Genomic DNA, 230,686 nt, shown 5'->3' with positions numbered 1-230,686 from the left:
CTCGGCCGCCAGCTCGCGGCGGTACAGGATGTTGACGGCGCCCTGGGCGCCCATGACGCCGATCTGCGCGGTCGGCCAGGCGAGGTTCAGGTCCGCGCCGAGCTTCTTGGAACCCATCACGATGTACGCTCCGCCGTAGGCCTTGCGGGTGATCACGGTCAGCTTCGGCACAGTGGCCTCAGCGTAGGCGTAGAGCAGCTTGGCGCCGCGGCGGATGATGCCCTGGAACTCCTGGTCCTTGCCGGGCAGGAAGCCGGGCACGTCCACGAGGGTGATGATCGGGATGTTGAAGGCGTCACAGTGCCGGACAAAGCGGGCGGCCTTCTCCGAGGCGGCGATGTCCAGGGTGCCGGCGAACTGCATCGGCTGGTTGGCCACGATGCCCACGGTGTGGCCCTCGACCCGGCCGTAGCCGATGATGACGTTGGGCGCGTAGAGGGACTGCATCTCCAGGAAGTGCGCGTCGTCGACGATCTGCTCAATGACCTTGCGCATGTCGTACGGCTGGTTGGCCGAGTCCGGGATGAGCGCGTCCAGGGCGAGGTCCTCGTCGTCGAGCTCGAGTTCCTGGGCGTGCTCCAGCACGGGGGCCTCGGCCAGGTTGTTCGAGGGCAGGAAGTCCAGCAATTCGCGGACGAACTCGACGGCGTCGGCCTCGTCGGCGGCGAGGTAGGTGGAGGTACCGGTGTTGGCGTTGTGCTGGCGCGCCCCGCCCAGGGTCTCCATGTCCACGTCCTCGCCGGTGACGGTCTTGATCACGTCGGGGCCGGTGATGAACATGTGCGAGGTCTTGTCCACCATGACCACGTAGTCGGTCAGGGCGGGGGAGTAGGCCGCGCCGCCGGCGGAGGGGCCCATGATGAGGGAGATCTGGGGGACGACGCCGGAGGCGTGAACGTTGTTGCGGAAGATATCCGCGAACATGGCCAGGGAGGCGACGCCTTCCTGGATGCGGGCGCCGCCGCCGTCGAGGATGCCGACCACGGGGCAGCCGTTGCGCAGCGCGAATTCCTGGACCTTGACGATCTTCTCGCCGTTGACCTGGCTGAGGGACCCGCCGTAAACGGAGAAGTCCTGGCTGTAGACGGCGACCGGCCGGCCGTCGACGGTGCCGTAGCCGGAGACCAGGCCGTCACCGAGGGGCTTCTTCTTCTCCATGCCGAACGCGGTGGAGCGGTGCACGGCCAGGGCATCGAACTCGACGAAGGAGCCGGCGTCCAGCAGCAGGTCGATGCGCTCGCGGGCGGTGTTCTTGCCGCGGGCGTGCTGCTTGGCGATGGCTTCGGGGCCGGAGGGCTGCTCGGCACGGGCCTGGCGGTCGCGGAAATCGGCAATCTTTCCCGCAGTCGTGGTCAGATCGTGGCTCATCAGGTGTGTCTCCGGCTCTGTTGTTCTGCTGTCGGTTGTGGCCGCTGGCCCGGCCCCGTGCGGGGAGTTCGCCATTTAGGTGAATCCACACAAAAGCAGGGCCGTTGTGGCAAGTCTAGTAACGGTATTCGTGCTTGCCGCTGTAGAAACCCTACAATTTTCGGCCCGATCCGCGGCGGGTGCCCGTACCTTCCCTCCTGGTTACCGGCGTCGCGCCCGCGCCGCAGCCCGGGCCAACCCCGGAATTCCGCGGCGGCGGCCGAAGCAGTGGCGGGCCGGTCCGGAGTAACCGGGGAGGAGCGTACGGCACACCGGGAAAAGGGGATGTTACTGGCGGGTAACATCGGTTAGGGTAGTGCCATGACTTCCAGCAATGACGCTTTGGACACCTCCGCCGCCCAGCAGCCGGGCCCCTACCGGGCCACCGGGTCCCTGGCCGGCCGCACCATCCTGATGTCCGGCGGCAGCCGCGGCATCGGCCTGGCCATCGCCCTGCGCGCCGCCCGGGACGGGGCGAACATCGCGCTGCTGGCCAAGACCGGCCAGCCGCACGCCAAGCTGGAGGGCACTGTCTACACCGCCGCCGAACAGATCGAGGCGGCCGGCGGCCAGGCCCTGCCGCTGGTGGGGGACGTGCGCAACGACGCCGACGTCGAGGGCGCCATGAAGTCCACGGTGGAGCGGTTCGGCGGCATTGACATCGTCATCAACAACGCCTCCGCGATCGACCTGTCCAAGACGGACGCCGTGGACATGAAGCGCTACGACCTGATGCAGGACATCAACGTCCGCGGCACGTTCCTGCTGAGCAAGCTGTCCCTGCCGGCACTGCGCGAGTCCGAGGCCGGCCAGATCCTGACCCTCTCGCCGCCGCTGAACCTGGACCCCAAGTGGGCCGGGCTGCACCTGGCCTACACCATGGCCAAGTACGGGATGAGCCTGACCACCCTGGGCCTGGCCGAGGAGCTCAAGGTGGACGGCATCAGCGTCAACTCGCTCTGGCCCTGCACGCTGGTGGACACCGCCGCCATCCGCAACATGCCCGGCGGCGACCGGATCGTCCGCGGCGCCCGTGGCCCGGAAATCATGGCCGACGCCGCGCACGCCATCCTCACCGCGGGCAACGCCATCCCCGAATCGGGCAGCTGGAGCGGGAACTTCTACACCGACGAGCAGGTCCTCAAGGCCGCCGGCGTCACGGACTTCACCCCTTACAGCATGGGCGCCCCGGAAGATCAGCTGGTTCCTGACATTTTCCTCTGAGTTCCCCGACCATGCCGCCGGTGACGGGCAGTCACCGGCGCCGGGGAGGCCGCAACTCGGTAGGATTCAAGCATGGAAGCCGAGCAGCGAAACCCTGACCGTCCGCCGCTGGACCGGGCGGTCCTGACCGATCCCGCTTTCCTGGCCGGCAACGGGCTCGCCGGGGTGAGTGTGGTCGACTCCACCGGCTCCACCAACGCGGACCTGCTGCGCGGCGTCACCGTGGACCCGGCCGCGTTTCCGGACCTCACCGTACTGACCGCCGAGCACCAGAGCGCGGCCCGCGGCCGGCTCGACCGGCACTGGGAAGCCCCCGCCCGCAGCTCGGTCTCCGTCTCGATCGTGCTCCGCCCGGTCAACGCCGACGGCCGGCCGCTGCCCACCGACTCCTACTCCTGGCTCTCGCTGCTGGGAGCGCTGGCGCTGCGCGAGGCCCTGCTGGAAACTGCCGGGATCCCGGCCGAACTCAAGTGGCCCAACGACGTGCTGGTGCGCGGGAAGAAGATCGCCGGCATCCTGGCTCAGCTGGGCCCCATGGGCGACGGCGCCGTCCCCCCGGTGATCCTCGGCACCGGCCTTAACGTCACCCTGACCGACGCGGAGCTGCCGGTACCCACCGCCACGTCCGTGCTGCTGGAGAACCCCCGCACCGTGGACCGGACCGAGCTGCTCAAGAGCTACCTGTCCCGCTTCTGCACGCTGTACCGCGGCTTCTGCAACGCCGACGGCGACCCCGCCGCGGGCCTGGCCGGCGGCCCCGCCCTGCACAAGCGCGTTGAACACGTACTCACCACCCTCGGCAAGCAGGTCCGGGCGCAGCTGCCCGGCGACCACGAGATCATCGGCCACGCCAGCCGGCTGGACGAGTACGGCTCGCTGCTGGTGGTCGACGAGCACGGCCGCGAGCACGTGGTGACCGCCGGCGACGTCGTCCACCTGCGCCCGTGGAGCCCGCCCGGCACCGAAAGCGGCTATGCGTAAAGAGCTGTTCCCGGGCGAGCAGGTCATCGTGACCACCCGCCCGCAGCCCCGGACCCTGATCGGCCCGGCGCTGCTCCTGATCGTCATCGCGGCCCTCACCGCCTATGCCTGCGCCTGGATCACCAAGGGCGGACCGGGCAAGCTGCTGCCGCTGGTGACCGCCGAATGGACGCCTTGGCTGACCGGGGCGTGCATGGTGGTCGCGGCGTGGGCCGTGCTCTCATACGGGCTGCCCCGGCTGGTGGCCTGGCAGGGCAGCCGCTACATCCTCACCAGCCGGCGCCTGGTAGCCCGCAACGGCATGCTCCGCCGCCGCGACCAGCAGGTTCCGCTCGTCGCAGTCCGTAATGTGTTTGTCGATCAGTCGTTGCTTCAACGGAGCCTGCGGTCCGGGAATATATCCTTGGACACCGGGTACCCCGCGAACACGGTGATTCCCGACGTCCCGGAAGTCATGACCTTCCGGCGCTTCATCCTCGAGGCGATGGAAGAGCTTCCGGAGGGCGAAGTGATGAACGACGGCGGTACGGAGGACGGCTCCGACGAATGGCCATGGGAGATGAGGGAAGGTGGACGAGATGACCGCTGAGAACGCGCACCCGGAAACCGGACTCCTGGCGCCCGAGCCCTCCGACGTGCCCGACGCCGTCGTTGACCCCGCCGCCCTGGAGGCCGCGGTGCTGGACACGGCCGACGACGACGCGGCCCGCGGCGCTGCTGTAGGGACTGTCGATCCCGAAACCCTCACCGACGACGCCGCCGATGCCGGTTCCGACCCGGCCGACGCCGACGTCCCCGACGCGGCGGAACCGCCCGCGGAAGACCTGTCCGAGGCAGACCGGTCCGCGGAACAGACCGCACGCGCCCAGGCCGTCGCCGCGCACCCCGCCACCGGCACCATGTCGCCCGAACGGCTGGCGATCAAGGCCCTCGAACAGCGGCTGCTCGGCGGCGAACGCAAGCTGCGCCGCCGCGAGGTGGCCGCCGGGGCCGGCCTGTCCCTGCTCTCCGCCCGGAAGCTGTGGCGCGCCCTCGGCTTCCCGAACCTGGGCGATGAGGACGTGGCCTTCACCGAGGCGGACCTGACCGCCCTGAACACCGTGGTGGACCTGGTCCGCACCGGCACACTTACCGAGGAAGCGGCCATCTCCGTCACCCGCGCCATCGGCCAGATGACGGACCGTATGGTGGTCTGGCAGATCGAGGCCCTGGTCGAGGACATGGTCCACCAGCAGGGCGTCAGCGACGCCGTCGCCCGCAAGCAGCTGGTCGGCCAGCTGCCCGCCCTGGTGGACGCCCTCGAGGAGGTGCTCGTCTACTCCTGGCGCCGGCAGCTCAACGCGGGCGTGCAGCGCCTGGCCGTCCGCGCCGAGGCCGGGCTGGCCTCCAGCGAGGAGGGCCGCGAGGGCGACGAGGACGACGCGCCGCTGCCCCTGGCCCGCGCCGTCGGCTTCGCCGACCTGGTCTCCTACACCAGCCTCTCGCGCCGGATGAACGAGAAGACCCTGGCCCAGTTGGTGCAGCGGTTCGAAAACAAGTGCGCGGAGATCATCTCCGTGGGCGGCGGCCGGCTGGTCAAGACCGTGGGCGACGAAGTCCTCTATATTGCCGAGACCCTCGCCGCGGGCGCCGAAATCTCCCTGGCCCTATCGCAGGCCTTCAACGACGACGAGATCCTGCCCCAGGCCCGGGTGGCGATGGTCTGGGGCCGCATCCTGTCCCGGCTGGGCGACATCTACGGTCCCACCGTCAACCTGGCGGCCCGGCTGACCGCGCTCGCGGACCCCGGCACCGTGCTGGTGGACTCCATGACCGCTGCGGCCCTGGAGCACGATGAACGCTTCGTCCTGCTGCCCCGGGAAGCCGAAAACGTGCGTGGTTTCGGCGAGATCCTGCCGGTGGAACTGCAGCGCGGACAGGGCAAGGGCCTGGTCCTGGACTAAGTCCCGGGGTTTCTAAAGTCGCCGGTCTTATGTCATAGTCGTGGAGGCCCAGCCGGGCCGGAGCCCACGGGGGAGCCGCCGGCGGGCAGAGCTCCCCATCGCGCCGCCGCGGGCCGTTCGGTAGGCTGTCGCGGGGCGTCGAGCCCTGCCCGGGGCATCCGCCCGGAACCCAATGCCGCATTTTTCTTGAGGGACTACTGACGCCGTGACACGACTGCTGAGCACTCTGAAAGCCAAGAAACCGGGCTCCCTGCTGCCCCGTTTCCGGCGCCTGAGCCGTGCCCGGCGCCGGGCGCTGTCGGTGGTGGGGTTCGTGGTGTCGCTGGCCGTCCTGGTGGTGGCCGCGGTGCTGTACCCGGGGTTCAAGACCACCGAGGTGGATTTGAACGACGGCGGCGTCTGGGTGGTCTCGAAGTCGAAGAATGCCGTGGGCCGGCTGAACTACCCGTCCCGCGTGCTCGACGGCGCCGTGACGCCGGCGTCGACCTCTTTCGATGTCCTGCAGGACGCCGGCACCGTATTCGTCGACGACGCCAACGGGGCGACCCTGAATCAGGTCTCCGCCGCGCAGATGCGCCTTGGCGGGGACCGGAAGCTGCCCGGATCCGCTGAGGTCAGCTTCGGCTCGCGTGTCATTGCCGTGACCGACCCGGCGAAGGGTTCGGTCTGGGCGCTCTCGCCGTCTTCGTTGAACAGTTTTGACCCGGAGAACGTGGAACCGGTGCTCCAGGGCGGCCAGGGCGTGGTCTCCGTCGTCGGCTCCGACGACCGGATCTACAGCGTCGACCCGAAGTCCGGGAAGGTCACGGTCACCGGTGTCGACACGGCCGGGAAGCCCACGGCGGACTCGCAGTCCGCTACCTGGGACGGGCTGAAGGGCGCCGGAACGGTGCAGCTGACGGTTGTGGGGGACCAGCCTGTGGTGCTCGATGCCGGCCGGTCCAAGCTGTTCCTGCCCGGCGGCCGGGAACTGGCGCTGGCGGATGCGAAGGATGCCAAGCTGCAGCAGCCCGGTCCGGGCTCGGATGCAGTGGCCGTGGCCACGCCGAAGGCGTTGCTGGAGGTTCCGCTGGATGGTTCGACGGCGCGGACGGTGACGTTCGGCGGCCAGGGCGTGCCGGCGGCGCCGGTGCAGCTGGGCGGTTGCGTGCACGCGGCCTGGTCGGGGGCTAACAAGTACGTCCGCGACTGCGTGAACAACGCGGACGACAAGACCTCTGACGTGCCGAAGGCCTCGGCGTCGCCGAGCTATGTTTTCCGGGTCAACCGGGACCTGGTGGTCCTCAATGACGTGAACTCCGGCAACGTCTGGCTGGTCAACCAGAACATGCAGCTGGTGAACAACTGGGACGACGTCATCCCGCCGAAGAACCAGTCCAACGACCAGGACCAGGAATCCGCGGACAACAACACCATCAACATCCTCCCGGACCGCACCAAGCCGAACCGGCCGCCGGAAACCAAGCCGGACAGCGTGGGCGTGCGGCCCGGCCGCACCACCGTGCTCTCGGTCCTGGACAATGACTCCGACCCCGACGGCGACGTCCTCACCGCCTCCGTGGCCGGCAACGGCCCCAAGTCGGGCAGCCTGGAGAGCATCTACGGCGGCACGGCCTTCCAGATCACCGTCCCGCCGGACGCCAAGCCCGGCACCGAGACCTTCGGCTACAACGCCGCGGACGGCCGCGGCCTCTCCGCCGGCGGCACCGTCACGCTCAGCGTCGTCGGCCCCGACGAGAACAAGCCGCCGCTCTTCAAGCGCGGCGAGCCCACCACCATGCTGGTGGAGCAGGGCAAGTCCGTGAGCCAGAACATCCTCACCGACTGGACCGACCCCGACGGCGATGACCTGGTGCTGCTGGACGCCAAGGCGGACAACGAGCAGGACCAGGTCAAGGTCCGCCGCGACGGCCTCCTCAGCTACCAGGACTCCGGCGCCGCCCCCGGCAAGAAGACCGTCACCGCCACTGTGTGGGACGGCCGCGCCACCACCACCGGCAAGGTGATCGTCAACGTCCAGCCGCCCGGCGCCCTGCAGCCGGTGGTCAACGCGGACCACGTCACCGCCGTCGTCGGCCAGGACCTGGTGATCGCGCCGCTGAAGAACGACGTAGACCCCAACGGCGGCGCCCTGCGCCTGGCCCAGGTGGAGGCCGCCGGCCCCGCCCAGCTGGGCCCGGTGACCGACGGCGGAACCTTCACCTTCCGCAGCGACACCGCCGGTCCCGTCTACCTCACCTACATCGCCAGCAACGGCCCGCAGAGCACCCAGGGCCTGATCCGGGTGGACGTCGAATCCGGCAAGGACACCGGCAACCCGGTGGCCGTGCACGACGTCGCCCTCATGCCCACCGGCGGCAGCGTCCTGGTGGACCCGCTGGCCAACGACTCGGACCCGGCCGGCGGGGTCCTGGTGCTGCAGTCCGTGCAGGTGCCGGAGAACTCCACCGCCTCGGTCAGCGTGATCGACCACAGCGTCCTGCGGGTCACCGACATCGTCGGCACGCGGGAACCGTTCACCTTCCGCTACACCATGTCCAACGGCAGCAAGTCCGCCACCGGCAGCGTCTCCGTGGTCCCGGTGCCCGCCCCGGCCGTGCTCGAGGCCCCGCAACCGAAGCCGGACGAGGTCAACGTGCGCGTCAACGACGTCGTCACGATTCCGGTGCTGGCCAACGACACCCACCCGCAGGGCCAGAAACTCACCGTGGACCCGGTGCTCCCGCAGCCCGTCCCCGAGGCCGACGGCAAGAGCTTCGTCTCCGAGAACACCCTGCGCTTCATCGCCGGACCCGTTCCGAAGACCGTCCGCGCCATCTACAACGCCGTGGACCCGCAGGGGCAGAAGAGCGCCGCCGCGGTCACCATCCACATCCTGCCGCTGGAGGGGGCGCAGAACTCCCGCCCGCAGCCGAAGAACCTGACCGCCCGCGTGGTGGCCGCCGGCACCGTTCGGATCCCGGTGGAACTGGATGGCATCGACCCCGACGGCGACTCGGTCCAGCTGACCGGGATCGACAGCTCCCCGTCGATGGGCACGGCCACCGTGGGAAGCAACTTCATCGACTTCACCGCCGCCGGCGACGGCGCGGGCACCGACACCTTCCGCTACAAGGTGGTGGACCGGCAGGGTGCCGTGAACACGGGCACCGTGACGGTGGGTATCGCCCCGCGCGGGGACGTCAACCAGAAGCCCACCCCGGTGGATGACGAGGTCAAGGTCCGGCCCGGCAGGCAGATCGCCGTCGACGCCCTGGGCAACGACACCGATCCCGACGGCGACCCGATCAAGATCCTCGCGAACGAGATCGAGGCCCCTCAGGAGCTGCAGGCCACCGTCAGCAAGCAGAGCGGCCGGATCATCGTGCTGGCACCGGGGGAGGAGGGCACCACCAACGTCCGCTACACCGTGGCGGACGACCGCGGAGCCACCGCCCAGGCTTCGATCGCGGTGAAGGCCATGAAGGACGTGCCGCTGCAGGCACCGATCGCCCGCGACGACCGGGTCACCTCCGCCCAGACACTGGGCAAGACCGCCGTCGACGTGCCCGTGCTCAAGAACGACGAGGACCCCGACGGCGTCGGCGAGAACCTCAAGATCTCCACCGAGTCGCCCACCGCCCGGCCCGGCACCGACGGCAACGTGATCGTCGAACTGACCGAGGGGCCGCAGCTGATTCCCTACACCGTGGAGGACGTGGACGGGCTGAAGTCCACCGCCATCATCTGGGTGCCCGGCATCGGCCAGCAGGTTCCCACCCTGGCCAAGAACGACGTCATTGAGGTGGTCGCCGGGCAGTCCGTCACGGTCGATCTCAAGGAATGGGTCAAGGTCCGCGACGGCCGCTCACCGCGGCTGACCCAGACGGACCGGATCAAGCTGATCGGCGCGGACGGCTCCGACCCGGTGGCGGGCGACGGCACCGCGCTGAAGTACACCGCCGGCCAGGACTACGTGGGCCCCGGTTCGCTGAGCTTCGAGGTCACCGACGGCGCCGGCCCGGACGACCCGGCCGGCCTGAAGTCCACCCTGAGCATCCGCACCAAGGTGCTCCCGGACCCCAACCGGAACAACCCGCCGGTGCTGCTGGGCAGCCAGGTGGACGTGCCCAAGGGCGACACCGCCAGCACCGACCTGGCCAAGCTCACCACCGACCCGGACGACGGCGACGTGGACTCCATGAAGTACGAACTCGTCGGCAACGCGCCCGCCGGGTTCGACGCCTCGATCGACGGCAAGACGCTCAAGGTCACGGTCAAGGACGGCACCGCCTCCGGCGCCACCGGCGCGGTCCAGGTCAAGGCCAAGGATCGCCGCGGCCTGGAATCGACGGCCACGTACCAGCTGACCGCGACGGCCTCCAACCGGCCCAAGCCGGTGGCCAACGACGACGTCGAGGAAAACGCCGCCGTCGGCAAGCCGGTGACGGTCAACGTGCTGGCCAACGACGCGAACCCGTTCCCGGAGACACCGCTGAAGATCCTCTCCGCCACCGCGGAGACCGGCTCCGGTAACGTCTCCGTGGCCGGGGACAGCGTGCAGGTCACCCCGTCCGCGTCGGGCACCATGGTGGTGTCCTACACGGTGGCGGACAAGACCGGCGACCCGTCCCGGAACGCGACCGCCCGGATCAGGCTGACCGTCAAGGACAAGCCGCTGGCCCCCGGAACCCCGCAGGCCCAAAGCGTGGGGGACCGGACGGCTCTGCTGACCTGGACCCCGCCGGCGGACCGCGGCTCGCCGATCACCAAGTACACGGTGACGGGGGAGGGCGGCTTCAGCCAGGACTGCCCGGCCAACTCGTGCACCCTGAACGGGCTGACGAACAACACCAAGTACCACTTCACCGTCACGGCCACGAACGCCATCAACACCTCCGACCCGTCCCCGGCCTCCGCCGAGGTGCGCCCGGACGTCAAGCCGGACACCCCTGCCGCGCCGACCCTGAAGTTCGGTGACAAGCAGCTGGCCGTGGCATGGACGGCGCCCGCCTCCAAGGGATCGGCGATCAAGTCCTACGACCTGGAGATTTCACCGGCCCCCGCGGGCCAGAATGCCCAGATTCAGAACCTGACCACAACCAGCTACGTCTGGAAGGGCCTGAAGAACGGCGTGGCCTACACGGTGCGCGTGCTGGCCAGGAACGACGCCAAGGACCCCTCCGAGTGGAGCCCCTACTCGGCTGCGGAAACCCCGCCGGCGTGCCCGTCACCCCGGCGGCGCCGAGCGCCAGCCAGGCCGGCTCGGTCGGTTCGCAGAGCCAGATGAAGGTCTCCTGGGCGGCGCCGAACAACAACGGCGACGCGATCTCCGCCTACACCCTCACCACCCTGCGGGGCGGATCCGTGGTGAACACCCAGCAGGTCTCCGGCACCTCGCAGAACGTGACCGTCGATAACTCGGAGGCGGACTACACCTTCACGGTGGCGGCCACCAACAAAGCCGGCACCTCCGGTACCAGCCCGTCCTCGGCCCCGGTCCGCGCGGCCGGCAAACCCGGCATGGTGAGCAGCGGCACCGTGGCCGCTCCCGGCAACAGCGGGGAACTGAAGGTCACCTTCACCCCGCTGACGCAGGCGCAGCGCAACGGCTCGCAGGCCTCCGAGATCGCCTACCGCTGGAGCACCGCCTACGGGTCCGGTCCGATTAACGCGCCCGGCGGCACCATCTCCGGCCAGCCCAACGGAAAGAACGTCACGGTGAACATCATCGCCGTGTCCACCAAGAACAACGTTTCCGGCGATGCCCAGGCCATCGGCTCGGCAGTTCCCTATGGCCCGCCCGGGGCACCCAGCGTCAACGGCGGCACGTCCGCGAAGGGCGACGGACAGGTGCACTGGACCTGGAGCCAGCCGAACGACAACGGCCGGGTGATTAATCGCTACGAGGTCAGTTACGACGGCGGCGGCTGGACCAGTGTTGGACTCAACCGCAGCTACGATCACAGCGGCGGCGGCTGGAGCCAGCGGCATACCCTTGCGGTTCGGGCCTGCAACGGCACCGACGGAAACAAGGACTGCGGCGGCTCCGGCAGCGCGGCCTCCACCTCCGGTGCCGACCCGACACCGCCGCTGTCCCAGATCCAGGCGCACAACAGCACCTGCCCGGGCAAACCCGGCCAGGCGGACACCTACAACCCGAGCGGCCCGTCCTGCGGCGTCGGCTGGGTGCAGAACTCCGAGGGAAGGCTGAACGTCGACTGCACCAAGGACATCTACGGCAACGGGACCCCCTGGTACCGGATGACCGAGGGAAGCCATCCGCAGTGGTACGCCAAGTCCACCACGGTGAATCTTTATGGACCCGCACCGGGCGGCTGCTGATGTCCGCCCCCACCTCGAAAGCCGGCCGCCGCCGGGAATCCCTCCCGGCGGCCCCACCCATGAACCACCCGATCCAGAAGAGGACCACGCCATGACCATGACCACCGAACAGGCCGAGTGGTTTGCCGGCACCTTTGACAAGCTCGTCGCCAACGTCGGCCAGGCCGTCCTCGGCAAGGAACACGTCATCCGGCTGACCTTCACGGCCATGCTGGCCGAGGGGCACGTGCTCTTCGAGGACGCCCCCGGCACCGGCAAGACCTCCCTGGCCCGTGCCCTCGCCGCCACCGTGCAGGGCTCGAACAGCCGGATCCAGTTCACCCCGGACCTGCTGCCCTCGGACGTCACCGGCGTGACCATCTACGACCAGAAGACTCAGAAGTTCGAGTTCCACAAGGGCCCGATCTTCAGCAACATCGTCCTGGCCGACGAGATCAACCGCGCCTCGCCGAAGACCCAGTCGGCGCTGCTGGAGGTCATGGAGGAGTCACGCGTGACCGTGGACGGCACCACCTACGAGGCCGGCCGGCCGTTCATGGTGATGGCCACCCAGAACCCGATCGAGCAGGCCGGCACCTACCGGCTGCCGGAGGCGCAGCTGGACCGCTTCCTGATCAAGACCTCCATCGGCTACCCGGACCACGCCTCCACGGTGCAGCTGCTCGGCGGCGCCAACCTCAAGGACCGGTCCAAGGAGATCACCGCCGTGATCACCACCCAGGCCGTCGCGGACATGGCCGACCTGGCCGCCACCACCCACGTGGACACCGCCGTGCTCGAATACATCTCCCGGCTCTGCGAGGAGACCCGCAACGCCGCGGAGACCCGCCTGGGCGTCTCCGTCCGCGGCGCCCTCGCGATGGTCCGCGCCGCCAAGGTCTGGGCCGCCGCCCAGGGCCGCAACTTCGTCCTGCCCGACGATGTCAAGGACCTCGCCGCCGTCGTCTGGACCCACCGCCTGGTCATGGACCCGGAAGCGGAATTCTCCGGCGCCACCGCCGACGCCGTGCTCACCCGGGTGCTGGCCGACGTCGCCGCCCCGCAGCAGCGCGCCGCCGTCTAACGTCCCGCTTCACTCCGCATTTCCCGCACGAACGAAGGCCACCCCTATGTCCACCGGCACCCCGCTGACCCGGCTTGCTGACCGCCTGAAGCAGCCCTTTTCCCGGGCTGGCGTGCCCGCGCGGCTGCACCCCTCCGCCGTCTGGGCCGAGGCCCGCGGCACCGCCGCCATGGCGCTGGCCCCCGCCGCCCGGCTGGTTCGCGACCGTTTCCGGCGGCACGTCCAGCCGGTCCTGGCCGTGGTCAGTATCCTCGGCTGGGCCGTGCTGGCCGGCTCCGTGCTGCTCTGGATCCTGGGCCAGGCCTATGGCTGGCAGGAGGCGCAGGCGGCGGCGATCGCCGCGTTCGTGCTCTTTGTGCTGGCCGTTGGCTTCATCCTGGGCCGGTCCTCCTACGGTGTCCTGCTGGACCTCGCCCGGATGCGGGTGGCCGTGGGGGACAGCGCCGTCGGCAGCATCGCGGTGTCCAACACCTCGGCGCGGCCGCTGCTGCCCGCCGCCCTGGAACTGCCGGTGGGGTCCGCGACGGCGGTGTTCCACCTGCCGCGGATGAAGCCGGCGCAGGTGCACGAGGACCTCTTCACCATCCCCACCGCCCGCCGCGCCGTGATCGTGGTGGGCCCGGTCCGTTCGGTGCGCGCAGACCCGCTGCACCTGCTGCGCCGACAGGTGCTCTGGACCGAACCGCGCGACCTGTTTGTGCACCCCCGCACCGTGCCCCTCGCCGGGTCCGCCGCGGGCTTCATCCGCGACCTCGAGGGCATGCCCACCACCGAACTCTCCAGCGCCGACGTGTCCTTCCATGCGCTGCGCGACTATGTGCCGGGCGATGACCGCCGGCACATCCACTGGAAGACCACGGCCCGGACCGGAAAGCTCATGGTCCGGCAGTTCGAGGAGACCCGCCGCGCCCACCTGGCGATCTCGCTCTCGACCAACACGGACGAATACGCCTCCGAGGAGGAGTTCGAACTCGCCATCTCCGCCGCCGGATCCATCGGCCTGCAGGCCATCCGGGAGCAGCGCAACCTTGACGTCCTGACCCAGCAAGGCCCCCTGCGCTGCGAGACCGGCCGCAACATGCTCGATGACATGACCCGGATTGTCGGCGCGTCGCAGCGGAAGACCGCCGTCGACCTCGCCCGGACGCTCGCCGATACCGTCCCGAACGCCTCGGTGGTGTTTTTCATCGTCGGCAGCAACGTCACCCCCACGCAGCTGCGCTCCGCGGCCGCGTCCGTGCCGCCGGGCGTCCGCAGCCTCGCCGTCCGGGTCCAGGCCGGAGCCGCCCCTCCCGCGCCAACATCGCGGACCTGACCGTCCTCACCCTCGGCGACCTCGCCGAGCTCGCCATCGTGCTCCGAAAGGCGGCCGCATGAGTGCCAGCCCGCTGCGCCGCGACCGCAATCCCGCCAGCCGCAAGCCCGCCACGCGTTCCGTCCCTACGATGTCGGGGTTCAGCGACGGGCAGCCGGCCTGGCATTACCTTCTCGACGCCGGCGTCCTCACCGTCCTGCTGGGCCTCGGGGTCCTGGGCTTCAGCCTCAGCTTCGGCGGGGACCCGTACTACCTCGTGGCCGGCCTCGGCGGCGTCCTGCTGGGCCTCGGCGTCGCCGCCGCCTCCGTGCACCTGCGGCTCGGCGGCCTCGCCACCGCCGCGCTGACCCTCGCCGCTTACCTGATCTTTGGCACGGCGCTGGCCGTCCCGGGCGCGGCCCTGGCCGCCGTGCTGCCCAGCCTGGAATCGCTCCGGACCCTGCTGACCGGCATCGTCTTCGCCTGGAAGGACATGCTCACCGTGGGCGTGCCGGTGGGAACCGCCGGCGGCACCCTGATCGTGCCGTTCCTCAGCTCGCTGCTCACCGCCCTTGCCGCCGGGCTGTTGATCTGGCGGCTGAAGAACCCGTACTGGCCGCTGCTGCCGGTCCTGGTGCTGTTCATCACCGGGATCGCCTTCAGCACCAACGCCGCGTTCCTGACCGTGGAGCGCGGCACCGCCCTGACCGTGATCGCGATCGCCTGGGCCACCTTCCGACGGGACGCCCTGCGCCGCAACAGCACCCGCACCGTTTCGGTGAACCGGCCGGACGCGGACCCGGCCGCGGCCCGTGCCGCCCGGCTCCGCCGCCTCGGCACCGCCGCCGGCGTGATCGCCGTGGCGATCGGCACTACCGCCGTGACCTCCCCGCTGCTTACCGGCGGGGACGACCGGCGGGTGCTGCGCAACGCCGTCGTCCCGCCGTTCGACCCGAAGGACTACGTCACGCCGCTGGCGAGCTTCCGGAACTTCGTCAAGGACAAAAAGGACGACAATCTCTTCCTGGTCAAGGGCCTGCCCAAGGACGGCCGGGTCCGCCTGGCCGCGCTCGATTCCTTCAACGGCACCAACTACTCGATGGACCCCAACGGCTCCGGCAGCTTCAGCAAGGTGGGCGACGCCAAGTCGCTGAACACCCTGGCGGACTCCTCCGGCGTCGTACCCACCCGGGACTACACCCTCGACGTGACCATCGAGGACTACCAGGGCTACTTCCTCCCCGGCGGACGGAAGACCACCGGCATCAGCTTCACCAGCGACGGCTCCGGCGCCGCTTCCGGCCTGTACTTCAACTCCGGCACGGACACCGCCGTCACCACCCGCGGCCTGGCCAAGGGCGACTCCTACAGCGTCCAGGTGGCCGACCCGGTGATGCTCGAACACGGCCAGCTCACGCAGTACGACTTCGCCAAGGACACCCTGCCGGACCCCGAGGAAGTCCCGCCCGTGGTGGGGTCCCAGGCGAACGACCTCGCCGCGGACGCACCCACCGCGATCGACCGGGTCCGGCAGATCGAGGCCCACTTCCAGAAGAAGGGCGCCTTCAGCAACGGCCTGATCGACGACGGCCAACTGCCCAGCGTCTCCGGCCACAGCTCCAACCGCATCCGCGCCCTGCTCACCGCCAAGCAGATGCTCGGCGACGACGAGCAGTACTCCGTGGCGATGTCCCTGATGCTGCGGCACCTGGGCATCCCGTCCCGCGTAGTGATGGGCTTCTACCCGGACCCCAAGGGCCCGGAAAACGGCGCCGGACAGGTGCAGATCACCGGCAAGGACGTCCACGCCTGGGTGGAGGTGGCCTTCGACCGCGTCGGCTGGGTGGCCTTCGATCCCACCCCGCCCAAGGACAACGTCCCGATCCCGCCGGACCCGGAGAACAAGTCCAAGCCCAAGCCGCAGGTGCTGCAGCCGCCGCCCCCGCCGCAGGAGCCGGCCGAGCTCCCGCCGGACTCCTCCCCGGACGCGCTCGACGCGGACGAGAAGAAGAACAACCCCTGGCTGTTCTGGGGACCGCTGCTCTCCGCGATCGGCGTCGCCCTCATCCCGGTGGCCGTGATCGCGCTGCCGCTGCTGCTGATCGCCCTTCTGAAGTCCCGGCGGCGGAAGGCCCGCTTCACCACAGGCAACCCCTCCCAGCGCGTGGGCGGCGGCTGGAGCGAGGTGCTGAGCCTGGCCACCGACCTGGGCGCCGGCGTGGACGGCCGGGCCACCCGGCGGGAAACCTCCGTGGTGCTCGGCGAGGCGTTCCCCGCCAGCAAGGGCACGACGACGCTGCTGGCCCACCGCGCCGACGCCGCCATCTTCGGCGCGGGCGAACCCAGCGAGGACCAGGTGCGCCAGTACTGGGAGATCGTGGACGGGTCGCTCAAGGAAATGACCGGGACGATGGGCTTCTGGCGGCGCCAGCAGGCGAGGTTCTCGCCCCGCTCGCTGCTGGCCGAGGGCCGTGCCGCGCTCACGCTGCGCAGCCTCAGGCCGGTGCTGCCCGGCAGGAAACGGCCCGGCCGGAAGCAAGCTAGTACAGTGGAGCCCGGTCCGCCCCAGGAACCACAGTGACGCTTCAGGAAGACCCGCACCGAGCCATGACCGACGCCGACCGCTGCCCGCGCTGCCAGCAGCCGATCCGCCCGGGCGCCACATTTTGCCCCGCCTGCGGGACGCCGCTGGCCAACCGCGCCGCCCACGCCGTCCCCTCCGCCCCGCGGAGCGTCCCCGGACCCGGTACTATCCCGGTAGCGCCAAACAGTCCGGGCGGCGCGACATCACGGGACGCCCGGCCGGCCGGCGCGGACGTCCACGGACCAGGGGAGGTACCGCGTTGCCGAACAAGCTTGAGCTGGTTCCAGCGACCGCGCAGCGGCGTCTGGGGGCCGCGGTGCTGGACTGGACCGGCCCTGTGGCGGTCCTGGCGATCCTTTTCGCTGTGGGGTTCTCGCAGGTCACCCGCACCCGCAGCAACGGAACCATCATCTACAACACCTCCTCGCTGGTGCTCTTCGGCGGCATCGGTCTCGGCATCGCCGCGGTGTACGTGATCGTCCAAGCGGTGTTCGAGTCCCGTTCCGGCGTCACCCTGGGCAACCGCGTGCTGGGCCTCCGGACCGCCGACGCCGACGGGTACGCCCCCGGCGGCGGCGCGGTGTTCCTGCGCGGGCTGATCACCGGAGCCGGGGTGCTGCTGGCCGCCGTGGCCGCGGTACTGGTGGTGGCCTTCCAGTGGTTCGGCGCCGCGCAGTGGATCCTCGGGGCCGCCGTCGTTGTCGCCGCCGTGTGGGCCGTCCTGGTGGTCATCTCCAACCGGTGGGACAAGAACAACGGGCTGCGCGGCTGGCACGACGCCGCCGCCAAGACCCTGGTGTTCGACGTCGCCGCCGGACGCAACCCCATCGCCACCGGCGGGATCCAGGGCCCCTACAGCTTCGCCCCGCTCGACCTGCCGCCGGTGCAGCAGGTCGCCTCGCCCGTCGCGGGTGCCGCCCGGCTGGATGCCCGGCCTGCGACTGCTGCTCCCGCCCCGGCCCCGGCGGCCGAACCTGCTGCCGTGGCGCCCGCCCCCGCCGTCGTCCCCGCTCCCGCCGGGTTCGCGCCGATCGAGGCCGTCCGCAGCACCCCGGCGAACAACCGCGCCTTCGGCGTCCACCCCGACGATGACCATGACCGCACCCAGGTCCGCGGCGACTCCTCCGCGCCGATAACCCTCGCCATGCTGCGGATCCGGATCGACGACGGCCGGGAAATCGAGCTCGACCGCGCCTCGCTGATTGGCCGCAACCCCGCCGGCCACCCCGGCGAGGACGCCGTGCAGCTGATCCCGGTAGCCGACCCGGGCCGCTCCATCTCCAAGACCCACCTGCACCTGCAGGCCGGCGACGGCGGCATCTGGGTGACCGACCGGAACTCCACCAACGGCAGCGCCGTCACCACCCCGGACGGCATCCGCACCGCGCTGGCCCCCGGAGAGCCCACCCACGTACGCCCCGGCTCCACCGTGCACTTCGGTGACCGCTCCTTCTACCTAGGACAGGCATGACAACACAGCCGTCTCCCGTTCCCTCCGCCGCAGCCACCGCGGGTGCCGCAAGCAGCGGTGCCGGCAGCAGCGCCCCGAGCCTGCGGCTCAACTGCGGCTACGGCACGGACCGTGGCCTCCGCCGTGAAATGAACGAGGACTCCTACATCGCCGCGGACCCGGTCTTCGCCGTCGCCGACGGCATGGGCGGACACGAGGCCGGCGAGATCGCCAGCGGCATCTGCGTCCGCACCCTCGCCGGCATCCCGCAGCTGGCCACCGGGGAACGCGACGCCACCGCGGCGGGCCTCCAGCAGTACCTGGTCCAGGCTGACGCGGACATCCGCGAGGCCACCGGCTCCCGCGCCGGCACCACCCTCACCGGCGTCGTGGTGGTGGAGCAGCGCGGCGTGCCGTACTGGCTGGTCATGAACATCGGCGACTCCCGCACCTACCGGCTCAGCCAAGGCACACTCAGCCAGGTCAGCGTGGACCACTCCGAGGTCCAGGAACTCGTCGACGCCGGCGAGATCACCAAGGCCGAGGCCGCCGTGCACCCCCGCCGCCATGTGGTCACCCGCGCGCTGGGCACCGGCGACGAGACCGAGGCGGACTACTGGCTGCTGCCCGTGGAGGAGGGCGACCGGATGCTGGTCTGCTCCGACGGGCTGAACGGCGAGCTCAACGACGAGCAGATCGCCGGCATCCTTGCCGGCGAGCCGGACCCGCAGGCAGCGGTGGACCAGCTCATCCAGGCGGCGCTGCGCAGCGGCGGCCGCGACAACGTCACCTGCATCGTGGTGGACGCCAGCAACGTGGCCGGCGACGGCGGCGCCCACACGGCCCCGCGCACCCCCGGCGAGGCAGAGGACGAGAACACGCTCCCACGCCCCGAACTGGTCGACACCGACGTGCTCCCGGCCGAGGACATCACCGCCGAGTCCGCCGCGACCGAGGTCCTGGACGTGGACCCCGATGGTGCGGTGGCCGATGCCCCTGACCGGGACAGCCATGGCAAGCGCTGACGCCGCGGCAGCTCACGCTGCTGAGGAACGGGCACAGCTGAGCTACCTGCCGGGGGACTGGCTGGGGATCATCCGCGGCGGCACCGTCGTGCTGCTGCCGCCGGACACCAGACGCTCCCTGGTGGAGCCGCTGTGGGCGCTGCTGGGCCGGTCCCCGGAGATCCACGAGGTGCTCGACGCCGTCACCGCGGCCTCGGGCGGGTCGCTGTTCCGGCTGCCGTGGTTCGGCGTGGTGGGCCTGACGGCGCCCCTGCGGGTGTTCCTCCGCGGCGAGATTGACCTGACCGTCCGGCTCGACGGCGGCGCCACCACCGAACTCAGCGGCCGCGACGTGACCACCTGGACCGAGCGCCGGCTGCCCGCCGCTGAGGGTTTCGAAGCCGTACTGCCCGCGGCCGCGGGCGACTCGGCTGCGGCTGCGGCGGCGGCCGCCGCGGCGGCGGGGGACCTGCTGCCGCTGGCCGAGGGCGTCGTGATGCTCCGGGGGCTCGTCTGCACGCTCGACGGCGGTACGCCCGGGACGGTACAGACCCCGGCAGCGGTAGAGACCTCCGCAACGGCGGCCCCTGCGGTTGCGGCACCCCGCGACGAGGTGTTGCTCGCCGCCGCGGCGGCGGATGTCGAGGCTGAGCTGGCCGGTGGGGCCGCCGACGAAGCGGACGACCAGACCTCCGACGAGACCGAGATCGAATCCGGCGACGGAGGCAGCTCTGCCGACACCATGCTGGAACTGCCGGAGGACCTGGCACCGGCGGAGCCGGAAGCGGCAGAGCCTGCAGCCGCCGCCTCGGAACCCGCCGCATCTGAACCCACGGACCCGGATGTACCCGAGGTACCCGAGCCGGCCGAGGCCGAACCCACCAGCAGCTACGACCACCTCTGGGAACAGACCGTGCTGCGGACCATCGAGGACGCCGCCGTCCGTGAGGACCCGGACGCCGACGGTGAACCCGCAACTGCCGCGGCCGAACCCGCCGCGGAACCGGAGCCCGCCCCCGAACCGGAGCCGGTTTTCGCCCCCGGGCCGGAGCCCGCGCCCGCTCCTGCCCCCGCGCCGCCCGCCGTGCCCGGCGGCCTGATCGATTCGGTGCCCTGGGCCACCGGCGGCGACCGTGCACCCGCCGCCCCCGGGCAGGTTCCTGCCGCCACGCCGCCTGCCCAGCAGGGGCCGCCGTCGTTGATCCACGCCTTCGCCCGCCCGGACACGGCCCCGGACAGTCCCGCTGCTCCGTCGCCGGCATCACCGGCCTCGTCGCGGGGCGCAACCGACGACACCGACCACGACGGCCAGACCATCATGAAGAGCGCGCTGCCCGGCAGGGAGCGGCCCCGCTGCAGGCACCCCCGGAGCCGGCTCCCGGCACGGGACCCATGGTCCTGGCCCGGGTCTGCCCCCAGGGCCACGCGAACCCGCCCACCAGCGCCGCCTGCGCCTACTGCGGACATGCGCTGCCCGGCGACGGCGTGCAGGTCCGGCGCCCGCGCCTCGGCCGGGTCCGGCTCTCCACCGGCGAGCTGATTGACCTGGACCAGTCCCTGATCATCGGCCGCCAGCCCTCGGTCTCCTGGGTCCAGGGCGCGGTCATGCCCCGCTTGATCCAGGTGGCCAGCCCGGGCGGGGACATCTCCCGCTCGCACGTCGAGGTCCGGCTGGAGGGCTGGCACGTGATGCTCTGCGACCTCAAGGCCACTAACGGCACCGTGCTGCTGCGCGAGGGCCAGGCCCCGCGAAGGCTCGCCCAGGGCGAGATGGCGATCGTGTTCGACGGCGACATCGCCGAGCTCGGCAACGGCATCCAGTTGCGCTTCGAGGAGCTGCTGTGAACGCCAAACGACCCGCCGCGCCGCCGCCCACCATCCCCGGTTTCAGCTACGTCAGCCTGCTGGGCTCCGGCGGCTTCTCCGACGTCTACCTCTACGAACAGGACCGCCCGCGCCGCAAGGTGGCGGTCAAGGTGCTGCTCTCGGACCTGAAGACCGAGGGCGCCCGCCGCCGGTTCGAGTCCGAGGCGAACCTGATGGCCCAGCTCTCCTCGCACCCCTACATCGTCACGATCTTCGAGGCGGAGATCACCGACGCCGGCCACTCGTACCTGGCCATGGAGTACTGCTCCCGGCCCAGCCTGGACGTCCGCTACCGGCGTCAGCGCTTCAGCGTGGACGAGGTTCTGGCCGTCGGCATCCAGGTGGCCTCCGCGGTCGAGACCGCGCACCGGGCCGGGATCGCCCACCGGGACATCAAGCCCGCGAACATCCTGGTCACCGACTACAACCGGCCCGCGCTGACGGACTTTGGGATCTCCGGGACCCTCGCCGGGGACCAGGACGAGGACGCCGGCATGTCCATCCCGTGGTCCCCGCCGGAACAGTTCAGCGACCGCCAGGTCGACGGCGTCCTGGTGGATGTGTGGGCGCTGGGCGCCACCCTTTACACCCTGCTGGCCGGCCGGTCCCCGTTCGTCCTGCCGGGCGCGGATAACTCCCAGCGCGAGCTGATTTCCCGGATCACCAGCATGCCGGTGCCCAAGCTTGGCCGCGCGGACGTGCCCGAGTCCCTGGAACTGGCGCTGGCGACCGCGATGGCCAAGGCCCCGGCGTCGCGGTACTCCTCGGCGCACGCCTTCGCCCTGGCCCTGCAGCGGATCCAAGCCGAACTGAACCTCTCGGTGACCCCCTTCGAGGTCCTCGAGGAACCCCGCGCCGACGAACCGCACCCGGACGACAGCTTCGAGGAGACCCGGGTCCGCAGCATCGCGGCGATCGACCCGGACGCCACCGGGCACGGGCCCACGTTCCCCACCCGGTTCGGCGGGGCAACGGCACCGAACACCGCCGCAACGGCTCCCACGACGGCGCCACCGCAGGGTGCGTCCGGCAGCGACACCGTCCGCCGCCCCGCCGGTGCGCCCGCCGCCCGGCAGGGGGCCGACACCGTCCGGAAGCCGGGCGCCGTGCACTCCTTCAGGCCCGCCGCCCCCGCGGAGGACGACGACGTCGCTGCCACCGTCAGCCGCTCCAGCCGGCAGGTCGCTGGGGACACTGACGCGGCGGCAGCCGATGCCGTCGGAGACACCGACGCCGTTTCGGACCACCGCCGGCGCAACCTGGTGCTCGCCGTCGTCGCCGGCGCCGTCCTGGTGGTGGCCGCCGTCGTCGGCGTCGTGGCCGGAACCACCCGCCCGGCGCCCGCCGCCAAAGCGTCCGAGCAGGTCAGCCGGCCGCCCGCCGACGCCCTGGACAACGGCACGGTCCCGGACGTGGAGAACCTCGCCGGAGTCGTGGACGCGGCCGGGAAGGTCACCTTCACCTGGAAGAACCCGCAGCCCAAGCCGGGGGACAAGTACAAATGGCGGACCTACTCCCTCCAGGGCACGGGGGAGTTCCAGGGGGCCGCCGAACCCAAGGTGCAGGTGGAACCGAATCCCTCGGGGGAGACCTGCATCCAGGTGATGATGGTCCGCGCCGACGGGGCCTCCTCACCGATGGAACAGCCCTCCATCGGCTGCGCCAAGAAACCGTGACCACCACCCGAGAAGGAGAAGCATCATGGGGGACCTAGCGATCGATTTCTGCGGCGAATGGCACGAACCATCCGACGAGGACATCTTCAGCATCGGACGCGAGGGCGACCTGGAAGTCGATGACAACCCGTACCTGCACCGGCAGTTCCTGCAGATCGCCCGCTATGACGGCATCTGGTGGCTCAGCAACGTCGGCAGCATGCTCTGCGCCACCATTGCCGACGCCTCCGGCGGCATGCAGGCCTGGCTGGCCCCCGGCGCCCGGATCCCGCTGGTCTTCAGCCACACCAACGTCATCTTCACCGCCGGCCCCACCACCTACGAGTTCGCCGTGCACCTGCGCACCCCGTCCTTCCGGCAGGAATCCCGCGGCGAGGACAGCGGCGGCGACACCACCATCGGGCCCGTGGTCTTCACCGACTCGCAGAAGGCCCTGATCGTCGCCCTCGCCGAGCCCATGCTCCGCCGCGAGGGCACCGGCTTCAGCGCCATCCCCTCCTCCGCGGAGGCGGCCAAGACCCTGGGCTGGACCCTGACCCGATTCAACAGAAAGCTGGACAACGTGTGCGACAAACTTGACCGGGTGGGAGTCGCCGGACTGCGCGGCGGCGGCGGCAAGCTCGCCACCAACCGCCGGGCCCGGCTCGTCGAGCACGCCGTCACCTCGCACCTGGTCACCCCCGCGGACCTGGTGCTGCTGGAGACCCAGCGCGGAAGCGGGGACGCATGAGGATCCGACTGACCCTGCGGCGCGACCCCGCCGAGGCCAAGGACCTGGCGGTCACCGTCGACGGCCTCGCCACCGTGGCGGACATCGCCACCGAACTCTGGGCCGCCGACCCTGCCCGGCGCGGCACCCCCGCGCCGGCGAATCTCTCGCTCCGGATCGAGGAGGCCTTCGCCGCCGGCGGCTCCACCGGCACTGTCCTGAACCGGGAAGACGGCCTGCTCGAATCCGGGCTCCGGCCCGGCTCGATCATCTCCCTCACCCAGGTCAGCGAGCAGTTCGCCGTCCCCGGGGCGAACCGGGGGCCCGCCGCGGCGACCCTGCGGATCCTCTCCGGGCCCGACGTCGGCCGCGAATTCCCGCTGCCCTCGGGCACCAGCTACGTAGGCCGGGACCGCGACGTCGACATCCGGCTCACAGACCCGCTGACCTCCAAGCGGCACGCCCGGATCACCGTGGGCGAGAGCATCGAGATCGTGGACACAAACTCCGCCAACGGCCTGCTGATGGACGGGCTGCCGGTCACCCGCGCCACCCTGACCTCCTCGGACACCGTGACCCTGGGCGACACCACGGTCTCGGTGGTCTCGCTCGGCGGCAGCCAGGGAGCCGCGCCGAGCTCCCCGCTGATCGACTTCAACCGCTCGCCCCGCGTCGTGCCCCGGTTCGAACCGCGCAAGCGCACCGTGCCGTCCGGGCCCACCCGCCAGGAACGCCAGCCCTTCCCGTACATCATGCTGATCGCCCCGCTGATGATGGGCGCCGTGGTCTTCGCGGTCACGCAGAACATGATGTCCGTGATCTTCATGTTGATGATGCCGCTGTTCGTCGTGGGCCACTACATGGACCAGAAGATGCAGTCCCGGCGCGAACGCAAGGAACAGCTCAAGTCCTTCCGTGCCGCCATGGCCGCATTCCAGGCCGACATCACCGGGCTGCAAAAGGTGGAACGGGCCGTCCGGCTGCAGGAGGCTCCCTCCGTCAGCGACACCGTGGACTCGATCTACAAGCTGGGGCCGCTGCTGTGGACCCACCGCCCCGAACACACCGGCTTCCTGGGCCTGCGCTTTGGCCTGGGCACCGCCCCGTCCCGGATCCAGTTCGAGGAACCGCAGAACAACGAGACCGACCCCGAGTTCATGGCCGAGATCCAGGAGTGCCTGCACCGGTTCGCCGAGGTCGAGGGCGTGCCGATCGTCTCGCAGCTGCGCACCGCCGGCTCCTTCGGCCTGGCCGGCGCCCGCGGCCTGGTGGACGACGTCGCCCGCGGCATGGTGCTGCAGCTGGTGGGCCTGCACTCGCCGGCCGAGGTGGTCCTCACCGCGATCACCTCCGCCCACTCCCGGGACCGCTGGGACTGGCTGCAGTGGCTCCCGCACGCCGGCTCCGGCCACAGCCCGCTCGCCGGGGACCACCTGGCCGCCGGTCCGGCCGGCGGCACCGCCCTGCTGTCCCGGCTCGAGGACCTGATCGACCAGCGCGAGGCCGCCTCCCGCGAACCCGCCCCGTCGCTGCGCCCCGGCTTCACCGACCGGCCCGGCGAAACCGCCGCGGAGGTCCCCGCCCCGCAGCTGCCCACCGTGCTGCTGGTGGTGGAGGACGACGCCCCGGTGGACCGCGGCCGGCTCACCCGCGTCCTGGAGCGCGGCCCCGACGCCGGCGTGCACGTGATCTGGGTGGCCGCCTCGGTGGAACAGCTCCCCGCCGCGTGCCGGGATTTCATGGCAGTCGACGGCGAACACGGCACCACCACCGGCCAGGTCCGCCTGGGCCGGCACACCTTCCCGGTCTCCTGCGAGAGCCTCGACGCCGGCCTCGCCGCGCAGCTGGCCCGCATGCTGGCCCCCGTCGTCGACGTCGGCAAGCCGCTCGAAGACGACTCCGACCTGCCCCGCGCCGTCTCCTACGCCACCCTGATCGGCAAGGACTTCCTGGACAACCCGCAGGCGGTCGCGGACCGCTGGAGCGAGAACAACTCCGTGCACGCCTCCGCCTCGCCCAACCGCAAGGACAACGGCTCGCTCCGCGCCCTGGTGGGCTCCAAGGGGATCGAACCGCTCTACCTCGACCTTAAAAACGAGGGCCCGCACGCGCTGGTGGGCGGCACCACCGGCGCCGGCAAGTCCGAGTTCCTGCAGTCCTGGGTGATGGGCATGGCCGCCGCGTACAGCCCGGACCGGGTCAGCTTCCTGTTCGTGGACTACAAGGGCGGCGCCGCGTTCGCCGACTGCCTGCAGCTGCCGCACACCGTGGGCCTGGTCACCGATTTGTCCCCGCACCTGGTCCGCCGCGCCCTGACCTCGCTCCGGGCCGAGCTGCACCACCGCGAGAAGCTGCTGAACCGCAAGAAGGCCAAGGACCTGCTGGAACTCCAGCGACGGGCCGACCCGGAGGCGCCGCCGTACCTGATCATCATCGTGGACGAATTCGCCGCCCTCGCCACCGAGGTTCCCGAATTCGTCGACGGCGTCGTGGACGTCGCCGCCCGCGGCCGCTCCCTGGGCCTGCACCTGATCCTCGCCACCCAGCGCCCCGCCGGCGTGATCAAGGAGAGCCTGCGCGCCAACACCAACCTGCGCGTGGCGTTGCGGATGGCGGACGAGGACGACGCCGTCGACATCCTCGGCGTCCCCACCGCCGCCTACTTCGATCCCTCCATCCCGGGCCGCGGCGCGGTCAAGACCGGTCCCGGCCGGATCCAGGGCTTCCAGACCGGCTACGCCGGCGGCTGGACCACGGAGAGGCCGCAGCGGCCCCGGATCGACGTCGTGGAGATGGCGTTCGGCTCCGGTCCGGCCTGGGCCGCCCCGGCCGAGGCGGACCCGGCGGCCGAGCAGCCCGCTGGCCCGAACGACATCGCCCGGATGACGCAGAATATCCTGCGCGCCGCGGACGTGCTCGCCATCGACCCGCCCTGCAAGCCGTGGCTGGACGAGCTGGCCACCACCTACGACTTCTCCCTGCTGCCGAACCCGCGCACCGACGAGCGGCTGCTCCTGGGTGTGGCGGACGACCCCGCGCACCAGGACCAGCCCACCGTGTTCTACGAACCGGACCGGGACGGGAACATGGCCATCTACGGCACCGGCGGCTCCGGCAAGTCCGCGGCGCTGCGCGGTATCGCGATCGCCGCGGCCGTCACCCGCGCGGCGGCCCGGTGAACGTCTACGGCATCGACTGTGGCTCCGCCGGACTGCGGATGCTCGACGAGCTGCCGCACGTGGGCGAGGTGATCGACGGCGACGACGTCGAACGCGTCGGCCGCCTGCTGCGCTGGCTCCGCGACCTGGCCGACGACCGGGCCGCCCGCTTCGCCGAGGTCCGCGCCAGCACGATCGTCGAATACCGCCGGCTCTCCGGGATGGCGGACGAGAAGCGCATCTTCATCCTGGTGGACGGCATCTCCGCGTTCCGGGAGACCTTCGAGTACAGCAAGCTCTCCGGCCTCTGGGACATCTTCCTGCAGCTGGCCACCGACGGCCGGCCGCTGGGCATCCACCTGGTGGTCACCGGCGACCGGCCCAACGCCGTCCCCGCCTCCCTGCTGGCCTCCATCCAGCGCCGGCTGGTGCTGCGGCTGTCCTCCGAGGAGGACTACCTCTCCATGGACGTCCCCCGCGATGTCCTGGGCGCCGGCAGCCCGCCCGGCCGCGGCCTGCTCGGCGGCCTCGAGGTGCAGCTGGCCGTCCTCGGCGGCAACTCCAACCTGGCCGTCCAGGCCCGCGAGGTGCACAAGCTCCGGGAGGCGATGCTGCGCCAAGGCGTCGAACGCGCCCCGCAGATCGAGCGCCTGCCCGACTCGGTGGACCTGGACCTGCTACCCGCCGGCAGCCCGGACCTGCCCGTGATCGGCGTCGACGACGAGACCCTGCAGCCGGCCGAAATCCTGGCCAAGGGCCCGCTGCTGCTGGCCGGCCCTCCGGGGTCCGGCCGCACCGTGGCCCTGGTGACCCTGGCCCACGCCCTGCGCCGTTCCAACCCGGGCGTGGAGCTGATCTATCTGGGCTCCCGGCGCTCCGCGGCCGCGTCGCTGAAGCTCTGGGACCGGTCCGTGGTGGGCGCCGACGACGTCGACGAGGTGATTGACGAACTGGTCGACTACAGCACCGGCACCCCCGGCAAGCTGGCGATCTTCATCGAGGGCCTCACCGAGTTCACCGACACTCTGGCCGAATCCGGACTGGCCCGGCTGGTGACCGCCTCGATCAAGGCCGAGCAGTGGGTGGTGGGCGAATCCGAAACCTCCACCTGGTCCTCCGCCTGGTCCCTGGCCCAGCCGTTCAAGTCCGGCCGCCGGGGCCTGCTGCTCAACCCCGGAGACATCGAGGGCGACAGCCTGCTCAACACCTCCCTGGGCCGGGTCAGCGGGGACTTCATCCCGGGCCGCGGCTACATCGTGGGCCGCGGCAAGGTCCGCAAGCTCCAGGTCGCCCTGCCGCCGGAAAACCGGGCCTAGCAGCTACCTCCGGGTTTTCGCCCTACCGCCGGGGACGCAGTGGTGTCCCCGGCGGTAGGGTGTGGGCATGACCCGGGTAAGGAATCGGGCGGTGGCCGCGCGGAGGGTGGCCCCAGACAGCGACACGGCACTGGACAACGCCCTCTTCGTCTTCAGCGGTGTGGCCGCCCTGTGGCTCGCAAGCATCCTGTTTGAGGCGAGCCTGGACTGGAGCCGGGCCTGGTTCGCCGTCGTCTTTTGGGCCGCGCTCGCGTACCTGGTGCTGCCCCGGCTGCACCGGATCCTCACCCGCATCTACCTGCCCGACTACTTCATCGGCCGCGCCCGGACCAGCGACGGCCTGCTGTGGGACCCGGTGAACCTGGCGCTGCTCGGCTCGCCGGGGCAGGTCCACACCGCCATGCGCCGGGCCGGCTGGACCCTGGCCGACCCCGTCGACCTGGTCAGCAGCCGGCGCATCATCACCGCCACCCTCACCCGCCGCAGCTACGACGAGGCGCCGGTCAGCCCGCTGTTCCTCTTCGGCCGGCAGCAGGACTTCGCCTACCAGCAGGAGGTGGACGGCAACCCCGGCAAGCGGCACCACATCCGGTTCTGGCGCTGCCCGCCCGGCTGGGTCCTGCCCGGCGGCGCCGCCGTGGACTGGGTGGCCGCCGGCACCTACGACCGCTCCGTCGGCCTGTCCCTCTTCACCCTGCAGGTCACCCACAAAATCGAGGAGGACATCGACCGGGAACGGGACTTCGTCCTGGCCAGCCTGCGTGCCGCCGACCCGGCCGTCGGGGTGCGGATCCTGCGCGACTTCTCCTCCGGCTACCACTCCCGCAACGGCGGGGGAGACACCATCTCCACCGACGGGCACCTTCCCGTCGTCGACCTCACCGGGGTCACGGCCGACGCCGGGGCGGCGCCGCCGCCCGCCGTGACGGCCGCCCGCCCGCCCGCGCCCACGCTCTTCGGCGTCGGGCTCGCTGCCCTCCGCGGCCTGGCCGCCCTGGCCCTCGCGGCCCTGATGGCTGCCTCGGACCCGGGTTCGCTGCCGCTGGCGGACCGCGCCGGGGAACAGTTGCCGGTGGTCGTGGCGGTGATCGCCGTGTTCGGCGTGGCCGAGCTGGCGCTGGGCTGGTTCGTGCTCCGCGGCGGCAACCGCGCCCGCGTGGCCACCATGCTGCTGAGCGCCCTGGCCATCACCGCCCAGGCCGTCGACGTGCTCACCGGCGGACCCGCCGTGACCTTCCAGACCAACCTGGTGGGCCTATCCCTGGACATCCTGCTGATCATCGCCCTCACCAGCCGGCGCTCCCTCACCTACGCCCGGAGGGCCCATGGGCAGGGGTCCCCATCGACGCTGGCGGAGGCGGCAGGGTAGGTTCTTGGCATAGGAACTTCCGGATCAGCCGGGGGCCGCTGGGGACGCCGAGAGGTTCGGGTCCGACGATCTAAGGAGATTTTTCGCATGGCTATTTGGGGTGCAGATGTTGATCAGCTGAAGGCGCTGGGGTCCAAGCTGCAGGCCGGGTCGCAGGAAATCGATAACCAGAAGTCGATGCTGACCAAGGTCCTGGCCGGCACGCAGTGGATGGGTCCGGACGCGGAGAAGTTCCGCAGCGAGTGGAACGGCGAGCACGTCGCGGCCCTGACCCGCGTGTCCCAGGCGCTGCAGCAGGCCGGCCAGCAGGCGGTCCGCAACGCCACCGAGCAGCAGAGCGCCTCCGCCCGCTAACAGCTCTTGCGGGTACAGCCCGCGAAGGAACCACCGTCAGGCCCGGACGCACCCGCGTCCGGGCCTGATGCGTCCCTCCGCCGGACGGCTTTTCCGGGGCCCGACAATTTTTCCAGGCCGCCACAATGTCGGTGTTCTAAGGCAGGATAGGTCTGTGAGCACAGCGAAGACCGCAGCAGACAGCGAATCCACGGCCACCGCCCCCGGCAGCGACGGTGGCGCCGTCCCGTCCGAGGCCATCCGCGAGGAGTACGAGCAGCTGGTCGAGGAGGTCCGCAAGCACCGCTTCGCGTACTACCAGGAGGACGCCCCGGTCATCTCCGACGCCGAGTTCGACGACCTCTACCGGCGGCTGGAGACGCTCGAGGCCACCCACCCCGAGCTGGTCGCCAACGACTCGCCCACCCAGGAGGTGGGCGGCGAGGTCTCCGCCGCGTTCACCGCCGTCGAACACCTCACCCGGATGTACAGCCTCGAGGACGTCTTCTCGGTCGAGGAGGTGGAGGCCTGGATCGCGAAGGCGGAGGCCGGCATCGCCAAAATCGGCAACGGCGGCACCCCGCCGCAGTGGCTTACCGAACTCAAGATCGACGGCCTGGCCGTCAACCTGCTCTACCGCGACGGGGTCCTGGTCCGCGCCGCCACCCGCGGCGACGGCACCACCGGTGAGGACATCACCCACAACGTCCTGACCATCAAGGAAATCCCGCAGCGGCTCAGCGGCACGGACTTCCCGGCCGAGATGGAGATCCGCGGCGAGGTGTTCATCCCGTCCAAGGATTTCGCCGCCTTCAACGAGGCCCTGATCAACGAGGGCAAGGCCCCGCTGGCCAACCCGCGCAACGCCGCCGCCGGGTCGCTGCGGCAAAAGGACCCGGCCGAGACCGCCAAGCGGCCGCTGAAAATGTACGTCCACGGCATCGGCGCCCGCGAGGGCCTGCAGACCCGGAGCCAGTCAGACACCTACCGCCAGCTCGCCGACTGGGGCCTGCCCACCAGCCCCTACTTCGAGGTCCTGCCCGGCCTGGCCGAGGTGCTGGACTTCATCAAACGCTACGGGGACAAGCGGCACAGCCTCAGCCACGAGATCGACGGCATCGTCGTCAAGGTCGACGACCTCGCCACCCAGCGGGCGCTGGGCTACACCAGCCGCGTGCCCCGCTGGGCGGTGGCGTACAAGTACCCGCCCGAAGAGGTCAACACCAAGCTGCTGGACATCGCCGTCAACGTCGGCCGCACCGGCCGGGTCACCCCGTTCGGCATCATGGAGCCGGTCAAGGTCGCCGGCTCCACCGTCAGCATGGCCACCCTGCACAACCAGGACGTAGTCAAGGCCAAGGGCGTCAAGATCGGCGACATCGTGGTGCTCCGCAAGGCCGGGGACGTGATACCGGAGATCGTCGGCCCGGTCCTGGCGCTCCGGGACCAGCAGGACCCGCCGGTCCGGGACTTCGTCATGCCCACCGAATGCCCGTCCTGCGGCACCCCGCTGGCCCCGGGCAAGGAGGGCGACGTGGATATCCGCTGCCCCAACGCCAGATCCTGCCCCTCGCAGCTGCGGGAGCGCGTCTTCCACGTGGCCAGCCGCGGCGCCTTCGACATCGAGGCGCTCGGTTGGGAAGCCGCCGTTGCCCTCACCCAGCCCACCGAGCCCGAGACCCCGCCGCTGACCAGCGAGGCGGCCCTGTTCCGCCTCACCCCCGAGGACCTCGCGGACGTCCGGATCCGGCGCGAGAAGCGCAGCAAGGGCGTGGGCACCGGCGAGTACGAACTGGTCCCGTACTTCTACACCAAGGGCACGGCCAAGAACCCGTCCAAGCCCACGGCCAGCACGGTCAAGCTGTTCGCCGAGCTGGAGAAGGCCAAGTCCCAGCCGCTCTGGCGCGTGCTGGTGGCCCTCTCCATCCGGCACGTGGGCCCCCGCGCCTCCCGTGCGCTGGCCACCGCCTTCGGCAGCATGGCCGCGATCCGGCAGGCCTCCGAGGAGGAGCTTGCCGGGGTGGACGGCGTGGGCCCGGTGATCGCCGTGGCGCTGAAGGAATGGTTCGCCGAGGACTGGCACCGCGAGATCGTGGACAGCTGGGCCGCCGACGGCGTGCGGATGGAGGACGAGGTCGACGACTCCACCCCGCGCACCCTGGAAGGCCTGACCGTGGTGGTCACCGGCAGCCTGGAGGGTTTCAGCCGGGACGAGGCGAAGGAAGCCATCCTGATCCGCGGCGGCAAGGCCGCCGGTTCGGTCTCGAAGAACACCGACTACGTGGTGGCCGGGGAGAACGCGGGCACCAAGCTGGACAAGGCCGAGCAGCTGGGCCTGCCGGTGCTGGACGAGGACGGCTTCCGGGCACTGCTGGCCGAGGGACCGGCAGGCGTGGGCGGCGGGAACGGCGAGGAAGCAGGCGACGGCGCTGCCGACGAGGCTGTTGCGGAGGCTGACGCCGCGGACGGTGCGGCGGCGTCCGCCGTCGTCGATGCCGGGGCCGACGCCGAATGAGCGGGACGGACGCGGCCTTCCCCGCCCCTGAGGCGTTCCTCGCCCTGGCCCGGGAGGCGGCCGCCGCCGGCGCCGCCGTGCTGGCCGGCCGCAGCTCGGCCGACCTGGGCGTCAGCAACAAGGGCGACGCGGGGGATTGGGTCACGGACTTCGACCTCGCCGCCGAGGCCGCGGTCCGGGGCGTCATCACCGGCGCCCGGCCCACGGACACCATCACCGGCGAGGAGGGGGGCACCGTGCTGCCCGCCGACTCCAGCGGCTACCGCTGGTCCGTCGATCCGCTGGACGGCACCACGAACTTCATCCGCAACATCGTCTATTACGCCACGTCGGTGGCGGTCGCCGGGCCCGACGGCGCCTGGCTGGCCGGCGTCGTCCACGCCCCGGCATTGGGCCGGGTCTACTACGCCTCCCGCGGCCAGGGCGCCTGGCTCGAGGAAAACGGCCGCCGGACCGCGCTCAACGGACCCGTCCAGGGCAGGACCGGCCAGATCCTGGCCACCGGCTTCAGCTACGACCCGGCGGTCCGCGCCGAGCAGGCCGCGGGCCTGGCGCACCTGATGGGCGGCTTCGCGGACGTCCGCCGGCTGGGCTCCGCCGCGCTGGACCTCTGCCTGGTGGCCGACGGGACCCACGACGCCTACGGCGAACGGGGCCTGAACGAGCACGATTCGCCGCCGGCGCCCTGATCGCGGAGGAGGCCGGCTGCTGGGTCCGCCGGCCGCGGCTAACCAGCGTGCTGAACGGCGGGCCCTCGGACGAGGAACGCCTGGGCGCCTGGACCTGCGCCGGGCCGCTGGAGCTCTCCGGGACCTTCCCTCTCTGATACCCTCAGTCACGGAAAGGGGCGTTTGGCCGGGCGGCCCGCACGGCTGCCCGTACCATTGACAGGTGCCTTCGCAGATCCTTATCCGGCCCGCCGTCCCGGCCGACTTCGACGCCGTCGCCCGCATCACCACCGACGCCTACCTCGCCGCCGGGTACTTCGACGACGCCGACCACCCCTACATGCGCCAGATCCGGAAAGTCGCCGAGCGCAACGACAACGCCGTCATCTGGGTGGCCGAACGCGCCGGCGAGGTCATCGGCTCCGTCACCCTGGCCGTCGCGGGGGAGCCGTACGCGGACATCGCCCTGCCCGACGAACTGGAATTCCGGATGCTGGTGGTGGACCCGGCCGTGCAGCGCAGCGGCGCCGGCAAGGCCATGGTCGACGCCATCATCAACCACGCCCGGACCCTGCCCGGCGTCACCGGCGTAGCCCTCACCACCGGCCTGACCTGGGAAAGCGCCCACGGCCTCTACCAAAAGACCGGCTTCCAGCGGGTTCCGGAGCGGGACTGGTTCGTCCCGGACACCCAGATCAAGCTGCTGGTCTACCGCCTCGACCTCTGACGGCTGCCCTCGGGTAGGGTGGCCAGCATGGCACCCCGCATCCCCGAGACCATCGACCGGAAGCTCCTCGGCATCTACCTCTCGGACCACCTCACCGGCTCCACGGCCGGGCTGGGCCGGCTGGAACGGATGGCGAAGGACTTCACCGACACCCCGTTCCGGACCGAGCTCGCCCGACTGGTGGACGAGGTCAGCCGCGAGCGGGAGCTGCTCCGGAACCTCATCCACGAGCTCGGCGTCCCGCAGCGCCCGCACAGACAGGCCGCCGCCTGGCTGGCCGAACACGCCGGCCGGCTGAAGCTCAACGGCCGGATCGTGGGCCGCTCCCCAATGACCCTGGTGCTCGAGTCCGAACTCATGCGCGCGGCCGTCCTGGGAAAGATCGGCGGCTGGCAGACCATCCTGGAACACGCCGCCGACCTCGGCCTCGACCCTGCCACCTACGAGCGGCTGATCGAGGACGGCCACGCCCAAATGGAGATCCTGGGCCGCATCCACGAACACGCGAGGAAGAATGCCTTCCGGGCCGGCGGCAGCATCAGCGGCTGACGGCCACCCCGTACCGGTGCTCCGGGCGGCCCGTGCTGCCGTACCGGAGCTGGATCTCGACGGCGCCGTCGTCCGCCAGTGAGGACAGGTACCGCTGCGCCGTGGCCCGGGAGACGCCCACCCGCATGGCCACCTCCGCCGCCGAATACTGCTCGCCGGGCTCGAGGGATTCCAACACGGCGGCCTCCGTCGCGGAGCGCGGCCGGGCCGAGGCGGTGACGTCGCCGGGCATGAGAGCCCGTTTCGCCCGCTCCACGGTTTCCTGCGTCACGGCGCCCGGCTGGGTGAGGATCCGGCGGTACCGGGCGTAGGAGCGCAGCTGCTGGGAGAGCGACTCGGACGTGAACGGCTTGAGCAGGTAGCCCAGCGCCCCGCGCCGGAACGCCACCCGAAGCGAGGCGGTGTCCGCGGCGGCGGTCAGCATGATCGTGTCCACATCCAACTGGTGCAGCAGGTCCAGGCCGGAGGCGTCCGGGAGATAAACATCCAGCAGCACCAGGTCCGGGCGGAGGCTGTGGATGGCCTGCAGCGCCTGGGCCGCGGAACCGGCCGGCGGCAGGGCCAGGAAGCCCGCCACGGAATCGACGTAGGCGGCGTGCAGCTTCGCGACGTGGAAGTCGTCGTCGACGATCAGGACGCGGAAGTCCTCAGGCATCGTCCCCTCCTTCGGGGTTCGGGGTCATGGCGGTGGTGCCGGGCAGGGTGGCGAGGAAGACGGCGCCCGGGCCGCCCGGGCTGCCGCGGTCCAACACGGTGACGTCCCCGCCGCGGCGGCGGGCCAGCTGCCGGGCCAGGGCGAGTCCCAGCCCCTGGCCGGCACCGGCGCGTGCCGGGCTCCGGGCGGTGGTGAAGCCCTCGGCGAAGACCCCGTCCGGGCCGGCATCGGACCCGGCGTCGGACCCGGGGAGCCCGTCGCCGGAGTCGGCCACGATGATATGCAGGGTTCCGGCGGTGCCGTCCGCATCCGGGGCGTCCAGCACCTCCACCTCCACCCAGCGGTCCGGGCCGGACCCGGCGACGGCGGCGTTCACGGCGTTGTCGATCAGGTTTCCCAGCACGGTGGTGACGTCCTGTGGCTCCACCACCTGGCCGCGGACCAGGGTCTCTGGGCCGAGGCGCAGACTAACCCCGCGCTCGTCCGCCTCCACGCCCTTGGCGCCCAGGAAGGCCTGCAGGTAGGGGTCCTGCAGCAGCTCGGCCTGGTCCACCGGGAACTTCAACGGGCCGGTGGCGGCCAGCCGGGCCAGGTAGTCGCGGGCCTGCTGGTGCTGGCCGATGCTCATGAACCCGGCGATGGTGTGCAGCTGGTTGGCGAACTCGTGCCGCTGTGCCCGGAGCGCGGTGGAAAGCGTGCCCACGGCGTCCAGCTGCCGGGTCAGGTGCTGGAGCTCGGTGCGGTCCCGCAGCATGACCACCCAGCCGAGGTCCTCGCGCCCGTGCAGGGCCTTGCGGGCGCTGGCCACGAGGGACCGGCCGCCGGCCACCACCTCGACGGCGTCCGCCTCGGCCGCGTCCGCGCGGGTCAAGGCGTGCAACGCAGCGGGGACGGGGGCTTCCACCCAGGCGCTGCCGGCCAGGTCCGGCTGGTCCAGCATCCGCCGGGCCGCCGCGTTGAACACGCTGATCCGGCCGTCGGCGGAGATGCCGATCACGCCGTCGTCCACGCCCTGCAGCACCGCCACCTGGTCGTGGACCAGGGTGCTGATTTCCTCCGGCTCCAGGCCCAGGGTCAGGCGGCGCAGCCGGTGGCGCAGCAGGAAGGAGGCCAGAACGCCGGCCAGCAGGGCGCCGGCGGCGGTGAGGAGGATCGGGGCGATGTCCCGGCCCAGGCTCTGGCCGATCGATTCGGTGGAGTAGCCCACGCTGACCTCGCCCACCACTTGGCCCGTCGGCGCCCCGGCGCCGGGAGCGTAGACGGGGACCTTGGCGCCGGCGGAGGGGCCCAGGGTGCCGGTGTTCCGGGTGGTGACCTCCTTGCCGGAGAGCGCCTCGGACGGGTCGGTGCTGACCCGCTCGCCCAGCCGGTCGGCGTCGGGGTGGGCCAGCCGGAGCCCGGTCTCGTCGGTGATGACCACGAAGAGCGCCCCGGTCCGGGCGCGGGCGCCCTCCGCAGCGGCCATCAGCGGCCCGGTGAGCAGTTCGGCAGGCGGCGGGGTGCCTGCCTGGGCGCTGATCTGCTGCACCTCGGAGCGGACGCCGGGGTCGGAGGCGACCGTGCGGGCCAGGGTCAGGGCCTGGTTCTCGGCCTCGCGGCCCAGCCGGTCGTAGGTGAGCCAGGCGTGGACGGCGCCGCTGAGCAGCACCACCAGCGCCACGACGGCGAGCTGCAGCAGCAGCGTCTGCGTGCTGAAGCGCAGGGGAGTGCGGCCCGTGAGGGGTCCCATGGCGGCCTCCTGGGGCGGTCCGGCGTCGTCGATCGGGTGGTGAGCAAAATGAGCACAATGCGTCCAACAAGCAGTATGCCAATCAAATGAGGCAAAGGCATCACCGTGACGCACGCCACCCTAACGTCTGTAGTGCGCATCACAGCGGAGTGGTGCGGACCACTGAAGAAGGAGCCGGCTGTGCTGGTAATACTCGGATTCGCCATGATCGCGGTGTTCATGGTGCTGATCATGACGAAGAAGCTGACGCCGGTGCTGGCGCTGATCATCGTCCCCACCGTTTTTGGACTCTTTGCCGGCGCGGGCCTGGGCATCGGTCCCATGGTGCTCGACTCGATGAAGTCGATGACCTCCACCGCCGCGCTGTTGATGTTCGCCATCATCTACTTCGGCCTGATGATCGACGTCGGGCTCTTCGACCCGCTGGTGCGGTTCATCCTGCGCAAGCTCGGCAATGACCCCGCCAAGGTGGTCCTGGGCACCGCGATCCTCGCCGCGGCCGTCTCGCTCGACGGCGACGGTTCCACCACCTTCATCCTCACCACCGCCGCGATGCTGCCGGTGTACCTGCGGCTGAAGATGAGCCCGGTGGTCCTCACCTGCGTGGCCGGCCTGGCCAACGGCACCATGAACATCCTGCCCTGGGGCGGTCCCACCGCCCGCGCCGCCACCGCGCTGAAGCTCGACGTCAACGACGTGTTCGTCCCGATGATCCCCTCCCTCGTGGTCGGCCTGGCCGTGGTCATGGTCTTCGCCTGGCTGCTGGGCCTGCAGGAACGCAACCGCCTCCGCGCCACCGCCCCGGAGATCTGGGCCGAGGGCGTTGAGTTCGGCGGAACGGCCGACGGCGGCACGGGCACCGGCGGCACGGGCATCTCCGGCCGCCGCGCCGGCCGCAACGGCACCCCGCCGGCGGCGCTCCCGCCCCCGCCGGCGGCTCCGGCGTCGCCGTCCTGGAACGCACCGAGGACCTCGTGGACGATCGGGACTCCGCCATGGCGGACACCGCCCTGGACCCGAACCGCGCCACCCTGCGGCCGAAGCTGTTCTGGTTCAACCTGGCACTGACCGTGGCCGTCATGGTGACCCTCGTGGCCAACATCATGCCCCTGCCCTTCGTCTTCATGGTCGGCTCCGCCGTCGCCCTGCTGGTCAACTTCCCGAAGATCAAGGAGCAGAGCGCGCAGCTGATCGCCCACGCACCCTCGATCGTCGCCGTCGTCAGCATGGTCATGGCCGCCGCGGTCCTCACCGGCGTCCTCAACGGCACCGGCATGGTCAAGGCCATGTCCGAGTGGCTGGTGCAGATCATCCCGTCCGACATGGGTCCGCTGATGGCCGTCATCACCGGCGTCCTGAGCATCCCGATGACGTTCTTCATGAGCAACGACGCCTTCTACTTCGGCGTCCTCCCGGTCCTCAGCGAAACCGCCGCCCACTACGGCGTCGGCGCCGCGGACATGGCCCGCGCCTCCATCACAGGCCAGCCCTTCCACCTGCAGAGCCCCCTGGTCCCGGCCATCCTCCTGCTGGTCTCCCTGGCCAAGGTGGACCTGGGCGACCACCACAAGAAGGTCCTCTGGCGCACCGCCGTCATCTCCCTGGTCATGCTCGGAGTAGGCATGGCCACCGGAGCCATCGGCATCGGCTAAAACTCTCCGCGGCATCACGCGGACAAGATAGAAAAACAGGAGGAGGCAGGGGCGGAAGATTTTCCGCCCCTGCCTCCCTTGTGTGCTGCAACGACCAAACGAGCCAGCAAAAGCACGCCATCGAAAGGCACCCAGCGCACACCGTTGGGGGGACGGACATCCGGAAGCGTGCGTCTAAGCGAGGGCCCACGCCGTCAGGGTTCCCTGCCCGAGCTTGCGAGGGGAGGGGACGGCGGGGAGAACGAGCGAGCACGCGGAGGATCGTCCGGCCTGCCGCCGGAAGGCGGCAGGTGCGCCGACGGCTGAGGCGGCAGAGGACGGGGACAGTACGCGGGGCCACGTAGACTGGGACGGAAAATAATCCGAACCTTGCAGGGGAGATCCATGGCTGCGATCAACCGCGACGACGTCGCGCATCTCGCGCGTCTCGCGCACATCGAGATGAGTGCTGAAGAGCTGGACAGGATGGCCGGCGAGCTCGCCGTCATCGTCGAATCGGTCAAGTCCGTCAGTGAAGCCGCCGGGGACGACGTCCCCGCAACGTCCCACCCGATCCCGTTGACCAACGTGTTCCGCGAGGACGTCGTCGGCCACACGTTCACGGCCGAGCAGTCGCTCTCCGGCGCCCCCGACGCGTACGAGGGCCGCTTCAAGGTCCCGGCCATCCTGGATGAGGACTAAGACATGACTGACACCAACGAACTGATCCGCCTCTCCGCCGCCGCGCTCGCCGAGAAGCTGGCCGCCCGCGAGGTCACCGCCGTCGAGGTCACCCAGGCCTACCTGGACCGCATCGCCGCCGTCGACGGCCAGGTCAACGCGTACCTGCACGTCAACGCCGAGGAAGCCCTCGCCGTCGCCGCCGAGGTGGACGCCATCCGCGCCGCCGGCGGCGCCGAAGCCGAGGCCCTGCACGTCCTCGCCGGTGTCCCGATCGCCGTCAAGGACCTGATCGTCACCGTCGGCCAGCCCACCACGGCCGGCTCGAAGATCCTCGAGGGCTGGCACAGCCCCTACGACGCCACCGTCGTCGAGCGCCTGCGCGCGGCCAAGATGCCGATCCTGGGCAAGACCAACCTGGACGAATTCGCCATGGGTTCCTCCACCGAGCACTCCGCCTACGGACCCACCCGCAACCCGTGGGACCTGGACCGCATCCCCGGCGGTTCCGGCGGCGGGTCCGCCGCGGCCGTGGCCGCCTTCGAGGCCCCGCTGGCCCTCGGCACGGACACCGGCGGCTCCATCCGCCAGCCCGGCGCCGTCACCGGCACCGTCGGCGTCAAGCCCACCTACGGCGGCGTCTCCCGCTACGGTGCCATCGCCATGGCCTCCTCGCTGGACCAGATCGGCCCGGTCTCCCGCACCGTGCTGGACTCCGCGCTGCTGCACCAGGTGATCGGCGGGCACGACCCGCGCGACTCCACCTCGCTGCCGGACCCGCTGGAGGACCTGGTGGCCGCCGCGCGCACCGGCAACGTCGAGGGCATGAAGATCGGCATCATCAAGGAACTCCACGGCGAGGGATACCAGGCCGGCGTCGAGAACCGCTTCAACGAGGCGCTCGAGCTGCTTAAGGGCGCGGGTGCCGAGATCGTCGAGGTCTCCTGCCCGAACTTCAAGTACGCCCTGGGCGCCTACTACCTGATCATGCCCTCGGAGGCCTCCTCCAACCTGGCCAAGTTCGACGGCGTCCGGTTCGGCCTGCGGGTGCTGCCCGAAGAGGGTCCGCTGACGATCGAACGCGTCATGGGCGCCACCCGCGCCGCCGGCTTCGGCGACGAGGTCAAGCGCCGCATCATCCTGGGCACCTACGCCCTGAGCGCCGGCTACTACGACGCCTACTACGGCTCGGCCCAGAAGGTGCGCACCCTGATCCAGCGCGACTTCGACGCCGCGTTTGCCCAGGCCGACGTGCTGATCTCCCCGACGGCGCCCACCACGGCGTTCAAGCTCGGCGAGAAGCTCGACGACCCGCTGGCGATGTACCTCAACGACGTCGCCACCATCCCGGCGAACATGGCCGGCGTCCCCGGCCTGTCCCTGCCCGGCGGCCTGGCGGACGAGGACGGCCTGCCCGTCGGCGTCCAGCTGCTGGCCCCGGCCCGGCAGGACGCCCGGCTCTACCGCGTGGGCGCCGTGCTCGAGTCGCTGCTCGAGGAACAGTGGGGCGGACCCCTGCTGGCGAAGGCCCCCGACCTGACCGATGCTTCTTCTTCGGCTGATTCTTCTGCGGCTGGCGCCGCCTTGAGCCACGGAGGTTCACACTAATGACTGACGCAACCCTCAGCTTCGAAGAGGCGATGGAGAAGTACGACCCCGTCCTCGGCTTCGAGGTCCACGTCGAACTGAACACCAAGACCAAGATGTTCTCCTCCGCGCCGAACGTCTTCGGCGACGAGCCGAACACCAACGTCAACGAGGTGGACCTGGGCCTGCCCGGCGTCCTGCCGGTGGTGAACAAGACCGCGATCGAGTCCTCGATCAAGATCGGCCTGGCGCTGAACTGCAAAATCGCAGAGACCTGCCGCTTCGCCCGGAAGAACTACTTCTACCCGGACACCCCGAAGAACTTCCAGACATCCCAGTACGACGAGCCCATCGCATACGACGGCTACCTGGACATCGAGCTCTCCGACGGCACCGTCTTCCGCGTCGAGATCGAACGCGCCCACATGGAGGAGGACGCCGGCAAACTGACCCACATGGGCGGCGCCGCCGGACGCATCCAGGGCGCGGACTACTCCCTCGTGGATTACAACCGCTCCGGCGTGCCGCTGGTGGAGATCGTCACCAAGCCAATCGAGGGCGCCGGCAGCCGCGCCCCGAACTGGCCAAGGCCTACGTCGCCGCGATCCGCGAGATCGTCAAGAACCTCGGCGTCTCTGACGCGAAGATGGAACGCGGCAACGTCCGCTGCGACGCCAACGTCTCGCTCCGGCCGCACGGCCGTGAACGCTTCGGCATCCGCTCCGAGACCAAGAACGTGAACTCGCTGCGCGCCGTCGAACACGCCGTCCGCTACGAGATCCAGCGGCACGCCGCCGTCCTGGATTCGGGTGAACCGGTCATCCAGGAGACCCGGCACTGGCACGAGGACACCCGCTCCACCACCTCGGGCCGGCCCAAGTCCGATGCGGACGACTACCGCTACTTCCCGGAACCGGACCTGGTGCCGGTCGTGGCCTCCCGCGAATGGGTCGAGGAGCTCCGGGCCACCCTGCCCGAGCCGCCGGCCGCCCGCCGCAAGCGCCTGCAGGCCGACTGGGGCTACTCCGACCTGGAGTTCCGCGACGTCGTCAACGCCGGCGTCATGGACGAGATTGAGGAAACCATCGCCGCCGGCGCCACCCCCACGGTGGCCCGCAAGTGGTGGATGGGCGAAATCGTCGGCCGCGCCAAGAACGCCGACGTCGACCCCGGCCAGCTGGGCGTTAACCCGGCCACCATCGTGGAACTGAACACCATGGTGGAAGCCGGCAAGATCAACAACAAGATGGCCTCCGAGGTCCTCGACGGCGTCCTCGCCGGCGAAGGCACCCCGGCGGAAATCGTCGAGAAGCGCGGCCTCGCCGTGGTCTCCGACGACGGCCCGCTGCTCGAAGCCATCGACGCTGCCCTCGCCGCGCAGCCGGACGTCGCGGACAAGATCCGCGGCGGCAAGGTCCAGGCGATCGGCGCGATCGTCGGCGGCGTCATGAAGGCCACCCGCGGCCAGGCCGACGCCGGCCGTGTCCGGGAGCTGATCCTGGAACGCCTCGGCGTCGAAGGCTAGGCCCTAGCCGCCCGGCTCAGCCACCCACCAGATCGGTCATGATCGTCTGCAGCGCCTCGCAGACCATCATGACCGATCGGCGTTCAAGGTTCTCCGGCCGGGCCAGCAGGTCGATCCGGCGCCGCGTGCTGATCCCCTCCAGCGGTTTGAGCACGATCGAGGGGTTCAGCACCGGCTGGGCGGTGTGGCGGGGGAGCAGGCCGATCACGCTGCCCGCGGCCACCAGCGCCGCCACGGTCGAGTAGTCGTTGATCCGGTGCACGATGTTCAGCTCCCGGCTGGCCACGGCGGCGACGGCGGAGAGCACGTCCGCGGGCGAGTACCCGGCGTGGCTGGTCACCCAGGGCTCGCCGACGACGTCGTCCGTGCTGACCGCACGCTGCCCGGCCAGCCGGTGGCCCGCCGGCAGGGCCACGTCCAGCGGCTCGTGCGCGAGCGGAATCACCGCCACCCGCTCCTCCGGCCAGCGCGGGCTGTGGTCCATCCGGTGCGCCAGGACCAGGTCGTAGCGGGCGGTCAGGGCCGGGAAGTCCTGCTGGGCGACGTCCTCGTCGGAGAGCCGCACCTCCGGCTGGCCCGGCCCGGACAGCAGCCGGGCCAGCGGCGCGAACAGCGCCTGACCGGCGCTGTGGAACCCGCTCAGGGTCACCGGCGCGGCGGGGGAGCCGTGGTACTCGCCGATCGCGGCGCGGGCCTCGGCCATGGCGCTGACGACGGCGGCCCCGGCGTCGGCGAGCACCTGCCCGGCCTCGGTAAGCACCAGGTTCCGGCCCTCTTTGCGGGTTAGCGGCACCTCCACCGAGCGCTGCAGTGCCGCCAGCTGCTGGGAAACCGCAGACGGGGTGACCAACAGGGTTTCGGCGACGGCCTTGACGCTACCCAGGGCGCCGAGTTCGCGGAGCATTTCGAGCTGGTGGATTTCCATGCCGACCATCATAAGGCTAAGAAAAACCTAAATCGTCGATTGAGAAATTTTCGGTTGTGCTAACGCATCCGGGCGGTTGTAATGGGGTGAGTTGACCCACACCCCGCCACCTCCCCGGCGGCACCAGCACAGTAAGGCAGGCCCATGAAGGCTCTCTACAAGTCCGGCGCGCACGCCGGATTCGACCTCGTCGACCGGCCGGAACCGGAGACCGGGGCCGGGGACGTCAAGATCCGGGTGATGACCACCGGGATCTGCGGCACGGACCTGCACATCCAGTCCTGGGACGCCTGGGCCCAGGGCATGATCAACGCCCCCTGATCGCCGGCCACGAGTTCTACGGCGAGGTGGTGGAGGTCGGCGAGGACGTGCTGGACGTCAAGGTCGGCGACCGCGTCTCCGGCGAGGGCCACATCGTCTGCGGGATCTGCCGCAACTGCCGCGCCGGCCGCAAGCAGATGTGCATCAACACCGTCAGCGTCGGCGTCCAGCGCGACGGCGCCTTCGCCGAGTACGTCGTGATCCCCGAGACCAACGTCTGGGTCCACCACGACCCGTCCGTCACCCCCGAACTCGGCGCCATTTTCGACCCGTTCGGCAACGCCGTCCACACCGCCCTGAGCTTCCCGCTGGTCGGCGAGGACGTCCTGATCACCGGCGCCGGACCCATCGGCCTGATGGCGATCGCAGTCGCCCGCCACGCCGGCGCCCGCAAGATCGCCATCACCGATGTCTCCGCCCCGCGCCTGGCCCTGGCCCGCACGCTCGGCGTCGACCTCGCGATCGACGTCTCCACCACCCGGGTCAAGGACGCCCAGCGCGAACTGGGCATGCGCGAGGGGTTCGACATCGGCATGGAAATGTCCGGCCACCCCACCGCCCTGCCGGAAATGATCGAGAACATGAACCACGGCGGCCGGATCGCCATGCTCGGCCTGCCCAGCCAGTCCATCGACATCGACTGGGGCAAGGTGGTCACCCACATGCTCACCATGAAGGGCATCTACGGCCGCGAGATGTTCGAGACCTGGTACGCCATGAGCGCCATGCTCTCCTCCAACCCGGTGCTGCACGCCAACATCTCCGCCGTCGTCACCGACACCCTGCCCGCCGCCGACTGGGAAAAGGGCTTCGAGATCGCCCGCGCCGGCGTCGGCGGCAAGGTCGTCCTCGACTGGACCGCCTTCTAGGCCGCGGCCCTTTCCGGTACCGTACAACCACCCACCCAGCCCAGGAGCGCACCGACCATGTATTCAGCCATCAAGGACCAGCTGCAGCACGAACTCGATGAGATCCGCAGCGCCGGCCTGTTCAAGACCGAACGGCACATCGACTCGCCGCAGGCCAACCACATCACGGCCGGTCAGCTCGGCCAGCCCGGCACGGACGTGCTGAACTTCTGCGCCAACAACTACCTGGGCCTGGCCGATCACGCGGAGATCATCGCCGCCGCCAAGGACGCCATGGACTCCCGCGGCTTCGGCATGGCCAGCGTCCGCTTCATCTGCGGCACCCAGGACCTGCACCTGGCCCTGGAGGAACGGGTCTCGACGTTCCTCGGCACCGAGGACACCATCCTCTTCTCCTCCTGCTTCGACGCCAACGGCGGGGTCTTCGAGTCCCTGTTCGGCCCCGAGGACGCGGTCATCTCCGATGCCCTGAACCACGCCTCGATCATCGACGGGATCCGGCTCTGCAAGGCCCGCCGCTTCCGCTACGCCAACCGGGACATGGCCGACCTTGAGGCCCGCCTGATCGAGGCGGACAACCAGGAAAACCCGGCCCGCCGCAAGATTATCGTCACCGACGGTGTCTTCTCGATGGATGGCTACCTCGCCCCGCTTGAGGCGATCTGCGACCTGGCCGACAAGTATGACGCCATGGTCATGGTGGACGACTCGCACGCCGTCGGCTTCATGGGTCCCACCGGAGCAGGCACCCCCGAACACGCGGGCGTCTCGGACCGGGTGGTCATCTACACCGGCACCTTCGGCAAGGCCCTGGGCGGCGCCTCCGGCGGCTACGTCTCCGGCCGCCGCGAGGTCGTCGCCATGCTCCGGCAGAAGGCCCGCCCGTACCTGTTCTCCAACTCCCTGGCCCCCGCGATCGTGGCCGCCACCCTGAAGGCCCTGGACCTGGTGGAGAACTCCGCGGAGCTGCGCGGAAAGCTCTTCGCCAACGCCGGGCTGTTCCGCCGCCGGATGGCCGAGGAGGGCTTCGAGCTCCTCGAGGGCGAACACGCGATCGTCCCGGTCATGTTCGGCGACGCCGTGATGGCCGCCAAGGTCGCCGACGCCATGCTCGGCCACGGCGTCTTCGTCACCGCCTTCAGCTACCCCGTGGTCCCCAAGGGTGCAGCACGGATCCGCGTCCAGCTCTCCGCCGCGCACAGCACCGACGACGTCGAACGCTGCGTCCAGGCATTCGTGGCCAGCCGCGCGGAGGTCGCCGCCGCGTAGCAACCCGGTCCGCAAGACCTGCTGACGGATGTCCCCGCGGGTGCGAGGATGGGGGACATGACAGCTCATTACGATGTTGTGATTGCCGGCGGCGGCATCGCCGGACTGTCCCTGGCCTCGGCACTGGCCGGCAAGTGCAGCGTGGCGCTGGTCGAGGCCGAGCAGACGCTGGGGTACCACACCTCGGCGCGCTCGGCCCGGCAGCTCATCCCCAGCTACGGCCCGCCCGTGGTCCGGGACCTGACGCTGCGCACCCTGGAACTGATCGGCACGCACGAGGGCACCCGCCCCGAACCCGTCCTCTCGCCCCGGCGGTTCATGCTGATCGGCGACGAGGGCGCGGTCCGCGAGCAGGCCAGCGGCTTCATGCACCTGATCGGCCACGACGAGGCGCTCAAGCTCTGCCCGGCGCTGAAACCTGAGAGCTTCACCGCCGCCGGGCTGGACTCCGGCTCCTTTGCCTGCAACGCCTCCCTGCTGCTGGAGGACCACCGGGAGCGGGCCGTCGCCGGCGGCGTGGACATCATCACCGGCGCCCGCATCCACTCCGCGCAGCGCACCGGCTCCGGCTGGGAACTGGGCGCCGGGCAGGAGGCGCTCTCCACCGCCGTCGTGGTCAACGCCGCGGGCGCCTGGGCGGACGAGCTCGCCGTCCTCGCCGGCGTCGAGAAGCTGGGCCTGCAGCCCTACCGCCGCACCGCGGCGATCGTCGACGTCGAGAACCCGCTCCCGCCCGGCTGCCCGATGGTGGCCGCCACGGACAGTTTTTACTTCCGCCCGGAAGGCCGGCACCAGGTGCTGATCTCGCCTTCGGAAAAGGTCCCCAGCGGGCCCGAAGACGCCCGGCCGTACCCCGGCGACGTCGAGGCCCTGACCGCCCGCCTGAACGAGGTGACCACCCTCGGCATCAACGCCGTCAGCCGGGCCTGGACCGGGCTGCGCACCGAGGCCTCCGACGGCATCCCGGTGGTGGGGTTTGATGCAGAGGCGCCGGGCTTCTTCTGGCTCGCCGGCCAGGGTGGCTACGGCTTCCAGACCTCCTCCGGGATCGCCGAACTGGCCGCCGAACTGATCCTCGCCGGGCAGGCGGCCGGGGCGCCGTTCCCGGCCGACAGTCCGGCATCCCGGACAGCGGCGGCGCTGGCGGCGACGCGGATGTCCATCCGGGCCTGAAGAATGGACCCATGAGCACCCTGATCACCAATATCGGCGAACTGATGACGCAGGACCTTGAGTACCGGGTCCTCCGTGATGCCGCCGTGGTCATCGAGGGCGAACGCATCGCCTGGTTGGGGTCCGCCGCGGACGCCCCGGCCGCGGACGACGCCGTCGACGCCGCGGGGCGCGCGTTGCTGCCCGGCTGGGTGGACTCCACACGCACCTGGTCTTCGCCGGCGACCGCACCGCGGGAGTTCGAGGCCCGCATGGCGGGGGAGGAGTACAGTGCCGGCGGCATCGCGGTGACCATGGGCGCGACCCGGGCCACCGGCGACTTCGACCTCACCCGCCTGGCGCTGGGCCGGGTGGCGGAGGCCGTCTCTCAGGGCACCACGTACCTGGAGACCAAGACCGGCTACGGCCTGGACGTGGACAACGAGGCCCGCAGCGCCCGCATCGCCTCCACGGTCGCCGACGAGGTCACCTACCTCGGCGCCCACCTGGTCCCGGCCGGCATGGACGCAGAGGGGTACACGGACCTGGTCTGCGGGCCGATGCTCGCCGCCGTTCGGCCCTACGTGGGCTGGGCGGACGTCTTCTGCGAACGCGGCGCCTTCACCGAGGAGCAGTCCCGCCGCGTGCTGGCGGCCTGCCGGGAGGCGGGCCTGGGCCTGCGGGTGCACGGCAACCAGCTTGGCGAGGGCCCGGGCGTGCGGCTGGCGGTGCAGTTCGGGGCGGCCAGCGTGGACCACGTGAACTACCTGTCCCGGGAGGACGTGCGGGACCTCGCGGACAGCTGGTCCGGCTGGGAAGCCGCGGCCGGTGCGGGGGAGCGCGGCACGGTGGCCACCTGCCTGCCCGCCTGCGACCTTTCCACCCGGCAGCCGTTGGCCCCCGGCCGCGAACTGCTGGACGCCGGCGTGCAGCTGGCCCTGGCCTCCAACGCCAACCCCGGCACCTCCTACACCAGCTCCATGGCCTTCTGCGTCACCACCGCCGTGCTGCAGATGCGGCTCAGCGTGCACGAAGCGGTGCGCGCCGCGACCTACGGCGGGGCGCTGGCGCTGGGCCGGGAGTCGGGGAACGACGTCGACGGCGAACGCGCCGTGGGGTCGATCGCCGTCGGCCACCGGGCGGACCTGCACCTGCTCAACGCCCCCTCGGCCACCCACCTGGCCTACCGGCCGGGCATGCCGCTGACCCACGCCGTCTGGCGCGCCGGGGTCCGCGCCCGCTAAGCCCAACTAGCTCGCAGCTGAGGCCGTTTTGAGGGCCGAAAACGGCCTCAGCTGCCAGTCAGTTGGGTCAGAACACCATGGGCGGGGCGTGCAGCACCGTCTCGTCCACGCGCCGCTCCACCCACTGGCTGAACGGCTTGTCGAGTTCGTACTTGCCGTCCCCGGTGCGGTGCAGGGTGCGCAGCTCCGCGTTGTCCGGGTTGTTCAACGACTCGAAATACTCCACGGACCAGTGGAACCAGCGCATGCAAAACAAGCGCATGGTCAGCCCGTGCGTGACGAACAGGGCGTTGGGCGCGTAGTCCGGCTTGGACCAGTGCCGGTACAGGGTCTCCATGAACGAGGAGATCCGGTCGTAGACATCGGACCCGGACTCGCCCTCACGGAACCGGTAGAAGAAGTGCCCGTAGGCGTTCCTGAGCTCCTTCTGGTCCTCGATGTCCCCGGCGATCTGGAAGTTCGCCCAGTCCTGCTCCCGCAGCCGGGGCTCCTCGATCACCCGCTCGGTCAGGTTGCCCAGGTCCAGCGCCTCGAGCGTCTGGTAGGCGCGCAGGTAGGGGGAGACGTAAACGCAGACCTGCTGCCCGTCCAGCTGGCGGCGGAGTTCGACGCCGGCGGCCCGGGCCTGCTCGACGCCGAGGTCGGTCAGCGGGATGCGGTAATCGGGCACCCTGTTGTAGATGGAGGTATCGGCATTGGCGGCGGACTGGCCGTGCCGGATCATCAGGATTTTCCCGGGCGCGCTCACAGCCCCAGCATAGGCGCGTCCGGCCAACTCCCGGCAACGGCAGGCAAGATAGGACCATGCTGGTTACCTCCCGCCGCCGCGTGCGGTTCGAAGTATGGATTGTGCTGGGACTCTCGCTGGGGCAGTCGGCGGTGTACTCGGTGGTGCAGCTGCTGGACAAGCTCTCGCAGGCGCCGCTGGCCCAGGGGACCTCCACTCTGAACCGCTCCCAGAGCAGCCGCGAGTACTTCGACCTGACCTACCAGCTGCTGGACATCATCTTCGCGCTCGTCCCCGTGCTGCTGGTGCTCTACTTCCTTACCGGTCCCCGCGAGCCGGGGACCCCCGGCGGCTCGGCATTCCGGAAGCTCGGGTTCGACCTCGCGCGCCCCGGAAAGGACCTGCTGCAGGGTGTGGGCCTGTTCCTGCTGATCGGCATCCCGTCGCTGGGCCTCTACGCCGCCGGCCGGGCCCTGGGCATCACGACGGCGATCATCCCGAGCGCGCTGGGCACCTACTGGTGGACCGTGCCCGTCCTGATCCTCTCCGCCATCCGGCACGGGATCGTCGAGGAGGTGATCGTGGTGGGGTACCTGCTGGACCGGTTCGGCAAACTCGGCTGGCGGCTGCCGGCGGCGATCGCCGCGAGCTCCATCCTGCGCGGCAGCTACCACCTGTACCAGGGGTTCGGGCCGTTCATCGGCAACGCCATCATGGGCGTCATCTTCGCCCTGGTCTACACCCGGACCCGGCGGGTGATGCCGCTGGTGATCGCCCACGCGCTGCTGGACACCGTCGCGTTCGTGGGCTTCAGCCTGTTCGGCAAGGCGGTGGGGCTGGGCTGAGGTGTCCGCGACTGACCCGGCCGGCGATGACGCGTCTAAGGGCGGTTTAAAGAGTTTCGGCCCCCGGCAGCGGGTGGCGTCGTTGACACCCGCGGCCGGCGGCCGAAGTTGTGGCGGGCCGGAGCCCTAGATGGTGACGGCGCCCGAGGCGGTCTCGAAGGTGACCGAGAGGATGCCCGGCGTGCCGTGCGGGGACTGCCAGTTCACGGCCACGTCCTCCAGCGGCTTCTCCACCGGTTCGCCCAGCCACTCGGTGACCCGCTGCGCGGAGCCCGCGATGGTGAGTTCGGACATCTTCACCGAGCTCTCGTAGGCGTTGGACGGGTGCAGGGCCGGGTCGCCCTCCCACTTGAGCATGTAGGGGACCTGCGGATCCGCGATCAGGCCCAGGATGCCGATCTGCTTCCAGACCAGTTCGCGGCCATCGGGGAACTTGCGGTTGCCGTTGACCGCGGAGCGGCCCAGGCGTTCCTCGAAGGGTGCCAGGTCGTCGACCTCGACGCACCAGCCCATCCAGCCGCCGCCGGCGGCGGAGCGGGCGCGGACCGCCTGGCCGAACGGTGCCTTGTCCGACGCCGGGTGGTCCAGGACCTCCACGACCTCCAGGTACTTGTGCCCGGCGAGCGGGATGATCATGTTGCGGGTGCCAAAACGGGGGTGCACGCCGCCCTTGACGGCCTCGACCCCGAGGGCCGTGGCGATACGGTCGGTGGTGGCCGCGAGGCCATCCTTTTCACAGGCGTAAGAGACGTGATCCATGCGCATGCCCTCATCTTGGCACTTTGTGATGGACCTCTCAGCTTAGGCTGTCCTAACCTCGCCGGGACCATCCGGCGGACACCCGTGCCGCCCGGCCCGGTCGAGGAATTCCGCCGGACAAGCCGTCCCGCGGACCGGTCTCTTCATCTTTGTCATAAAGCTATCCGGGCCGGTTTCCGGCTTCCTACACTGGGGACAGGTCATGAGTGCCAGCGCCAAGCCCCGGCTCGCTGGCCGGCAACCCTCCTTGCGCGGTGGGGTGCCCCGGGTGAAGACCTGGCCTCCCGGCGACCGCCGGCGGGGCAAGCGCGGCGCCAGGGCCGTGCCGGCATTCCGGGACCCGCCAGCAGCGCGGGACCCGGGATCCGGTGCCGCCCTGAGCCCAGTCACAGGAGACGCCATGTCCAACGCCTGGTCCTTTGAAACCCGTCAGATCCACGCCGGCCAGCAGCCGGACGCCGCCACCGGCGCCCGCGCGCTGCCGATCTACCAGACGACGTCGTTCGTCTTCCCGAGCGCCGAGAGCGCCGCGAACCGGTTCGCCCTGGCCGAGCTCGCCCCCATCTACACCCGGATCGGCAACCCCACCCAGGACGCCGTCGAACAGCGCATCGCCAGCCTGGAGGGCGGCCTCGGCGCGCTGCTGCTCAGTTCCGGGCAGGCGGCGGAAACCTTCGCCATCCTCAACATCGCCGAGGCCGGGGACCACGTGGTGGCCAGCCCCAGCCTCTACGGCGGCACCTACAACCTGCTGGCCCACACGCTGAAGAAGTTCGGCATCTCCGTGACCTTCGTGGCGGACCCGGACAACCTGGACCAGTGGCGCGAGGCCGTGCAGCCGAACACCAAGCTGTTCTTCGGCGAGGTGGTCTCCAACCCGCGCCAGGACGTCCTGGACATCGAGGGCATCTCGGACGTGGCCCACCAGGCGGGGGTGCCACTGATCGTGGACAACACCCTGGCCACCCCGTACCTGATCCGCCCGCTGGAGTGGGGCGCGGACATCGTGGTGCACTCGGCCACCAAGTACCTCGGCGGCCACGGCTCGGCGATCGCCGGCGTGATCGTGGACTCCGGGAAGTTCGACTTCGGCGCGGACCCGGAGCGGTACCCCGGTTTCAACACCCCCGACCCCAGCTACAACGGCCTGGTCTACGCCCGGGACCTGGGCGCGGACGGCGCACTGGGGGCCAACCTCTCCTACATCCTCAAGGCACGGGTGCAGCTGCTGCGCGACCTCGGCTCCGCCGTCGCGCCCTTCAACGCCTTCCTGATCGCCCAGGGCATCGAGACGCTGAGCCTGCGGGTGGAGCGGCACGTCGCCAACGCCACCCGGGTGGCCGAATGGCTTGAGGGCCGGGACGACGCCGAATCGGTCGCCTACGCGGGACTGCCCTCGAGCCCCTGGTACGAGCGCGGCAGGAAGTACGGTCCGCGCGGCACGGGCGCCGTCGTCTCCTTCGTCATCGCCGGGGGAGTGGAGGCCGGCAAGCGCTTCGTCGACGCCCTGGAGCTGCACTCGCACGTGGCGAACATCGGCGACGTGCGCTCACTGGTGATCCACCCGGCGTCGACCACGCACAGCCAGCTCACCCCGGAGCAGCAGGCGGTGGCGGGCGTCCACCCGGGCCTGGTCCGGCTCTCGGTTGGCCTGGAGCACATCGACGACATCCTGGCGGACCTCGACGCCGGCTTCCGCGCCGCGAAGGCCGGCTAGTCCCGGGACCCCTGCCGGATTTCCCCACCTTTGCGGGCCCGACGGCGGCCGGCGCGGCGTGTCCGCGGCGACCCGCCGGCCGCGGCGCCCAAAGGTGGGGAAACGGCGCGGCCGGGCGGGCGGCTGTCACATGCAAGTCACAATCTTGGCCACGGCACCGCCCTCTTTCGTACACTCGGTGCAGGTCATGAGTGCCAGCGACAGCCCCGGCTTGCTGGCCGGCAACCCTCCTTTTGCGGCGGGGTGCCCCGGGTGAAGACCTGGCCTGCCGGTCAACTGACGGCAGGCAAGCGCGAAGTGAGGTCTTTTAACATGACGATTGCCGTCACCCGAACGGGTGTACCCGCCACCAGTCCCGCAGCAGGAAACACCGCCGTCCCCGACGGCACCGTGCAGTACGTGTCCGTCGGCGCTTTGGAACTCGAATCCGGGGCCGTCCTGCCGGAGGTGGTGCTGGCCTACGAGACCTGGGGCACCCTGAACGCGGACGCCTCCAACGCCGTCCTGATCGAACACGCCCTCACCGGGGACACCCACGTCACCCGCGGCGCCGGCGGGGAACCCGGCTGGTGGGAACAGCTCGCCGGCCCCGGCGCGCCCGTGGACACGGACCGGTACTTCGTGGTGTCCATCAACATCCTCGGCGGCTGCTACGGCTCCACCGGCCCGTCCACGCCGGCACCCGACGGCCGGCCCTGGGGGTCCCGTTTCCCGCTCGTCACCCTGCGGGACAGCACCGCGGCCGAGGCCCGGATGGCCGACGCGCTGGGGATCAACCGCTGGCACGCCGTGCTCGGCGGCTCCCTCGGCGGCGCCCGGGCACTGGAGTGGGCCGTCAGCTACCCGGAACGCGTGGGCCGCTGCGCCGTGATCGCCGTCGGCGCCTACAGCACCGCCGAGCAGATCGCCTTCGCCCAGGCCCAGACCCTCGCGATCCGGCAGGACCCGCGCTTCAATGGCGGCGACTACTACGGCGGGCCCGAGCCGCACGAGGGCCTGGCGCTGGCCCGGCGCATCGCGCACATCACCTACCGCTCCGCTGCCGAACTGGAGGGCCGCTTCGGCCGGACCGGGCAGGACGGCGAGACCCCGCTCGCACCCGGCCCGCTGTCCGGCCGCGGCCGCTACCAGGTGGAGAGCTACCTGGACCACCAGGGCAACAAACTGGTGCAGCGCTTCGACGCCAACAGCTACATCGCCATCACCGAGGCGCTGATGAGCCACGACGTCGCCCGTGGCCGCGGAAGCCTGCAGCAGGCGCTCGCCGGGGCCACCGCCGAGTTCTTCATCGCCGCCGTGGACTCGGACCGACTGTACTTTCCCGAACAGTCCCGGGAGCTCGCGGCGGCCCTGCCGGGGAGGTGCCCGTGCACGTCATTTCCGCCCCGATCGGCCATGACGGGTTCCTGACCGAGATCGGCCAGCTGGGCGGCGTCCTCCGGGAGGCGTTCTTCGCCTGAGCCTTACGGCTTCTTCGCAGGCTCTTGCCGGGGACTGATGTGCAATTTTGCAGATAGGCTCTGCGCGATTGGTCGTTGAGGCTCCGGCGGTGACACTCCATACTCGTGGAGAATGACCGCGTGTGGTCCAACTCACACGGAGTCAGCCCAGTAAGCCGCAGGGTGTCGATGGCGACACCGAAGGAGTTCTTATGAGCACGGAAAACGCCGCCGCGAGGCGCGCAGAGGAAACCGACGTCAAGGCGTCCGGCCTCAAGAAAGTCGTCGCCGCCTCCATGGCCGGCACGGTGGTGGAGTGGTACGAATTCTTCCTCTACGCCTCCGCCGCCACCCTGGTCTTCGGCAAGGCCTTCTTCCCCAATTCCCAGACCGAGTTGGACGGCATCCTGGCCGCCTTCCTGACCTACGCCGTCGGTTTCGTCGCCCGCCCCATCGGCGGCATCGTCTTCGGCCACTTCGGTGACAAGTTCGGCCGCAAGCAGCTGCTCCAGCTGAGCATCATCCTGGTGGGTGTCTCCACCTTCCTGATGGGCTGCCTGCCCACCTTCGCCCAGATCGGTTACTGGGCCCCGGCCCTCCTGGTCTTCCTGCGCTTCGCCCAGGGCTTCGCCGTCGGCGGTGAGTGGGGCGGCGCCGTCCTGCTGGTGGCCGAGCACAGCCCCAGCAAGTCCCGTGGCTTCTGGGCCAGCTGGCCGCAGTCCGCCGTGCCGCTGGGTAACCTCTTCGCCACCGCGGTGCTGTTCGTCCTCTCCTCCACCCTGTCCTCCGCCGACTTCCTCGGCTGGGGCTGGCGCGTGGCGTTCTGGCTCTCCGCCGTGATCGTCCTGATCGGCTACTACATCCGCACCAAGGTCAACGACGCCCCGATCTTCCTTGAGGCCCGCAAGGAGGTCGAAGCCGGCCACAAGGGCTACGGCGTCGCCGAGGTCTTCCGCCGCTACCCCCGCGGCGTCTTCACCGCCATGGGCCTGCGCTTCGCGGAAAACATCCTCTACTACCTCGTGGTGACCTTCTCCATCACCTACCTGAAGACCGTGGTCCACGCGGACACCACCCGCATCCTGCTCCTGCTGCTGGTGGCGCACGCGATCCACTTCTCCGTGGTTCCGATGGTGGGCCGGCTCTCCGACCGCCTGGGCCGCCGCCCGGTCTACATGGCCGGCGCAGTCCTCGGTGCCACCTGGGGCTTCTTCGCCTTCCCGATGATGGATACCGGCAACGACTTCATCATCCTGGCCTCTGTCATCATCGGCCTGCTGTTCCACGCCCTGATGTACGCCGGCCAGCCGGCCATCATGGCCGAGATGTTCCCGACCCGGATGCGTTACTCCGGCGTCTCCCTCGGTTACCAGGTCACCTCGATCGTGGCCGGCTCGCTCGCCCCGATCATCGCCGTCGCGCTGCTGGGTGAGTACAAGTCCTCCGTCCCGGTCGCCATCTATCTGGCGATCGCCTGCGCGATCACCGCCGTCGCGGTGCTCTTCCTGAAGGAAACCCGCGGCATCTCCCTGCACGACGTCGACGCCGCCGACGCCCAGGGCACCGCAGACCTCCTTGCCGCAGGCAAGAAGTAACAGGCATCAAGTAACAGGCAAACTCTAAAACGCTTCACGGCAGCCCCCGTCACCGCACCGCGGGAGACGGGGGCTGCTCTTGTGGGGGCCTTGACAATATTACTGAGTGCGCTCAATATTGAGAGTGCTCGGTAAGCATTATCCGGGCCTTCACGACACCAAGGGATCAGCCATGAAAGCGTTTGCCGTCACCAAGTACAAGGGCCCGGTGCAGGAAATCGAGGCGCCCGAACCCGCCGTCGGCCCCAGGGACGTCCTCATCCGGATGCAGGCCGCCGGCGTCAACGCGCTGGACGAGAAGATCCGTGCCGGTGAGTTCAAGCAGATCCTGCCGTACCGGCTGCCCCTGATCCTGGGCAACGACGTCGCGGGCACGGTGGTCCGGGTGGGCGCGGAGGTGCGCCGCTTCGCGACCGGCGACCTCGTCTACGGACGGCCCGACGCCCGCCGCATCGGCACCTTCGCCGAAGTGGTCGCCGTCGCCGAGGCGGACCTGGCGCCGTCCCCCGCCACGGTCAGCATCGAGGAGGCCGGATCGCTGCCGCTGGTGGCCCTCACCGCATGGCAGGCGCTGGTCGAGAGGGGTGGCGTCCAGCCGGGCCAGAAGGTCCTCATCCACGCCGGCGCCGGGGGAGTCGGGGCCATCGCTATCCAACTGGCGAAACACCTCGGCGCGACCGTGGCCACCACCGCGAGCGGCGGGAACGCGGACTTCGTGCGCGAACTGGGCGCCGACATCGTCATCGACTACAAGACCGAGGACTTCGAGGACACGCTCAGCGGCTTCGACCTGGTGCTGGACAGCCTCGGCGGGGCGAACCTGGAAAAGTCGCTGCGGATCCTCGCCCCGGGCGGCAAGGCCATCGGCATCGCCGGGCCGCCGGATCCCCGGTTCGCCCGCGAGGCCGGACTGAATCCGGTGCTGCGCCTCGTGATCGCCGCGCTGAGCCGAAAGGTCCGTGCCCAGGCCAGGAAACTCGGCGTCAGCTACGAATTCCTCTTCATGCACGCCGACGGCGCCCAGCTGGGCCGGATCACCGAACTGGTGGAACGCGGCGTCATCCGCCCCGTCGTGGGGCGCGTCTTCCCCTTTGACCGGACGGTCGAGGCGGTGGCCAGCGTGGAGCAGGGCGGCATCCGCGGCAAGACCGTCATCAGCAACCCCTGATGCCGGGCGGCCGCCCCGGGAAGCTCCCGGCGGCCGCCCGGCCGGGGAGTAGCCGTGGCGTGCCGGGGAGCGGGGCGCCCCGCATCGTCGTCAGTGAATATACTCAGAGCTGAGCGCAGTCAGACCATATTCCCGAAGGACGCACCATGCCCACTGCAGCCCCGCGGCCCGGCCGTCGCGAGCGCAACAAGCAGGACAAACTCGACCGCATCACCGCCGCCGCCCGCGAACTCTTCACCGAATTCGGCGTCGACGACGTGACCACCCAGCAGATCGCCGACAAGGCCGACATCGGGACCGGGACTTTGTTCCTCTACGCCAGGACCAAGGCCGAGCTGCTTCTGCTCGTGCAAAATTCCGCCTACGCCGACGCGCTGGTGCGCGGGACGGCCGCGGCCGAGCGGGCCGCCGGAACGCTCGACGCCGTGATGGCGATCCTGCGTCCGGTGGTGGAGTGCAACCGGGTCCAGGTCGACAACGGCCGGACCTACCTGCGCGAAGTCGTCTTCGGCGACCCGGGGAACCCCACCACCGCGATGCCCTGGGCTACACGATCGAGACCGAGAAGGCCGTGGCCGGGGTCCTGCAGCGGCGCGAGGGGCTCGGCCCGGACGCGGCGGCCACCCTGGCCCACGTCGTCTCCGCGGTCATCTTCGTCACCCTGGCCGTGACGGCCAACGCCGCCAAGGGCGTCGAGGAGCTCCTCGCCGAGATCACCGCCCAGCTCCGCGTCATCCTCCCCGCCTAAGAGCACCGGTCCGGTTCACCCCGTCAGGACGTCCTGGCGCTCAGCGATCTCGGCCCGGAGCGCGGCCAGCACGGCCTGCACCGGCGCCGAGCGGAGCGACTCGGCCCGCGCCGCGGCCCAGATGGGGAGCTGGCGCTGGAAGTCGGCCGGCAGGACCGGCACGAACCCCTCCTTGCCCACCACCAGGAAGTTCGGCAGCAGCCCGATCCCGGCCGCCCGCCGGACCGCCTCCACCTGGGCGAAGATGCTGGTGGCCTGGAAGCTCGACCGTGGCATCGGCAGCTGCGTTGAGCGGTGGCCCAGCTCCGCCACCTGCAGGGCGGACTCCACGTAGGAGACGAAGCCGTGCCGGCGCACGTCGTCGAGCGTCTCTGGCGTCCCGTGCTCGCGGACATACTGCGGGCTGGCGTAGAGCCGCAGGAAGTAGTTGGCCAGGAAGATGGTCTGGGCGCTGCTGACCTCCAGGTTGCCCACCACCACCTCCAGGTCCACGCCCGAGCGGTTCTGGCTGACCTTGCGGGTAGCGCTGAGCACCTCCACGTTCAGCTGCGGGTGCTCGCGTTGCAGACGGACCAGCGCCGGCGTGACGAACTCGGCGCCGAAACCGTCGGGGGTGCTGATCCGCACCAGCCCGGCCAGCACATCGTCCCGCCGGGCGATCCGGCCGCTCAGCGCACCCAGGGTGCCCTCGATCGCCTCCGCCGCCGCCACCGCCTGGCTGCCCAGTTCGGTCAGTTCCCAGCCCTGCGGGGTGCGCTCCAGGGTCCGGCCGCCCAGCTGCTTGTCCAGCGCCAGGATCCGGCGCGAGATGGTGGTGTGCGTGGTGCCCAGGGCCTCCGCGACGGCGTTGAAGCGGCCCAGCCGCGCCACGGTCAGCAGGATCAGCAGGTCATCGGGGCTGGGCAGGCGGTTCACGGTCCGGGCCTCTCGGTGCTTGCGGCGGCCATGTGCATGGCTGCACATGGCATCTTCACTTTTTGTCTTGATTGCACTGTAGCAGGGTGTGATGGTGGACACAGTGTCCCGCCGAAGCGCGGGGAGTTCCGCACGGAACGATCAGCCACACCAAGCAAAGGAGCTTTAGCCATGGCAGTTGTCGCCTGGATCGGACTGGGAAACATGGGCGGATTCATGTCCGTCAACCTCGCCAAGGCCGGACACGAGGTCCGCGGTTTCGACCTTAACCCGGACGCCGTCGCGGCCGCCGAGGCCGGGGAGTGACCCCTGCCGGCAGCATCGCCGAAGCCGTCAAGGGCGCCGACGTCGTCTTCACCATGCTGCCCAAGGGCGAGCACGCCCGCGCCGTCTACCTCGGCGAGGACGGCGTCCTGGCCCACGCGGACACCACAACCCTGCTGGTGGATTCCTCCACGATCGACATCGCCTCCGCCCAGGCCCTGCACGACGCCGCGGCCGAAGCCGGCTTCCGCTTCGTCGACGCCCCGGTTTCCGGCGGCATCAGCGGCGCCAAGGCCGCCACCCTGACCTTCATGATCGGCGGCAAGCCCGACGCCGTCGCCGACGCCACCGGGTTCATCCGCCCGATGGCCGCGAACATCATCCCCACCGGCGGAGCCACCACCGGCCAGGCCGCCAAGATCTGCAACAACCTGATGCTCTTCATCAACCTCGCCTCCACCGCCGAGGGCGCCGTCCTGGCCGACCGGCTGGGCCTGGACAAGCAGGTCTTCTGGGACATCGCCTCCGTCTCCTCCGGCGACAGCTGGGCGCTGCGCACCTGGTACCCGGTGGCCGGCGTCGTGCCCACCGCCGCCTCCAACAACGACTTCGCCCCCACTTTCACCGCGGAACTGGCCAACAAGGACATCGGCCTGGCCATCAGCGCTGCCCAGGACACCGGCACCCCGCTGGAGATCGGCCAGCACGTCCAGCAGCTCTTCCAGCGGCTGATCGACGGCGGCCAGTCCGGCACCGACTGCTCCGCGATCGTCAAGCTGGTCGACGGCTCCTTCGAGTCCGCCAAATAGCGCCGGACCCCCGAGAAAGAGAATCCCCATGGAACGCATTCCCCACGTCATCAACGGTGAACTGGTCTCCGACGCCGAGCGCTACGGCCCCGTCTTCAACCCGGCCACCGGCGAGCAGGAGAAGGAAGTCGCCCTCGCCTCCGCCGCCCGGGTCGAGGAAGCCATCGCCGCCGCCCGCGCCGCCCTGCCCGGATGGCGCGCCACCAGCCTGGCCCGCCGCACCGCCATCTTCTTCCGGGTCCGCGAGCTGCTGATGCAGCGCCGGCCGGAGCTGGCCGCGCTGCTGACCAGCGAGCACGGCAAGGTCCTCTCCGACGCCGAGGGCGAGATCACCCGCGGCCTCGAGAACATCGAGTTCGCCACCGGGCTCTCCCACGCCCTCAAGGGCGAACGCTCCGAGCAGGTCTCCGGCGGCGTCGACGTCCACTCCGTCCGCCAGCCCGTCGGCGTCGTCGCCTGCATCACCCCGTTCAACTTCCCCGCCATGGTGCCGCTGTGGATGATCGGCAGCGCCCTGGCCTGCGGGAACACCGTGCTGCTCAAGCCCAGCGAGAAGGACCCGTCCTCCGCCGTCTTCATCGCCCAGGTCTTCGCCGAGGCGGGACTGCCCGCCGGCGTCCTGAACGTGGTCCACGGCGACAAGGAGGCCGTGGACGTGCTGCTGGAACACCCGCACGTGAAGGCCGTCAGCTTCGTCGGGTCGACGCCGATCGCCCAGTCCATCTACAAGCGCGCCGCCGACCACGGCAAGCGCGTCCAGGCCCTTGGCGGCGCCAAGAACCACATGGTGGTCCTTCCCGACGCTGACCTGGACATGGCCGCCGACGCCGCGGTCTCCGCCGCCTACGGCTCCGCCGGTGAGCGCTGCATGGCCGTCAGCGTGCTGGTGGCCGTCGGCAACATCGCCGACGACCTGGTCGGCGCGATCAAGACCCGGATGGCCACCCTGAAGATCGGCCCCGGCACCGACCCGGCCTCCCAGATGGGGCCGCTGATCACCGCCGAGCACCGCGACAAGGTGGCATCCTACGTGGCGGGCGCCGCGGACGAGGGCGCCTCCGTGGTGGTGGACGGCCGCGAGCAGGAGTTCGACTCCAACGGCTTCTTCATCGGCGTCAGCCTGATCGACCACGTCAAGCCCGGCATGAAGGTCTACGACGACGAGATCTTCGGCCCCGTGCTCTCCGTGGTCCGGGTCGAGACCTACGCCGACGCCGTGCAGCTGGTCAACGACAACGAGTTCGGCAACGGCGTGGCGATCTTCACCCGCGACGGCGGCGCGGCGCGCCAGTTCGAGTTCGACGTCGAGGCCGGCATGGTGGGCGTCAACGTTCCGATCCCGGTGCCGGTGGGGACCTTCTCCTTCGGCGGCTGGAAGAACTCGCTCTTCGGCGACACCCACATGTACGGCCCGGAAAGCATCCGCTTCTACACCCGCGGCAAGGTGGTCACCACCCGGTGGCCGGACCCCTCCACCTCGGTGATCGACCTGGGCTTCCCGCAGGTCGACTAGGGTGACGGCCCGTTCCGATCAGCCCTTCATGATCTCCGCGCGCCGGGCCATGTAGTCCTCCATCGCAAGCTCGCCGTTGCTGTACATCTGGTCCAGCTCGGCGAGCTTGCGGGCGCGGTAGCCCTGCGCGTTCGACGACGGCGGCAGGACCGGCGGCACGTCCTGCGGGCTGTCTGAACCCTGCGGCTGCGGGGCGGGCCGGGGCGGGTTGTTCCGGTACTGCTCGCTGTCCTCGTAGGGGACGGGCGGCTGCGGCGCGGGGTACTGGTTACTCTGGGCAGGATTCCCCGGGTACGGGTTGCCCGGGTAGGGCTGGCCGGCGGGGTACTGGTTTCCCGGGTACTGCTGGCCGGCGGGCGGCTGCGGGGATTGAGCTGGCCGAACCCGCCATAGTAGTCCCGCTGGGTGAAGCCGTCCCGCGGCTGGTTGCTCTGGCCGGGACCCGGGCCGGTGCCCGGGAAACCCCCGAAGCCGCCCGGCATGCCCGGGTACGGGCCCTGGTCCCGGTTCTTGTTCTGCACCGAGCGCCGGTAGTAGCGCATGGCGGCAGGAATCACGAGGGACAGGATGATGATCCAGAAGAAAATACTCACGGTACCGGGCCTCTCAGAAGATGATCTCCCAGCTTAACGCCCGGCACCCGCAGCCCGTGCCGGCCTCAGGACCGCAGGGCGTCGGCGGCGTCCGCGCTGCCGGCCGAACCCCCGGCAGTACCGGTCCCGGTGCCCTTGGGCCCCTCGCCGGAGCCCAGCGGCACGCCGGGACCGAACACCGGCCCGGCCAGCGGACGCTTGGCGGTGATGCCGTCGCCGGAGGAGCGGTGCCGCAGCCGGCGCACTACCCAGGGCACGAAGTGCTCCCGGGCCCAGATCAGGTCCCCGGTGCGCGCCTCGCGCCAGGTCTGCGGAGGCAGCGGCTTGGGGGAGAGCGGTTCCAGGGTGTGCTGGACATTCAGGGAATCGAGCACCATCGCGGCGATCGTGTGGTGGCCCAGCGGGGAAAAGTGCAGCCGGTCCGCGTCCCACATCTGCGGGTCGCTCAGCTGCCGGAGGGACCACATATCCGCGATCACCGCGTCGTGCCGGGCCGCCACCGTACGGAGGTTCTCGTTGTAGATCGCCACCTTGCTGCGGATCCGGCCCAGCACCGAGGACCCCGTGTCGGGGCCGTTGAACAGCACCACCGTGGCGCCGTTCAGGCTCAGGATCTGCACCACCGAGTCCAGCCGCTCGGCCAGCACGTCGGGGTCGCCGCCGGGGCGGATGAGGTCGTTGCCACCGGCGGAGAGGGTGACCAGGTCCGGCTTCAGCGAAAGGCAGTTGGCGAGCTGCTGGTCCACGATCTGCTGGAGCAACCGGCCGCGCACCGCCAGGTTGGCGTACGCGAAGTCATCGTGCCCCCGGCTGAGCTCCTCGGCTACACGGTCCGCCCAGCCGCGGTGGCCGCCGGGGCTCGCGGGTTCCGGATCGCCGATCCCCTCGGTGAAGGAATCGCCCATCGCCACGTAGCGGGTCCAGGGGTGGTTGACCGTGCGGTCCGGATCGTTCTCCGTTGCTTTTGTTTCGCTCACCGTTCCATCCTGCCCCCTGCCCCGCAAATCGCGCCACCGTCGCATGTTACTGATTGGTAACTGTAAGAATGGAGCCATGACTGACGCCGCCGGCTACCCCGCAACCTTTCCCGAACCCGTCGTCCTCTGGTCCCGGCCGGAATCCGAGCGGGCCGGGCGGCCCCTGCTGGTGCTGCTGCACGGCTACGGCGCCAACGAACAGGACCTCATGAGCCTCGCGGACATGCTGCCGCAGGACTTCGTCGTGGCCTCGCTGCGGGCACCGCTGCCAACCGGCCCCGGCTTCACGTGGTTCCCGCTGACGGCGTCCATCGAGTACTCCCTCGACGCCGTCAAGGAAGCCGCCGCCTACGCCGAGCACTGGATCGACTCGGTCCGCGGGGAACACCCGTCGGTGACGCTGCTGGGCTTCTCGATGGGGATGGCCCTGGCCACCACGCTGCTGCGCCGCCGCCCCGGGGCTTACGCCTCCGTCGTCGGCCTCTCCGGCTTCGCCGTGGACGCTGCCGGTGACCCCACCTTCCACGACGCCGAGCTGGACGGCACCGTACCGATGTTCTGGGGCCGGGACCAGCAGGACCCGGTGATCACCCCGGACAAAATCGAATTCACCATGGGCTGGGTGCGCAAACACGTCAAGCTCACCAAGGTGCTCTACACGGGCATGTGGCACGGCATCAACCAGCAGGAGGTGGGCCATGTAGGGGAGTTCCTCACCCACGAGGTACTCACCGCCTAGGGGCCTGCCGTGACGCTCCGCTAGGCTCCCGCGGGGGTGCTGATCCGGACCGACTCGCCGTTAACCGTGACCACGTCGCCGTGGTGCAGCTGCCGGCCGCGGCGCTCCTCGATCTCCCCGTTGACCTTCACGAGCCCGTTCTTGATCAGTTCCGCCGCTTCCACCCCGTCCTCGACCAGGCTGGCCAGCTTCAACAGCTGCCCCAGCCGGATCATCTCGTCGCGGATCGGGACCTCATCAATTTCCGGGTTGCTCATACAAGCAATAATGCCTGACCAAAGGTGCCACCAATGACCCACACACCCCGGCTGCCGCTGCCGCTCGGACTCCTCGCCGCCGTCACCGCCGGCCTCCTGGTTCCCGTCCAGGCCCGCGTCAACGGCGCCCTCGGCATGGCGCTGGCCGACGGCCTCGCCGCCGCGGTGGTGAGCTTCACCACCGGCCTGATCCTGATGATCGCCATCTCCCTGGCGCTGCCCAGGGGCAGGGCAGGGCTGGCGGAGGTGCTGCCGGCCCTGCGGGAACGCCGCTTCCCACGCTATTACGTGCTGGCCGGTGCCATCGGCGCGCTCTTCGTCTTCGCGCAGTCCTTCACCGTGGGCCTGCTCGGCGTGGCGCTCTTCACCGTCGCCGCCGTCACCGGCCAGACCCTCAGCGGCCTGCTGGTGGACCGGATGGGCATCGGCCCGGCGGGCAAGCGGCCCATCACCGGCATCCGGGTCCTCGGCAGCGTCCTCACCGTCGCCGCCGTCGCCTGGGCCGTCTCGCCCCGATTCTCCGGGGGCGCCGGCGCCTCGGACCCGCTGCAGCTCATCCTCCCTGTGCTGCTGCCCGTGCTGGCCGGCTTCCTGATGAGCTTCCAGCAGGCCATGAACGGCACCGCCACCGTCCACTACGGCACGCCCATCACCGCCACCCTGGTGAACTTCGTCGCCGGCAGCGTGCTGCTGTGGCTGGCCTGGGGCATCAAACTGGCCATCGCGGGGGCCGGTAACGGCCTGCCCGGACAGTGGTGGTACTACCTCGGCGGCCCGATGGGCTGCATCTTCATCGCCGTCGCCGCGTTCCTGGTCCGCAGCCTGGGCGTGCTGGTCACCGGCCTCGGCATGATCGCCGGGCAGCTCCTCGGCTCACTCGGCCTGGACCTCGCGCTGCCGGCCCCCGGCACCGTCGTCGCCCTCCCCACCGTGCTGGGCACCCTGCTCACCCTCGCCGCGATCGTCCTGGCCAGCCTGCCCTGGTCCCGGAACGCGCTGAAACGGTAGGGGCCACACGGGTAGGCTAGGACCTTGAATCACCCCGTTCGTACCACCCCGCCCGGCAACCAGCCGGTGACCCGGGGCCAACAGCGCGGACCGCACCCAGCGGCCCTGTAGAAAATGGAGTTCCCATGGCAGCAAAATCCGTACTCGACCAGATCATCTCCCTCGCCAAGCGACGGGGATTCGTCTTCCAGGCCGGCGAAATCTACGGAGGCTCACGCTCTGCCTGGGACTACGGTCCCCTCGGTGCCGAGCTGAAGGAAAACATCAAGCGGCAGTGGTGGCAGTCGGTCGTCCGCGGCCGCGAGGACGTCGTCGGCCTCGACTCCTCCGTCATCCTGCCCCGCCAGGTCTGGGAAGCCTCCGGCCACGTCGAGGTCTTCTCCGACCCGCTGGTGGAATGCCTCTCCTGCCACAAGCGCTACCGCGCCGACCACCTCGAGGAAGAGTACGAGGAGAAGAAGGGCCGCCCGGCCGAGAACGGCCTCAAGGACATCGTCTGCGCCAACTGCGGCACCCGGCGGCCAGTGGACCGAGCCGCAGGAATTCTCCGGCCTGCTCAAGACCTACCTCGGCCCGGTCGCCAGCGAGGAGGGCCTGCACTACCTGCGCCCCGAAACGGCCCAGGGCATCTTCGTGAACTTCAACAACGTGCTCACCACCTCCCGGAAGAAGCCGCCGTTCGGCATCGGCCAGATCGGCAAGTCCTTCCGCAACGAGATCACGCCGGGCAACTTCATCTTCCGCACCCGCGAGTTCGAGCAGATGGAAATGGAATTCTTCGTCGAGCCCGGCACCGACGAGCAGTGGCACGAGTACTGGATGAAGGAGCGCATGGCCTGGTACACCGGCCTGGGCATCCGCGAGGAAAACCTGCGCTTCTTCGAACACCCGAAGGAAAAGCTCAGCCACTACTCCAAGGGCACCACGGACATCGAGTACCGCTTCGGCTTCTCCGGCTCCGAGTGGGGCGAGCTCGAGGGCATCGCCAACCGCACCGACTTCGACCTCTCCACCCACTCGAAGGCCTCCGGCCAGGACCTGAGCTACTTCAACCAGGCCACCAACGAGCGCTACACCCCGTACGTGATCGAGCCCGCCGCCGGCCTCACCCGGTCCTTCATGGCGTTCATGATCGACGCGTACGTGGAGGACGAGGCCCCCAACGCCAAGGGCGGCGTCGACGTCCGCACCGTGCTCAAGCTGGACCCGCGCCTGGCCCCGGTCAAGGCCGCCGTCCTGCCGCTGAGCCGCAACGAGGACCTCTCGCCCAAGGCCAAGGACCTCGCCGCGCAGCTGCGCAAGAACTGGAACATCGACTTCGACGACGCCGGCGCGATCGGCCGCCGCTACCGCCGCCAGGACGAAATCGGCACCCCGTTCTGCATCACCGTGGACTTCGACACCCTCGAGGACCAGGCCGTCACCATCCGTGAGCGCGACACCATGAGCCAGGAGCGCGTCGCCCTGGACAAGGTGGAGGGCTACCTCGCCGCGCGGCTGATCGGCGCCTGAGCATGGCGATCGAGTACCGGCCCTGGCGCGACGGCGACGACCTGGCGCTGCTGGAAATCTGGGGCGGCCCGGAAACGGAGCAGGCCCGGCAGTTCCGCGCCGCCCTGGCGCCCTCCAGCAACACGCCGTGGCGCCGCTGCATCGTGGCCGAGGACGTCGTCGACGGCGTGGCCATCCCGGTCGCGGCCGGCGTCGTGCACGAGGCCACGCTGCACCCGGAACGCCTCTGGGTGTACGTCGAGGTGGCCCGGGACCACCGCCGGGCCGGCATCGGCTCGACGCTGCTGGCCATGCTTCGGCACGAGGCCCAGCAGTCGCCCTCCGGCGTGACCCGGCTGCGGACCAAGGTCGAACCCGGTACCCCTGGTGCCGGCTTCGCCGAGGCCGCCGGCCTGACCCCCATCCAGCGCTCCCGCCTGGTGGTGGTCGAGCCCGGCTCGCTGAAACTGCCCGTCTTCGGCGACGGCTCCGAGGCCGCGGCCTCGGAGCAGGTCGAGGACCTGGCCACCGGTTCGGTGGAGCTCAGCGACGTCGTGGGCCGGTACTACACCGCCGTCCACCACTGGGACACCCCGGGGGAGCTCAGCATCGCGACGGTGCAGCGGCTCTTCCTGGATGACCTGACCGGGGCCCGCGGCGCGATCGTGCTGCGCGCGCCCAAGGCCAGTGCCTTCGGCGCCGGCGTCCCGGCCAGCAAGAAGGGCAAGCTGCAGGCCTTCGCCGTCAGCTACGCGCAAGGCGCCCTGGAGACCGGCGCCCTGGAGACGGGCACCCCCGACGCCGGCGCGGCCGCTGCGGGCGGGGCCGAGCCCTCGGACGTGTTCCTGGGCCACGACCCGGAGCTGTCCGCTGAGGACGCCCGGGCCGCGGTCCGCGACCTGCTGGCCCTGATCGCCTACCAGTACCCCGTGCTGCTGGAACTGGACGATTCGATGGAGGCGCTGACCGCCGTCGTCGAACCCCTGCTGGAGGCCGGTACCGCCCGGCTGGCCGAGGCGGACGCGCTGATCCTCTCCGACCCCGCCTAAGCCGCCTTGAACCACACTGACCCGCAGCTGTTGTCGTGATGACATCGGCTGCGGGTCAGGTGGTTCAAGGGCTACTTCCCGGGGATCACCGGCGGGACGAAGTCGAACGTCATGCCAAGCAGCCAGACCAGCAGGAGCACCACCGGGAGGTGGAAGAGGAACTGCAGGAACGTGAAGCCCACCAGGTCGCGGGCCCGCAGCTTCAGCACCGCGAGCAGCGGCAGCATGAAGAACGGGTTGACCAGGTTCGGCAGCGCCTCGGCGATGTTGTAGATCTGCACCGTCCAGCCCAGGTTCATCTGCACATCCGTGGCGGACTGCATCACGTACGGGGCCTCCACCAGCCACTTGCCGCCGCCGGAGGGGACCAGCAGTCCCAGCAACGCGGTGTAGAGGGCGATCACGACGGCGAACCCGCCGCCGCTGCCGATCTGGGCGAAGAACTCGGACAGGTGCCCGGAGATGGACATGCCGCCAGCGCCGGTGGCCTTGGTCAGGATCGCGGCCATCGCGGCGTAGAGCGGGAACTGGACCAGGATGCCGGCGGTGGCCGGGACGGCCTTGGTGACGGCCTGCAGGAAGTTCCGCGGGGTGCCGTGGAGCACCAGGCCCAGGATGAGGAAGACCAGCAGGTAGCCGTTGAGGCTGCTGACCACGGACAGGAACGGCTTGGTCAGGAACTGGGAGACCAGCCAGCCCAGGGTCAGGAGTCCGGCCAGGATCGGGAGGATCCGGCTGTATTCGAGCCACTCGCCCGGCCGGGACCGGGGCGCCGGCTCGGTCGGGGCGTCGTCGAGGTCCACGCCCAGGTCCTGCGCGGTGCGGATCGAGCCGCCCTGCGGGGCGGAGAAATGCGCGATCACGGTGGTCAGCAGCATCAGGATGGCCAGGGTCAGGAGCGACTGCCAGGTGAAGATGGTGGTGCCGAAGTCCAGGACGCCGGTGATCTTCAGCAGCGCCGGCGGCAGCGAGGCCGGGGTGGCCTGCAGCTGGGCGGCGGAGGAGGACAGGCCGAGGGCCCAGACGGCGCCGAGCCCCATGAAGGCGGCCGCGCCGAGGGCGCGGTAGTCGACGGTCAGGTCCTTGCGGCGGGCGATGGCGCGGGCCAACAGGCCGCCGAAGATCAGGCTCAGGCCCCAGTTGAGGAAGGACACGGACATGGACATCAGGGCCACGAAGCTGACGGCGGTGCGCGCGGTGGCCGGGACCATGGCCAGGCGGTTGATCAGGCGCGCCACCGGCGGGGACGTTGCCACGACGTAGCCGGTGAGGACCACCATGGCCATCTGCAGGGTGAAGGCGGTCAGGTCCCAGAAGCCGTTGCCGAAGGAGTCGGCGATGGACTGCGGGGAGGCGCCGATTGCCAGTGCGGCGAGCGCGATGATGATGACCCCGGCGAGGGCGAAGATGTAGGCGTCCGGGAACCACTTCTCCGTCCAGGCGGCCATCCGTTGGGCGATGCGGGCGAGACCGCGTTCCTCGCCGATAGTGCTTGTGGTCAGGGCTGTGTTTGCCACCGGGGGTGTACCTCTCCATTGAGTGCGTTTTTCTACCCGATGGAGTTTAGCCAGCACGCCGCCCCGTCCCGGGTTCATCGGCGCGTGTTGGCCCGGCCCTGGCCGTCAGGCCGCCAGCGGAGCGCCAAGCGGTCGGTATGCGGCGGTCAACGGCGGAGTAGTTCAGCGGCGGAGCTCACCGGTGGAGCTCAGCGGCGGCGGGCGCGGGCGCGGCGGGGGCCCTCGGCCTCGTCCAGCCGGCGCCGCTGTTCCTCCGTGGGAGCGCCGCCGCCGTGGTCGGCGGGCATCCACCAGGCCCCGGGCGCGGGGCGCAGGGGGAAGTCGGCCATGGCGACGTCGATCCCGTCCTGGAGCACCGTCCGGAGCGCCTCCGTGGCCGCGGCAACGTCGACCCCCGGGCCGGGTGTGAGGGGTTCGCCCACGTGCACCCGCACGGGGGCGCGCCAGGCCCGCAGCGGCGAGAAGCCGTGGTGCCGGGTCATGATCCGGTGCGCGCCCCAGACCGAGACCGGGATGATCGGCACGCCCGCCTCGGCGGCCATCCGTACGGCGCCGGTCTTGCACTCGCGGACCTTGAAGCTCCGGCTGACGCCGGCCTCGGGAAGGATCGCCACGTACTCTCCGGCGCGCAGTTTCTGCACGGCGGCGTCGTAGGCGTGGGAGCCGGTCTCGTAGCCGACGACGACGTGCCCGGCGGCGCTGACGGCGGGGCCGGCGAACCAGTGGTCCGCCGCGCCCTGGGTGATGAGGAAGCGCATCTGCGCCTTGTTGCGGGCCCACAGCAGGAGCTCCGCGGCGGCGAAATCCACGTACCCGAAGTGGGTGATCGCGACGACGGCGCCGGAGCCGGGAACCGGGGTGCGGGAGGCGGTGCCGCGGTGTTCCGGGGCCGGCAGGTGCTCCTGGCCGGTGACGATGATGCGGATCTGGAACAACCAGCGCAGGGCCTGGCCGGTGCGCACGATCGAGCGGTAGAAGCGGTCGTTGGGCGCCGGCCGCCAGTGCGGGAACCGTCCCATCAGTGCCCCGTGCCCGTTGCCGCGCGGCGGTTCCGGGGCGGCCACGGCAGGAAGCCGGAGGTCGCCTCGACATATTCCTTGTAGCCCGGGCGGCCGGACATGGCCTTCTCGGTCAGGGGTTTGCCGGTCTTGCCAGCCAGGGTCCAGATCATCAGGGCGGGGGAGAGGACGGTGAGGATTCCGGGCCAGGAGTCCGCGGCCACCAGGAACAGCCCCGCCCAGACTGCCGCGTCGCCGAAGTAGTTCGGGTGCCGGGTGTAGCGCCAGAGGCCGGTGTCCAGGACGGTACCGCGCCGGGTCGGATCGGCCTTGAACTGCGCCAACTGCCGGTCGCCGACGGTCTCGAAGACGAAGCCCACGGCCCAGAGCAGCGCCCCGGCAAAAGCCAGCCAGTCCAGGGGAGCGGTGGCGAACATTCCCACCTGAACGGTCAGCGAGACGAAGAACAGCACGATGCCCTGGGGCAGATAGACCCGCCTCAGCGCGTACACATCCCGGGAGCCGGGCGCGCCGTCGAGCATGGCGGTGTAGCGCGGGTCCTCGTGCCCGCCGCGGGCCCGGACACCGATGTGCACGCCCAGCCGGAGGCCCCAGACGGCCACGAGCGCCAGCAGCAGGAGCCGCCGGCCGCCGTCGCCGTGCCCCGCCGAGAGTAGCCACGACACCGCCGCCACGACCACGAAGCCGGGCCCCCACACCACGTCCATCACCGAGTGCCGGCGCTGCCGGACGGCGACGGCGAACGTCACGGCCAGCAGTGCCACGATGCCCGCCGCGGCCCACGGCAGGCCGGCCAGGAACGCGGCCAGCGGGAAGTCCACCGGCGGGAAAGCCTGCATCAGAGGACCACCGGCAGCGCCGCCGTGGCCGGCAGCACCTGGCGGAGCGCGTCGGTGCCGGCCGGTTCGGCGCCCGTGCTGGCGGCGAAGGAATCCAGGATGAAGCCGTTGGCCAGGGAGTTCCAGAGCCCCACGCGGCGGAACATGAAGTGCCCGGCTCCGGTGAGCGAGACGTAGTCGATCGAGGCGGCAACGCCCTCGGCGCGGCGGGCGTAGGCCAGGGAGTTCACCGGGCTGGTCCAGCGGTCCTCGTCGCCGTGGACGATCAGGACGCGGCGGCCGGCCACCCGTTCCACCGGCGTTTCCGCAGTGAGCCAGGGGGCGAGGGCGACGACGGCATGGACCTGCGGATCGTCGGCCACGCAGAGGGCGGTGAGGCCGCCCATGGAGTGGCCCAGCAGGAAGACGGGCACGCCGGGGTGCTCGCGGGCGATCTCCGAGAGCGCCCAGCGGGCGTCCTGCACCGGGGACATGTCCGGTCCGTTCCAGCCGCGGTACCGGTTCCGGAGGGTCCAAACCGCCAGGCCGTGCGGTCCGCCCTGGCTGCGCAGGGTCTGGGCGAAGGGCAGCATCCGGGCCGGGCTGAGGTGCCGGGCGCGGACCTGGTCGAAGCTGTCCGCCCGTCCGCCGTGCAGCACCAGCGCGACGCCGCGGGTCTGCCCGCCGGCGTCGGCCACGCTCAAGTCCGCCCGTGCCGCCGGGCCCGGGCCCGTGTGTTCGCGCTCGTCTGCAATCCGCCTGGCCACGATAGTGTCCTCCACCTTTCTTGTCCTGCCCATACCAACATTAAAGTTGCGGCCAAAGTTCCCGGCAGCGACTCCGCCGGTTGCGTTTCCCGAAAGACGTTCGGAGCTGTGCCCGGGAAGGATGGGAGCCCTTGACTCCGCTCCGGCGCAGGAGTAGGCCAGTTCTCGTAAACCTCCGGACGCCATGCCGGCTGGGAGCACAATTTACCGTCCGGGTCGGAATTCACGACGAAATCGACGGTACAGAAAATGAACGGAACCGACTTCGATAGTCTGCGCGGGCAAGTCCGCGGACAGGTCATCACGTCCGTGGACGCGGGCTACGACGACGCGCGGACGGTGCAGAACGGCATGATCGACAAGCGGCCGGCAGCGGTGCTCCGGGTGTCCCAGGTGGCGGACGTTATTGCGGGCGTCAACTTCGCCCGGGATAACGGCCTGGCCCTGGCCGTCCGCGGCGGGGGCCACAGCGGGCCAGGATTTGGCACCGCGGATAACGCAGTGGTCATCGACTTTTCCCGCACCCGCGGGGTCCGCGTCGATCCGGCCGGGAAGACGGCCCGGACCGAGGCCGGGGCAACGTGGGCCGACTTCAATCACGCCACTCATGCCTTCGGACTGGCCACCACGGGCGGGATCGTCGGCTCGACCGGGGTGTCGGGGTTAACCCTGGGAGGCGGCATCGGCTACCTTGACCGCAAATACGGACTGAGCTGTGACAACATCCTCTCGGCCGACGTCGTCACCGCCGAAGGGAAGTTCCTGACGGCCAGCGACAGCGAGAATCAAGACCTCTTCTGGGCTTTACGCGGAGGCGGCGGGAACTTCGGCGTCGTGACGTCCCTGGAATTCCGCCTGCACCCGGTGGATATGGTCCATGCCGGCATCGTCATCTACCCTGCGGAGCACGCCGAAGCGGTGGCGACGTTCTATCGCGGGTACATGGCGGCCGCGCCCGAGGATTTCGGCGCCTTCCTGGCCTTCCACCAGGGCCCGCCCGTCCCGTTCCTCCCGGAGGAGTGGCACGGGAAGCCCGTCTGCGTCGTGGTGGGCATGTGGACCGGAGACCCGGCCGAAGGGGACACCCGCTGGGAGCCTTTCCTCGCCGCCGCGCCGGTAGCAGGCTCTATGGTGGGCCCGATGCCGTACCCGGCGTTGAACTCCGCGTTCGACGGCATGTATCCCAAGGGCCTCCTGGCCTACTGGAAGGCGGCCTTCCTGACCGAACTCAACGACGGCGCCATCAACGCCCATCTTGAGTACGGCCGCCGGGTTCCGAGTCTGCAGACCGCCGTGCACATCTATCCCATCGACGGCGCCGTGCACCGGGTGGGGGTTACGGACACTGCATTTCCAAACCGGACCGCTATGTTCTCTCCGGTCATCGCGTGCCACTGGGAGGATCCCGGGGACAGCGCGGCGAACATCGCCTGGGTGCGGGACTACGCGGCAGCGCTGCAGCCTTTCTCGGAGACCGCGGGTTACATCAACTTTATGGACGGCGACGACGCGCACCGGGTGGCGGATAACTACGGCCCCAACTACCAGCGGCTGAGGGACGTTAAGGCCAAGTACGATCCGGAGAACCTCTTTCACGTGAACCAAAACATCCTGCCGGCAGAGGGGGTGCCGGCACCGTAGAGTTTTCGGCATGAGGTTGAACTGCTGATGGGCGCCGGACACTCACACGCCCCACACCCGGCCGAACCGCCGTCGCCCAGGGCGCTCGCCGCCCGCCGTAAGGCCAACTGGATCCTGGCAGCGGTCCTGGCGCCCCTGACCGTCCTGACCATCGTGGGGATGATCCTCCTCTGGCCCTCTGGCAGCAAGGAAGGCCTCACCCTGGCCAGCCCCTATGCCGCCGCCCCGGGCGTCACCTTCGACACCGGCAAGATCCAGCGCGTCGTCACCGGCAGCTGCATGGACGCCGCCGGCCGGGCGCAGTCGCAGGCGCCGGCCCAGCAGGGCCAGCCCGCCGACGGGCAGTCCGCCCAGCCCCAGGCCCCGGGAACGGGCTCGCAGTGCACCTTTGCCTGGACGGAACCGGATCAGGGCGGCAACCCGGTCAAGGTGGTGATCAACCCCGACGTCGCCAAGTCCCACGGCGTCAAGGCCGGCGACAACATCCGCTACCTCAATCTGTCCCGGGTCCAGGGCGCCGACGCCGGCGGCTCCCCGGCGTTCGTCTTCGTCGACTTCGTGCGGACCCTGCCGATCATCCTGCTCGCGGTGCTCTACGCAGTCGTCGTCATCGCCGTCGCCCGCTGGCGGGGCCTGCGGGCGCTGATCGGCCTCGTGGGCGCCTACGCGGTGCTCGTTTCTTTCATGCTGCCCGGCCTCGTGGAGGGCAAACCGCCGCTGCTGCTGGCCCTGGTCGGTTCCACCGTGATCATGATCGGGGTGCTGTACTTCGCGCACGGGTTCACCGCACGGACCTCAACGGCGCTGCTGGGCACCATGTTCGGCCTGGCGATCACCGCCGCGCTCGCCGCCTGGGCCACGGACGCGGCGAACCTGGCCGGCGTCGGCAACCACGACGCCGCCACCCTCGCCAACGTCTCGGACCACATCTCGATCTCCGGGATCATCCTCTGCGGGCTCATCATCTCCGGCCTCGGCGTCCTGAACGATGTCACCATCACCCAGTCCTCCGCCGTCTGGGAACTCTGGGAACTGGCCCCGGAGACGTCGGCCCGGAAACTCTTCGCCTCCGCCATGCGGATCGGCCGCGACCACATCGCCTCCACCGTCTACACCATCGCGTTCGCCTACGCGGGCGCGGCGCTGCCCATCCTGATCATCGTGATGCTCTACGAGCGCCCGCTCGGGGATGCCCTGACCAGCGCGGAGCTCTCCGAGGAAGTGGTCCGCACCCTGGTCGGGTCGATCGGGCTGGTCCTGGCCATCCCCGTCACCACCCTGATTGCCGTGCTGGTGGTTAAGGCCACCGGCCTCCGGGGCGCCGGACCCGCCGCCCCGGTGGCGGGCACCCAGGACGCTGGCGACGACGACTCTGCCGCTGCCGGCGACGCCGGGCGCCGGCGCGGGGAACCCGCCCTGGACGACGGCCAGGAAGTCGCCGCAAACGGCAGCCGGGAAGCCGCCGGGGACTCCGATTCCGACGCCCCGCCGGAGAAGCGCCGGGGCCGGCGCGCCGCCCCGGTTTCCACATAGCGGGCACGGCGCGGGCTCGATTTGTCCGGCTTTGAGACAATGGAGGGGTGACTGTTGTAGCAACCCCTCCCGCCCCCAAGCTGGAACTGCCGCCCCTGAAGCTGGGCCCGATCACGGTGGACACGCCCGTGATCCTCGCCCCGATGGCAGGCATCACCAACTCCGCCTTCCGCAGACTCTGCCGTGAATACGGCGGCGGCCTCTACGTCGCGGAGATGGTCACCTCGCGCGCCCTCGTCGAGCGCACCCCCGAATCGCTGCGCATCATCTCCCACGACGACGATGAGAAGGTCCGCTCCGTCCAGCTCTACGGCGTGGACCCGGTCACCGTCGGCGCGGCCGTGCGGATGCTGGTCGAGGAGGACCGCGCGGACCACATCGACCTCAACTTCGGCTGCCCGGTCCCCAAGGTGACCCGGCGCGGCGGCGGCTCCGCCCTGCCCTGGAAGATCGACCTGTTCACCTCGATCGTCCAGACCGCCGTCAAGGAAGCCTCCAAGGGCAACATCCCGCTGACTATCAAGATGCGCAAGGGCATCGACGATGACCACCTGACCTACCTCGATGCCGGCAGGATCGCCCGCGACTCCGGCGTCGCCGCCGTCGCCCTGCACGGGCGCACCGCCGCCCAGTTCTACTCCGGCCAGGCCGACTGGTCCGCCATCGCCCGGCTGCGCGAGGCCCTCCCGGACATCCCCGTCCTGGGCAACGGCGACATCTGGTCCGCGGAGGACGCCGTCCGCATGGTTCGGGAAACCGGCGTCGACGGCGTCGTCGTGGGCCGCGGCTGCCAGGGCCGGCCGTGGCTCTTCGGCGACCTGATGGCCGCGTTCGAGGGCAGCGACGTCCGGCACAAGCCGGGACTGCGGCAGGTGGCCGAGGGTATCTACCGGCACGCTGAACTGATGGTCGAGACCTTCGGGGACGAGGGCAAGGCCCTGCGCGAGATCCGCAAGCACATGGCCTGGTACCTCAAGGGCTACGTGGTGGGCAGCGACCTGCGCCACCGGCTGGCCCTCGTCACCAGCCTGGAGGTGCTCCGCGGCACCCTGGACGAACTGGACCTCGACTCGCCGTACCCGGGAGTCGACGCCGAGGGGCCGCGCGGCCGCGCCGGCTCGCCGAAGAAACCCGCCCTGCCCAAGGACTGGCTGCTGGACCGCCGCCTGAACGCGGAGCAGTCCCAGGAGATTGCCGCCGCCGAACTGGACGTCTCCGGTGGCTGAGACCAGGACCGCCGCTCCGGTGCTGGACGGCTACGTGGCGAGCGACACCGCCCGCTGGGTCGAGGAGCCGCCCAAGAGCACCTACCGGTCCGACTTCGAACGGGACCGTGCCCGGGTGCTGCACTCCTCGGCGCTGCGCCGGCTCGGTGCCAAGACCCAGGTGGTCGCCCCGGACACCGACGACTTCGTCCGTACCCGGCTAACGCACAGCCTCGAGGTCGCCCAGGTGGGCCGTGAACTGGGCCGCGCCCTGGGTTGCGATCCCGACGTCGTGGACACCGCCTGCCTGAGCCACGACCTGGGCCACCCGCCCTTCGGGCACAACGGCGAGTCCGCCCTGAACGAGGTGGCGCACGCTATCGGCGGCTTCGAGGGCAACGCCCAGACCCTGCGCCTGCTGACCCGGCTGGAACCGAAGGTCCTCGCCGCGGACGGCCGGCCGGCCGGGCTTAACCTCACCCGGGCCAGCCTCGACGCCGCCGCTAAGTACCCCTGGTCGGCGGAGAACGCACCCGTCATCCACGGCCAGCGCACCAGCAAGTTTGGCGCCTACGAGGACGACCTGCCCATCTTCGACTGGATCCGCGAGGGCGCCCCGGAGCGGCGCTCCTGCCTCGAAGCCCAGGTCATGGATCTGGCCGACGACATCTCGTACTCGGTGCACGACGTCGAGGACGCGATCGTCGCGGGCACTTCCAGCTTCGCTGGATGGACAATCCGGACCACCGCGCCCGCGTCGTCGGCTACGCCAAGCAGTGGTACCTTCCGCACAACGACCCGGCCGCGATCGACGCCGCCCTGGCCCGCCTCGAAGCCACCAGTGTGTGGGTCCGCGAGGCCGACGGCAGCCGCAAGTCCATGGCGGCCCTGAAGGACATGACCAGCCAGCTGATCGGCCGGTTCTGCCAGAGCGCCCTGGAGACCACCCGCGCCGTGTACGGGCCGGAAAACCTCACCCGCTACAACGCCGAACTGATCGTCCCGGACGAGACGGTGATGGAGATCGCGGTGATGAAGGGTCTGGCCACCACCTTCGTGATGACCACCGAACACCGGCAGCCGATCTACGAACGCCAGCGCGAGGTCCTGCACGCCCTGGTGACGGCACTGAACGCCACCGGCGACCGTCACCTCGAGCCGATGTTCGCCGCGGACTGGCGCGCCGCCGGCGACGACGGGGCGCGGCTGCGGGTCGTCATCGACCAGGTAGCCTCGCTGACTGACGGCTCCGCGCTGGCCATGTATGAGCGGCTGGTCGGCAGCCTACCGTCACTGTGGTGACAGGGGGAGTGACTAGGATGGCTCCGTGGCCGGCCTGATCAAACGCGAAGACATCGACGAGGTGCGCCAGCGTACCGACATCAAGGAAGTCGTCGACGGCTACGTCACGCTCAAGGGCGCCGGACTCGGCTCCTACAAGGGCCTCTGCCCGTTCCACGACGAGCGTTCCCCCTCCTTCACCGTCCGCCCCCAGGTGGGCCGGTACCACTGCTTCGGCTGCGGCGAGGACGGGGACGTGATCTCGTTCGTGCAGAAGCTGGACCACACCACCTTCCACGAGGCGGTCGAGAAGCTCGCCGCCCGCATCGGCTACGAGCTCCGCTATGAGGACGGCGGCTCCGGCCCCAACCGCGAGGAAATCGGCCGCCGCCAGCGGCTCCTCGACGCGCACAAGATCGCCGACGAATTCTTCCGCGCCCAGCTGTTGACCCCCGGCGCAGCCGAGGGCCGGAACTTCCTCTACGGCCGCGGCTTCGACCGGGCAGCCTCCGAGCAGTTCGGCGTGGGCTACGCCCCGCAGGGCTGGGACTCGCTGCTCAAGCACCTCCGCGGCCGCGGCTTCACGGATGCGGAGCTGAAACTCACGGGCATGTTCTCCGAGGGCAACCGGGGGATCTACGACCGGTTCCGCGGCCGGCTGATCTGGCCTATCCGCGACATCGCGGGGGACACCATCGGCTTCGGTGCCCGGAAGCTCTACGAGGACGACCAGGGCCCCAAGTACCTCAACACCCCGGAGACGGCGCTCTATAAGAAGTCGCAGGTCCTCTACGGGATCGACCTGGCCAAGCGCACGATCGCCAAGGACCGGCAGCTGGTGGTGGTTGAGGGCTACACCGACGTCATGGCCTGCCACCTGGCCGGCGTGACGACGGCTGTGGCCACCTGCGGCACCGCCTTCGGTACGGACCACATCAAGATCGCCCGCCGGCTGCTTTCCGACGACGGCAGCGGCGGCGAGGTCATCTTCACCTTCGACGGCGACGCCGCCGGCCAGAAGGCAGCCCTGCGCGCCTTCGAGGAGGACCAGCGGTTCGTCGCGCAGACGTATGTGGCGGTCGAACCCACCGGGGCAGACCCCTGCGACCTGCGCCAGGCCAAGGGCGATGCCGCCGTGCGCGATCTGATAGGCACCCGCCGGCCGCTCTTCGAGTTCGCCATCCGGGCCACCCTGCGCCGGCACAACCTGGATACCGTAGAGGGCCGGATCTCGGCGCTGCGCGAGTCCGCTCCCGTCGTGGCGCAGATCCGCGACGCCGGCATGCGCCCTGCCTACGCCCGCGAGCTCGCCGGCTGGCTCGGGATGCCCGTGGAGGACGTCAGCCGGGCCGTGGGCGCGGCCATGAAGCGCGGCACCCAGGGCGGCCCCGGTCAGCAGGGCGGCCGCGGGGGAGCGGGCCAGGGCAACGGCTTCGGCTCCGCGGGCCAGCAGGGCGGCTACCAACAGGGCTACCAGAATCAGGGCGGCTACCCTCAGCAGGGCCAGAACCCGGGCGCACCGGGGTGGCGCCGCTGCCGCCGTCGGCCGCGCTGCCGGCGTTCAACCGGCCCGATCCCCGCGACCCCGTCGCGGCGATGGAACGGCAGGCGCTGGAAGTGGTGCTGCAGCAGCCGTCGATGCTGGAGGGAACCACCTGGGAGCGGTTCTCCGAGGCGCGATTCTCCACCCCGGCCTACCTCGCGATCCACGAGGCCATCCGCGCCACGGGCCTGGCCTCGGCCGCGGATCCGGCCCGCTGGGTGGCGGAGCTGCTGCAGGAGGTACCGGAGCCGCTCCGTCCGCTCGTCTCCGAGCTCTCGGTGGTGCCGTTGCCGGCCAGCACCGAGGAAGCCGTGCAGCGCTACTGCCGGGACATCCTGGCGCGGCTGTTCGAGTTGCAGATCACGCGGGTCAAGGCGGACAAGATGGGCCAGCTGCAGCGCCTAGACGCCGCCGCGAACCCGGAGGAGTTCCAACGGCTCAACCGCGAGCTGATGGAACTGGAGATGCAGCGGCGGTCGCTGCGCTCCGATTCCTGAGGTTGCGCCCCCGCGTCCGGCGGCCCGGCCGGTCCCGATTTCGCTTCCGGGCCGCGCGTTTGCTAGGCTAGTAGCCGCTTCATTCCTCCTTAGCTCAATTGGCAGAGCATTCGACTGATAATCGAAGGGTTGCTGGTTCAAGTCCAGCAGGAGGAGCGCACAGTCCCCGTTCCGGTCCGCCGGAACGGGGACTTTTTCATACCCGGCGGGGGTATCTTCCGAGGCGTCGGGGGCCGATTTCCTTAGCGGTAAAACCTTTGCTAATGTCATACCTGCTTCATTCCTCCTTAGCTCAATTGGCAGAGCATTCGACTGTTAATCGAAGGGTTGCTGGTTCAAGTCCAGCAGGAGGAGCGGACAGGCCCCGCGGCCGGCGAACAGCCGGCTGCGGGGCCTTTTTCTTGCGCTCAGACGAAGAACATCTCCACCTGCAGGAAGCGTTCCGCCTCGCCGACGGCCGCCTGGAACGCCTCTTCCTCGGTGGGGGACTGCCGGGGTTCGCGGGGATGCCATTCGTGGGCGCCTGAGTGGACCCGGGTGAACCCGCCGCGCGGCGGGGCGTAGAAGATGCCGAAGCGCTGCACCGGCCATTCCGGGGACGTCTCGGGGGCCACCAGCAGGGCGGCGTCGAAGGCTGGGTTGTACCACTGTGCGATCGGCCGGCGCCGGTCCTCGGTGAAGAGCCCGGCCGCGTAGAGTGCCGCCGATTGGGGGCTGGTCTGCGAACACAACCGCTCCCACCACAGGGGCAGGATGCCGTCATCGCACCGCTGCCACGTGGCCGGGAGGGAGGGAGGTCCTGCCGTTCGGGCACACCACAACCTTATCGCCCGCCGCCGGGCGGGAACAGGGCCGGAACCGGCCCCGAACGGTTGGCCGGAGCGTCCTTCGCGGGCGCAGGGCCAGACCCCCGGGCGGGCCGCCGGATCGGACCCGAAGGTGGCCTCGGAGCGGGCCTTCGCGCGCAGCCTATCCGGATCCCGTGGCCCGCCGGATCAGTGGATCGAGGGTACCGTCCGCGGCCGGACCACGAACCAGAGCGCGGCAGCCGCCAGCAGAATGCAGCCTGCCTGCACAGCCCCCATCGGCGTCGCCGACTGGACTCCCAGCCAGCCCACGACGGGGGAGATGATCCCGGCCATGAGGAAGGTCGCGGCGCCGAGCAGGGACGCCGCCGTGCCGGCCTGGGCGCCATGGTTGGCCAGCGCCAGGACCTGGACGCACGGGAAGGTGAAGCCCGCGCCGAGGATGTAGAACCACAGCGGCACCATCACGCCCCACAGCCCCAGGCCGGCCCGGTCGAAGACGACGATCAGCAGGGCCATCAGGAACATCCAGGCCGTCGAGCAGGCCACGATCCACTGCGGCGGGACGCGCTTGATCAGCCGGGCGCTGGTCTGCACCCCGGCCACGATCCCCAGGGAGTTGATGCCGAAGAGCAGACCGTACTGCTGGGCCGAGAAGCCGAAGACGTCCTGGAAGAGGAAGGGCGAGGCCGAGAGGTAGGTGAACAGGCCGCCGAAGTTCATCCCGCCCAGCAACAGGGTGCCCACGAAGATGCGGTCAGCGAACAACACCCGGTAGCGCTGGCGCATCGTCATGCCCGAGGCGCCGCGCAGGTGCGCCGGCAGCGTCTCGCGGACCAGGAACAGCGCGGCGATGATCACGCAGCTGCCATAGCCGGCCAGGAACAGGAAGATGCCCGGCCACGCCGTTAGCAGAAGCAGTTGCGAGCCGATCACCGGCGCCAGGATCGGGGCCAGGCCGTTGACCAGCGCCATCCGGGAGAACATCCGCACCATGGCGTAGCCGCTGAACAGGTCGCGCACCATGGCCATGGCGACGACGCCGCCGCCCGCAGCGCCGATGCCCATGAGCACCCGGAACAGGCCGAGGGTCCCGATGTCGGTGGCCGACGCCGCCCCCAGGGACGCGCCGATGTGCAGGGCGGTGGCGAGGATCAGCGGCATTCGGCGGCCGAACCGGTCGCTGAGCGGTCCCACCACCAGCTGGCCCAGCGCGAAGCCCACGGTGGTGCCGGTCAGGGTCAGCTGGACCGCCGCCTCGCTGACGCCGAGGCTGGCCTCCAGGGCCGGGAAGGCCGGCAGGTACAGGTCCACGGTGAAGGGTCCCAGTGCCGTCAGGGCGCCCAGCATGAGGATGTAGAGAAGCTTGCGGCGGCGGGTCAGGGAATCGCCCGGATTGCTGGGTGTCTGCACAGAGGTCAATCCTAGGGCCGGGGCGGCGGCACGGACAGCGCCGCGGCCGCCGCCGCCGGGCACGACACCGGGCACGGACGCGCGGCACGTCGCCCGAGCGCGACGCGCAGGCGCGCGGCCCTCCGCTGGCCGCCGTCGGCGCCCCGAATGATAGTTTTGACACCTGGGCGTGCAATCAGCCGCGCAGGCCCGGGCATTTCAGCGGAAGCGGAACGACAGATGGCACCAGTTAGGCGGAACCGATGAGTGGACGGCACACCGGCAGGACCGGCGGGGGCTGCGCCTTTCCGCGTTGCCCAAGACCTTGAAACTGATCTTTAAGCTGGCACCGCGGCAACTCAACGATGAGATTGCCTTCGCCAAGGCCGAACTCAAGCGCAAGGGCATCCAGCTCGGCATCGCGGCGGCCTTCGCCGTCGTCGCCCTGATCTTCGTCCTGCTGCTGGTCATCGGGCTCGTCGTGGCAGCCATCATGGGCCTCGCCACGATCATGCCGGCCTGGCTCGCGGCCCTCCTGGTCTGCGCCGTGTTCCTGGTCATCGCCCTGATCGTGGGACTCATCGGCGTCAGCCGCTTCAAGAAGGCCATGCCGCTGGTCCCCGAGGAGACCATCCGCGGGCTGAAGTACGACCTCGGCATCGCCAAGGAGGGCTCCTCCTTCGACCCGGCCGTGCTTGATCCGAACACGCCGCAGGCCAAGGCAGCGAAGGCCGCCAAGGAGGCAGCCGCCGCCCGTGCCAAGGCGGAGAAGGAAGCCAAGAAGGCGGCCGAACAGCCCGACCTCGGCCCCGCTCCCTCCGAGGATGAGCTGCGCCGCCGGCTGGACCAGCGCCGCCGCCACCTCACCGGCGTCCGCGACGAACTCGGCGAGGAACTGGACCTCAAGGCCCAGGCGCAGATCCTCCTCGCCGCCGGCCAGCAGCGCGTCGAAGAGGGCAAGGAACTGGTCGACGACCGGATCGCCGCCCTGCGTGGCCCCTCCGCCACCACCCCCGGTGCCCGGCCTTCCACCGGCAGCTCCGGCACGGCGCCGGCCGCGGAACTGGCCAAGCGTTGGAAGCCGCTGGCAGCCTTCGCGGCGGCGACCACCACCTTCATCGTCCTGCTGCGCCGCCTGCTCAAGGGCTGACAGGACCGTAAACCCCGACAACGAATGGACACCGGCAGCGGAAAGGGAGGCCGAATGAGGTTCATCGGCGCTGGCGCGCGTCCCGGCCAACCCCAAATCCATTCGGATGTGGTCTTCACCGTCCCCAATCTCCTGACCGTGGTGCGGTTCCTCGGTGTCCCGCTGTTCATCTGGCTGGTCCTCGCGAAACAGGAGTACGGTGCCGCCGCCCTGGTCCTGGCCCTCATGGGCAGCACCGACTGGGTGGACGGCTACATCGCCCGCCGCTTCAACCAGATGTCCAACCTCGGCCGGATCATGGACCCGATAGCGGACCGGCTGGCCCTGATCGCCGTCGCCGTCACCCTCGTGATCGCCGGCGTCGTCGAGTGGTGGTACCTGACCGCCCTCCTGGTGCCCGACCTGATCCTGATGGCCATCTCCCTCTACTACTTCCACAGCCACCCCGACCTCCCGGTCAGCCGGGTCGGCAAGATCCGGACCGCGCTGCTGCTCCTCGGCACACCCCTGCTGGTGCTCTCGAAGCTGCAGCTGCCCGGCGCCGAGGGCTACTTCGTGGCGGCCTGGGTCTGCCTGGGCCTCGGCCTGGTGGGGCACTGGATCGCCGCCTACAACTACTTCTGGGCCATCATCCGCAAGGGCCGCGGACAGCGGCCCGCCGCAGAAGCAGCACCGCCGTGAACCCGCAGGAACGTTCCAACGACGACGGGGGACCCCGCTGATGGTCTGGCTGGCAGTCGTGCTGGCCGTCGCCGGCGCCTTTTTCCTCGCCTTTGGCGCGCAGCGGCAGGGCAGCGCGGTCAAGGCAGACACCGGCGGCCTGGCCCTGAGCTCCAACGGCCTGCTTCGGCTGATCCGTAACCGCCGCTGGCTCCTGGGGCTCGTGCTCTTGTGTGTCGGCACGGCCCTGAATGCCATCGCCCTCGTGTCCGCCCCGCTGACCGTTGTGCAGCCGATCGGCGCCATCGCGCTGGTCATCACCACGGTCATCAACGCCAAGGACCAGGGCCTGAGCATGAACCGGGCCACGGTGGTGGCGATCAGCTGCTGCGTCACCGGCTCCGCCCTGTTCGTGATCCTGGCCGTCACGGTCACCCAGGAGAATCACCACGTCAGTGCCGCGGACGAGCTCACGGTGGTGCTGTTGCTGGCCCTCGTCGTGGCCCTGTTCGGCACCCTGGCGCTGCTCTTCAAGCACCGGATGAGCGCGTTCGTGTACATCATCGGCGCCGGCATGCTGTTCGGCTTCGTTGCCGTCCTGACCCGGATCATTGGGCGGCACCTGCTGGACCCCAACGGGCTGTTCCTGCTCAACGTGCAGTGGTACACCCTGCTGGCCATCCTTGCAGCGGGCGGTCTGGGTTCGTGGTTCGTGCAGAGCGCCTACTCGGGCGGTCCGCCGGACCTGGTCATCGCCGGCCTGACCGTGATCGACCCCATGATCGGCATCGCGATCGGCGTCGTGATCCTCGGCGAACTGCGCCCCGATGTCCACGCCGTGACCGCGATCGCCATGGGTGCCGCGGCTCTCCTTGCTATCGTGGGAGTGATCGCCCTGTCCAGGCACCACCCCGAGGTCTACCAAGCGCAAGAAAGACGCGCGGAAGGCCGCGGCGCGGAGGCCTTAGGGCGACGCCACAGACTTCAGGCGCCGGCGGGCCGCGCCTGCGCCGGCGGCCGGCCGGCCGCCGCTACCCACCGTGACCACCAGGAGCCATCCCCGTGACCATGCCCCAGACCGACAACCCCGGCAGGAAACTGACGATCCTGATCGCCGCCGAAACCTACCCGCCGGACGTCAACGGAGCCGCCCAGTTCGGCTACCGTCTCGCCAAGGGCATGACCGGACGCGGCCACGACGTCCACGTCCTGGCCACCCGCCCCAGCAAGGGCAAGAGCTACAGCGAGTTCCGCGACGAGGCCACCGTGCACCGCGTGCGCTCCCACTCCGTCCCCACGCACGAGAGCTTCCGGATCACCTTCCCCTGGGAGATCAAGAAGGAGATCGCGCTGCTCTTCGACCGGGTCAAGCCCGACGTCGTGCACATCCAGAGTCACTACATGATCGGTGAGCACGTCCTCTACGAGGCGGTTCGCCGCGGCGTCCGTATCGTGGCGACCAACCACTTTATGCCGGAGAACCTCAACCCCTTCCTGCCGTTCCCGCAGTGGTTCAAGGACATCGTGGGCCGCGTCTCCTGGCGCGACATGGGCAAGGTCATGGGCCAGGCCGACGTCGTGACCACCCCCACCCCGCTCGCGGCCAAGGCGATGCACGACCACGCCTTCCTCCGCAAGGTGCTGCCGCTCTCCAATGGCATCGACGCCGCCGCCTACGAGCTGAAGCCGGGGGAGGAAGTCCCCGTCAACGCCAGCCCCACCGTGCTCTTCGTGGGCCGCCTCGCCGAGGAAAAGCACATCGATGTCCTGATCGACGCCATCTCCAAGACCCCGGCCACCCTCGACGTCCACCTGCAGGTGGTCGGCGGCGGCGAGGTCCGCCCGGCCCTGGAGGCGCAGGTCAAGCGTTTGGGCCTGGGGGACCGGGTGCGCTTCCTGGGCCTGGCCAGCGACGAGGAACTGCGCCGCGCCTACCTCGGCGCCGACCTGTTCTGCATGCCGGGCACCGCGGAGCTGCAGTCCCTGGTGACCCTTGAAGCGATGTCCGCCTCCACGCCCGTCGTCCTGGCCGACGCGATGGCCCTGCCGCACCTGGTGCGCGACGGGGAGAACGGCTACCTGTTTACCCCGAACGACAGCGACGACCTGGCCGCCAAGATCACCACGGTGCTGTCCCTGCCTGCCGACGAGCGTGCCGCCATGGGCAAGGTCAGCCGCAGCATGGTGGAGAACCACAGCATCGAGCGGACCCTCCAGACCTTCGAGGACATTTACCGCGGCGCCAGCTACGACGACCTGGTGGTCTAGCACTCGGGCACGGGCCGGGGCGCCCGGCCGGTACGACTACTATTGCTAGAGTGTTTTGCCCCGGGGCCTGCCGTGACACGGCCGGTGCCCCGGGTCCCACGGGGCTATAGCTCAGCTGGTTAGAGCGCGGGACTCATAATCCTAAGGTCCTCGGTTCAAGTCCGAGTAGCCCTACCATCACCGGTCTCCCGGCCGGTCAGCGTCACCTCCCACCATCAAACGCCGCACTTCCCAGGCCGCGTCCGGAAGCTCCGCCTCCCGGACGCGGCCTTTGCGTTCCCCGCCCCGCGGGTGGGCCAGGTCACTTGCGGCACCCCTCCGCACACGGTAAGTTACTGCCCAGTAACATATCGGTGCGGATCTCTCCGCGCCCTTCTGGTCGCCGCTGATCACAAGTGAGGGAACACCATGTCCAAGGCTGCAATCGACTTCAACAACCTCCCGTACGCCGACGGCGACTTCTTCGCCTTCGAGCAACTGCTCAGCGACAAGGAGCGCGACCGGCTGGCCGAGGTCCGCGAGTTCCTGGCCCGCGAGGTCAAGCCGATCGCCGTCGACTGCTGGAACCGCGCCGAGTTCCCGATGGACCTGATCCCCAAGTTGGCCGAGATCGACCTCGTCAGCCCGGTCAAGCGCCAGGGTTACTCGAACCTCTTCGCCGGCATACTTCACGCCGAGACCACCCGCGCCGACACCTCGATCGCCACCTTCATGGGCGTCCACGACGGACTGTTCACCGGCTCGATCGAGGCGCTGGCCTCCCAGGAGCAGCAGGAGGCCTGGCTGCCGGAGATCTACTCGATGAAGAAGATCGGCGCCTTCGGCCTGACCGAACCGCTGGGTGGCTCCGACGTTGCCGGCGGCACGCGCACCACCGCCCGGCGCGAAGGTGATCACTGGGTCCTCAACGGCGCGAAGCGCTGGATCGGTAACGCCACCTTTTCCGACTGGGTGGTCATCTACGCCCGCGACGTCGAGGACAACCAGGTCAAGGGCTTCCTGGTGGACACGAAGACCGAGGGCTACGGCGCCACCAAGATCGAGAACAAGATTTCGCTGCGCACCGTTCAGAACGCGGACATCACGCTGGAAAACGTCGTGGTGCCCGACTTCTTCAAGCTCGCGAACGCCAACAGCTTCCGCGACACCAACAAGGTCCTGAAGGTCACCCGCCTCTCCGTGGCCTGGCAGGCCGTCGGCCAGCAGCTGGCCGCGTTCGACGTCGCCCGCCGCTATGCCGTCGAACGCAGCCAGTTCGGCCGGCCGATTGCCTCCTTCCAGCTCGTGCAGAACCAGCTGGTCCAGATGCTCGGCAACACCGTCAGCTCGATGGGCATGTTGGTCCGGCTCTCCCAGCTCGAAGACGCGGGCCAGGCCAAGGACGAACAGTCCGCCCTGGCTAAGGCCTTCACCACGGCCCGGATGCGGGAAACCGTGGCGATCGGCCGCAGCCTCCTGGGCGGCAACGGCATTGTCTCCGACTACGAGATGGCGAAGGTCTTCTCCGACGCGGAGGCCATCTACTCCTACGAGGGCACCCACGAGATCAACACCTTGGTCACGGGCCGGGCCATCACCGGAATCTCCGCGATCGTCTAACCCCGACACCGGCGCCCGGACCGGCGGCAGCAGCACCGAGGGCCGCAGGTCCAGGACGAACCCGAGGGGGTTCAGATACTCCTCGCCGCCGCGGACGCCCCAGTGCAGACACGGCGTGCCGCCGCAGTGGCCGGGCGTTCCGGGCTGCGGGGCCGCCACCACACCCACCGGGGACCCGGCCGCCACCGGGTCCCCGGCCCGCAGGGTCGTCTCCACGGGTTCGAAGCTACTCCGGAGACCGTCCCCGTGGTCGATGCTCAGCACCGGGCGGTCCACCACCATGCCGGCGAAACTGACCCGTCCCGCGGCCGGTGCGCTGACCACGGCCCCGGCGTCGGCCCGCAGGTCCACCCCGCGGTGTCCGCTGAGCCACGGCCGGTCGGGCGGATCGAAGCCCCGCACGACCGCTGGCCTGGGGAGAGCGGCCAAACCCAGCCCCGCGCCGGCGCCGCGCGGGCCGGAACCGCCGGCGCCGCGGCGCCAACTCCGGAAAGCATCACTGGCGGGTGCGTCGGGACCTGCGGGGCAAGGGAACCGGCCAGTGCAACGGCGAGCAGCAGCGGGAGCACGGGGAACAACGTCATGGCTCCAGCCTGGGTGCCCTGGCGGTGTCGAAACAGGCGCCCGGGACGCCATGTGGACAACTCCACCCAGGCCCCAGATATGCCTCCGGAACACCGCCGTCGGCGCCCCGTCGGAACCCCGAAGCACCCCCGGCCGGCGCCCCGGACGCGTCCGTCGGGCGGGGCCCGCTGTAGTACACTAGGTGGAGCAGTTTGCTGTTCCCTCATGCCCCGATTCGTTGCGCTGTCCTTCCCGGACGTGCCGCGGAAGGCAGCACATCTCATTCAGGAGTGCGGGAACGCTTGCTGACTACGCGTATCCAGCCCTCTGCAGCCGAAGCACCGCTCCGGCCGACGAGGACTGCGCCCCTTGCGGTCCGGACCCCATGGTCCGGATGAGGAGCGCGGTGGATACCAGGAGGAGCTCCCGGAACCGGGTGCTGCTAATCAACCGTCAACTATTGGCAGGGTAAGAGGGCCTCACGGCTCTCTCATGAATGACCTGCCGGAAGGAGCGTCGGCATGCCCGTCGTAACCATGCGCCAGCTGCTTGACAGCGGCGTCCACTTTGGACACCAGACCCGTCGTTGGAACCCGAAGATGAAGCGCTTCATCTTCACGGAGCGCAACGGCATCTACATCATTGACCTGCAGCAGTCGCTGTCCTACATCGACCGTGCCTACGAGTTCGTGAAGGCCACCGTCGCACACGGCGGCACCGTCCTCTTCGTTGGTACCAAGAAGCAGGCACAGGAAGCCATCGCCGAGCAGGCCACCCGCGTCGGCCAGCCGTACGTGAACCAGCGTTGGCTCGGCGGTATGCTGACCAACTTCCAGACGGTTTCCAAGCGCATCCAGCGCATGAAGGAACTCGAAGAGATCGACTTCGACGACGTCGCCGGTTCCGCTTACACCAAGAAGGAACTGCTGCTCCTGCGTCGCGAGCTGACCAAGCTGGAGACCAACCTCGGCGGTATCCGCAACCTCACCAAGGCGCCTTCGCTCCTGTGGGTTGTCGACACCAAGAAGGAACACCTCGCCGTCGACGAAGCCAAGAAGCTGAACATCCCGGTTGTGGCCATCCTGGACACCAACTGCGATCCGGACGAAGTTGACTTCCCGATCCCGGGTAACGACGACGCCATCCGCTCCGTGAACCTGCTGACCCGCGTCGTTGCCGACGCCGTTGCCGAGGGCCTGATCGCCCGCAACCAGCGCGCCACGGGCACCACGGAAGCCCCGGAAGAGCCGCTGGCCGAGTGGGAGCGCGAGCTCCTCGAAGGCAACAAGGCCGAAGAGGCTGCTCCGGCCGCCGACGCTGCTCCGGCCGCCGAAGCTGCTCCGGAAGCCGCCGAGGCCCCGGCCGCGGACGACGCCAAGTAGTCACCCCGGCTTAGCCGCACTTCCCTGCGCGCTGCCCGCAGCGCGCGGGGTACCGACAGGATGGCCGCTCACTGTGCGTGAGCAGCCGTCCTGTCGGTCCGTACACCAGACAAAATTTTCTAGACAGAGGGGTTCACATGGCGAACTACACTGCTGCTGACATCAAGGCCCTGCGCGAGCGCACCGGCGCCGGCATGATGGACGTCAAGAAGGCTCTCGACGAGGCCAACGGCGACGCCGAGAAGGCCATCGAGATCATCCGCATCAAGGGCCTCAAGGGTGCCACCAAGCGCGAAGGCCGCTCCACGGCCGAGGGCCTGGTTGCCGCCAAGGTCGCCAATGGCGTCGGCGTGATGGTCGAAGTCAACTGCGAGACCGACTTCGTTGCCAAGGCTGACAAGTTCATCCAGCTGGCCGACAAGGTCCTGACCGTCGCCGTCGAGTCCGGCGCTGCCGACCTCGAGGCCTTGCTGGCCACCGACGTTGACGGCAAGCCGCTCTCCGAGGTTGTCGTCGAAGAAGGCGCCATCCTGGGCGAGAAGGTCGTCGTCCGCCGCATCGCCCGCATCGAGGCCCCGACCGTCGACGCGTACCTGCACAAGACGTCCAAGGACCTCCCGGCCCAGGTCGGCGTCCTCTTCGCCGTCGACGGTGAAGGCGAAGCCGCCACCGCCGCCGCCCACGACGTCGCCGTCCACATCGCCGCCATGGCCCCAAACTACCTGACCCGCGAGGACGTCCCGTCCGAGCTGGTCGAGTCCGAGCGCCGCATCGCCGAGGAAACCGCAAAGGCCGAGGGCAAGCCCGAAGCTGCGATGACCAAGATCGTCGAAGGCCGCGTCACCGGCTTCTACAAGGGCGAGGTCCTGGTTGACCAGGCATTCGCCAAGGACGCCAAGAAGTCCGTCGCCGCCGTCCTCGAAGAGGCCGGCGTGAAGGCTACCGGCTTCGCACGCTTCCGCGTCGGTTCCTAACCGGCAACGCCAGGGGGTGGTCACTTCGGTGGCCACCCCTTTTGCATGCGCAGGAGACCCCAGGGCGCCTGCGCCGGGACCCGGGCGGCGGGGAATGCCGCCGCCGGGCCCCGGCACGATAACCTTTTGAGAGCTCACCAACGGGAAGGCACCATGGATACCGTCAACAATTCCGCCCAGCCAACGAAGACGCGGCGCCGCGTCCTCCTCAAGCTTTCCGGCGAGGTCTTCGGCGGCGGCAAGCTGGGCGTCGACCCGGACACCGTCCGCGGGGTCGCCAAGCAGATCGCCGCGGCCGTCCCGGACGTCGAGGTCGCGATCGTCGTCGGCGGCGGCAACTTCTTCCGCGGTGCCGAGCTCTCGCAGAGCGGCATGGACCGCTCCCGCGCCGACTACATGGGCATGCTCGGCACGGTTATGAACTGCCTGGCGCTGCAGGACTTCCTGGAGCAGGCCGGCGTCGAGACCCGCGTGCAGAGCGCCATCACCATGGGCCAGGTCGCCGAGGCGTACATCCCGCGCCGCGCCATCCGCCACATGGAGAAGGGCCGCGTTGTGATCTTCGGCGCCGGCGCGGGGCTGCCCTACTTCTCCACCGACACCGTCGCCGCGCAGCGCGCCATGGAGGTGCACGCCGACGTCGTCCTGATGGCCAAGAGCGGCGTCGACGGCGTCTACACCGCCGACCCGAAGAAGGATCCCACCGCGGAGAAGCTGCACAAGCTCAGCTACGACGAGGCCCTGCGCCGCGACATCCGCGTCATGGACCAGACCGCCATGACCATGTGCAAGGACAACAACCTCACCATGGTCGTCTTCGGCATGGAGGGCGAGGGCAACGTCACCCGCGCGATCCGCGGCGAGGACCTGGGCACCGTGGTCACCCCCTAGCTCCGGCTAGGATGGTTTGAGGACAGTTCAGCTCCCCGGGCTCTGGGGCGCGCACCAAATTTCTGAGGAGAGAACGTGATCGAAGAGACCTTGCTCGAAGCCGGCGACAAGATGGACAAGGCGGTCGAGGTTGCCAAGGAAGACTTCGCCTCGATCCGCACCGGCCGCGCCACCCCGGGCCTGTACAACAAGGTCATGGTGGAGTACTACGGCTCGCCGACCCCGCTGCAGCAGCTGGCGTCCTTCGCGGTGCCGGACGCCCGCACCATCCTCATCACCCCGTTCGACAAGACCGCGCTGCGGGACATCGAACGCGCCCTGAGCGACTCCGAGGTGGGCGCCAACCCCTCCAACGACGGCAACGTCATCCGGGTCACCATCCCTGAGCTGACCAAGGAACGCCGCAAGGAATACGTCAAGATCGTCAAGTCCAAGGGCGAGGACGCCAAGGTGTCCATCCGCAACATCCGCCGCAAGGCCAAGGAAACCCTGGACAAGCTGGTTAAAGGACGGCGAAGCCGGCGAGGACGAGGGAACCCGTGCCGAGAAGGAACTGGACGCCCTGACCAAGTCCCACGTCGACGGCATCGACGAGCTGCTCAAGCGCAAGGAAGCCGAGCTGCTCGAGGTCTGATGACAGGCGAACAGCAGGCACCCGGGCCGCGCGTCCGGGTGAGGGGGAAAGAGCGGAAGAACCCGACGCCCAAGGCGGGCAGGAATCTTCCCGCCGCAACGGCCGTCGGCCTCGCCATGCTCTTTGCGGTGCTCGGCGGCCTGCTGTTCCTGCCCCTGGCCTTCGTCCTGATCGTCACCGCCTTCGCGGTCTTCGGCGTCTGGGAGGTCTACCGGGCTCTGGAGGCCTCCGGCACGCGGCTGCCGATCATCCCCGCGATGACCGGCACCGTGGCGATGCCGGTCTCCGCCTACTTCGGCGGCCCGGAAAGCCTCATGTTCGCGTTCCTGCTCAGCAGCGTCGCGGTGCTGCTGTGGCGGTCGCTGGAGGGCGCCGCGGGCTCGGCCCGCAGCATCTTCGCCGGCGTCTTCACCATGGCGTGGGTACCGTTCCTGATCAGCTTTGCGGTCCTGCCGCTGCATGCCTCCGGCGGGGTCACCCCGGTGGGCTTCTGGCCGAACGGCGTAGTGCCCGTCGGGGCCTGGCAGATCGGCACCCTGCTGCTGCTGGTGGTCTCCAACGACACCTTCGGGTACCTCGTCGGTGCCTCCCTCGGCAAGCACCCGATGGCGCCCAAGATCAGCCCGAAGAAGTCCTGGGAGGGCTTCGCCGGGTCCGTGGGCGGGGCCGTCGTCGTCGGCGTTTTGGCCTCGATCTTCGTCCTCGGCGAGCCGTGGTGGTTCGGCGCCGCCCTGGCCGTGGGCATGGTGGGAGCCGCGACCGCCGGCGACCTCGCCGAGTCCATGGTCAAGCGGGAGCTTGGCATCAAGGACATGGGCAACAGCCTTCCGGGCCACGGGGGAGTGATGGACCGGCTGGACTCCATCGTCTTCGCCTCGCCGGTGGCCTTCATGATTTTCTCCGCCGCCGCGGGTGGCTGAGCGGGCGGACGACCCCGCCCCGGCGCCTACAATGGTGCCCGTAAAAAGCGCCGTACACGGATCCGGCACAGCCGGACAAACCAGTGCCGCACAACAAGAGCCGCACGGCCTCGAAGGATAAGAAGTAAACAGTGGACAGCAACCGAGTGGACCTCAACCGGCAGATCCCTGCCTCCTTTGACCGCGTCCAGCGCAACCAGTACGGCTACAACGCCAAGCAGGTGGACCAGTTCCTGCGGCAGGCCCGGGTCTCCTTCGAGACCCCGCAGGCGGCCGAGCGCGTGGTCAAGAGCGCCGATGTCCGCGCCGTCACCTTCGACCCGGTCAAGGGCGGCTACGCTGCCGCCGCCGTAGACGCGGCCCTGGACCGGCTCGAGGACGCCCTGGCCCGCCGGGAACGCGACGAACTGGTCGGCGAACGCGGCGAGGACGCCTGGCTGCGCGAGATCGGCCGGCTGGCCGGGCTGCTCCGCGGCCGGCTGCACCGCCCGGACGGGCAGCGCTTCCGCCGGCCGGCGAAGGCTAAGGTCCGCAGCTACAACATCGCCGACGTCGACGGCCTCTGCCACGAGCTGATCGGCTACTTGGACGAGGACCAGCCGCTCAGCGTGGACAACGTCCGCCGCGCCACCTTCCGGCCCGCCGTCGGCCGCGACGGCTACGAGGAAACCCAGGTGGATGCGTTCCTGGACAAAGTGGTCGAACTCATGGCGGCGATCGACTGACCGGCTCTAGCGACCGGCCGCTAGCTGACCCGCGCTAGCGCTCCGTCACGAGCGGCCGCTCGGGGGTGTGCAGCCGCGTCATTAGCCGGGTGATGCTGCGCGGCACCCGGTCCCGGGTGGCCCGGGACACCAGGACCATGACGGCGAACGCGGCCGGCACCGTCCACGCGGCCGGCTGCGCCAGCCACGACGGCGTCCCCGCCGCACCCAGCACCGCGCCGGCCAGCATCGAACCGCCGCACGCCAGCGCCCCGGTCAGCATTCCCGCGATCGCCCCGGCGTCGGTCAGGCCGCGCCACCAGATCCCCAGCAGCAGCACCGGGCAGATGGTCGAGGCGGTGAAGGCGAACACCAGCCCCACGCTCCCGGCCAGCGCCGTCGAATCCGTCGTCGCGGCGATCCCCAACGGCACCACCGCCGAGAACAGCGCCGCGAGCCGGAACCCGCGGACGCTGCCGCCCAGGATGTCCTGGCTGATCACGCCGGCCAGCGAGACCACCAGCCCGGACGTGGTGGACAGGAATGCCGCGAACGCCCCGGCCACCACCAGGGCGGAGAGCAGGTCCCCGGCGAGGCCGCCGATCATCCGGCCCGGTAGCAGCAGCACCAGCGCGTCGGCCTGGCCGGCTCCCGCGGCGCCGGGGGCGAAGACCCGCCCGATCAGCCCGTAGGCGGTAGGGAAGAGGTAGAACACGGACAGCAGACCCAGCACGATCAGGGTAGTCCGCCGCGCAGACTGGCCGTCCGGGTTGGTGTAGAAGCGCACCAGCACGTGCGGCAGGCCCAGCGTCCCGAAGAGCAGCGCCACCAGCAGCGAGATGTTCTGGTACGGACCGGCCGGCGGCAGCCTGGTGGGGTTCACCGGCGCCTCGGCCACGGCAGGGGTGCCGGTGCCGGCGAGCACCAGCAGGAGGAACAGCAGCGGCACGGCCAAAGCGGTGAGTTTCAGCCAGTACTGGAAGGCCTGGACGAAGGTGATGGAGCGCATCCCGCCGGCCATCACGGTGACGCAGACGACGGCGATCACGGCCACCTGGCCCACCCAGGCCGGCAGCCCGGTGGTGATCCGGATGGCCAGCGCCGCGCCGTGCAGTTGCGGGACGATGTACAGCCAGCCCACCATCACCACCACCAGGCTGGTGACCCGTCGGACGGCGCGGGATTCCAGCCGCGCCTCGGTGAAGTCCGGGATGGTGTAGGCGCCGGAGCGGCGCAGTGGGGCCGCCACGAACAGCAGCAGCATCAGGTACCCGGCGGTGTAGCCCACCGGGTACCAGAGGGCGTCGGTGCCCGAGAGCAGGATCAGCCCGGCCACGCCGAGGAAGCTGGCCGCGGAGAGGTATTCGCCGCCGATGGCCGAAGCGTTCCACCAGGGCCGGACGGTGCGGGAGGCGACGTAGAAGTCCCCGGTGGTGCGGGAGATCCGCAGGCCGTAGAAGCCGATGACGGCGGTGGCGAGGGTGACGGCGGCGAAGGCGGCGACGCCGACCACTGGGTTCATGGCCGCCTCACCGCTCGCCGGCGAGGTCGCGGTAGCGGGCCTCGTTGCGGGCCGCGGTCCGGACATAGAGCCAGGCGCTGAGCCCGATCACCGGATAGATCCCGGCGCCGAGCAGCACCCAGTCGAAGGGCAGACCGGCGATACGCAGCTCGGCGAGTCCCGGCACCAGGCCCAGCAGGAGCGCGAAACCGAGCATGATCAGCAGGAACCCGGCGGCCACCACAATCCCGAGCCGGAGCTGGGACCGGATCAGGGCGCGGACGAAGACCTGCCCGGCGTCGGTCTCCTCCGCCGCCTTGCGTGCCTCGCCCGCGGCTCTGCCCAGCGCGGAACCGGCGGCGCCTGCGGTGCCCGACCCCGCAGTGCCGGAACCAGCGGACCCGGCCCCCGAAGCAGCGGCGCCGGCGCCCGTGGTGACGCGGCGCGGGGCGGTGACCCTGACCCGGGTCATGCCTGCGGCCGGATCCGGGTGGCCTCCAGCTTTTCCCGGACCGGGGGCAGATGCCGGCGGCTGATCGGCAGTTCGGCGCCGGCCACCGCCACGCTGGGCCGGCCCGCCGCCAGCTTCAGGTGCCCGACGTGGGCCAGCGACACCAGGTAGGAGCGGTGGATGCGCAGGAAACCGGCCTCGGCCCACTGCTGCTCCAGGTCCGCCAGCGGCACCCGGATCAGGTAGCTGGCGTCCGCGGTGTGCAGCCGGGCGTAGTCGCCCTGGGCCTGGACGTAGGTGACGTCGTCGCGGCGGATCATCTTGGTGGTGCCGCCGAGGTCCACGGTGATCATTTCCGGGGCTGGTCCGCCGTCGCGCAGCAGCTCGCTGATCCGGCCCACGGACCGGGCCAGCCGCTCGGCGCGGACGGGTTTGAGCAGGTAGTCCACGGCCGCGAGCTCGAAGGCCTCCAGCGCGCAGTCCTCGTCGGCGGTGACGAAGACGACGGCGGGCGGCCGGGCGCTGCGGGCGATCACCCGGGCGATGTCCAGGCCGGAGAGGGCGGGCATGTGGATGTCGAGGAAGACGGCGTCTACGTCGGCGCTCTCCAAAGTGCGGAGCGCCTCGGCGCCGGAGGAGGCGCGGTGGATGGTGCCGATCCGGTCGTCCCGTCCCAGCAGGAACGCCAGCTCCTCCACGGCGGGCAGCTCGTCGTCGGCGACGAGGACGTTAATCATGGTCCTAGGGTACCGCCGTGCCGGCGCCCCGACGGGCGCCATGGCGGCGTGGGCCGGGCGTCGGTTCAGGCGTCGTGGCGGGGCTGGGACTTCGGGACGCGCAGGGTGATCAGCGTGCCCTCGCCGGGCGCCGTCTCGATCACCAGGCCGTTGTCCTCGCCGTAGACCTGCCGCAGCCGGGCATCCACGTTGTGCAGGCCCACGTGGTCGCCGCCGCTGTGCCCGGCCAGCACCGAGCGCAGCTGCTCCGGGTCCATGCCGACGCCGTCGTCCTCGATCGTCACCTCGGCGAATGCACCCGAATCGTTGGCCGTGATGCTGATGTGTCCGGGCCCCTCCTTGGCCTCCAGGCCATGCCGGACGGCGTTCTCCACCAGCGGCTGCAGGCTCAGGAACGGGATGACCGTGCTCAGCACCTCCGGCGCGATCCGCAGGCTGACTTGCACCCGCTCGCCGAAGCGGGCGCGCTCCAGCAGCAGGTACCGGTCGATGCAGCGCAGCTCCTCGGCCAGGGTGGTGAAGTCCCCGTGCCGGCGGAACGAATAGCGGGTGAAGTCGGCGAACTCCACCACCAGCTCCCGCGCCCGCACCGGATCCGTGTTGATGAAGGACGCGATCGCGTTCAGCGAGTTGTAGATGAAGTGCGGGCTGATCTGGGCCCGCAGCGCCCGCACCTCCGCCTCCATCAGAAGTGTCCGGGAGGCGTCGAGTTCGGCCAGCTCCACCTGGGTGGCCACCCAGTCCGCCACCTCGCCGGTGGCCCGGACCAGGCCGGACCCCGCCTCGGGTGCGAACGCGGCCACCACGCCCGCCACCCCGGACCCCACCCGGATCGGCGCAATGACCGCCGCATAGCCGGACCCGGGCGCGCCGGCGGGGAGCGGCCGCCCGGGGCCCGCAGCTCCCCGGCGGGGATCACGGCGGTGTGGCCGCCCGCCAGCACGCTCGCGGCCACCTCCATCAGGACCGGTCGGAGTTCCTCGGCGGCTCCGTCCCAGGCCAGGACGCCCGTGGTGTCCGTGATGGCGAACCCGTCGCAGCCGAGCAGCCCGCGCAGCTGCCGGCTGGCCTTGCCCGCACCGGCGGGGTTCAGGCCGGTCCGCAGGTGCTGGCCGGCGCGGGACGCGGCGTGCAGGGTCTTATAGGTGGCGCGTTCGGCGTCGGTGCCGAGGTCGCGGAAGGAGCGCAGGACCTTGAGCCCGACGGCGATGACGACGGCGATCGCCAGCGCGATCACGGCGACGGCCGCGGCGCTGACCAGGGGGAGTCCGGCATGCTGCCAGCGTATCGCCCGGCCGGGCGATACGCCGTTTGTCGCAGCGCGGCGACCGCTGGGCGACGCCGCCCGCGCCGGTGCTGGAATGTAGCGCACGTCACGTTGCACAGTGATTCCAGTCACACAATGCCGGAGGAGTGTTGTCCGGAAGCCGGAGTGCCCGGCGGTGACTCGCCAGTCTCAATGAGGAGGAATGATGGGTCACGACGCCCAGCATACGGACGCAGCGGCGTCCGTGGACTTCAAGGAAGTCCAGTCGACGGAGCGGTTCCAGGAACTGCGCAAACGTCACCGCAGCTTCGTCTTTCCGATGGCCATCGCGTTCCTGCTGTGGTACTTCGCCTACGTCCTGCTGGCCGACTATGCGGTGGGCTTCATGTCCACCAAGGTCTGGGGCAACATCAACATCGGCCTGATCCTGGGCCTGCTGCAGTTCGTGTCCACGTTCGCGATCACGGGCTGGTACGTCAGCTACTCGAACCGGAAGCTGGACCCCATCGCCTCCGAGATCCGCCAGGAGATCGAAGGCCACGAGTTCGACAAGCACGGCAACCGAGTGAGCGGAACGGCCCAATGACACTGCACGCATCCCTGACGGTCCCCGCGGTCAACGTCGCCGCGCTCAAGGACACCACCCTCCTGAACATGGGCATCTTCGCCCTCTTCGTCGCGGTCATCATGGTGATCGTGTTCCGCGCCAGTCGGAACAACAAGACCGCCGCGGACTACTACGCCGCAGGCCGGTCCTTCACCGGCTCGCAGAACGGCACCGCCATCGCCGGCGACTACCTCTCCGCCGCGTCCTTCCTGGGCATCACCGGCGCGATCGCCGTCAACGGCTACGACGGCTTTATGTACTCCATCGGCTTCCTGGTCGCCTGGCTGGTGGCGCTGCTGCTGGTGGCCGAACTGCTCCGCAACACGGGCAAGTTCACCATGGCCGACGTGCTCTCCTTCCGGCTCCGGCAGCGCCCGGTCCGGATCGCCGCGGCCATCTCCACCCTGGCCGTCTGCTTCTTCTACCTGCTCGCCCAGATGGCCGGCGCCGGCAGCCTGATCTCCCTGCTGCTGGGCATCAGCGACTGGGGCGGACAGGCGCTGGTGATCATCGTCGTCGGCGCCCTGATGATCATGTACGTCCTGATCGGCGGCATGAAGGGCACCACCTGGGTCCAGATCATCAAGGCGATGCTGCTGATCGCCGGCGCCGCCGTGATGACCTTCTGGGTCCTCGCGATCTACGGCTTCAACCTTTCGGACCTGCTCGGCGGCGCCGCGGAGACGGCCAAGAACCCGGCCGTCCTGAACCCTGGCCTGCAGTACGGCAAGTCGGACACGTCCAAGCTGGACTTCATGTCCCTGGGCCTGGCCCTGGTGCTCGGCACCGCGGCCCTGCCGCACGTGCTGATGCGCTTCTACACGGTCCCCACCGCCAAGGAAGCCCGCAAGTCCGTGGTCTGGTCCATCTGGCTGATCGGCATCTTCTACCTGTTCACCCTGGTCCTCGGCTACGGTGCCGCGGCCCTCGTGGGCGCCGACACCATCAAGGGCGCCCCCGGCGGCGTGAACTCCGCCGCCCCGCTGCTGGCCTTCCACCTCGGCGGACCGCTGCTGCTGGGCTTCATCTCGGCGGTGGCGTTCGCCACCATCCTCGCCGTCGTCGCCGGCCTCACCATCACCGCGGCGGCCTCCTTCGCCCACGACATCTACGCCAACGTGATCGCCAAGGGCAAGGCCGACGCCGAGACCGAGGTCAAGGTGGCCCGCCGTACGGTGATCGTCATCGGCATCCTCGCCATCGCCGGCGGCATCTTCGCCAACGGCCAGAACGTCGCCTTCCTGGTGGCCCTGGCCTTCGCCGTCGCCGCCTCCGCGAACCTGCCCACCATCGTGTACTCGCTGTTCTGGCGCCGGTTCACCACCCAGGGCGCGATCTGGAGCATGTACGGCGGCCTCGCCGCCGCCATCATCCTGATCGCCCTCTCCCCGGTGGTCTCCGGCACCAAGACCTCGATGATCGCCGGCGCGAACTTCGCGATCTTCCCGCTCAGCAACCCCGGCATCGTCTCCATCCCGCTCGCGTTCTTCCTGGGCTGGCTGGGCACCGTGCTGGACAAGCGGCGCGAGGACACCACCAAGCAGGCCGAGATGGAGGTCCGCTCCCTGACCGGGGTGGGCGCCGAGAAGGCCACCAACCACTAACGCACCACCGCATAGCTGCATCACCCAACGACACAGGACCCCCGCGCCGCCCGGCGCGGGGTCCTCTGTGCGTGAGGGGTCAGCCCTCGGCCGGGCCCCGTTCGAGCAGCGGCTGGATCCGGAACGGAATCATCTCGCTCATCGCCAGCGCCGTGTCCGTCCGGTCCACCCCGTCGCAGGAGAGGATCTTGCCGTTGATCCGGAACAGGTCCTCGGCGTCGCGGGCCACCACACGCAGCAGCAGGTCGGCCGATCCGGTCAGGCCGTAGCCCTCCAGGATCTCAGGGACCGCGGCCAGCTCCACCGCCAGCCTGCCTAGCTTCTGCTGCTGGACGTGGACGGAGATGAAGGCCATCAGCGGGTAGCCCAGCGTTGCCGGATTGATCCGGCGCTCGAAGGAGAGGAACACGTGCTTTTTCTCGAGCTGCGCCATCCGGGCCTGCACGGTGTTGCGGGACAGTCCCAGCTTCTGCGCCAGGGCCACGACGGTGCCGCGGGGGTCCCGTGCCATGGCCGAAAGCAGGCGGGTGTCTGTGCCATCCAAGGGTTGCATAGTGCGCAAGGTTAGCACGGTCTGGGAGGTGCGAACCGGGCAGGATGCTCAAAATATTGACGGGTGGTTGTACCCAATGGCACTTGTGAGTAGGGTCACAATTATCCGGGGCAACGGCGCCCGGGTGGCCGCCGCGCGCTGGGATCACGAGTCCCGCGGGCAGGGGTCGAGACGACGTCAGAAGGTTGCGGACAAACTGTGTTTACCGACGACGCGGGCCAGGGCGGCGCAGCCCGGCGGCCCCGGAAACAGTGCAGGATCGAACAGGCGCACGGGCGGGGATCTCGTCCAGCTCATCACCCCGGGGGTGAACGCATCAGCCATCCCGAGTTCGACCCCTGGGTCCAGGACATCGGCGACGACGTGCTGACCTCCCTCTACGAGGACATGGTGGCCATCCGGAGGATCGACGCCGAGGCCACCGCCCTGCAGCGCCAGGGCGAACTCGCCCTCTGGCCGCCGCTGCTGGGCCAGGAAGCCTCCCAGATCGGCTCGGCCCGGGCCCTGCGCGAGGACGACTTCGTCTTCCCCAGCTATCGGGACAACGGCGTCGCCTACGTCCGCGGGGTCAAGCCGGCGGACATCGTCAAGGCCTGGCGCGGCAACGCCCTCGCCGGCTGGGACCCGTACACCGTGAACGTCGCCACCCAGCAGATCATCATCGGCGCGCAAAGCCTGCACGCCACCGGCTACGCCATGGGCATCCAGAACGACGGCGCCGACTCGGCGGCCGTGGCCTACTTCGGCGACGGCGCCACCAGCGAGGGCGACGTCAACGAGGCGATGGTCTTCGCCGCCAGCTTCCAGGCGCCCGTCATCTTCTTCTGCCAGAACAACCACTGGGCCATCTCCGAACCCGTGATGCTCCAGTCCCACATCCAGATCGCTGACCGGGCCTCCGGCTTCGGCATCCCCAGCATGCGGGTGGACGGCAACGACGTCCTCGCCGTGCTGGCCGCCACCCGGATCGCCCTGGACCGGGCGCGCCGCGGAGGCGGCCCCACCTTCATCGAGGCCGTTACGTACCGCATGGGCCCGCACACGACGGCGGACGATCCCACCCGGTACCGGGACGCCAACGAGCTCGAGGACTGGGCCGCCAAGGACCCGATCCACCGCCTCAAGGCGCTCCTGGAGCGCAAGGGCCTGCTGACTGCGGATGTGGAAACCGCCGTCGCCGCCACGGCCGACGCCGTGGCCAAGGAACTGCGCTCGGGCACCATCACCATGCCCGAACCGCAGCCGCTGCAGATCTTCGAGCACGTCTACAGCACCCCGCACTCCTGGCTGGACCGCCAGCAGGACCACTACACCCGTTACCTGGCCTCCTTCGGCGATCCCGCAGGTGCCCCCTCCGAAGAAGGTGCTCGCTGATGACGCAGATGACCTTTGCCCGGGCGATTAACTCCGGCCTCCGCAAATCCCTCGACAACGATCCCAAGGTGATCCTCATGGGCGAGGACATCGGCACCCTCGGCGGCGTCTTCCGCGTCACCGACGGTCTGCAAAAGGACTTCGGCAAGCACCGCGTGGTGGACACCCCGCTCGCCGAATCCGGCATCCTCGGCACCGCCGTCGGCCTCGCCTACCGCGGCTACCGCCCGGTGGTGGAAATCCAGTTCGACGGCTTCATCTACCCGGCCTTCGACCAGATCGTCAGCCAGGTCGCCAAGATGCACTACCGGACCATGGGCGCCGTGAAGATGCCCATCACAATCAGGGTGCCCTTCGGCGGTGGCATCGGTTCACCCGAACACCACTCCGAGTCGCCCGAGGCCTACTTCACCCACACCTCCGGCCTGCGCGTGGTCAGCGTCTCCAACCCCCAGGATGCGTACACGATGATCCAGCAGGCCATCGCCTGCGACGATCCGGTCCTCTACTTCGAGCCCAAGCGCCGCTACCACGACAAGGGCGAGGTGGACGAGTCCCTGGACCTTTCAGCCGCCCCGTCGATGGAAAAGGCCCGGGTGGTCACCGAGGGCACCGACGTGACCCTCGTGGCCTACGGCCCGCTGGTCAAGACCGCCCGCGACGCCGCGCTCGCCGCCGCCGACGAGGGCGTCTCCGTGGAGGTCATCGACCTGCGCTCCCTCGCCCCGGTGGACTTCGCCACGCTGGAGGCCTCGGTCCGCAAGACCGGCCGCCTGGTCATCACCCACGAGGCCAGCCAGTCGGGCGGCCTCGGCGCCGAGGTCGCCGCGAGCATTACCGAACGCTGCTTCTACCACCTCGAGGCCGCCCCCGTCCGGGTCACCGGCTTCGACGTCCCGTACCCCTACTCCAAGCTGGAGATGCACCACCTGCCCGGGCTGGACCGGATCCTCGACGGCGTGGACCGGGCCCTGGGCCGCCCCAACTCCCTGAGCGGGCTGGAAGGATGAGCGCCACCATGATCAAGGAATTCCGCCTCCCGGACCTCGGCGAAGGCCTGACGGAATCGGAAATCGTCGCCTGGAAGGTCGGCGTGGGGGACACCGTCACCCTGAACCAGATCATCGCCGAGGTGGAGACCGCCAAGGCTGTCGTCGAGCTGCCATCGCCGTTCGCCGGCGTCGTCACCGCGCTGCACGAACAGCCCGGCACCGTGGTGGAGGTCGGCAAGCCGATCGTCTCCTTCGAAATCGAGGGCGACGACGACGGCGGTTCCGGTGCGGCTTCGGGCGAGGCGCCCGCCAAGCGGGAACCGACGCTTGTGGGGTACGGCGCCATGCCGGAAGGCTCCGGCCGGCCGGCCCGCCGGGCACGGACTTTCGCTGCCGCTGCTGCACCGGCTGCTGCTTCCGCGCCTGCTCCGGCTCCTGCTTCCGCGCCTGCTCCGGCTCCTGCTCCCGCCGCTGCCGCCGCGCCTGCCCCGGCACCCGCCATCGCCGCGCCTTCACCGCAGGATGGCGCCCCTGCTGCCGAGCGGCCCCGCTCCACCCCGCCGGTCCGCAAGCTGGCCAAGGACCTCGGCGTCGACCTCGCCGCCGTCACGGGCTCGGGGGAGCACGGCCTGATCACCCGGGAGGACGTGCGGAACTTCGTCGGCGGCGGGGACCTCCCGGTCGCCCCGCAGGAACTGGCCGGCGCGCAACCGGCCGCCGTCACCGCGGCGTCGGGCGAGCGGGAAACCCGGACCCCGATCAAGGGCGTCCGGAAATTCACCGCCGCGGCCATGGTCTCCAGCGCGTTCACCGCGCCGCACGTGACCGAGTTCCTGACCCTGGATGTCACGCCCACCATGGAACTGCTGGCCAGGCTCAAAGAGAGCCGGGCCTTCGCCGGGTACAAGCTCACCCCGCTGACCCTGGTCTCCAAGGCCGTACTGATCGCCCTGCGCAGCCACCCCACGCTCAACGCCCGGTGGGACGAGGCCAACCAGGAGATCGTCCAGTTCAACTACGTCAACCTCGGCATTGCGGCCGCCACGCCGCGCGGGCTGACCGTGCCGAACATCAAGGACGCGGACCGGATGTCGCTGACCCAGCTCTCCACCGCGCTCACCGAGCTGACTGAGACCGCCCGCGCCGGCAAGACGGCACCGGGGGATCTCTCCGGCGGCACCATTTCGATCACCAACATCGGCGTCTTCGGTATCGATGCCGGGACCCCCATCCTCAACCCGGGCGAGGCCGCCATCCTGGCCGTCGGCGCGGTGCGGAATATGCCGTGGGAGTACCGGGACGAGGTGGCGCTGCGCCAGGTCATGACCCTCAGCCTCTCCTTCGACCACCGGCTGGTCGACGGCGAGCAAGGCTCCCGCTTCCTGCAGGACGTCGGTACGCTGCTGTCCGACCCCGGCATGGCACTCGCCATGGCCTAGGTTCATCGGCCCACGGGGCCGGGCATCCCTCCATCGCCTGAGGGGTGCCCGGCCCTTGTGCCGTCCGGGGAGTATGCCTAGCGCGTGCCGTTGCCCGGGGCCGTCAGCGCGGCCAGGGCCATACCCTCCAGAAGCGGCCGGGCACGCTTGAGTGCCATCCGGCGGCCCTGGGTGCGGACCGAGTGCGGGGTGGAGTTGATCAGGCCGAAGGTGGCGTGGGCGCGCATCCGCAGCTCGGCCGGGTCCGTGTCCGGGTGCAGGCCGGACAGCACGTCCACCCACAGCTCCACGTAGTTCCGCTGCAGGGTCCGGACCTCGGCCTGGTCCTCGTCTGCGAGGTTACTGAAGTCCTGGTCCTGGACCCGGATGACGTCCGGGTGGCTGAGGGCGAAGTCCACGTGGAACTCCACCAGCCCGGCGAGGGCGGTTTCCGCGGTCCCGGCGCCGGCCACCACGGCCCGGCCGCCGTCGAGAAGGTCCTGGCTGACGCTGAGCAGCATGGCCCCGAGCACCGCCTGCTTGCCGGCGAAGTGCCGGTAGACGGCGGGGCCGCTGACTCCGGCCGCGGCGCCGAGATCCTCCAGGGAGACCCGGTTGAAGCCCTCGGCGGCGAAGAGTGCGGCCGCGGCCTGCAGCAGCGCCTGCCGGCGGCTCTCCTTGGCCCGGCTGCGCTGGGTTGGCTGGCTGGACTCGGTCACCGGCTCGCCCTTCTTCTCGGCTGGTCTGGGTTTTCAGTGTGATGTCCAGGCTCCGGGAACCGGGCTGCAACCCGTCCAACGGCACTTCTGTGTTGGACATCACAGTTAGTAGAGACTAACCTAAAACTCAGTTATGCGTTACTAACCGAAATGGCCGGACCGGCCGCCCTCAGGGCCCGGTCCGGCCGGGGATGGAAGCAGTCAATGGAGACAATCGCCAGCCGGGTGGATCCGGGCAGCGCAGGCTTCGCCGCCAACCGGGAGGCCCAACTGGGCCTGGCCCGGGAGCTGAAGGAGCGCCTGGCCGCGGCCGCACTCGGCGGACCGGAAAAGTCCCGCGAACGCCACATCGCCCGCGGCAAGCTGCTGCCGCGCGAGCGCATCGACCGGCTCCTGGACGACGGCAGCCCCTTTCTGGAAATCGCACCGCTCGCCGCGGACGGCATGTACGACGGCGATTCGCCCGGCGCCGGGGTGATCGCCGGCATCGGCCTGGTCCACGGCCGGCAGGTGCTGGTCATCTCCAACGACGCCACCGTCAAGGGCGGCACCTACTACCCGATGACGGTCAAGAAGCACCTCCGCGCCCAGGAGATTGCGCTCGAGAACCGCCTGCCCTGCATCTATCTGGTGGACTCCGGCGGGGCGTTCCTGCCCCGCCAGGACGAGGTCTTTCCGGACAAGGAGCACTTCGGCCGGATCTTCTACAACCAGGCGCAGATGTCCGCGGCGAAGATCCCGCAGATCGCCTCCGTCATGGGCTCCTGCACCGCCGGCGGCGCCTACGTGCCCGCGATGAGCGACGAGACCGTGATTGTCCGCAACCAGGGCACTATCTTCCTCGGCGGCCCGCCGCTGGTGAAGGCCGCGATCGGCGAGATCGTCACGGCGGAGGAACTCGGCGGCGGCGACGTGCACTCGAAGATCTCCGGCGTCACCGACCACCTGGCCGAGAACGACGAGCACGCCCTGCAGATCGTCCGCGACATCGTCTCCACCCTGCCGCGGCCGGCCGCCCCCGCCTGGGAGATCGACCGCGTCGTCGAACCCGAAGTAGACCCGGCCGAGCTCTACGGCACCGTCCCTACCGACGTCAACGCCCAATACGACGTCCGCGAGGTCATCGCCCGGCTGGTGGACGGCAGCCGCTTCCACGAGTTCAAGAAGAACTACGGCACCACCCTGGTCACCGGCTTCGCCAAGCTGCACGGCCACCCCGTCGGCATCGTGGCCAACAACGGCGTCCTGTTCAGCGAGTCCTCACTCAAGGGCGCGCACTTCATCGAACTCTGCGACCAGCGCGGGATCCCGCTGATCTTCCTGCAGAACCTCTCCGGCTTCATGGTCGGCAAGGACTACGAACAGGGCGGCATCGCCAAGAACGGCGCCAAGATGGTCACCGCCGTCGCCACCGCCCGGGTGCCCAAGCTCACCGTGGTGATCGGCGGCTCGTTCGGCGCCGGCAACTACTCCATGTGCGGCCGGGCCTACTCGCCGCGCTTCCTGTGGATGTGGCCGGCCTCCCGGATCTCCGTCATGGGCGGCAACCAGGCCTCCAGCGTCCTCGCCACGGTCAAGCGCGACCAGTACGAAGCCCGCGGCGAGGAATGGTCCGCCGAGGATGAGGAAGCTTTCAAGGCCCCCATCAAGCAGCAGTACGAGGAGCAGGGCAGCCCCTACTACTCGACCGCACGCCTGTGGGACGACGGCATCATCGACCCCGCGGACACCCGCACCGTCCTGGGACTGGCGCTCGACGTCGTCTCCCGCACCCCGCTGCCGGAGACCTCCTTCGGCCTCTTCCGGATGTGAGCCCCGCCGTGACAGTAACCACCAGCACCCCCGCCGCTTCGACCCCGGCGCCGCTCTTCGGCACCGTCCTGGTCGCCAACCGCGGCGAGATCGCCTGCCGCGTGATCCGCACCCTGCGCGCCCTCGGCATCCGCTCGGTCGCCGTCTACTCGGACGCCGACGCCGGCGCCCGCCACGTGCGGGAGGCCGACGCCGCCGTCCGGATCGGCCCCGCTGCGGCCACCGAGAGCTACCTCAAGATCGAGGCCATCATCGACGCCTGCCGCCGGAGCGGCGCCGAGGCGGTGCACCCCGGCTACGGGTTCCTCAGCGAGAATGCCGACTTCGCCCGGGCCCTGGAGCGGGCAGGCATCACCTTCATCGGCCCCGGGGTCGAATCCCTGAACATCATGGGCGACAAGATCCGCTCCAAGAACCACGTCACCGGCTACGGCGTCCCCGTGGTCCCCGGCGTCGCCGAACCCGGCATGAGCGACGCGCAGCTGATCGAGGCCGCGGCCTCCGTCGGCTACCCGCTGCTGATCAAGCCCTCCGCCGGCGGCGGCGGCAAGGGCATGCACGTGGTCGAACGGCCCGAGGACCTCAAAGCCACCCTGGCCACCGCCCGCCGGGTCGCCGCCAGCGCCTTCGGCGACGACACCCTGTTCCTGGAGCGGCTGGTCACCACCCCGCGGCACATCGAGGTCCAGATCCTCGCCGACAACCACGGCAACGTCATCCACCTCGGCGAGCGCGAGTGCTCCCTGCAGCGCCGGCACCAGAAGGTGATCGAAGAGGCTCCGTCGCCGCTGCTGGAGGGCCTGCCCGACGGCGCCGCCATCCGCGCCCGGCTGGGCGAGGCCGCCTGCCAGGCCGCCCGCAGCGTCAACTACTCCGGCGCCGGGACCGTGGAGTTCCTGGTCTCCGACAACGCCCCGGACGAGTTCTTCTTCATGGAGATGAACACCCGCCTGCAGGTCGAGCACCCGGTCACCGAAATGGTCACCGGCATCGACCTGGTCGAATGGCAGGTCCGCATCGCCGCCGGCGAGGAGCTCACCGTAGCCCAGGACGACGTCGTCCTCAGCGGACACTCCGTGGAGGCGCGAGTGTACGCGGAGGTCCCGGAGAAGAACTTCCTGCCCTCCGGGGGAGAGGTGCTGCTGCTCGACGAACTCCCCGGCCCCGCCCAGCGCCCCAGCGCGCCGGCCCGCACCGAAACCGAAACGGCCCACGGCCGCGTGCGCGTGGACTCGGCCCTGGTCCACGGACTCGAGATCTCCTCGAACTATGACCCGATGATCTCCAAGGTCATTGCGTGGGGCGAGGACCGCACCGCGGCCCTGGACACCCTGGATGAGGCACTCGCCGGCTACACGGCGCTGGGCATCGATACCAACGTCGAGTACCTGCGGCTGCTGATCAACGACGCCGACGTCCGCGCCGGACGGCTCGACACCGGCCTGATCGAACGCAAGATGCCGGACTTCAGCTTCCGGCGGGTGGGCGACGCTGAACTGGTGGTCGCGGCTCTGTACGCCGTGGCCATGGCGGAGGAGGCCAATCCGGCGGATCGTGACGGCAGCCCGTGGCAGCGCCGCGACGGCTGGCGGCTCGGCGCGCCCGCGCCGCGCCGGATCAGCCTCGGAACCTCCGACGGGGGCGTTGCCACCGTGGAGGTGAGCGGGCGGTCTGCCGGGGAGCAGGTCACGGTGAGCGTGAACGGAGGGCCGCAGCTCACGGCCCACTCTGCAATACAACGCGAGGGACCGCCCGATGCTCACACTCGAGGGCGCGACCAGCAGTTACGCACTGGCACCCGTTCGCACCGGTCCTCCCGCCCAGAGCTGGATGGCTCCCGATCCCCGCGTTCTGTCAGAGCTCTTCCTCGGCAACGACGGCTGGTCGTGCCGCCTCGAGGTACTCACCCGCGAGGCCCGGCTCGCCCGGGTGCTGGCCGCCGTCGAACGCGAAGAAGGCGCCGCCGACCCGGCGGTGCGCTCGCCGATGCCCGGCACCGTGGTGTCCGTCTCCGTGGCCCACGGCGACGCCGTCACCGCGGGCCAGGCCCTGGTGGCCGTGGAGGCCATGAAGATGGAGCACCAGCTCACCGCACCCCTGGACGGCACCGTCCACCTCAGCATCACCACCGGCGACCTGGTCAAGGCAGACCAGGTCCTCGCCACCATCCACCCACAGGAGTGATCCCCATGCCCGATTTTGAACTCAGCGAGGACTACCAGGACCTCTCCGACACCGTCCGCGACTTCGCCGACCAGGTGGTGGCCCCGGTCTCCGCCAAGCACGACGAGGAACACAGCTTCCCCTACGAGGTCGTCTCCCAGATGGCCGACATGGGCCTCTTCGGCCTGCCGTTCCCGGAGGAATCCGGCGGCATGGGCGGGGACTACTTCGCCCTGGCCCTGGCCCTGGAGCAGCTGGGCCGCGTGGACCAGTCCGTCGCCATCACCCTGGAGGCCGGCGTCTCGCTCGGCGCCATGCCGATCCACCGCTTCGGCACCGACGCGCAGAAGGAGGAGTGGCTGCCGCTGCTGGCCTCCGGCAAGGCACTCGCCGGCTTCGGCCTGACCGAACCCGAGGCCGGTTCGGACGCCGGCGGCACCAAGACCACCGCCCGGCTGGAAGGCGGGGAATGGGTGATCAACGGCAACAAGGCGTTCATCACCAACTCCGGCACCGACATCACCAGGCTCGTCACCGTCACCGCGGTCACCGGCCAGCAGGAACGCCCGGACGGCAGCATCAAGAAGGAAATATCCACCATCCTGGTGCCCACCAGCACGCCGGGCTTCACGGCGGAGAAGGCGTACAACAAGGTCGGCTGGAACGCCTCGGACACCCACCCGCTGACCCTGGACAATGTCCGGGTCCCGGAGGCAAACCTGCTCGGTACCCAGGGCCGCGGCTACGCCAACTTCCTCTCCATCCTCGACGAGGGCCGCATCGCCATCGCCGCGCTCGCCGTCGGCGCCGCCCAGGGCTGCGTGGACCAGTCGGTGAAATACGCCAAGGAACGCAGCGCCTTCGGCCAGAACATCGGCAAGTACCAGGCCATCGCATTCAAGATCGCGCGGATGGAGGCACGGGCCCACACCGCCCGCCTGGCCTACTACGACGCGGCCGCCCGGATGCTCGCCGGCAAGCCGTTCAAGACGCAGGCGGCCATCGCTAAGATGATCGCAGGCGAGGCAGCCATGGACAACGCGCGGGACGCCACCCAGGTGTTCGGCGGCTATGGCTTCATCAACGAGTTCACCGTGGCGCGCCACTACCGCGATTCCAAGATCCTCGAAGTCGGCGAGGGCACCACGGAGGTCCAACTGATGCTGATCGCCCGCGAACTGGGACTGTAGCCGGCCGGAAGGATCCCCAGATGATCAACAAAGTTGTTGCCAGCGCCGCCGAAGCCGTCGCGGACATCCCCGACGGCGCCTCGCTGGCCGTCGGCGGCTTCGGCCTCTGCGGCATCCCGGTGGCGCTGATCGCGGCCCTGCACGAGCGCGGCGCCACTGACCTGGAGACCGTCAGCAACAACTGCGGCGTGGACGACTGGGGCCTGGGCATCCTGCTCAAGGACGGCCGGATCCGCCGCACCATCAGCTCCTACGTGGGGGAGAACAAGGAATTTGCCCGGCAATACCTGTCCGGCGAACTCGAGGTGGTCCTCACCCCGCAGGGCACCCTGGCCGAGAAGCTGCGCGCCGGCGGGGCCGGGATCCCCGCGTTCTACACCCCCGCCGGGGTCGGAACCCAGGTGGCCGAGGGCGGCCTGCCGCAGAAGTACGACGCCGACGGCAACGTCGCGGTGGCCTCCGCGGCCAAGGAGGTCCGCAGCTTCCAGGGCGCCGACTACGTGCTGGAGGAGGCGCTGACGCCGGACTTCGGCCTGGTCCACGCCTGGAAGGGGGACCGGCACGGCAACCTGGTCTTCCACGCAGCCGCGATGAACTTCAACCCGCTCTGCGCCATGGCCGGGAAGATCACCATCGCCGAGGTGGAGGAACTCGTGGAACCGGGCGAGCTGGATCCCGGACAGATCCACGTCCCGGGCATCTTCGTCCAGCGCGTGGTCCTCGCCCCGGAGGCGGAGAAACGCATCGAGAAGCGCACCGTGGCCGCAGCATCCGGCGCGCCCGCCCCAGCAGCGGCGCCCGCCGCGCCCGCCGGAACGACAGGAGCCTGACCGTGGAGAGCACCCAGACCCCGGACGGCCCCGCCCGGCCCGAAACCGTCCGGCACGAATACCGTCCGCCCGCCGTCGAACACGGCGCTGTTCCCGGCGGCACCGACGCCGGCGCACCGGCCAAGGGCTGGACCCGGAACGAGCTCGCCGCCCGCGTGGCGCGGGAGCTGCACAACGGCCAGTACGTCAACCTCGGCATCGGCATGCCCACGCTGATCCCGAACTACATTCCGGACGGCGTCGAGGTGGTGCTGCACTCGGAGAACGGGATCCTCGGCGTCGGGCCCTACCCGGCGGAGGACAAAGTCGACCCCGACCTGATCAACGCCGGCAAGGAGACCGTCACGGTCAACAAGGGCGCCGCGTTCTTCGACTCCGCCGCATCCTTCGGGATGATCCGCGGCGGCCACGTCGACGTCGCCGTCCTCGGAGCCATGGAGGTGGCGCAGAACGGGGACCTGGCCAACTGGATGATCCCGGGCAAGATGGTCAAGGGCATGGGCGGGGCGATGGACCTGGTCTTCGGGGCCAAAAAGGTGATCGTGATGATGGAACACGTTGACCGCAACGGCAACCCGAAGATCGTGGAGCGCTGCACCCTGCCCCTGACCGGCAAGGGCTGCGTGGACCGGATCATCACCGACCTCGCCGTCATCGACGTCGTCACCGAAGGAGGTACCTCGCGGCTAGTGCTGCGGGAACTGGCCCCGGACGTGACCGCAGAAGAGGTGGCCGCGGCCACGGGCGCCGAACTTTTCGAGGAAGACCAGGAACTCTCCGTATGACGACCAGCCACTCCCACATGGACGCCGGCGCAGCCGGCCGCCGCGTCATCGAACAGCGCGGCCTCTACTTCGACGAGCTCGAGGAGGGCGTCGCCTACGCGCACCGGCCTGGCCGGACCGTGACCGAGACGGACAACGTCCTGTTCACCACCATGACCATGAACACCCAGTCGCTGCACCTGGACGCCGCGTGGAGCGCCGGGCAGCCCTTCGGCCAGCGGCTGATGAACTCCATGTTCACCCTCGCCACCATGGTGGGCCAGTCCGTGCCGCAGCTGACCCAGGGGACCATCATCGCCCAGCTGGGCCTGACGGATGTGTCCTTCCCACACCCGCTCTTCCACGGGGACACGCTCTACACGGAGACGGTGGTGACCGGGAAAAGGCTCTCCTCGTCCCGGCCGGGCCAGGGCATCGTAACCATGGAGCACACCGGCCGTAACCAAGACGGCACCGTGGTGGCCCGTGCCACCCGGAGTTGCCTGATGTGGACCCGTGACGCGTACGCTGCGCAGCAGTCAGGGACGCAGGCGGCCCGGCAGGCGGGGGCACAGCCGGCGGCGCAGCCGGGGTCGCAACAGAACGGGCCACGGGAAGCCGCGTCACCGGAAGCCGCCGAAAAGGGGAGAATCGAGGCATGACCTTCCTGATGGGCCCCGCCCTGCTTTTCTGCCCCGCCGACCGGCCCGAGCGCTACCAAAAGGCCGCCGACCGGGCGGACACCGTGATCGTGGACCTGGAGGACGCCGTCGCCCCCGCGGACAAGCAGCGCGCCCGCGGGGCGATCCTGGCGCAGCTCGGCTCCGCCGGGGACGTTCCCGAACTGGATCCCAGCCGGACCATCATCCGGATCAACCCGGCCGGGACCGAGGAGTTCGAGAAGGACCTGCACTGCCTCAAGCACACCCCCTACCGGCACGTGATGCTCGCCAAGGCCGAAAGCGCCGCCCAGCTCCATGAGCTCGAGGGCTTCAGCGTAATCGCCCTGTGCGAGACGGCGGCCGGGATCGTCAACGCCGCGGCCATCGCCGCCGAACCCAACGTGGTGGGCCTAATGTGGGGCGCCGAGGACCTGATCGCCTCCCTCGGCGGCACCTCCAGCCGGACCGACGACGGCGGCTACCGGGCCGTCGCCCTACATGCCCGCTCCACCGTGCTGCTGGCCGCCCGCGCCGCCGGTAAGGAAGCGGTGGACTCGGTCTACGTCAACATCCCGGACCTCGACGGACTGGCTGCCGAGTCCCGTGACGCCGTCGCCTCCGGCTTCGGCTCCAAGGCCTGCATCCACCCAAACCAGGTGGCCGTGGTCCGGGAGGCCTACGCCCCGTCCGAGGAGGAGGTGGCCACGGCGCGCGAGCTGCTCGACGCCGCCGCTGCCGCCGGTACGGGCGTGTTCCAGCACCAGGGCAAGATGATCGACGGTCCCATCCTCAAGCACGCAGAGGCCACCCTCCGCCGCGCCGGGCACTAACGCCAGGGGCGTCGGAGCGAACCGGTGGCTCCTTCGATCCGCGCACAGACTGTTGCTCAGCGGCGCCAGAGGTAGCGGTTCTCGGGCCGGCCGGCGGCTCCGTACCGCGGGGTGAGCCGGGCGAAACCGTTCACCACCAGGTATTCGAGGTACCGCCGGGCACTGACCCGGGAGAGGCCCAGCCTCAGCGCCAGCCCTGCCGCGGACACGTCCTCGGGACTGGCCCGCAGCGCCTCGATCACCGCGTCCAGGGTGGGCCGGGACAAGCCCTTGGGCAGCCTCACCGCGTCGGCGCCGGGTCCGGAGGCCAGGCCCGCGCCGGCACCGACCCCCGCACCGGTCCCACCGCCGTCGGCCTCTGATGTCTGACCCCCGGCAGCCTGTCCGGCCCCGGCCGCCGCGACGTTCCGACGGGTGGGTGCCACCAGCCGGTCGATCCGGTCCTGGTCCAGCGGCCCGGCCGAGGACCCGGCAGCCAGCTCGTCGCGCAACGCCACGTACTCGTCCAGCCGCTCATTCAAGGCCTGCGAGGTGAACGGCTTGACCAGGTAGTGCAGCACCCCGCCGGCCATCGCCGCACGGACCGTCTCCAGCTCCCGCGACGCCGTGATCACCAGGACGTCCGTGGGCTGGTGCGGCCGGTTCCGGAGCTGCCGCAGCACCTCCAGCCCGGACATGTCGGGCAGGTGGATGTCCAGCAGGACCAGGTCCGGCAGCAGCTCCGCGGCGAGGTCCAGCCCCTGCCGTCCCGAGTGGGCGGTGCCGACGACGTCGAAGCCGCCGCGGGCCAGCAGGAAGCCGTGATGGATCCCCGCCACCGCCACGTCATCGTCGATGATGAGGGTGCGTATGCCGCTCATAGCCGTTCCAGTGCCGCCTTCCGTGGGGCTTCCGGCCCCGCCGGGGAGCCGCCGCGGCGCTCCCCGCCGTGTGTGAAGTAACCGTGTGTGAAGTAATCGTGTTTGAACTGGTCGTGCTGAACGTGACCGTAAACCGCGCCCCGCCCAGATCCGAACGGCTTACCACCGCCGTCCCGCCGCGCCGCCGGGCAACGCGCTGGACCAGGGCCAGCCCGAACCCGCGGGTGTTCACGCCGTCGGACTCCTTGCTGGTGACTCCGGGCTCGAACACCGTCTCCCGGTGCGCGTCCGGCACGCCCGGTCCGTCGTCCTCGACGGTGAGCACCCGGCCGCCGCCCGCGGTTTCTGCCAGGGCGACGGCCACGGTGCTGTCATAGCCCGCGGCGTCCACGGCGTTGTCGATCAGGTTACCCAGCACGGTGATGACGTCGTCGGTCCCGTCCGGGGAGCAGACCGAGTCCTCCGCCACCTCGATGTCGATCCCGCGCTCGGCGCACACCGTGGACTTGGCGATCAGCAGGGCCCGGACGCCGTCGTCGGTGATGCCCGCCGCCAGCGGTCGGTTCACGAACCCGGCGTCGGCGGCGCTGCGGCCCAGGAACTCCACCGCCTTCGACTGCTGGCCCAGTTCCAGCAACCCGGAGACGACGTGCAGCTTGTTCGCGAACTCGTGCGCCTGCGCCCGGAGCGCCTGCGTCACGTCCAGGGCGCCGTCCCGGTCTCTCAGCATGGCGTGCAGCTCGGTCCGGTCCCGCAGGATCAGCACCTTGCCCACCTCCCGGCCGTCCACCGTGGCGGCGTTGACCTTGCCCAGCAGGATCCGCTCGCCGGAGAGGACCAGCTCCTCGGTGCTGGACCCGGCAGCGAGGAGCCGGTGAATGCCCGGCTCCAGGGAGGCGGTGGCGGGGGAGCCGAGGATCTCCTCGCCCACGCCCAGCAGCCGCCGGGCCTCGTCGTTGACCAGCACCACGGTGCCGTCGGCGTCGACCGCCACCAGCCCCTCGCCCAGGCCGTGCAGCATTGCGTCCCGGGTCTCCAGCAGCGCCGCGATGTCCTCCGGTTCCAGCTTGTAGATCCGCCGCCAGACCAGCTTGGAGATGTACATCGCGCCGAGGGACCCCAGCAGCGCGGCGCACACCAGCCAGCCGAAGAGCTGCGGCAGGTCCTCGTAGAGGTCGGCGGCGAGGGTGCTCTCGAGGACCCCCACGGATGCAGACCCGATCACCGCGCCGTTCCGGTCGAAGATGGGCACCTTGACCCGCCAGGACTCGCCCAGCGTGCCGGTCTGGGTCCCCACGTAGATGTCCCCGGCAAGCGGGACGGACGGGTCCGTGGAGACGTGCTTGCCGATCTCCTCCGGGTTCGGGTGGGACTGCCGCACGCCGAACTTGTCCGTCACCACCACATAGGTGACGTTCGAGGCCTGCCGGATCACCTCGGCGATCGGCTGGATAGTCTCAGCGGGGGCGGGCGTGCCGAAGGCATTGATGACCGACGGGAGCCGCGCCACGGACTCGGCCACGCCGATCAGCCGGCTCTTGTACGCGTCGCGCAGCTGCGCTTCCTGCATGCGGATGGTCACGACGCCGACGGCGGTGAGCACGGCCAGGACGATGGCCAGCTGGAGGGCCACCAACTGGAAGCGGAGCGGGACGCTGTGAAACACCTCACAAGTCTGCCACCCGGCACCGCCGCCAGGTGCCGGGAGCCGGCCACGATCCGTGACCAATATGACCACTACTACCTCTACGTCCTAATACTGTCCCGCCACCGTGGCCGCTCCTAGGGTCGGGGAAGTGATTCCAATGATGTGCATCACATGTGTCCAAGGAGAGATCATGACGTTCCACCACACCTTCACCCGCCGCGCCGCCCTCACCGCCGGAGCGGCCGGCCTGGCCCTCACCCTCGCGGCCTGCGGCGGCGGCACCGGCACCGGCAGCGCCGCCGGCAACGGATCCGCCGCCGAACCGGTCAAGAAGCTCAGCATCATCGTCCCCGCCAACCCCGGCGGCGGCTGGGACCAGACGGGCCGGGCCATCCAGGCGGACCTGCAGTCCAACAAGCTCGTCAGCTCCGCCCAGGTCACCAACATCGGCGGCGGCGGCGGCACCAACGGCCTGGCCAAGCTGGCCACCGAAAAGGACGCCAACACCCTGATGGTGATGGGCTACGTCATGGTCGGCGCCGTCGAGACCAACGGCGCCAAGTCCCGCCTGGAGGACACCACCCCGATCGCACGCCTCACCGAAGAGCCCCTGGTCCTGGTGGTCCCGGCGTCCTCGAAGTACCAGTCCGTCAAGGACCTGGTGGACGACATCAGGGCCAACGGCAAGGGCGTGGCCATCACCGGCGGCTCGGCCGGCGGCGCGGACCACATCCTGGCCGGGCAGATCCTCAAGTCCCAGGGCGTCGGCTCGGACAAGCTGAACTACATCGGCTACTCCGGCGGCGGCGAATCCATTGCCGCGCTGCTGGGCAACAAGGTCCAGGCCGGCATCTCGGGCATCGGCGAATACGCGGAACAGGTCAAGGCCGGCAAGGTCCGCGCGCTCGCCGTCTCCGGCAAGGGCGAGGTCCCGGCGCTGCCCGGCATCAAGCCGCTCACGGAGCAGGGCATCGACGTCGTGCTGACCAACTGGCGCGGCGTGGTGGCCCCCGGCTCCATCGACGACGCCCAGAAGACCAAGCTGACCGAGCTCGTCACCAAGCTGCACGAGACCGAGGCCTGGAAGTCCACCCTGAAGAAGAACAACTGGGACGACGCGTTCCTGGCCGGCGACGGCTTCAAGACCTTCCTGGGCGAGGACATCACCAAGGTCAAGACCACGCTGACCGAGATCGGCCTGGTCAAGTAACAGTGTCCGCCCCAACAACAGAGTCCACCCACGTGGAGGCGCCCGCCCGGCGGCCTCTCGGGGAGATTCTCTTCGCCCTCCTGTTCGTCAGCATCGGCGCGGCGGGACTCCTCACGGCGGGATCCATCCCGATCCCGCCGTCGGAGACCGGCATCGGCCCCCGCGCCTTCCCCTATATCGTCTGCGGCACCCTCGTGGCCGTCGGCACCGGCATCGTTATCCAGGTCCTGCGCGGCAAGGTGGGCCAGGCCGAGGAGGGCGAGGACCTCGACGCCGACGCCTCCACCGACTGGGTGGCCCTGGCCAAGCTGGTCGGGTTCGTAGTGCTGCACATCGTCCTGATCGAACCCGCCGGCTGGCCCGTGGCCGCGGCGGTCCTGTTCAGCGGCGCGGCCTGGACCCTCGAGGCCAAGCCGCTCTGGAAGGCGATCGTCGTCGCCGTGATCATGGCCCTGCTCCTGCAGTACGTCTTCGGCGGCCTGCTGGGCGTTTCCCTGCCCCCGGGTCCGCTGTTCGAGGGGGTGCCGTTCTTCCATGGATAGCATTTCGTTCCTGCTTGACGGCTTCGCCAATGCCCTCCAGCCGGTCTACCTGCTCTACGCCCTGGGCGGCGTCTTCGTCGGCACCGCCGTCGGCGTCCTCCCGGGCATCGGCCCGGCCATGACCGTGGCGCTGCTGATGCCCATCACCTACGCCCTGGACCCGGCGGCGGCGCTGATCGTGTTCGCCGGCATCTACTACGGCGGCATGTACGGCGGGTCGACGACGTCGATCCTGCTCAACACCCCCGGTGAATCCGCCTCGATCGTCACCGCCCTCGAAGGCAACAAGATGGCCAAGGCCGGCAGGGGAGCGGCGGCGCTGGCGACGGCGGCGATCGGTTCGTTCATCGCCGGCACCATCGCCACCGTGCTGCTGTCCTTCCTGGCCCCGGTGGTGGCGGAATTCGCCGTCGGCCTCGGCCCGGTGGACTACGTGGCACTCATGGTGGTGGCCTTCCTCACCGTCGGCGCGCTGCTGGGCGCCTCGGTGCTCCGGGGGCTCGCCTCCCTGGCCCTGGGCCTGTTCATCGGCTTGATCGGCATCGATGACAGCACCGCCCAGCAGCGGTTCACCTTCGACAACCCCAACCTGGTGGACGGCATCGACATGGTGCTGGTGGCCGTGGGCCTCTTCGCCCTGGGCGAGGCACTCTACGTCGCCTCCAAGCTCCGGCACGGTCCGGTGGAGGTCATCCCGGTCAGCAAGGGCAAGAACGCCTGGCTGTCCAAGGAGGACTGGAAGCGGTCCTGGAAGCCGTGGCTGCGGGGAACGTTCATCGGCTTCCCGATCGGCACGGTCCCGGCCGGCGGCGCGGACGTCTCCACGTTCCTGTCCTACGCGGCGGAACGGCGGCTGGCCAAGGGCGAGAACCGGCGCCAGTTCGGCAAGGGTGCGATCGAGGGCGTCGCCGGTCCGGAGGCGGCCAACAACGCCGCCGCCGCCGGTGTCCTGGTGCCGCTGCTGACCCTGGGCATCCCCACCACCGCCACCGCGGCGATGATGCTGACCGCGTTCCAGCGTTACCAGATCCAGCCCGGGCCGCTCCTGTTCGAAAACCAAGGCGCCCTGGTCTGGACCCTGATCGCCTCCCTGTACGTGGGCAACCTGATGCTGCTGGTGCTGAACCTGCCGCTGGTGGGCCTTTGGGTGAAGATCCTGCAGATCCCGCGGCCGTTCCTCTACGCGGGCATCCTGGTCTTCGCGGCCCTGGGCGCGTTCTCGGTGAACTTCTCGCCGATCGACGTCGGGGTGCTGCTGGTGGTGGGCATCCTGGGCTACTTCATGCGCCGCTACGGTTACCCGGTGGCGCCCATGGTGGTGGCGATGATCCTGGGGCCGATGTTCGAGGTGCAGCTGCGGCGCTCGCTGCAGCTCTCCCAGAACGACCCCACCGCGCTGTTCTCCACCCCGTTCGCCGTCGTGGTCTACGCGACCATGGCGCTGATCTTCCTGGGCTCCTGGTGGCTGCGCCGCCGGCAGGCCGCCCTGGAAGCGGTCACCGAGAAGGAATCTGTGTCCGTCTAGGGTGGGAGCAGCGGCCGGGCCACTGCGCCTGTTTGCCACGAATGGCCGGAATGGTACCTACCATTCCGGCCATTCGTGTCAGACGGGTGCGTTCCCGGCGGGACTCAGTCCTCCGGGGGCAGGGACAGCGGCGGGATGGACTCCTGCAGCAGGATCCGGACCCAGCGCTGTCCGGTGGCGCGGAACTCCGCCCGGGTGGCGAAGCGGTAGTGGAAACTCCGGGCCCGCACCCAGCGCGGCCGGGCGCCGTCGAACGGGTCCTCCCGCAGCAGCCGCAGCGTGGGACGGTCCGCCTCAAGCAGCTTCGCCAGGAACGCGTAGAACCACTGCTCGTGCACGGTGCGCAGCGGCAGGAACCACATCAGCCAGTCCAGCCGCAGGTGGTAGGGCGCCCACTGCCGCGGCACCCGCCGGACATCACCGGGCTTGCCGCGGAACCCGTACTCCCGCCAGTGCGCCGCCTCATCCGGCTCGGCGTCCAGGGTCCCCTCCACCACGACCTCGATCCGCTGCTTGGTCACCGACCCGAACGCCCCGTAGGCATTGACCAGCTGCCAGCGGTTGAACGCGGCATTCATCAGCTGGTATTTCGAGACCAGGTTCGCCGCCGGGCGGTAGCTCAGCACCAGCAGCAGCACGGTGGCCAGGACCACCAGCACCAGCCAGGGCAGCGGCGCCTGCGAACCCTCCGTTGACACGACACCTCCCGCCGGCACTGCTCCCTCCGCCGCGGCCGGGGCCCGCCAGCCGGACGGCAGGCCCGGAAACAGGGTATGCAGCACCGGATCGCTCACCGCCGCGAAGGCCAGCAGGATCGCCATCCAGTTCAGCCACGCGAAGTTGCCGCTGGCCACCAGCCACAGCTGGGTGAACACCACGATCCCCGCGGCCACGGACGCCAGCGGCTGCGGGGCGAAGAGGAAGAACGGCACCACCAGCTGGGCGCCGTGGTTGCCCAGCACCTCCAGCCGGTGCCAGGCCTTCGGCATGAGGTGGGCCTGGCGGCTGAGGGGTCCGGGCATCGGCTGGGTCTCGTGGTGGTAGTACAGCGCGGTGAGGTCCCGCCACTCCGGGCCGCCGCGGATCTTGATCATCCCCGCCCCGAATTCCAGCCGGAACAGCAGCCACACGAGCAGGAGCAGGATGGCCCGCGGCGGGGGAGTCTGCTCCGAGCCGAGGAACCCCACGGTGAATCCCGCCTCCAGCAGCAGCATCTCCCAGCCGAACCCGTAGAAGGTCTGGCCCACGTTCACGATCGACATGTACAGCAGCCAGAGCGCCAGGAACGCCAGCAGCGGCAGCCACGGCGGACCCTGCTGCGGCAGGCCCAGCACCAGGGCGGCGCCGATCAGCATCCCAAGGGCGCAGACCGCGCGCAGCCAACGGTCCGAATAGTGCCAGGCGAACAGGGTGGGCCGGAGCGGGCGCCGGGCGCGGGCCAGGAGCGAGGGTACCGGGAGCAGTCCGCGCTCGCCGAGGAGCGCCGGAAACTGGTTCAGCGAGGAGAGGAACGCCACCACAAAAACGGCCGCCACGCCGCGCTGCAGTACTTGCCGGGCGAATCCGTAGTCCGGCGCGTCAAACCAGGCCGTCCACTCCACGATTCCCACGGTACGCCGCCGCCGGATGGCGTCAAGGCGCGGCCGGGGCAGTGCCGGTGCGGGATACTGGAGGCATGAAGCCGCGCAGCATTGTCCTCCTCGGATCCACCGGGTCCATCGGTACCCAGGCCCTCGACGTCGTCGACGGGGCGCCCGACCGGTTCGAGATCGTGGCACTCAGTGCGGGCGGCGGCAACCTTGAACTCCTGGCCCGGCAGGCGGTCCACACCCGGGCCCGCGCCGTCGGCATCGCCGCCGGCGACCCGGCCGGCCTGCAGCGCCTGATCGACGACGCCGCGCGCGCGGCCGGGGTGACCGGCTACCGGCCGGAGATCCTCGCCGGCCCGGATGCCGCCACCCGGATCGCGGAGATCCCCGCCGACGTCGTCCTCAACGGCATCACCGGCTCGATCGGCCTGGCGCCCACCCTCGCCGCCCTGAAGTCCGGCGCCACGCTCGCCCTGGCCAACAAGGAATCCCTGATCGTCGGCGGCGCCCTGGTCAAGGCCGCCGCACGGGAGGGCCAGATCGTCCCGGTGGACTCCGAACACTCCGCCATCGCCCAGTGCCTGCGCTCCGGCACCGCCGCGGAGGTGAACCGCCTGGTCCTGACGGCCTCCGGCGGCCCGTTCCGCGGCCGGACCCGGGCCGAGCTGCTCGACGTGACCCCGCAGGACGCCCTGGCCCACCCCACCTGGGACATGGGCCTGATGGTCACCACCAACTCCGCCACCCTGGTCAACAAGGGCCTGGAGTTGATCGAGGCGCACCTGCTGTTCGACATCCCGCTGGACCGGATCGACGTCGTGGTCCACCCGCAGTCCGTGGTGCACTCGATGGTGCAGTTCGCCGACGGGTCCACTATCGCCCAAGCGTCCCCGCCGGACATGCGCCTGCCGATTGCCCTGGGCCTCGGCTGGCCGGACCGGGTGCCCGGCGCCGCATCCCCGTGCGACTGGACCCGGGCCACCAGCTGGACCTTCGAGCCGCTGGACACCGAGGCGTTCCCCGCCGTCGGCCTGGCCAAGGACGCCGCCCGCCGCGGCAGCACCTACCCTGCGGTCTTCAACGCCGCCAACGAGGAAGCCGTGATGGCCTTCCACGCCGGCCGGATCCGCTTCCCGGACATCGTGGACACCGTCGAGGCCGTCCTCAGCGAGCATTCAGGTTCCTCCGGGCTGACGGTCGAGGCCGTGCTGGATGCTGAAACGTGGGCACGCGCGCGGACTCTCGAGCGTTTGGCCGTAGGAACCACCGCCACCCCCAGCCAGTCCGTGCCCAGGAAGTAGCCAGACCCAGCATGAGCCCCGTTCTCCTCTTCATCCTCGGCGTCGTCTTTGTCGTGATCGGCATCGCCGTGTCCATCGCCCTGCACGAGGTGGGCCACCTGGTGCCGGCCAAGCTGTTCAAGGTCCGCGTCACCAAGTACATGATCGGTTTCGGTCCCACCCTCTGGTCCCGGCGCCGCGGCGAGACCGAATACGGCGTCAAGGCCATCCCGCTCGGCGGCTTCGTCTCGATGATCGGCATGTACCCGCCCAACCCGGAGGACGGCACCGTCCGGGCCTCCAGCACCGGCATGTTCCAGTCGCTGGCCGCCGACGCGCGGTCGCTGGCGCATGAGGAGATCGGCCCCGACGACCGGGACCGGGTGTTCTACCGGCTGCCGGTCTGGAAGAAGATCATCATCATGCTCGGCGGGCCGGCCATGAACCTGCTGATCGGCGTCGTGCTGACGGCCGTGCTGCTGATGGGCTTCGGCGTGGCGGGCTCCACCACCATTATCGCCGACGTCTCCAAGTGCCAGGTCAAGGCCGGGGAGACCGTGGACCCGAACTCGCAGGACTGCAAGCTCACTCCCGCGGCCGCCGCCGGGCTGAAGCCGGGCGACACGATCACCTCCTTCGACGGCAAGCAGGTCACCAACTGGGACGAGCTCACCGGCTGGATCAGGGCCTCGGCCGGCAGGACCGTGAGCGTCACGGTCCAGCGCGGCGGCGCCCCGGTCACCACCACGGTGACGCCGGTGCTGTCCTCCCGCCCGGTGGTCGGCGCCGACGGCCGCCAGGCCAAGGACGCGGACGGTAAGCTCCGCTACCAGGACGTCGGCTTCCTCGGCATCGGCCCGCAGTCGGCTCTGGTGCAGCAGCCGGCGTCGGCGGTGCTCCCGATGGCGGGGGAGAACATCAAGCAGATCGCCGGCGTCGTCCTGAACCTCCCGGCGCGCGTGGTCGGCGTCGCGCAGGCGGCCTTCAGTTCGGAACCCCGGGACCCCAACGGCCCGATCAGCGTGGTGGGCGTCGGCCGGGTGGCCGGCGAGGTCGCCGCCATGGAACAGGTGCCGCTGCAGAGCCGGCTCGCCACCCTGGTGGGCCTGCTCGCCGGGCTCAACTTCGCCCTGGCGGTCTTCAACCTCGTCCCGCTGCTGCCGCTCGACGGCGGCCACGTGGCGGGCGCCCTGTACGAGGGTGTCCGGCGCCGGATCGCCAAGCTCTTCGGCCGGCCTGATCCGGGGGCGTTCGACATCGCCAAGATGCTGCCGGTGACCTATGTGGTGGCGGCGTTGCTGATGGGCATGTCCGCGCTGCTGATCTACGCGGACATCGTCAAACCGGTGAACCTTTTCGGCTGATTCCTGTTCCTAAGCCATTTTGGGCTGATTTGTGATAATCAGCTTTAGATGGTTGATCTTTGTGAATCAGCCGCCTAGGGTTGCGGTATGTACGTCCTGACGATTGACCAGCGCGGCAGCAGCACCGATGTGGACCGGGTTCCCGGCCTGCTGGCCGAACTGGCCCGGCTACTCCCCGGAGCCACCTTCGAACGATCCGTCGGCGACGAGCTGCAGGGGGTGCTGCAATCGCCGGCCGAGGTGGTGGACACCGCCCTGCACGTCCTCCGCGACGGCCACTGGTACGTCGGAATCGGCGTCGGGGCCGTGGACCGGCCGCTGCCCGCCAGCCCCCGTGAAGGCTCCGGGCCGGCGTTCGTAGCGGCCCGGCTCGCCGTGGAGCGGGCCAAGGCTGCCGGGTACGTTCCCCTCGCCGTCGCAGCCGGCACCGCGGGGACCCCGCGCCGCGGGGCAACCCCCGCCCGGCCGGCTCCGGGGACGGCGCCGCCGGGACACCGGCTGCCGCGCCGCCGGGAGAGCGGGAGGCGGCCAACGCCGAGGCGGTACTGCGGCTGATCGGCCGCCTGGTCCAGGACCGGACCGCGGCCCAGTGGAAGGTGGTGGACGCGCTGCGTGACGTCCGCGACGGACGCGCCGGCACCCACGGCAGCCAGAAGGCCGCCGCCGCCGCGCTGGGAATCACGGAGCAGTCGGTGAGCCGTGCCCTGCTTCGCTCCGGCTGGCAGGAAGAATGGGCGGCACGGCCCGCGGCGGAAATGCTGCTGGCCCTGGCCGACGGCCAGACCGCCGGCGCGGACGGCCACGCCGCGCGCCCCTCGAGCGAAGGAGACCGGTGAACGCCCTCTGGATCACACTGGCGCTGCTGATTGCGGGCTTTGCCGGCTGGCCGGTCACCGCCCTGGTCTTCCGCCTGGCCCGCACCATCGACGACAAGGCCGACGCCGGGCAGGCGGCCGACGCGGTTGACGGCACCAACGACAGCGGTGTCGAAGGTGGTGCCGACGGCGGTCCCGGCTGGAGCGACGACCCCTCGGCCGGCGAGGCAACCACGTCTGCCGGAACCCCGGCAGTCCCTGCCGCAGCAACCCCCGAGACCCCAGCCCCCGAGACCCCGGCCCCCGCGCCCGTCCCGGCGGCCGCCGTCGGCACCCGCATCCTGCGCGGCGGGGCGATCATCGGCGTGCTGGAACGCCTCGCCGTCGCCCTCGCCATCCTGGCCGGGCAGCCGGTGGCCATCGCCTACGTGGTCGCCATCAAGGGCCTGGGCCGGTTCGCCGAACTGAAGGAGACCCCGGTGGCGGCCGAGAGATTCATCATCGGCACCCTCACCTCCATGCTCTGGGCCGCCGGCGTGGCCGCGCTGGCGAGGATTCTGCTGCAGGCCTGAAACCGGGGCGATGGATGGGAACCCGGCAGGCTGGGGGATAGGGTAGCGGTATGACTGTTTTTGCTGTTGAGTACGTTTACGACGCCGAGTCCGCCGAATCCCGCGCCGCCGCCCGTCCCGCCCACCGGGAATGGACCGCCGGCCTGGCCGAAGACGGCACCCTGCTGGCCAGTGGCCCGTACTCCGACGGCGCCGGCGCGTTGCTGATCCTCAAGGCAGCCGACGAGCAGGCCCTGAGCGAGCTGCTCAAGCAGGACCCGTTCGCCGCCGCCAGCGCCATCTCCGGTATCCGCACCACGGCCTGGGCGCCGGTGACCGGCCTGCTGGCCGGCCACTCCGCCTAAGCGGCCCGCCCACCCTTCGCTCAACGCTTCGATCCCAGAGGAGTCCCCGTGACCTCGGTCAGCCTCGGAATGCCGTCGGCACCGCCCCCGTTCTTGCCCCGCGCCGGAAAACCCGCCAGATCAAGGTCGGCTCGGTCGGCGTCGGCTCCGACTTCCCGATCAGCGTGCAGTCCATGACGACCACGCCGACCACGGATATCAACGCCACCCTGCAGCAGATCGCGGAGCTCACCGCCTCCGGCTGTGACATCGTCCGCGTGGCCTGCCCCTCCGCCGACGACGCGGAGGCGCTGCCCATCATCGCGAAGAAGTCGCAGATCCCAGTGATCGCGGACATCCACTTCCAGCCGAAGTACGTCTTCGCCGCGATCGAGGCCGGCTGCGCAGCGGTCCGGGTCAACCCCGGAAACATCCGCAAGTTCGATGACCAGGTCAAGGAAATCGCCCGCGCCGCCAAGGACCACGGCACCTCCATCCGGATCGGCATCAACGCCGGCTCGCTGGAGCCCGGCATCATGAAGAAGTACGGCAAGGCCACCCCGGAGGCGCTCGTCGAGTCCGCCGTCTGGGAAGCCTCGCTCTTCGAGGAGCACGGCTTTCACGACTTCAAGATCTCGGTCAAGCACAACGACCCCGTCGTCATGGTGGCCGCCTATGAGATGCTCGCGGAAAAGGGCGACTGGCCCCTGCACCTCGGCGTGACCGAGGCCGGTCCCGCCTTCCAGGGCACCATCAAGTCCGCCACCGCCTTCGGCGCCCTGCTCTCCCGGGGCATCGGCGACACCATCCGCGTGTCCCTCTCCGCCCCGCCGGTGGAGGAGGTCAAGGTGGGCAACCAGATCCTGCAGTCGCTGAACCTGCGCCCCCGCAAACTCGAGATCGTCTCATGCCCGTCCTGCGGACGCGCCCAGGTGGATGTCTATACGCTCGCCGAGGAAGTTACCGCCGGCCTCGAGGGCATGGAGGTGCCGCTGCGCGTGGCCGTCATGGGCTGCGTGGTCAACGGGCCCGGCGAGGCCCGCGAGGCGGACCTCGGCGTGGCGTCCGGCAACGGCAAGGGCCAGATCTTCGTCAAAGGCGAGGTCATCAAGACCGTCCCCGAGAACCAGATCGTTGAGACACTGATCGAAGAGGCCATGCGCCTCGCCGAAGAGATGGGGGAAGCCGATGGCGAAGATGCTGTCAAGGGTGGCCCCGTGGTTAGCGTTTCGTAAGGACGGTACCCAGGCCGGTGCCGCCGTCCGCCTCCTCGGCGCCGGCGACACCGGCACCCTCCGCGATCTTGCGCGGCGCGACCCCGTCGCAAACGTCTTCATCCTGTCCCACCTCGAATCCACCGGTACCGCCGCGCCAACCGCCGGCGGCGCCAGCATCCTCGGCGTGTTCGACGGCGGGACGCTCGTCTCGGCCTGCTGGGCCGGGGCGAACCTGGTGCCGGTCGAACTGGACACCGACCTCGCGCCCCTCGTCGCGGCCGCGGCACACCGCACCGGGCGCCGCTATGCCTCCATCTTCGGCCCCGCCGAGGCCGTGCTGGCGCTGCACGAGGCCATGGAGGACCTGGGGCACACCGCCCAGGAAATCAGGGCCGACCAGCCGCTCATGACCATCAGCGGCACGCCACTGATCGAGCCCAACCCGGCGTTGGGCTTCGGGCAGATGGCCGACTTCGACCGCATCCTCCCCGCCTGCGCCGCGATGTTCGAGGAGGAGGTGGGCTACTCGCCCTACCTCGGCGGCCGCGAGTTCTACAGCCGGCGGGTCAAGGGGCTGATCCGGGCCGGGCACTCCATGGTCCACCTTGGCCCCGACGGCGAGGTCATCTTCAAGGCCGAACTCGGCGCTGTCACATCCGCCGTCACGCAGGTCCAGGGCGTCTGGATGAATCCCACCCACCGGGGGCTCGGCCTCAGCGCCGGGTACATGGCCGCCGTCGTGCTCCTGGCCCAGCGGCTCGCGCCGGTGACCAGCCTCTACGTCAACGATTTCAACGTCCGTGCCCGGGCCAGCTACGAGCGAGTGGGCTTCGAACAGACCGGCAACTTCGCGACGGTGCTGTTCTAGGCCGGCGCTCTTCTAAGCCGGTGCCGTTCCACCCCGCCCGAGACACGTCATGTCACCGACTTGTGACAAAAATATAAGGGCACACTCTTGTTTTGGCGACGGGGATCACATAGGTTCTAGCTAGCCGCGCCGAGAAGGCGCGAGCGGTCTCAGGGAAACCACCAACTGGCCCCGCAGCCGCCCGGAAGGGCAGGCTCGGGCCAGGGTTAACAGCCTTGATAAAAGCGGCACTGGGGTCGCGGGGCCGCGCCACGACGGATGACCAGCCGGAGACGGCCAGGGGCTTCCACGCCGGGGCGCGGCCCTTCCCATTCCCGGACGCCTGCCGCCCGGACATGCCGCCCCGGGAACCCGCCGCACCGGGACCCTGCCCCGCGGCGAGGCGGTAGATTGGTAGCTGGACATTTCGTGCCTCCCCGGAGGCCCCGCATTTCTCAGAAACGGATACCTCTCCAGTGGTCCTTCGACTCTCCCAGCTGTTCCTGCGCACCCTGCGTGAAGACCCCGCCGACGCCGAGGTGGCCAGCCACCGGCTGCTGGTCCGGGCGGGCTACATCCGCCGCGCGGCTCCCGGCATCTACACCTGGCTGCCGCTCGGCCTGAGCGTGCTGCGCCGGGTGGAGCAGATCATCCGCGAGGAGATGACGGCGATCGGCGCCCAGGAGGTCCACTTCCCGGCGCTGCTGCCGAAGGAACCCTACGAGGCGACCAACCGCTGGACCGAGTACGGCGAGGGCATCTTCCGGCTCAAGGACCGCAAGGGCAACGACTACCTGCTGGCCCCCACGCATGAGGAAATGTTCACCCTGCTGGTCAAGGACCTGTACTCCTCGTACAAGGACCTGCCGCTGAGCATCTACCAGATCCAGAACAAGTACCGCGACGAGGCACGCCCCCGGGCAGGCCTGCTCCGCGGCCGTGAGTTCATCATGAAGGACTCCTACTCCTTCGACGTCGACGACGCCGGCCTGGACGCCAGCTACGCCGCTCACCGCAGCGCCTACCTGAAGATCTTCGAGCGTCTCGGCCTCGAGGTCATCCCGGTGACCGCGACGGCCGGCGCCATGGGCGGGTCAAAGAGCGAGGAATTCCTGCACCCCACCGAGATCGGCGAGGACACCTTCGTCCGGTCCGCCGGCGGCTACGCGGCCAACGTCGAGGCCGTCACCACCGTCGTTCCCGCGGAGATCGACTTCACCAACGCCCCCGCCGCCGAGGTGCGCGACACCCCGGACACCCCCACCATCGACACCCTCGTGGCGGCCGCCAACGCCCTGGCGCCCCGCAGCGAGGCCGACGGCGGCGCCTGGACTGCCGCGGACACGCTGAAGAACGTCGTGCTCGCCGTCACCCTGCCCACCGGTGAGCGCCAGCTCGTCGTCATCGGCGTCCCCGGCGACCGCGGCGTGGACCTCAAGCGCGTCGAGGCCACCATCGGATCCTTCCTGCCGATCGCCGGTGAGATCACCCTGGAGGCAGCCAACGAGGAGGACCTCAAGAAGCAGCCCCTGCTGGTCAAGGGCTACATCGGCCCGGGCCTGTCCCTGGACGCCCCGCTGCTCGGTTCCGAGGGCGCGTCGAAGCTGCTCTACCTGGTGGACCCCCGCGTCGTCAGCGGCTCCGCCTGGATCACCGGCGCCAACGAGGCCGGCAAGCACGTCTTCGGCCTGGTGGCCGGACGCGACTTCGGCTGGGACGGCGTCATCGAGGCCACCGAAGTCCGCGCCGGCGACCCCGCCCCGGACGGCTCCGGCCCGCTGGAAACCGCCCGCGGCATCGAAATGGGCCACATCTTCCAGCTCGGCCGCAAGTACGCCGAGGCCCTGGACCTCAAGGTACTGGACCAGAACGGCAAGCAGGTCGTCGTCACCATGGGCTCCTACGGCGTCGGCGTCACCCGCGCGGTGGCGGCCCTGGCCGAATCCAACCACGACGAGAAGGGCCTGGTCTGGCCCCGCGCCGTCGCCCCGGCCGACGTGCACGTCGTCGCCGTCGGACGCGGCGAGGAGATCTTCGCCGCCGCCGAGAAGCTCGCGCTCGAACTGGAGGCCGCCGGCCTCGAGGTCATCTACGACGACCGACCCAAGGTCTCACCGGGGGTGAAGTTCGGCGACGCCGAACTCGTCGGCGTGCCCACCATCCTGGCCGTTGGCCGCGGCCTGGTGGACGGCGTCGTCGAGATCAAGGACCGCCGCAGCGGCAACGCCGAGAACATCGCCGTGGACCGGGCGGTGGACTACGTGGTCAACGCCGTCCGCAACGCCTGACCCGGCCCGGGGATGCTTTCGGGTCTTGAATCAATCCAGCTCACCACCCTGATCCTGGTGGTGGTAGCCGGGTTCGCCGCCGGATGGATCGACGCCGTCGTCGGCGGCGGGGGACTGATCCAGCTGCCGGTCATGCTCCTGGTGCCGGGCATCAGCCCGGTGCAGGCGCTGGCGACCAATAAGATGGGCTCCATCTTCGGCACCACCACCAGCGCGGTGACGTTCTACCGCCGGGTGCGGCCGGACCTGCGCACCGCTATCCCGATGGCGGTGATCGCCCTGGCCGGCAGCTTCGGCGGGGCGATCCTGGCCGCCACCCTGCCGGCCAGCGTCTTCAAGCCGATCATCGTGGCCGCGCTGGTGGCCGTGGCCCTGTTCACGGCGCTGCGGCCCAACGTGGGAGAGCTGACCAAGCTGCGCCACGACGGGCACCGGCACTACCTGATCGCATGCCTGATCGGCGGCGTCATCGGATTTTACGACGGCATGATCGGGCCCGGAACGGGGTCCTTCCTGATCATCGCGCTGGTGTCCGCCATGGGCTACGCCTTCCTCGAGGCCAGCGCCAAGGCGAAGATCGTCAACATGGCCACCAACGCCGGGGCGCTCCTGTTCTTCCTTCCGCACGGGTCCCTGCTCTGGGGCCTGGGCCTGGTCCTCGGCGGGGCAAACATGGCCGGCGGCTACCTCGGCGCCCGGACCGCCGTCAGCCGCGGCAGCAAGTTCATCCGGATCGTGTTCCTGGTGGTGGTGGGCGTGCTGATCATCAAGCTCGGCTCCGACGTCTGGCACGACACCCTCGGCTAAGGCTTCGGCGCCGGGCGCCGTGCAGGGCTCCGCGCGCGGACCGCTCGGACCGCAGGGCCCTGCCGCGGCGGCGGCGCCGGGCGTAGCATGCAGCTATGTCCGCACCCGGTGAGCGCTACCGCGACGCCCTGGCCGCTGCGGCCGGCCACGCCCGGCGGTGGCTGGAGAGCCAGCAGTCCCGTCCCATCGGCCCCGCCCGGAGCGCCGCGGAGCTCGCCGCCGACTTCGGCGGCCCGCTCCCGTCCGGCGGCACCCCCGCGGCCGAGGTGGTGAACTACCTCGCGGAAAAGGCCGAACCCGGGCTGATGGCCATGCCCTCCGGCCGGTTCTTCGGCTGGGTGATCGGCGGGACGCTGCCCGCCGCCCTGGCCGCGGACTGGCTGGTCAGCGCCTGGGACCAGAACGCCGGACTCCGGTTCGCCACCCCCGCCACCGCCGCCATCGAGGAGGCCGCGGGCCGGTGGCTGCTCGAGCTGCTAGGCCTGCCGCAGGAGTCGGGGGTGGGGTTCGCCACCGGCGCCACCATGGCAAACTTCACCGGCCTGGCCGCCGCGCGCTGGCGCCTGCTGCACGACGCCGGCTGGGACTCCGACGCCGACGGCCTCGCCGGCGCGCCGCGGATCCGCTGCTTCGCGGGCGCCGAACGCCACGACACCATTGACTTGGGCCTCCGCTACCTCGGGCTCGGCCGGCCCACCGCCGTAACCTCGGACGCGGAGGGCCGGATCGACCCGGCGGCCCTGGACCGTGCGCTCGGGGCGGCGGTTGCCGAAGGTGGTCCGGGTACCGGATCCGTGCCGCTGCTGGTCTGCCTGCAGGCCGGCAACCTGCACTCGGGTGCCTTCGACCCGTTCCGGGATGCCATCGCCGTCGCCAAATCCCACGGCGCGTGGGTCCACGTGGACGGGGCCTTCGGTCTCTGGGCCGCCGCCGTGCCGGAGCTGGCCGCCCTGACCGACGGGCTGGACGGGGCAGACTCCTGGGGGACCGATGCGCACAAGACCCTCAACGTGCCCTATGACTGCGGGATCGCGGTGGTCCGGGACGTCGCCGCGCTCCGGGCGGCGATGGGCCTGCACACCAGCTACCTCATCCAGGCCGCCGACGGTGCCGCCGATCCGTTCGAGACCGTGCCGGAGCTGTTCCGGCGCGCCCGCGGCGTGCCGGTCTGGGCCGCGCTGAAGTCCCTCGGCCGTGACGGCGTCGCCGGGCAGGTACGCGGCCTGGTGCTCCGCGCCCACCAACTGGCCGAGGCGCTGGCCGCGCTCGACGGCGTCGAGGTGCTCAACGACGTCGTCTACACCCAGGTCTCGCTGGCCTTCGGAGACGACGCCACCACCCGGGCGGTCACGGACCGGATCATCGCCGACGGGCGGGTCTGGATGTCCGGTTCGCGCTGGCGGGGCCGGGACATCCTGCGGATCTCGGTGAGCAACTGGAGCACCGACGACGGCGACGTGGCCACCGCGGTCTCGGCGGTCCGGGACGCGCTTGCCGCCGTCCGGGGCATGCCGGAGCAGGCGGGCACCTAGCGCGGCTTCCTAGCGCGGCAGCCTAGCCGCGGGAGGGGCCGGTGGCGCCCGGGACCGGCAGGTCCGCGGGCATCGGCAGCCCGTCGAGGGTCCGCCCGGCGAGGGTGCTGGCGACCCAGAGCGAGCGCGTCCGGCCGCCGTCGTTCCGCTCCTCCGTGTACCAGAGCGCGTTCTCGACTTCCCGTGCCAGGGCCCATTGCCGGGCGACGTCGCCGTCGAGGCCCGCGGCGGCGCTGAAATCGTGGCAGCGCTCCAGCAGCGCGGCAGCCGGATCGGCGGCGGACAACTCGGCCAGCCGGTTCCAGAGCAGTGGTGCCACCGCGAACTCCGCCTCGCCCACCAGCGGGTGCGGATCGATGGCACGGTAATCGTCCGGATCCCCGGACCCGGCCGCTGTCCCGGGACGGGCCAGGATGTTCAGGAAGTGCAGGTCGGCGTGGACCAGGACGTCGACGCCGGAGCGCCGGCCCACCGCGCCCCGGGTCTGGCAGACCTCCAGGGCGGCCTCCAGGAGCCAGCGGGGGAAGGGCCGGCCCAGGGCCTCCCAGCGTTCGGGGAACTCGTCGCTCCACCGCTCGGCCAGGGCGGCCACCTGCTCGAAGCCGCGCCACGCGGGGCGGCCGTCCGGGGCGATCGAGAGCCGGCGAACCAGGCCGCCCCACACCGCGGCGGCCGCCGCCAGGGGCACCTCCTGCAGTGAGCGGGCGGCCTCCAGCCGCTCCAGCACCAGCACGCCGGCCTCCGGGTCGGCGGCGATCAGCCGGACCGCGCCCCGGCCCTCCCAGAGCCCGAGGGCGAGGTGTTCGGCCCGGGATTCCTCGTGCGGGTAGGCGGCCTTCAGTACACCGGGCGTGCCGTCGTTCAGCCGCACCGGGACGACAACGGCGCCATGGCCGCTCCAGGGTTCCGCGCCGGGCGCCAGGTCAAGGACGAGCGAAAACGTCCCAAGGGCGTCCGCGATCACTCCGGGCAGGGACGCCAGCCAGGCGCGGCCCTCGGCGGTTCGGGAGTACCTGCGGGAGAGGGCGGCCGGGACTGGAACGGGGCTGGGCGAAGTCACCGTCCCAGCGTAGTGTCGGCGATCAGCCGGCGAAGCCGCTCGCGCCCAGCCAGTTGCCGATCAGGAAGGTCGCCAGCAGCGCCGCGGCGCCGCCGATCACCACGCGGATTGCGGCCTTGCCCTTGGAGCCGCCGCCGATCCAGGCGCCCACGGCACCCGTGGCGGCCAGGGCGACCAGCACCGCGGCGAAGGTGAGCGGAACGCGGATATTCTCCGGCGGCAGCAGGATCGCCAGCATCGGGAGGATCGCACCGACCAAGAAGGCGATGGCGGACGCGAGGGCCGCGTGCCAGGGGCTGACGATGTCGGTCTCGTCGATGTTCAGTTCGGCCGCGAGGTGCGCGCTGAGCGCGTCGTGGGCGGTCAGCTCCCGGGCAACGGCGCCGGCGGTCTCCGGGCTGAGGCCCTTCGCCTGGTAGATGGCGGTGAGCTCGGCGAGTTCCTCCTCGGGCTGTTCGGCCAGCTCTCGGCGTTCCTTCTCGATCAGCGCCTCCTGGCTGTCCTTTTGGCTGCTGACGGACACGTATTCGCCCAGGGCCATGGAGATGGCACCGCCGACGACGCCGGCGGCACCGGCGATCAGGATGGGGCCGGAATCGGTGGTCACGCCCGCGACGCCCACCACGATCGCGGCGACCGAGACGATCCCGTCGTTGGCACCGAGGACACCGGCGCGCAGCCAGTTCAGCCGGTGCGCGAGGTCGTTGCGGTGCGGTTCATTGTCTTGAAGAACGGGTGCCTGGCTGGTTTCCATGCGTACAGCCAACCACCACGGCCGCAAACCCGGCCAGTATCCGGAGGCTAAGCAAACTAAGCCGCGCCTACCCTGATATCCCGGCTATCCGGCCGGCGCTGACTAACCGGCAACAGCAGCCGGAAGCGTGGGCAGCTCCGCGGGGTCCACCGACAGGCCCGGGGTCGGCTCCGGTGCAGCGCCCCAGGCGGCGGCGCGGCGGCCGGCCTCCAGCAGACCGGACACGGCCCACTGGCGGGTGCTGCCGTCGCTGAGGCCCACCAGGTCGGCATAGGCCGCCAGCGAGCCGGACTCCAGCCCGCGCAGCCCGGCCGCCGGCGAGGCCAGGAACGCGGGGTCCAGTGCGTAGCCGGCCTGGCGCGGGGGAGCGGCGGCGCAGTGCTGCCGGGCCTGTTCCTCGGCGGCCGCGGCGAGGGCCTCGTGGCGGGTCAGCCGGGTGGCGGCCGCAGCGGCCCCGGGGCCGTCCAGACGCGTCAGCGCCACCTGGTAGGCGTAGACGGTTTCCCGCTCGGTGCTGATCACCTCAGCGAGGGCATTCGCCAGGTCCGCTCGCGCCGATGACGCCGACGCGGAGGGGGCAGCAGAGGGGGAACCCGTCGCGGTGGGGCAGGCCGAGGGGACCGGGGTCGCGGACACGGTAGCCGGGGCGGTGGGAGAGGGGGCAGCCGCCGGGGCACTCGACGTTGCCGGGTCCGGCGTGCCGCTCGCGGCGGCCAAGGCGGAGGCCTGCAGCAGCTGGCCGGTGCCGACCGAGGCGAGCAGGCGGGCCGTCCCGGGATCCGCGGCGGCGGCGTCGGCCAGGCGTTGCCGCCCGCTGGCGTCCAGCGCGGTGACGAGCGACGCGGCCGTCACGGGCGCGTCGGACGGTGAAGCCTCCGCGGCGGACGGGGGCGCCGAAGCGGGAGAGGGGGACGCGGACGCCGGGGACGGGGAAGCCGAGACGGCGGCCGACCCGGGCCGCCAGAGCGCCCGGGCCTGGGTTGTCAGGAAACTCACAGTGCCGTCCGCGGCGGTCCCAGCTCCGGTGAGCCGTTCCGCGTCGGAACGGAGCTCCACGGTGTCGGCGAGGGCGGCGGCCAGGGCCCGCTCGGACGCGGTCGGCGGGGCCGGTTCCGCGGGCTTGCCGGGGCGCACCACCAGCCCCAAAGTCAGCACCACCACGGCGAGGACGACGATCAGCGCCAGCCGGGGAAGGTTCCGGGGCAGGCGGGCCCGCCGTCGTTCTCCGCTGGTCTCCTCGTTCACAACAGACCATTTTGGCACGGCCCACACGCGAGCCACCGCCGTGGGGCCCGGGGAGGCCCGACGGCGGTGCGCGGGCCGGAACTGGAGTGCGCCACCGGCCGCGATTGTCGCTACGCTAGTACTCACAACATCATCTAGCAGGAGGCGGGCGGCATCATGACCAACGCAGAAGCCACGACTTCGACAGACCGGACCGGGACGGGGAAGGCTGACGCCGCCCCCGCGCACAACCTGGAGGCCGAGCGGCTTTACGCGCTGCTCGCCCCCGCGGTCCAGGCCAACCGGCTGTACCTGGAAGATGTCTCCATTCACATTGCCGGCGCCAACCGGGTGGTCCACGTCGTCGTCGACCTGCCCCAGGAGGAAACCGGCGGCGTCAGCCTCGACGTGATCGCGGAGATCTCCAAGACCCTTTCGGACATCCTGGACGAGGATCCCAGCACGGATTCCCGGCCGTATGAGCTCGAGGTGTCCTCGCCCGGCGTCGGCCGCCCGCTCACCGAAGAGCGGCACTGGCACCGCGCCCGCGGACGGATGGTCACCGTCAACGTCATCCAGGGTGACAACGTCACCGGCCGGATCCAGTCCGTGGACAGCTCCGGCGTGACGCTGGTCCCTGAACTGGCCGTCAAGAAGGGGATGAAGCCCAAGCAGGGCGACCCCGTGAAGCTTCCTTTCGACAGGATCCGCAGTGGAAAAGTCGAGATAGAGTTCAGCCACCTCGAAGAGGCGCCGCTGGAGAACGACAATGGACCTTCCGAGGAGGCCTAATGGATATTGACATGAGCGCGCTGAGACTCCTGGAGCGTGAGCGTGAAATCCCGCTGGATCTCCTGATCCCCACCATCGAGCAGGCCCTCCTGGTCGCCTACCACAAGACGCCGGGCGCCTTCGAGAAGGCCCGCGCCGAGCTGGACCGCAAGAGCGGCCACGTGACCATCTGGGCCACCGAGATCGACGACGACGGCGAGCCCGTCGGCGAGTTCGAGGACACCCCCGCCGGCTTCGGCCGGATCGCCGCGAGCACCGCCCGCCAGATCATCCTGCAGCGCCTGCGCGACGCCGAGGACGACAACGTCCTGGGCCAGTTCAAGGGCCGTGAGGGCGAACTCGTCGCCGGCACCATCCAGCAGGGCAACAACCCGCACATGATCCAGGTGAACCTCGGCACGGTGGAGGCGCTGCTGCCGCCGCCCGAACAGGTCCCCGGCGAGAAGTACATCCACGGCAACCGGCTCCGCGCCTTCGTCATCGACGTGCACCGCGGCACCAAGGGACCGTCCATCACGCTGTCCCGGTCCCACCCCGGCCTGGTCCGCAAGCTCTTCGAACTCGAGGTCCCGGAAATCGCGGACCACTCGGTCGAGATCGTGGCGCTGGCCCGCGAGGCCGGACACCGCACCAAGATCGCGGTCAAGGCCAACATCCCGGGCGTCAACGCCAAGGGTGCCTGCATCGGCGAGATGGGCTCCCGCGTCCGGGCCGTGATGACCGAGCTGAACGAGGAAAAGATCGACATCGTCGACTACAGCGATGATCCGGCCACCTTCATTGCCAGCGCACTCTCGCCCTCGCGGGTGAATTCGGTCACCATCACGGACGAGGCCACCCGGTCCGCCCGCGTGGTGGTCCCGGACTATCAGCTCTCCCTCGCCATCGGCAAGGAGGGCCAGAACGCCCGCCTGGCCGCCAAGCTCACCGGCTGGCGGATCGACATCGTCTCGGACGCCGCGGAGAACAAGGACAAGTAGTCCCTCCAGCATCCCCACGTTCGGCCCCGGCGCAACCACTGCCCGGGGCCGAACGGCGTTTCCCCGGACCCGCCCGTTTCGGGACCGGGGCGCCGGAGGGCTAGAATAGACAGTGACCGCGCCTTCGGGCCGGCATCCTTGTGCCCTCGGCGCGTGCGGCTTTCCCAGCGACGTGCCCGGGCCGGCAGGTGGTTACGGCAGGAAGATACTCGCAGTGGCAGAAACTCAGCAGCTCGGGAATCAGCCGCAACGTACCTGCATCGGGTGCCGAAAGAAGGGGACGCGGTCGGAACTGCTCCGGCTGGTCGCCGGCGCCGGCGGGTCAACCGCCGTCGTTGTCGACGAACGACGCCGGATGGCAGGCCGGGGAGCATGGTTGCACCCCAGCGAAAAGTGCCTGGCACTGGCGGTCAAACGCCGTGCGTTCGGACGCGCCCTCAACGGCGCCGCCGGAACGGACGACGTCGAACGCCGGATCCTGGCAGGCACGCTGCAGACACCTCCGGTGGCCGCAGCAACAACCGTCCAACCTGAAAGCGGGTCAGAAAACTGATGGAAACCCGATGAGTTCCCAGCGATGAGTACGCAACGATGACAACTTTGTTGCGCTCTGCAATGGGCCTTTCAGCTGCACCCGCGGCGGAGGCCCGCAGTAAGAAGTAGACGGTTCGTGCCTGGCTCGGTGCGGACCGAGACAGGAGAAATGTGGCCAAGGTCCGCGTACATGAGCTCGCCAAAGAGCTCGGTATTACTTCCAAAGATGCAGTGACAAAACTGCAGGAACTGGGCGAATTCGTTCGCTCCGCCTCTTCCACCATTGAGGCACCGGTGGTGCGGAAACTCCGCAACGCCTTCCCCGACGCGCCCACCGCTTCCAAGACCGAAGCGCCCGCGTCCGCCCCCAAGGCCAGCCCCGCCGCCAACCGCCCGGCCCCCGCGCCGGCTCCGGCCGCGCCGAAGGCCGAAGCTCCCGCAGCCCCCGCCGCCGCTCCGGCGCCGTCGGCTCCCGCCCCGGCAGCCCCCGCTGCCGCTCCGGCCGCCGAGGCTCCCGCCGCGCCGTCCACCGCTGCCAAGCCCGGCGCACGCCCGGCCCCCAAGGCTGAAGCCCCCGCCGCCCCGGCCCGCCAGGGTGGCTCCGCGCCGCGTCCCGGCGGTCCCCGCCCGGGCAACAACCCGTTCGCCACCTCGCAGGGCATGCCCCGCGGCCGTGGCGGCGACAACGAACGTACCGCCCGTCCGGGCAACAACCCGTTCGCTCCGTCCCAGGGGATGCCGCGTCCGGGTGGCAGCCAGGGCGATCGCCCCGGCGGCCCCCGCCCCGCAGCCGGTGCCGGTGGACCCCGTCCGGGTGCACCGCGTCCCGCTGGTGCTGCAGGTCCCCGTCCGGGCGCCCCGCGTCCGGCCGGTGCCCCCGGCGCCCGTCCGGGTGCCGGCGGAAACCGTCCGACCCCGGGCATGATGCCCAACCGCACCGAGCGTCCCGCACCCACCGGTGCAGGCCGTCCCGGCGGCGGCGGCCGCGGCCCGGGCCGTCCGGGTGCTCCCGGCACCGGTGGTCCCGGCGCAGGCGGAGGCGCCCCGGCCGGCGGTGGCTTTGGCAAGGGTGGCCGCGGTCGCGGTGGCACCCAGGGTGCATTCGGTAAGGGCGGCGCAGGCCGTGGCAAGCAGCGCAAGTCCAAGCGCGCCAAGCGCCAGGAACTTGAGCAGATGAGCGCACCGTCGCTGGGTGGCGTGAGCGTACCCCGCGGCGACGGCAACACCGTTGTGCGGCTCCGCCGCGGCTCGTCCATCACGGACTTCGCCGACAAGATCGAGGCAAACCCCGCCGCGCTGGTGACGGTCCTCTTCCACCTGGGCGAAATGGCCACGGCCACGCAGTCCCTGGACGAGGAAACGTTCGCCCTGCTGGGCGAGGAACTGGGCTACAAGCTGCAGGTTGTCTCGCCGGAAGACGAGGAGCGCGAGCTGCTCTCCGGCTTCGACATCGACTTCGATGCCGAGCTTGAGGCCGAAGGCGACGAGGAACTTGAGGCGCGTCCTCCGGTTGTCACCGTTATGGGCCACGTCGACCACGGTAAGACCCGGCTGCTCGATGCCATCCGCAAGTCCGACGTCATGGCGGGCGAACACGGCGGCATCACCCAGCACATCGGTGCCTACCAGGTCACCCACAACCACGAGGGCACCGACCGGAAGATCACCTTCATCGATACCCCGGGCCACGAGGCGTTCACCGCCATGCGTGCCCGTGGTGCGAAGGTCACCGATATCGCCATCCTGGTGGTCGCAGCGGACGACGGCGTCATGCCGCAGACCGTTGAAGCCCTCAACCACGCCCAGGCGGCCAACGTGCCGATCGTCGTGGCCGTGAACAAGATCGACAAGGAAGGCGCCAACCCGGACAAGGTCCGCGGCCAGCTGACCGAGTACGGCCTGGTTCCGGAAGAGTACGGTGGCGACACCATGTTCGTGGAGGTCTCTGCCCGCCAGAACCTCAACATCGACGAGCTGCTCGAGGCCGTCCTGCTCACCGCAGACGCCGCCCTGGACATGCGCGCCAACCCGAACAAGGACGCCCGCGGTATCGCGATCGAAGCGAACCTGGACAAGGGCCGCGGTGCGGTTGCCACCGTCCTGGTCCAGTCCGGCACCCTGCACGTCGGCGACACCATCGTGGCAGGCACGGCCCACGGCCGCGTCCGTGCGATGTTCGACGACGACGGCAGCGCCCTGACCGAGGCCGGCCCGTCCCGCCCCGTCCAGGTGCTGGGTCTGTCCAACGTCCCGCGCGCCGGTGACACCTTCTTCGTGACCGCTGACGAGCGCACCGCCCGCCAGATCGCCGAGAAGCGTGAAGCCGCCGACCGCAACGCCGCCCTGGCCAAGCGCCGCAAGCGCATCAGCCTGGAAGACTTCGACCAGGCCGTCGCCGATGGCAAGATCGACACCCTCAACCTCATCCTCAAGGGTGACGTGTCCGGTGCCGTGGAAGCCCTCGAAGACGCGCTGCTCAAGATCGACGTCGGCGAGGGTGTCCAGCTCCGCGTCATCCACCGCGGTGTCGGTGCGATCACGCAGAACGACGTCAACCTGGCAACGGTCGACTCTGCCGTCATCATCGGCTTCAACGTCAAGCCCGCCGAGCGGGTTGCCGAACTGGCAGACCGCGAAGGCGTGGACATGCGCTTCTACTCCGTCATCTACGCAGCCATCGATGACATCGAGGCAGCCCTCAAGGGCATGCTCAAGCCGGAGTACGAAGAGGTCCAGCTGGGCACGGCCGAGGTCCGCGAGGTCTTCCGTTCGTCCAAGTTCGGCAACATTGCAGGCTCGATCGTCCGCTCCGGCATCATCCGGCGCAACGCCAAGGCCCGCATCAGCCGCGACGGCAAGATCATCGGCGACAACCTCACCGTTGAGACGCTCAAGCGCTTCAAGGACGACGCCACCGAGGTCCGCACGGACTTCGAGTGTGGTATCGGTCTTGGCTCGTACAACGACATCACCGAAGGCGACATCATCGAGACCTTCGAGATGCGCGAGAAGCCGCGCGTCTAACGTGTTGCTTCAGGTGGGGCCGTCGGAATTTTCCGGCGGCCCCGCCTTCGCTGGGCGGCAAAGGATCTGCGATCCTTTGCCGCCCAGCTTCGGCAGGCCCGATGCCACTCCCAGGCCGCCGGAAAGATTCCAACGGCGTCCGTCGTTGACTCACCGCGGTGCGTGGCAGAAAACTGAAACGAGCGACCCCGCCTGGTAGGCGCCGTCGTACATCCAAAATTTTTAGGAGTGGAAATGGCTGATCCCGCACGGGCTGCCAAGTTGGCGCAGCGGATCAAGGTTGTGGTTGCGGAGGCTTTGGGCCGCCGGGTGAAGGATCCCCGGCTCGAGGGCGTGACCGTGACCGATGCGCGGGTGACCAATGACCTGCAGCACGCCACGGTGTACTACACCGTGTTCGGCGACGAGACCGCCCAGGCCGACGCCGCCAAGGGCCTGGAGAAGGCCAAGGGTGTGCTCCGCCAGGAAGTCGGCCGCAACATCACCGTCCGGCTGACCCCGACCCTGGAGTTCGTCGCCGACCAGATCCCCGTGGTGGCCTCAAACCTCGAGGAGCTGCTGCGCGAGGCGAAGAAGCGCGACGCCGAGGTGGCGGCCCTCGCAGCCGGCGCCAAGCACGCCGGCGACGCCGACCCGTACAAGAGCGACATCCCGGACGACGTCGAACTCGACGACGAGGACTTTGACGAGGACGACTTCGACGAGGAGAACCACGATCTCCGCGCCGACGGCGACATCGACGAGGACAGCAACAAGTAGTCCCGGCACGCCCTGGACCTCCGGCCGGACCCGTTCGCGGGTCCGGCCGGAGGCGTATCCGGGGTGCGCCGGCCGCCGCCCGCGGGGCCTTTGGACCCTAGGGCGCTCCGGCGCCCGGAGGGTCCCATGGAACCATGACTCCGGGGCACCCGAACGACGGCGGCAGGCCATGACCACGGCGCTGGTGACGTGCCCGAACTGCGGCGCCACCAACCGCATCCCCGCCGCCGTGGCCGGCCACCCCCGCTGCGGCAAATGCCGGCAGGACCTGCCCTGGATCGTGACCGCCGGAGACGCGGACTTTGCCGCGATCGCGGAGCAGTCATCGGTGCCGGCGCTGGTGGACTTCTGGGCCGCCTGGTGCGGGCCCTGCCGCATGGTGAGCCCGGTGCTGGACCGGCTGGCGCGCGAGCGGGCCGGCCAGGTCAAACTCGTCAAGGTCGACGTGGACACCTCCCCGGCCCTGTCCCGCCGCTTCGACGTGCAGGCCATCCCCACCATGCTGGTCATCATCGACGGCACGGTTGTGGCGCGCCAGGCCGGTGCGCCCCCGGCGGCCGCGCTGCGGTCCTGGCTGGACGGGGCGCTGGCCGCCCGGAACCAGGGGAGCCGGCGGTGACCGAGATCCTACGCTACGAGGTGGGATCCGGGACCGTGCTGGTGGAGGTCGACGAGGGCAGCTTCGGCGTCGAGCGTCCGGCCCGCAACGAGATCGGGGTGCTGGAGGCGGCCCGCCGGCTGGAGGACGCCCTGGCCGCGGTCCGCCCGGCCGCCCGTGCCGCCGCGGAGGTGATGCGCGAACTCGCCCCGGAACACCTGCAGCTGCAGTTCGGGGTGAAGCTGGCGGGCGACGCCGGGGCGATCATCGCACGGAACTGCGCCGAGGGGCACTTCGTCGTCACCCTGTCCTTCACCGCACCGGCCGCACCCGCGGTTCCGGACGAGAACGAGATCGTCCTCTGACTGCGTTGTGACTGGCGCCGGCGCTACTGCTGGCGCGACGCGTCAGCGTCGCCGTCGGGCGCCCAAACGGCCCAGCAACGGCGAGCCCATGCCGAGCAGGAAACCGAAGTCGTACCAGTTGCCGGCCCGGGCCGTGTTGTAGAACGGGAATTCCTTCCACGCCCCGAAGACGTGGGCGATCAGGATGATCCAGGCCGTCAGGCCGTTCCAAATGCCCCACAGCAGGTCCTGCCACCACATGGCCGCCTCCGTTTTCCTTGTCGTTGTCCGCCGCCGGCGGCTGGGACGTGTCGGGTCAGGCTACTGCCTGGCCGCATCCCGCGGTAGGGACTCCGGGGCCGTGTCGTCCCCGGACCGGTCCCTGCCGGGCAGCCGCTCCAGCCCCTCAACCAGTTCCGCGGTGCCGCCGCAGAGGGCGATCCGGATCCAGCCCTCGCCGATCGAACCGAACGCGGTTCCCGGGGCGAAGGCAACTCCCGACTCGGCCAGGAAACGCCGCACCCAGGCCCGGACGTTGCCGCCGCTGACGTGAGACATGTCCGCCCACAGGTAGAAAGCCCCCTGGGCGGTCAGGAAGGGGATGCCCTTCGCGTCCAAGACCCGGGAGGCGGCGTCCCGGTTGGTCCGGTAGTGGGCATGGGCGTGGGACACGTAGTCCTGCGGGCCAGTGAGTGCGGCCAGGGCGGCGTACTGCGAGGGGAGGCCACACAGGAGACGATCGCCTCCATGACGTTGTTCATCTGCTGCTCCAGGCCGGGAGGGCAGATCAGCGCGCCGATCCGCAGGCCCGTCAGCCCGTAGGTCTTGGACAGGGTCAGCGACGTGAACACGCGTGCCTCGCCGGGGACGTCGCTGTCGAACCGGGCCGGGCTGACGTGCGGCACGTCGTAGGTGAAGGCCTCATAACATTCATCCGAGATGATCCAGAGGTCGTGCTTCCGGGCCAGTTCCACCAGCCGCCGCGTGAGGTCCTCGCTGAGCACGGCACCCAGCGGGTTCGAGGGGAGTTGAGCACCAGCACGCGGGTCCGCGGGGTGATCAGCTCCTCGATGTCCTCGATCCGCGGCTGGAAGGCGTGGTCCGGGTACAGCGGGTAGCGGACCGGGACGGCGTGCAGCAGGCTGGAGGTCATGGCGAAGGTGGGGTAGCCGGGGTTGGGCACCAGGATCTCGTCGGCGGGGGAGAGCAGCAGGCTCATCGCGAAGTGCAGGCCCTGCTGGGCGCCGTCGACGACGTACACGCGGTCCGCTCCGACGTCGACGCCGTTGTGCTCCCGGAAGCGGGCGGCGAACGCCTCCCGCAGCGCGGGGATCCCGGCGTTCGGCGTGTAGTTGGTTTCGTCCCGGTCCAGGCACGCCATACCGGCCTCGAGGACGTGGCGGGGGAGCGCGAAGCCCGGCTCACCGATGCTCAGCACGATCGCGCCGGGGGTGTGCCAGGCGGCCTCGGTGATCTCACGGATCTGGTTGACGGGAACATCGCGGACATGGGCGGCTAGCTCTGGCATGGTTGCCATCCTAGCCGCCGGGCCGGCGGCGGGCCGGTGCCCGCCGGCTGTGGCTTCCCGGTCCTGTGATGGCGCCTCCGGGCGTGTGCCTCCAGGACGGCGGGAGGCCGGTGTGCCGCGGATATACTGGGAGGCGTGCTTTCTGGACTGGTGATAGTAGACAAGCCGCAGGGTTGGACCAGCCACGATGTGGTTGGGCGGATGCGGCGGATCGCCGGTACCCGAAAGGTGGGCCACGCCGGCACCCTGGACCCGATGGCCACCGGCGTCCTGGTCCTGGGCGTCAACAAGGCCACCCGCCTCCTGACGTACATCGTCGGGACGTCCAAGACCTACACCGCCACCATCCGCCTGGGCGAGTCGACCATCACGGACGACGCCGAGGGCGAGGTCGTCAGCCGCACCAGCGCCGCCGGGGTCACCGAAGACGCCGTCCGTTCCGGCGTCGCCGACCTCACCGGGGAGATCCAGCAGGTCCCCAGCAGCGTCAGCGCCATCAAGGTCAACGGCGAACGGGCCTACGCGCGCGTCCGCTCCGGCGAAGAGGTCAAACTCGCCGCACGGCCGGTCACCATCCACCGCTTCGAGATCCACGAGTTCCGGCGCAGCGCCGACGGCGCCGTTCTGGACCTGGACGTCACCGTCGAGTGCTCCTCCGGCACCTACATCCGCGCCCTGGCCCGCGACCTGGGCTCCGCCCTCGGCGTCGGCGGCCACCTCACGGCACTGCGCCGCACCCAAGTGGGACCCTACGGCCTCGACCAGGCCCACAGCCTGGAGGAGCTCGCCGAGCAGCTGGACCTGCTGGAAATGTCGCAGGCCGCGCGCGCGCTGATGCCCAACCGCGAACTCAGCGACGAGGAGACCGTCGAGCTTTCTTTTGGCCGGCGGATCGCCGCCGGTGCGCCGGCCGGTTCACCGGAGGCTGCGACAGCGGAGAATCCGGCGGCGGCCTTTGCCCCGGACGGTTCCCTCGTCGCGTTGCTTTCCGACGCCGGCAACTACGCCAAGCCCGTGCTGGTCTTCGCCCCCGATACCGGAAAGCCGGGTGCCTGAGGGTGGACGCGTATTTCTACATCATCCTGGTGGTGGGGCTGGTCTCCACCGTGCTCTGCGCCGGTGCCGGCATCCTGAAGAAGGCCCCGAACGACACCACGATCCTCTCCGTGGCCGCCGTGGAGCTGGCCCTGCTGGTCTACCTGGTGGGCTCGATCATCCGGGTCGTCTCGGGCGAGCACATCGCGGGCGAGCCGTGGGAGTTCTGGGGCTACCTGTTCACGGCGCTGCTGTTGCCGGTGGGAGCCGTGTACTGGGCCATCGCCGAACGCACGCGATGGAGCAACTTTGTGCTGGCGGCCGTGGGCATGACCGCCCTGGTGATGGCCGCCCGGATGAATCAGATCTGGTACTGACGTGAAAGAGGCAGGGAAGAACATGGCGGCTTCAGAGCGGGGCACCGGCACGACGGACAACGGCGGGGCATCGGACGCGCCCAACGCCCCCGGGGCCCTTGGGGCATCTGGGGCCCGCGGGGGTCGGCTCGGTGGGCTTGGCCGTTCGGCCGGGGCGGGTCGGTCCAACCGGCCCGCGAAGGACACCCGCAACACCGGCCCGGGGCGGCTGCTGATCGCGGTGTACGCGATCTTCGCCCTGTCCGCGACCGCGCGGGCCGGCTACCAGATCCTCACGAAGTTCTCCGAGGCGCCGCTGGCGTACCTGCTGTCCGCCTTCGCCGCCGTGGTCTATATCGTGGCGACCATCTCCCTCGCGAAGCCCGGGCCCACCTGGTTCAAGGTGTCCGTCACGGCCGTGGTGGTGGAACTGGTCGGCGTGCTCGTGGTCGGGGCCCTGAGCCTTTTCGACGCCGTGAACTTCCCGCACGAGACGGTCTGGTCACTGTTTGGCCGGGGCTACGGGTTCATCCCGTTGCTGCTGCCCATCCTTGGCCTGATCTGGCTCTACCGCCGCCGCCCCTCGGCACGGGTGGCTCCTTCCGCCGACTGAGGCGGAGCGGGCTCGTTCGGCCGGCGGCGGTTTCGCTCCTGGAAGCGTGCGCCACGACTTTAGGCGCTTCGAGCGTGCCGGCCGACGTCGGTCCCGCCGCTGATACCGGGCGCTCCCGACTCCAGGTGGTCTGAGGCTGGATGCCGACGGCTGCCCGTCGTTGAAAATCGCCCGCTCCCCGAGCGTTGCGTAGGCGCGCTGGTGAGTCTGACTGACCTCATGAACCCCGAGGCCCCGTGCCGTCGCCGGGCGGCCACGGCCGCCGTCGTCGTCCGTCATTTCCCGCGACCCCACCCCGATCCCTTCCCGCCGATCGGCCTGCTTGGCGCCCCGCCGCAAGCCCGCGATAATAAGTAAACTTGCGATTCATAGTAAGCATGCTTATTGTGGAACTCGGATGCGGGCAATGACGGTTTCGCTTCCTGCTGGTCAACCGAAGCGAGGGAGGCATCATGGGTACTATGAACGCCATTCCCGGAGCGACATGGGAATTTGAGGGCGCAGCCACAGGCGAAGCGCCGGTGGGTGAGGTCAGTTTGCGGCCGCTCCCGGGGTGCCTGGCATGAGCGCCGCCCCCGATTCTAGAAAATGGCGGACCGACCAGTTGCTGTCCATGGCAGCCAGGGTTGTTGAACGCCGCAAGGACAACGCGCTGGCCGCATTGGGGCTCACCCACGCCGGCGTCATTGCTCTCCAAGGCCTCGCGGCCGGACCGCTGAACCAGGAGCAGTTGGCACGGCGCATCGCCGTGCAGAGCCAGACCCTAGGACGTGTCCTGGGGCGGCTGGAAGACTCCGGTCTGGTCACCCGCACTCGCGACGAACGCGACCGCCGCCAATTCTCCGTGGCGCTGACGGACGCCGGCACCGCCGCGCTGGACGCGGCACACAAGATCGAGCGCGAGGCGTTGCCGGAAGATCTGGAGAACTGGACCCACCTGCAGCACGACCTCGGCCGCATCCTCTCCGCCTTCGAGACTCCCGGGCGCTAAGGCTGCTCTTCCAGTCGTTCGCCTAGTCGTTCGCCGGTTTTAGGACGCTTGTTCCAGCCGTCGGCGCAGTTCCGGCCAGGCGGCTGCGAAACCGGGGTGCAGCTCATGCTCATCGACGTTGGCCGGTTGAATCCACTGCAAGTCCAGGCTTTCCGGATCGCTGATCGCCGGGTCGAAAGGTTCGATCACTCGCGCGGCTACCGTCGTGTACGTCCAGTAGCCGACGTCGAACACGGACGTGAACAGCACCTCCACCGACTCGGGAGGCACCGCGGCCTCCTCGTTTGCTTCGCGGAGGGCCCCGTTGACGGCGTCCTCGCCCTGGTGCAAGGCACCTCCGGGCAGGCCCCAGGTCCCACCCTGGTCACTCCACGTGGCACGGTGCTGCAGGAGAATGCCTTTGCCTGCGTCGTGGACCAATAGCCCGGCTGAACCGAACCGGCCCCAGAAGCGGCCCTTGTCGCCCTCCACCCAGGCGTCGCCCGGATCGCGGGGGCCGTGAGGCCTGCGCGGCCCGAAGTAGGGGTTTTCCTGCACCTCCGGCGTGGGGGTTGGCTGCGGGGCGTCGGGCAGGGGAGCGGCTGAGCTGTCCATGTCGCTAGTCTGCCACGCGGGCAGTACGGCGTGACCCCGGGGAGGCGCACGCGAGGTCATCGGGAGTCACGCCCCCGGGTTTCTTCTGCGGGTCCTTGAGGCGCGGCTAATTGTCGGAGGTCGGCGAGAGTATTAGGTCATGGAAGCACTGGCTGCGCATTCGTTTCTACCGGCTCACTGGCCGGAGGGTGACGGGCGCATGCGGGCGGCCTACCCGAGGTTAATTGTCAGTGGTCGGCGGCAGGGTTAACCCATGAACGCAACGGCTGCGGTTTCGGTATTACCGGTTCACCGGCCGGTCTGTGACGGGCATATTCGGTTCACCGGCGCGAACTTAAATGTCAGTGGTCGGCGGCAGGATTAACCGATGAACGCAACGGCTGCGCTTTCGTTTCTACCGGTCCCCGGACCGGTGGCTGGCGGGTGCGGCGGTATTGCATTGGGGGATATCGCCGCCTCGCTGCGGGAGGTCTGCGCCTCCGCGGTCGACGACGCCGGGGTCCTGGGTTTCGCTGAGGCGGCGGCTTTCGCCGGGGACGTGGAGGAGCTTGCCCGAGCAGTGGAATTCCTGCAGGTTATTGCGGCGGGCGCGGTCGACCGGACGCGAACCCAGGCCGCAGCAGAAGCAGCCGATGCTTCGGATCGCTCAAAGCCCGGGCCGGAGGGTGACGGGTATCGGCGGACCACGGATTTCCTGCGGGACCGCCTACGGATCAGCACCACGGAAGCCCACCGGCGACTATGCCTGGCCGGAGACCTGCTGCCCAGGGTTGGGCTGACCGGCCAAAGAATTCCAGCCGTTCACGAGGAACTGGCCTCGGCGTTCGCGGAAGGGGAGGTCCCTTCCCGGTCCGCGACCATCATCACCCAGGCACTCGACCGGGTCCGGGTTCTAACGGACACCGCCACCGTGACCCGGATGGAAGAAGCCCTGACCACTGTCGCGGCGGTTCACGACCCGGACTTCCTCACCCGCGTCGCCCGCCGCTGGGTCGACGGCCTCGACCAGGACGGCGCCGAACCCACCGAAGAGCTCCTCCGCCAGTTACAGGGCGCATTCATCCGCCGACCCCGGCACGGACTCCAGCACCTGGAAATCTTCGCGACCACCGACCAGTTCGAACACCTCCTCACCGTCATGAACACCGCCACCAATCCCCGCACCACCACGTCCGGTTCCGACGCCGGCCTGGAAACAAACCAGACACCGGCCTCAGGCGCGGCCGGAACGTCAACGATTGAAGTGGATGAAGTGGTCACAGCCACACCGGAGGAGGCCTTCGCCACCGAACCAGGAGTCTCCGACGAGCGGCTCGATCTCCGGACCCGGCCCCAGCGCCTGCTCGACGGCCTGATCGGCGCCTGCAAGGAGGCCCTCGCCACTGGCGGGCTCCCCGCCACGGGCGGCCTCCGCCCGCAGGTCATGGTCACCATCGACTACCGCGACCTCTTCACCCGCCTTACCACCGGCTCCGGCATCGGGGATCAAATAACCAGTGACGGCGTGACCCTAGGACGCGTGTGGAATGAACCCTCAGACCCCGCCGGCGGCAGAATCGACCAGCTGAACGAAGCCGGCACCCTAGGCCTGGCCGGGACCGGGTCGCTGGCCTTCACCGGACCCGTCACCGCCGCGACCATCCGGAAGATCGCGTGCGACGCGGACATCATTCCCGTCCTCCTCGGCAGCGAGGGCCGGATCCTGGACATCGGCCGGACCAGCAGAATCTTCCCGCCCCACATCCGCAAAGCCATCACCGCCCGCGACAAAGGCTGCACCTTCCCCGGCTGCACCATCCCAGCCCCGTGGTGCGAGGCCCACCACATCGACTACTGGTCCCACGGCGGCGCAACCAGCACCGATAACGGGGTCCTGTTGTGCTCGCACCACCATCACCTGATCCACAAAGAACAATGGACCATCCAAACCCGGGCCGGGACTCCCTGGTACACCCCGCCACCCCACCTCGACCCCCACCAAAAACCCCGACAAAACCACTACTTCAGTCAGTGACTTCGGGAGGTAGGGGAGTGGGTGCGGGGCCCCTATCGGAACAGTGTGAACACTCGCAGGGTGTGGGGCTTCGAGTCGCCGCCCTCGATGAATCCCTGCGACTCGTAGAAGGCCCGTTGTCCCGGTTCGTCGTCGGTCAGAAGGACGGTTTGCCGCACATGGGCGAACCGGTCCATGACCCCGGCCAGCAATTGCCGGCCGACACCTGAACGATGGAAAGAAGGGTGCACCAGGATGTCCTGGACGTAGCAAATCGTCTCGTCGTCGGACATAGCCCTGGCCAGGCCCACCAAGGCGCCGTCCGCCCGGGCCGTGACGACAAAGGAGGACTTCCGCACCGCCCGTTCCAGTACGTCGGGTTCGTTGGTGTAGGCGGTCCAGCCCACGGAGTCGTAGAGGGCGAGCAACTCCGACCGGGAGACATCGCGGCTCGCTGAGAGGCTGAACTCGGGCATCCGCCCAGTGTGGCATGCTGGGGCGAATGAACTCACCCACCCCGGCCCCGGGCCCCTCGCGCGTGCTCTTCTACGGTGTCACCGGGAGCGGAAAATCGTCGGCCGCCCGGGCCTACTCCGCACGCACCGGGCTCCCGGAGTACTCCGCGGATGACGATATTGGCTGGCTGCCCGGATGGCAGCAACCCGGCGACGACGAGCAACGCGAGACAGCCGCACGGATCGCCGCCCTGGACGAGTGGGTACTGGACAGCGCTTACGGCGTATGGCGGGATTTGATTGTTCCCCGGGCTGAACTCATCGTCGGGCTGGACTACCCCCGGTGGCTCTCCTTGCTCCGCCTTATTCGCCGGTCCATCCGACGGGTCGTCGCCAAGGAGGAGGTCTGCAACGGAAACCGGGAGACGCTTCGCCGCCTGTTCGCCAAGGATTCAATCATCGCCTGGCACTTCCGGTCCTTTACCCGCAAGCGGCAGGTCATGCGCTCCCTCAGCAACGCCGACGGGTCCGCCGAGATCCTAATCTTCAGGCGGCCGCGGGAACTGGAGGCCTGGTTGAACGGGTTGCCATCCGCCCCTCCGGTGGAGACGCGGCCCCAGGCAGAATAGCGGAGCGTATTGCTCCCGCGCTTCGCGGACGACGGCGGGAGGGGCGGTGACGGGATGGGTTCCCGACTCAGTGCGCCGGACAACGGCGGACCGGGCGTTGTCAGGCGCATATTGCAGCCGCAGCGTCCGAATGTGGAGGGAGCAGCGACGGCGAACAGGTGCCGGCGGCCACGTAAAACCGAAAGTGGCCACGACGGCGGGATCTACCGGATCGGCTCGCCCGCCGCATCGACCCGGAAGTCGGCGATGACCTGACGGGTGGAAGTATCGATGATGACCACCGAGTCCTTCGGCCATGACGGGTCCGGGGTGACGGTGTAATCGACGTCGCTGATCTTCGTGGGGCGGCCGGCGTCGTTGATGCGTCGGTTGAAGGCGTCCACCACCTGGTTGGTCCGGGTATTGATAGCGACCGTCTCCGCCGGCAAGCCGTGGGCGTCACCGCTGGCCGGCGTCGAGTTCCACCAGCCCTCGTAACCGCCCACCGGACCGTAGGGCCGGTCGGCTTCCGTTGGATCTGCGGCCGCCGAACCGGCCTGCGCCGGCCCAGGCTGCACGGCGCCCATCGGTTGGGTTGCGCACCCGCTCAGCGTCCCTCCGAGGATCGCCACCAGCGCAAGGGCGCCCGTCATTCCGTTTTTCATCTGTCCCCCAATTCGGCGCCATGTCACTCGGTTGGCGTTAGGGGGACGCTACCACGGCGCCGATAGCGGGGGAGGGGCGCGGGGACCCGGCCGGCGTCGGGGGCGCCGGAGGAATGCGGGTAACCTAGGAGAGTTCCGGAGCCGGCCCTATCCCTCCGGGAAAAGTGTTCTGGCAGGCAGCAAAAAGGCGAGGTAGATGGTCCACATCTGGAACGATCCGTCCGAGGTCCCCGTGAACTTCGGCCCGACCGTCGTCACGATCGGCAACTTTGACGGCGTTCACCGCGGTCACCAGCAGGTGCTCTCCCAGCTCATCCGCACCGCCCGCCTGAACCACGCCCGCGCCGTCGTGATCACCTTCGACCCGCACCCCGCCCAGGTACACCGCCCGGAGTCCGCGCCCGAGCTGATCATGGGGCTCGAAGACAAGCTAGTCGCGCTCGGCGAAGTCGGCCTGGATGCCGTCCTGGTGATGAAATACTCGCTGGAACTGGCCAGCCTCACGCCCGAAGAATTCGTCTCCTCCATCATCGTCGACACGCTCAAGGCCAGCCACGTCGTCATCGGCCACGACACACGCTTCGGCCGCGGCAACTCCGGGGACCTGGACACCATGAAGGACCTGGGGGACAAGCTCGGCTTCGAGGTCCAGGTCATCAGCGAGTTCGGCGCCGAGGGCTTCCCACTCCACAGTGCCGGAACGCACGACGCCGGAACCCACGACGGCGCGGCCGAGCACGGCACCGGCGACCGCCGATGCTCCTCCACCTGGGTTCGCGAGGCGCTGCGCGAGGGCGACGTCGCCACGGCCGCGGCCGTCCTCGGCCGCCCGCACCGGATGCGCGGCACGGTGGTGCATGGCGCAGCCCGCGGCCGCGACCTGGGCTTCCCCACCGCGAACCTCGCCGCCGACGCCACCGGCTACATCCCCGCGGACGGCATCTACGCCGGCTGGCTGGTGGATGAGGCCGGAACCCGCTGGCCCGCGGCGATCTCCGTCGGTTCCAACCCCACGTTCGACGGCGTCAGCCGCCAGGTGGAGGCACACGTCATCGACCGGCCCCAGGAGGCCGTGGAGGACTTCGATCTGTACGACCAGACAGTCGTCGTCGAATTCGTGGCCCGCCTGCGCGGCATGGTCGCGTACCGTGGGCCGGAGGCTCTGATCGAGCAGATGCGGCTGGACGTCGTCCAGACCCACCAGATCCTGTTCGCCGGCTGAAACCTGCCGGCGGGGAAGGCACCAGACGTGACACTTGAGAAGAACACCCGGGAGCTGGACAAGGACATCGTCCGCGACTTCAGCACCCGGATGAGCTACGCCTCGTACCTGCAGCTGCCCACGCTGCTCAGCGCGCAGCAGCCGGTCAGCCAGCCGGAACACCACGACGAGCTGCTGTTCATCATCCAGCACCAGACCACGGAGCTGTGGCTGAAACTCGTGCTGCACGAACTGCGCAGCGCCGCCGCGTGGCTCCGGACCGACGACCTCGGCTCCGCCCTCAAAGCCATCGCTCGGGTCAAGCACATCCAGAAGACCCTCACCGAGCAGTGGTCCGTCCTGGCCACCCTGACGCCCACCGAGTACTCCCAGTTCCGCGGATTCCTCGGCAACTCCTCCGGGTTCCAGTCCAGCCAGTACCGGGCCGTGGAGTTCCTGCTGGGAAACAAGAACCGAAAGATGCTGCCGGTCTTCGAATCGGACGCTGAGGCACACGCGATGCTTCAGGAGCTGCTCGAAGCGCCCAGCATCTACGACGATTTCCTCGCCTACCTCAAGCGCCAGGGCTTCGACGTGCCCGAGTCGGTGCTGAACCGGGACGTCACCCAGGCCCACGAGTTCTCCGCCGAGCTGGTGCCGGTGTTCAAGTACATCTACGAAAACGCGGCGGATAACTGGGGAGCCTACGAGGCCTGCGAGGAACTCGTGGACCTGGAGGACAACTTCCAGCTCTGGCGCTTCCGCCACCTGCGAACGGTGCAGCGGACCATCGGCATGAAGTCCGGCACAGGCGGCTCCAGCGGCGCCGCGTTCCTGCAGAAGGCCCTGGAACTGACCTTCTTCCCCGAACTTTTCGCCGTACGAACGGAGATCGGCCAGTGAGCGAGAACCAGCAGGTGCACAGCGGCGCCGACCCGTTGTGGCAGCGCGCCCTCGACCTCGACGCCGCCGATCCGCTGGCCTCATACCGGGACCAGTTCGTCGGCGCGGAATCCGAGCTGTCCTACCTGGACGGCAACTCCCTGGGCCGGCCGCTCAAGCGCACGGTCGCGGACATCTCCTCGTTCATCGAGCAGGGCTGGGGCGGCCGGCTGATCCGCGGCTGGGACGAGGAATGGCTGGACCTTCCGCAGGCCATCGGTGACCAGCTGGGCCGGGCCGCGCTCGGTGCCGCGTCGGGACAGACCATCATCGCCGACTCCACCACGGTGGTGCTCTACAAGCTCATCCGGGCCGCCCTCGCCGCCGTCACGGACCCGGCCCGCACCGAGATCGTGCTGGACACCGAGAACTTCCCCACGGACCGGTACCTCGTCGAGGGAATCGCCCGCGAGGAAAACCTGACGATCCGCTGGATCCAGGCGGACCAGGCCTCCGGCGTCAGCGAGGCACAGGTGCGCGCCGCCACCGGCCCCGCCACCGCCGTCGTGGTCCTGAGCCAGATCGCCTACCGCTCCGGCCACCTGGCCGACCTGCCCGGGATCACGGCCGCCATCCACGACGCCGGCGCGCTGGTGGTCTGGGACCTCTGCCACTCCGCGGGCTCGGTGGAGATCGCCCTGGACGCCGCGGACGTGGACTTCGCCGCCGGCTGCACCTACAAATACCTCAACGGGGGACCGGGCTCGCCCGCGTTCGCCTACGTCAACGCCAGGCACCTGCCAGGCCTGCAGCAGCCCATCTGGGGCTGGATGGGCCGCAAGGACGCCTTCGAAATGGGTCCCGGCTACGAGGCGGCCCCTGGCATCCGCGGCTTCCTCAGCGGCACCCCCGCGATCTTCGGCATGCTTGCCATGCGCGGAACCCTGGACCTGATCGAGGAGGCCGGAATGCCGGCGATCCGGCGCAAGTCCGAGCTGTTGACCGCCTACGCCCTCGAACTCTTCGACGCCTGGCTGGAACCCTCCGGCGTGAAGCTCTCCACCCCCGGGACCCTGCGCGGCGCGGCAGCCACATCACCGTGGACCACCCGGCGTTCCGGGAAATGACCGCAACGCTTTGGAAACAGGACGTCATCCCGGACTTCCGCGCCCCGCACGGCATCCGGCTGGGCCTCTCGCCGCTGAGCACCTCGTTCGCCGAGCTCTACCGCGGCGTGCTGGCCATCCGCGGGCTGCTCGCCGACGCCGCCTGAAAAACACAGTGGCGGGGCCGGTTTAGACAACGTCCGCGGCGTGCCCGTAAACTAAACGGTGGGTCCGGCTGCAGTCCGTGGTTGCTGGGCCCTGCTACGCGCTACCGCTCCGGTGGAAAAGTGCGTCCGGCATCCCCGGCAGTGAATTACTGATTCGGGCCTCACGGCACATCTCAAGGAGTTATTGTGGCACTTGAAGCCGCTGTAAAGCAGTCCATCATGAAGGATTTCGCAACGTCCGAGGGCGACACCGGTTCGCCGGAGGTCCAGGTTGCAGTCCTGACCCAGCGGATCAAGGATCTGACTGAGCACATGAAGGTGCACAAGCACGACTACCACACCCAGCGCGGTCTGCTGGCCATGGTTGGTCGCCGCAAGCGCATGCTCACCTACCTCAAGAACACTGACATCAACCGCTACCGTGCGCTCATCGAGCGCCTCGGCCTGCGCCGCTAGTCAGCTTTAGGGGCGGCCCCATTCCCACGGGAAGGGGCCGCCTTCTTCAAAAAACTCAACAGGAGGATCAACCGCATCACGCATTCGCGGTCCTCGGTAGTGACCTCCGGGAAGGCTTCAAGGAACCGAAGCCCCGGCCCGTGGGTCTCGATCGATGACCGGGTGCAGTGCAGTCCAGTCGACAGATGCTGGGCTGGGTTGATGCGGCTGGACTCCGTGAAACAAGAAACGGAGGTGACTCTCTATGGAGGGTCCCGAAATCCAGTTCTCAGAAGCCGTCATTGACAATGGCCGCTTCGGCAAGCGGGTCATCCGCTTCGAAACCGGCCGCCTTGCCAAGCAGGCCGCCGGCGCAGCCATGGTCTACATCGATGAAGAGACCGCGCTGCTCTCCGCCACCACGGCCGGCAAGCACCCGCGTGAAGGCTTCGACTTCTTCCCGCTGACCGTCGACGTCGAAGAGCGCATGTACGCCGCGGGCCGCATCCCGGGCTCGTTCTTCCGCCGCGAAGGCCGCCCGTCCACCGAAGCGATCCTGGCGTGCCGCCTGATGGACCGCCCGCTGCGCCCGGCCTTCATCAAGGGCCTGCGCAACGAGGTCCAGATCGTCGTCACCGTGCTCTCCATCAACCCGGACGAGCTCTACGACGTCGTCGCGATCAACGCGTCCTCGATGTCCACCCAGCTCTCCGGCCTGCCGTTCTCCGGCCCGATCGGCGGCGTCCGCGTTGCCCTCGTCGCCGACGAGCAGGGCTCCCAGTGGGTTGCCTTCCCGAAGCACTCCCAGCTGGAGAACTCGGTCTTCAACATGGTCGTCGCCGGCCGCGTTGCCGGTGACGACGTCGCGATCATGATGGTCGAGGCCGAGGCCACCGACAACTCCTGGAACCTGATCAAGGAACAGGGCGCCACCGCCCCGACCGAAGAGGTCGTGGCCGAGGGCCTCGAGGCTGCCAAGCCGTTCATCAAGGCACTCTGCGACGCCCAGGGCGACCTCGCCGCCCGGGCCGCTAAGCCCACGGTCGAGTTCCCGGTCTTCCTGGACTACGAGGACGACACCTACGCCGCCGTCGAGTCCGCCGCCGCCGAGAAGCTTGCCGCGGTCTTCCAGATCGCCGACAAGCAGGACCGCGACGCCGCCTCCGACGCGCTCAAGGACGAGGTTCTCTCCTCCCTGGCCGGCCAGTTCGAGGGCCGCGAGAAGGAACTCTCCGCAGCCTTCCGCTCCGTCACCAAGCAGGTCGTGCGCCAGCGCATCCTCAAGGACCAGGTCCGCATCGACGGCCGTGGCCTGACGGACATCCGCCAGCTCACCGCCGAGGTCGAGGTCCTGCCCCGCGTCCACGGTTCGGCCATCTTCGAGCGCGGCGAGACCCAGATCATGGGTGTCACCACGCTGAACATGCTCAAGATGGAACAGCAGATCGACTCGCTGTCTCCGGTGACGCGCAAGCGCTACATGCACAACTACAACTTCCCGCCGTACTCCACCGGTGAGACCGGCCGCGTCGGTTCGCCGAAGCGCCGCGAAATCGGCCACGGTGCCCTGGCAGAGCGCGCCATCGTGCCCGTGCTGCCGTCCCGCGAGGAATTCCCCTACGCCATCCGCCAGGTGTCTGAGGCTCTCAGCTCCAACGGTTCGACGTCGATGGGCTCCGTCTGCGCCTCCACCCTGTCGCTGCTGAACGCCGGTGTGCCCCTGAAGGCCGCCGTCGCCGGTATCGCCATGGGCCTGGTCTCCGACCAGGTTGACGGCCAGACCCGCTACGCCGCCCTGACCGACATCCTCGGCGCCGAAGATGCCTTCGGCGACATGGACTTCAAGGTCGCCGGTACCTCCGAGTTCGTCACGGCCATCCAGCTGGACACCAAGCTCGACGGCATCCCGGCCTCCGTGCTGGCAGCGGCCCTCAAGCAGGCCCGCGAAGCCCGCCTCCACATCCTGGACGTCCTGAACTCCGCAATCGACACCCCGGACGAGCTCTCCGAGTTCGCTCCGCGCGTCATCGCGGTCAAGATCCCGGTAGACAAGATCGGCGAGGTCATCGGCCCGAAGGGCAAGATGATCAACCAGATCCAGGAGGACACCGGCGCGGACATCTCCATCGAGGACGACGGCACCGTCTACATCGGCGCCACCAACGGCCCGTCCGCCGACGCCGCCCGCTCCGCGATCAATGCCATCGCCAACCCGCAGGTCCCGGAAATCGGTGAGCGCTACCTGGGTACGGTCGTCAAGACCACCACCTTCGGCGCGTTCGTCTCCCTGACCCCGGGCAAGGACGGTCTGCTGCACATCTCCGAGCTGCGCAAGATCGCCGGCGGCAAGCGCGTGGACAACGTCGAGGACGTCGTCTCCGTCGGCCAGAAGATCCAGGTGGAAATCACCAAGATCGATGACCGCGGCAAGCTCTCCTCTCGCCCGTCGTGGCAGAGGAAGAGGGCGCCGACGCCGCCGCGGAGTCCGCGGAGTAGTCCCTCCCGATCAACGGCAGCGGGGCCGGTGGATTCGTCCACCGGCCCCGCTGCCGTTAACTGCCGCCGCCGCGGGTAGGATGGCAGGCAGATTTGGCACCCTTCCAGCACGGTTTTTTTGAAAGGCCTTAATGACTCTCGTCCCGCTGCCGCTCGAGCAGAACCAGCACGCCGACACCCTGATCCACGGGGCCGACGGCGGCTCGGAGGTGCGGCGTTCGGTGCTCCCCGGCGGCGTCCGGGTGCTGACCGAGGCGATGCCCGGCCAGCGCTCCGCCACCATCGGTTTCTGGGTCGGCGTCGGATCCCGGGACGAGGCCCCAGGCCAGCACGGCTCCACCCACTTCCTTGAACACCTCCTCTTCAAGGGCACCCGTCGGCGCACCGCCCTGGAGATCGCCTCCGCCTTCGACGAGGTGGGCGGCGAATCCAACGCGGCCACCGCCAAGGAAAGCACCTGCTACTTCGCCCGGGTCCTCGACACGGACCTGCCGATGGCGATCGACGTCATCGCCGACATGATCACCGGCGCCGTCCTGGACCCGCAGGAGATGGAGCAGGAACGCGACGTCATCCTCGAGGAAATCGCGATGGACAGCGACGATCCCACCGACGTCGCCCACGAACACTTCGTCGCCGCCGTCCTCGGCTCCCACCCGCTGGGCCGCCCCATCGGCGGGACCCCGGAGGCCATCCGCGCCGTCGCCCGCGACTCGGTGTGGGACCACTACCGGCGCTACTACCGGCCGGACGAGCTCGTCATCACCGCCGCCGGGGGACTGGATCACGACGTCGTCTGCCGCCTCGTGGTGGACGCCCTGGAAACCGCGGGCTGGGACCTGGAGGCCGACGCCGCCCCGGTGCAGCGACGCGCGACCGAACGCGCCGTGATTACCGGCACCGCCGGGCTGCACGTGGTCAAGCGCCCCGTGGAACAGGCCAACATCATCGTGGGCTGCCCGTCGCTGGTGGCCACCGATGACCGCCGCTTCGTCATGAGCGTCCTCAACGCAGTCCTGGGCGGCGGCATGTCCTCGCGCCTTTTCCAGGAGGTCCGCGAGAAGCGCGGCCTGGTCTACTCGACCTACTCCTTCGCCTCCTCCTACGCCGACGCCGGGTACTTCGGCATGTACGCCGGCTGCACCCCCACGAAGGTCCGCCAGGTGCTGGACCTGCTGGGCGCCGAGCTGGACAAGCTCGCCGAGGGCGGCATCACCGACGAGGAGCTGCGCAAGGCCGTGGGCCAGCTCAGCGGCGGGATCGTCCTGGCGCTGGAGGACACCGGCTCGCGGATGTCCCGCCTGGGCCGGGCCGAACTGGTCTCCGGCGAATACCAGGACATCGACGAGACCCTGCGGCAGATCCAGGCCGTCACCGCCGCCGAGGTCCAGGAACTCGCCCGCGAACTCGCGGCCGCCCCGCGGACCGTCACCGTGGTGGGACCCTTCGAGGAAACCGAGACCTTCGGGCTCTAAACCGGCGCCGCCGCCGTGACCCGGCGGCACACCGTCGTCATGAACGGGGTGAACTCCCCGGCGGCTCCCAACCGCAGGCCGGCGGAGTGGATGAGCTCCCCGTCGCGCAGCTGCAGCGTGTGCCGGGCCGTGCCCCGGGCGCTGCGCCGCTCGATCGTCAGCACGCCGTCGTCCCAGGCCGCCCGGGCCGGCGCGTCCGGGGCGCGCCCCTCCTGTGCGCGTCCTGCCAGTGTCCATAGCGCGGCCGGCAGGCCAACGACGCCGGCGCGTGCGCCGTGCAGCTCGTACAAGAGCGCTCCGGGGTGGCGTGGATCCTCGGTGAACACGCCCGTGACGGTGGCGACGCCGCCGTCGGCCTCGGTGTGCCGGAACGCCACCGTGACCGCCAGTCCGCCCGCCGCGCGGGCGAACTCCACCTCCGCCGTCGCGCTCCTTGCCGGGCCCCACGCGGAGGCCTCCCAGCGGGTGGTGCCGCTCCAGCGCCCCAGGAAATCAGCCAGGGCTCCGAGCGTGGCGCCCGTCAGCCGTCGGTTCATGCCGCACCTCCCCGGTCCTTCCCGGTCCTTCCCCTGGACCGCACTGCGACCGCGCCGCGGTTCCGGGATCATCTTCACGCGGGCCGCACCGGGAGTAAAGAGCCGGGGTGCCCACGAGGCGCCGTCGGCCATGCCGGGGGAGCGGTCGGTTTCGTTGCCATTTCGTTGCACAGCCGACGCCGGAATCCGTTGACAGCGTGTGAGCCGCGCCATAGATTGACTGTAATCTGAATCACCTTTCAGGTTGGACTCAGATCTCCCCTGCTCCCACTCCTCGGATTTTCACCGAAAGGCATCCCGTGAAGGACACAAAGAAGTTCCTGATGGCAGCCGTGATGGCGTCCGGCCTGGCCCTGAGCGCCTGCGCGCCCACGGCCGGCTCGGCAGCCCCCGCGGGCTCCGGCAAGGCCGCCGAGCCCGTCAACGTCGGCATCATCTACTCCAAGACCGGGGCCCTGGCGGCCTACGGCGCCACCTACTATCAGGGCCTGCAGGCAGGCATCGACTACGCCACCGGCGGCAGCGGCGAGGTCAACGGCGCCAAGATCAACCTGACCTACACCGACGACGCCGGCGACCCGGACAAGGCCGTCGCGGCCGCCAAGGACATGATCGGCAAGGGCTACAAGATCATCGGCGGCACCGCCTCCTCCGGCATCGCCGTCAAGCTCGCCGAACAGGCGCAGCAGAACAAGGTCCTCTACATCTCCGGACCCGCCGCCACCGACGCGATCCAGGGCGTCAACAAGTACACCTTCCGCTCCGGCCGGCAGAGCCTGCAGGACGTCGCCACCGCCGGTACGTTCATCGACACCAAGGGCAAGAAGGTCGTCGTCTTCGCCCAGGACAACGCCTTCGGCCAGGGCAACGTCGCCGCCGTCAAGGCCGTGCTCGGGGCCAAGGGCGCCAACGTCAGCTCCGTGCTGGTCCCGGAGAACCAGGAACTGACGCCGTTCGCGCGCCAGCTGCTGGACGCCAAGGCAGACCTGGTCTTCGTCGCCTGGGCCGGCGCCACCACCGGCACCATGTGGCAGGCCCTGAGCCAGCAGGGCGTCTTCGACTCCGCCCCGGTGGTCACCGGCCTCGGCGACGCCTCCAGCTTCAACGCCTACGGCCCGGCGAGCTCCAAAATCAGCTTCCTCAACCACTACTTCCCGGGCGCCTCCGGCACCGACGTCGAGAAGAAAATGATCGCCGGCGTCGAGAAAGCCGGCGGCAAGGCCGACCTCTTCACCCCGGACGGCTTCGTGGCCGGCCAGCTGATCGTCCAGGCCATCAAGCAGGGCGGCGGCACCGACCCCGACGCCATGGTCAAGGCCCTCGAGGGCTACAGCTTCGACGGCCCCAAGGGCAAGGAAACGGTCCGCGCCTCGGACCACGCCCTGATCCAGGACATGTACCAGGCCAAGCTCGTCCAGAAGGACGGCGCCTGGACCCCGCAGTTGATCAAGGCCGTGCCCGGCGACACCGTCGCCCCGCCGGAGAAGAAGTAGCCAACCGCGGCCGGGCCGGGCGCGGAGGATTCCGCCCCGGCCCGGCCGCACCGGCCTGCGAGCCAGAACAAAGGACCCGTATGACTACCCCAGCCACGCCCGCCCTCGAGGTGGACGGCCTCGGCCTGCAGATCGGCGGCGCCCGCATCCTCCAGGACGTCGGCTTCACCGTCAACGCCGGCGAGATGATCGGCGTGATCGGCCCCAACGGCGCCGGCAAAACCACCCTCTTCAACCTGATCTCCGGCGTGCTGCGCCCCACCGCGGGCAGCATTGCGCTGAACGGACGACCGATCACCAACGAGCCGATCCACCGCCGGGCCAGGGCGGGGCTGGGCCGGACCTTCCAGACCTCCAACCTCTTTCCCCGGCTCTCCGTCCTGGAGAACGTCAGGCTCGCCGCGCAGGCGAAGCTCGGCGGAAGCCTGAACATCCTGCGTTTCCCCGGCTCCTCGGACGAGGCCACCCGGATCGCCCTGGGCACCATCGCCGAGGTGGGACTCAGCGGCCAGCTCACGACGGCGGCCGGGGATCTCTCGCACGGCGAGAAGCGCAAGGTCGAGATCGCCGTGCTGCTGGCGACGGATCCCGCCGTCGTCCTCCTCGATGAGCCGATGGCCGGGGTGGCGTCGGGGGACGTCCCGTCCCTCACCGCCATCATCCGGGGGATGCACCGGGACCGCGGCTGCACGGTCATGATGGTCGAGCACCACATGGACGTGGTGCTGGGCCTGGTGGACCGGGTGGCCGTGATGCACCACGGCAGCCTGCTGGCCCTGGACAGCCCCGACGCCGTCATGGCCAACCCCACCGTGCAAAGCGCCTACCTCGGAGAACCAGTATGAGCCCCGCCGCGGACCCCCGCCCCGAAACAACGGGCGCCGCCCCCACCACGCCGATCCTCACCGTGGACCGCCTCAGCGCCAAAATCGCCGGCCAGCAGGTGGTGGAGGACGTCTCGTTCTCCGTCCCCGCCGCCGGGATCACCGCGCTGCTGGGCCGCAACGGCGTCGGCAAGACCAGCACCATCAAGGCCATCATCGGCCTGATCGACCGCTCCGGGGCGGTCACGCTCGACGGCGAGCGGATCGACAAGGACCCCACCTACCGGATCATCCAGCGCGGCGTCGGCTACGTCCCCGAGGACCGCGAGGTGTTCTCCAAGCTCACCGTCGCCGAGAACCTGCGCCTGGCCGAGCGCGACGCCGCGCCGCGCCGCCAGCTGGTCGAGGAGCTCTTCCCGGACCTGCTGGCCCGCGCCGGCCAGATGGCCGGGACGCTCTCCGGCGGCCAGCAGCAGATGGTCTCGTTGGCCCGCGCCCTGCTGAACACCAACAAGGTCCTGCTGGTCGACGAACCCACCAAGGGCCTGGCCCCCAAGATCGTCGGCGAGGTCGCCGAGACCCTGGCCGAGGCCGCCCGGACCGTGCCGATCCTGCTGGTGGAACAGAACCTCCAGGTGGTCCGCCAGCTCGCCGGCGACGCCGTCGTCCTCTCCGGCGGCCGCGTGGTCCACACCGGGCCGGCGCTGGAATTCCTCGACGACGCCGCCCTGATCCAGCGCCACCTCGGCGTCTCCAACGACCCGCACCCGGGTGCGGACCAGGCCTCCCATGCTGCCGTGAAAGGCGCTGCCCAGTGAGTACCGTAATCCTCCTGCTCTTCACCGGCCTCGGCCTCGGGGCGCTGTACTTCCTCGTCGCCGCCGGTCTGTCGCTGATCTACGGCCTGATGGGCGTCCTCAACTTCGCCCACGGGGCCTTCCTGACCCTCGGCGCCTTCACCGGCTGGGAGATCGCCCGCCGCGCCGGGTCGGACAACTGGGGGATCTTCCTGGTCTCCCTGCTCATCGGTGCCGCCGCCGGAGCCGCGTTCGCTGCCTTCACCGAGTTCGTCCTGATCCGGCGCCTCTACCAGCGCCACATCGAACAGGTCCTGGTCACCCTGGGCCTCTCGCTGGCCACCGTCGCCCTGTTCGACGGCATCTGGGGGACCGACCCGGTCTTCATCCAGGGACCGGCCTGGTTCAAGGACACCACCGACATCCTGGGCGCCCGCGTCCCCAACGACCGCTTCGTCTGCATCCTCGCGGCGGTCCTGGTGCTGCTGGCCCTGGTCTTCTTCCTGAAGAAGACCCGCTACGGCATGATCATCCGCGCCGGCGTCGAGAACCGCTCCATGGTCACCGCACTGGGCATCGACGTCCGCAAGGCGTTCACCCTGGTCTTCACCATCGGCGGCGCCGCCGCCGGACTGGGCGGCGTCCTCGCCTCCCACTACTTCGGCTACGTCTCACCGATGCTCGGCGGCTCGCTGCTGATCTTCGCCTTCATCGTCACGGTGATCGGCGGCCTCGGCTCGCTGACCGGCGCGGCCATCGCCGCCGTCGCCGTCGCCGTCCTCCAGCAGTTCGCCAACTTCTACCTCGGCGGCACCGGCGACTTCGTCGTGGTGCTGGCCCTCGGCGTCGTACTGCTCGTCCGCCCCACCGGCCTGCTTGGGAGAACCGCATGACCGCCACCGGCAGCAACACCGAGACCAACACCGGCGGCGACGCCGGGACCACCGCCGGGACCGGCGCAGTCCGACGGTCCCGCCGCCAAGGCTCCACCCACGACGACGGCGCACCCACCGCGGGCACGCCCGGCACCGGCCGCGGCAGGGGAGGCCGCCCCGTCACCGGCCGCCGGATTGCCGGCTGGGCCGCGGGACTGGCCGGGGTACTGCTCCTGGTCCTCCTGCCGCTGCTCAACCTGTCCCTGCCCGGGATCCTGCCCGGCCCCAGCTACACCCCGGGGTCGCTGCAGCTGCTGGCCATGAGCATGCTGATGGCCGCGGCCGCCCTGACCTACCACCTGCTCCTCGGCGTCGCCGGGCTGCTCTCCTTCGGCCACGCCCTCTACTTCGGGGCCGGCGTCTACGGGCTCGCGATCATCCTGAAGAACCTGGAGATCCCGCTCCTGCCGGCCATGGGACTGACCCTGCTGATCGTGATCGTGCTGGCGCACGTGGTGGGCAGCATCAGCCTCCGCGTCGGCGGAATCCCCTTCGCCATGGTCACCCTCGCCTTCGCCCAGGCCGGCTCGGTGATCGTTGGCCGCAACCCGGACGGCCGGACCGGCGGCGACGAGGGCCTGACCCTGCGCACGGACAACCTGCCCGAGGCCCTGGTGGGCGTAGTAAACACCCGGAACCTCTACTGGCTGGCGCTGGCCGTGCTGGTGGTTGTCTTTATCATCGTCGCCTGGGTGCAGTCCTCCCGGGCCGGCCACACCGCCGCCGCGGTCCGCGAGAACGAACTCCGGGTCCGCGTGCTGGGCCTGCAGCCGTACTTGGTGAAACTGCTGATCTTTGTGGTCTCCGCGATCCTGGTGGGCGTGATCGGCATGGTGTTCCTGCTGCTGCAAAGCGGCGCCGTGCCCCGGGCCATCTCATCAGACCTGACCATCACCCTGCTGGTCATGGTGGTGCTCGGCGGCGTGGGCTCGCGCTGGGGCGCCGTGATCGGCGGCGTTTTCTACACCATCCTTGACCAGCGGCTCACCGCCCTGGCCAACTCCGAGGCCGTCAAGGGTCTTCCGGACATCCTGCGGGTACCGTTGTCTGAACCGCTGTTCATCCTCGGCATGCTGTTCATCCTGGTGGTGCTCTTCCTCCCGGGCGGCATCGCCGGGACGGCGGAGCGGCTGGCGCAACGGCGCCGCGGCCGGGCCGGCAGCGGCACCACCGAGACGCCGCGGGAAATCCTGGAGGACGCAGCATGACCACCAACACGGCTTCCGCCGGCCGCCCCGCCCGCGGGGACGGGCTCCACACCCTGGGCCGCTGGACCACGGACCGCAGCCACGCCACCCCGCACCGGGTCGCGATCGATGACAGGGGCTGCGCCCTGACCTACCTGGAACTGGAACGCCGAGCCGCGGCCCTGGCCGAGGGTTTCCGCGCCGCCGGGTACCGGGTGGGGGACCGGGTGGCGAGCCTCACCGGCAACAGCACCGACCACGTGGTGGCGTTCTTCGCCTGCGCTAAGGCCGGCCTGGTGCTGGTGCCCCTGTCCTGGCGGCTTTCGTCCCGGGAACTGGCCGTGCAGCTGGAACTCGCGGAGCCGCACCTGCTGCTCGTTGAGGCGGACCTGGACTCCCTGGGTGCCGCCGCCTGCGCCCTGCTCGCGCACCGGCCACGGACCGCGGCGCTGGGCCCGGGCGGGGTGGAGAAGTCCGTCCCGCCGCCCACCAGGGTCACCCCGGCGCCGGAACTTCCGCGGCAGTCCGTGCAGGACGACGACGCCCTGCTGATGATCTTCACCTCCGGCACCGAGGGGCCCAGCAAGGCTGCCGTCCTGACCCACGCCAACTGCTTCTGGAACAACCTCTCGCTCTCCCGCACCCTGGACATGGGCAGCAGCGACGTGGTCCTGGCCGTCCTCCCTCAGTTCCATGTGGGCGGCTGGAACATCCAGCCGTTGCTGGCCTGGTGGGTGGGGGCCACGGTGGTGTTGGAGCGCGGCTTCGACCCCGGCCGGGTGCTGCAGCTGATCGCCGAACGCGGCGTCACCATGCTGATGGGCGTGCCCACCCAGTACCTGATGCTGGCCGAACACCCCGACTTCGCCGCGGCGGAACTCGGCGGCCTCCGGCACGCCGTCGTCGGCGGGGCTCCCATGCCCGCGCCGCTGCTGCGGATCTGGCACCGCAAGGGGGTGGCGCTGAGCCAGGGCTACGGCCTCACCGAGGCGTCCCCGAACGTGCTCTGCCTGCCCAACCAGGACGCCGAGCGGATGATCGGCTACTCCGGCAAGCCCTACCCGCATGTCGAGGTGGCGGTCGCCGATCCCGCCACCGGGGAGATCCTCGACGGCGCGGCCGCCGGTGAACTCCTGGTGGGCGGCCCCGGCGTCTTCGCGGGCTACTTCCGCGACCCGGCCGCGACGGCGGCGGTCCTCGCCGGCGGCTGGCTGCACACCGGGGACCTTGTCGAGCGCGACGCCGACGGGTACATCAAGGTGGTGGACCGGCTCAAGGACATCTACATCTCCGGAGGCGAGAACGTCTCGCCCTCCGAGGTGGAGGCCGTCCTCCTGGCCCACCCGGCGGTGGCGCAGGCCGCCGTCGTCGGCGTCGAAGATCCCCGCTGGGGCGAGACCGGGCAGGCGTTCGTGGTGGTCCGGCCCGGCATGGCCACCGACGAGCAGGACCTGCTGGACCACTGCGCCGCCCAGCTGGCCCGCTTCAAGGTCCCGTCCCGGGTGGAACAGGTCGCTGGGCTGCCGCGCACGGCGCTGAACAAGGTGCTGCGCGCCCGGCTCCGGCAGGATCTCGCCGCGCGTCACCCCGACGGCGCCGCCCCGGCCACCGCATCCACCACCACCGCATCCACCACCGGAGGCCGGCCATGAGCACCGCACCCCGCACCGCCCGCGGAACCCGCACCCGCGCCAAGCTGCTCGAGGCCGCCGAGGCCGTCTTCGCCTCGGTGGGCTACCACGACGCCTCGATCGTCAAGATCACCGAGGCCGCCGGCGTCGGACTCGGCACCTTCTACCTCTACTTCGACGGCAAGCAGACGATTTTCGACGAGGTCGTGGAGGACCTCAACCGCCGGGTCCGGCACGCCATGACCGACGCCGCCCGCAGCGCCGGCAACCGGATCGACGCCGAACGGGCCGGCTTCCGGGCCTTCTTCCGCTTCACCGCAGAGCACCCCGCGCTCTACCGGATCATCCGCCAGGCCGAGTTCGTCTCGCCCGGCGCCCTCCGCCTGCACTACACGCGGATCGTCAACGGCTACATCGAGGGCCTGAAGTCCGCCCAGCTCGCGGGGGAGGTCCGGGACATGGACCCCACCGTCGCGGCCTGGGCCCTGATGGGCATCGGCGAGCTGATCGGCATGCGCTGGGTGCTCTGGGACGAGGAAGGCGCCGAACCGGCCGCCGGCGCCCGGCCCGAGATCCCCGAGCACGTCTTCGAGGAAATGATGCAGTTCATCGAACGCGGGCTGGCCCCGGACCCCGGCCTGCCCGCCCCCACTACCGCCGCGAACCCCACCCCGCCCCAGGAAGGGACGAACCCATGACCCAGACCACCAGCCAGCAGACCTACCGGACCGTCGAGGTCCCCGTGCGCGGCGGCACCATGCACACCGCCATCTGGGGCCCGGAGGACAGCTCCGACGCCCCGACCATCCTGGCCGTCCACGGCGTCACCGCCTCGCACAAGTGCTGGGCCTACCTGGCCGAGGCGCTGCCCGACGTGCGGATCATCGCCCCGGACCTGCGCGGCCGCGGCCGCAGCAACGCCCTGCCCGCCCCGTACGGCATGACCTCGCACGCCGAGGACCTCACCGCCGTGCTGGCCGAACTCGCCCCCGGCCCCGTCGTCGTGGTGGGGCACTCCATGGGCGGCTTCGCCTCGGTGGTCCTCTCGGACCTGTCCCCGGAGCGGGTCCGGTCCCTGGTGCTGGTGGACGGCGGCCTGCCGCTGCAGGTCCCTGAGGGGCTCTCCGACGCCGAGATCGTCTCCTCCATCCTGGGACCGGCGGCGGAGCGGCTCAACGCCACCTTCCCCAGCCGCGAGGTCTACCGCTCCTTCTGGCGCAAGCACCCGGCCTTCGCCTCCGACTGGGGTCCGTTCGTGGACGACTACGTGGACTACGACCTCACCGGCGAAGCCCCGGAACTGAAGCCGGCCACCCGGTACGAGGCGATGGCGGAGGACACCGCGGACCTGCACCGGGGCTCCTCGCTGCTAAAGGCCCTCGCGGACCTAACGGTGTCGACCCAGGTGCTGCGGGCGCCGCGCGGGCTGCTGAACGAACCCGCCGGCCTGTACGCCCCGGGCTACCTCGAGACCTGGGCGGAGAAGCTGCCGTCCCTGCAGGTCCGGGACGTGCCGGACGTGAACCACTACACGATCATCATGGGCGAGCGGGGCGCGGCTGCCGTAGCGGACACCGTCCGGGCCGCCCTCGCCGGGGAGTAGTTTCCCGGCGGGTTCCTAGCCGCCGGCGAACGGCGGCAGGACGTCGACGACGTCGTCCGGGGCCAGCGCAGTGGCGCGGTCCCGGACGGCCACCTCGTTGAGCAGGAAGCTGGAACGGGACAGCAGCCGGGCCAGCGGGGGAGTGCCCGCGGGCGGGACGGGACGGTCGACGGCGAGCACGGCCTCCAGCAGGCCGGCGACGTCGGCGCCCTCGGGCAGCTGGAAGGTTTCCTCGTCGACGCCGGCGGCGGCGCGCGCGGCAGCGAAGTAGCGGACGATCACGGGTGGGTCAGCCTCCGATGGCGCTCATGCTGCGGTCCGGCTGGACGAAGTCGGGGGCGTCGAGGCCCACGTGGTCCATGCCGTGGGCCTTGGGCTTGGCCCACATGGCGTCCTGCCAGCGTTCGGCGAGCTGTTCGTCGGTGGCGCCGCTGCGCAGCAGGTCGAGCAGGTCCGTCTCCTCGTGCGAGAAGAGGCAGCTCATGATCTTGCCCTCGGCGGTGATCCGGGTGCGCCGGCAGTCCGCGCAGAACGGCTCGGTGACCGAGGCGATGATGCCCACGGTGCCCAGGACCGGCCCTTCCGCGGTGTCCGTGCCGGGGACCCTGGCGCGGACCTCGAAGCGTTCGGCCGGGGCGCCGTCGCGTTCCCGCGGGTCGGCGGACAGGACATAGTCCACGGATAGCAGGTCCCGGATTTCGGCGGCCGTGATCATGTTCCGGCGGGTCCAGCCGTGGTCCGCGTCGAGGGGCATCTGTTCGATGAACCGGAGTTCGTAGCCGCGGCCCAGCGCCCAGGCCAGCAGGGAGGGTGCTTCGGCGTCGTTGATACCGCGCATCAGGACCGCGTTCAGTTTCACCGGTCCCAGGCCCGCGGCCCAGGCGGCGTCGACTCCTGCGAGCACCTTGTTCAGGAACGGGCGCCGGGTCAGCTGGGTAAAGGTTTCCTCGTGCAGCGAGTCCAGCGAGACGTTGATCCGGGTCAGGCCTGCGTCCTTCAACGCCTGGGCCTTCTTGTCCAGGCCGACGGCGTTGGTGGTCATTGAAATCGGCAGGTCCGGGTGCGCGTGGCGGAGAGCGGCGATGATCTCCAGCAGGTCCGCGCGGACCAGGGGTTCGCCGCCGGTGAGCCGGAGTTCGCGGACGCCCAGGCTGTCCACACCGATTCGGACGATCCGGACGATCTCCTCGGCGCTCATCACGGCCGCCTTGGACAGCCATTCGAGGCCCTCGGCGGGCATGCAGTAGGTGCAGCGGAGGTTGCACTTATCTCGTCAGCGACAGGCGCATGTCGGTCGCGACGCGGCCGTAGCGGTCCACCAGGCCCGCGGGCAGCCCGACCGGGCGTCCGGCAGGCTGCGGCGCCTGCGGACCGGTGCCGCCCTCCGGGCGGGGCTGGGGCATGCCAAGCTGAACAGTCATAGTGTCAGGCTACGCCACCTGCGCCGGGGCATCACCGCCCGGCCGCCGCGACCTGCCGGGAACCCACGCTGTGAACCCTGCCGGGAACCCACACCGTGAATCCGGACAGCGAATCTATGCTGGGAGGATGAAGACCCCGCAGCAGCCGTTGGCACAGCGACCGGCCACGTCCGGGCCGGATTTCGTGGGCCCGCGCGTGTCCCGCTGGGCGGCGGCCTCCGGGCTGGCGGCGGTAGGAGCCGGCGTGGCCGCCGGGGAGCTCGCGGCCGGGTTGCTGAGTCCCTCGGTCTCTCCCGTGACGGCTGTGGGCGGCGCCGTGATCGACGCCGTCCCGCCCGGCGTCAAGGAATGGGCCATCTCTCTGTTCGGCACCGCCGACAAGCTCGCCCTGCTCACCGGCATGGGTCTGGCGATCGCCGTGCTGGCCGCCGTCGCCGGGGTCCTGGAACTGCGCCGACGCTTCGCTGGGGCCGCCGTCGTCGCGGTGTTCGGCCTCGCCGGACTCGCCGCGGTGCTGGGCCGGCCGGAGGCGGACGGGGCTGCCGTGCCCGCCCCGCTGCTGGCCGCCGCCGTGGCCGTCGTGCTGCTGCGCTGGCTGATCGGCGCCCTCCGTGACTGGCGGGCGAGGGCGGGGGAGACGCGCGGTACGACGGCGCAGGAGACATCGTCGGCGTCGGAGACCTCAGTGGCGGACGCGTCGCCGGCGCCGGACGCGAGGCAGTTTCCGGCCACCCGGCGACGGTTCCTCCGCAGCTTTTCCATTACGGCGGGAGTCGCGGCCGTCGGCGGCGTGCTCGCCGGCACGCTCCGCGGCGCCACCGCCGCCGTCACGGGCTACCGCAGCACCCTGGCGCTTCCCGCCCCCGCCTCGGCCGCCCCGCCCGTTCCCGCGGGCGCGGACCAGCAACTGCCGGGCCAGGGCCCGCTCGTGACCCCGGCGGACGACTTCTACCGGATCGACACCGCCCTGCGCGTCCCGGTGGTGGACCCCCGGACCTGGAAACTCACGGTGACCGGGATGGTGGACCGGCCGGTGGAGCTCGACTTCCAGGCATTGCTCGCCAAACCCCTGATCGAACGGCACATCACCATCGCGTGTGTCTCCAACGAGGTGGGCGGGGACCTGATTGGCAACGCCCGGTGGCTGGGCTGGCCGGTCCGCGAGCTGCTGGCACAGGCCGGCCCGCAACCGGGCGCGGACATGGTGCTCTCCCGCAGCGTGGACGGCTGGACCGCCGGGTCGCCGCTGGAGGCCCTCACGGACAACCGGGACGCGATCCTGGCCGTCGGCATGAACGGCGCCCCGCTGCCGCTGGAACACGGCTTCCCGGTGCGCCTGGTGGTCCCCGGCCTCTACGGCTACGTCTCCGCCACCAAGTGGATCACCGAGCTGAAGGTCACCCGCTTCGCCGCCGACGAGGGCTACTGGACCCCGCGCGGCTGGAGCGAGCGGGGCCCGATCAAGACCTCGTCCCGGATCGACGTGCCCCGCGCGGGCCGGAAGGTTCCGGCCGGGACGGTGAACCTTCGGCGGGGTGGCCTGGGCCCAGCACCGGGGAATCCGCGGAGTGGAGGTACGGGTGAACCGCGGCGACTGGAAGGCCGCCGAGCTGGCCCCCGGCATCTCCGCGGACACCTGGCGGCAATGGAAACTGTCCCTGCCGCTGGGGCCGGGCAGGCTACGAGGTGCAGGTCCGCGCCACGGACGCCACGGGAGCCGTCCAGGTGGAGGCGCAGGCCCCCGTCGCGCCGGACGGAGCCACCGGATACCACACGGTTACAGTTGACGTGACCTCCTAGCCGGAGCGCCGCCAGACCCCCTGCCACACCGGAACCCCAGTCCGCCGAGCCGAAGGACACGCACCCATGCACTCCCGACCCCAGCCCGCCGCGGCGGGACCGGCCAGCGTCGAGGCGCACCGGGACAAGGTCCGCGCACTGCTGGCAGGCCTCGCCGTCCGCACCGACACCGTGCCGCTGGCCGATGCGCTGGGCCGCGGACTGGCCCGCGACATCACCGCGCCGCTGGACCTCCCGCCGTTCGCCAACTCGCAGATGGACGGATACGCCGTGCGCAGCGCGGACCTGGCCGAGGGCGGAGTCGAGCTGCGCGTCACCGACCCGGTGCCAGCAGGCGCCCAACCCGCCGCCCTGGCCGCCGGGACCGCGGCCCCGATCATGACCGGGGCGATGATCCCGCCGGGCGCGGACGCCGTCGTGCCGATCGAAGCGGCCGAGCCGGACGTCTTCCCCGAACCCGGCAGCCCCGCCACCGTCCGGCTGCCCGCCACGGCCGCAGGAACCTACGTCCGCGCCGCCGGCAGCGACATCGCCGCCGGCACCCGGGCACTGGCTGCCGGCACCTACCTGGGGCCCGGGCAGCTGGGACTGCTCGCCGCCCTGGGCCTCCCCGAGGCGCCGGTGCACGCCGCCCCGACCGTGCTGCTGGTCACCACCGGCGACGAGGTGGTGGCACCGGGCACCCCGCTGGAGGCCGGCAAGATCTACGACGCCAACTCCACCCTGCTGGATTCCGGGCTGCGGCAGGCCGGCCTGGCCGTCACCCGCGCCGGCATCACCGCGGACGATCCGGACGCCCTCGAGCGGCTGCTCCGCGCCCACGCGCCCGCGGTGGACCTCATCATCACCACCGGCGGCGTCAGCAAGGGCGCCTACGAGGTGGTCCGGCAGGCCCTGGAGGGCCACGGCGTCGAATTCGGCTCCGTCGCCATGCAGCCGGGAGGACCCCAGGGGCTGGGCACTTTCGACGGCGTCCCGGTGCTGTGCTTCCCCGGCAATCCGGTCAGCTGCCTGGTCTCCTTCGAGATGTTCCTCCGTCCGGTCCTCACCGCGCTGCTCGGCAGTCCCGCACCCCGGACCGCCGTCCGAGCTCGGCTGGCCGCGCCGCTGACCTCGCCCGCGGCCAAACACCAGGTCCGGCGGGGCACCCTCACCCCGGACGGCACCGTGCAGCTGGAGGGAGGCGCCGGCTCACACCTGGTGCACGCCCTGGCGCTCTCCAACGCCCTGGTGCATGTCCCGGCCGGTACCGCGGAACTCGCCGCAGGCGATGAGGTGGAAGTATGGGTGCTGTGAACGACGCAGAACTCTCCCCGCCCGCGCTGACCCATCTTCGCCGGGACGGCACCGCCCAGATGGTCGATGTCTCCACCAAGGCCGAGACCACCCGCGAGGCCACCGCCACCGCCACCGTGCACAGCACCGCGGAGGTCCTCGTGCTCCTGGGGTCCGGGGACCTGCCCAAGGGCGACGCGCTCGCCGTCGCACGGGTCGCCGGCATCATGGCCGCCAAGAAGACGCCGGAGCTGATCCCGTTGTGCCACCCGCTGCCCATCAGCAAGGTCACGGTGGACTTCGAGCTCGGCGCGGACAGCGTCACCGTCTTCGCCACAGTGAAGACCCGCGGCGTGACCGGGGTGGAGATGGAGGCGCTCACCGCGGTCTCGGTCGCCGCCCTGAGCGTCTACGACATGATCAAGGCCGTCGACAAGCACGCCGTGCTGAACGACATCAAGGTCCTGGCCAAGAGCGGCGGCAAGAGCGGGGACTGGACCCTGTGAGCAGCCACGAATCCCACCAGCACCCCGAATCCCACTCCCACGGGGAACCGCACACGCACGGGGAACCCCACACGCACGGCGAGGTGACCGGCCGGAAGGCCGGCATCGTGATCGCCTCCACCCGCGCCGCGGCCGGGGTCTATGAGGACCTCACCGGCCCCGTCATCGCGGACTGGCTCACCGAGCACGGCTTCGAGACCTACCCGCCCATGGTGGTCCCCGACGGCGAACCCGTCGGCGCCGCCCTGCGCGCCCTGCTCAGCCAGCGCCCCTCGGTGATCATCACCAGCGGCGGGACCGGCCTCAGCCCCACCGACGCCACCCCGGAACAGACCCTGCCGCTGCTGGACCGCGAGATCCCCGGCATCATGGAGGGGCTGCGGGCCGTCGGTGCCGCCAAGACACCCACCGCGCTGCTCAGCCGCGGCCACGCCGGCGCCGCGGGCACCACCTTCATCGTCAACCTGCCCGGATCGCCCAAGGGCGTGATGGACGGCCTGGGCGTCCTCGACCCGATCATCGGCCACCTCTGCGACCAGCTGGAAGGCACCCATGGGCACTGACGCCACCAACCCCGACGCCACCACCCCGGACAGCACCACTTTTGGCAGCACCACCTCCAACAGCACTGCCGGCGGCGCCACGTTCGACATCGTCCACGCCGTCCTCAGCGCCGAGCCCATCTCCGTCGACCAGGCCATCGCCGCCGTGGAGTCGGACACGGCCGGCGCCGTGGTCAGCTTCAGCGGCGTCGTCCGCAACCACGACGGCGGCAAGCCGGTGGACCGGCTGAGCTACAGCGCCCACCCCACCGCCCACCAGGTGATGGCCGACGTCGTCGCTGGACTCGTCGCCGAACACGCCGCCGCCGGCACGGAGTCGAAGCCGGTCCGGATCTGGGCCGCGCACCGCACCGGCATGCTGGAAATCGGCGACCCGGCCCTGGTCTGCGCCGTCTCCGCCGCGCACCGCGGACAGGCCTTCGCCGTCTGCGCCGAGCTGGTGGACCGGATCAAGGAACAGGTTCCGATCTGGAAGGAACAGTTCTTCAGCGACGGCACCGTCGAATGGGTGGGGGCGGGGGAGTAGCGCCTCCCGCGGCCTGTGCCCCGCCGACGCGCGGAGCCTGTGCCCCGTTACGCGGGGCCGCCGGTCCGGGCGGTCACGGTTCCGGCCGGTCATCGCCCCGGCGGTAGGGTTGAGGGCATGACCGAACAACTCGCCGTCGCCGTCCTGGGCGCCAACGGACGCATGGGCGCGGAGGCCGTCAAGGCCATCGACGCCGCTGAAGACCTCACCCTCGTCGCCGCCCTCGGCCGGGGCGACTCCCTCGAGACCCTCACGGAGGCCGGCGCGCAGGTCGTCGTCGATCTGACCGTGCCCGAGAGCACCGAGGCCAACGTCCGCTTCGCCGTCGAGAACGGGATGCACGCCGTCGTCGGCACCACCGGCTGGGACGCCGGGCGCCTGGAGCACCTCACCTCCCTCCTCGCCGGCCGGCCGGGGACCGGGGTGCTGATCGCCCCCAACTTCGCGCTGGGCTCGGTTCTGGCCTCCGCCTTCGCCGCCAAGGCTTCCCGCTACTTCGAATCGGTCGAGATTATCGAACTGCACCACCCGGACAAGGTGGACGCCCCCTCCGGCACCGCCGTGCGCACGGCCCAGCTCATCGCCGCCGAGCGCGACGCCGCCGGCGTCGCCCCCAGCCCCGACGCCACCACCAGCGAGCGCCCCGGCGCCCGCGGCTGCGACGTCGACGGCGTCCGGGTCCACAGCGTCCGGCTCCGCGGCCTGGTGGCGCACCAGGAGGTCCTCCTCGGCGGCCCCGGCGAGCAGCTGACCTTCCGCCATGACTCGTTCGACCGCGCCTCCTTCATGCCCGGCGTGCTGATGGGTGTCCGCAATGTCGCGGCGCACCCGGGCCTCACCGTGGGCCTGGACGGCTATCTGGACCTGGGTCTCTGATGGCGAACGTCCTGGCCGCATTCAAGGCAAACCGCACCAAGATCTGGGTGGGCGCGGTGACGCTCCTGCTCGTCTTCTACCTGGTGGTCTCGCTGCAGCGCTCCGTGCTGCTGCTCGGCGACCCCAACCTTGTGGCCAAGGCCCTGGGCCTGGCCTACCTGCTGCTGCCCATCGTCGGCGCCTGGGCGCTGGTGCGGGAACTGCTCTTCGGCGCCCGCACCGAACGCCTGGCCAAGATCCTCGAGGCCGAGGGAGGCCTGCCGGAAGACACCCTGCCGCGCACCCCCGCCGGGCGGATCATCCGCGAGGCCGCGGACGCCGAATTCGAGAAGTACCGCGTCGAGGCGGAAGCCGCGCCGGAGGACTGGCGGTCCTGGTTCCGGCTCAGCTGCGCCTACGACGCCGCCGGCGACCGGAAGCGCGCCCGCGCGGCCATGCGCGACGCCGTCCGCCTTTACCGCGACGGCGGGAACACCGGGGAACGCCCGGCCTAGCGGCCGGCGAGGGTTCGGCCGCGGCCCAGCAGGTTCGCACCGTGGCCGGCCCACTCCAGCGGTCCGCGCCAGGATAGTGTCGCGAAGACCCAACCCAGCGCCAGGACCGCCAGCGCCTGTGCCCAGAAGACGCCGTCGGGGCTCCACCCGGCCGGCAGCGGGTGGCCGTGCAGGGACGCCATGACGCACACGTGCGCCGTGTACAGGCTGAGCGTCATCGCACCGGCGCCGCGCAGCGGGCGGAGCAGGTCCAGCTCCACCCAGTCCGCCAGCCGTGCCAGCAGCAGGCAGGCGCCCAGTGCGGCGGCCGCGACCCCGGAGGTGTGCAGCAGGTCCAGGCTGGTGCCCGAGTGCGGGGCGGCGGTGGCCAGCCACCAGGCCGAGCCCGACTGGTCCACGCCCGCGAGATTGACCTCCAGCAGGGACGCCAGCGGATAGTCGGGGTCACCGATGGCCGCCTGCAACGCCGCCAGGCCGCCCCGGTCCTCCATCAGCACCCCGGCAAACCACTTCGCGAAGACGGCGGCGGCCGTTCCGGCGGCCACCAGGCTGACCTGCAGACCGGCCCGGCCCAAAGACAGCCGGCCGAGCGCGAGTCCGATCAACAGGTACGTCAGCCACTGCACCACCGGGTAGTAGCCGGTGAGAAACAGGTCGCCGACCACGCGGGCGGGCTCCGCGAGATCGGCCCAGCCGGGGTTGTGCCCCAGTTGCAGCGGCGGCTCCGGTGCCAGCAGCCACGGGCGCAGCAGGTAGGCGAGCACCGGGCTGGCCAGCAGCCACCCGGCGGCGAACGCGAACAGGCGCCCCGGCCGCATCCCGAGGAACGGCAGGATGCACAGGAACAGGACGGCGTAATGCACCAGGATCACGGCGATACTCACCTCCAGGCCCCCCAGGCTGAGCCCGACGGCGGCCACCACCAGGGCCCGCAGGGCCACCCCGCGCCGTGCCGCCCAGAGCTCGCGCCCGGCGTAGGGCTGCCCCTTGCCGGTCGACAGCGCCAGTCCCACCCCGGCCAGGACCGCGAACAACGCCGCCGCCCGGCCCGAGAACGCCAGGCCCACCCAAGTGGGAGTGAGCGCCGCGTCGGCCTCGAAGGTTGGCAGGATGTGCGTGGCCATCATCCCCAGCAACGCCAGGCCCCGGGCGGCGTCGACGCCGGTTAGGCGGGGCGTCCGGGGCGTTCCGCCGGCGGTCCTGGAACGGGCAGCGGTACCGCGGGAGGTCATGCCTCGATCGTCTCACGAGGGCCGGTCACGACTCTTGTATTCGAATATATGTTCGAATAAGATGGGCGGCATGAACCATCCACCAGAACCGCAGCCGGCCGGGCTCGGGCCTTCCTCCGGCGTCCTTAAGGCCATGAGCCCCGGCGTCGTCGATTTCCTGTTCCGCCGATTGGTGGCCGGGGAGGCTGCGGAGGACCTCACCTGGCACAACGAGGGAACCGCCCTGTCCGCCCAGCAGCCCGGCGCCGAACTGGCACGCCGGCTCGCCGAGACCGATGTCGAGGCGCTCACGCCGATCGAGCTCTTCCACTACGTCCGCGCGGCGCAGCGGCTGGCCGCCTGGGCGGAGTCGCTGCGGGAGCAGGCGGTGGGCCGCTACTGCGCAGCGCCCGGCACCGCGGGCGGCGCCGCGGCGGGCACCGCACCCGAACGGGGATGATGCGCGTCACGTTGCCGTTATTGTCCTAACACTGCGGGGACAAGGTAACGTTTTTGCCATGGCTGACTCTGACATTCGCTCGTACACGTTTGGAACCCTCGTGACCGCCATGGTCACGCCGTTCACGAACGATGGTGACGTCGATTATCAGAAGTCCGCCGAACTGGCCTCCAAGCTCGTCGACGACGGCAATGACGCCCTCGTCATCTCCGGCACCACCGGCGAGACCTCCACCCTGGAGGACGACGAGAAGGAAAAGCTGTTCCGCGTCATCGTCGAGGCGGTGGGGGACCGGGCCAAGGTCATCGCCGGCACCGGCACCAACCACACCTCGCACTCGATCGAGATGGCCAAGCGGGCCGCCAAGGCCGGCGCCCACGGCCAGCTGATCGTCACCCCGTATTACAACAAGCCCAGCCAGGCCGGCATCCAGGCGCACATCGAGGCTGTCGCCGACGCGGCAGACCTGCCCGTCATGGTCTACGACATCCCCGGCCGCGCCGGCGTCCCGATCCTTCCCGAGACCATGATCCGGCTGGCGGACCACCCCCGGATCGTCGCCCTCAAGGACGCCAAGGCCGACTTCGCCGCCGTGACCAAGGTGCTGGCCAACACGGACCTTGACGTCTACTCCGGCGACGACGGCCTCACCCTGCCCTGGATGGCCGCCGGCGCCGTCGGGCTCGTCAGTGTTTCCGCGCACGTCGCGACCCGGCAGTTCCGGGCCATGATCGACGCCGCGCTTGCGGGCGACTTCGCCAGCGCCCGCACCCTACATTTCGAACTGGACCCCGTGGTCCGTGCAGTGATGACCCACATTCAGGGCGCTGTAGCTGCGAAGCAAGTTCTCAAGTGGCAGGGAGTCCTGCCCAACTCGGTTGTCCGTTTGCCCCTCGTGGAGCCGGGCGAAGCCGAGATCGAAACAATCCGCGAGGACTTGGCGGAGGCCGGGCTCGTCTACGCCTGATCCGGCCCCGCGCCGCATCACGCCCCGACCTGCCATGCCCCGCCTGGAAAGTAGTGCACTATGACCCAAACCGCCCTCCCCGGCCTCGTCACGCCGCCGAAACTGGCCGCCAACACCCTGCGGATCGTCCCGCTGGGCGGCCTCGGCGAGATCGGCCGCAACATGACGGTCTTCGAAATCGGCGGCAAGCTGCTGATCGTTGACTGCGGCGTCCTCTTCCCCGAGGAGACCCAGCCCGGCGTCGACCTGATCCTCCCGGACTTCTCCTACATCGAGAAGCGCCTGGACGACGTCGTCGCCGTCATCCTCACCCACGGCCATGAGGACCACATCGGCGCCGTCCCGTACCTGCTGCGCCTGCGCAACGACATCCCCCTCGTCGGCTCGCAGCTGACGCTGGCGCTGATCGAGGCCAAGCTGCAGGAACACCGGATCAAGCCGACCACCATGATCGTCAACGAGGGCCAGGTCGAGAAGTTCGGCCCCTTCGAGTGCGAGTTCGTGGCCGTCAACCACTCCATCCCGGACGCCCTCGCGGTCTTCCTGCGCACCGCCGGCGGCACCGTCCTGCACACCGGTGACTTCAAGATGGACCAGCTGCCCCTCGACGGCCGCATCACCGACCTGCGCCACTTCGCCAAGCTCGGCGAGGAAGGCGTGGACCTGTTCCTCTCGGACTCCACCAACGCCGACGTTCCCGGCTTCACCACCGCGGAAAAGGAGATCGGCCCCACTTTGGACCGCCTCTTCGGCCAGGCATCCAAGCGCATCATCGTCGCCTCCTTCTCCTCGCACGTGCACCGCGTCCAGCAGGTGCTCGACGCCGCGGCCAACCACAACCGCAAGGTCGCCTTCGTCGGCCGGTCCATGGTCCGCAACATGGCCATCGCCGCCAAGCTCGGCTACCTCGAGGTGCCCGCCGGCATCCTGGTGGACATCAAGAACATCGACAACCTGCCGGACAACCGCGTGGTGCTGATGTCCACCGGTTCCCAGGGCGAGCCGATGGCCGCGCTGTCCCGCATGGCCAACGGCGACCACCGCGTCGTCGTCGGCCAGGGCGACACCGTCATCCTGGCCTCCAGCCTGATCCCGGGCAACGAGAACGCCGTCTTCCGCATCATCAACGGCCTGCTCAAGCTCGGCGCGGACGTGATCCACAAGGGCAACGCCAAGGTGCACGTCTCCGGCCACGCCGCCGCCGGCGAGCTGCTCTACTGCTACAACATCCTCGAGCCGCTGAACGCCATGCCGGTCCACGGCGAGACCCGGCACCTGATCGCCAACGGCAAGATCGCCCTGGACTCCGGCGTGCCGGAGGAAAGCATCCTGCTGGCCGACAACGGCACCGTGATCGACCTGCGCGACCACGAGGCGGACATCGTCGGCCAGGTCGAGGTCGGCTTCGTCTACGTCGACGGCTCCAGCGTCGGCGAGGTCACCGAGGCGGACCTCAAGGACCGCCAGACGCTCGGCGACGAGGGCTTCATCTCGATCGTCACCGTCATCCACCGCGCCACCGGCAAGGTCGTCTCCGGCCCGGAGATCCACGCCCGCGGCGTCGCCGAGGACGACTCGGTCTTCGACGAGATCATCCCGAAGATCAACGCTGCGCTCGAGGACGCCGTCAAGAACCGCGACCACACCACGCAGCAGCTGCAGCAGGTCGTCCGCCGGGTTATCGGCACCTGGGTGAACCGCAAGCTGCGCCGCAAGCCGATGATCATCCCGGTGGTCCTCGAGGCGTAAGCACCCGCAGCACCCGAACCACCAGCAGCACCCAAACGGCTCCTCCCGCCGGTTCCGCCCATGCGCGGCCCGGCCGGGGGAGCCGTCCGGCGTTAGCAGTCCCCTCCGCACCGTGAGCCCGCTGTGCCGTGAACCCGCTGTGCCGTGAACCCGCCGGGGACGGGGGAGCGCCGAGCCGTGAGCCCGCCGGGCCGGGGAGCATCAACATGGCCCGCTCCGCCCCGGAAATCCGGGGCATCCGGCCGGTCCTCGGGTACCGTGGCAGGTATGGCGACACGAACTACTTCCGCGCCTAGAGGCAACTCAAGCGGCAGCCCGCGGGGCAAATCAGGCACATCTTCGGCCAAAGCCTCCGGCGCAGCCGCGTCCAAATCCCGCACGCAGGGGACGGCCCGCACCCGGCAGATGGCCGCCGTCGAGCCGCACCAGCCCTGGCTGGTCCGCGTCGTTGCGGGTGCCTGGCTCGGCATCGGGCACGTCCTGGGCGCCGGGATCCGCCGCATTGGCTCCGACGTCAGCGACCTCCACCCCGAGGAGCGCCGCGACGGTGCCGCCCTGTTCAACCTTGTCCTCGGCGTCTTCGTGGCCACCTTCGCCTGGTGGGGCTTCCGCGGCTGGCTCCCGGACCTGGTCTACGGGATCGTCAACGGCACCTTCGGCTGGATGACCCTGCTGCTGCCGCTCATGCTGTTCGTCTGCGCCTTCCGGCTCTTCCGCCAGCCGGTGGACGGCCGCGGCAACAACCGCGTCGGCATCGGCTTCCTCATCATGACCTTCGCCGGCTGCGGCCTCGCCCACATCATCGGCGGCCAGCCAGGCGTCGCCGAGGGCTTCGACGGCCTCCGTCGCGCCGGCGGCATGCTCGGCTACCTCGCCGCCGCGCCGCTGGCCACCATCCACCCCGCCGTCCCGGTGGCCCTGTACAGCCTGCTCGCGTTCACCTCCCTGCTGATCGTCACCGCCACGCCGTTCGGCGCCATTCCCTCACGGATCCGCGGCGCCTACGAACACCTCATGGGCATCGACCTCCGGGACGAACCGGAGACCGACGCCCACGACCGCAGCTACCTCTACGAGAACGACGCCCCGGCTCCGAAGAAGAAGCGCAAGCGGCTCTTCGGCAAGGACCAGGACGCCGCCGACGCCCGGCTTGAGGGCTACGTCGGCGACGAGGCCTTTGAGCACGCCGTCGTCGACGACGAACCCGACGACGCCCACGACGACGGCGGCCGCCGCGGCCGCGCCGGCAAGGCGCCCGCCGTCGCGCCCGGCGTGCGCCGCCCCACGCAGGCCGAGATCGCCGTCGAGAAGATCAAGGCCGCCCAGGGCCTGGGCGCAGCGGCGGACAGCGCCGCCGCGCCGGAGAACGCCACCGAAGCCATCCCGCAGATCACCCCCGGCATGATCGCCGCCGGGTCCGTCACCCCGGGCGCAGCGGCCGCCGCGGCCAAGGTGCCGGCCAACCCCGTCGCCCCCGTGCCGCAGCCCACCCCGATCCCGCAGCGTACCGAGCAGCTCTCCCTCGCCGGGGACGTCACCTACACGCTGCCGGCCTCGGACTTCCTGACCCCGGGCTCCATCCCCAAGGAGCGCACGGAGGCCAACGACGCCGTCGTCGCCGCCCTGACCGACACCCTGCAACAGTTCAACGTGGACGCCACCGTGACCGGCTTCAGCCGCGGCCCCACCGTCACCCGGTACGAGATCGAACTCTCGCCCGGTACCAAGGTCGAACGCGTCACCGCCCTGTCCAAGAACATCTCCTACGCGGTGGCCAGCTCCGACGTCCGGATCCTCAGCCCCATCCCGGGCAAGTCCGCCATCGGCATCGAGATCCCCAACACGGACCGCGAGACGGTCTCCCTGGGCGACGTCCTCCGCAGCCAGAACGCCCGCCGCACGGACCACCCGATGGTGATGGGCGTCGGCAAGGACGTCGAGGGCGGCTACGTCGTGGCCAACCTCGCCAAGATGCCGCACCTGCTCGTGGCCGGTGCCACCGGTGCCGGTAAGTCCTCGTTCGTGAACTCGATGATCACCTCGATCCTGATGCGCTCCACCCCGGACGAGGTGCGCATGGTCATGGTGGACCCCAAGCGCGTGGAACTGACCGCCTACGAGGGCGTCCCGCACCTGATCACCCCCATCATCACCAACCCCAAGAAGGCCGCGGAGGCGCTGCAGTGGGTCGTCCGCGAAATGGACGCCCGCTACGACGACCTGGCCAACTACGGCTTCAAGCACATCGACGACTTCAACAAGGCCGTCCGCGCCGGGAAGGTCCACCCGCCCGTGGACTCCAAGCGCGTCATCCGCCCGTACCCGTACCTGCTGGTGATCGTGGACGAGCTCGCCGACCTGATGATGGTCGCCCCGCGCGACGTCGAAGACTCGATCGTGCGCATCACCCAGCTGGCCCGTGCCGCCGGCATCCACCTCGTGCTCGCCACGCAGCGGCCCTCGGTGGACGTCGTCACCGGCCTGATCAAGGCCAACGTCCCGTCCCGGATGGCGTTCGCCACCTCATCGGTCACCGACTCCCGCGTCGTCCTCGACCAGCCCGGCGCGGAGAAGCTGATCGGCCAGGGCGATGCGCTCTTCCTGCCGATGGGCGCCTCCAAGGCCATGCGCGTCCAAGGCGCCTGGGTCACCGAATCCGAGATCCACAAGGTGGTCGAGCACGTCAAGGGCCAGCTGCAGGCTGTCTACCGCGAGGACGTCGCGCCCGAGGCGGAGAAGAAGCAGATCGACGACGACATCGGAGACGACCTGGAGGTGCTGCTGCAGGCCACCGAACTCGTGGTCACCACGCAGTTCGGTTCCACCTCGATGCTGCAGCGCAAGCTGCGCGTCGGCTTCGCCAAGGCCGGCCGGCTCATGGACCTGCTCGAATCCAGGGGAGTGGTGGGACCCTCCGAGGGTTCCAAGGCCCGCGACGTGCTGGTCAAGCCGGACGACCTCGCGGCCGTGCTGGCGGCCATGAAGGGCCAGGACGCCCCGGCCGCGGCCGACTCGCAGACCGCAGCGCTGAGCGATAACGCCAACGCCAACATCGCCCAGGGCGGCTACGCCGAGGACCTGGTGGCGGCGGACCTGGACAACCGGGCCCAGAGCGTCGAATACTACGACGGCGCGGACGGCGGCGAGGACGAGGGCTCCGAGGACGCCTGGTCGCTCACCGGCCGGTAACCGGTGCAGACGGTAGCCTAAGAGAGTGACTAGCGCAGAGAACAACCCGGGGGCCGCCCCGCAGATCTGGAACCTGCCCAACATCCTGACGATGCTGCGGATCGCGCTGGTGCCCTTCTTCATCTGGTGCCTCGTCGCGGACGCCCCTGGCCTGCACGCCGGCAACGGGCCGTGGCGCTGGGCCGCCGTCGCCGTCTTCGCCGTCGCGATCTACACGGACAAGCTCGACGGCGACATCGCCCGCAGCCGTGGCCTGGTCACCGACTTCGGCAAGATCGCTGACCCCATCGCGGACAAGCTGCTGATCGGCTCCGCCCTGGTGATGCTGTCCCTGCTGGGCGAGCTGCCCTGGTGGGTGACCGCCCTGATCCTGATCCGCGAGTGGGGCATCACCGCCCTGCGCTTCTTCGTCATCCGCTACGGCGTGATCCCCGCCTCCCGCGGCGGCAAGCTCAAGACCGTCGTGCAGACCGCCGCGATCTTCCTCTACGTCGTCCCGCTCGCCGCGATCGCCCCGTGGCTGGGAGTGCTGGGCTTCATCGTGATGCTGGCGGCCCTCGCCATCACGGTCTGGACCGGCGCCGAGTATGTCATCGAGGCCATGAAGCTGCGCGCCCGCGGCATCAAGGCGCAGCAGCAGAAGATCCAGGAGGGCGCCCCGTGACCGGCCCCCTGCACCCGGAAGCACACGCGAACCTGCACCCGGAAGCCCACCCGAACCTGCACCCGAACCTTCACCGCCTCGCCGGCGAAGCCGTGCAGCGGTCCGTCGACGCCGGGTTGACGGTGGCCACGGCCGAGTCGCTCACCGCCGGCATGGTCGCCGCCGTCCTCGCCGACACGCCCGGCGCCTCCGCGATGCTCCGCGGCGGCGTCGTCGCCTACGCCAACGAGGTCAAGGCGGCGGTGCTCGGGGTCCCGGAAACTCTCCTCGAGACGGCCGGGTCGGTCGACGGCGACGTGGCCGCCGCCATGGCCGCCGGCGCCCGCCGCGCGTGCGGCGCCGACGTCGGCGTCTCCACCACCGGCGTCGCCGGCCCCGACGCCCACGACGGCAAGCCCGTGGGCACTGTCTTCATCGGGGTCGCCACGGCGGAGGGCGCGGCGTCCTACCCCTACCGCTTCGAGGGCAGCCGGCAGGAGATCCGCGCGCTCTCCTGCGGCGCCGCACTCGACCGGCTGCTCGACGCCGTCGGCGGTGCTACCGGTCCGTAAAGTAACGGGGAACAAAACGTGATTTCGAATAGTTGTTACATTGTGTCGCCATCGAAGAAGGGCGGCGCATAGGATGAAGTCACCGAGACGTTCGCACCGAAACGGCGAACCGACCAACGAGGGAGCAAGGCGATACAGATGGTAAAGCAGCCCGTATCCGTAAACGGCGTTGTCCGCTGGAAGGATGTGGGCCTCGCCGATCAGGCTAAGAGCGAACAGAAGGAGCGCAAGATGGTTGTACTTCGTCACGAAATTGGCGATGTCCTGCGCGACGTCCGCCAGCGCCAGGGCCGTACCCTCCGCGAAGTCTCGCACAGTGCCCGAGTATCTTTGGGCTACCTGAGCGAAGTGGAGCGCGGCCAGAAGGAAGCCTCCTCGGAGCTGCTCTCGTCGATCTGCACGGCCCTCGATGTCCCGCTCTCCAGCATGCTCCGCGAGGTCAGCGACCGTGTCGCCGTGGCCGAGGGCGTGGCAGTGCCGGACACCGTTCCGCAGGAATTCTCCCAGCGGTACGGCCGTGACCTGGACAGTGAACTGAACGACGAACTGGGAACCGGACTGCTGTCGGGCGCCCGCTAAAGCCAGCGTCACCACAAGCATAGAAAAGGTCCCCGGCGGTGTGCCGGGGACCTTTGCGTGCCCCTGCAGGTCTTTTAGAGGTCTTCGTCGCGCGGGAAGCCGTCCCGTTCGTAGCTGGCGTTGAGCCGGGCCATGTAGCCGGCGAAGGCCGCCAGGTCCCCGGCAGGCCACTCCGCCAGCCGGTCCCGGAACACCTCGCGCCGGGCGTCCTGCACCAGGTGCATCTTCTCCTCGCCCAGGGCCGTCAGGCTGATCGCCTGCGCCCGGCCGTCCAGCGGGTCCGCGGCCTTGGACACCAGGCCGAGGCCCTCCAGGAACGCTACCTGGCGGCTGACCGACGGCTTGCCCACGCCCAGCCAGGCCGCCAGCTCGGTCAGGCGGATCGGACCCCTCGTCCGGAGCACCGAGAGCAGGCCGTACGCGGCGGGTTCCATGTCCGGGTGCACCTCGCGGGAGAGCCGCTGCGAGACGGAACGGGCGCGCCGCCACAGCAGGCTCAGCTGGTGTTCCACCTCAGCAATGGACTCGTCGGGGGAGGCCGCGCCGGCCCCGGAACCCTGCTCCGGCGTGGTCGCGGCGTGGTCAATGGTGCTCATAGCAACCATTCTAGGGTCCGCCCCGGGGTCCCCTTCCGTGAGAGACTTGTGCGGTGCGAATCAGCGACTTCTGGCGGCTCATGGACGACGAGTTCGGTGCCGGCTACTCCCGCGTCCTCAGCAGCTCCCTGATCCTGGCCGGCGTCGGAGGGCGCACCGCGGACCAGGCGCTGAGCGCCGGCATCCCGCCCAAACAGGTGTGGCTGGCCATGTGCGACGTTCAGGACGTGCCCGCGGAGCGCCGGCTCGGCCGCGACATCAAACCCCGCGACCAGGGTCCGCTGAACTAGGCCCGGCGACGTCGGCCCGCTGGACTGGTCCGGAGAACCAGGCCCGCCCCGTGGGCGCCCGGCCTGCCGGGGTGCCTGACACGCCGGGGGATTGTTCGAATATCTGTTCGGGTCGGGCTATGCTTTTTTCAGAGCGTTTTCCACATACGCGACGACGGCGGCAACTTTGTCAGTGGCTGCCCCTAACGTCGGTGATGACAGCAACGGCCGTGACGGCCACTCTCCAATGAGAAAGTTTTTGAGGTGTGAATCATGGCCGCAGCCCCGGATCGCCAGAAGGCGCTCGACGCAGCACTCGCCCAGATTGACAAGCAGTTCGGCAAGGGCTCGGTCATGCGCCTGGGCGATGAAGTCCGCGCCCCCATCGAGGTCATTCCCACCGGCTCCATCGCCCTGGATGTCGCCCTTGGCATTGGCGGCCTGCCCCGCGGCCGCGTCGTAGAGATCTACGGCCCGGAATCTTCCGGTAAGACCACGGTGGCGCTGCACGCCGTCGCCAACGCCCAGCGCCAGGGCGGCATCGCGGCCTTTATCGACGCCGAACACGCCCTTGACCCCGAATACGCCGCCAAGCTGGGCGTGGACACGGACGCGCTGCTCGTCTCGCAGCCGGACACCGGTGAGCAGGCCCTGGAAATCATGGACATGCTGGTGGGCTCCGGCTCGCTGGACATCGTCGTGATCGACTCCGTCGCCGCACTGGTGCCCCGCGCCGAAATCGAAGGCGACATGGGCGACAGCCACGTCGGCCTGCAGGCCCGCCTGATGAGCCAGGCCCTGCGTAAGATCACCGGCCGGCTGAGCCAGACCAAGACCACCGCCATCTTCATCAACCAGCTCCGCGAGAAGATCGGTGTCTTCTTCGGCTCCCCGGAAACCACCACCGGTGGTAAGGCGCTGAAGTTTTACGCCTCCATCCGCATCGACGTCCGCCGGATCCAGACCCTTAAGGAGGGCGCTGACTCGGTCGGCAACCGGACCAAGGCCAAGATCGTCAAGAACAAGATGGCCCCGCCCTTCAAGATCGCCGAATTCGACATCATCTACGGCCAGGGCATCTCCCGCGAAGGCGGCATCATCGACATGGGTGTCGAACACGGCCTGATCAAGAAGTCCGGTTCCTGGTTCACCTACGACGGCGACCAGCTGGGCCAGGGCATGGAGAACTCCCGCCGCTTCCTCCGCGACAACCCGGAGCTGGCAGCGGAGCTCGAGCGCCTGATCAAAGAAAAGCTCGGCGTCGGCGTCAAGGCAGCCGACGCGGAAGAGTCGCCGAAGCTGAAGGCCGTTGACGGGTTCTAAGCCACGGGCTTCTCAGCCACCGGCGCCGGAGCTGGACGCCGACGCGGACCCCGCGTCGGTGGCCCGCACCATCATCTTGCGGCAGCTGACCGGCTCCGCCAAGAGCCGGCACCAGCTCGAGCGCAAACTCGCCGAGCGGAACATCCCCGAGGATGTGGCCGAGGCCGTGCTGGACCGCTTCGAGGCGGTCCGGCTGGTGGACGACGCGGAATTCGCCCGGATGTGGGTCAGGAGCCGCTCGGAGAACCGGAAGCTCGCCAGGGGAGCCCTGCGCCGGGAACTGGCCGAGAAGGGCGTCGCGGAGGACGCGGCGGCCGAGGCGCTCGCCCAGGTGACCGACGAGCAGGAAGACGCGGCTGCCCGCCAGCTGGTGGAGCGGAAGCTCCGGTCCCTGCACGGCCTCGAGGACCGCGCGGAACGGGACAAGGCCGTCCGGCGGCTTGCGTCCATGCTCGCCCGGAAGGGTTACCAGCCCGGCCAGGCCTTCCGGATCGTCAACGAGGTCATTGACGAGTCGCTGCAGGACGGCGGCGCGGGCGATGAGCCGCCGTTCGAGGACGGAGCCTGGACCTAAGGCAGCGTCTTGTTCCGAGACGGCGCCACACGCGGCAGATTCCCGTAAGCCCTTGGTCCTAGGACGCCGTGCGCACGTCCGTCGCTGGCGCGTCCGTCGGGCGGCCGGCTGCTGACAAGTCGGGCTCGGCATCCCTGACGCCCTCCCACAGCCGGTCCAGGGACATCCCAAGGACCTCGGCCAATGCGGCGATCGTCGGGAAAGCAGGGGTGGCGATCCGGCCGGTCTCGATCTTCCGCAGCGTCTCGGGGAGACCCCGGCGGCCAGGGCCACGTCCAGCATCGACCGGTCGCCGCGGGCCTCGCGCAGCAGTGTGCCCAGGCGTTGGCCGCGGCGGACCTCGTCGGGGAGAGTGGGAGTCTGACCATGACACCCAGTGTACCGGGATAATATGGACGGTATAGTTATTGGATGATCGAGATTCTCAACGCCGCCGAACTGGACCGGGCCCGCGGGTCCGGCGCCCTCGTCGCGGGCATCCTGCAGACCGTCAAGAGCCGCACCACCGTCGGCACCAACCTGCTGGACATTGACCGCTGGACCAAGGAACTCATCGCCGCGGCCGGCGCCGAATCCTGCTACGTCGACTACGCCCCCTCCTTCGGCCGCGGACCGTTCGGCCACTACATCTGCACGGCCGTGAACGACGCCGTCCTGCACGGACTGCCCCACGACTACCGCCTGGCCGACGGGGACCTGCTCACCCTCGACCTCGCCGTCTCCAGAAACGGCATCGCCGCGGACTCTGCCATCAGCTTCCTCGTCGGCGAAGCTCGTCCCGCCGCGAGCGTCGCGATGATCGAGACCACCGCACGCGCCCTCGCCGCCGGCATTGCGGCGGCGAAGCCGGGCGCTCGGATCGGCGACCTGTCGGCCGCTATCGGCGGCGTCCTCACCGCGGCCGGCTACCCGGTCAACACCGAATTCGGCGGCCACGGCATCGGCTCCACCATGCACCAGGACCCGCACGTGCCCAACACCGGCCGGCCTGGCCGCGGCTTCACGCTCAGGCCGGGACTGCTGCTGGCGCTGGAGCCCTGGATCATGGAGGACACGGCCACCCTGGTGACCGACGCCGACGGCTGGACGCTCCGCAGCGCCACCGGCTGCCGGACCGCCCACAGCGAACACACCATCGCCATCACGGAAAGCGGGGCCGAGATCCTCACCCTCGCCCCGCCCGCGTAGTCCGCGCCCCGGGCGGAGCCGGTACCCTTAACGGGTGAGTTTGACCATTCCCTCCCCAGCCGACAGCCCCTCGACGCACGCCGATTCCACGGATGCGGCAGTGTCCGCGCCCGCCCGCACGTACCAGGTGCGCACCTTCGGGTGCCAGATGAACGTGCATGACTCCGAGCGCATGTCCGGGCTGCTCGAGGCGGCCGGGTACGTCCGCTCCGAGGGGAGCTGGCCGACGTCGTTGTCTTCAACACCTGCGCCGTGCGCGAGAACGCGGACAACAAGCTCTACGGCAACCTCGGAATTCTCCGCCCGGTCAAGGATGCGAACCCGGGCATGCAGATCGCCGTCGGCGGCTGCCTGGCGCAAAAGGACCGCGAGACGATCCTGAAGAAGGCGCCGTGGGTCGACGCGGTGTTCGGCACCCACAACGTCGGCGCGCTGCCGGCCCTGCTGGACCGGGCCCGCCACAACGACGAGGCGCAGCTGGAAATCCTCGAATCCCTCGACGTGTTCCCCTCCACGCTGCCCACCAAGCGCGACTCCGTGTACGCCGGCTGGGTCTCCATCTCCGTTGGCTGCAACAACACCTGCACCTTCTGCATCGTCCCTGCCCTGCGCGGCAAGGAAAAGGACCGCCGCCCCGGCGACATCCTCGCCGAAATCCAGGCCCTCGTGGACGACGGCGCCATCGAGGTCACCCTGCTGGGACAGAACGTGAACTCCTACGGCGTCGAATTCGGCGACCGTCAGGCCTTCTCCAAGCTGCTGCGCGCCTGCGGCGAGATCCCCGGACTGGAACGCGTCCGGTTCACCAGCCCGCACCCCGCCGCCTTCACCGACGACGTCATCGAGGCCATGGCGGAGACCCCCAACGTCATGCCGCAGCTGCACATGCCGCTGCAGTCCGGCTCGGACAAGGTGCTCAAGGACATGAAGCGCTCCTACCGCTCCACCAAGTTCCTGGGCATCCTCGACAAGGTCCGGGACAAGATCCCGCACGCCGCGATCTCCACCGACATCATCGTCGGCTTCCCGGGGAGACCGAGGAGGACTTCCAGGCCACCCTGGACGTCGTGGAGCGCTCCCGCTTCGCCACCGCCTTCACCTTCCAGTACTCCAAGCGGCCCGGCACCCCCGCCGCAGACCTGCCCGAACAGCTGCCCAAGGCCGTGGTGCAGGAACGCTTCGAACGGCTCACCGCCCTGCAGGACCGGATCGCCGCCGAGGAAAACGCCCGCCAGGTGGGCCGCCGGGTCGAGGTCATGGTCACCGCCCAGCAGGGAAGGAAGGCGGGGAGACCCACCGGCTTTCGGGCCGCGCGCAGGACCAGCGCCTGGTGCACTTCTCCGTGCCCGACGGCGCCGAGAGCCCCCGCCCCGGCGACCTCGTCACCGTGACCGTCACGGAGGCCGCGTCGTTCCACCTCATCGCCGACCCCGCGTCGCCCGAGGACTACCAGCTGCGCCGCTCCCGGGCCGGCGACGCCTGGGACCGGTCCCAGGCCGACTCCTGCGGTGCACCCGCCCCCGGCGCTGCCGGCGGCGGCAAGGCCGGGGTGTCCCTCGGCATGCCCACGCTGCCCGTACGCGGCCGCTGACGCCGTGACCGGAGCCGAACTGTCCGCCGCCCCGCCGCCGGTGATCGCCGTCGTCGGCCCCACCGGCTCCGGGAAGTCCGACCTGGCCGTCGACCTCGCGCTGGCGCTCGACGGCGAGGTCGTCAACGCGGACGCCATGCAGTTCTACCGCGGCATGGACATCGGCACTGCCAAGATCACCGACGCCGAACGGCGCGGTGTCCCGCACCACCTGCTCGACATCATGGACGTCACCGAGGAAGCCAGCGTCTCGGACTTCCAACGGCAGGCCCGGGAAGCCATCGACGGCATTCACGCCCGCGGAAAACGCGCCATCCTCGCCGGCGGATCCGGGCTCTACGTCCGGGCCGCCCTGGACGTCCTGGACTTCCCCGGCACGGACCCGGCCGTCCGGGCCCGCCTCGAGGCCGAGGAGGCGGCGGAAGGCCTGGCCCCGCTGCGGGCCCGGCTGGAACAGGTGGACCCAGTCTCGGCCGGGCGCCTGGGCGACGCCCGGCGGGTCATCCGTGCCCTCGAGGTGTACGAACTGACCGGCCGGCCCTTTAGCTCCTTCATGCCGGACCGCACCTACCACCGCCCGGCCGTCCAGATCGGCCTCGAGGTGGACCGGGAGCAGCTGCGCGAGCGTCTCGCCGCCCGCGTGCACGCCATGGTGGACCGCGGCCTGCTCGAGGAGGTGCGCCAGCTGGATGCCGAGGGCCTGCGCCGTGGCAAGACGGCCTCCCGCGCCCTCGGCTACGCCCAGTTCCTGAAGGTCCTCGACGGCGAATCCGACATCGCGCACGCCGCCGAGGACACCATCGCCGCCACCCGCAAGTTCGCCCGCCGCCAGCTCACCTGGTTCCGCGCCGACCCCCGGATCGCCTGGCTCGACTGGCAGGACCCGGACCTCGTGGCGAAGGCAACGCAGCTGGCGTTGGTCCCGGCGGGAGGCAGCCCGGTAGCCTTGGACCATGGATGACACTCTCGCCGGAACCGCCGCTTCCACGGCCCACGCCGCCGACACCACAGCACTGGCCGGGCTCGCCTTCTCCAAGGGCCACGGCACCGGCAACGACTTCGTCCTGATCGCGGACCCGCACGGGGCCCTGGAAGTGACCGCCGAGCAGGTCGCGGCCCTCTGTGACCGGCACCGCGGCATCGGCGGCGACGGGCTGATCCGCGCGGTCCCCTCCCGGTTCCTGCCCGAGGGCGCCGAACTGCTCGCGCAGCACCCGGAGGCGGAGTGGTTCATGGACTACCGCAACGGTGACGGATCGCTGTCCGAAATGTGCGGCAACGGGGTCCGGGTCTTCGTCCACTTCCTGGTCCAGCAGGGCCTCGTGGACCTGCCCGCCGGGGAATCCCTCGTGATCGGCACCCGCGCCGGCATCAAGACCGTCGTCCGCACCGCCTCCGGCTACGCCGTGGACATGGGCCCCTGGGAATTCATCTTCCCCGGCGAGGCCACCGCCCGGGCCATGGACTCCCTCGTCAGCGCCCACGGCCTCGACGTCGCCCGCCCCGCCCTCTCGGTCAGCATGGGCAACCCGCACACCGTCGTCGCCCTCGCCGAGCAGGCGGAACTGGACGCCACCGAACTCTTCGCCGCACCGCGCGTGGACCCGGAGCCGCCGCACGGAACCAACGTCGAGTTCGTCGTCCCCGCCGAACCGCTGGTCCACGACGGCGTCGGCGCCATCAGCATGCGCGTCCACGAACGCGGCGTGGGTGAGACCCTCTCCTGCGGCACCGGCGCGTGCGCGGCCGCCGTCGCGATCCGGCACTGGGCCGGTCAGGGCGCGCCGGACGCCTGGAACGTCACGGTGCCCGGCGGCGTCGTCGGCGTGAAGTTCTTCGTCGCCCCCGACGGCCACGAGCACGTCGAGCTCAGCGGCCCGGCCGTGATCGTCGCTAGCGGGACGCTTTCCTGACCCGAAGGATCCGGAACGACTTCGAGGTGCTCTCCCGGGTCACGGTGAAGCTGCTGTCCAGCTCTGTGCCCAACCAGCGCTGCAGCGAATCCGAGCCGAGGTTCTTCTGCACCACCAGCCACGCCGAGCCGCCCGGAGCCAGCCGCGGCAGCCAGAGCAGCAGCAGGGAATGCAGCTCGTCCTTGCCGATCCGGATAGGCGGGTTGGACCAGATGGTGTCGAAGCGCAGCTCCGGGTCCACCTCGCCGGGGGTGCTGGCGGTGACGTTTTCCAGGCCCAGCAGCGCGGCGTTTTCGTTGGTCAGGGCCACGCAGCGTTCGTTGACGTCCACGGCGTAGACGTGCGCGTGCGGGGCCTTCAGCGCCATCGTCAGCGCGATCGGACCCCAGCCGCAGCCGATGTCCAGCAGGTTCCCCTGCGGGGCGGGGGCCGGGACATCCGCCAGCAGCACCGCGGTGCCCTTGTCGACGCCGTCGGGACTGAAGATTCCGCTGGAGGTCTGCAGCTGCCGCGGCGCGCCGGCCAGTTCCACGGTGAGGGGCTTGCGGGTGAACGGCCCGGCCGGCTGGGCGCTGAAATAGTGTGCAGACTCCATAACGTGCCAGAGTAGTTGGCCGTCCGCGGGCTTGGGAAACCGGAAAGGTGCGCTCTGGTAAACTTGAAGGCATGTTCCTGATCTTCGAATAGCCGGCCACCAGGCAACCGGCACGGGCGCCCCGCCTCAGCGGGTGATCCGCCCTCCAGCGACGCAGGCCCCGCCCTCCGCTGGATCCCTCCGGCCGCGGCGAACCGCGGCCCGTTCCGGCACTTCTTTCCAGCAACGCCGGAGACTCCACGCCTCGAAGATCCCACCGCACGGCCCCGCCGTGACCCGCGGAACCGACCGGCGTGCAGCACCCGCCCGTGAGGAAACCTTTCCAGGCCCCACGGACCCCACCCGCCGCTCCGCCGAGGAGCCAGCCCGTCCGCGGCACCGCCGCCGCAGGACAGCCAGGAGGCACGGATGACCCCGCATCGTCAGCCCAGCGCGAATTCCGCAGCGCATCGCACCGATCAGCATTATTCTGAAGTGGCAGACCCTTCAAAGGAGACCATGACCAGTCAGCCCAATACCGGACCCGATTCAGCAGCCCAGGACATGAGTCCTGCCGAGATCCAGGCTGTGATCGACCGGATTCTTTCCAAGGATTCCCCCGCCCGGGACACCGGCGCCGCCGACGCGGACACCGCCGAACCCCGCGCGGTCCTGGGCCGGGCCCAGGCCATCTCCGGCCTGGCCACCGAGCACGGCAGCTACGACGGCGACCAGCAGGACCTCGAGGAGCGCCGCGCCCTGCGCCGCACCGCCGGGCTCTCCACCGAACTCGAAGACGTCACCGAGGTCGAATACCGGCAGCTCCGGCTGGAGCGCGTGGTGCTGGCCGGCCTCTGGTCCGAGGGCACCCTGGCCGACGCCGAGAACTCCCTCCGGGAACTCGCCGCTCTGGCCGAGACAGCCGGCTCCGAGGTTCTGGACGGGCTGGTCCAGCGCCGGGCGAAGCCTGACCCGGGCACCTTCCTGGGCTCGGGCAAGGCCCAGGAGCTCAAGGACATCGTGATGTCCACCGGTGCGGACACCGTGGTGGTCGACGCCGAACTGGCGCCCTCCCAGCGGCGTGCGCTCGAAGACATCGTCAAGGTCAAGGTGATCGACCGGACCGCGTTGATCCTGGACATCTTCGCCCAGCACGCCAAGAGCCGCGAGGGCAAGGCCCAAGTGGAACTGGCCCAGCTCGAGTATCTGCTTCCCCGCCTCCGCGGCTGGGGCGAGTCGATGTCCCGCCAGGCCGGTGGCCAGGTGGGCGGCGCCGGCGCCGGCATGGGCTCCCGTGGCCCCGGTGAGACGAAGATCGAACTGGACCGCCGACGGATCCGCACCCGGATGGCCAAGCTGCGCCGCGAGATCGCGGCCATGAAGCCGGCGCGGGAGACAAAGCGGGCCAACCGCCGTCGCAACGCCGTCCCGTCCGTCGCGATCGCCGGCTACACCAACGCCGGGAAGTCCTCGCTGCTGAACCGGCTGACCGACGCCGGCGTGCTGGTGGAGAACGCCCTGTTCGCCACCCTCGACCCCACCGTCCGCAAGGCCGAGACCTCCGACGGCCTGGGCTACACCCTGGCCGACACCGTGGGCTTCGTCCGCTCGCTGCCCACGCAGCTGGTGGAGGCGTTCCGGTCCACCCTGGAGGAGGTCGCCGACTCGGACCTGATCCTGCACGTGGTGGACGTCTCGCACCCGGACCCCGAGGGCCAGATCGCGGCCGTCCGGTCCGTCTTCAGCGAGGTCGACGCCCGCAAGGTGCCCGAGATCATCGTCCTGAACAAGGCCGACGCCGCGGACCCGTTCGTGGTGGAGCGCCTGAAGCAGCGCGAACCGCGCCACGTGGTGGTCTCCGCCCGCACCGGTGAAGGCATCCCCGAGCTGCTGCGGGCCGTCAGCGAAGGCATCCCGCGGCCCAGCGTGAAGCTGGAACTGATGATCCCGTACAGCCGCGGCGACGTGCTCAGCAAGCTGCACGAGACCGAGGCGGAGATCGTCAGCCTGGACCACGAGGAGACCGGCACGCGCGCCGTCGTCATGGTGCGCGAAGGCCTGGCGGCCGAGCTGGATCCCTTCGTCCGCAATGACTGAACCGGCCGTGGCGGACGCGGACAGCGACGCACGCCCGGCCCCCAGCGGCGCCACCGGCGAGGAGCTCGTGATTGAGCTCCTCGACCGGGCGGTCGCCGCGATGGGCGGGCAGAGCCGTGACGGCCAGCACGAAATGGCCCGTCAGGTGGCCCGCGCCATCGACACCGGCGACCACCTGCTGGTCCAGGCCGGAACCGGCACGGGAAAGTCCCTGGCGTACCTGATCCCGCTGATCGCCCACTCGCTGGACAGCGACAAGCCCACACTGGTCTCCACGGCCACCCTGGCCCTGCAGACCCAGATCGTCGGCCGGGACCTGCCGCGGCTGCTCAAGGCCATCACCCCTGCCCTGAAGCGGCCCGTCAAGATTGCCCTGGTCAAGGGCCGGTCCAACTACGTGTGCCGGCACAAGCTCGAGGGCGGCTTCCCATCCGAGGAACCCGCCGAGGGTCAGCTCTTCTCCCTGGGTGAGGACACCTCGGTCCCGCACTTTGCCGCCGCCATGGGCGGCCCCTCCTCGCAGCTGGGCCGGGAAGTGGTCCGGCTCCGGGAATGGGCCGAGGACACGGCCACCGGCGACCGCGACGAACTGCTCCCCGGCGTGACCGACCGCGCCTGGCGGCAGGTGTCCGTTACCGCCATGGAATGCCTCGGCGCTCAGAAGTGTCCGCTGGCCGCAGAATGCTTCAGCGAACTGGCGCGCCAGGACGCAACCGACGCCGACGTCGTGGTCACCAACCACGCCATGCTGGCCGTAAGCGCCTTCGAGGGCCTGGCCGTGCTGCCCGAATACGACGTCGTCGTCGTGGACGAGGCGCACGAACTCCAGGACCGGGTCACCGGGGCCGTCTCCGGCCAGCTCTCCGTGGCCATGGTCCACGCCGCCGCCTCGGGCGCCCGCAAACACACCGGCATCACCGTGGATGCGCTGAACAACGCCGCCGCGAACCTCGAGCTCGCCGTCGCGGGGGTTCCCGGCGGGCTGATGCCCAACGGCCTAAACAGCGAACAGCTCGACTGCGTGGACCAGCTCCGGGATGCTTGCCGTGCGGCGCTTTCCGACTCCAAGGGGACGGCTCCACCACGGCCGACGGCGGCCGGCAGCTTGCGCGCTCCCGGCTGATGGTGATCCTGGAGCTCTGCGAACGCCTGCTCGCTGCCCGGGAAAACCGCGAGGTGGTGTGGTTCTCGCGGCAGAGCACCTTCGACCCGCAGCAGGGCTACTCACAGCCGGACGATTCGGCGCCCGCGCTGATCAACATCGCCCCGCTCAGCGTGGCCGGGCGGCTGCGGGAGGGCCTGTTTGCGGACCACACCGTGGTGCTGACCTCGGCCACCCTCGCCATCGGATCGGCCTTCGAACCGGCCGCCGGGGGCCTGGGCCTTGTGGGTCCCGGAGCCCCCAGTTGGACCGGCGTCGACGTCGGGTCCCCGTTCGAATACCCCAAGCAGGGCATCCTCTACGTCGCCAAGCACCTGCCCAAACCGGGCCGGGGGACCGCGCCCGAGGCCCTGGACGAGCTCGAGAAGCTGATCCGCGCCTCCGGCGGCGGCGCGCTCTGCCTCTTCTCCTCCCGGCGCGCCGCGGAGGAGGCAGCCGACGCCCTCCGGCCGCGGCTGGGCCTGAGCATCCTCTGCCAGGGCGAATCCACCATGACGGCGCTGGTCAAGCAGTTCGCGGACGAACCGGACACCTGCCTCTTCGGCACCATGTCCCTGTGGCAGGGCGTCGACGTGCCCGGCACCTCCTGCCGGCTGGTGGTGATCGACCGGATCCCGTTCCCGCGGCCGGACGATCCGCTGATGACAGCCCGGTCCCGGGCCGTGGCGCAGGCCGGCGGCAACGGCTTCATGAGCGTCTCGGCCACGCACGCGGCGATCCGGCTGGCGCAGGGCGCGGGCCGGCTGATCCGCTCGACGTCGGACCGCGGTGTGGTGGCGGTGCTGGACTCACGACTGTCCACCGAGCGCTACGGCGGGTTCCTCCGGGCCGCGCTCCCGCCGTTTTGGGCCACCACGGACCCGGCGGTGGCCGTCGCGTCGCTGGAGCGGCTCGCGAAAGAGGCTGCGCAGGGGACGTAGGCCCCGGGGCAGGGGTGGTCGACCGGGATATGCGGTCCTTAGGTCCAGGCGTCGGGTCCTCGGGTCGGGGCGTTCGGCCGGGCACTGGCCGTCGGCGTGCCCCGAGGGGCGCTACAGGGAGCGCAGGACCGAGACGACCTTGCCCATGATGACGGCGTGGTCGCCCAGGATCGGTTCGTACTGGGTGTTCTGCGGCAGCAGCCAGGTGTGACCGTCGCGCTGCCGGAATGTCTTGACCGTGGCGTCGTCATCCAGAAGGGCGGCCACGATGTCGCCGTTGACGGCGTCGTTCTGGCGGCGCACCACCACCCAGTCCCCGTCGCAGATCGCGGCGTCGATCATGGAGTCACCCGCGACCTTGAGCATGAACAACTCACCGTGGCCCACGAGCTGGCGGGGCAGCGGGAGGACGTCCTCCACCACCTGGTCGGCCAGGATCGGACCACCGGCGGCGATCCGGCCCACAAACGGCACCATTGCCGTATCCGTGGCGCTGGCCAGCTCCGACACGGCGAGTCCGCCGACGGCCTTTAGCCCGCGGGGCTGTTCGACGCCGGAAATCGGGGTGGACCTCTCATCCAGAGTCAGCGGCATCAGCACTTCCATGGCCCGGGGACGCTTGGGATCCCGGCGCAGGTAGCCCAGCTTCTCCAGCTGGGAGAGCTGGTGGGTCACGCTGGAGAGGCTGGCCAGCCCCACCGTGTCCCCGATCTCGCGCATCGACGGCGGATAGCCGTTGTCCGTCACGGACCGCTGGATGGTTTCGAGGATCTTCTTCTGACGGACCGTGAGGCTCTTGGGCGCCCGGGCAGGCTGGGCGCCGCGCCGGGTTGCCCTCCCGCCGGTGGCTTGTGCTGCCATGGTCGCCATGCCTTCCGTTCGTGGTGCGGATCCGTGGCCGGCGGACCGAGTGAAGCGGCCCGATTGCTGCGAATCCTAAAAATGTCAGTGCCTGCCGTTTGACTGCTCTTGATCACCACTGGCGGGTGTTCGACAGGTTTCAGACTGCAGGTGCGGAGTGCGGGTCCCCCAAAGGACCGGTTCCGTGCTTCAAAAATAGGTCAGCCGCCGGTGTTTTTCAAACATTTGTTCTAGCGAGTCTCGACAGAGTTCGTTCATAGGTGCTAAAAAGGGAACAGCAGGATTCGAATATGTGTTCGAAGAATGCGAGTGGAGAACCACAGCCGCTTTCGGCTTTGTGTTCGAAGCGATCGATGGTTCAGCCGGTTGGCGGCAAGTACGAGGAGTACGCCGGGCGGCAACGACAAGTCCAGGAGGGCTCAGTTCATGTCAGCAAGAAGCGCTTTCGCCGGTTCGCAGTTTTCCGACGCCGGGCGGCCGGCACTGTATCTCGTGCCGGATTCCACCACGGCCTTCTCCGGGGCGGTGGCTCCGTTCGCGGCCCCTGCCGACGCTTACGCCACCGCCGGGAGCCCATCCGCTGTCCGCCGGGCCCACACTTCGGCCCAGGCACCTTTGCGGCTGACCCGGCGGGGACGCTTCGTCTTCTTCGGACTGCCCCTGATCCTGCTGGCGGCCCTGCTGCTGTCCCTGGCCGGCTTCCTGACCGCGCCGGCGAAGGCCGCCGATTCCCCGGCATCGCTGGCCACCACCCCGACGGTCACTGTGACCGTGCAACCGGGGAGTCCCTGTGGACCATCGCCGGCACCGTCGACCCGAAACGGGATCCCCGGGACGTAGTCGCCGAGATCGTGCAGCTGAACAACCTCGACGCCGCACCGGTCCTGCCCGGCCAGCAGCTCTTCGTACCGACCCCCTGAGCTGAATCACCCGGGATGCCCCGCTCGCCGAGGCGGGCCGGTCCGTCCGTCGGCCGCTGGATGGACCGTCGTCGGTCACGGTTTCCGGGCAGACAGTCCTCTCACTTAAACTGGTGACGTGACTGACCAGCTTGAGCGACTCAACCGACTTCCCCTCCGGACCAACCTGCGGGGCCTGCGCCCCTACGGTGCTCCCCAGCTGGACGTTCCGATTCTCCTGAACGTCAATGAGAACACCCATGGTGTCCCCGCCGACGTGCGGGCAGCGATCGCGGAGGCCGTCACCGAGGCCGCCGCCGGGCTCAACCGCTATCCGGACCGGGAGTTCACCGAACTCCGCGGGGCGCTGGCCGAGTACCTTGGCCACGGGCTGGACGCCACGAACATCTGGGCCGCGAACGGTTCCAACGAGGTGCTGCAGCAGATTCTCCAGGCCTTCGGTGGTCCTGGCCGCAACGCGCTCGGCTTCCCTCCCACGTACTCCATGTACCCGCTGCTCGCCGCCGGAACGGACACCGGCTACGTCGCCGGCGTCCGCGGCGAGGGCTACAGCCTGACGGCAGAGTCCGCCGCCCGGCAGGTCCGCGAACTGCAGCCCAACATCGTCTTCCTGTGCTCGCCCAACAACCCCACCGGCACGGGCCTTGGCCTCGACGTCGTCGAAGCCGTCTACGAGGCCGGGGAGGCCAGTCAGGCCATCATCATCGTCGACGAGGCGTACCACGAGTTCGCCCACGAGGGCACCCCGAGCGCCCTGACCCTCCTGCCCGGCCGGGAACGGCTGATCGTCTCCCGCACCATGAGCAAGGCTTTCGCCCTTGCCGGTGCCCGGATCGGCTACATGGCCGCGGCGCCGGAGGTCACCGACGCGCTGCGCCTGGTGCGCCTGCCGTACCACCTGTCCGCCATCACCCAGGCCACCGCCCTCGCCGCCCTCCGTCACCGCGAGGCGCTGATGGCCGACGTCGAGGACATCAAGAGGCAGCGCGACCGCATCGTCACCGAGCTGACCCGGCTGGGCCTGACCCCGGCGGCGTCGGACTCGAACTACGTGTTCTTCGGCGGGCTCGCCGACCCGCACCGGGTCTGGCAAGAACTGCTCGACGCCGGCGTGCTGGTCCGCGACGTCGGCATCCCCGGCCATCTCCGGGTCACCGCCGGAACCGAGGCGGAGACCACCGCCTTCCTGGAGGCCCTCGAACGGATCCTCGCCGCCCACCGCGGCTGAGCCCGCGTCCACCCCAACCTCCCGCACCTCCGGCCCAGCCCCGCCGGCCCCGCGCGACCGCACCGCCGGGCGCCCTGGGTGTGCCGGGCCCTAGACTTGATCCAGGACCCGCGCGCCGCCGTCACAGGCCGGGCGACCGCCATCTAGCCAAAAGGACACCCATATGAGCACCACCGGATCAGCCGCTGCCCAGGCCCGGACCGCACGCCTGGAACGCACCACCAGCGAATCCTCCGTCCTGGTCGAGATCGACCTGGACGGCACCGGCGTCTCGGACATCAGCACCTCGGTGCCGTTCTACGACCACATGCTGACCGCGCTGAGCAAGCACTCGCTGATCGACATGACCGTCAAGGCCACCGGCGACACCCACATCGACGTGCACCACACCGTCGAAGACGTTGCCATCACCTTCGGCGAGGTCCTCAAAACCGCACTGGGCACCAAGGCCGGGATCCGGCGCTTCGGTGAGGCGACCGTGCCCCTCGACGAGGCCCTCGCGCACGCCGTCGTGGACGTTTCCGGCCGGCCTTACCTGGTCCACGCCGGCGAACCCGCCGGGCAGGAATACCACCTGATCGGCGGCCACTTCACCGGCTCGCTGACCCGCCACGTCTTCGAGGCCATCACGCTGCACGCCGGAATCTGTCTGCACATGAACGTCACCGCCGGCCGGGACCCGCACCACATCGTCGAGGCCCAGTTCAAGGCGTTCGCCCGGGCTCTCCGTGCCGCCGTCGAGCCGGACCCCCGCGTCAAGGGCATTCCCTCCACCAAGGGTGCACTGTGACCGGGAAGGTATTGCGCGACGGCGCCATCATCGATCCGGAGGCCGGCCGCAAGCCCGCCTCCCCGGAGGGCAAGCCCACCGTCACCGTCCTGGACTACGGCTCCGGAAACGTCCGCTCCGCCGTCCGCGCCCTCGAGCGCGCCGGCGCCGAGGTCATCCTCAGCTCCAAGCCCGAGGACGTCCTCAACGCCGACGGCCTGGTGGTCCCCGGCGTCGGCGCCTTCGAAACCGTCATGAACGAACTGAAGGCCGTCGACGCCATCCGGATGATCGGCCGCCGCGTCGCTGGCGGCCGGCCGGTGCTGGCCATCTGCGTCGGCCTCCAGGTCCTCTTCGAGGCCGGCGTGGAGCACGGCACGGTGGCCGAGGGCATGGGGGAGTGGCCCGGCAAGGTCGAGCTGCTGGCCGCCGACGTCGTCCCGCACATGGGCTGGAACACCGTGGACGTGCCGGAAGGCTCGCTCCTGTTCGACGGCGTGGAGAAGGAACGCTTCTATTTCGTGCACTCCTACGGTGTCCAGCACTGGGACTTCGACGTGATCCAGCCGCGGATGGCCGCGCCGCTGGTGACCTGGTCCGAGCACGGCGCCCCGTTCATCGCCGCGGTGGAGAACGGTCCGCTCTGCGCCACGCAGTTCCACCCCGAGAAGTCCGGAGACGCGGGCGCCCGCCTGCTGCGCAACTGGGTCGCGAGCCTCCGCCCCGCCCGCAACGCCGGTGCCGGCGCCACTGCAGAAGCCCCGGCAACCCCGGAAGCGACCGCCTGAATGTGGTCCCTGGTGCTGATGGGCCTCGCCGGACTGCTGGTGGGCGGAGCGCTCTCCTTCCGCCAGCAGAAAAGTCCGCTCTGGGTCCAGATCGTCTTCTACATCCTGGCCGGCATGTCCCTGCTGGCCGCCTACCTGCTCACCCTGCCCGGCGCCTGACGCCCCGCGCCGCCCCCGCCACCTACCCTGTGAGGACTTCACGATGACCACCGAAAACCCGCTGCCGGTCCTGGAACTGCTCCCCGCCGTCGACGTCGTCAATGGCCAGGCCGTGCGCCTGGTCCAGGGCGAAGCCGGCAGCGAAACCAGCTACGGCACCCTCTGGAAGCTGCCCTGAACTGGCAGGAACAGGGCGCCGAGTGGGTCCATCTGGTGGACCTGGACGCCGCCTTTGGCCGCGGCTCGAACGCCGAGATGCTGCGCGAGGTGGTCGGCAGGCTGGACATCAAGGTGGAACTCTCCGGCGGCCTGCGCGACGACGAGTCCCTCGAACGCGCCCTGGACCTCGGCGTCGGCCGCGTCAACCTCGGCACCGCCGCGCTGGAGAACCCGGAGTGGACCGACCGGGTGATCGAACGCTTCGGCGACAAGATCGCCGTCGGCCTCGACGTGCGCGGCACCACCCTCGCCGGCCGTGGCTGGACCAAGGAGGGCGGCGACCTCTGGGAGGTCCTCGGCCGCCTCGAAGAAGCCGGCTGCGCCCGCTACGTCGTCACGGACGTGACCAAGGACGGCACCCTGCAGGGCCCCAACGTCGAACTGCTGCGCCAGATGGTCGAAAAGACCGGCAAGCCCGTCGTCGCCTCCGGCGGCATCTCCAGCCTCGAGGACCTCAAGGTCCTCCGCTCCCTGGTCCCGCTCGGGGTCGAGGGCGCAATCATCGGCAAGGCGCTCTACAACGGCAACTTCACCCTGCCCGAGGCCCTCGACGTCGCCGGCCGCCGCTAGCCCGGTCCCGTCATGCCGCAGGAACCCCAACCTGGCCACCGCTCACTCCCGGGCCACATCGCCGCCGCCCTCGCCGGCGCCGGGGGAGCGACGGACTCCGCCGGGCAGCCCTGGGAGGGACGCAGCCTGGCAGGCGACGGTGCGACCGTCCACAACTTTGAGGACGACGACGGCGCGGCCGACGCCGGCTACCTCGCCGCCGTCGCCGCCCTCGCGGGCGGCACCGGGGACGAAGCCGGCGTCGTCGCGGCCCTCGCCACAGCCCGGGTCTTCGTGCCGATCGTCGCCAGCCTCGCGGAGGAGGGCGACGCCGTGGCCGGTGCCCACGGGACCGAGCTGCACGGGGACAAACAGGCCGACATGGCGCTGGTGACCCTCAAGGCCCCGGACGGCCGGACCGCCCTGCCGGTGTTCACCTCCGCGGAGAACCTCAGCGCCTGGCACCCCGAAGCCCGGCCGGTGGCGGTCTACGCCGCCCGCGCCGCGCTCTCCGCCGTCGCCGAGCAGGCCGAACTGCTGGTCCTGGACCCCGGCTCGGCCGTGACCTTCGTGGTGCGCCGCCCTGCCGTGTGGGCGCTGGCCAAGCAGCACGACTGGGTCCCCAGCTACCGGGACCAGGCGGTGGGCGACGCCGTCGCCGTCTCCGCGACCGGGATTCCGGCGCTGCGCCGGGTCGAACTGCGGCCCGGCGGGGGAGTGGCCTCGGCGCAGGCCGACGGGACGCAGCTGCCCGGCGGCGGCGCCGGGCCGGAACTGCGCGTGGTGCTGTACCTTGAAGACGGGCTCAGTGCCGCCGAGGTGCAATCCATGGTGGCCGGCCTGAACGAGGACTGGGCCCGGAATGAAGCTTTCGCCGAGCGGGTTGACTCGATCGAAATCAAGCTGCAGCGCGCAGCGCCCTGACCGGCGGCCCGCCTCTCCCGCGGTGCCGGTCACGGGCCGCGCCACCGAGAGAAAAGCAAGGCAAAGGAACGCCGTCCCGTGAACTTCGCGCTTTACCGTGAGCTGCTGGCAGTGCGGCCCATCAGGAACCTGCTGCTGGTCGGGATGGTGGCCCGTATCCCGCACTCGGCCGCGGGCGTGCTCCTGACCCTGCACATCGTCCTCACCCTGGGCCAGGGCTACGCCGCCGCCGGGACCGCCGCCGCCGTCATGACCATCGGCATCGCCGTCGGCGCCCCGTGGCGCGGCCGCCGGGTGGACACCGTGGGCCTGCGCCGGGCACTGATCCCGTCCGTCCTGTCGGAGACGGTGATCTGGACCGTCGCCCCGCACGTCAGCTACCAACTGCTGCTGCCCCTGGTGTTCGTCGGCGGCCTCCTGACGCTGCCGATCTTCAGCGTGGTGCGGCAGTCGCTGGGCATCCTGGCCACCGGGGACCAGCGCCGCACCGCGTTCGCCCTGGACGCCATCAGCACCGAACTTGTCTTCATGGTCGGTCCGGCCGCCGGCGCGATCGTCGCTACCGCCGGCTACTCCGTACTGGGCCTGGGCATCGTGGGCGTCGCCACCTCACTCTCAGGGCTCTTCCTGATGTGGATGAACCCGCCCACCCGGTCCGTCGCCACCGACACCGAGCCCGAGGCCACCTTCGAAGCGGACCAGCAGCAGGGCGCCGAAGCCGCCGTCGTCGCGGCCGCCCCCGCGCACCTGCAGGAGGCAGCGGCGGAACTGGCGCCCCTCGCCGCCGCCGAGCACCGCCGTCAGGACAGGCTGGGGCTGCGCCATAAGGTGCGGCACAACTTCGCCTGGTTCACGGCCTCGGTGGCCGCGGTCTTCGCCGTCGCCGCCGGCTCCGGCATGGTGCTCAGCGGCACCGACGTCGGCATCGTCGCCGCCCTGCAGACCGGCGGCCACCAGGCCGAGATCGGCATTGTTTTCCTGTTCTGGTGCGCCGCCTCGGTGTTCGGCGGCGTGGTCTACGGCGCCATGCACCGGCCCGTTTCCCCGGTGCTCCTGCTGCTCGGCATGTCCGCCCTGACCCTGCCGATGGCGTTCGCCCACGACACCTGGGCCCTGGCGTTCCTGTCCCTGCTGCCCGGGGTGCTCTGCGCTCCGGTACTCTCGGCCGCCTCGGAGAAGGTGGCCGACCTGGTCGACGAGGAACGCCGCGGCGAGGCGATGGGCTGGTACGGCTCGGCCCTGACCGGCGGGGTGGCGCTCGGCGCGCCGCTGGCCGGGCTCTTCATCGATGGCGTGGGCGCCGGAGCGGGCTTCGTCTCGGTCGGCGCGGCCGGAGTGCTGCTCTGCGTCGTGGGCCTGGTGCTCCAGCGGCGTCGCCGCCGCCGGCTCGCCGCCGCTTGACGAGGGCCCACCGCCTCCCGGGCTTAACGACGACGGCGGGCGGACCGCATTGGTCCGCCCGCCGTCGTCGTTACCGCAATGATTGTTCGGTCAGTTGACCGCGCCGGTGTACTTCTCGCCCGGGCCCTTGCCGGGAGCGTCCGGAATGACGGACTCCTCGCGGAAGGCCAGCTGCAGGGAGCGCAGGCCGTCGCGCAACGGTCCGGCGTGCTGGGAGCCGATCTCCGGCGCCGCGGCGGTGACCAGGCCGGCCAGCGCGGTGATGAGCTTGCGGGCCTCGTCGAGGTCCTTGAGTTCTTCGGCATTGTCCTCGGCGGCGAGGCCGAGCTTCACGGCGGCGGCACTCATCAGGTGCACGGCGGCGGTGGTGATGACCTCGATCGCGGGGACCTCGGAAATGTCGCGGATCTGCTGGGAGACGTCCGCCTGCTCGCCCGCCGGCTGGAAGACGTGCGAATTACGTTCTGGTGTACTCATGCTGGTAAGCTTGTCACAGACCGACTGGATGTCGTTATTTTGCCGGAATCGCACAGATTCCAGTGAAGACGGCGTCCAGTTTGCAAGCGGAGATCTCTCCCACCCGCGTCAGCCGCGCGAATTCCTTCAGGAATCAAGGTTGCCGGGTACCTGGTCGGGCGCTTGACCCACGCACTGCGTGCAGGACAAGTGCATGTTGCCTCCACTGGGGCGGCAGTTCCGATCTTCGAGGCCTTCGATTGCTACCGGCAATGGGAGGCCTTCTTCTTTTGCCGGAGAAGTACCCCCACGATCACAGGAGCTTTAACATTAGCGAGCCAAGAATCAATGAGCGTATCCGCGTCCCCGAGGTGCGGCTGGTCGGCCCTGCAGGTGAACAGGTAGGAGTCGTCCGTATTGAGGATGCCCTGCGTCTGGCTGCCGAGTCTGATCTGGATCTCGTTGAAGTTGCACCGCAGGCCAAGCCTCCGGTGTGCAAGCTGATGGACTTCGGCAAGTACAAGTATGAAGCCGCCGTCAAGGCACGCGAGGCCCGGAAGAATCAGACCAACACGGTGCTGAAGGAAATCCGTTTCCGCCTCAAGATCGACAAGCACGACTACGAGACCAAGCGCGGCCACGCGCTGCGGTTCCTCGGCGCCGGCGACAAGGTCAAGGCCATGATCCAGTTCCGCGGCCGTGAGCAGCAGCGTCCCGAGATGGGCATCCGCCTGCTGCAGCGTTTCGCCGAGGACGTCGCCGAGGTGGGCGTGGTGGAATCCAGCCCCCGCATCGACGGCCGCAACATGGTCATGGTGGTCGGCCCGCTCAAGAACAAGGCCGAAGCCAAGGCGGAAGCCCGCCGCGCCACCCAGCGCGCCGAGGCTAAGGCCGAGAACGAGGCCAAGGCGTCACGGGTCAACACCGATGGCGGTGAAGCCCCCTGACGCAGTCCCTTGCGGACCTGCTGCCGGAGGGTTACCAGGTCCGGACCGAACCCGCAGCGGCACCCGCTGCCGAGGCGCCGGCCGCCGAGGCTCCCAAGGCTGAGACTGCCAAGGAGACCGCTCCGAAGGCTGAGGCCCCGAAGGCTGAGGCTCCGAAGGCTGAGGCTCCGAAGGCGGAAGCTCCCAAGGCTGCGGCTCCGAAGGCTGCCGCTCCCAAGGCTGCGGCTCCGAAGGCTGCCGCTCCCAACGCCGAAGCTCCGAAGGCGCCCGCTCCGAAGGCTGCGGCACCCAAGGCTCCGGCCGCGAAGCCGGCCGCCGAGGCATCCGCCGCGAAGCCCGCTCCGAAGCCTGTTGCCACGCCGAAACCGGTGGCACGTCCCGCGGCCCCCAAGCCGGCGGCACGGCCCGCGGCCCCCAAGGCCGCGCCGAAGCCTGGCAGCAAGAAGACCAACTGATTCACGGCCACCGGACCGCAAGGTCCGGTGGCAGTCAACCAGCACGCCGCCCCGAGGGGCGGCTGCCCGAAAGACTGCAGACCCGTTCTGCGGATACGTAAGGAGATCGGTTCCCATGCCGAAGATGAAGACCCACAGCGGTGCTAAGAAGCGCTTCAAGCTGACCGGTAGCGGCAAGCTGCGCCGCCAGCAGGCCAACCGCCGCCACTACCTCGAGCACAAGTCCTCCAGGCTGACCCGCCGCCTCGCCGGCGACAAGATCGTCTTCAAGGGCGACGCCAAGGTCATCCGGAAGATGCTCGGCATCTAAGTTCCAAGTACCCGGACCGATTGCCGCCGGCAATGGTCCACCTACCACTAAGGCTTCTCAGGCCAGCCGGGATTTCCGGCAGTAGACGCTTGGGATCAGATTTTGAAGGAGTACGCACGTGGCACGTGTGAAGAGGGCGGTAAACGCCCACAAGAAGCGCCGGGTTGTTCTTGAACGCGCAAAGGGTTACCGCGGTCAGCGTTCGCGCCTGTACCGCAAGGCCAAGGAACAGCTGCTGCACTCGTTCGTGTACAGCTATGGCGACCGCAAGAAGAAGAAGGGCGACTTCCGCCGCCTGTGGATCCAGCGCATCAACGCTGCGTCCCGCGCCAACGGCCTGACCTACAACCGCCTGATCCAGGGCCTGAAGGCCGCTGAGGTCGAGGTTGACCGCCGCATGCTGGCCGAGCTGGCCGTCTCCGACGCCACCGCCTTCGCCGCGCTGGTCCAGGTCGCCAAGGACTCGCTTCCCGCCGACACCTCCGCGCCGGCCGTGCAGGCCGAGGCTGCCGCTGCCCCCAAGGCTGCGAAGAAGCCGGCTGCCAAGAAGACCGCCGCCGAAAAGGCTGCCAAGTAGAACCGGAGCTCCGCTCCGAGCCTCGCGGCTCAGTTCAGGAACCGCTCTTCGGAGCTACTAAGGTTCTTATATGAACGAAACCGGGCGCCCGCACGCTGAACCACTGTCCAACCCCCGAGCCGATCGGGTGAGGAAGGTGGCGCAGCTTGCCGGGCGCCCGGCGCGTTTAAGCGCCGGGAGTTCCTGGCCGAAGGCCCGCAGGCGGTCCGCGAGGCCCTGACCCTGCACCAGCAGCGCCTCGCCGACGGCAAGGACGGCGTCGTCCTCGAGGTCTACGCCAGCGAGGACTGCCTGGACCGCCACCCCGAACTCGAGACCCTGGCCGAGGGCACCCGGGCCTTCCTCGCCACCGACGAGGTCCTCGCGGCCATGGCGGACACGGTCACCCCGCAGGGCGTCCTGGCCGTGTGCCGCTTCCTCGACGTCGAACTCGCTGACGTCCTCGACGCCGGTCCCCGCCTCCTGGCCGTCCTGTGCGAGGTCCGCGACCCCGGCAACGCCGGCACCGTGCTTCGCGCCGCCGACGCCGCCGGAGCCGACGCCGTCATTCTCAGCTCCTCCAGCGTCGACATCTACAACCCCAAGGCGGTGCGGTCCACCGCGGGCTCGATCTTCCACCTCCCGGTGGTCCTCGGCGCCGACGTCGCCGAGACCGTCGCAGCCTGCACGGAACGCGGCATCGGAGTCCTTGCCGCGGATGGCTACGGACAGCTGAACCTGGACCGGCTGCAGGACGAGAGCGCCGCCCGGCGGCTCGGCGGCTCGGACACGGGATCGGACTACGACCTGGCCCACCCCACCGCCTGGCTGTTCGGCAACGAGGCCCAGGGCCTGTCCGAGGAGCAGCTGGCCCTGGCCGGCCACCGGGTCGCCGTGCCTGTCTACGGGTCGGCGGAGAGCCTGAACCTCGGGACTGCCGCCACCGTCTGCCTGTACGCGAGTGCGCGCTCCCAGCGGGCCGCCGGCTGACGGAACTTTTCTTCCTCCAACGACGCGAACAAACGACGGCGGGGGCCCACCGTGTGGTGGGCCCCCGCCGTCGTTGGTGTCCCGCGGGGCTCGGCGGCCCGGGCGGGGGATAAGAGTTACGTAGTCCGGTTCCGACCGGTGATGGCGCCGTAGATTCCGGCGACGACGAGGCCGCCGACGATGGCCAGGATCCAGGAGCCGAGGTTCCAGAATTCCATCTTGCCGCCGCCGAAGAGCAGGTCGCCGATCCAGCCGCCGACAATGGCACCAACCACACCGAGAACGAGGCTGGTGACCCAGCCGCCGCCAACCCGGCCAGGCATGATTGCCTTAACGATTGCACCTACAATGAGTCCGAGAATGATCCAGCCTAGAAAGCCCATGTCTCCTCCTACATATTCGTCGGCATTCACCTTAGGAATCCCGATTATGGCTTCAAGCTAACACACGGCCCACGGCCTGTCAGCAGTCCCACCCCCAATCGTTATGTGCCCTCTTTTGCCCCGCCGGCACGCGGAATCGGGGCCCCTGCCGGTACGGTTGCCCCCTGTGGTCCGGGGCCTCAAGAACGCCCGGCGGCACCGATCATTTGTCTAAAGGAGAACGTCCCGTGGCTGCTAACGGCGGTACAAAGGCGATTGTGGCGGCGCTGACCGCCAACCTCACGATCGCCGTCCTCAAATTCGTCGCGTTCCTCCTGACGATGTCCTCGTCGATGCTGGCGGAAGCGATCCACTCCGTCGCGGACTCCGGCAACCAGTTGCTGCTGCTCCTGGGCGGGAAGCGTGCCGCCAAGCAGGCCAGCCCGGAGCACCCCTTCGGCTACGGCCGGGAACGCTACATCTACGCCTTCATCGTCGCGATCGTGCTTTTCAGCGTCGGCGGCCTGTTCGCGCTGTACGAGGCGTGGGGCAAGCTGCAGCATCCGCACGGCATCGAGGGCGGGTTCTGGTGGGTTCCGCTGGCCGTCCTCCTCGGCGCCATCATCGCGGAGTCGTTCTCCTTCCGCACGGCCATCCGCGAGTCCAACCCCCTGCGCGGCAACCAGAGCTGGGTCCGGTTCATCCGCAACGCCAAGCAGCCCGAGCTGCCCGTGATCCTGCTGGAAGACTTCGGCGCGCTGCTCGGACTGTTCTTCGCCCTCCTGGGGGTGGGGCTGACCCTCATCACCGGCAACGGCATCTGGGACGCCCTGGGCACTGGCATGATCGGCCTGCTGCTGGTGTCGATCGCCGCGGTACTGGCCATCGAAACCAAGTCGCTGCTGCTGGGCGAGTCGGCCACGAAGGGGGACGTCGCGAAGATCCGCGGCGCGATCGAGTCAGACGGCACCGGCATCATCCACCTCAAGACCATGCACCTGGGACCCGAGGAACTCCTGGTTGCGGCGAAGATCAGCGTCGGCGCGGCCGACTCCGGCCGTGAGATTGCCGCCGCGATCGACGCCGCCGAGGCCCGGATCCGGGAGGCGGTCCCCACCGCCCGGTTGATTTACCTGGAACCGGACCTGCAGCGCGGCGCGGCCGTCTAGGCCGCGTCGCACCACGGAATCACCGGTCAACCCGGAGGCAGCGGGGCCGGACTGCGGTCGCGGTTACCGGACCAGCGGCCTCCGGCGTTCTACGGCCCCGCTGAGGACGGCGACGCCGAGGCCCAGCAAGGCCAGCACCGCACCGACCAGGGCAGGGGCCACATAGCCCCAGCCCCAGGCGATGACCAAGCCTCCGAGGAAGGCCCCGAGGGCGTTGGCCACGTTCAGGGCGGCGTGGTTCAGCGAGGAGGCCAGCGACGGCGCATCGGGGGAGGCGTCCAGCAAACGGGTCTGCAGGGCCGGGACCAGCATGGAACCCGCGCCGCCGACGACGAAGACCATCAGGTACGCGGACCACGGCCAGTGCACAGCCACGGCGTACACCACGAGGGCCACGGCGACGCCGGGGAGTACCCAGTAGATGGTGCCCATGACGGACTTGTCGGCGATGCGGCCGCCGACGATGTTGCCCACCACCATGCCGACACCGTAGAGCGCGACGACCAGGGGCAGCCATTCGGCGGGGATCCCGGCGACGTCGGTCATGGTGTGGGCGATATAGGTGTAGGTCGCGAAGAAGCCGCCGAAGCCGACGACGCCGATCAGCACCGCCAGCCAGACCTGCAGGCGCTTGAGGGATGCGAGTTCCCGGCGGATGCTCGCGTCAGCGTGGGGTGCCTGGTACGGGACGAACTTCCACAGCATGGCCATGGTGGCGATTCCGATGATGCCGACCAGGAGGAACAGCAGCCGCCAGCCGAAGTTCTGGCCCAGCCAGGTGCCGAACGGGACGCCGATGACGTTGGAGACTGTCAGGCCGGCCATCACCATCGAGATGGCCCAGCCGCGGCGGGTGGGCGCCACCAGCGAGGAGGCGATTACAGCGGCGACGCCGAAGAACGCGCCGTGCGGCAGGCCGGCCGCGAAGCGGGACACCAGCATGGTGCCGTAATCGGGGGCGATGACCGAGCTGAGGTTCGCGAGGCTGAAGAAGAGCATCAGGCCCAGGGCCAGGTACTTGCGGGGAGCTTCGCGCCGACGGCGGCGAGCAGCGGGGCGCCGACCACGACGCCGAGCGCATAGGCGGAAATCAGGTGCCCGGCCTCGGGGGTGCTGATGCCCAGACCGTGCTCGACCTCCTTGAGCAGGCCCATCATCGTGAATTCCGTGGTGCCGATGCCGAAGCCGCCCATGGCCAGCGAAATGATGGCGAGGGTCAGGTTGTAGGAACCGGTCCGGGGTGTGGTGGGGGCGTCGTTAGTTAAAGTCATCCATCTGCTTTTCGCTCAGTGAGTGGTCAGTGCCCGGCCGTGGCCGTGGATCAGGGGTCTGCGCTCAGTTCCGTGAGTGCCAACGCGTGGCGGCCGGCCCGCTATTCCGGATCCGGACTGCGCGGCCGTTCCATTCTCTCCCGGGGCGTGGGTGCGGCGGCACCTAGACTGGGGTCGTGACTGAACTCATCAACGTCGTCGGCGGTGCGATCGTCGATTCCCTGGCCCGGCCGCGGACCCTGCTGGTGGCGCGCCGGACCGCGCCGCCGCGTTTCGCGGGTATGTGGGAGTTTCCCGGCGGCAAGGTGGACCCGGGGGAGACGTCGGAGCAGGCGCTGCATCGGGAACTGTCCGAGGAACTCGGTGTCCAGGTGGTACTGGGCCCGGAACTGACCGCCCCTCGGCCGGAGGGCTGGCCGTTGAACCCGACGGCGGTGATGCGGGTCTGGTTCGCCGAACTCGACGGCGGGACCCCTCAGCCGCTGCAGGACCACGACGAGCTCCGGTGGGTGTCCCTGGCCGACGCGGAGAAGGTGCTGGCCCTGCCTTGGATCCCGGCGGACCTGCCGATCGTCGAGGCGCTGCTCGCGGCCGTCGCCGCGCAGGCTTCAACCAGCTAGCCGCGACCCACTGGCCTCAGCCCGCTAGCCGCCACCCGCCAGGCCCAACTGGCTAGACCCAACCCATCAGCCCCAGCCCCGACGCTGCCCTGCACCGCGACCGGCCTTCACCGGCAACCGGACCTCAGAACAGTGTGGGCTGGGCGGCCACCGGTTGGGTGGCCGACTCTCCGGTATCGGAGTGCCCACCGCTGCCGCTGCCCGCGGTGCCCCGTCCGTGCCTGATGCGCGCCGAGCCCGGGAGGCTGCCCGCCGGGTACCGGGCCTCTTCATCGCGCGGGTCCTGGTCGATGTCCTCGTGGCTGAAACCCGTGGAGCCGATGAAGCCGTGGCGGGCCTTGAAGAACCGGACCCGGCCGGCCAGCCAGGCGCGGTATTCCTTGGACGCGTACGACCCGCCGCCGTACAGCCGGCGGTACTTTCCGGCGAGCTGGGGGTGTTCTCTGGCAATCCACTGCATGAACCATTCCCGGGTTCCGGGCTTGAGGTACAGGGCGCCGGCGCTGACCCCCGTGGCCCCGGCCGCCGCCAGCGAACCGAAAAGCGAGTCGAGAGCCTCATCCGAATCGGACAGCCACGGCAGGATCGGCATCGCCATCACGCCGCAGGGCAGGCCGGCCTCGCGCAGCCGGGAGATCAGCTTCAGCCGGGCGCGGGGGCCGGGCGTTCCGGGTTCCACCGCCTCGGACAACTGCTCGTCCGTCATGGCCAGGGAAATTCCCACGCCCACGGGTACCTGGGTGGCCGCGTGCTTCAGCAGCGGGATGTCGCGGGCCAGCAGGGTGCCCTTGGTGAGGATGGAGAGGGGCGTGCCGGAGTCGGCAAGGGCGCGGATGATGCCGGGCATCAACTGGTAGCGGCCCTCGGCGCGCTGGTAGGGGTCCGTGTTGGTGCCCAAAGCCACCTGCTGCCGCTGCCACGTGGGTTTCGCCAGCTCACGGCGCAGCACCTCCGCCGCGTTGACCTTGACCACCACCTGGCTGTCGAAGTCCAGGCCGGCGTCGAAGTCGAGATAGGTGTGGGTTTTCCGCGCGAAGCAGTAGACGCAGGCGTGGCTGCAGCCGCGGTAGGGGTTGATGGTCCATTCGAAGGGCATCCGGGAACCGGCGGCCACCTTGTTGAGCACCGATTTGGCGGTGACCTCGTGAAAGGTGACCCCGGCGAACTCCGGGGTGGTGACGGAGCGGACCAGGCCCGCCAGCGGCAGCAGCGCCGGTGCGGGCAGCGCGGAGGGGGACCGGTCAGCCGTCACGGACGTCCCGGCCGGGCTGGAGCCCGCACCACCCGGGGAAGTGACGGCTTCCTTGCCGTCGGTCCTCCCGTCGGGGCCATCAGGGAGGAGCGGAGCCGTGTGCCCGTCCAGGGTCTGTGACCCGGACGACCGGCGGCCGGCCGCTTGTGGATTGAGTGCCTGTGCGTCCCACCTCATGACCTCATTCGAATATATGTTCGATCTTAAGTCAAGGCTGGCGCGGCCCCGTCTCGCCCCGCGCCGGGCAAGCATCGGCCCGGCTGCCCCGGCTGGCGGTCCCCACGGTACAGACTCGCAGTGGCCGCCGCGGCGGTTGCTAGGCTGGCCCCATGATCCTCCTCACTGGCTTCGAACCCTTCGGCGGCGAAACGACCAACCCCTCCTGGACGGCGGTGCAGCACGCGGCAGACGTGCTTCGGGCCGAGGGCCTGGAGGTGGCCACCGTGGAACTGCCATGCGTCTTCGGCGCTTCGCTGGCTGCGCTGGACGCGGCGCTTCGGGAACACCGCCCGGACCTGGTGGTATGCGCGGGGCAGGCCGGCGGCCGGACCGGCATCTCCCTGGAGCGCGTCGCCATCAACTGTGACGACGCGCGGATCCCGGACAACGCCGGGAACGCGCCGGTGGACGAACCCGTCCTGCCCGATGCCCCCGCCGCCTACTTCGGCACCTTGCCGGTCAAGGCCGCGCTGCAGGAACTGCGCCGCCGCGGAATTCCCTCCGAGGTGTCGCAGACGGCGGGAACCTACGTCTGCAACCATGTCTTCTTCGGCCTGATGCACGCCCTCCGCAATGAGCCCGGCATCCGCGGCGGATTCGTCCACGTTCCCTTCGGCCCGGATCAGGTGCAGCCCGGAAGCGGTGCGGCGTCCCTGCCGCTGGAGCAGATGGGGGAGGCGCTCGCCGTCGTCGTCCGGACGTCCCTGGCGACCACCACCGACCTCAAGCTGGCCGCCGGCGCCATCCACTGACGCCGGGGAGCCACGCCGGATACCGCGCTACGGCGGCTCAGTCGAGGAGCTCCCAGACTACGCCGACGGCGGCGGTGACCGACGCGCTGCCTGCCTCCACCGCGACGGGCTGGGCCGCGGCCGTGCGCTGCAGCGGCACCGGCGGCAGTGCGGGCGGAATGGCCGGATTCTCGGTTACGGAGAGGACCTTGCCCAGCCGCGCCCCTGCCAGGGCGGCGAACTGCCCGGCCCGCGTCAGTGCGTCCTCCCAGGCCGCCTCCCGGGCCTCGGACTCCAGTGCGGCCGGATCAGCGAACCCGAGGTCGATCCCGTGCAGCCGGGCGTCGTCGGCACCGGCCCGCACGGCGTCGGCGACGACGGCCGCGGAACCGGCCAGGTCCCGTAGCCGGACCCGGAGCGTCCCGGTTGCCAGGTAGCCGGTCACGCGCTGGCCCTGCCCCTCCTGCCAGGCGACCTCGGCGCGCAGTAACAGGCCGGTGCCCGTGATGTCCCGGTCCGTCACGCCGTGGCCCCGCAGTGCATCCGTGATGGCGGTTGCGGCGGCACCGGCGTCGCGGTAGGCAGCCTCCACGCCCGGGCGGCGGGACTCAACGCCGATCGAGAGGGTCAGCAGGTCCGGGGCGGATTCGGCGGTGCCGGTGCCCGTCACGGCCAGGGTCCTGGGGGAGTCGGTCATGGTGGTCTCACTTTCCGTCGTGCCGGCCGGGCAGGGCCGCGGCTGATGGGTCAATTGGTGGAACCGGGATAGCGCCGCCATCCGCGGGGCCGCGCGTCGACGTGTTCCGGGTAGCCGCCGGCGGCCAGGCCCGCGTGCCGTTCGAAGGGGTTGGCCGTGCCGGGGTTCCCGGCACGGCACAGGGACCAGCCGGCCGCGGCGAAGTACAGGGGAAGGAACGGGAGCCCGCAACACAGCGCGTACTGGGTGCTGTGCCGTTCCTCGTGGCCCAGCAGCCCGGGAAGGGCCGCCCCGTCGGGGACGGCAGAGGGGGAGGGTGAAGAGGGGGAGGCCGACGACGGGGGGAAGGCGGCGCAGAGGCGCCGAAGACCCGGTCCGCGTCGGCCCGAAACAGCACGACATTGCCCACCGTGAAGGCCGCCGCGTAGGGCAGTCTCCACCGATAGCCCGCGGCGAGGATCAGGCCGCGCGGCCCGGACGCCACCCGGCATCGGGCAGCCGAGGCCAGCAGCAGGCCCAGCAGGGTGCTGCCGTTGAGCAGGTTGGCCAGCTGCCGCAGCCTCGCTCCGGTGCCCATGGGGCCATGCTGAGACCCCGGCCGGGGCTCCGGCGCCGTCAACTAGACTGGTTCAGACACCACCCGACTCGTAGCGAAGAACAGTAGATGACTGACACCTTGCCGGGCGCCGCCGTCCCGAACCCTCTGGATGAAGCCGCCATCAACGCCGCCGTAGAGCAGGCCGTCGCCGCCATCGCCGCGGCCTCCACCCTCGAAGAGCTCAAGGCCGCCCGCCTCGCGCACACGGGCGAGAAGTCCGCCCTGAGCCTGGCCAACCGCGAAATCGGCGGCCTGCCCAAGGACCAGAAGGCCGCCGCCGGCAAGCTGATGGGAGCCTCCCGCGGACGGGTCAACAAGGCGCTCGCGGGCCGCACCGCCGAACTTGAGGCAGAAAATGACGCCCGGATCCTGGTCGAGGAGACCGTCGACGTCACGGCCGCCCCGCGCCGTCGTCGTGCCGGTGCCCGCCACCCGCTCTCCACCCTTCAGGACCGCGTCGCGGACATCTTCGTCGGCATGGGCTGGGAGATCGCCGAGGGCCCCGAGGTCGAATCCGAGTGGTTCAACTTCGACGCACTGAACTTCAAGCCGGACCACCCGGCCCGCGAAATGCAGGACACCTTCTTCGTCGAGCCGCCCGAGGCGCACCTGTTGATGCGTACCCACACCTCCCCGGTGCAGGTCCGCTCCATGCTGGAGCGCGAGGTCCCGATCTACGTCCTCTGCCCCGGCAAGGTGTTCCGCACCGACGAGCTGGACGCCACCCACACCCCGGTGTTCCACCAGTTCGAGGGCCTCGCCATCGACAAGAAGCTGTCCATGGCGGACCTGCGCGGCACCCTGGAGCACTTCGCCCGGCAGATGTTCGGCGACGAGGCCCAGATCCGGCTGCGCCCGAACTACTTCCCGTTCACCGAGCCCTCCGCCGAGCTGGACATCTGGCACCCGGGTGCCAAGGGCGGCCCACGCTGGATCGAGTGGGGCGGCTGCGGCATGGTCAACCCGAACGTGCTCCGCGCGGCCGGCATCGACCCGGACGTCTATTCAGGTTTTGCCTTCGGCATGGGCATCGAGCGGACCCTCATGTTCCGCAACGAGGTCGGCGACATGCGCGACATGATCGAAGGCGATGTACGTTTCAGCGAGCACTTCGGGATGGAGATCTAACAGTGCGTATCCCCCTTTCCTGGCTGCGTGAATTCGCGGCCGTTCCTGCCGGTGCGAGCGCCGAGGACGTCATGGCCGACCTTGTGAAGGTCGGTTTCGAAGAAGAGGCCGTGCACCGGCCCACCGACACCCTGCAGGGTCCCATCGTCGTCGGCCAGGTGCTGTCCCTGGTCAAGGAACCCCAATCCAACGGCAAGACCATCAACTGGTGCCAGGTCCGCGTGGTCCCCGAGGGCCAGGAGCAGACCCTCACCGGCGAGGGCATCGACCCCTCCGGCGTGCAGGGCATCATCTGCGGCGCGCACAACTTCGTCGAGGGCGACAAGGTGGTTGTCACCCTTCCCGGCGCCGTGCTGCCCGGCGACTTCCGCATCTCCGCCCGCAAGACCTACGGCCACCTCTCCGCCGGCATGATCGCCTCCGTGCGGGAACTCGGCATCGGCGAGGACCACGACGGCATCCTGGTCCTCTCCCGCATTGGGCTTGACCCGGAAATCGGCACCGACGCGATGGAGCTGCTCGGCCTCTATGACCAGGCCGCGGAAATCAACGTCACCCCGGACCGGGGCTACGCATTCTCGATCCGTGGCGTGGCCCGTGAATACGCCCACGCCACCGGCACGCCGTTCACGGACCCGGCGTCGAAGGTCACCCCCGGCGGAACTTTCCGGCGGCTTCGACGTCAAGCTCAACGACGACGCCCCGATCTACGGAAACGCCGGTTGTGACCGGTTCGTGGCCCGCACCCTCCGCGGTGTCGACGCCACGAAGCCGACGCCGCCGTGGATGACCTCCCGGCTGCGTCTCGCCGGCATCCGGTCCATCTCGCTGCCGGTGGACATCTCCAACTACGTGATGCTCGAGCTGGGCCAGCCCACGCACTGCTACGACCTGGATACCCTCACCGGCGGCATCGTGGTCCGCCGCGCAGCCCAGGGCGAGAAGATCACCACCCTCGACGCCAAGGAGCGCACGCTCGACGCCGAGGACCTGCTGATCACGGACGGTTCCGGCGCGATCGGCATCGCCGGCGTGATGGGCGGCGCGGCGACCGAGGTTTCCGACGCCACCACCAACATCCTGGTCGAGTCCGCGCACTTCGACGAGGTCTCGATCGCCCGTTCCCGCCGCCGCCACAAGCTCCCGTCCGAGGCGTCCAAGCGCTTCGAGCGCGGCGTTGACTGGTACGTCGCCCCGGTGGCCGCCCAGCGCGTGGTCGACCTGCTGGTGGAGCTCGCCGGCGGAACGGCGGACGCCGAGGGCACCGACGTGGGCACCGCACCGGACGCCGTCACCGTGGACCTCCCGGCAACCTTCGCCTCGGAGCGGATCGGCATCGATTTCACAGAGGAGCAGATCCTCACCTCGCTCCGGGACCTCGGCGCCGACGTCCGGACCACCGACGCCGGGTACGCCGTGACGGCCCCGAGCTGGCGGACGGACCTGGAGACCAAGGAAGACCTGTCCGAGGAAATCGCGCGGCTGGTGGGCTACGACAAGATCCCCGCCACGCTGCCGGTCGCCCCGCCGGGCCGCGGCCTGACCCGCGTGCAGCAGCAGCGCCGCCGCTTGGTCCAGGCCCTCGCCGACGCCGGCCTCACCGAGGTGCTGGCATACCCGTTCGTCTCCAAGGCCGCCAACGACACCTTCGGCACCCCGGTTGCCGGGGCGGACCGGAAGGCGCTCAAGCTGGCCAACCCGATCAGCGAGGAGCAGGGCTTCCTGCGCACCTCGATCCTGCCCGGCCTGATCGAGGTGGCGAAGCGGAACCACTCCCGCGGCTTCCGCGACCTGGCCCTCTTCGAGACCGGCTTGGTCTTCCTGCCGGGGAGACCCTCGGCACCGCCTCGATCCCGCCGCTGGGCGCCCGCCCCGCCGAGGAGGTCCTCGACGGACTGTTCGACGGCGTCCCGGACCAGCCGCTGCACCTGGCGGCCGTGCTGACCGGCCACGACACCCCGGCCGCCCCGGCCCACACCCCGCGGGCCTGGGACTACGCCGACGCGCTGGACATCGCCCGGCTGGCCGGCGACGTCCTCGGCGTCGAACTGGTCGTCAGCCAGGGCAGCCACCAGGCATTCCACCCCGGCCGGGCCGCGCAGCTGGCGCTGCGCACCGGCGAGGTGATCGGCTACGCCGGCGAACTGCACCCCAAGCTGCTCGCGGCGCACGACATGCCCGCCCGCTCGGTGGCGCTGGAACTGAACGCCGACGCCCTGTTCGAGGCGGCCGCCGACGTGATCGTCGCCCGGCCCATCTCCGGCTACCCGGTGGCCACCCAGGACGTCGCCCTCGTGGTGGCGGCCGATGTGCCGGCCGAGGACGTGCTGGAGGCGCTCCGCGAGGGCGCCGGCGATCTGCTGGAGGAGGTGTCCCTGTTCGACGTCTACGCCGGCAAGGGCATCGAGGACGGCAAGAAGTCCCTGGCCTTCAACCTGCGCTTCCGCGCCGACGACCGTACCCTGACCGCGGACGAGGCCTCGGCCGCCCGCGATCTGGCCGTGGCCGCCGCCCACGAACGCTTCGGCGCCGTCCAGCGCTAGTAGGGCTCAGCGGTAACAGGGTCCGTCGGTACGAACCGGCACAACGAAGAGCTCCCGCAACCTGCCGGTTGCGGGGAGCTTTTCGTTGGGGCTGGATAACGCGGGCGTTAAGGGACCAGCAGGACCTTGCCGGTGGTACGCCGCTGTTCCAGGTCCGTGTGCGCGGACGCCGCGTCGGCGAGGTCGTACTTCGCGCCGATCCGCACCTTGAGGCTGCCATCGGCGACGGCGGCGAAGAGCTCGTCGGAGCGCCAGCGGCGTTCCTTCGCGTCCCGCAGGTAGTGGACGATGGTGGGCCGGGTCAGGTAGAGCGAGCCGCCGGAGTTCAGCCGCTGCGGATCCACCGCCGGGACCGGGCCGGAAGCGGCGCCGAAGAGCACCAGGGTGCCGCGGACCCGGAGCGCCGCGAGCGAATCGTCGAAGGTGTCCTTGCCGACGCCGTCGTACACCACGTGCACGCCCTCGCCGTCGGTGAGTTCCCGCACCTTGGCCCCGAAACCCTCGTACCGCAGGACGTGGTCCGCGCCGGCTTCGCGGGCCAGCGCCTCCTTCTCATCGGTGGAAACAGTGGTGATGACCCGGGCGCCCTTGGCCTTGAGCAGCTGGATCAGCAGCAGGCCCACGCCGCCGGCGCCGGCGTGCAGCAGCACGGTCTGGCCGGACTGCACCTCGAAGGTCGAGTTGATCAGGTAGTGCGCGGTGATGCCCTGGAGCGGCAGGGCGGCGGCTGTGAAGTCGTCGACGCCGTGGGGCACCGGCAGCGCCTTGTCCGCGTCCACCAGCGCGTACCCGGCGTAGCAGGCGACGCCCTCGGCGGTGGCAACGCGGTCGCCCGCGGAGAAGCCGGTCACGCCGTCGCCGGTTTCCTCGACGGAGCCGGACGCCTCGGAGCCGGGGATGAAGGGGTAGTCCACCTTGTAGGCGCCGCTGCGCTTGTACGTGTCGATGAAGTTCACCCCGACCGCGGCGACCTTGATCAGCAGCTGGCCGGGGCCGGGGACGGGCCGGTCGATGGGGGAGAGCTCAAGGACTTCCGGGCCGCCGGCCTGCCGGGCGACAATAGCGTGCGTCATGTGACTCCTTCGTGTGGGCCTTCCGGGCAGGGCGGTCCGTGCCCGGGGTGCTGTGACCATCCTAAGGACCGGCCCGGGCTCCGCCCAGCATCCGTGACGGGGCGGACGGCACGGACCGGGCCAGGCAGGGGCCCGCGACGGCATGCATAAATATCAGCAGCGATGCATAGTCTTGCTGTATGCTGGGGCTATGACTATTTCTGTTGCCGTCTCCGGGGCCAGCGGTTACGCCGGCGGCGAGGTGCTCAGGCTGCTTGCCGGCCACCCGGACGTCACCATCGGGGCTATCACGGCGCACAGCAACGCCGGTTCCAGACTAGGCGAACTCCAGCCGCATCTCCATGGTTTGGCGGACCGGATCCTCGAAGACACCACGGTGGAGAACCTTGCCGGGCACGACGTCGTCTTCCTCGCCCTGCCGCACGGCGCCTCCGCCGCGATCGCCGCGCAACTGCCCGCGGGCACGGTGGTGATCGACGCCGGCGCGGACCACCGGCTCCAGGACGCGGCGGCGTGGGAAAAGTTCTACGGATCCCCGCACGCCGGCACCTGGCCCTACGGCCTGCCCGAGCTGCCGGGCCAGCGGGAGGCCCTGCGCGGCGCGACCCGCATCGCCGTGCCCGGCTGCTACCCGACGTCGGCGCTGCTGGCGTTGACGCCCGGCTTCAGCAACCACCTGCTGGAGGCCGACGACGTCGTCATCGTCGCCGCCTCCGGAACCTCCGGGGCCGGCAAGGCCGCCAAGGTGAACCTGATCGGCTCCGAGGTCATGGGCTCCATGAGCCCCTACGGCGTGGGCGGCGGCCACCGCCACACCCCGGAGATCGAGCAGGGCCTCTCCAACGCGCTGAACGCCCCCGTAACGGTGTCCTTCACGCCCACCCTCGCGCCGATGAGCCGGGGCATCCTCACCACCGCCACCGCCAAGGTGCGGCCGGGCGTCACCGCCGAGGAGCTGCGCCGGGCCTGGGCCGCGGCCTACGACGAGGAGCCCTTCGTCCACCTGCTGCCCGAGGGCCAGTGGCCCACCACCAAGTCCGTCCAGGGCTCCAACCACGCCGCCATGCAGCTGGCCTTCGACGAGCGGATCGGCCGCGTGATCGTCACCTGCGCCATCGACAACCTCACTAAGGGCACCGCCGGCGGCGCCGTCCAGTCCATGAACATCGCCCTTGGCCTGGCGGAGACCGCCGGCCTCAACCTGCAGGGAGTCGCACCGTGAGCATCACCGCACCGAAGGGTTTCCGCGCCGCCGGCGTCAAGGCCGGCCTCAAGGCCTCCGGCAACCCGGACCTGGCCCTGGTGGTCAACGACGGCCCGGCCAAGGCCGCCGCCGCGGTCTTCACCTCCAACCGTGTCGCCGCCGCCCCCGTGCACTGGTCCCGCGAGGTCATCAAGGACGGCCGCGTCGACGCCGTCATCCTCAACTCCGGCGGCGCCAACGCCTGCACCGGCCCGCAGGGCTTCCAGAACACACACACCACCGCCGAAAAGACCGCCGAGGCCCTCGGCGCCTCGGCGACGGACATTTTCGTCTGCTCCACCGGCCTGATCGGTGAACAGCTGCCGATGGACAAGCTGCTCCCCGCGATCGGTACCGCCGCCGCGGAACTGAGCGCCGACGGCGGCCCGGCCGCCGCCACCGCCATCATGACCACCGACTCGGTCTCCAAGCAGGCACTCTTCACCGGCACCGACGCCGAGGGCCGCGAGTTCACCATCGGCGGCATGGCCAAGGGCGCCGGCATGCTGGCCCCGGGCCTGGCCACCATGCTCGTGGTCCTCACGACCGACGCCGAGGTCCAGCCCGAGATGCTCGACGTCGTGCTGCGCGACGCCACCCGCGTCACCTTCGACCGGACCGACTCGGACGGCTGCATGTCCACCAACGACACCGTGGTGCTCCTGGCCTCCGGCGCCTCCGGCTCGGTCCCCTCCGCCGCGGCGTTCGGCGCGGGCCTGACCCAGGTGTGCGCGGACCTCGCCCGGCAGCTGATCGGCGACGCCGAGGGCTCCAGCCACGACATCTCCATCCGCACTTTCAACGCCGCTAACGAACGCGACGCCGAGGTGGTCAGCCGCGCGGTCGCCCGCTCCAACCTCTTCAAGACCGCGATCTTCGGCAAGGACCCCAACTGGGGCCGCGTGCTTTCCGCCGTCGGCACCACGGACGCCGCCTTCGAACCGGACCAGCTCAACGTCGCGATGAACGGCGTGCAGATCTGCCGCAACGGCAGCATCGGCGAGGACCGCTCCCTGGTGGACCTGGAACCGCGCGAGGTCCTGGTCGAGATCGACCTGCAGGCCGGCGAGGCCGAGGCCACCATCTGGACCAACGACCTCACCCACGACTACGTCCACGAGAACAGCGCCTACTCCAGCTGACCGGCCGCCGGACACCACCCGACGAACACCCCACCACCCGGAAGGGACCACCGACCATGAGCACCGAAGCCCGCGAGACCACCTCCATGGCGGACGCGCAGGACAAGGCAGGCACGCTGATTGAGGCGCTGCCCTGGATCCAGCGCTTCGCCGGCACCACCATGGTGATCAAATACGGCGGTAACGCCATGGTCAACGATGAGCTGCGCCGCGCCTTCGCCGAGGACGTGGTCTTCCTGCACCACGTCGGCATCCACCCCGTGGTGGTGCACGGCGGCGGCCCGCAGATCAACGCCATGCTCGGCCGGCTCGGGATCGAATCCGAGTTCAAGGGCGGTCTGCGCGTCACCACGCCGGAGGCGATGGACGTGGTCCGGATGGTCCTCACGGGCCAGGTGGGCCGGGAACTCGTGGGCCTGATCAACTCCCACGGCCCCTACGCCGTCGGCATGTCCGGCGAGGACGGCGGCCTGCTGCAGGCCGTCCGGACCGGCACCGTGGTCGACGGCGAGGACGTGGACCTGGGCCTCGTGGGCGAGGTCGTCGGCGTGAACCCCGAAGGCATCCTGGACATCATCGCCGCGGGCCGGATTCCCGTGATCTCCACCGTCGCCCCCGAAATCGAGGAGGACGGCTCAACCACCGGGCAGGTCCTCAACGTCAACGCGGACACCGCCGCCGCGGCCGTCGCCTCCGCCCTGGGCGCCTCCAAGCTGGTCATCCTGACCGACGTCGAGGGCCTCTACGCGAACTGGCCGGACAAGTCCTCGCTGATCTCCTCACTGACCGCCTCCGAGCTGCGCGGGATGCTGCCGCGCCTGGAGTCAGGCATGATCCCGAAGATGGCGGCCTGCCTGAAGGCGGTCGACGACGGCGTCGAACGCGCCCACATCGTCGACGGCCGGCTGGCCCACTCGATGCTCCTGGAAACCTTTACGACCGCCGGCATCGGCACCCAGGTCGTCCCCGATGAGGAAGTGAACGCAAAGTGAGCAGCACCGAACTGAGCCATTCGGCTGAAGGCCGCAGCAGCGATGGGGGCCCGGGTGTGGTCGGGCACCGCGAAGCGGGCGGGGCCCCCATCGCTGCGGAGGCCGCCGCAACCACCATCGTCCCGAGCAGCAATGGAGCCGACTGGCTCTCCCGCTACTCGTCCTCGCTGCTGGGCGTCTTCGGGGCGCCGCAGCGGGTGCTAGTGCGCGGCGCGGGCTGCCTGGTCTGGGACGCCGACGGCAAGGAATACCTGGACCTGCTCGGCGGCATCGCCGTCAATGCCCTGGGACACGCCCACCCCTTCGTCACCTCGGTGATTTCCAGCCAGCTCTCCACCCTGGGCCACGTCTCCAACTTCTTCACCAGCCCCACGCAGGTGGCCCTGGCCGAGAAGCTGCTGGAGATCGCCAAGGCCCCCGCCGGGTCCAAGGTGTTCTTCGCGAACTCCGGCACCGAGGCCGTAGAGGCAGCGTTCAAGCTCGCCCGCCGCAACACGGGCGCCGGTCCGGACAGCGGGGAGGCCCCGCGCACCAAGATCATCGCGCTGGAGGGTGCCTTCCACGGCCGCACCATGGGCGCGCTGGCGCTGACCTACAAGGAGGCCTACCGGGCCCCCTTCGCACCCCTGCCCGGCGGCGTCGTCCACGTCCCGTTCGGCGATATCGACGCCCTGCTGTCCGAGATCGACGACACCACGGCCGCCGTGATCCTCGAACCCATCCAGGGTGAGGCCGGCGTCCGGCCCCTGCCCGCCGGCTACCTCAAGGCCGCCCGCGAGGCCACCACCGCCGCCGGTGCCCTCCTGATCCTGGACGAGGTCCAGACCGGCATCGGCCGCACCGGCAAGTGGCTCGCCAGCGAGGACGCCGGGATTGTGCCCGACGCCGTGACCCTCGCCAAGGGACTCGGCGGCGGCTTCCCGATCGGGGCCCTCATCACCTACGGTCCGGAGGTCTCCGCGCTGCTCACCGCCGGCCAGCACGGCACCACCTTTGGCGGTAACCCGGTGGCCACCGCTGCCGCCCTGGCCACCCTGCACGTGCTCGAAAACCAGCAGGTCCTCGGCCACGTCAAAGACGTGGGGAGCGCCTGCGCGCCGGCCTCGCCGGGATCGACGGCGTCACCGAGGTCCGCGGCGAAGGCCTGCTGATCGGCTTCGACCTCGACGCCGACGTCGCCCCCGCCGTCGTCGCCGCGGCCCTGGACGCCGGGTTCATCATCAACAGCCCCGGCCCGCGCACCATCCGCCTGGCCCCGCCGCTGATCCTCACCGAGGCGCAGGCGGACAGCTTCCTGGCCGCACTGCCGGCCCTCCTCCAGACCGCAAAGGACGCCCAGTGACCGAGACTGCCATGTCACAGCCGAAGACCCGCCACTTCCTCAAGGACACGGACCTGACCCCGGCCGAACAGGCCGAGGTGCTGGACCTGGCCGTCCGGATGAAGGCCGCGCCGTACAGCGTGCAGCCCTACGCCGCCGAGGCCAGCGGCCGGAAGACCGTCGCCGTCATCTTCGACAAGACCTCCACCCGCACCCGGGTTTCCTTCGCTACCGGCGTCGCGGACATGGGCGGCAACGCGCTGATCATCAACCCCGGCGAGGCCCAGATCGGCCACAAGGAATCCGTCGAGGACACGGCGAAGGTCCTCGAACGCATGGTCTCCACGATCGTGTGGCGCACCGGCGCACACGACGGACTGGTCGCCATGGCCGCGAACTCCGCCGTCCCCGTCATCAACGCCCTGTGCGATGACTACCACCCGTGCCAGCTCCTGGCCGACCTGCTGACCATCAAGGAGCACAAGGGCTCCTCGCCGGCCTGACTATGAGCTACCTCGGCGACGCGGCCAACAACATGGCCAACTCCTACCTGCTGGCCGGCGTCACCGCCGGCATGCACGTGCGGATCAGCGGCCCTGAGGGCTACCTGCCGGCCGCTGAGATTGTCTCCGCCGCCGAGGAACGCGCCGCCGAGACCGGCGGCTCGGTGCTCATCGCGGCCGACGCCGCCGAGGCCCTGCGCGGCGCCGACGTCGTCGCCACGGACACCTGGGTTTCCATGGGCCAGGAGGACGAGAAGGAAGCCCGGATGCAGCTGTTCCGGGATTACTCCGTCGACGAGGACGCGATGACCCTCGCCGCGCCGGACGCCGTCGTGCTGCACTGCCTGCCCGCCTACCGCGGCTACGAGATCTCCGCCGGCGTGATCGACGGCCCGCAGTCCGTGGTCTGGGACGAGGCCGAAAACCGGCTGCACGCGCAGAAAGCCCTGATGGCCTGGCTGATGCACCGCTCCGGCCTGGCCGTCGTCGAGGGCCTGGTACCGGTCGACGGGGCGGACTGATGTCCGTCCAGCCCGCCGCGCAGGGGGCCAGCCCGGCCACCAAGACGGCCCGCCAGGCCCGGATCGCCGCGATCCTGACCGGCGAATCCGTCCGCTCCCAGGCCGAGCTGGCGGCCCTGCTGGCGGACGACGGCGTGCAGGTCACCCAGGCCACCCTGTCCCGGGACTTGGTGGAACTCGGCGCCGTCCGGGTCCGCGGCAAGGAAGGTGTCCTGGTCTATGCCGTCCCCGGCGAGGGCGGCGAACGTGGCGCCAAGAGCGGCGTCACCCAGGAAATCCTGGACGCGCGCCTCGCCCGGCTCTGCGGCGAACTGCTGGTCACCGCCGAGGCCTCCGGAAACCTCGTGGTGCTCCGGACCCCGCCGGGCGCGGCGAACTTCCTCGCCCTGGCGATCGACCACTCGGTGATGCCGTCCATCCTGGGCACCATCGCCGGGGACGACACCGTCCTGCTGGTCACCCGCGACCCGGCCGGCGGGGCCGACGTGGCCGCCCGTTTCCTCGCCATGGCCGACGAAACCGGCCAATAGCCCGGCCGTCCGTGGCGCACACTTGTACCAACGACCCAACAGAATTCCCCCAACATAAGGAGCATTTGAAGTGACTGAGCGTATTGTGCTGGCCTACTCCGGTGGCCTCGATACTTCCGTGGCCATCGGCTGGATCGGCGAAGCGACCGGCGCCGAGGTCATCGCCGTGGCGGTCGACGTCGGACAGGGCGGCGAGTCGCTGGAGACCATCCGCCAGCGCGCCCTCGGCTGCGGCGCAGTCGAAGCCTACGTGGCCGACGCCTCCGACGAGTTCGCCAACGAATACTGCATGCCCACCCTCAAGGCGAACGCCCTGTACCAGGGCCACTACCCGCTGGTCTCCGCGATCTCCCGCCCGGTGATCGTCAAGCACCTGGTCAAGGCTGCCCGTGAATTCGGTGCCACCACGGTGGCCCACGGCTGCACCGGCAAGGGCAACGACCAGGTCCGCTTCGAGGTCGGCATCCAGACCCTCGGCCCCGACCTGAAGTGCATCGCCCCGGTCCGCGACCTGGCGCTCACCCGCGACAAGGCCATCGCCTTCGCCGAGGAAAAGGGCCTGCCGATCGAGACCACCAAGAAGAACCCGTACTCGATCGACCAGAACGTCTGGGGCCGCGCCGTCGAGACCGGCTACCTCGAGGACATCTGGAACGGTCCCACCAAGGACATCTACGACTACACGGCCACCCCGGAATTCCCCCGGCCCCGGACGAGGTCATCATTTCCTTCGAAGCCGGCGTCCCGGTCGCGATCGACGGCGTCAAGGTCACCCCGCTGCAGGCCATCAAGGAACTGAACCGCCGCGCCGGCGCCCAGGGCGTGGGCCGCATCGACGTCGTCGAGGACCGTCTCGTCGGCATCAAGTCCCGCGAGATCTACGAGGCCCCCGGCGCCATGGCGCTGATCACCGCGCACAAGCACCTCGAGGACGTCACGATCGAACGCGAGCAGGCCCGCTTCAAGGCCACGGTCGGCCAGCGCTGGTCCGAGCTGGTCTACGACGGCCAGTGGTTCTCCCCGCTCAAGCGCTCCCTGGACGCCTTCATCGAGGACACCCAGAAGTACGTCTCCGGCGACATCCGCATGACCCTGCACGGCGGCCAGGCCGTCGTCACCGGCCGCCGCTCGGACACCTCGCTGTACGACTTCGACCTCGCCACCTACGACACCGGCGACACCTTCGACCAGTCCATGGCGCGCGGCTTCATCGAGCTGTGGGGCATGTCCGCCAAGGTCGCCTCCGGCCGCGACATCCGCGTCGCCGGAAAGTAGGCCGCGTGGCTGAGTCTGCAACCACCAAGGCTGGCGCGACCAATCAGGGCGCGCTGTGGGGCGGCCGGTTCGCCGGCGGCCCCGCGGATGCCCTCGCCGCGCTGAGCAAGTCCACGCACTTCGACTGGCGGCTGGCCCGCTACGACATCGCCGGGTCCAAAGCGCACGCCCGCGTGCTGCACAAGGCCGGGCTGCTCGACGACGGCGAGCTGGCCGGCATGCTGGACGCCCTGGACCGGCTGGACGCGGACGTCGCCTCCGGCGCGTACACCCCGGCCGAATCCGACGAGGACGTGCACGGTTCGCTCGAACGCGGCCTGATCGAGCGGGCCGGGCCCCAGCTGGGCGGCAAGCTCCGCGCCGGCCGGTCCCGCAACGACCAGGTGGCCACCCTGGGCCGGATGTTCCTGCGTGACCACGCCCGGATCATCGCCCGCGGCGTGCTCGCCACGATCGACGCGCTGGTGGACCAGGCGAAGGCCCACCACGGTGTGGCGATGCCGGGACGGACGCACCTCCAGCACGCCCAGCCGGTGCTGCTCAGCCATCACCTGCTGGCCCACGCCTGGGCGCTGCTGCGCGACGTGCAGCGGCTGGCCGACTGGGACAAGCGCGCCGGCATTTCGCCCTACGGCTCCGGCGCCTTGGCCGGGTCCTCGCTGGGACTTGATCCGGAGGCCGTCGCCGCGGACCTGGGCTTCTTCTCCGCAGCGCACAACTCGATCGACGGCACCGCAGCGCGCGACGTCTTCGCCGAGTTCGCCTGGGTTTCCGCCATGATCGGCGTGGACCTGTCCCGGGTCTCGGAGGAAGTGATCCTCTGGGCCACCAAGGAGTTCTCCTTCGTGACCCTGGATGATTCCTACTCCACCGGTTCCTCGATCATGCCGCAGAAGAAGAACCCGGACGTGGCCGAGCTGGCCCGCGGCAAGGCCGGCCGCCTGATCGGTGACCTGACCGGGCTGCTGGCCACCCTGAAGGGCCTGCCGCTGGCGTACAACCGGGACCTGCAGGAGGACAAGGAACCGGTCTTCGACGCCGCCGACACCCTGGAGCTGCTGCTCCCGGCCGTCTCCGGCATGATCGCGACGCTGACGTTCAACACTGAGCGGATGGAGTCCCTGGCACCCCAGGGCTTCGCCCTGGCCACGGACATCGCCGAATGGCTGGTCCGCCAGGGCGTGCCGTTCCGCGAAGCGCACGAGCTCTCCGGTGCCGCCGTCAAGCAGGCCGAAAGCCGCGGCGTCGAACTCTGGGACCTGACCGACGAGGAATACGCGGCCATCTCGGAGCACCTCACGCCGGAGGTCCGCACGGTCCTGTCCACGGAAGGGTCGCTGAACAGCCGCAACTCCCAGGGCGGCACCGCCCCGGCCGCCGTCGAACGCCAGCTGCAGGCGCTCGAGGCCGAGCTGGAAGGCGTGCGCGCCTACGCCGGCTAGCCCCTCCGGACGCGCCCTCTGTGTGGCCCTTCCGCCGACGCTCCCTCACCTCTGGTGGCTTTCCCGCCGACGCTTCCGTACTCGTTGGGGGAGCGTCGGCGGAATTCCTGCCAAAGGTGAGGGAGCGTTCTGCGTTGGACGCCGGAGTTTCCCGCTCTAGCATGGCGGAATGAGCGAATCCTTCCGGCGCACGCTGCGCGCCCTGCCCGACTTCCCGGCCGAGCTTCCCGACTTCGATCCGGAGCAGGCCCCGGAGGACCCGGACCAGCTGTTCCGGCAGTGGTTCGACGAGGCCCTGGCCGCCGGGGTGCCGCAGCCCAACGCCTGCAGCCTGGCCACCGCCGACGCGCAGGGCCGCCCCTCGGCCAGGATGCTGATCCTCAAGGACATCGACGACGCCGGCTGGCACTTCGCCACCTCCCGCGAGTCCCGCAAGGGCCGGGAACTGGCCGCCAACCCCAACGCGGCGCTCAACTTCTTCTGGCAGCCGCTGGGACGCCAGGTCCGCGTCGCCGGCGGGGTCACGGAACTCTCCGCCGAGGCCTCCGCCGCCGACTGGGACGCCCGGCCCGGCGCCGACGGCAGCACCAACCCCGCCTGGCAGCTCTACGCGCTGCGCCCCCGGGAGCTTGAATTCTGGCAGGCCCGCCACGACCGGCGGCACATCCGGCACCGCTACGGCCCGTTCTAACCGCCGCGCATCACGTTTTCGGCGCAGTGCCCCGGTTAATCCGGATTAATCAAAGTGCTCCGTTAGGATGGGCGCCATGACTTCCATCACCCCCGAAAACCTCCTGGCAGAACTCCGCCGCGCCGCCGACGTCGTGACCGGAATCGCCGCCGGACTGGACGACGCCGCGGTGGCCGCGCCGTCGGAACTTCCCGGCTGGTCCCGCGGCCACGTCCTGGCCCACGTCACCGGGATCGCCAACGCCATGGCCCGCCAGGTGGAGTACGCCACCCGCGGGGAACGCGTCGAGCTCTACGACGGCGGCTTCGAAGGCCGCAACCGCGCCATCGAACTGGCCGCCGGCCACCGCGCGGAGCAGCACCGCGCCGCCGTGGGCACGGCCATCGACCGGGCGCTGGCCGCCTTCGGCTCGCTCGACGAGGCGGCTGGCGGGCGCCCATCACGTTCCGGGACGGCGTCGTGCTCGACGGCGGCCTGGCGCTCTGGCGCGAGCTGACCATCCACGCCACAGACCTTGGGACGGGCCGCGGCCCGGAGACCTGGAGCCGGCCGTTCTGCGAGCACCTCTTCGACTTCCTGGCCGCGCGGGTGCCCGAGGGGCAGCGGTTCGTGCTGCAGCCGCTCGGCCTGCCCTCGGTGGCCATCGGCGCGGCGGGCGGCCGCTCCACCGCCATCAACGGGATGCTGACCGACATCGCGGCCTGGCTGGCCGGGCGCACCCCCACCCTGGGCAGCCTGCGTGCCACCGCGGCGGCCGACGGCGTCGACCTTCCGGCCCTGCTGCCCTGGCCGGCGGAGTCCCCGTCACCAAGTAGCATGCAGGGCCCTGGGGCGCCTAACCCCGGGGCGCCTGCCCGGCCTCGCGGGCCAGCAGGCTTTCCTTGACGGGCAGGCCCCATCGGAAGCCGCCCAGGGTCCCGTCGGTGCGGATGACCCGGTGGCAGGGAACGAAGAGCGCGGCGGCATTGAACGCGCAGGCGCTGGCCGCGGCCCGGACCGCCCTGGCGTTGCCGGCGAGTTCCGCGTACTCGGTGTAGGTCACCGGGTGGCCGGCGGCGACGGTCCGGAGCATGTCCCAGGCGTGGGCACGGAACGGGCCCGATTTCTGCAGCACCGGCACCGCCATGGCAGCCTCAGGGCTGCCGGCGTAGAACTCCTCGACCGCCGCCGAGATCGCGCCCAGGCCGGACACATCCTGGTATTCGGTGGGCCGCAGCGTCGGGTGGATCTGGCCGGTCAGGGCGCCCGGTTCCGCCGTCCAGCCCGAGGCCAGGACGACGCCGTCGCGGGCGATGATGGTGAAAGGACCGTCCGGGGTGGACAGGGTCAGGAGCTGGGCCGTCATGTCGTTGCTTTCTTTCGTGCCTTGGTGGTGGTTCGAGCTGCGGCCTGCGCCGCTGCCGCGGCGCGCCAGAGGTGCATGGTGGCGCATGAACGCCACGGGCTGACCTCGCTGAATTCGGGGGAGAGGGCGGGGGAGCCCGGGACGGGGTCGGGGTCGGTGCCGGTGCCGGAGCCGGCGGCCGCGGCGAGCGACCGGACGCCGTTGCGGACGGCGGCGTCGTTGGCGAGGAACACATCCGGGGCGCCGAGCACGCGCATGGACACGTACCCCACCGTCCAGGGGCCGACGCCGGCCAGCGGCAGGAGCTTCGAGCGCAGGCTCTCCGGGTTGTCGCCGTAGCCGAAGTCCAGGCTGCCGTCCGCCATGGCCGCCGCGGCCCCGAGGATCGAGTCGATCCGCCGCCGCGGTCCGCGCAGCAGTTCCCGGCCGCCCTCGGCGATCTCCGCCGCGGTGGGGAACATCCGGTCCAGCCCGTCCCCGGGGACGGTGCTGTCCGGCCCGCAGGCGGACAGCTGGGCCAGGGCGGTGCGGGCCGCCGCGACGGTGATCTGCTGGCCGATCATGGCGCGGACCAGCAGTTCCTGCGGATCGATCGCACCCGGCATCCGCATCCCTGGCGCCTCGGCCACCGAGCCCCGCAGCCGGAGGTCCGCCCCCAGTGCGGCGTCGATCGCCGACGGGTCCGCGTCGAGATCCAGCAGCCGGCGGACCCGGCTGAGCAGGGCCGGCAGGTCCCGCAGGTCCACCGCCCCGATCGTGAGCCGCAGCGGCAGGCCGGGCTCGTCCGCGGCGTACTCCACCCGGAACCGGGCATCCCCGTGGGCCAGCCGCAGGGTGCGGGCGTAGGCGCGGTCCGTGCCCTCCTCGATCCCCGGCAGGGCGCGGACGGCCAGGAAACCGAAGACCCCGGGGTCGAACGGCGCGCGGTACGGCAGGCTCAGGGTCAGGGCCGTCGAGCCCGGTGCCGGGCGGGCCGGACCGTGGTGGCGGGCGGTGGCGCGCAGCGCCGACGGCGTCATGGCGAACACCTCCGCGATGGTGTCGTTGAACTGCCGGACGCTGCTGAAGCCGGCGGCGAACGCGACATCGGTGGCCTTCATCGGCGTCGAGACCAGCAGCGTCCTGGCCGTCTGCGCGCGGCTGGCCCGGGCCAGGGCCAGCGGGCCGGCGCCGAGTTCGTGGCTGAGGATCCGGTTCAGCTGCCGGGCCGAGTAGCCCAGCCGGGCGGCGAGGCCCTCGACGCCGTCGCGGTCGATCACGCTGTCGTTGATCAGCCGCATCGCGCGGGCGGCGACGTCGGTGCGCACGTTCCAGGCCGGGGTGCCGGGGACCGCCTCGGGCAGGCAGCGCTTGCAGGCGCGGTAGCCCGCCTCGTGGGCGGCGGCGGACGTCTCGTAGAAGGTGACATTGTCCGACTTGGGCGTCCGGGCAGGGCAGGAGGGCCGGCAGTAGATGCCCGTGGTGCGGACCGCCGTGTAGAACTGCCCGTCGAACCGGGTGTCCCGCGCGTCGATCGCCCGGTAGCGCTGCCAAAAATCCATTCCTCCATCCTGCCAGCCGCAGGGCGGCCAAGCTAGCGGAAATCGGACACGGGCGTGAGGCCTCCCGGGAGTGTCCGGCGGTGTCCGGCCGGAGCCGTCCGGCGGGCCCGGCGCGGGGACGTGTTTGCTACGGTCGGGGCATGGACTCCTCGCTGACGCCCGCGGCCGTGCGCGCCCTGCTGACCGGGGACGCCCGGACTGTCGCGCCGCTGC

General features: G+C 70.2%; 173 protein-coding genes, 3 tRNA genes, 39 pseudogenes and 2 riboswitches (1 of these 217 cut by a window edge). Of the genes and pseudogenes, 164 read left to right on the top strand and 51 right to left on the bottom strand.

The genetic code is table 11. From position 1 onward, the window contains the following. Window positions 1-1,368: the 5' portion of an acyl-CoA carboxylase subunit beta gene (locus ACRQ5B_RS01075; RefSeq protein ID WP_412882500.1), read on the bottom strand. Its footprint begins 216 nt before the window's first position; only the first 1,368 of its 1,584 coding nucleotides appear in the window; its start codon is at window positions 1,366-1,368; the stop codon falls past the left edge of the window. 360 nt (window positions 1,369-1,728) lie between these two features. Here ACRQ5B_RS01075 and ACRQ5B_RS01070 point away from each other — a divergent pair, with 360 nt between their 5' ends. The 22 genes and pseudogenes from ACRQ5B_RS01070 (at window position 1,729) to ACRQ5B_RS00965 (ending at window position 34,160) form a co-directional block, all read left to right on the top strand. Next, complete coding sequence (locus ACRQ5B_RS01070) at window positions 1,729-2,631, top strand: SDR family oxidoreductase (protein WP_432396087.1); 903 nt, start codon at window positions 1,729-1,731, stop codon at window positions 2,629-2,631. 72 nt (window positions 2,632-2,703) lie between these two features. Beyond that, window positions 2,704-3,612: a biotin--[acetyl-CoA-carboxylase] ligase gene (locus ACRQ5B_RS01065; protein WP_432396084.1), complete on the top strand. Its 909-nt coding sequence runs from the start codon at window positions 2,704-2,706 to the stop codon at window positions 3,610-3,612. Beyond that, the gene (locus tag ACRQ5B_RS01060) at window positions 3,605-4,201 is read left to right on the top strand and encodes a PH domain-containing protein (protein WP_432396081.1); all 597 of its coding nucleotides are present in this window, start codon (window positions 3,605-3,607) and stop codon (window positions 4,199-4,201) included. The genes ACRQ5B_RS01065 and ACRQ5B_RS01060 overlap by 8 nt, the downstream gene beginning before the upstream one ends. Then, window positions 4,191-5,555, top strand: a complete 1,365-nt coding sequence (locus ACRQ5B_RS01055) for an adenylate/guanylate cyclase domain-containing protein (RefSeq protein ID WP_432396078.1) — start codon at window positions 4,191-4,193, stop codon at window positions 5,553-5,555. The genes ACRQ5B_RS01060 and ACRQ5B_RS01055 overlap by 11 nt, the downstream gene beginning before the upstream one ends. 295 nt (window positions 5,556-5,850) lie before the next feature. Next, a pseudogene (locus ACRQ5B_RS01050) lies at window positions 5,851-11,879 on the top strand (Ig-like domain-containing protein). Between the two features lie 91 nt (window positions 11,880-11,970). Beyond that, the gene (locus tag ACRQ5B_RS01045) at window positions 11,971-12,942 is read left to right on the top strand and encodes an AAA family ATPase (RefSeq protein WP_290258457.1); all 972 of its coding nucleotides are present in this window, start codon (window positions 11,971-11,973) and stop codon (window positions 12,940-12,942) included. Between the two features lie 46 nt (window positions 12,943-12,988). Continuing rightward, window positions 12,989-14,319: pseudogene (locus ACRQ5B_RS01040) on the top strand (DUF58 domain-containing protein). Beyond that, window positions 14,316-16,817 (top strand): transglutaminase-like domain-containing protein, encoded by a 2,502-nt coding sequence (locus tag ACRQ5B_RS01035; protein ID WP_432396075.1) that lies wholly within the window; start codon window positions 14,316-14,318, stop codon window positions 16,815-16,817. Before ACRQ5B_RS01040 ends, ACRQ5B_RS01035 begins: the two are co-directional and overlap by 4 nt. 26 nt (window positions 16,818-16,843) lie before the next feature. Further along, a pseudogene (locus ACRQ5B_RS01030) lies at window positions 16,844-16,900 on the top strand (hypothetical protein); the annotation flags it as partial. A 179-nt stretch (window positions 16,901-17,079) separates the two neighbouring features. After that, window positions 17,080-18,291, top strand: coding sequence for an RDD family protein (locus tag ACRQ5B_RS01025; RefSeq protein ID WP_432396072.1), 1,212 nt, complete (start codon window positions 17,080-17,082; stop codon window positions 18,289-18,291). Beyond that, window positions 18,288-19,295, top strand: a complete 1,008-nt coding sequence (locus tag ACRQ5B_RS01020; RefSeq protein ID WP_432396069.1) for a PP2C family protein-serine/threonine phosphatase — start codon at window positions 18,288-18,290, stop codon at window positions 19,293-19,295. Before ACRQ5B_RS01025 ends, ACRQ5B_RS01020 begins: the two co-directional genes overlap by 4 nt. Next, on the top strand, window positions 19,282-20,814 hold the full coding sequence (locus ACRQ5B_RS01015; protein ID WP_432396066.1) for a hypothetical protein: 1,533 nt from the start codon (window positions 19,282-19,284) through the stop codon (window positions 20,812-20,814). The genes ACRQ5B_RS01020 and ACRQ5B_RS01015 overlap by 14 nt, the downstream gene beginning before the upstream one ends. Then, window positions 20,760-21,119 (top strand): FHA domain-containing protein, encoded by a 360-nt coding sequence (locus tag ACRQ5B_RS01010; protein WP_432396063.1) that lies wholly within the window; start codon window positions 20,760-20,762, stop codon window positions 21,117-21,119. The genes ACRQ5B_RS01015 and ACRQ5B_RS01010 overlap by 55 nt, the downstream gene beginning before the upstream one ends. Then, window positions 21,116-22,816, top strand: coding sequence for a serine/threonine-protein kinase (locus ACRQ5B_RS01005; protein WP_432396060.1), 1,701 nt, complete (start codon window positions 21,116-21,118; stop codon window positions 22,814-22,816). The genes ACRQ5B_RS01010 and ACRQ5B_RS01005 overlap by 4 nt, the downstream gene beginning before the upstream one ends. A gap of 25 nt (window positions 22,817-22,841) precedes the next feature. Then, a complete protein-coding gene (locus ACRQ5B_RS01000) occupies window positions 22,842-23,546 on the top strand; it encodes a hypothetical protein (protein ID WP_400159372.1) in 705 nt (234 codons plus the stop codon). Continuing rightward, window positions 23,543-27,999: pseudogene (locus ACRQ5B_RS00995) on the top strand (FtsK/SpoIIIE domain-containing protein). Before ACRQ5B_RS01000 ends, ACRQ5B_RS00995 begins: the two are co-directional and overlap by 4 nt. Window positions 28,000-28,066: 67 nt before the next feature. Continuing rightward, entirely contained in the window at window positions 28,067-29,368 is a 1,302-nt protein-coding gene (locus ACRQ5B_RS00990; RefSeq protein WP_432396057.1) for an LssY C-terminal domain-containing protein, read from the top strand. Between the two features lie 87 nt (window positions 29,369-29,455). Beyond that, window positions 29,456-29,722 (top strand): hypothetical protein, encoded by a 267-nt coding sequence (locus ACRQ5B_RS00985; protein ID WP_290257160.1) that lies wholly within the window; start codon window positions 29,456-29,458, stop codon window positions 29,720-29,722. 67 nt (window positions 29,723-29,789) lie between these two features. Next, the gene (gene ligA / locus ACRQ5B_RS00980; RefSeq protein ID WP_432396054.1) at window positions 29,790-32,216 is read left to right on the top strand and encodes an NAD-dependent DNA ligase LigA; all 2,427 of its coding nucleotides are present in this window, start codon (window positions 29,790-29,792) and stop codon (window positions 32,214-32,216) included. Then, window positions 32,213-33,042 (top strand): annotated as a pseudogene (locus ACRQ5B_RS00975) (inositol monophosphatase family protein). The gene ligA and the pseudogene ACRQ5B_RS00975 overlap by 4 nt, the downstream one beginning before the upstream one ends. Window positions 33,043-33,107: 65 nt before the next feature. After that, window positions 33,108-33,611, top strand: coding sequence for a GNAT family N-acetyltransferase (locus ACRQ5B_RS00970; RefSeq protein ID WP_432396051.1), 504 nt, complete (start codon window positions 33,108-33,110; stop codon window positions 33,609-33,611). Window positions 33,612-33,638: 27 nt separating this feature from the next. Further along, window positions 33,639-34,160: a hypothetical protein gene (locus ACRQ5B_RS00965; RefSeq protein ID WP_432396048.1), complete on the top strand. Its 522-nt coding sequence runs from the start codon at window positions 33,639-33,641 to the stop codon at window positions 34,158-34,160. Here the strand turns inward: ACRQ5B_RS00965 and ACRQ5B_RS00960 are convergent. Both ACRQ5B_RS00960 and ACRQ5B_RS00955 read right to left on the bottom strand, forming a co-directional pair. Then, window positions 34,150-34,815 (bottom strand): response regulator, encoded by a 666-nt coding sequence (locus tag ACRQ5B_RS00960; RefSeq protein ID WP_432396045.1) that lies wholly within the window; start codon window positions 34,813-34,815, stop codon window positions 34,150-34,152. The two genes, ACRQ5B_RS00965 and ACRQ5B_RS00960, sit on opposite strands and share 11 nt — an antisense overlap. Next, complete coding sequence (locus ACRQ5B_RS00955; RefSeq protein WP_432396044.1) at window positions 34,808-36,544, bottom strand: ATP-binding protein; 1,737 nt, start codon at window positions 36,542-36,544, stop codon at window positions 34,808-34,810. Before ACRQ5B_RS00955 ends, ACRQ5B_RS00960 begins: the two co-directional genes overlap by 8 nt. 180 nt (window positions 36,545-36,724) lie before the next feature. Between ACRQ5B_RS00955 and ACRQ5B_RS00950 the strand changes: the two are divergent. The 4 genes and pseudogenes from ACRQ5B_RS00950 to gatB all read left to right on the top strand — a co-directional run bounded on the left by ACRQ5B_RS00950 (window position 36,725) and on the right by gatB (window position 41,968). Next, window positions 36,725-38,196, top strand: a pseudogene (locus ACRQ5B_RS00950) (CitMHS family transporter). A 384-nt stretch (window positions 38,197-38,580) separates the two neighbouring features. Beyond that, window positions 38,581-38,877 (top strand): Asp-tRNA(Asn)/Glu-tRNA(Gln) amidotransferase subunit GatC, encoded by a 297-nt coding sequence (gatC, locus tag ACRQ5B_RS00945; RefSeq protein ID WP_011691167.1) that lies wholly within the window; start codon window positions 38,581-38,583, stop codon window positions 38,875-38,877. Between the two features lie 3 nt (window positions 38,878-38,880). After that, on the top strand, window positions 38,881-40,464 hold the full coding sequence (gene gatA / locus ACRQ5B_RS00940; RefSeq protein ID WP_432396041.1) for an Asp-tRNA(Asn)/Glu-tRNA(Gln) amidotransferase subunit GatA: 1,584 nt from the start codon (window positions 38,881-38,883) through the stop codon (window positions 40,462-40,464). After that, window positions 40,464-41,968 (top strand): annotated as a pseudogene (gene gatB / locus ACRQ5B_RS00935) (Asp-tRNA(Asn)/Glu-tRNA(Gln) amidotransferase subunit GatB). The gene gatA and the pseudogene gatB overlap by 1 nt, the downstream one beginning before the upstream one ends. 16 nt (window positions 41,969-41,984) lie before the next feature. Here the strand turns inward: gatB and ACRQ5B_RS00930 are convergent. Then, window positions 41,985-42,893: a LysR family transcriptional regulator gene (locus ACRQ5B_RS00930; RefSeq protein WP_432396039.1), complete on the bottom strand. Its 909-nt coding sequence runs from the start codon at window positions 42,891-42,893 to the stop codon at window positions 41,985-41,987. A gap of 144 nt (window positions 42,894-43,037) precedes the next feature. Between ACRQ5B_RS00930 and tdh the strand changes: the two are divergent. The 4 genes and pseudogenes from tdh (at window position 43,038) to ACRQ5B_RS00910 (ending at window position 47,748) form a co-directional block, all read left to right on the top strand. Continuing rightward, window positions 43,038-44,083 (top strand): annotated as a pseudogene (gene tdh / locus ACRQ5B_RS00925) (L-threonine 3-dehydrogenase). Window positions 44,084-44,140: 57 nt separating this feature from the next. Further along, window positions 44,141-45,352, top strand: coding sequence for a glycine C-acetyltransferase (locus ACRQ5B_RS00920; RefSeq protein ID WP_432396036.1), 1,212 nt, complete (start codon window positions 44,141-44,143; stop codon window positions 45,350-45,352). Between the two features lie 57 nt (window positions 45,353-45,409). Continuing rightward, window positions 45,410-46,525, top strand: a complete 1,116-nt coding sequence (locus tag ACRQ5B_RS00915) for an NAD(P)/FAD-dependent oxidoreductase (protein WP_432396033.1) — start codon at window positions 45,410-45,412, stop codon at window positions 46,523-46,525. An 11-nt stretch (window positions 46,526-46,536) separates the two neighbouring features. Next, window positions 46,537-47,748: pseudogene (locus ACRQ5B_RS00910) on the top strand (amidohydrolase family protein). 67 nt (window positions 47,749-47,815) lie between these two features. Here the strand turns inward: ACRQ5B_RS00910 and ACRQ5B_RS00905 are convergent. Then, window positions 47,816-48,472 carry a histidine phosphatase family protein gene (locus ACRQ5B_RS00905; RefSeq protein WP_364137315.1) on the bottom strand — a complete coding sequence of 219 codons (657 nt, stop codon included), beginning with the start codon at window positions 48,470-48,472 and terminating at the stop codon, window positions 47,816-47,818. 80 nt (window positions 48,473-48,552) lie between these two features. Between ACRQ5B_RS00905 and ACRQ5B_RS00900 the strand changes: the two genes are divergently transcribed. After that, window positions 48,553-49,320, top strand: a complete 768-nt coding sequence (locus tag ACRQ5B_RS00900; RefSeq protein WP_432396030.1) for a CPBP family intramembrane glutamic endopeptidase — start codon at window positions 48,553-48,555, stop codon at window positions 49,318-49,320. A 126-nt stretch (window positions 49,321-49,446) separates the two neighbouring features. On the opposite strand, the gene ACRQ5B_RS00895 is transcribed toward ACRQ5B_RS00900, so the two are convergent. Continuing rightward, window positions 49,447-50,085: a VOC family protein gene (locus tag ACRQ5B_RS00895; RefSeq protein WP_432396027.1), complete on the bottom strand. Its 639-nt coding sequence runs from the start codon at window positions 50,083-50,085 to the stop codon at window positions 49,447-49,449. A 192-nt stretch (window positions 50,086-50,277) separates the two neighbouring features. Further along, window positions 50,278-50,394, top strand: a riboswitch (SAM riboswitch). An 85-nt stretch (window positions 50,395-50,479) separates the two neighbouring features. Here ACRQ5B_RS00895 and ACRQ5B_RS00890 point away from each other — a divergent pair. The 5 genes and pseudogenes from ACRQ5B_RS00890 to ACRQ5B_RS00870 all read left to right on the top strand — a co-directional run bounded on the left by ACRQ5B_RS00890 (window position 50,480) and on the right by ACRQ5B_RS00870 (window position 56,669). Further along, window positions 50,480-51,796 (top strand): bifunctional o-acetylhomoserine/o-acetylserine sulfhydrylase, encoded by a 1,317-nt coding sequence (locus tag ACRQ5B_RS00890; protein WP_432396024.1) that lies wholly within the window; start codon window positions 50,480-50,482, stop codon window positions 51,794-51,796. 183 nt (window positions 51,797-51,979) lie between these two features. Next, window positions 51,980-52,095, top strand: a riboswitch (SAM riboswitch). Between the two features lie 13 nt (window positions 52,096-52,108). After that, window positions 52,109-53,256 (top strand): annotated as a pseudogene (gene metX, locus ACRQ5B_RS00885) (homoserine O-acetyltransferase MetX). A 191-nt stretch (window positions 53,257-53,447) separates the two neighbouring features. Beyond that, window positions 53,448-54,830, top strand: coding sequence for an MFS transporter (locus ACRQ5B_RS00880; protein ID WP_432396022.1), 1,383 nt, complete (start codon window positions 53,448-53,450; stop codon window positions 54,828-54,830). Between the two features lie 172 nt (window positions 54,831-55,002). Further along, complete coding sequence (locus ACRQ5B_RS00875) at window positions 55,003-55,998, top strand: NADP-dependent oxidoreductase (RefSeq protein ID WP_432396019.1); 996 nt, start codon at window positions 55,003-55,005, stop codon at window positions 55,996-55,998. 146 nt (window positions 55,999-56,144) lie between these two features. Then, window positions 56,145-56,669, top strand: coding sequence for a TetR/AcrR family transcriptional regulator (locus ACRQ5B_RS00870; protein WP_432396016.1), 525 nt, complete (start codon window positions 56,145-56,147; stop codon window positions 56,667-56,669). A 92-nt stretch (window positions 56,670-56,761) separates the two neighbouring features. Here the strand turns inward: ACRQ5B_RS00870 and ACRQ5B_RS00865 are convergent, their stop codons facing one another. Continuing rightward, window positions 56,762-57,661, bottom strand: a complete 900-nt coding sequence (locus tag ACRQ5B_RS00865; RefSeq protein WP_432396013.1) for a LysR family transcriptional regulator — start codon at window positions 57,659-57,661, stop codon at window positions 56,762-56,764. A 171-nt stretch (window positions 57,662-57,832) separates the two neighbouring features. Here ACRQ5B_RS00865 and mmsB point away from each other — a divergent pair. After that, window positions 57,833-58,734 (top strand): annotated as a pseudogene (gene mmsB, locus ACRQ5B_RS00860) (3-hydroxyisobutyrate dehydrogenase). A gap of 28 nt (window positions 58,735-58,762) precedes the next feature. Next, entirely contained in the window at window positions 58,763-60,247 is a 1,485-nt protein-coding gene (locus ACRQ5B_RS00855; protein ID WP_400159394.1) for a CoA-acylating methylmalonate-semialdehyde dehydrogenase, read from the top strand. Window positions 60,248-60,265: 18 nt separating this feature from the next. Here ACRQ5B_RS00855 and ACRQ5B_RS00850 read toward each other — a convergent pair whose 3' ends face one another. Both ACRQ5B_RS00850 and ACRQ5B_RS00845 read right to left on the bottom strand, forming a co-directional pair. Further along, window positions 60,266-60,406 (bottom strand): hypothetical protein, encoded by a 141-nt coding sequence (locus tag ACRQ5B_RS00850; RefSeq protein ID WP_432396011.1) that lies wholly within the window; start codon window positions 60,404-60,406, stop codon window positions 60,266-60,268. Window positions 60,407-60,905: 499 nt separating this feature from the next. Next, window positions 60,906-61,745 (bottom strand): SGNH/GDSL hydrolase family protein, encoded by an 840-nt coding sequence (locus ACRQ5B_RS00845; protein ID WP_432398799.1) that lies wholly within the window; start codon window positions 61,743-61,745, stop codon window positions 60,906-60,908. A 148-nt stretch (window positions 61,746-61,893) separates the two neighbouring features. Between ACRQ5B_RS00845 and ACRQ5B_RS00840 the strand changes: the two genes are divergently transcribed. Further along, window positions 61,894-62,556 carry an alpha/beta hydrolase gene (locus ACRQ5B_RS00840; protein WP_432396008.1) on the top strand — a complete coding sequence of 221 codons (663 nt, stop codon included), beginning with the start codon at window positions 61,894-61,896 and terminating at the stop codon, window positions 62,554-62,556. 20 nt (window positions 62,557-62,576) lie between these two features. Here the strand turns inward: ACRQ5B_RS00840 and ACRQ5B_RS00835 are convergent, their stop codons facing one another. Then, a complete protein-coding gene (locus tag ACRQ5B_RS00835) occupies window positions 62,577-62,813 on the bottom strand; it encodes an RNA-binding S4 domain-containing protein (protein WP_290258422.1) in 237 nt (78 codons plus the stop codon). Window positions 62,814-62,846: 33 nt separating this feature from the next. Here ACRQ5B_RS00835 and ACRQ5B_RS00830 point away from each other — a divergent pair, with 33 nt between their 5' ends. From ACRQ5B_RS00830 to ACRQ5B_RS00820, 3 genes and pseudogenes are all read left to right on the top strand, one after another. Further along, window positions 62,847-63,821 carry a DMT family transporter gene (locus ACRQ5B_RS00830; protein WP_432396005.1) on the top strand — a complete coding sequence of 325 codons (975 nt, stop codon included), beginning with the start codon at window positions 62,847-62,849 and terminating at the stop codon, window positions 63,819-63,821. Window positions 63,822-63,946: 125 nt separating this feature from the next. After that, window positions 63,947-65,333, top strand: a pseudogene (locus ACRQ5B_RS00825) (glycine--tRNA ligase). Window positions 65,334-65,335: 2 nt separating this feature from the next. Continuing rightward, window positions 65,336-66,361, top strand: coding sequence for a GNAT family N-acetyltransferase (locus ACRQ5B_RS00820; protein ID WP_432396001.1), 1,026 nt, complete (start codon window positions 65,336-65,338; stop codon window positions 66,359-66,361). A gap of 71 nt (window positions 66,362-66,432) precedes the next feature. Here the strand turns inward: ACRQ5B_RS00820 and ACRQ5B_RS00815 are convergent, their stop codons facing one another. The 4 genes from ACRQ5B_RS00815 to ACRQ5B_RS00800 all read right to left on the bottom strand — a co-directional run bounded on the left by ACRQ5B_RS00815 (window position 66,433) and on the right by ACRQ5B_RS00800 (window position 70,497). Continuing rightward, window positions 66,433-67,878 (bottom strand): short-chain fatty acid transporter, encoded by a 1,446-nt coding sequence (locus tag ACRQ5B_RS00815; protein ID WP_412882539.1) that lies wholly within the window; start codon window positions 67,876-67,878, stop codon window positions 66,433-66,435. 188 nt (window positions 67,879-68,066) lie between these two features. Further along, on the bottom strand, window positions 68,067-68,897 hold the full coding sequence (locus tag ACRQ5B_RS00810; protein ID WP_432398798.1) for a lysophospholipid acyltransferase family protein: 831 nt from the start codon (window positions 68,895-68,897) through the stop codon (window positions 68,067-68,069). Further along, the gene (locus ACRQ5B_RS00805; RefSeq protein WP_432395998.1) at window positions 68,897-69,736 is read right to left on the bottom strand and encodes a DUF1295 domain-containing protein; all 840 of its coding nucleotides are present in this window, start codon (window positions 69,734-69,736) and stop codon (window positions 68,897-68,899) included. The genes ACRQ5B_RS00810 and ACRQ5B_RS00805 overlap by 1 nt, the downstream gene beginning before the upstream one ends. Further along, window positions 69,736-70,497, bottom strand: coding sequence for an alpha/beta hydrolase (locus ACRQ5B_RS00800; protein ID WP_432395995.1), 762 nt, complete (start codon window positions 70,495-70,497; stop codon window positions 69,736-69,738). Before ACRQ5B_RS00800 ends, ACRQ5B_RS00805 begins: the two co-directional genes overlap by 1 nt. Before the next feature lie 234 nt (window positions 70,498-70,731). Here ACRQ5B_RS00800 and ACRQ5B_RS00795 point away from each other — a divergent pair, with 234 nt between their 5' ends. The 7 genes and pseudogenes from ACRQ5B_RS00795 to ACRQ5B_RS00765 all read left to right on the top strand — a co-directional run bounded on the left by ACRQ5B_RS00795 (window position 70,732) and on the right by ACRQ5B_RS00765 (window position 78,536). Further along, window positions 70,732-72,123 carry an FAD-binding oxidoreductase gene (locus ACRQ5B_RS00795; protein WP_432395992.1) on the top strand — a complete coding sequence of 464 codons (1,392 nt, stop codon included), beginning with the start codon at window positions 70,732-70,734 and terminating at the stop codon, window positions 72,121-72,123. A 27-nt stretch (window positions 72,124-72,150) separates the two neighbouring features. Then, entirely contained in the window at window positions 72,151-73,656 is a 1,506-nt protein-coding gene (locus ACRQ5B_RS00790) for a YibE/F family protein (RefSeq protein WP_432395989.1), read from the top strand. Window positions 73,657-73,703: 47 nt separating this feature from the next. Continuing rightward, window positions 73,704-74,882 (top strand): tRNA dihydrouridine synthase DusB, encoded by a 1,179-nt coding sequence (gene dusB / locus ACRQ5B_RS00785; protein WP_290258413.1) that lies wholly within the window; start codon window positions 73,704-73,706, stop codon window positions 74,880-74,882. Then, window positions 74,875-76,163: pseudogene (locus ACRQ5B_RS00780) on the top strand (deoxyguanosinetriphosphate triphosphohydrolase). Before dusB ends, ACRQ5B_RS00780 begins: the two are co-directional and overlap by 8 nt. 25 nt (window positions 76,164-76,188) lie before the next feature. Then, window positions 76,189-78,182: pseudogene (gene dnaG, locus ACRQ5B_RS00775) on the top strand (DNA primase). A gap of 83 nt (window positions 78,183-78,265) precedes the next feature. Continuing rightward, window positions 78,266-78,338: transfer RNA gene (locus tag ACRQ5B_RS00770), tRNA-Ile, on the top strand. Between the two features lie 125 nt (window positions 78,339-78,463). Further along, window positions 78,464-78,536 (top strand) — tRNA-Asn (locus tag ACRQ5B_RS00765). 53 nt (window positions 78,537-78,589) lie between these two features. On the opposite strand, the gene ACRQ5B_RS00760 is transcribed toward ACRQ5B_RS00765, so the two are convergent. Beyond that, window positions 78,590-79,003, bottom strand: coding sequence for a hypothetical protein (locus ACRQ5B_RS00760; protein ID WP_432395986.1), 414 nt, complete (start codon window positions 79,001-79,003; stop codon window positions 78,590-78,592). A gap of 174 nt (window positions 79,004-79,177) precedes the next feature. Beyond that, window positions 79,178-80,401 (bottom strand): multidrug effflux MFS transporter, encoded by a 1,224-nt coding sequence (locus ACRQ5B_RS00755; RefSeq protein ID WP_432395983.1) that lies wholly within the window; start codon window positions 80,399-80,401, stop codon window positions 79,178-79,180. Window positions 80,402-80,705: 304 nt separating this feature from the next. Here ACRQ5B_RS00755 and ACRQ5B_RS00750 point away from each other — a divergent pair, with 304 nt between their 5' ends. From ACRQ5B_RS00750 to ACRQ5B_RS00725, 6 genes and pseudogenes are all read left to right on the top strand, one after another. Then, window positions 80,706-81,530, top strand: a complete 825-nt coding sequence (locus tag ACRQ5B_RS00750; protein WP_432395980.1) for a phage holin family protein — start codon at window positions 80,706-80,708, stop codon at window positions 81,528-81,530. A gap of 54 nt (window positions 81,531-81,584) precedes the next feature. Beyond that, entirely contained in the window at window positions 81,585-82,211 is a 627-nt protein-coding gene (locus ACRQ5B_RS00745; RefSeq protein ID WP_432395977.1) for a CDP-alcohol phosphatidyltransferase family protein, read from the top strand. Window positions 82,212-82,251: 40 nt separating this feature from the next. Next, a pseudogene (locus tag ACRQ5B_RS00740) lies at window positions 82,252-83,158 on the top strand (DMT family transporter). Window positions 83,159-83,258: 100 nt separating this feature from the next. Beyond that, window positions 83,259-84,458 (top strand): glycosyltransferase, encoded by a 1,200-nt coding sequence (locus tag ACRQ5B_RS00735; protein WP_432398797.1) that lies wholly within the window; start codon window positions 83,259-83,261, stop codon window positions 84,456-84,458. Between the two features lie 100 nt (window positions 84,459-84,558). Then, a tRNA-Ile gene (locus ACRQ5B_RS00730) sits at window positions 84,559-84,635 on the top strand. 231 nt (window positions 84,636-84,866) lie between these two features. Further along, on the top strand, window positions 84,867-86,057 hold the full coding sequence (locus ACRQ5B_RS00725) for an acyl-CoA dehydrogenase family protein (protein ID WP_432395974.1): 1,191 nt from the start codon (window positions 84,867-84,869) through the stop codon (window positions 86,055-86,057). A gap of 126 nt (window positions 86,058-86,183) precedes the next feature. On the opposite strand, the pseudogene ACRQ5B_RS00720 reads toward ACRQ5B_RS00725, so the two are convergent. Next, window positions 86,184-86,693: pseudogene (locus ACRQ5B_RS00720) on the bottom strand (peptidoglycan DD-metalloendopeptidase family protein); the annotation flags it as partial. A 449-nt stretch (window positions 86,694-87,142) separates the two neighbouring features. On the opposite strand from ACRQ5B_RS00720, the gene rpsB reads away from it, so the two are divergent. From rpsB to ACRQ5B_RS00690, 6 genes and pseudogenes are all read left to right on the top strand, one after another. Next, the gene (gene rpsB / locus ACRQ5B_RS00715; protein ID WP_432395971.1) at window positions 87,143-88,003 is read left to right on the top strand and encodes a 30S ribosomal protein S2; all 861 of its coding nucleotides are present in this window, start codon (window positions 87,143-87,145) and stop codon (window positions 88,001-88,003) included. A 137-nt stretch (window positions 88,004-88,140) separates the two neighbouring features. Then, entirely contained in the window at window positions 88,141-88,977 is an 837-nt protein-coding gene (gene tsf / locus ACRQ5B_RS00710; RefSeq protein WP_290258403.1) for a translation elongation factor Ts, read from the top strand. 153 nt (window positions 88,978-89,130) lie between these two features. After that, entirely contained in the window at window positions 89,131-89,868 is a 738-nt protein-coding gene (gene pyrH, locus ACRQ5B_RS00705; protein ID WP_290258402.1) for a UMP kinase, read from the top strand. A gap of 75 nt (window positions 89,869-89,943) precedes the next feature. After that, a pseudogene (frr, locus tag ACRQ5B_RS00700) lies at window positions 89,944-90,502 on the top strand (ribosome recycling factor). Continuing rightward, the gene (locus ACRQ5B_RS00695; RefSeq protein WP_432395967.1) at window positions 90,502-91,422 is read left to right on the top strand and encodes a phosphatidate cytidylyltransferase; all 921 of its coding nucleotides are present in this window, start codon (window positions 90,502-90,504) and stop codon (window positions 91,420-91,422) included. The pseudogene frr and the gene ACRQ5B_RS00695 overlap by 1 nt, the downstream one beginning before the upstream one ends. Before the next feature lie 146 nt (window positions 91,423-91,568). After that, the gene (locus ACRQ5B_RS00690) at window positions 91,569-92,147 is read left to right on the top strand and encodes a DivIVA domain-containing protein (RefSeq protein ID WP_290258577.1); all 579 of its coding nucleotides are present in this window, start codon (window positions 91,569-91,571) and stop codon (window positions 92,145-92,147) included. 34 nt (window positions 92,148-92,181) lie between these two features. Here ACRQ5B_RS00690 and ACRQ5B_RS00685 read toward each other — a convergent pair whose 3' ends face one another. From ACRQ5B_RS00685 to ACRQ5B_RS00670, 4 genes and pseudogenes are all read right to left on the bottom strand, one after another. Then, on the bottom strand, window positions 92,182-93,648 hold the full coding sequence (locus ACRQ5B_RS00685; RefSeq protein WP_432395964.1) for a cation acetate symporter: 1,467 nt from the start codon (window positions 93,646-93,648) through the stop codon (window positions 92,182-92,184). A gap of 7 nt (window positions 93,649-93,655) precedes the next feature. Beyond that, complete coding sequence (locus ACRQ5B_RS00680) at window positions 93,656-94,099, bottom strand: hypothetical protein (RefSeq protein WP_412882550.1); 444 nt, start codon at window positions 94,097-94,099, stop codon at window positions 93,656-93,658. Continuing rightward, window positions 94,096-94,815 (bottom strand): LytR/AlgR family response regulator transcription factor, encoded by a 720-nt coding sequence (locus tag ACRQ5B_RS00675; protein WP_290258397.1) that lies wholly within the window; start codon window positions 94,813-94,815, stop codon window positions 94,096-94,098. Before ACRQ5B_RS00675 ends, ACRQ5B_RS00680 begins: the two co-directional genes overlap by 4 nt. 65 nt (window positions 94,816-94,880) lie before the next feature. Next, window positions 94,881-96,076: pseudogene (locus ACRQ5B_RS00670) on the bottom strand (sensor histidine kinase). A gap of 211 nt (window positions 96,077-96,287) precedes the next feature. Between ACRQ5B_RS00670 and ACRQ5B_RS00665 the strand changes: the two are divergent. After that, complete coding sequence (locus ACRQ5B_RS00665; RefSeq protein ID WP_432398796.1) at window positions 96,288-96,668, top strand: DUF485 domain-containing protein; 381 nt, start codon at window positions 96,288-96,290, stop codon at window positions 96,666-96,668. Then, window positions 96,665-98,293: a solute symporter family protein gene (locus tag ACRQ5B_RS00660; RefSeq protein WP_432395961.1), complete on the top strand. Its 1,629-nt coding sequence runs from the start codon at window positions 96,665-96,667 to the stop codon at window positions 98,291-98,293. The genes ACRQ5B_RS00665 and ACRQ5B_RS00660 overlap by 4 nt, the downstream gene beginning before the upstream one ends. Window positions 98,294-98,372: 79 nt before the next feature. Here ACRQ5B_RS00660 and ACRQ5B_RS00655 read toward each other — a convergent pair whose 3' ends face one another. Then, window positions 98,373-98,846 (bottom strand): Lrp/AsnC family transcriptional regulator, encoded by a 474-nt coding sequence (locus ACRQ5B_RS00655; protein ID WP_290258394.1) that lies wholly within the window; start codon window positions 98,844-98,846, stop codon window positions 98,373-98,375. A 198-nt stretch (window positions 98,847-99,044) separates the two neighbouring features. On the opposite strand from ACRQ5B_RS00655, the pseudogene pdhA reads away from it, so the two are divergent. The 3 genes and pseudogenes from pdhA to ACRQ5B_RS00640 all read left to right on the top strand — a co-directional run bounded on the left by pdhA (window position 99,045) and on the right by ACRQ5B_RS00640 (window position 102,651). Next, window positions 99,045-100,220 (top strand): annotated as a pseudogene (pdhA, locus tag ACRQ5B_RS00650) (pyruvate dehydrogenase (acetyl-transferring) E1 component subunit alpha). Beyond that, window positions 100,220-101,230: an alpha-ketoacid dehydrogenase subunit beta gene (locus tag ACRQ5B_RS00645; RefSeq protein WP_290258392.1), complete on the top strand. Its 1,011-nt coding sequence runs from the start codon at window positions 100,220-100,222 to the stop codon at window positions 101,228-101,230. Before pdhA ends, ACRQ5B_RS00645 begins: the two are co-directional and overlap by 1 nt. After that, on the top strand, window positions 101,227-102,651 hold the full coding sequence (locus tag ACRQ5B_RS00640; protein ID WP_432395957.1) for a dihydrolipoamide acetyltransferase family protein: 1,425 nt from the start codon (window positions 101,227-101,229) through the stop codon (window positions 102,649-102,651). Before ACRQ5B_RS00645 ends, ACRQ5B_RS00640 begins: the two co-directional genes overlap by 4 nt. Window positions 102,652-102,728: 77 nt before the next feature. Here the strand turns inward: ACRQ5B_RS00640 and ACRQ5B_RS00635 are convergent, their stop codons facing one another. After that, entirely contained in the window at window positions 102,729-103,349 is a 621-nt protein-coding gene (locus ACRQ5B_RS00635) for an SACE_7040 family transcriptional regulator (RefSeq protein WP_364137092.1), read from the bottom strand. A 204-nt stretch (window positions 103,350-103,553) separates the two neighbouring features. Here ACRQ5B_RS00635 and ACRQ5B_RS00630 point away from each other — a divergent pair, with 204 nt between their 5' ends. The 7 genes and pseudogenes from ACRQ5B_RS00630 (at window position 103,554) to ACRQ5B_RS00600 (ending at window position 111,600) form a co-directional block, all read left to right on the top strand. Further along, entirely contained in the window at window positions 103,554-105,161 is a 1,608-nt protein-coding gene (locus ACRQ5B_RS00630) for a carboxyl transferase domain-containing protein (protein WP_432395954.1), read from the top strand. Between the two features lie 8 nt (window positions 105,162-105,169). Beyond that, window positions 105,170-107,345: pseudogene (locus tag ACRQ5B_RS00625) on the top strand (acetyl/propionyl/methylcrotonyl-CoA carboxylase subunit alpha). Between the two features lie 5 nt (window positions 107,346-107,350). Next, a complete protein-coding gene (locus tag ACRQ5B_RS00620; protein ID WP_432395951.1) occupies window positions 107,351-108,514 on the top strand; it encodes an acyl-CoA dehydrogenase family protein in 1,164 nt (387 codons plus the stop codon). A 20-nt stretch (window positions 108,515-108,534) separates the two neighbouring features. After that, window positions 108,535-109,344 carry a CoA transferase subunit A gene (locus tag ACRQ5B_RS00615; RefSeq protein WP_432395948.1) on the top strand — a complete coding sequence of 270 codons (810 nt, stop codon included), beginning with the start codon at window positions 108,535-108,537 and terminating at the stop codon, window positions 109,342-109,344. 2 nt (window positions 109,345-109,346) lie between these two features. Further along, window positions 109,347-110,129, top strand: coding sequence for a CoA transferase subunit B (locus ACRQ5B_RS00610; RefSeq protein WP_432395945.1), 783 nt, complete (start codon window positions 109,347-109,349; stop codon window positions 110,127-110,129). 17 nt (window positions 110,130-110,146) lie between these two features. Continuing rightward, window positions 110,147-110,770, top strand: coding sequence for a MaoC family dehydratase (locus ACRQ5B_RS00605; protein ID WP_432398795.1), 624 nt, complete (start codon window positions 110,147-110,149; stop codon window positions 110,768-110,770). Then, on the top strand, window positions 110,767-111,600 hold the full coding sequence (locus ACRQ5B_RS00600; protein ID WP_432395942.1) for an HpcH/HpaI aldolase/citrate lyase family protein: 834 nt from the start codon (window positions 110,767-110,769) through the stop codon (window positions 111,598-111,600). Before ACRQ5B_RS00605 ends, ACRQ5B_RS00600 begins: the two co-directional genes overlap by 4 nt. Before the next feature lie 56 nt (window positions 111,601-111,656). On the opposite strand, the gene ACRQ5B_RS00595 is transcribed toward ACRQ5B_RS00600, so the two are convergent. Both ACRQ5B_RS00595 and ACRQ5B_RS00590 read right to left on the bottom strand, forming a co-directional pair. Next, window positions 111,657-112,460, bottom strand: coding sequence for a response regulator transcription factor (locus ACRQ5B_RS00595; RefSeq protein WP_432395939.1), 804 nt, complete (start codon window positions 112,458-112,460; stop codon window positions 111,657-111,659). After that, the gene (locus tag ACRQ5B_RS00590; protein WP_432395937.1) at window positions 112,426-114,126 is read right to left on the bottom strand and encodes an ATP-binding protein; all 1,701 of its coding nucleotides are present in this window, start codon (window positions 114,124-114,126) and stop codon (window positions 112,426-112,428) included. The genes ACRQ5B_RS00595 and ACRQ5B_RS00590 overlap by 35 nt, the downstream gene beginning before the upstream one ends. 172 nt (window positions 114,127-114,298) lie before the next feature. Here ACRQ5B_RS00590 and ACRQ5B_RS00585 point away from each other — a divergent pair, with 172 nt between their 5' ends. From ACRQ5B_RS00585 to ACRQ5B_RS00575, 3 genes are read left to right on the top strand one after another with little or no spacing between them, the layout of a single operon-like run. Then, entirely contained in the window at window positions 114,299-115,318 is a 1,020-nt protein-coding gene (locus ACRQ5B_RS00585) for a Bug family tripartite tricarboxylate transporter substrate binding protein (protein ID WP_432395934.1), read from the top strand. Between the two features lie 32 nt (window positions 115,319-115,350). Continuing rightward, window positions 115,351-115,860, top strand: a complete 510-nt coding sequence (locus tag ACRQ5B_RS00580; RefSeq protein WP_432395931.1) for a tripartite tricarboxylate transporter TctB family protein — start codon at window positions 115,351-115,353, stop codon at window positions 115,858-115,860. After that, window positions 115,853-117,385, top strand: coding sequence for a tripartite tricarboxylate transporter permease (locus ACRQ5B_RS00575; RefSeq protein ID WP_432395928.1), 1,533 nt, complete (start codon window positions 115,853-115,855; stop codon window positions 117,383-117,385). The genes ACRQ5B_RS00580 and ACRQ5B_RS00575 overlap by 8 nt, the downstream gene beginning before the upstream one ends. A 104-nt stretch (window positions 117,386-117,489) precedes the next feature. Here ACRQ5B_RS00575 and ACRQ5B_RS00570 read toward each other — a convergent pair whose 3' ends face one another. Next, window positions 117,490-118,986, bottom strand: a complete 1,497-nt coding sequence (locus tag ACRQ5B_RS00570) for a lipase maturation factor family protein (RefSeq protein WP_432398794.1) — start codon at window positions 118,984-118,986, stop codon at window positions 117,490-117,492. A gap of 74 nt (window positions 118,987-119,060) precedes the next feature. On the opposite strand from ACRQ5B_RS00570, the gene dxr reads away from it, so the two are divergent. The 11 genes and pseudogenes from dxr (at window position 119,061) to ACRQ5B_RS00515 (ending at window position 130,019) form a co-directional block, all read left to right on the top strand. After that, entirely contained in the window at window positions 119,061-120,275 is a 1,215-nt protein-coding gene (gene dxr / locus ACRQ5B_RS00565) for a 1-deoxy-D-xylulose-5-phosphate reductoisomerase (protein ID WP_432395926.1), read from the top strand. 11 nt (window positions 120,276-120,286) lie between these two features. Then, entirely contained in the window at window positions 120,287-121,618 is a 1,332-nt protein-coding gene (locus ACRQ5B_RS00560; RefSeq protein ID WP_432395923.1) for a M50 family metallopeptidase, read from the top strand. A gap of 87 nt (window positions 121,619-121,705) precedes the next feature. After that, complete coding sequence (locus tag ACRQ5B_RS00555; protein WP_432395920.1) at window positions 121,706-122,173, top strand: hypothetical protein; 468 nt, start codon at window positions 121,706-121,708, stop codon at window positions 122,171-122,173. Window positions 122,174-122,217: 44 nt separating this feature from the next. Beyond that, the gene (locus ACRQ5B_RS00550) at window positions 122,218-122,454 is read left to right on the top strand and encodes a hypothetical protein (RefSeq protein WP_432395917.1); all 237 of its coding nucleotides are present in this window, start codon (window positions 122,218-122,220) and stop codon (window positions 122,452-122,454) included. After that, complete coding sequence (locus ACRQ5B_RS00545) at window positions 122,451-123,005, top strand: hypothetical protein (RefSeq protein WP_432395914.1); 555 nt, start codon at window positions 122,451-122,453, stop codon at window positions 123,003-123,005. The genes ACRQ5B_RS00550 and ACRQ5B_RS00545 overlap by 4 nt, the downstream gene beginning before the upstream one ends. A gap of 50 nt (window positions 123,006-123,055) precedes the next feature. After that, window positions 123,056-123,349, top strand: coding sequence for a YciI family protein (locus ACRQ5B_RS00540; RefSeq protein WP_290258370.1), 294 nt, complete (start codon window positions 123,056-123,058; stop codon window positions 123,347-123,349). 48 nt (window positions 123,350-123,397) lie between these two features. Then, a pseudogene (gene ispG / locus ACRQ5B_RS00535) lies at window positions 123,398-124,563 on the top strand (flavodoxin-dependent (E)-4-hydroxy-3-methylbut-2-enyl-diphosphate synthase). Continuing rightward, on the top strand, window positions 124,526-125,413 hold the full coding sequence (locus tag ACRQ5B_RS00530) for a GNAT family N-acetyltransferase (RefSeq protein ID WP_432398793.1): 888 nt from the start codon (window positions 124,526-124,528) through the stop codon (window positions 125,411-125,413). Before ispG ends, ACRQ5B_RS00530 begins: the two are co-directional and overlap by 38 nt. Before the next feature lie 455 nt (window positions 125,414-125,868). Then, on the top strand, window positions 125,869-127,680 hold the full coding sequence (locus tag ACRQ5B_RS00525; protein WP_432395912.1) for a proline--tRNA ligase: 1,812 nt from the start codon (window positions 125,869-125,871) through the stop codon (window positions 127,678-127,680). Window positions 127,681-127,692: 12 nt separating this feature from the next. After that, window positions 127,693-128,487, top strand: coding sequence for a sulfite exporter TauE/SafE family protein (locus ACRQ5B_RS00520; protein WP_412882572.1), 795 nt, complete (start codon window positions 127,693-127,695; stop codon window positions 128,485-128,487). Window positions 128,488-128,582: 95 nt separating this feature from the next. Next, complete coding sequence (locus ACRQ5B_RS00515; RefSeq protein WP_432395908.1) at window positions 128,583-130,019, top strand: pyridoxal phosphate-dependent decarboxylase family protein; 1,437 nt, start codon at window positions 128,583-128,585, stop codon at window positions 130,017-130,019. Window positions 130,020-130,041: 22 nt separating this feature from the next. On the opposite strand, the gene ACRQ5B_RS00510 is transcribed toward ACRQ5B_RS00515, so the two are convergent. The 3 genes from ACRQ5B_RS00510 to ACRQ5B_RS00500 form a co-directional block, all read right to left on the bottom strand. Beyond that, window positions 130,042-131,079 (bottom strand): aminoglycoside phosphotransferase family protein, encoded by a 1,038-nt coding sequence (locus tag ACRQ5B_RS00510; RefSeq protein WP_432395906.1) that lies wholly within the window; start codon window positions 131,077-131,079, stop codon window positions 130,042-130,044. Between the two features lie 22 nt (window positions 131,080-131,101). Further along, window positions 131,102-131,833, bottom strand: coding sequence for a VIT1/CCC1 transporter family protein (locus ACRQ5B_RS00505; protein ID WP_432395903.1), 732 nt, complete (start codon window positions 131,831-131,833; stop codon window positions 131,102-131,104). 102 nt (window positions 131,834-131,935) lie between these two features. Further along, the gene (locus ACRQ5B_RS00500; protein ID WP_432395900.1) at window positions 131,936-133,078 is read right to left on the bottom strand and encodes a DUF4439 domain-containing protein; all 1,143 of its coding nucleotides are present in this window, start codon (window positions 133,076-133,078) and stop codon (window positions 131,936-131,938) included. 156 nt (window positions 133,079-133,234) lie between these two features. Between ACRQ5B_RS00500 and rimP the strand changes: the two genes are divergently transcribed. The 7 genes from rimP to ACRQ5B_RS00465 all read left to right on the top strand — a co-directional run bounded on the left by rimP (window position 133,235) and on the right by ACRQ5B_RS00465 (window position 140,109). Further along, on the top strand, window positions 133,235-133,849 hold the full coding sequence (rimP, locus tag ACRQ5B_RS00495; RefSeq protein WP_412882577.1) for a ribosome maturation factor RimP: 615 nt from the start codon (window positions 133,235-133,237) through the stop codon (window positions 133,847-133,849). Continuing rightward, window positions 133,849-134,829: a transcription termination factor NusA gene (nusA, locus tag ACRQ5B_RS00490; RefSeq protein ID WP_290258361.1), complete on the top strand. Its 981-nt coding sequence runs from the start codon at window positions 133,849-133,851 to the stop codon at window positions 134,827-134,829. The genes rimP and nusA overlap by 1 nt, the downstream gene beginning before the upstream one ends. 112 nt (window positions 134,830-134,941) lie before the next feature. After that, window positions 134,942-135,382 (top strand): YlxR family protein, encoded by a 441-nt coding sequence (locus tag ACRQ5B_RS00485; protein WP_432395897.1) that lies wholly within the window; start codon window positions 134,942-134,944, stop codon window positions 135,380-135,382. Between the two features lie 152 nt (window positions 135,383-135,534). Then, window positions 135,535-138,387, top strand: a complete 2,853-nt coding sequence (infB, locus tag ACRQ5B_RS00480; protein WP_432395894.1) for a translation initiation factor IF-2 — start codon at window positions 135,535-135,537, stop codon at window positions 138,385-138,387. Between the two features lie 234 nt (window positions 138,388-138,621). Next, on the top strand, window positions 138,622-139,146 hold the full coding sequence (gene rbfA / locus ACRQ5B_RS00475) for a 30S ribosome-binding factor RbfA (RefSeq protein ID WP_290258358.1): 525 nt from the start codon (window positions 138,622-138,624) through the stop codon (window positions 139,144-139,146). A gap of 169 nt (window positions 139,147-139,315) precedes the next feature. Next, window positions 139,316-139,765, top strand: coding sequence for a thioredoxin (gene trxA / locus ACRQ5B_RS00470; protein WP_412882580.1), 450 nt, complete (start codon window positions 139,316-139,318; stop codon window positions 139,763-139,765). After that, window positions 139,762-140,109 (top strand): CU044_2847 family protein, encoded by a 348-nt coding sequence (locus ACRQ5B_RS00465; protein ID WP_432395890.1) that lies wholly within the window; start codon window positions 139,762-139,764, stop codon window positions 140,107-140,109. The genes trxA and ACRQ5B_RS00465 overlap by 4 nt, the downstream gene beginning before the upstream one ends. A gap of 42 nt (window positions 140,110-140,151) precedes the next feature. On the opposite strand, the gene ACRQ5B_RS00460 is transcribed toward ACRQ5B_RS00465, so the two are convergent. Together ACRQ5B_RS00460 and ACRQ5B_RS00455 are read right to left on the bottom strand one after the other, a co-directional pair. Further along, window positions 140,152-140,349 carry a hypothetical protein gene (locus tag ACRQ5B_RS00460; RefSeq protein WP_290258355.1) on the bottom strand — a complete coding sequence of 66 codons (198 nt, stop codon included), beginning with the start codon at window positions 140,347-140,349 and terminating at the stop codon, window positions 140,152-140,154. Between the two features lie 60 nt (window positions 140,350-140,409). After that, window positions 140,410-141,616 (bottom strand): annotated as a pseudogene (locus ACRQ5B_RS00455) (pyridoxal phosphate-dependent aminotransferase). 135 nt (window positions 141,617-141,751) lie between these two features. Here ACRQ5B_RS00455 and truB point away from each other — a divergent pair. From truB to ACRQ5B_RS00435, 4 genes are all read left to right on the top strand, one after another. Further along, the gene (gene truB, locus ACRQ5B_RS00450) at window positions 141,752-142,672 is read left to right on the top strand and encodes a tRNA pseudouridine(55) synthase TruB (protein ID WP_432395887.1); all 921 of its coding nucleotides are present in this window, start codon (window positions 141,752-141,754) and stop codon (window positions 142,670-142,672) included. Window positions 142,673-142,674: 2 nt separating this feature from the next. Beyond that, window positions 142,675-143,028, top strand: a complete 354-nt coding sequence (locus ACRQ5B_RS00445) for a hypothetical protein (protein WP_432395885.1) — start codon at window positions 142,675-142,677, stop codon at window positions 143,026-143,028. A gap of 22 nt (window positions 143,029-143,050) precedes the next feature. Then, complete coding sequence (locus tag ACRQ5B_RS00440) at window positions 143,051-143,620, top strand: hypothetical protein (RefSeq protein ID WP_412882584.1); 570 nt, start codon at window positions 143,051-143,053, stop codon at window positions 143,618-143,620. A gap of 562 nt (window positions 143,621-144,182) precedes the next feature. After that, window positions 144,183-144,611, top strand: a complete 429-nt coding sequence (locus ACRQ5B_RS00435) for a MarR family winged helix-turn-helix transcriptional regulator (protein ID WP_290258351.1) — start codon at window positions 144,183-144,185, stop codon at window positions 144,609-144,611. Window positions 144,612-144,650: 39 nt separating this feature from the next. On the opposite strand, the gene ACRQ5B_RS00430 is transcribed toward ACRQ5B_RS00435, so the two are convergent. Further along, entirely contained in the window at window positions 144,651-145,205 is a 555-nt protein-coding gene (locus ACRQ5B_RS00430) for an NUDIX domain-containing protein (RefSeq protein WP_432395883.1), read from the bottom strand. Between the two features lie 367 nt (window positions 145,206-145,572). Here ACRQ5B_RS00430 and ACRQ5B_RS00425 point away from each other — a divergent pair, with 367 nt between their 5' ends. Further along, window positions 145,573-147,219, top strand: coding sequence for a DUF222 domain-containing protein (locus ACRQ5B_RS00425; RefSeq protein ID WP_432395881.1), 1,647 nt, complete (start codon window positions 145,573-145,575; stop codon window positions 147,217-147,219). A 32-nt stretch (window positions 147,220-147,251) separates the two neighbouring features. Here ACRQ5B_RS00425 and ACRQ5B_RS00420 read toward each other — a convergent pair whose 3' ends face one another. Continuing rightward, the gene (locus tag ACRQ5B_RS00420; RefSeq protein WP_432395878.1) at window positions 147,252-147,674 is read right to left on the bottom strand and encodes a GNAT family N-acetyltransferase; all 423 of its coding nucleotides are present in this window, start codon (window positions 147,672-147,674) and stop codon (window positions 147,252-147,254) included. Window positions 147,675-147,700: 26 nt separating this feature from the next. On the opposite strand from ACRQ5B_RS00420, the gene ACRQ5B_RS00415 reads away from it, so the two are divergent. Then, window positions 147,701-148,282, top strand: coding sequence for an adenylate kinase (locus ACRQ5B_RS00415; protein ID WP_432395875.1), 582 nt, complete (start codon window positions 147,701-147,703; stop codon window positions 148,280-148,282). Between the two features lie 203 nt (window positions 148,283-148,485). On the opposite strand, the gene ACRQ5B_RS00410 is transcribed toward ACRQ5B_RS00415, so the two are convergent. Further along, window positions 148,486-148,914: a hypothetical protein gene (locus ACRQ5B_RS00410; protein WP_432395872.1), complete on the bottom strand. Its 429-nt coding sequence runs from the start codon at window positions 148,912-148,914 to the stop codon at window positions 148,486-148,488. A gap of 208 nt (window positions 148,915-149,122) precedes the next feature. Here ACRQ5B_RS00410 and ACRQ5B_RS00405 point away from each other — a divergent pair, with 208 nt between their 5' ends. The 6 genes and pseudogenes from ACRQ5B_RS00405 (at window position 149,123) to ACRQ5B_RS00380 (ending at window position 156,688) form a co-directional block, all read left to right on the top strand. Next, complete coding sequence (locus tag ACRQ5B_RS00405; protein WP_432395870.1) at window positions 149,123-150,148, top strand: bifunctional riboflavin kinase/FAD synthetase; 1,026 nt, start codon at window positions 149,123-149,125, stop codon at window positions 150,146-150,148. A 27-nt stretch (window positions 150,149-150,175) separates the two neighbouring features. Next, a complete protein-coding gene (gene kynA / locus ACRQ5B_RS00400; protein WP_432395867.1) occupies window positions 150,176-151,030 on the top strand; it encodes a tryptophan 2,3-dioxygenase in 855 nt (284 codons plus the stop codon). Further along, window positions 151,027-152,282, top strand: a pseudogene (gene kynU, locus ACRQ5B_RS00395) (kynureninase). The gene kynA and the pseudogene kynU overlap by 4 nt, the downstream one beginning before the upstream one ends. A 186-nt stretch (window positions 152,283-152,468) precedes the next feature. After that, window positions 152,469-152,738, top strand: a complete 270-nt coding sequence (gene rpsO, locus ACRQ5B_RS00390) for a 30S ribosomal protein S15 (RefSeq protein WP_290258342.1) — start codon at window positions 152,469-152,471, stop codon at window positions 152,736-152,738. A 244-nt stretch (window positions 152,739-152,982) separates the two neighbouring features. Beyond that, window positions 152,983-155,213, top strand: a pseudogene (locus ACRQ5B_RS00385) (polyribonucleotide nucleotidyltransferase). A 131-nt stretch (window positions 155,214-155,344) separates the two neighbouring features. After that, window positions 155,345-156,688: a M16 family metallopeptidase gene (locus ACRQ5B_RS00380; protein WP_432395863.1), complete on the top strand. Its 1,344-nt coding sequence runs from the start codon at window positions 155,345-155,347 to the stop codon at window positions 156,686-156,688. Here the strand turns inward: ACRQ5B_RS00380 and ACRQ5B_RS00375 are convergent. Next, window positions 156,685-157,224 (bottom strand): DUF1579 domain-containing protein, encoded by a 540-nt coding sequence (locus ACRQ5B_RS00375; RefSeq protein ID WP_432395860.1) that lies wholly within the window; start codon window positions 157,222-157,224, stop codon window positions 156,685-156,687. The two genes, ACRQ5B_RS00380 and ACRQ5B_RS00375, sit on opposite strands and share 4 nt — an antisense overlap. A 299-nt stretch (window positions 157,225-157,523) precedes the next feature. On the opposite strand from ACRQ5B_RS00375, the gene ACRQ5B_RS00370 reads away from it, so the two are divergent. The 8 genes from ACRQ5B_RS00370 (at window position 157,524) to ACRQ5B_RS00335 (ending at window position 165,694) form a co-directional block, all read left to right on the top strand. Further along, entirely contained in the window at window positions 157,524-158,717 is a 1,194-nt protein-coding gene (locus ACRQ5B_RS00370) for a substrate-binding domain-containing protein (RefSeq protein ID WP_290258337.1), read from the top strand. An 80-nt stretch (window positions 158,718-158,797) separates the two neighbouring features. Further along, a complete protein-coding gene (locus ACRQ5B_RS00365) occupies window positions 158,798-159,562 on the top strand; it encodes an ABC transporter ATP-binding protein (RefSeq protein ID WP_432395857.1) in 765 nt (254 codons plus the stop codon). Further along, complete coding sequence (locus ACRQ5B_RS00360; RefSeq protein WP_432395854.1) at window positions 159,559-160,359, top strand: ABC transporter ATP-binding protein; 801 nt, start codon at window positions 159,559-159,561, stop codon at window positions 160,357-160,359. Before ACRQ5B_RS00365 ends, ACRQ5B_RS00360 begins: the two co-directional genes overlap by 4 nt. Further along, window positions 160,356-161,231 carry a branched-chain amino acid ABC transporter permease gene (locus ACRQ5B_RS00355; protein WP_290258334.1) on the top strand — a complete coding sequence of 292 codons (876 nt, stop codon included), beginning with the start codon at window positions 160,356-160,358 and terminating at the stop codon, window positions 161,229-161,231. Before ACRQ5B_RS00360 ends, ACRQ5B_RS00355 begins: the two co-directional genes overlap by 4 nt. Next, window positions 161,228-162,481 carry a branched-chain amino acid ABC transporter permease gene (locus ACRQ5B_RS00350; RefSeq protein ID WP_432395851.1) on the top strand — a complete coding sequence of 418 codons (1,254 nt, stop codon included), beginning with the start codon at window positions 161,228-161,230 and terminating at the stop codon, window positions 162,479-162,481. Before ACRQ5B_RS00355 ends, ACRQ5B_RS00350 begins: the two co-directional genes overlap by 4 nt. Beyond that, complete coding sequence (locus tag ACRQ5B_RS00345) at window positions 162,478-164,112, top strand: class I adenylate-forming enzyme family protein (protein WP_432395848.1); 1,635 nt, start codon at window positions 162,478-162,480, stop codon at window positions 164,110-164,112. Before ACRQ5B_RS00350 ends, ACRQ5B_RS00345 begins: the two co-directional genes overlap by 4 nt. Beyond that, the gene (locus ACRQ5B_RS00340) at window positions 164,109-164,789 is read left to right on the top strand and encodes a TetR/AcrR family transcriptional regulator (protein ID WP_432395845.1); all 681 of its coding nucleotides are present in this window, start codon (window positions 164,109-164,111) and stop codon (window positions 164,787-164,789) included. Before ACRQ5B_RS00345 ends, ACRQ5B_RS00340 begins: the two co-directional genes overlap by 4 nt. Beyond that, a complete protein-coding gene (locus ACRQ5B_RS00335) occupies window positions 164,786-165,694 on the top strand; it encodes an alpha/beta hydrolase (protein WP_432395842.1) in 909 nt (302 codons plus the stop codon). The genes ACRQ5B_RS00340 and ACRQ5B_RS00335 overlap by 4 nt, the downstream gene beginning before the upstream one ends. A gap of 15 nt (window positions 165,695-165,709) precedes the next feature. Here the strand turns inward: ACRQ5B_RS00335 and ACRQ5B_RS00330 are convergent, their stop codons facing one another. Then, the gene (locus ACRQ5B_RS00330; protein ID WP_432395840.1) at window positions 165,710-165,976 is read right to left on the bottom strand and encodes a MoaD/ThiS family protein; all 267 of its coding nucleotides are present in this window, start codon (window positions 165,974-165,976) and stop codon (window positions 165,710-165,712) included. A gap of 7 nt (window positions 165,977-165,983) precedes the next feature. After that, window positions 165,984-167,115, bottom strand: a pseudogene (moaA, locus tag ACRQ5B_RS00325) (GTP 3',8-cyclase MoaA). Window positions 167,116-167,242: 127 nt separating this feature from the next. Between moaA and ACRQ5B_RS00320 the strand changes: the two are divergent. The 7 genes and pseudogenes from ACRQ5B_RS00320 (at window position 167,243) to ACRQ5B_RS00290 (ending at window position 173,155) form a co-directional block, all read left to right on the top strand. After that, a pseudogene (locus ACRQ5B_RS00320) lies at window positions 167,243-168,915 on the top strand (molybdopterin-dependent oxidoreductase). 66 nt (window positions 168,916-168,981) lie between these two features. Continuing rightward, window positions 168,982-170,211 (top strand): molybdopterin molybdotransferase MoeA, encoded by a 1,230-nt coding sequence (locus ACRQ5B_RS00315; RefSeq protein WP_432395837.1) that lies wholly within the window; start codon window positions 168,982-168,984, stop codon window positions 170,209-170,211. After that, on the top strand, window positions 170,199-170,696 hold the full coding sequence (moaC, locus tag ACRQ5B_RS00310; RefSeq protein WP_432395835.1) for a cyclic pyranopterin monophosphate synthase MoaC: 498 nt from the start codon (window positions 170,199-170,201) through the stop codon (window positions 170,694-170,696). Before ACRQ5B_RS00315 ends, moaC begins: the two co-directional genes overlap by 13 nt. Window positions 170,697-170,779: 83 nt before the next feature. Next, the gene (locus tag ACRQ5B_RS00305) at window positions 170,780-171,259 is read left to right on the top strand and encodes a MogA/MoaB family molybdenum cofactor biosynthesis protein (RefSeq protein ID WP_432398792.1); all 480 of its coding nucleotides are present in this window, start codon (window positions 170,780-170,782) and stop codon (window positions 171,257-171,259) included. Continuing rightward, window positions 171,249-171,785, top strand: a complete 537-nt coding sequence (locus ACRQ5B_RS00300; RefSeq protein WP_432395833.1) for a molybdenum cofactor biosynthesis protein MoaE — start codon at window positions 171,249-171,251, stop codon at window positions 171,783-171,785. Before ACRQ5B_RS00305 ends, ACRQ5B_RS00300 begins: the two co-directional genes overlap by 11 nt. Window positions 171,786-171,902: 117 nt before the next feature. After that, a complete protein-coding gene (dapB, locus tag ACRQ5B_RS00295) occupies window positions 171,903-172,661 on the top strand; it encodes a 4-hydroxy-tetrahydrodipicolinate reductase (RefSeq protein WP_432395830.1) in 759 nt (252 codons plus the stop codon). After that, entirely contained in the window at window positions 172,661-173,155 is a 495-nt protein-coding gene (locus tag ACRQ5B_RS00290; protein ID WP_432395827.1) for a hypothetical protein, read from the top strand. The genes dapB and ACRQ5B_RS00290 overlap by 1 nt, the downstream gene beginning before the upstream one ends. Here ACRQ5B_RS00290 and ACRQ5B_RS00285 read toward each other — a convergent pair. Continuing rightward, window positions 173,152-174,387 (bottom strand): heparan-alpha-glucosaminide N-acetyltransferase domain-containing protein, encoded by a 1,236-nt coding sequence (locus ACRQ5B_RS00285; RefSeq protein WP_432395825.1) that lies wholly within the window; start codon window positions 174,385-174,387, stop codon window positions 173,152-173,154. The genes ACRQ5B_RS00290 and ACRQ5B_RS00285 overlap by 4 nt on opposite strands. A 70-nt stretch (window positions 174,388-174,457) precedes the next feature. Between ACRQ5B_RS00285 and ACRQ5B_RS00280 the strand changes: the two genes are divergently transcribed. The 7 genes from ACRQ5B_RS00280 (at window position 174,458) to ACRQ5B_RS00250 (ending at window position 182,525) form a co-directional block, all read left to right on the top strand. Next, complete coding sequence (locus tag ACRQ5B_RS00280; RefSeq protein WP_432395822.1) at window positions 174,458-174,826, top strand: hypothetical protein; 369 nt, start codon at window positions 174,458-174,460, stop codon at window positions 174,824-174,826. Between the two features lie 58 nt (window positions 174,827-174,884). Then, the gene (gene dapA, locus ACRQ5B_RS00275; RefSeq protein ID WP_432395819.1) at window positions 174,885-175,793 is read left to right on the top strand and encodes a 4-hydroxy-tetrahydrodipicolinate synthase; all 909 of its coding nucleotides are present in this window, start codon (window positions 174,885-174,887) and stop codon (window positions 175,791-175,793) included. Window positions 175,794-175,853: 60 nt separating this feature from the next. Continuing rightward, window positions 175,854-177,542 carry a ribonuclease J gene (locus ACRQ5B_RS00270; protein WP_290258316.1) on the top strand — a complete coding sequence of 563 codons (1,689 nt, stop codon included), beginning with the start codon at window positions 175,854-175,856 and terminating at the stop codon, window positions 177,540-177,542. 267 nt (window positions 177,543-177,809) lie between these two features. Further along, window positions 177,810-180,731, top strand: a complete 2,922-nt coding sequence (locus tag ACRQ5B_RS00265) for a DNA translocase FtsK (RefSeq protein ID WP_432395816.1) — start codon at window positions 177,810-177,812, stop codon at window positions 180,729-180,731. A 25-nt stretch (window positions 180,732-180,756) separates the two neighbouring features. Next, complete coding sequence (gene pgsA / locus ACRQ5B_RS00260) at window positions 180,757-181,395, top strand: CDP-diacylglycerol--glycerol-3-phosphate 3-phosphatidyltransferase (RefSeq protein WP_432395813.1); 639 nt, start codon at window positions 180,757-180,759, stop codon at window positions 181,393-181,395. Window positions 181,396-181,451: 56 nt separating this feature from the next. Beyond that, complete coding sequence (locus ACRQ5B_RS00255; protein WP_432398791.1) at window positions 181,452-181,946, top strand: CinA family protein; 495 nt, start codon at window positions 181,452-181,454, stop codon at window positions 181,944-181,946. Between the two features lie 138 nt (window positions 181,947-182,084). Next, the gene (locus ACRQ5B_RS00250; protein ID WP_290258312.1) at window positions 182,085-182,525 is read left to right on the top strand and encodes a helix-turn-helix domain-containing protein; all 441 of its coding nucleotides are present in this window, start codon (window positions 182,085-182,087) and stop codon (window positions 182,523-182,525) included. Window positions 182,526-182,599: 74 nt separating this feature from the next. Here the strand turns inward: ACRQ5B_RS00250 and ACRQ5B_RS00245 are convergent, their stop codons facing one another. Continuing rightward, window positions 182,600-183,130 (bottom strand): MarR family winged helix-turn-helix transcriptional regulator, encoded by a 531-nt coding sequence (locus ACRQ5B_RS00245; RefSeq protein WP_432395810.1) that lies wholly within the window; start codon window positions 183,128-183,130, stop codon window positions 182,600-182,602. A 44-nt stretch (window positions 183,131-183,174) separates the two neighbouring features. Here ACRQ5B_RS00245 and ACRQ5B_RS00240 point away from each other — a divergent pair, with 44 nt between their 5' ends. The 3 genes from ACRQ5B_RS00240 (at window position 183,175) to ACRQ5B_RS00230 (ending at window position 185,287) form a co-directional block, all read left to right on the top strand. Continuing rightward, a complete protein-coding gene (locus ACRQ5B_RS00240) occupies window positions 183,175-183,411 on the top strand; it encodes a DUF3046 domain-containing protein (protein WP_432395808.1) in 237 nt (78 codons plus the stop codon). Between the two features lie 252 nt (window positions 183,412-183,663). Next, entirely contained in the window at window positions 183,664-184,713 is a 1,050-nt protein-coding gene (gene recA / locus ACRQ5B_RS00235; RefSeq protein ID WP_290258309.1) for a recombinase RecA, read from the top strand. Between the two features lie 58 nt (window positions 184,714-184,771). Continuing rightward, the gene (locus ACRQ5B_RS00230; protein ID WP_432398790.1) at window positions 184,772-185,287 is read left to right on the top strand and encodes a regulatory protein RecX; all 516 of its coding nucleotides are present in this window, start codon (window positions 184,772-184,774) and stop codon (window positions 185,285-185,287) included. Window positions 185,288-185,345: 58 nt separating this feature from the next. Here ACRQ5B_RS00230 and ACRQ5B_RS00225 read toward each other — a convergent pair. Then, window positions 185,346-185,655 (bottom strand): annotated as a pseudogene (locus ACRQ5B_RS00225) (helix-turn-helix domain-containing protein). Window positions 185,656-185,698: 43 nt separating this feature from the next. Between ACRQ5B_RS00225 and map the strand changes: the two are divergent. The 4 genes and pseudogenes from map (at window position 185,699) to dapF (ending at window position 189,979) form a co-directional block, all read left to right on the top strand. After that, complete coding sequence (gene map, locus ACRQ5B_RS00220) at window positions 185,699-186,475, top strand: type I methionyl aminopeptidase (RefSeq protein ID WP_432395804.1); 777 nt, start codon at window positions 185,699-185,701, stop codon at window positions 186,473-186,475. A gap of 34 nt (window positions 186,476-186,509) precedes the next feature. After that, window positions 186,510-188,066 (top strand): annotated as a pseudogene (miaB, locus tag ACRQ5B_RS00215) (tRNA (N6-isopentenyl adenosine(37)-C2)-methylthiotransferase MiaB). 4 nt (window positions 188,067-188,070) lie between these two features. After that, on the top strand, window positions 188,071-189,027 hold the full coding sequence (gene miaA / locus ACRQ5B_RS00210) for a tRNA (adenosine(37)-N6)-dimethylallyltransferase MiaA (protein ID WP_432395801.1): 957 nt from the start codon (window positions 188,071-188,073) through the stop codon (window positions 189,025-189,027). Then, window positions 189,020-189,979 (top strand): diaminopimelate epimerase, encoded by a 960-nt coding sequence (gene dapF, locus ACRQ5B_RS00205; protein WP_432395798.1) that lies wholly within the window; start codon window positions 189,020-189,022, stop codon window positions 189,977-189,979. The genes miaA and dapF overlap by 8 nt, the downstream gene beginning before the upstream one ends. Here the strand turns inward: dapF and ACRQ5B_RS00200 are convergent. After that, window positions 189,960-190,574 carry a class I SAM-dependent methyltransferase gene (locus ACRQ5B_RS00200; RefSeq protein ID WP_364137228.1) on the bottom strand — a complete coding sequence of 205 codons (615 nt, stop codon included), beginning with the start codon at window positions 190,572-190,574 and terminating at the stop codon, window positions 189,960-189,962. The two genes, dapF and ACRQ5B_RS00200, sit on opposite strands and share 20 nt — an antisense overlap. A 498-nt stretch (window positions 190,575-191,072) precedes the next feature. On the opposite strand from ACRQ5B_RS00200, the gene hflX reads away from it, so the two are divergent. Both hflX and ACRQ5B_RS00190 read left to right on the top strand, forming a co-directional pair. Then, window positions 191,073-192,650, top strand: coding sequence for a GTPase HflX (gene hflX, locus ACRQ5B_RS00195; RefSeq protein ID WP_364137230.1), 1,578 nt, complete (start codon window positions 191,073-191,075; stop codon window positions 192,648-192,650). Beyond that, window positions 192,643-194,732, top strand: a pseudogene (locus ACRQ5B_RS00190) (ATP-dependent DNA helicase). Before hflX ends, ACRQ5B_RS00190 begins: the two are co-directional and overlap by 8 nt. A 111-nt stretch (window positions 194,733-194,843) precedes the next feature. Here ACRQ5B_RS00190 and lexA read toward each other — a convergent pair. Further along, window positions 194,844-195,593, bottom strand: a complete 750-nt coding sequence (gene lexA, locus ACRQ5B_RS00185; protein ID WP_432395794.1) for a transcriptional repressor LexA — start codon at window positions 195,591-195,593, stop codon at window positions 194,844-194,846. A 615-nt stretch (window positions 195,594-196,208) separates the two neighbouring features. Here lexA and ACRQ5B_RS00180 point away from each other — a divergent pair. The 8 genes and pseudogenes from ACRQ5B_RS00180 (at window position 196,209) to ACRQ5B_RS00145 (ending at window position 202,550) form a co-directional block, all read left to right on the top strand. Next, window positions 196,209-196,513: pseudogene (locus tag ACRQ5B_RS00180) on the top strand (LysM peptidoglycan-binding domain-containing protein). Window positions 196,514-196,631: 118 nt separating this feature from the next. Continuing rightward, window positions 196,632-197,741: a histidinol-phosphate transaminase gene (locus ACRQ5B_RS00175; protein WP_432395792.1), complete on the top strand. Its 1,110-nt coding sequence runs from the start codon at window positions 196,632-196,634 to the stop codon at window positions 197,739-197,741. A gap of 163 nt (window positions 197,742-197,904) precedes the next feature. Beyond that, window positions 197,905-198,531 carry an imidazoleglycerol-phosphate dehydratase HisB gene (gene hisB, locus ACRQ5B_RS00170; protein WP_432395790.1) on the top strand — a complete coding sequence of 209 codons (627 nt, stop codon included), beginning with the start codon at window positions 197,905-197,907 and terminating at the stop codon, window positions 198,529-198,531. After that, complete coding sequence (gene hisH / locus ACRQ5B_RS00165; RefSeq protein WP_432395787.1) at window positions 198,528-199,298, top strand: imidazole glycerol phosphate synthase subunit HisH; 771 nt, start codon at window positions 198,528-198,530, stop codon at window positions 199,296-199,298. The genes hisB and hisH overlap by 4 nt, the downstream gene beginning before the upstream one ends. After that, window positions 199,299-199,457: a hypothetical protein gene (locus tag ACRQ5B_RS00160; protein ID WP_290258295.1), complete on the top strand. Its 159-nt coding sequence runs from the start codon at window positions 199,299-199,301 to the stop codon at window positions 199,455-199,457. It begins immediately after the preceding gene. A 43-nt stretch (window positions 199,458-199,500) separates the two neighbouring features. After that, window positions 199,501-200,246: pseudogene (priA, locus tag ACRQ5B_RS00155) on the top strand (bifunctional 1-(5-phosphoribosyl)-5-((5-phosphoribosylamino)methylideneamino)imidazole-4-carboxamide isomerase/phosphoribosylanthranilate isomerase PriA). Between the two features lie 12 nt (window positions 200,247-200,258). Next, complete coding sequence (locus ACRQ5B_RS00150) at window positions 200,259-201,149, top strand: SseB family protein (protein ID WP_432395784.1); 891 nt, start codon at window positions 200,259-200,261, stop codon at window positions 201,147-201,149. A gap of 78 nt (window positions 201,150-201,227) precedes the next feature. Next, the gene (locus ACRQ5B_RS00145) at window positions 201,228-202,550 is read left to right on the top strand and encodes an MFS transporter (protein ID WP_432395781.1); all 1,323 of its coding nucleotides are present in this window, start codon (window positions 201,228-201,230) and stop codon (window positions 202,548-202,550) included. A gap of 90 nt (window positions 202,551-202,640) precedes the next feature. On the opposite strand, the gene ACRQ5B_RS00140 is transcribed toward ACRQ5B_RS00145, so the two are convergent. Then, window positions 202,641-203,027, bottom strand: coding sequence for a DUF1844 domain-containing protein (locus ACRQ5B_RS00140; RefSeq protein ID WP_290258291.1), 387 nt, complete (start codon window positions 203,025-203,027; stop codon window positions 202,641-202,643). Between the two features lie 251 nt (window positions 203,028-203,278). On the opposite strand from ACRQ5B_RS00140, the gene infC reads away from it, so the two are divergent. From infC to ACRQ5B_RS00120, 4 genes and pseudogenes are all read left to right on the top strand, one after another. Continuing rightward, window positions 203,279-203,953: a translation initiation factor IF-3 gene (gene infC / locus ACRQ5B_RS00135; RefSeq protein ID WP_432395778.1), complete on the top strand. Its 675-nt coding sequence runs from the start codon at window positions 203,279-203,281 to the stop codon at window positions 203,951-203,953. 570 nt (window positions 203,954-204,523) lie between these two features. Beyond that, window positions 204,524-204,718 carry a 50S ribosomal protein L35 gene (rpmI, locus tag ACRQ5B_RS00130; protein WP_009358635.1) on the top strand — a complete coding sequence of 65 codons (195 nt, stop codon included), beginning with the start codon at window positions 204,524-204,526 and terminating at the stop codon, window positions 204,716-204,718. Between the two features lie 118 nt (window positions 204,719-204,836). Further along, window positions 204,837-205,295, top strand: coding sequence for a 50S ribosomal protein L20 (rplT, locus tag ACRQ5B_RS00125; protein ID WP_290258288.1), 459 nt, complete (start codon window positions 204,837-204,839; stop codon window positions 205,293-205,295). A gap of 70 nt (window positions 205,296-205,365) precedes the next feature. After that, a pseudogene (locus ACRQ5B_RS00120) lies at window positions 205,366-206,264 on the top strand (TrmH family RNA methyltransferase). A gap of 116 nt (window positions 206,265-206,380) precedes the next feature. Here ACRQ5B_RS00120 and ACRQ5B_RS00115 read toward each other — a convergent pair. Continuing rightward, entirely contained in the window at window positions 206,381-206,647 is a 267-nt protein-coding gene (locus ACRQ5B_RS00115; protein WP_056740672.1) for a GlsB/YeaQ/YmgE family stress response membrane protein, read from the bottom strand. 227 nt (window positions 206,648-206,874) lie between these two features. Between ACRQ5B_RS00115 and ACRQ5B_RS00110 the strand changes: the two genes are divergently transcribed. After that, window positions 206,875-207,795, top strand: coding sequence for a cation diffusion facilitator family transporter (locus ACRQ5B_RS00110; RefSeq protein ID WP_432395769.1), 921 nt, complete (start codon window positions 206,875-206,877; stop codon window positions 207,793-207,795). Window positions 207,796-207,858: 63 nt separating this feature from the next. Here the strand turns inward: ACRQ5B_RS00110 and ACRQ5B_RS00105 are convergent. Continuing rightward, window positions 207,859-209,066 (bottom strand): annotated as a pseudogene (locus ACRQ5B_RS00105) (MFS transporter). A gap of 176 nt (window positions 209,067-209,242) precedes the next feature. Between ACRQ5B_RS00105 and ACRQ5B_RS00100 the strand changes: the two are divergent. Continuing rightward, window positions 209,243-209,686, top strand: coding sequence for a (deoxy)nucleoside triphosphate pyrophosphohydrolase (locus tag ACRQ5B_RS00100; protein ID WP_432395766.1), 444 nt, complete (start codon window positions 209,243-209,245; stop codon window positions 209,684-209,686). A gap of 124 nt (window positions 209,687-209,810) precedes the next feature. Here the strand turns inward: ACRQ5B_RS00100 and ACRQ5B_RS00095 are convergent, their stop codons facing one another. Further along, on the bottom strand, window positions 209,811-211,115 hold the full coding sequence (locus ACRQ5B_RS00095; protein ID WP_432395763.1) for an Rv2578c family radical SAM protein: 1,305 nt from the start codon (window positions 211,113-211,115) through the stop codon (window positions 209,811-209,813). A 152-nt stretch (window positions 211,116-211,267) separates the two neighbouring features. On the opposite strand from ACRQ5B_RS00095, the gene pcp reads away from it, so the two are divergent. Then, window positions 211,268-211,909 carry a pyroglutamyl-peptidase I gene (gene pcp / locus ACRQ5B_RS00090; RefSeq protein WP_432395760.1) on the top strand — a complete coding sequence of 214 codons (642 nt, stop codon included), beginning with the start codon at window positions 211,268-211,270 and terminating at the stop codon, window positions 211,907-211,909. 37 nt (window positions 211,910-211,946) lie between these two features. On the opposite strand, the gene ACRQ5B_RS00085 is transcribed toward pcp, so the two are convergent. Then, window positions 211,947-212,585, bottom strand: a complete 639-nt coding sequence (locus ACRQ5B_RS00085) for an SIMPL domain-containing protein (RefSeq protein WP_432395757.1) — start codon at window positions 212,583-212,585, stop codon at window positions 211,947-211,949. Window positions 212,586-212,635: 50 nt separating this feature from the next. Continuing rightward, window positions 212,636-213,162: pseudogene (locus ACRQ5B_RS00080) on the bottom strand (hypothetical protein). An 87-nt stretch (window positions 213,163-213,249) separates the two neighbouring features. On the opposite strand from ACRQ5B_RS00080, the gene pheS reads away from it, so the two are divergent. Next, on the top strand, window positions 213,250-214,311 hold the full coding sequence (gene pheS, locus ACRQ5B_RS00075; RefSeq protein ID WP_432395754.1) for a phenylalanine--tRNA ligase subunit alpha: 1,062 nt from the start codon (window positions 213,250-213,252) through the stop codon (window positions 214,309-214,311). A 2-nt stretch (window positions 214,312-214,313) separates the two neighbouring features. After that, a pseudogene (gene pheT, locus ACRQ5B_RS00070) lies at window positions 214,314-216,854 on the top strand (phenylalanine--tRNA ligase subunit beta). A 107-nt stretch (window positions 216,855-216,961) separates the two neighbouring features. On the opposite strand, the gene ACRQ5B_RS00065 reads toward pheT, so the two are convergent. Then, window positions 216,962-217,927 carry a quinone oxidoreductase family protein gene (locus ACRQ5B_RS00065; protein ID WP_432395752.1) on the bottom strand — a complete coding sequence of 322 codons (966 nt, stop codon included), beginning with the start codon at window positions 217,925-217,927 and terminating at the stop codon, window positions 216,962-216,964. Window positions 217,928-218,117: 190 nt separating this feature from the next. On the opposite strand from ACRQ5B_RS00065, the gene argC reads away from it, so the two are divergent. From argC to ACRQ5B_RS00015, 10 genes and pseudogenes are all read left to right on the top strand, one after another. Further along, window positions 218,118-219,149, top strand: a complete 1,032-nt coding sequence (argC, locus tag ACRQ5B_RS00060; protein ID WP_412882632.1) for an N-acetyl-gamma-glutamyl-phosphate reductase — start codon at window positions 218,118-218,120, stop codon at window positions 219,147-219,149. Further along, window positions 219,146-220,312, top strand: a complete 1,167-nt coding sequence (argJ, locus tag ACRQ5B_RS00055) for a bifunctional glutamate N-acetyltransferase/amino-acid acetyltransferase ArgJ (RefSeq protein WP_412882633.1) — start codon at window positions 219,146-219,148, stop codon at window positions 220,310-220,312. The genes argC and argJ overlap by 4 nt, the downstream gene beginning before the upstream one ends. Before the next feature lie 56 nt (window positions 220,313-220,368). Next, entirely contained in the window at window positions 220,369-221,304 is a 936-nt protein-coding gene (gene argB, locus ACRQ5B_RS00050; protein ID WP_400159479.1) for an acetylglutamate kinase, read from the top strand. An 89-nt stretch (window positions 221,305-221,393) separates the two neighbouring features. After that, a pseudogene (locus tag ACRQ5B_RS00045) lies at window positions 221,394-222,646 on the top strand (acetylornithine transaminase). An 11-nt stretch (window positions 222,647-222,657) separates the two neighbouring features. Continuing rightward, window positions 222,658-223,649: pseudogene (gene argF / locus ACRQ5B_RS00040) on the top strand (ornithine carbamoyltransferase). Continuing rightward, window positions 223,649-224,179, top strand: coding sequence for an arginine repressor (locus ACRQ5B_RS00035; protein WP_290258273.1), 531 nt, complete (start codon window positions 223,649-223,651; stop codon window positions 224,177-224,179). Before argF ends, ACRQ5B_RS00035 begins: the two are co-directional and overlap by 1 nt. A 70-nt stretch (window positions 224,180-224,249) precedes the next feature. Beyond that, window positions 224,250-225,454 (top strand): annotated as a pseudogene (locus ACRQ5B_RS00030) (argininosuccinate synthase). Between the two features lie 5 nt (window positions 225,455-225,459). Then, complete coding sequence (gene argH / locus ACRQ5B_RS00025) at window positions 225,460-226,896, top strand: argininosuccinate lyase (protein ID WP_432395746.1); 1,437 nt, start codon at window positions 225,460-225,462, stop codon at window positions 226,894-226,896. 169 nt (window positions 226,897-227,065) lie between these two features. Further along, a complete protein-coding gene (locus ACRQ5B_RS00020) occupies window positions 227,066-227,587 on the top strand; it encodes a pyridoxine/pyridoxamine 5'-phosphate oxidase (RefSeq protein ID WP_432395743.1) in 522 nt (173 codons plus the stop codon). 76 nt (window positions 227,588-227,663) lie between these two features. Further along, a pseudogene (locus tag ACRQ5B_RS00015) lies at window positions 227,664-228,394 on the top strand (maleylpyruvate isomerase family mycothiol-dependent enzyme); the annotation flags it as partial. A gap of 28 nt (window positions 228,395-228,422) precedes the next feature. Here the strand turns inward: ACRQ5B_RS00015 and ACRQ5B_RS00010 are convergent. Together ACRQ5B_RS00010 and ACRQ5B_RS00005 are read right to left on the bottom strand one after the other, a co-directional pair. After that, entirely contained in the window at window positions 228,423-228,932 is a 510-nt protein-coding gene (locus ACRQ5B_RS00010; RefSeq protein ID WP_432395740.1) for a methylated-DNA--[protein]-cysteine S-methyltransferase, read from the bottom strand. Then, window positions 228,929-230,473, bottom strand: a complete 1,545-nt coding sequence (locus ACRQ5B_RS00005) for a DNA-3-methyladenine glycosylase 2 family protein (RefSeq protein ID WP_432395737.1) — start codon at window positions 230,471-230,473, stop codon at window positions 228,929-228,931. The genes ACRQ5B_RS00010 and ACRQ5B_RS00005 overlap by 4 nt, the downstream gene beginning before the upstream one ends. Window positions 230,474-230,686: the final 213 nt, after the last annotated feature.

This window comes from Pseudarthrobacter sp. L19 (assembly GCF_050859435.1).
GTDB lineage: Bacteria > Actinomycetota > Actinomycetes > Actinomycetales > Micrococcaceae > Arthrobacter.
The sequence above is the reverse complement of the archived record's forward strand: the minus strand, read 5'-3'. Positions and strand labels throughout refer to the sequence as shown.

Coding starts and splice junctions, on each gene's coding strand:
- ACRQ5B_RS00345 (WP_432395848.1), top strand. CDS start 162,478: ATGACCACCAACACGGCTTCCGCCGGCCGCCCCGCCCGCGGGGACGGG.
- rbfA (WP_290258358.1), top strand. CDS start 138,622: ATGGCTGATCCCGCACGGGCTGCCAAGTTGGCGCAGCGGATCAAGGTT.
- ACRQ5B_RS01000 (WP_400159372.1), top strand. CDS start 22,842: ATGGGGGACCTAGCGATCGATTTCTGCGGCGAATGGCACGAACCATCC.
- ACRQ5B_RS00835 (WP_290258422.1), bottom strand. CDS start 62,813: ATGAGCAACCCGGAAATTGATGAGGTCCCGATCCGCGACGAGATGATC.
- ACRQ5B_RS00915 (WP_432396033.1), top strand. CDS start 45,410: ATGACAGCTCATTACGATGTTGTGATTGCCGGCGGCGGCATCGCCGGA.
- ACRQ5B_RS01055 (WP_432396078.1), top strand. CDS start 4,191: ATGACCGCTGAGAACGCGCACCCGGAAACCGGACTCCTGGCGCCCGAG.
- ACRQ5B_RS00900 (WP_432396030.1), top strand. CDS start 48,553: ATGCTGGTTACCTCCCGCCGCCGCGTGCGGTTCGAAGTATGGATTGTG.
- ACRQ5B_RS00115 (WP_056740672.1), bottom strand. CDS start 206,647: ATGGGCTTTCTAGGCTGGATCATTCTCGGACTCATTGTAGGTGCAATC.
- ACRQ5B_RS01065 (WP_432396084.1), top strand. CDS start 2,704: ATGGAAGCCGAGCAGCGAAACCCTGACCGTCCGCCGCTGGACCGGGCG.
- ACRQ5B_RS00005 (WP_432395737.1), bottom strand. CDS start 230,473: ATGGATTTTTGGCAGCGCTACCGGGCGATCGACGCGCGGGACACCCGG.
- hisB (WP_432395790.1), top strand. CDS start 197,905: ATGAGCACCACCGGATCAGCCGCTGCCCAGGCCCGGACCGCACGCCTG.
- ACRQ5B_RS00890 (WP_432396024.1), top strand. CDS start 50,480: ATGTCCAACGCCTGGTCCTTTGAAACCCGTCAGATCCACGCCGGCCAG.
- ACRQ5B_RS00435 (WP_290258351.1), top strand. CDS start 144,183: ATGAGCGCCGCCCCCGATTCTAGAAAATGGCGGACCGACCAGTTGCTG.
- ACRQ5B_RS00095 (WP_432395763.1), bottom strand. CDS start 211,115: ATGAGGTGGGACGCACAGGCACTCAATCCACAAGCGGCCGGCCGCCGG.
- ACRQ5B_RS00845 (WP_432398799.1), bottom strand. CDS start 61,745: ATGGGCGATTCCTTCACCGAGGGGATCGGCGATCCGGAACCCGCGAGC.
- rpmI (WP_009358635.1), top strand. CDS start 204,524: ATGCCGAAGATGAAGACCCACAGCGGTGCTAAGAAGCGCTTCAAGCTG.
- ACRQ5B_RS00875 (WP_432396019.1), top strand. CDS start 55,003: ATGAAAGCGTTTGCCGTCACCAAGTACAAGGGCCCGGTGCAGGAAATC.
- ACRQ5B_RS00640 (WP_432395957.1), top strand. CDS start 101,227: ATGAGCGCCACCATGATCAAGGAATTCCGCCTCCCGGACCTCGGCGAA.
- argB (WP_400159479.1), top strand. CDS start 220,369: ATGAGCACCGAAGCCCGCGAGACCACCTCCATGGCGGACGCGCAGGAC.
- nusA (WP_290258361.1), top strand. CDS start 133,849: ATGGATATTGACATGAGCGCGCTGAGACTCCTGGAGCGTGAGCGTGAA.
- ACRQ5B_RS00955 (WP_432396044.1), bottom strand. CDS start 36,544: ATGGGACCCCTCACGGGCCGCACTCCCCTGCGCTTCAGCACGCAGACG.
- ACRQ5B_RS00200 (WP_364137228.1), bottom strand. CDS start 190,574: ATGGAGTCTGCACACTATTTCAGCGCCCAGCCGGCCGGGCCGTTCACC.
- ACRQ5B_RS00440 (WP_412882584.1), top strand. CDS start 143,051: ATGGCGGCTTCAGAGCGGGGCACCGGCACGACGGACAACGGCGGGGCA.
- ACRQ5B_RS00820 (WP_432396001.1), top strand. CDS start 65,336: ATGGCGATCGAGTACCGGCCCTGGCGCGACGGCGACGACCTGGCGCTG.
- ACRQ5B_RS00375 (WP_432395860.1), bottom strand. CDS start 157,224: ATGAACCGACGGCTGACGGGCGCCACGCTCGGAGCCCTGGCTGATTTC.
- ACRQ5B_RS00270 (WP_290258316.1), top strand. CDS start 175,854: ATGACCCAAACCGCCCTCCCCGGCCTCGTCACGCCGCCGAAACTGGCC.
- ACRQ5B_RS00290 (WP_432395827.1), top strand. CDS start 172,661: ATGGCGAACGTCCTGGCCGCATTCAAGGCAAACCGCACCAAGATCTGG.
- dapA (WP_432395819.1), top strand. CDS start 174,885: ATGGCTGACTCTGACATTCGCTCGTACACGTTTGGAACCCTCGTGACC.
- ligA (WP_432396054.1), top strand. CDS start 29,790: ATGCGTCCCTCCGCCGGACGGCTTTTCCGGGGCCCGACAATTTTTCCA.
- dxr (WP_432395926.1), top strand. CDS start 119,061: ATGAAGCCGCGCAGCATTGTCCTCCTCGGATCCACCGGGTCCATCGGT.
- ACRQ5B_RS00085 (WP_432395757.1), bottom strand. CDS start 212,585: ATGACCGACTCCCCCAGGACCCTGGCCGTGACGGGCACCGGCACCGCC.
- ACRQ5B_RS00905 (WP_364137315.1), bottom strand. CDS start 48,472: ATGATCCGGCACGGCCAGTCCGCCGCCAATGCCGATACCTCCATCTAC.
- ACRQ5B_RS00035 (WP_290258273.1), top strand. CDS start 223,649: ATGTCCGTCCAGCCCGCCGCGCAGGGGGCCAGCCCGGCCACCAAGACG.
- ACRQ5B_RS01045 (WP_290258457.1), top strand. CDS start 11,971: ATGACCATGACCACCGAACAGGCCGAGTGGTTTGCCGGCACCTTTGAC.
- ACRQ5B_RS00660 (WP_432395961.1), top strand. CDS start 96,665: ATGACACTGCACGCATCCCTGACGGTCCCCGCGGTCAACGTCGCCGCG.
- ACRQ5B_RS00575 (WP_432395928.1), top strand. CDS start 115,853: ATGGATAGCATTTCGTTCCTGCTTGACGGCTTCGCCAATGCCCTCCAG.
- ACRQ5B_RS00380 (WP_432395863.1), top strand. CDS start 155,345: ATGACTCTCGTCCCGCTGCCGCTCGAGCAGAACCAGCACGCCGACACC.
- ACRQ5B_RS00615 (WP_432395948.1), top strand. CDS start 108,535: ATGATCAACAAAGTTGTTGCCAGCGCCGCCGAAGCCGTCGCGGACATC.
- ACRQ5B_RS00725 (WP_432395974.1), top strand. CDS start 84,867: ATGTCCAAGGCTGCAATCGACTTCAACAACCTCCCGTACGCCGACGGC.
- ACRQ5B_RS00795 (WP_432395992.1), top strand. CDS start 70,732: ATGAACGGAACCGACTTCGATAGTCTGCGCGGGCAAGTCCGCGGACAG.
- ACRQ5B_RS00855 (WP_400159394.1), top strand. CDS start 58,763: ATGGAACGCATTCCCCACGTCATCAACGGTGAACTGGTCTCCGACGCC.
- lexA (WP_432395794.1), bottom strand. CDS start 195,593: ATGGCAGCACAAGCCACCGGCGGGAGGGCAACCCGGCGCGGCGCCCAG.
- ACRQ5B_RS00665 (WP_432398796.1), top strand. CDS start 96,288: ATGGGTCACGACGCCCAGCATACGGACGCAGCGGCGTCCGTGGACTTC.
- argC (WP_412882632.1), top strand. CDS start 218,118: ATGACTATTTCTGTTGCCGTCTCCGGGGCCAGCGGTTACGCCGGCGGC.
- ACRQ5B_RS00920 (WP_432396036.1), top strand. CDS start 44,141: ATGTATTCAGCCATCAAGGACCAGCTGCAGCACGAACTCGATGAGATC.
- ACRQ5B_RS00560 (WP_432395923.1), top strand. CDS start 120,287: ATGAGCCCCGTTCTCCTCTTCATCCTCGGCGTCGTCTTTGTCGTGATC.
- ACRQ5B_RS00830 (WP_432396005.1), top strand. CDS start 62,847: ATGACCCACACACCCCGGCTGCCGCTGCCGCTCGGACTCCTCGCCGCC.
- ACRQ5B_RS00160 (WP_290258295.1), top strand. CDS start 199,299: ATGTGGTCCCTGGTGCTGATGGGCCTCGCCGGACTGCTGGTGGGCGGA.
- ACRQ5B_RS00695 (WP_432395967.1), top strand. CDS start 90,502: ATGACAGGCGAACAGCAGGCACCCGGGCCGCGCGTCCGGGTGAGGGGG.
- ACRQ5B_RS00895 (WP_432396027.1), bottom strand. CDS start 50,085: ATGCGCATGGATCACGTCTCTTACGCCTGTGAAAAGGATGGCCTCGCG.
- ACRQ5B_RS00930 (WP_432396039.1), bottom strand. CDS start 42,893: ATGGAAATCCACCAGCTCGAAATGCTCCGCGAACTCGGCGCCCTGGGT.
- ACRQ5B_RS00265 (WP_432395816.1), top strand. CDS start 177,810: ATGGCGACACGAACTACTTCCGCGCCTAGAGGCAACTCAAGCGGCAGC.
- ACRQ5B_RS00790 (WP_432395989.1), top strand. CDS start 72,151: ATGGGCGCCGGACACTCACACGCCCCACACCCGGCCGAACCGCCGTCG.
- ACRQ5B_RS00350 (WP_432395851.1), top strand. CDS start 161,228: ATGACCGCCACCGGCAGCAACACCGAGACCAACACCGGCGGCGACGCC.
- ACRQ5B_RS00960 (WP_432396045.1), bottom strand. CDS start 34,815: ATGCCTGAGGACTTCCGCGTCCTGATCGTCGACGACGACTTCCACGTC.
- ACRQ5B_RS00505 (WP_432395903.1), bottom strand. CDS start 131,833: ATGGAAACCAGCCAGGCACCCGTTCTTCAAGACAATGAACCGCACCGC.
- ACRQ5B_RS00805 (WP_432395998.1), bottom strand. CDS start 69,736: ATGCAGGCTTTCCCGCCGGTGGACTTCCCGCTGGCCGCGTTCCTGGCC.
- ACRQ5B_RS00675 (WP_290258397.1), bottom strand. CDS start 94,815: ATGATTAACGTCCTCGTCGCCGACGACGAGCTGCCCGCCGTGGAGGAG.
- ACRQ5B_RS00840 (WP_432396008.1), top strand. CDS start 61,894: ATGACTGACGCCGCCGGCTACCCCGCAACCTTTCCCGAACCCGTCGTC.
- ACRQ5B_RS00245 (WP_432395810.1), bottom strand. CDS start 183,130: ATGGTTGCTATGAGCACCATTGACCACGCCGCGACCACGCCGGAGCAG.
- ACRQ5B_RS00515 (WP_432395908.1), top strand. CDS start 128,583: ATGTCCGCACCCGGTGAGCGCTACCGCGACGCCCTGGCCGCTGCGGCC.
- recA (WP_290258309.1), top strand. CDS start 183,664: ATGGCCGCAGCCCCGGATCGCCAGAAGGCGCTCGACGCAGCACTCGCC.
- ACRQ5B_RS00600 (WP_432395942.1), top strand. CDS start 110,767: ATGACCTTCCTGATGGGCCCCGCCCTGCTTTTCTGCCCCGCCGACCGG.
- ACRQ5B_RS00745 (WP_432395977.1), top strand. CDS start 81,585: ATGAGGTTCATCGGCGCTGGCGCGCGTCCCGGCCAACCCCAAATCCAT.
- map (WP_432395804.1), top strand. CDS start 185,699: ATGATCGAGATTCTCAACGCCGCCGAACTGGACCGGGCCCGCGGGTCC.
- ACRQ5B_RS00965 (WP_432396048.1), top strand. CDS start 33,639: ATGGCACCCCGCATCCCCGAGACCATCGACCGGAAGCTCCTCGGCATC.
- ACRQ5B_RS00315 (WP_432395837.1), top strand. CDS start 168,982: ATGCACTCCCGACCCCAGCCCGCCGCGGCGGGACCGGCCAGCGTCGAG.
- ACRQ5B_RS00685 (WP_432395964.1), bottom strand. CDS start 93,648: ATGAACCCAGTGGTCGGCGTCGCCGCCTTCGCCGCCGTCACCCTCGCC.
- ACRQ5B_RS00430 (WP_432395883.1), bottom strand. CDS start 145,205: ATGGACAGCTCAGCCGCTCCCCTGCCCGACGCCCCGCAGCCAACCCCC.
- pyrH (WP_290258402.1), top strand. CDS start 89,131: ATGGATACCGTCAACAATTCCGCCCAGCCAACGAAGACGCGGCGCCGC.
- ACRQ5B_RS00410 (WP_432395872.1), bottom strand. CDS start 148,914: ATGACGGGCGCCCTTGCGCTGGTGGCGATCCTCGGAGGGACGCTGAGC.
- ACRQ5B_RS00415 (WP_432395875.1), top strand. CDS start 147,701: ATGAACTCACCCACCCCGGCCCCGGGCCCCTCGCGCGTGCTCTTCTAC.
- ACRQ5B_RS00595 (WP_432395939.1), bottom strand. CDS start 112,460: ATGAGCGGCATACGCACCCTCATCATCGACGATGACGTGGCGGTGGCG.
- rpsB (WP_432395971.1), top strand. CDS start 87,143: ATGCCCGTCGTAACCATGCGCCAGCTGCTTGACAGCGGCGTCCACTTT.
- ACRQ5B_RS00630 (WP_432395954.1), top strand. CDS start 103,554: ATGGAGACAATCGCCAGCCGGGTGGATCCGGGCAGCGCAGGCTTCGCC.
- ACRQ5B_RS00555 (WP_432395920.1), top strand. CDS start 121,706: ATGTACGTCCTGACGATTGACCAGCGCGGCAGCAGCACCGATGTGGAC.
- infC (WP_432395778.1), top strand. CDS start 203,279: ATGGGAGGCCTTCTTCTTTTGCCGGAGAAGTACCCCCACGATCACAGG.
- ACRQ5B_RS00810 (WP_432398798.1), bottom strand. CDS start 68,897: ATGGGACGGTTCCCGCACTGGCGGCCGGCGCCCAACGACCGCTTCTAC.
- ACRQ5B_RS00520 (WP_412882572.1), top strand. CDS start 127,693: ATGCTTTCGGGTCTTGAATCAATCCAGCTCACCACCCTGATCCTGGTG.
- ACRQ5B_RS00065 (WP_432395752.1), bottom strand. CDS start 217,927: ATGACGCACGCTATTGTCGCCCGGCAGGCCGGCGGCCCGGAAGTCCTT.
- ACRQ5B_RS00680 (WP_412882550.1), bottom strand. CDS start 94,099: ATGACCCGGGTCAGGGTCACCGCCCCGCGCCGCGTCACCACGGGCGCC.
- ACRQ5B_RS00335 (WP_432395842.1), top strand. CDS start 164,786: ATGACCCAGACCACCAGCCAGCAGACCTACCGGACCGTCGAGGTCCCC.
- moaC (WP_432395835.1), top strand. CDS start 170,199: ATGGGTGCTGTGAACGACGCAGAACTCTCCCCGCCCGCGCTGACCCAT.
- ACRQ5B_RS00605 (WP_432398795.1), top strand. CDS start 110,147: ATGGACGCCGGCGCAGCCGGCCGCCGCGTCATCGAACAGCGCGGCCTC.
- ACRQ5B_RS00010 (WP_432395740.1), bottom strand. CDS start 228,932: ATGACGGCCCAGCTCCTGACCCTGTCCACCCCGGACGGTCCTTTCACC.
- ACRQ5B_RS00020 (WP_432395743.1), top strand. CDS start 227,066: ATGAGCGAATCCTTCCGGCGCACGCTGCGCGCCCTGCCCGACTTCCCG.
- ACRQ5B_RS00285 (WP_432395825.1), bottom strand. CDS start 174,387: ATGACCTCCCGCGGTACCGCTGCCCGTTCCAGGACCGCCGGCGGAACG.
- tsf (WP_290258403.1), top strand. CDS start 88,141: ATGGCGAACTACACTGCTGCTGACATCAAGGCCCTGCGCGAGCGCACC.
- dapF (WP_432395798.1), top strand. CDS start 189,020: ATGGATGACACTCTCGCCGGAACCGCCGCTTCCACGGCCCACGCCGCC.
- ACRQ5B_RS00585 (WP_432395934.1), top strand. CDS start 114,299: ATGACGTTCCACCACACCTTCACCCGCCGCGCCGCCCTCACCGCCGGA.
- ACRQ5B_RS00540 (WP_290258370.1), top strand. CDS start 123,056: ATGACTGTTTTTGCTGTTGAGTACGTTTACGACGCCGAGTCCGCCGAA.
- ACRQ5B_RS00460 (WP_290258355.1), bottom strand. CDS start 140,349: ATGTGGTGGCAGGACCTGCTGTGGGGCATTTGGAACGGCCTGACGGCC.
- ACRQ5B_RS01015 (WP_432396066.1), top strand. CDS start 19,282: ATGGCAAGCGCTGACGCCGCGGCAGCTCACGCTGCTGAGGAACGGGCA.
- ACRQ5B_RS00150 (WP_432395784.1), top strand. CDS start 200,259: ATGCCGCAGGAACCCCAACCTGGCCACCGCTCACTCCCGGGCCACATC.
- ACRQ5B_RS00655 (WP_290258394.1), bottom strand. CDS start 98,846: ATGCAACCCTTGGATGGCACAGACACCCGCCTGCTTTCGGCCATGGCA.
- hflX (WP_364137230.1), top strand. CDS start 191,073: ATGACCAGTCAGCCCAATACCGGACCCGATTCAGCAGCCCAGGACATG.
- gatA (WP_432396041.1), top strand. CDS start 38,881: ATGACTGACACCAACGAACTGATCCGCCTCTCCGCCGCCGCGCTCGCC.
- ACRQ5B_RS00880 (WP_432396022.1), top strand. CDS start 53,448: ATGAGCACGGAAAACGCCGCCGCGAGGCGCGCAGAGGAAACCGACGTC.
- ACRQ5B_RS01070 (WP_432396087.1), top strand. CDS start 1,729: ATGACTTCCAGCAATGACGCTTTGGACACCTCCGCCGCCCAGCAGCCG.
- ACRQ5B_RS00300 (WP_432395833.1), top strand. CDS start 171,249: ATGGGCACTGACGCCACCAACCCCGACGCCACCACCCCGGACAGCACC.
- gatC (WP_011691167.1), top strand. CDS start 38,581: ATGGCTGCGATCAACCGCGACGACGTCGCGCATCTCGCGCGTCTCGCG.
- ACRQ5B_RS00735 (WP_432398797.1), top strand. CDS start 83,259: ATGCCCCAGACCGACAACCCCGGCAGGAAACTGACGATCCTGATCGCC.
- ACRQ5B_RS00620 (WP_432395951.1), top strand. CDS start 107,351: ATGCCCGATTTTGAACTCAGCGAGGACTACCAGGACCTCTCCGACACC.
- ACRQ5B_RS00420 (WP_432395878.1), bottom strand. CDS start 147,674: ATGCCCGAGTTCAGCCTCTCAGCGAGCCGCGATGTCTCCCGGTCGGAG.
- ACRQ5B_RS00140 (WP_290258291.1), bottom strand. CDS start 203,027: ATGAGTACACCAGAACGTAATTCGCACGTCTTCCAGCCGGCGGGCGAG.
- pcp (WP_432395760.1), top strand. CDS start 211,268: ATGATCCTCCTCACTGGCTTCGAACCCTTCGGCGGCGAAACGACCAAC.
- rimP (WP_412882577.1), top strand. CDS start 133,235: ATGACCAACGCAGAAGCCACGACTTCGACAGACCGGACCGGGACGGGG.
- ACRQ5B_RS00360 (WP_432395854.1), top strand. CDS start 159,559: ATGAGCCCCGCCGCGGACCCCCGCCCCGAAACAACGGGCGCCGCCCCC.
- ACRQ5B_RS00365 (WP_432395857.1), top strand. CDS start 158,798: ATGACTACCCCAGCCACGCCCGCCCTCGAGGTGGACGGCCTCGGCCTG.
- dapB (WP_432395830.1), top strand. CDS start 171,903: ATGACCGAACAACTCGCCGTCGCCGTCCTGGGCGCCAACGGACGCATG.
- ACRQ5B_RS00280 (WP_432395822.1), top strand. CDS start 174,458: ATGAACCATCCACCAGAACCGCAGCCGGCCGGGCTCGGGCCTTCCTCC.
- trxA (WP_412882580.1), top strand. CDS start 139,316: ATGACCACGGCGCTGGTGACGTGCCCGAACTGCGGCGCCACCAACCGC.
- ACRQ5B_RS00870 (WP_432396016.1), top strand. CDS start 56,145: ATGCCCACTGCAGCCCCGCGGCCCGGCCGTCGCGAGCGCAACAAGCAG.
- ACRQ5B_RS00985 (WP_290257160.1), top strand. CDS start 29,456: ATGGCTATTTGGGGTGCAGATGTTGATCAGCTGAAGGCGCTGGGGTCC.
- ACRQ5B_RS00990 (WP_432396057.1), top strand. CDS start 28,067: ATGACCCGGGTAAGGAATCGGGCGGTGGCCGCGCGGAGGGTGGCCCCA.
- ACRQ5B_RS00250 (WP_290258312.1), top strand. CDS start 182,085: ATGGTAAAGCAGCCCGTATCCGTAAACGGCGTTGTCCGCTGGAAGGAT.
- ACRQ5B_RS00340 (WP_432395845.1), top strand. CDS start 164,109: ATGAGCACCGCACCCCGCACCGCCCGCGGAACCCGCACCCGCGCCAAG.
- ACRQ5B_RS01060 (WP_432396081.1), top strand. CDS start 3,605: ATGCGTAAAGAGCTGTTCCCGGGCGAGCAGGTCATCGTGACCACCCGC.
- ACRQ5B_RS00405 (WP_432395870.1), top strand. CDS start 149,123: ATGGTCCACATCTGGAACGATCCGTCCGAGGTCCCCGTGAACTTCGGC.
- ACRQ5B_RS00425 (WP_432395881.1), top strand. CDS start 145,573: ATGAACGCAACGGCTGCGCTTTCGTTTCTACCGGTCCCCGGACCGGTG.
- ACRQ5B_RS00645 (WP_290258392.1), top strand. CDS start 100,220: ATGACGCAGATGACCTTTGCCCGGGCGATTAACTCCGGCCTCCGCAAA.
- ACRQ5B_RS00530 (WP_432398793.1), top strand. CDS start 124,526: ATGCTGTCAAGGGTGGCCCCGTGGTTAGCGTTTCGTAAGGACGGTACC.
- pheS (WP_432395754.1), top strand. CDS start 213,250: ATGACTGACACCTTGCCGGGCGCCGCCGTCCCGAACCCTCTGGATGAA.
- ACRQ5B_RS01020 (WP_432396069.1), top strand. CDS start 18,288: ATGACAACACAGCCGTCTCCCGTTCCCTCCGCCGCAGCCACCGCGGGT.
- ACRQ5B_RS01035 (WP_432396075.1), top strand. CDS start 14,316: ATGAGTGCCAGCCCGCTGCGCCGCGACCGCAATCCCGCCAGCCGCAAG.